Raw genomic sequence first — 230,686 nt, 5'->3', positions numbered from 1 at the left:
CGGCATCCTGGTCAGCCTGGTCTGGCTCTACATCGAGATCCTGCGCCTGCTGAGCTACTTCCAGGGCGACGACTGACCTCGTCCGCACTGCCGACCGGCGCCCGCTCCCGCTCACCGTGGGGGCGGGCGCCGTCGTCCGCGCTGTTTCGCCGCCGCCGTCGGGCCGTCCGGGGCAGAGTGACTGCGAGGGGTACGCGGGCGAAGGAGGCGACGGTGCGCAGCAACAACCCGGTGCTCAACCGGCTGGACGAGACCGGCCGGTTGGAGTCCCGGGTGGTCAGCTCCCGCGACGTCGAGCCGATGACAGTCGACGACGTGGTGGTGCGTACCGTCGGACTGCTCCTGCTCACCGGCGTGGCGGCCGCGGTGTCCTGGGCGCTGGTGCCCGACGTCGTGTGGTTGGGGGCGGCGCTGGCCGGCACCGCCCTGGCCTCGATCGCGCTGGTCCTGGTCATCTCGCTGCGGGGGATCACCAACCCGGTGCCGATCGTCGGCTACGCGTTGCTTCAGGGGTTGCTGCTGGGGGTCGCCAGCCGGACCTTCCAGCAGGTCTACCCGGGGATCGTCGTGCAGGCGGTGGCCGGCACCTTCGGCGTCTTTTTCGGCATGGCCGCGCTGTACCGGGCGCGGGTGATCCGTGCGACGCCCCGGCTGGCCCGCCTGGTGATCGGCACGCTGCTCGGCATCGCCGTGCTGAGCGTGGTCAACCTCGTGTCGTACCTGATCTCCGGCCGGCCGGGGCTGGCGGTCTACAGCGTCAGTGGGGAGGTCGGCTGGCTGCCGTACGCCTTCTCAGTCGTGGCGATCATCGCCGGTGCGTTCAGCTTCATCCTCGACTTCGACCTCGTCGAGCGTTCGGTACGCGACGGCCGACCCCGCCGGTACGCGTGGCTGAGCGCGTTCGGTCTGCTCACCGGCCTGGTCTTCCTCTACTGGCAGCTGCTACGGCTGCTCAGCTACCTGCGCCGCTGAGCGGCCCGGGGTGTCGGGGTCGGCGTCGGCCGTAGACTCGGCGGCGATGAGCGCAGAGGAGTTGGAGCGGGCCGTGCGGTTGCTGGTCCGCCAGGTCGGGCACTGGGAGCAGCCGCGCTGGGCGGCGGCCGCGACCACCGGCAACCTGCCCCGCGCCGACCTGATGCACCGGCTGGTGCAGGAGGTCGCCAATCTGGCCGCCGACGCTGAGGGACAGCCCCGCCGGACCGTGCCCCGGCTGGACAACGACCTGGCCCTGCCCGACCAGTTGCGCGTGGTCACGGCCGACCTGCTGGCCGCCGGGGCCGACGCCGAGGCGCTGGCGCGGGCCGCCGCCGAGGTGACGGCGACCCGCGGCGCGCTCTGAGGTCGGGTCAGCTCAGGCGTTCGAGCACCATGGCCATGCCCTGGCCACCGCCGACGCACATGGTCTCCAGACCGATGGTCTTGTCGTGCCACTCCAGCGCGTTGAGCAGGGTGCCGGTGATCCGGGCGCCCGTCATGCCGAACGGGTGGCCGACGGCGATCGCGCCGCCCATGACGTTCAGCTTCTCCTCCGGGATGCCCAACTGCCGGTAGGAGGGGATCACCTGGGCGGCGAACGCCTCGTTGATCTCGACCAGGTCGACGTCGTCGATGGTCATGCCGGCCCGGCGCAGCGCCTGCCGGGACGCCTCGACCGGCCCGAGGCCCATGATCTCCGGCGACAGCGCGGTCACGCCGGTGGAGACGATCCGGGCCAGCGGGGTCAGGCCCAGCTCCTCGGCCCGCTGGGCGCTCATCACGACGACGGCGGCGGCGCCGTCGTTGAGCGGGCAGCAGTTGCCCGCGGTGATCCGGCCGTCCGGGCGGAACACCGGCTTCAGGCCGGCCACCGCGTCCAGGGTGACGCCAGCGCGGGGGCCGTCGTCGGTGCTCACCACGGTGCCGTCCGGCGTGGTGACCGGGGTGATCTCCCGGGCCCAGAAGCCATCGGCGATGGCCTTCTCGGCGCGGTTCTGGCTGCGGACACCGAACTCGTCCATGTCGGCGCGGGTGACGTCGTACACCTGGGCCAGGTTCTCCGCGGTCTGCCCCATGGTCAGGTAGATGTCGGGCAGCTCACCGGCCTCGCGCGGGTCGGTCCAGACCTCGGCGCCGCCCTGCGCGCGGCGCTTCGAGCGCTCAGCGGCCGCCGCGAAGCGCGGGTTTTCCCAGCCGCCGCCGACGAGGGCCTGCGCCTCGGGAGGCAGCCCGTCGGAGCTGCCGCGGGCGTATCGGGAGACCATCTCGACACCGGCGGAGACGAACACGTCGCCCTCGCCGGCGCGGATCGCGTGCAGCGCCATCCGGGTGGTCTGCAACGAGGAGGCGCAGTAGCGGGTCAGCGTGGCGCCGGGGACGGTGTCCAGCCCGAGCAGGGTGGCCACCACGCGGGCCATGTTGAAGCCCTGCTCACCGCCGGGCAGGCCGCACCCGAGGTAGATGTCGTCGATGGTGCTCGGGTCGAGTTGGGGGACCTTGTCCAGCGCGGCCTGGACGATGGTCGCGGCGAGGTCGTCAGAGCGGACACCGCGCAGGGACCCCTTGTGCGCCCGACCGATGGGGGAGCGGGCGGTAGCGACGATGACGGCGTCGCGGGACGACTCAATCGGCATGAGCCAACGTTAACCCGCCGGTAACATGGCGCGGAAGAAGCAGGCGCGGCGGGAAATGTCACCCCGGGCCGGGCGGTGCTCTAGCGCCGGGAGGCGACCGCCGCCGCGGCAGCGACAGCCGGCAGCAGGGCATGCGCCCACACCCGGTAGCCGTCGGCGGAGGGGTGGAAGCCGTCGTGGCAGAGCGTCCCCGCGTCGGCCCGGAAGACCGGCCCGGTCTCGGTGGCCAGGTCGACCACCGCGCCGCCCGCCTCCAACACCGCCGTGGTCTGCGCGCGGGCCACCCGCCGCCCGGACCAGCCGACCAGCTGACGCAGCGGCGGCGCGATGGCGCGTACGGCGCCGAGGTCGGGGCAGGTGCCCACCACCACCTCGACGCGCGCCTCCCGCAGCCGGTGCACCGCCGCCCCGAGATAGGCGGACGCGTCGGCGGGCCGGCGCAGCCCGGTGGCGTCGTTCGCGCCGATCAGGATCAGCGCCACGTCGGGCCGCTCGCCGAGCAGGGCCCGGGCGACCTGGGTGGCCAGGTCCGTCGAGCGGGACCCGGAGACGCCGACGCTGGACAGGTGCACCCGGCGGCCGGTCGGACCCTCGGCGAGCAGGTTGGCCAACTGCCCGCCGATGGTGTCGTCGAGGCGGTCGACGCCCACGCCCAACGCCGACGAGTCACCGAGCAGCACCAGCCGCAGCGGTGCGGCGTCGGCCCGACCGATCGTGGCCCGCAACGCCAGCCCCAGCTCCGGCTCGGCGTAGCGCCGGTGCCGGGCGACGAACGCCTCACCGGCCAGGACGGCGACGCCGCCCACCGTGCCGGCAAGCAGCGACAGCGCCGCCGCCCGACCCAGGCGGCCGGGAAGACCGGCGGTCACGCTCCGCTCGCTGCGCTCGTTCATGCCAGTCCCTCCACTGTCGAAGTGTCCGTCGCGGAGCCGGACCGCGGCACCGTGTTGACACCGAAAAACGCCCGGCGACGCAGCTGCGCCCACCGGCCGGCCGGCCCTCGATCGCGGCCCCGGACCTGGGTGCCGCTGACCTCGGTGCCGGCGTGCCGGGCCGCCTCCTGCGCGGCCTTTGGCAGCGACCGTACGCCCTCGCCCCGCGCCGGTGTGACCCGTCGCTCCGGCCCGGAGCCGAGCGCCGAGAGCATCGTCGGCAGCAGAGCGGCGGCGGCCATCGCGTACCCCTCGGCGGAGGGGTGGAACCGGTCCCAGGCGAACATTCGGTGCGGTTCGGCGGCGAACCGTGGGCCGAGCAGGTCGCCGAGGGACACCGTCGAGCCGCCCGCCTCGACCACCGCCACCGTCTGGGCGGCGGCGAGCTGGCGACTCCACCGGTGCGCCAGCCAACGCAGCGGTGGCTGGATCGGCCGGATCGCGCCGAGGTCGGGGCAGGTGCCGACGACCACCTCGCAGCCGGCGTCGCGCAGCGCGTGGACCGCCTCGACCAGATAGCGCACCGCCAGGCCGCGCGGCGTGCGGTTGGTGATGTCGTTGCCGCCGATCAGGATCACCGCGATGTCCGGCGCGCACTCCAACGCCGCCTCCACCTGGTGCCGGAGCGCCGCGGAGATGGCGCCGACCACCGCGAAACGACGCACCAGAACCGGCCGGTGCAACCGCCGGGACAGCCCGGTGGCGAGCAGCGCCCCCGGTGTCTCCCGGCGGCGGTGCACCCCGTAGCCGGCCGCCGACGAGTCACCGAGCACGACCATGGTGAGCGGGGGGCCGGGGAACTTCGCGCCGTACATCCCGTCGCAGCGCGGCGGCGGGGCCTCGGCCATCGGGATGGTGCGCCGGGCCTGGCGGGCCTGGCCGAGCAGCACCCCGCCGGTGGCCATCGCGGCCGCCGCGGTGACGCCCGTCCCGATAGCCGCCAGCCGGGCGATCCGCCAGGCCTGCCGCCAGCGCGGACCAACGGGTACGACAGAACCAGCCACCCCCATATGCCGACATTATCGCGCCGGCCCGACACGCCGCTGTCGTCGTCCCGGCTCGGGAGTGCCTGGAAACCGACGCGACGGGGTACCTGTCCGGTGGAGGCCGGCCGACTTGCGCCGACCCGCCACGCTGATCCGGCGGAGAGGAGCGCGACGATGGGGAAGACACTGAAGCGCAGCGCGGCGTTCACGGCCCTGGCGCGGGCCCTGGCGGCGGGGGCGCGCGGCGGGCCCTCGCTGGGCACCCGACTGGCGGCGCTGCCCCGGATGATCCGGGCGACGACCCGGAGGGAGTACGACGGTGGCCTCCGGCTGGCCCTGATGACGGCGGCCACGGCGTACATCGTCTCGCCCATCGACCTGCTGCCGGAGATCCCACTGGCGATCTTCGGGCTGGCCGACGACGCAGTGATGATCACCTGGCTGGCCGGCAGCGTGCTCGCCGAGACCGACCGTTTCCTTGAGTGGGAGGCCCGACGCAGCTCGGTCATCCCCGGGGGGCTGGTGCCCTGACGGCACGTACGCTGGTCGGCGAGGATACGTCTGCCCGGCCGCCGTCGCCGGCGCCGCAACGAAGGGCACACCGTGCAGTACTACGACAACGTCGTCGACATGATCGGCAACACCCCGCTGGTCCGCCTGCGCAACGTCACCGAGGGCATCCAGGCCACCGTGCTCGCCAAGGTGGAGTACGTCAACCCGGGCGGCTCGGTGAAGGACCGCATCGCGCTGCGCATGGTCGAGGATGCCGAGGCGGCGGGCCTGCTGCGGCCCGGTGGCACCATCGTCGAGCCGACCAGCGGCAACACCGGTGTCGGGCTCGCCCTGGTCGCCCAGCTCAAGGGCTACAAGTGCGTCTTCGTCTGCCCCGACAAGGTCAGTCAGGACAAGCAGGACGTGCTGCGGGCGTACGGCGCCGAGGTGGTGGTCTGCCCGACCGCCGTCGCGCCGGAGGACCCGCGCTCGTACTACAACGTCTCCGACCGGCTGACCCGGGAGATTCCCGGCGCCTGGAAGCCCGACCAGTACAGCAACCCGGCGAACCCGCGTTCGCACTACGAGACGACCGGCCCGGAGCTGTGGAAGCAGACCGAGGGCGGGCTCACCCACTTCGTGACGGGCGTCGGCACCGGCGGGACGATCTCCGGCATCGGGCAGTACCTCAAGGAGGCCTCCGACGGCCGGGTGAAGGTCATCGGGGCCGACCCGGAGGGCTCGGTCTACTCCGGCGGCACCGGCCGGCCGTACCTGGTCGAGGGCGTCGGCGAGGACTTCTGGCCGGAGACGTACGACCGGGGTGTGGCCGACGAGATCGTCGAGGTCTCCGACAAGGCGTCCTTCGAGATGACCCGGCGGCTGGCCCGCGAGGAGGGCCTGCTGGTCGGGGGCTCCTGCGGGATGGCCGTGGTCGCCGCGTTGGAGGTGGCCCGCAAGGCCGGCCCGGACGACGTGATCGTGGTGCTGCTGCCCGACGGCGGCCGGGGTTACCTGTCGAAGATCTTCAACGACTCGTGGATGGCCCGGTACGGCTTCCTGGACAACTCCGGCCACGAGCCGACGGTGGCCGACGCGCTGGCCAGCAAGCCGGGCGGCCTGCCCGAGCTGGTGCACGTACACCCGACCGAGACGGTCCGCGACGCGATCGACTACATGCGCGAGTACGGCGTCTCGCAGCTGCCCGTGCTCAAGGCCGAGCCGCCCGTGGTGACCGGTGAGGTCGCCGGCTCGATCGCCGAGCGAAACCTGCTCGACGCGCTGTTCACCGGTCAGGCCCACCTGCACGACACCATCGAGCGGCACATGGGCGACCCGCTGCCGATGATCGGTGGCGGCCAGCCGGTGAGCGAGGCCGTCGGCCTGCTGGAGAAGTCCGACGCCGCGCTGGTCCTGGTCGACGGCAAGCCCAAGGGCGTCCTGACCCGCCAGGACCTCCTGGCCCACCTGGGCGCCCACTAAACCGCAAGGAAGGGCACCTTCTTAACGCCCCGTGTAGAGCAGGGGTCCCTTATTAACAAACGCGCTCCCGGCCGCCGGCCTTCGGCGGCCGGGAGTCGGCAGCCGTGCCAAGCAGCAAGCGGCGGCGACGCGCATGTTAATAAGGGACCCCTGTACAACCGGAGGCGTTAAGAAGGTGCCCTTCCTTGCACGTCAAAGGCGGCGGGTGTAGCGCAGTTGCGGGGTGGGGGCGGTGCCGATGTACTCCTCGCGCTGCGCGCCCGTCGGCGCCCACCCGCCGCGCTCGTAGAACGTGCGGGCGTGCGCGTTGTCGCGTAGCACCCAGAGCACCGCCCGCTGCCAGCCCCGCGCCCGCATGGCATCCAGGGCGTCGACCATCAGCGCCCGGCCGACGCCCCGGCCCTGCTCGGTCGGGTCGAGGTGGATGGCGTTGAGTAGCCCCGTCGCCGGGTCGTCCTCGTCGTCCGGGCCCAGGTAGCTGAACCCCACGAGCGCTCCGGCCCGCTCCGCGACGGTCAGTCGGTGGGTGTCCTGTTCCCATCTCCACCGCTCGGTCCAGTACGCGCCCATCGCCGCCGGTGTCGGGTCGGCCAGCGCCTCGGGCGGCAGGAAGGCGGAGTACGCGGCGACCCGGGAACGCTGGTGCAGGGCACCCACCGCCATCAGATCGCCTTCGGTCGCGGGGCGGAGCGTGACGGTCATCCGGCCGAGGCTACCCGGCGCGGCGGGACCTGCACGGTGGTCAGATCCTCGGCGATGACCAGGTCGCCGTCGAAGTGCGCGCGGGCCTCGTCGAAGAACCGGCGCGGGTCGGGGTAGCGCTGCGAGAAGTGCGTGAGCACCAGCCTGCGTACCCCCGATTCGGTCGCCACCCGCGCGGCCTGCGCCGCGGTCAGGTGGCCGACCTCGGCGGCGAGCGCGGCCTCCGACTCCAGGAACGTCGACTCGATGACCAGCAGGTCGGCGTGCTCGGCCAGGGCGTACACCCCGTCGCAGAGGCCGGTGTCCATCACGAAGGCGAACCGCTGCCCCGGCCGGGGCACGCTCACCTCGTCGCGGGTGACGCGACGACCGTCGAGGTCCAGGTGCCCGACGCGGATCAGCTCGCCGACGGCCGGACCGGCGATGCCGTACGCGGCCAGCTTCTCCGGCAGCATCCGGCAGCCGTCCGGCTCGATCAGCCGATAGCCGTACGTCTCGATGGGGTGCCGCAGCCGGCGGGCCTCCAGCGTGCCGCAGCTCAGGGCGATCCGTTGACCGTCGGTCTCGATCGGGGTGACCGCCAGCTCGGCCGTCTCGTAGAAGGAGGTGGCGTGCCGCAGTCGGGCGAAGTACTCGGCGCCGCCCGCCGGGAAGTGCACGGCGACCGGATGCGCCACCCGGTCCAGCGAGAGTCGCTGGATGGTGCCCGGCAGGCCGAGGCAGTGGTCGCCGTGGAAGTGCGTGACGCAGATCCGGGTCAGGTCGGTCGCGGTGACCGTGGTGTGCAGGAGTTGCCGCTGGCTGCCCTCGCCCGGGTCGAAGAGGATCACCTCGTCGTCCCAGCGCAGCACGTACCCGTTGTGGTTGCGCTGCCGGGTGGGCGTCTGGCTGGCCGTCCCGAGAATCACCAGCTCGCGCATCGACACACTGATCTCCCGCAGCTATGGAGCGACCCCCGGGGCGCTCCGCGCTGTCGCGCGGGCCGGCTGGACTTGGCCGGCACCCCGGGGGTCGGGTGGCTGTCTGGAATTCGCCGCACCGCTGCCACACGGTCTCGACGGTCGTACTGGTTGCCCGCCTCGCGGCGGACGGATCACTGTCGAGGACAGCGGCTAGCTGACAGCCACCTCACGAGTCCGATTGCTATACAAGTCTGGACCACCTCCTTTCACGTGTACCTGCACGCTATCGAGTCCCCGGCGGGCTCGGCAACGGATTTCGATCACAGGGCCAAACGGGAATGCCCGGCCACCTCGTGGGCAGCCGGGCATCGCGTTCACGCAGGTGGGTCAGCCGCCGACGCGGGCCACGCCGACCGGGCAGCTCAGGCCGTTCGGGCCGTGGTTGCAGTACCCGTTCGGGTTTTTGGTCGGGGCGAGGTACTGCTGGTGGTAGTCCTCGGCGAAGTAGTAGTTGCCGAGCGGGGCGATCTCGGTGGTGATCTCGCCCTTGCCGGCCCGCGTCACGATCGGCTGGAACGCGTCCCGGGACGACTCCGCGATGGCCCGCTGCTCGTCGGTGGTCGTGTAGATCGCCGACCGGTACTGGGTGCCCACGTCGTTGCCCTGGCGCATGCCCTGGGTCGGGTCGTGGTTCTCCCAGAAGACCTTCAGCAGGTCCTCATACGTGATCTTGCTGGGGTCGTACACCACCTGGACGACCTCGGCGTGCCCGGTCCGGCCGGAACACGTCTCCTCGTACGTCGGGTTCTTGGTGATGCCACCCGCGTAGCCGGCGGACGTGGTGTAGACACCGGGCAGCGTCCAGAACAGCCGCTCAGCGCCCCAGAAGCAGCCCATGCCGAAGACCGCTACCTGCAGCCCCTCCGGGAACGGGCCCTTCAACGGGGTGCCCAGCACCTCGTGGCGGTCGGCGACCGGCATGGCGATCTGACGGCCCGGCAGGGCCTGGTCGGGCGAAACCATCTCGGCGTTCATACGGCGCAAAAACACGTGGGGATCTCCTCTCGTACCTCTCGCAGCGTGCAACACCGGTGGGTCTACCTTCCTTACCCACGCGGGTGTGAGTCAGGCCGCGCCCGAGAGCGCGGCGGCGACCCGGTCCGCGTAGGTCTGGGCCTCGGCGTCGTCCGCGTAGCGCGTACGCGGCCAGAAGAACCCGCGCAGCCCGTCGCCCTTGGTGCGCGGCACCACGTGGGTGTGCAGGTGCGGGACGGACTGGGACACCTTGTTGTTCACCGCCACGAACGTTCCACCGGCCCCCAGAGCGGACTCCACGGCCACCGCCAGGCGCTGGACCAGGGCGAAGTAGCCGGGCAGCAGGTCGGCCGGGAGCTCGGCCAGGGTCACCAGGTGCACCCGGGGCACCACCAGCACGTGTCCCTTGAACACCGGGCGGGTGTCGAGGAACGCCACCCCGTCGGCATCGTCCGCGACCCGGAACGCCGGCACGTCACCCGACACGATCCCGCAGAACACGCACCCGCTCATCGCCCCAGGCTATGTCGGCGGCTGCGCAAGACGCGCGCCCCCGCGCATCCATCGACTGTGGTAGCCATTTACCGATCTGGATCAGCCTGCCCGTTCCGGTCGGCCGACCGGCCCGCCGACCTTTTGGCCGGCACGTGAGGGCCGGGCCGGATGGTCCGGCCCCGCCCGGAACACGGGTTCCGTTCCAGCCCTCGGGACGGGGGCACTAGCCTCACCAGCATGAGTCACGGCTTCGAGACGCTTGCCATTCACGCCGGTCAGGACCCTGAGGCCCGCACCGGTGCGGTGATCCCGCCGATCTACCAGACCAGCACGTACGCCCAGGACGCGGTCGGCGCGCCCCGGCTCGGCTACGAGTACAGCCGCTCCGGCAATCCGACCCGGGACGCCCTCCAGGAGTGCCTGGCCGCGCTGGAGGGCGGGCCGGTGGGCCTCGCCTTCGCCAGCGGCCTGGCCGCGGAGGACACCCTGCTGCGGGCCGTCTGCCAGCCGGGCGACCACGTGATCATCCCGGACGACGCGTACGGCGGCACCTACCGGCTATTCGCCCGGGTGGCCCAGCGCTGGGGCCTGGAGTTCACCCCCGCCAAGGTCTCCGACGCGGCCGCGGTCCGGGCCGCCGTGCAGCCCGGTCGGACGAAGATCGTCTGGGTGGAGACGCCGACGAACCCGCTGCTCGGCATCGCCGACATCGCCGCCCTGGCCGCCGTGGCACACGACGCGGGCGCGCTGCTGGTTGTCGACAACACCTTCGCCTCGCCGTACCTCCAGCAGCCGATCGCCTTCGGCGCGGACGTGGTGGTGCACTCCACCACCAAGTACATCGGTGGGCACTCCGACGTGGTCGGTGGCGCGCTCGTCGTCGCCGACGCCGGGCTCGGCGAGGAGTTGCGCTACCACCAGAACGCGATGGGCGCGATCAACGGCCCGTTCGACGCCTGGCTCACCCTGCGCGGCATCAAGACCCTCGGGGTACGCATGGACCGGCACTGCGACAACGCCGAGCGGCTCGCCGCGTACCTCGACGGGCACGCCAAGGTGGCCGAGGTGATCTACCCCGGGCTGCCCTCGCACCCCGGTTACGAGCTGGCCGCCAAGCAGATGCGCCGGTTCGGCGGCATGATCTCGTTCCGCGCCGCCGGTGGTGAGGGCCACGCCGTGGAGATCTGCAACCGCGCCAAGCTCTTCGTGCTCGCCGAGTCGCTCGGCGGCGTGGAATCCCTGATCGAACACCCGGGTCGGATGACACACGCAAGTGCTGCCGGCTCGCCGCTTGAAGTTCCCGGCGATCTCGTGCGACTGTCTGTCGGCATCGAGACGGTCGACGACCTGCTCGCCGATCTGGAGCAGGCGCTGGGCTGACCGCTGGGAAGGATGGCCGTGCAGGACATCATGGCGACCTGGGTCGGGGCGACCGCCAAGCAGATCGCCCGAGGCGTACGCCGGGGTGACGTCTCGGCCACCCAGGTCGTCGCCGACCACCTGGAGTACATCGCCTCGGCCGACCGCGAGCTGGTCGCCTTCCGCGCCGTTCGCGGCGGCGAGGCGATCACCGAGGCCGAGAAGGTCGACGAGCAGGAGGACCTGGCCAACCTCCCCCTGGCCGGGGTGCCGGTGGCGGTCAAGGAGAACACCCCGGTCGCCGGCCTGCCCACCTGGAACGGATCGGCAGCCGTGCGGACCGACGTCGCGGAGGCCGACCACGAGGTGGTGCGTCGGCTGCGCGGCGCCGGCGCGGTGATCCTCGGAGTCACCCGGATGCCGGAGCTGGGGCTGTGGGCACTCACCGACGACGACAGCGCGGTGACCCGCAACCCGTGGGACAACACGCGTACCCCCGGTGGCTCCTCGGGCGGCGCCGCCGCCGCGGTGGCCGCCGGCCTGGTGCCCATCGCGCACGGCAACGACGGTCTCGGCTCGATCCGGATTCCCGCGGCCTGTTGCGGCCTGGTCGGGCTCAAGCCCGGCCGGGGCGTGGTCCCCTGCCAGCTCGGCGCGGAGGACTGGTTCGGCCTCACCGAGCACGGCATGCTGACCAGCACGGTCGCGGACGCGGCGGTCGGCTTCTCGGTGCTCGCCGGCCGGCGAGCGGAGAAGCTGGTCCCGCCGCAGCGGCTGCGGGTGGGTGTCTCACTGCGCTCCCCGGTGCGCGGCGTCGCAGCGGACGCGCCCAACCGGGACGCGGTGGCCACCGCCGGCCGGCTGCTCGCCGCCGCCGGGCACGACACCGTGCCAGCCGATCCGGTCTACCCCACGGCCCTGGGCCTGCAGGGCATCGCCACCTGGCTCGCCGCGGCGGCCACCGACGTCCGGGCCGCCGGGCTGGACCGGCGCGGTCTCCAGCGCCGTACTCGGCGGCACGTCGCGCTGGGCGAGTGGGCGCAGCGTCGCGGTTACGTCCGGGAGGCCGACCGGGCCGCCTGGCGGCAGCGCTCGGTCGACTTCTTCACCGACCACTCGGTCGACCTGCTGCTCACCCCCGCGCTGGCCAGCGCGCCGCCGGAGGCCGGGCGCTGGTCCGAGCGGTCCTGGCGGGCGAACATGTCGGCCAACATCCGGTACGCCCCGTACGCCGCGCCGTGGAACATCGCCGGCCTGCCGGCGATCGTGGTGCCGGTGGGCCGCCGGCCGGACGGCCTGCCGGTTGCCGTGCAGATCGTCGGCCCGCCCGGCTCGGAACTGCTGCTGCTCGGCGTGGCCGGTCAGTTCGAGATGGCCGCCCCGTGGCCGCGTCACGCCCCCGGTTATCCCCTCGTCGGAACGGGGTCGCCGGCCGCCGCATGATCGTCTACCGTGTGCGCGCAACGTCGCGCGGACCCGGGGGACTCCAATGCGCTGCCAGACCTGCGGGGACCCCACGTCCCCCGAGCACAACGACTGCCAGCGCTGCCACACGCCGTTGGGCCAGCCCGCCGTCACGCCGGGCCTGCCGACCTACCGCGTACGCGGGATCGGCCTGGCCGCGAACATCGCCGTCGGCGCGACCGCCGTGCTCTACCTGGTGGTGGCGCTGTCCCCGCTGATCGGCATGGTGATGGCCCGGCAGGCCAGGGCCAACGACGACGCTGACCTGCTGCTCGGCGCGGTGCTCGTCGGCGGGCTGCTGTCGCTGCTCATGGCGGTGGCGCAGATCACCGCCGCCGTACTGGTGATCATCTGGACGTGGCGGACCCGGAAGAACACCGACGCCTTCCCCGGTGCACTGCCGACCCTCGGGGCCGGCTGGGCCATCGCCGGCTGGCTGGTGCCCTTCGCGAACTTCGTGGTGCCGGCCCGGGTCGTGGCCAACGTGGCGCGGGACAGCCTCTGGCGGCGGTTCACGCCGACTCTCGTGGTCGTCTGGTGGTGCGCCTGGCTGGTGTTCAGCGTCGGCGACCGGGTGAGCAGCCGCTTGGACGATCGGGCGTACGACCGGCTGCCGGAGACTCCGTTCACCGACGCCGGCTACCAGGCGTACGTCGACTACTACGGCGACTCTCTGCTCCGCAATACCCTGCCCGCGCTGGGCTGTGCGATCGCCGCGGTGACGCTGATCGTGCTGATCCACCGGATCTCCGCCGCGCAGGAGGCCCGGATCGCCCGCGCCGCCCCGGTGTGGCCGACCGCCCCGGTGTGGCCAACGGCCCCGGTGTGGCCAGCGGCCCCGGTGTGGCCAGCGGCCCCGGTGTGGCCAGCGGCCCCGGTGTGGCCGGCGTCCCCTTCGTCCTCGGCCGGTCCCGCTCCGACGATGGCGACCCCGGCGAGCCCTGCCGCGCCAGAGGCCCCGGCCGCGACTCCGGCGGGCCCGGCCGCGACTCCGGCGGGCCCGGCCGCGACTCCGGCGGGCCCGGCCGCGACTCCGGCGGCCCCTGCCGCACCGGAGGCCGCGCCGACACCGTGATCCACTCGGGATCGCCGAGGTGGCGGTGTCGGGCGCGGTTGACATCGCCACATCGGGGACGTCGAGTGGATCAACCCGGTGTCGCCGCAGGAGCCGCCGGAGCCGGGTGGCACGATCGGGGGCATGACGGAACTGGTCGGCCTCGACGACGTACGGGCTGCGCGGAAACTGCTCGCCGACGTCGTCCGGACCACCCCGCTGGAGCCCTCCCGGCCACTGAGCGCGGCACTGGGCGGTCCGACCTGGCTCAAGTGCGAGAACGTGCAGCGCGCCGGCTCGTACAAGGTGCGCGGCGCGTACGTACGGATCTCCCGGCTGTCGGCGGCCGAGCGTGAACGCGGCGTGGTGGCGGCGAGCGCCGGTAACCACGCGCAGGGCGTGGCTCTCGCCGCCGGGCTGATCGGCACGCACGCGACGGTCTTCATGCCGGTCAACGCGCCGCTGCCGAAGGTCGCCGCCACCAAGGGGTACGGCGCGCAGGTCGAGCTGGCCGGCAACACGGTCGACGAGTCGCTGGTGGCGGCGCAGACGTACGCCGAGCGCACCGGCGCGGTGCTCATCCACCCGTTCGACCACCGCGACGTGATCGCCGGGCAGGGCACGGTGGCGTTGGAGATCCTCGAACAGTGCCCTGAGGTGCGGACGATCATCACCGGGGTGGGCGGCGGCGGCCTGATTTCGGGCATGGCGGTGGCAGCCAAGGCACTGCGGCCGGACGTCCGCATCATCGGCGTGCAGGCGGCCGGCGCGGCGGCCTTCCCGCCCTCCCTGTTGGCCGGGGAACCGGTCCGGCTGCCCGCCTTCGCCACCATCGCGGACGGCATCGCGGTCGGGCGGCCGGGGGAGATCACGTTCAACCATGTCCGCAAGCTCGTCGACGAGATCGTCACGGTCACCGAGGAGGACATCTCCCGGGCCCTGCTGATGCTGTTGGAGCGCGGCAAGCAGGTCGTCGAGCCGGCCGGGGCGGTCGGCGTGGCCGCGCTCCTGGCCGGCGTGGTGGAGGTGGAGACGCCCGTGGTCGCGGTGCTCTCCGGCGGCAACATCGACCCCCTGCTGATGATGCGGGTGATCGAGCACGGTCTGGCGGCCGCCGGCCGCTACCTGCGGGTGACGGTGCGCTGCTCGGACCGGCCCGGGCAGCTCGCCTCGCTGCTCAGCCAGATCGCCGAGCACCGGGCCAACGTGGTGGACGTGGAACACCAGCGAGCCAATCCGCACCTGGGTCTCGGCGAGGTGGAGGTGGCGCTGTCGGTGGAGACCCGTGGTGTGGAGCACTCCGACACGCTGATCAGCGCGTTGCGAGCCAGTGGCTACCAGGTGGTCTTCGCCGCCGAGGCATGACACGGGTGTGTCACGCCTCGGCGGCGGAACACGTCAGACGGCGTTCAAATGCCCTGGAAGGCCCGCGGTGCGGAGCCGCGTGACGCTCAGCCGGAGAACGGCTCGAAACTGACCACGGTCACCTTGATGTCGGCGCCACTCGGGGCCGTGTAGGTGCAGGTCTGCCCGGAGCGGCCACCCAGGATCGCCTTACCGAGCGCCGACTCGGGGCTGTACACGGTGAGGTCGGTGGTGGCGGCGATCTCCCGCGAGCCGAGCAGGAAGGTCTCGGTGTCGTCGGCGTCGTCGTCGAAGTAGATCGTCACGACCATGCCGGGCGACACCGCGTCGGCCGTCGGGGCCTCGCCGACCTTTGCGGTGCGCAGCAGTTCCTGCAGGTAGCGGATGCGACCCTCCGCCTTGCCCTGCTCCTCGCGGGCGGCGTGGTAGCCGCCGTTCTCGCGCAGGTCGCCCTCCTCACGCCGAGCGTTGATCTCGGCTGCGATCGCCGGACGGTTGGCGATGTGCTCGTCGAGCTCGGCCTGGAGGCGGTCGTACGCGTCCTGGGACAGCCAGGTGGCGGGCGCCTCGTTGCCAGTGGACACAGGCGTTCTCCTCAGTTGTGCGTGGCTGGCTGACAGGTGAACTTCCAAGTTACCAGTGCGGTACGACGCAGCGTGCCGGCGATCACCGGCGGCGTCCGCATCCGGCGCCCGCGGTCGACGCGCCGCGGCGGGTTGCCCGTGGGCGTTGCGGGATGACGTTTCAGCAGCTCAGAAAGGGGCCCGGCAGCGCAGCACCTCGCCGATGAACGGACGGGCGGAGGTGCTCAGACGGTGCTGGGTGGTGACGTGCCGGTCGCCGGGTGCGGCGCTTACCGTGACCTCCTCGCGGGCCACCTCGACGCCGGCGCGGTCCCGGGCGCGCAGCACACAGACCGCCGATCCGCCCGGCGGCACGGTCACCCGGAAGTCGACGACCACCTGGCTGTCCGTGATGTCGGTGTACGTGATCACCTGGGCGTCGTAGGCCGGGTCGCCGTACTGCCGGTAGAGCCGCAGCGAGATCAGGCTCAGCACCGCCACCAGCACCAGGAGCACCAGCGCGGTCAGCAACGTACGACGGCGGCCGTCGCCGGGCGCCCGGCGACGGCCGTAGCGCCTGGCGGGGAAAACCGGCGCGCCCGGTGAAATTGTGGCGTGCGTCTCGGTCACCGGCGGGTATCTCCTGGCGTTGTTGTCGGCGGCATCGGCAAGAATGGCAGAAGCCCATCCTCCCAGCCCGGCCGACCGGCAGGAATGGCAGGTCGGGCCCCGCGGTGCCGACCGGCAGCGGGGCGAGGAGGGTCCCGGCAGGTCAGCCGGTCGAGCCCGGTCGGGTCCACCGGCCGGCACAGACGAGGAGCGCCGAAGTTGGCAGAGCAGCTGCGTCTCATGGCCGTCCACGCGCACCCGGACGACGAGTCGAGCAAGGGTGCGGCGACGATGGCGAAGTACGTCGCCCAGGGGGTGGACGTGCTGGTGGTGACGTGCACTGGCGGTGAGCGCGGCAGCGTCCTCAACCCCAAGCTCGACCGGCCCGACGTCTGGGCCAACATCGCGGAGATCCGGCGTGCCGAGATGGACGCCGCGCGGGCGATCCTCGGTGTCGACCAGGCCTGGCTCGGGTTCGTCGACTCCGGCCTGCCCGAGGGCGACCCGCTGCCGCCGCTGCCCGAGGGTTGCTTTGCCCTCCAGGACGTCGAGGTGGCGGCCGGCCCGCTGGTGCGCCTGATGCGTGAGTTCCGTCCGCACGTCGTGACCACGTACGACGAGGAGGGTGGCTACCCGCACCCCGACCACATCATGTGCCACAAGGTGAGCGTGGCCGCGTTCGAGGCCGCCGGCGACCCGGAGCGCTACCCGGAGCTGGGCGCCCCCTGGCAGCCGCTGAAGCTCTACTACGACATCGGCTTCTCCAAGGCCAAGATCATGGCTCTGCACGAGGCCGTGCTCAGCACGGGTGCCGAGTCGCCGTACGAGGAGTGGCTCAAGCGCTGGGACGAGCGCCCGGACAAGGGCCCCCGCATCACCACCCGGGTGGACTGCGCCGAATACTTCCCCGTCCGGGACGACGCGCTGCGCGCCCACGCCACCCAGGTCGACCCGGACGGCTTCTGGTTCCACGTGCCCATGGAGATGCAGCAGCGTGCCTGGCCGACGGAGGATTTCGAGCTGGCGCGCACCATGGTGGACAGCCCGCTGCCCGAGTCCGACCTCTTCGCCGGAGTGCGGGAGACGGCGCACGCGGGCTGATTCCGGCCGGGGATACCCTGGTAGGCAATCGCACATCGGAGGAACGCCATGCTGACCGCTGCCCAGGTGCTCGCGGAGAACAACTTCGGGGACACCCGCACGGGTGGCCTGGCCGGGCCGATGGGCCTTTTCCTCATCCTGCTGCTGGCCGCCGCGACCATCCTGCTGATCCGCAACATGAACGCTCGACTGCGGCGTCTGCCCGACCGGTTTCCGCAGCAGGGGCGGTCGACCGATGCGACCAGGGCCGACGCTTCAGTCGTCGATCCGACAGACGGGACCAGCGCGCATGATTCATCCACGCACGCTCCCAATGGGCACCAGCAGCAGCGGAACGGGTAGTCCGGGCATGATTCACGCCGAACCGGGTGGTGGACCCCTGTTGCGACCACCCGGTTTGGCTTAGCCTTCCGCCGGGGGGACCAAAAGTCCTCGAGCCGTGCGCGGAAGGGGGCGCCGATGTCCGTCACAGCACCGGCCGCCCACCGTACCGTCGGTCGGTCGGCTGACGGGGGAGGTCGATGACCTCCGGCACGGGCGGCGACCCGTTCGACCGGCTCGGGGTGCACGGCATGCCAGCCCGGCTGCTCGTGCTGACGGCTGCGGTGACGGTGACGGCACTGGCCGCCGCCGTGGTCGGTCTGACCCTTCCGGCCGGGCTGCCGTCCGACGATCCTCTCGGTGGACCGGCCCGCTTCGGCATCGCCGTCGCCGTCCTCGCCGTGGCCCAACTCGCCCGGCTTCGCTTCCGCAGCTCCGCCGGCATGGTCAGCATCACCTGGGGCGAGGCCGCCCTGATCGTCTGCCTCTACCTCGCGCCGGCCGGCTGGCTGCCGTCGGCCACCCTGCTCGGCACCGGGCTGGCCTGGACGGCGCTGTCGCTGCACAGCGACCGCCGCCCGCCGCTGGAGATCGTCCGAATCGCCGCGTCGCTGACTGCCGCGTCGGCGCTGGCCGTGTCCGTGACCACCGCCCTGGGGCATCCGCTGCTCGCCTCGCCGACGCCGATGCTGGCGCTGGCCGTGATCGTCGGTTCGGTGACCTACCTCCTGGCGACCGCGTGGCTCGGTGGGGTGACGCTGGGCCTGCGGCACGGGCTGCCCATCGGGCCGCCGCTGCTCGCCGCGCTGCGCGGCAAGCTGCTGATGTTCGTGGGCAACGTGGCGGTCGGCCTGGTCGTGATCGCGCTGCTGGAACTGGATTCGCGCTGGTTGCTGCTGCTCCCGCCGTTGCTCTGGCTGCTGCAACAGACCTACCGCTACCGGCTGCGCGCGGACCAGGAACGCCGGACGTGGCGTGCCTTCGCCGAGGCCACCGCGGCTCTCAACCAGCTCGACGAGCGGGGCGTGGCCAGCGCGGCGGTGACCGGCGCGCTGGCGCTGTTCAACGCCGAGCTGGTCGATGTCGACGTGGCCCGGGCCGACGGCAGGTGGCGTCGCTACCGGGGAGACGCCGGCGGTCAGCTGCTCGACCGGGAGGTGGGCCCCCCGGACCGGTCGGAGCCCGACGAGTACGAGATGGTCCGTCCCCTGTCGGTGGGCGCCGCGCCGGTCGGCCAGCTACGGGTCCGGTTCCCGCGCTCCGCTCCACCCGCGACCCGGGAACGGGACGCGGTGGCGGCCTTCGGCGACGCGCTCGCCGCCGCCCTGCACGACGCCGCGACCCATCGTGAGCTGCGGCTGGTCACCGCCCGCTCGTCGTACGAGGCGGTGCACGACCCGCTCACCGGGCTGGCGAACCGCACGGCGATGCTCGGCAAGGGCGACCAGTCGCTGCGGCAGCTCGCCCACGACCACCCGGTGGCGCTGCTGCTGCTGGACATCAACCAGTTCAAGGAAGTCAACGACACCCTCGGGCACGCGGCCGGCGACCAGTTGCTGCGGCTGACCGCCAACCGGCTCAGCGCGCTGGCCCGCCCCGGTGACCTGCTCGGCCGGCTCGGCGGCGACGAGTTCGCGCTGCTGCTCACCTCGGTCCCCGTGCTCGGTGACCGGGCCGCGCCGATGGCGCACGCCCTGCGACAGGCTCGCGAGATCGCCGAGCGGCTGGCCGCGCCGACCGAGGTGGCCGGGGTGCGGATGTCCATCGAGGTCTCCGTCGGGGTGGTGGTCGCCGACGCCGGCACCGCCGACCTGACCGAGCTGCTGCGCCGCGCGGACATCGCGATGTACCAGGCCAAGGAGGGCGGCGGCAGCGTCGCCGCGTACGACAGCACCAGGGATGCGGCCAGCACCGACCAGTTGGCCCTGCTGGCCGAGCTGCGCGAGGCGCTGAAGGTCGACGACCAGTTGGTGCTGGCGTTGCAGCCGGCGGTCGACCTGGCCACCGGCGCGCCCACCGGGGTGGAGGCGCTGATCCGCTGGCAGCACCCCCGGCGCGGCTGGCTGAACCCGGCCGACTTCATCCGCCCGGTGGAAAACAGCGAGCAGCTCGGCACGTTCACGCGCTACGTGCTGGACAAGGCGCTCGGCGTGGCCGCCGGCTGGGCCCGCGAGGGGCTGGACGTCCCGATCTCGGTCAACCTCTCCGCGCGCAGTCTGCTCGACCCGCGCCTGCCGGCGGAGATCGCCGAAGCGCTGCGCCGACACCAGGTGCCGCCGCACCGGTTGGTCCTGGAGATCACCGAGACGGTGGTGATGAGCGAGCTGGAGATCATCGACGAGGTGCTCGCCACCCTCCGGTCGATGGGTGTGCAGCTTGCGGTGGACGACTTCGGCACCGGCTTCTCCTCATTGACGTTCCTCACCCGGATCGCCGTGGACGAGTTGAAGGTGGACCGTTCGTTCGTGATCCGGATGACCGACTCGCCGGAGGCCGCGGCGATAGTCCGGACCACCGTCGGGCTCGCCCACGAGCTGGGGCTGCGGGTCGTCGCCGAGGGGGTGGAGACGGCCGAGCAGCGGCTGGCCCTGGCCGAGCTGGGCTGCACGTCCGCGCAGGGCTACCACTTCTTCAAGCCGATGCCGGCGGACAAGATCGGCGCGGTGCTCGGGTCGCTGCGTGACTCGGCCGAGTCGAATGTCTTCCGCCTGCGCGCCGACGGCGCTTCCTGACGGGACCATCCCTGCCGGGACATCACCCCGCCGCCACCCGGTCGAGGTGGTTATGGTCGTCGGGTGAACCGACTCGCCGACGCCACCAGCCCGTACCTGCTCCAGCACGCCGACAACCCGGTCGACTGGTGGCCGTGGTGCGACGAGGCATTCGCCGAGGCGAAACGGCGTGACGTCCCGGTGCTCATCTCGGTGGGCTACGCGGCCTGCCACTGGTGTCACGTCATGGCGCACGAGTCGTTCGAGAACGAGCAGGTCGGCGCCCTGTTGAACGACAACTTCGTGTCGATCAAGGTGGACCGTGAGGAGCGTCCCGACGTCGACGCCGTCTACATGACCGCCACCCAGGCGATGACCGGGCAGGGCGGCTGGCCGATGACGGTCTTCGCCACTCCGGACGGCACCCCGTTCTTCTGCGGCACCTACTTCCCGCGCGCCAACTTCACCCGGCTGCTCCAGTCGGTCACCACCGCCTGGACGGACCAGCGCGCCGAGGTGCTGCGCCAGGGCGCCGCCGTGGTCGAGGCGATCGGCGGCGCACAGGCCGTGGGCGGCCCCACCGCCCCGCTGGACGCCCCGCTGCTCGATGCCGCGGCCGCGAACCTCGCCGGTGCGTACGACGCGACGAACGGCGGTTTCGGGGGCGCCCCGAAGTTTCCGCCGCACATGAACCTGCTCTTCCTGCTGCGCCACCACCAGCGCACCGGCGACCCGGGCAGCCTGGAGATCGTCCGGCACACCGCCGAGGCGATGGCCCGCGGCGGCATCTACGACCAGCTTGCCGGCGGCTTCGCCCGCTACTCGGTGGACGCGCACTGGACGGTGCCGCACTTCGAGAAGATGCTCTACGACAACGCGCTGCTGCTGCGCGTCTACACGCAGCTCTGGCGGCTGACCGGCGACCCGCTGGCCCGTCGGGTCGCCCGGGACACGGCCCGGTTCCTCGCTGACGAGCTACATCGGCCGGGGCAGGGGTTCGCGTCCGCGCTGGACGCTGACACCGAGGGCGTCGAAGGGCTCACCTACGCCTGGACGCCGGCCCAACTCATCGAGGCGCTCGGCGAGGACGACGGTCGCTTCGCCGCCGACCTGTTCACCGTCACCGACGAGGGCACCTTCGAGCACGGCATGAGCGTGCTCCGGCTCGCCCGGGACGTCGACGACGTCGCGCCGGAGGTCCGGGCTCGCTGGCAGCGGGTGGTCGGGCAGTTGCTCGCGGCCCGCGACACCCGCCCTCAGCCGGCCCGCGACGACAAGGTGGTGGCCGCCTGGAACGGCCTGGCGATCACCGCGATCTGCGAGTTCCAGCAGGTCGCCGCGCTGTACGCGGCACCGCAGGACGAGGACGCCAACCTGATGGAGGGCGTCACCATCGTCGCCGACGGCGCGATGCGCAACGCCGCCGAGCACCTGGCCACCGTGCACCTGGTCGACGGCCGGCTGCGCCGGGTCTCGCGCGACGGCAGGGTCGGCGAGCCGGCCGGGGTGCTGGAGGACTACGGCTGCGTGGCCGAGGCGTTCTGCGCGCTGCACCAGCTCACCGGCGAGGGTCGCTGGCTCAGCCTGGCCGGTCAACTGCTGGACACCGCGCTGGAGCACTTCGCCGCGCCCGGGGGCGCCTACTACGACACGGCCGACGACGCGGAGCGGCTGGTCGCCCGGCCGGCCGATCCGACCGACAACGCCACCCCGTCGGGTCGGTCGGCGCTGATCGCCGGCCTCGTGTCGTACGCCGCGCTCACCGGGGAGACGCGCTACTCCGAGGCCGCCGGGGCCGCGCTCGCCACCGTGGCGCCGATCGTCGGGCGGCACGCCCGGTTCGCCGGGTACGCGGCCATGGTCGGCGAGGCGCTGCTCTCCGGGCCGTACGAGATCGCTGTGGCGACCGACGACCCGGCCGGCGACCCGCTGGTGGCCGCGGCCCGGCGGCACGCCCCGCCCGGAGCGGTGGTGGTCGCCGGGCGCCCGGACCAGCCCGGGGTGCCGCTGCTCGCCGACCGACCGCTGGTCGACGGACGGTCCGCGGCGTACGTCTGTCGGGGTTTCGTCTGCCAGCGACCGGTCACCTCGGTCGAGGACCTCATGGCCGAGCTGGGTTGAGCCGTAGCGCCCGGTAGTTGCCGGCACCGCGCGCCGGGCGGCCGGTGCGGCGTTGTCGGGGTGGGTCACCGGCCCTGCGCATCGGCACGTCGGCCGCCCGGATAGGCTGGCCGCGCTATGGATTCCCGTACCGGTCTGCCTGTTGTCGGCATGGTGGGTGGCGGCCAGTTGGCCCGGATGACCCACCAGGCCGCGATCGCCCTCGGCCAGTCACTGCGTGTGCTCGCGAGCGCCCCCGACGACGGCGCGGCGCTGGTCGCCGCCGACGTCCAGTACGGCGACCACACCGATCTGGCCGCCCTGCGCACCTTCGCCAAGGGCTGTGACGTGGTCACCTTCGACCACGAGCACGTGCCCAACGAGTACATCCGCACCCTGACGGCCGAAGGGGTGACCCTGTACCCGCCGGCGGACGCGTTGCTGCACGCCCAGGACAAGCAGGTGATGCGGGAACGCCTCACCGAGCTGGGTGCTCCCAACCCCGCCTGGCGGCCGGTCGGTGAGCCCGCCGACCTGGTCGGCTTCGGTGAGCAGGTCGGCTGGCCGGTGGTGCTCAAGGCAGCCCGGGGCGGCTACGACGGTCGGGGTGTCTGGATGGTGGACGACGTCACCCAGGCGACCGAGTTGGCGACCACGCTGCTCGCCGGAGGCACCCGGCTGATCGTCGAGGAGCGGGTGCCGCTGCGTCGCGAACTCGCCGTGCAGGTGGCCCGTTCGCCGTTCGGGCAGGTGGCCGCGTACCCGGTCGTCGAGACGGTCCAGCGCGACGGCATCAACGTCGAGGTGCTGGCCCCGGCGCCCGGCTTGGACGAGAAGTTGGCCGTCGCCGCTCAGCAGCTCGCCATCGACCTGGCCACCGCGCTCGGCGTGGTCGGCCTGCTGGCCGTGGAGCTGTTCGAGGTGCGCGACGACGCGGGACGGCCGGCGATCGTGGTCAACGAGCTGGCCATGCGCCCGCACAACTCGGGGCACTGGACCATCGAGGGTGCCCGGACCTCCCAGTTCGAGCAGCATGTGCGGGCGGTGCTGGACTACCCGATGGGCGACACCGCGTTGACGGCGCCGGTGGTGGTGTCGGCGAACGTCCTCGGTGGCGAGCCGGGCGGAATGTCGATCGACGAGCGGCTGCACCACCTCTTCGCCGCCGAGCCGGGGGCCAAGGTGCACCTCTACGGCAAGCAGGTACGCCCCGGCCGCAAGATCGGGCACGTCACGGTGCTCGGCGACGACCTGGACGACGTACGGGCGCGGGCGGCGCGGGCCGCGCGCTGGCTCCGCGAGGGGCACGAGTGACCCGGGCGGCCGCGAACCAAGGAGAACCCCCGGTGACCACAGTCGGACTGATTATGGGCAGCGACTCGGACTGGCCCACGATGCGGGCCGCCGCCGAGGTGCTGGACGACTTCGAGGTGTCCTACGAGGTGCGGGTCATCTCGGCACACCGGACTCCGGTCGCGATGATCGACTATGGCCGCGACGCCGTCGACCGGGGGCTCAAGGTGATCATCGCCGGTGCCGGTGGTGCCGCCGCCCTGCCGGGCATGGTCGCCTCGGTGACGCCGCTGCCGGTGATCGGCGTGCCGGTGCCGTTGAAGCACCTCGACGGGATGGACTCGCTGCTGTCCATCGTGCAGATGCCGGCGGGGATTCCGGTGGCCACCGTGTCGATCGGCAATGCCCGCAATGCCGGCCTGCTGGCCGTCCGGATCCTCGGCGCCTCCGACGAAACCCTGCGCGTCCGCATGACGACCTACCAGCGGGACCTGGAGCAGCTCATCAAGACCAAGGACGCAGCCCTCCAAGCCACCCTCCCGTAACCCTCCCGCCCCCGCGACCCACCCCCCAGGGGCCCGCCCACCCACCTCCGCGATCTTGCAGTTTCGGTGGTGGTAACGCGGCATTTGCCCCCTATGCAGCGACAGAAAGTGCAAGATCGCGGAGGACCGGGGCGGGCGAACCCGGCCCACTCACCGTGCCCACCCACCCACGCCGCCGTGACCCTCCGGTTTCACCTCATGCCGCGCAGCGCGGTCTGGAGGCGTTCCTGGGCGCGGCGGCGGCGTTCGTTGCTCGCCCCGAGGACGAGCAACAGGAGCCCCACGGGGATCAGCGCCAGCCACGGGCCGAGGCTGAACAGCGCGTGGATCGCGGCGATCGCGGTGACCGACGCGCCGACGATCACCGGGGCCTGCTGCCGGCTGGACGAGCCGAAGATCAGCACCGCCACCGCACCGAGCAGCAGGAGCATCTGCCGCAGAGTGCTGGAATCGGTGGCCAGCACGATCGCCAGCGTCGGCAGGAACGCGGCGACCAACGCCGGCCCGTACGCCACCCAGCTGCTCAGATCGGGTCGGTGCCGTAGTTCGAGCACACCGACCAGCAGGGCCAGCGCGGCGAACGGCAGCGTGTACGCCTCGGGCAGCGCCACGTCGGCGACGCGCATCAGGATCCACCAGGCGGTGATCTCGCAGAACACCACCGCCCAGAAGAGGATTCGGCGTTCCACCGGCCGCCGGCCGGGACGGGTCGCCGCCACGCCGAGGACCGCTCCCCAGGCGGCCAGCAGGGCGGCGATGTGCCGGGGGGAGTCGAAGGCGAGCGCCAGCGCGATCAGGGCCGCCGCGTACCCGCTCCACTGCACGGTGGCGGCCTCGCGCTGCGCCTCGGGGCGGCGCAGCCGGGGCAGGGTCGCGGCGAACACCTGGAGGACCGCTCCGACGGCGAGCACCCCGAACGCGGACCAGACCGCGGCCAGCCCAACGATCAGGCCGGCGGTGAGCACGAAGAGCTGGGCCATCAGCGAGGCGAAAAGCCAGCCGAGGATGCGCGCCCGCTGGGTGGTGCCGAACAGGGCCGCCACCACGCCCACGCCGACCGCGCCACCGAGGGTGAACAGGGTCAGTTGCCGGTCGGCCAGGCTGCCGGCCAGACCGGCCCCACCGGCAGCCAGGCCGATGGCGAAGACCAGCACCCGGGCCAGCCGCAGCGAACGGGCCGGCTCGACGAGGGGCGGTGGCGGGGTCAGGGCGAGGCCGAGCATCGAGATGGTGAAGACGGAGAGCGCGGCGAGCGTGCTCGCCGGCCACCCGCTGCCCAGCGCGATGGGCGCGATCAGCAGCGTGACGGCAGCGCCGGGCAGCACCACGGGTACGGCACGGGACCGCCGTCCGCCGCTGAACCCGGTGGCGGCCAGGGCAGCCGTCGCGGTGAGCAGCAGCGCGGTCAGCACGTGGGTCGGGTTGACCACGTCCGGCGGCGGGGTGAGCAGCTCCGGCGGCGGACCCTGCCAGATCCGGCTCAACGTGCGGTGCGGCTCGACGAGGGCGACGATCAGGGCCGGCGCGATCGACGCGACCGCCAGGGCGGTCGGCAGCGCGGCGGCCGCCAGCGCGCCGGCGGACGGGCTGACCCGCCACCGCCGCCGGTCCGGGTCGTCCGGCAGTCGCCGCAGCGCGCCGTCGAGGAGCACCGCCCAGCGGCGGACCGGCTGGGCGGAACCGGTGGGCGGCACCGTCGCCGCGCGGATCAGCTCGGCGAGAACACCGAGCAGCGCGGCGGCGGCCGCGTAGACCCCGGCCGGGAGCCCGGTGGGGATGGCGGCGAGCGCGCTGATGCTGGCACCGCCGACCACGGCCACGCTGACCCAGGGCAGGTACTGCGGAACATGCCGGCGTACCGCGGCGACGCCGGCCAGACCGAGGCTGGACGCGGCCAGCGCGGCGGTCAGCACCACCTGTGCCGAGTGCTGGAACTCGACGGCCAGCGCCGCCACCGCGCCGGGAAGCGCGAGCAGTGCGGCACCGGCCGCCGCGCCGCCGATCTGCGCCAGGTGCGGCGGCATGCCCTCGGTCTCCAGGTCGGTCACCTGCGGCCCGGCCAAAACGCGCGCCAGCGCGGCCACCACGATGCCGATCAGCGCGATGCTGCCCAGCGCCAGCGCGGTGGTCCACGGGCGGACCAGGCCGGCGCCCGCCCCGTGCAGCGCTACCACCCCGGCCACGGTGGCCCGGGACAGCCCGGCCCGGGCCTCCTCGCTGGCCACCGCCGCCATCCCGTAGACGGTGGCGACCATGGCCCCGACGAGCACCGGCGACCACCAGGGCAGATCGAACGCGGCCGGTGCGCCGATCGTGGCGAGCACCACGGCCACCCCGGACGCGTCCCACCGCCAGGGCGGCGGAAGCAGGACGCTGGCGGCGACGGCCAACAGCAGCAGCGCGAGCGGCGCCTGCCAGGTCGCGCCGCCGGTCGGCGCCGCCGGCCAGTTGCTGAGGTCGCCGTCCCAGATCGGCCCGGGCGTGGCCAGCACGCCCACCCCACCGCGCAGCGCCGTCCAGCCGGCCAGCACCCCGATGAGCAGGCCGCCGACGGTGATGCCGAGGATCGGGCCGCGTCGCCACTCCTCGGGCATGGCGCGGGCGCCCACGGCCACCACCAGGACCAGGCCGGCGGCCACCGCCAGTTGCCCACCCGGAGCGAGGACCGCGGCGATCCGCACCATCGTGGCGATCAGGGCGGTGGTCACCGCCGCGGCGGCCAGGTCCGAGCCGTCCAGGGTGAGATCCGAGCGGCGGCCGGCGTCGATCGACGGGGCCAGGAAGAGCAGCACCGCGGCGACCAGCAGCAGCGCCCCGACCCAGGCGTCGGCGACCGTCGCACCGGGTGCGCCGAAAGCGGCGGCGGTGACGACGAGCGCGCCCAGCCCGGTGCCGACCGACAGGGGCGCCGGGATGCGCCGCTGGGAGACCTGCACCATGGCGGCGTACCCGAGGGTCACACAGACGGCCAGGAAGCTCGCCGCCAGCACCGGAACGGTCGCCTCGCGGAGGCTGGCCGGGGTGGGGGTCTCGTCGACGGGCATGGTGGCGGCCACGAACGCGGCCACCGCTCCGGGCAGCGCGAAGGCCGCCCCTCCGGCGGCCCAGTCCGTGACCGTGTCGGCGGCGGCCGACGCGATCCGGACCCGGGGCGCCAGCGCGACCAGCGTGCCGGCCGCGAAGAGGGTGAGCAGGACCGCGGCGGTGAGCGCGGGTCGGGACAGGCCGGCGCCCGCCGCGAACAGGCCCACCACGGCGGCACCGGCCGCGTGGGCCGGGGCGGCCCGGGTGGTACGCGCGGAGAGGCCGATGACCCCGATGCCGATCGCGGTGACCACCATCGGCCAGGGCGCCGAGGCCCAGCCGAGGCCGAACGACGCCGGTACGGCGAGCGCCGTCAGCGCGGCACCGGCGATCGCGAACTCGCGGCGGATCTCCGGCGGCAGGGCCACCACCGCGGCGATGGTGAGCAGGAACGCGGCGGCGGCGAGTTGCCACGTGGTCGGGCCGACGGCGGCGGCCAGCTCGGCCGGGTACCGGTCGAGGTCGGCGTCCCAGGCGGGTAGTGCCGCCCGGACCGGAGCGACTCCGGCGCGCAGTGCTCCCCCGGCGACCACCAGGCCGCTGACGGTGAGGGCGACCGCCGAGGCGATCTGCGGGCCGCGTCGGGCGGTCTCGGGGACCGCGCGGACCGCCAGCCCGGTCACCGTGATCACCGCCGCGATCAGCAGCAACGCCTGACCGGGCAGGGCCACCGAGACGATCCGGCCGAACGCGCCGATCACGGCCAGGGTGACGATGCCGGCCGCCACGTCGGGCAGCGGTGGGCGGCGCAGCACCAGCGCGCCGGCCAGCCCGACGGCGGCGGCCAGCAGGAGGACCAGCCCGGCGCCGGTCGCCGTCGGCACGGCCTCTGCCCGCAGCAGGGCGGTGACCGCGTACGCCAGGGCGACCGCGACGGCCACCGCGTGCAGCGACCAGGTCAGCTCGCGCAGCCCGGGCACCGGGCGGGCGGGCCGGGCGTCGGCGGTGCCCGCCCCGGCGTCGATCAGCTCGCCGGCCTCCTCCGGGTCGGCCTCCGGTCGGGCCTCGGCGTCACGCTGGCGGGGGGTGGTCGATCCGTTGGCCGGGCTCGGCAGGTCCTGCCGAACGGGGCGCTCCACAACTATCGGGGAGCGGGCCAGCCAGAGGTCGAGCAGGGCCACCAGGGTCAGCACCAGCGCCCAGCCGCCCGGCCCGGTGATCCGGTCGTACGCCAGCAGCGGCAGCACCGGCTGCGCGGCGACCACTGTCGCGAAGCGGGGCGCGCGCAGCCCGGTCCAGGCGGCGTACCCGACCGACACGGCGGCGGTGGCCGCGAAGATCAGACCGGCGAAGACGGCGCCGGAGGCGTCGCCGATCCGGTCCACCGCCCACAGCGCGTACCCGGCCAGCGGCACGAGCAGCAGACCCACCGCGGAGATCGTCTCCGCGGTGGAGGTGAGCCCGCGCCGGGCCAGCGCGGGCGGCGCGAGCAGCATCAACACCGTGGCGACCAGCAGGACGCCGAGGCGGGCCAGCGCGTCCATCGAACTCGTCGCCACCGCGGCGAAGACCACCGCGGCCACGGCGAGCAGCAGCGCGCCCAACCCGAGAGGGATGTTCTGCACCTCCCGCGAGGACGCCTCCGGCGGGTGCTCGGGGTCGTCGGCGTCCAGCCAGGACGCCCGGGGCGGGGGCGGCGGCGGATCCTCCGGGCTGGGCGGGGTGCCCTGGCGCGGAACCCGGGGCGGGGCGCCGGTGGTGGCCGTCGGCGGGCGGCGACCGGGGCGGCGGCGCAGCACCCGGCGGGGCAGGGTGGCCTGCTTGATCCGCTCCTCGCCAGCGTGGGCGAGGATGTCCCGTTGGAAGAGGGCGGCCTGCATCTTGGCGGCGATCTGCCGCTGTTCGCGGGCGATGGCGGCGTCGCGCGCCTTCATCTCCGCGATCGAGCGCTCGATGTCCGCCAGATGCTCGACCCACTGGGGCTGGTCGGCCCCACAGTGCGGACACTGCACGGCCGGCTTGATCTCCCGGCCGCACGAGGAGCATTGAAAGTTCGCCACGACACCCCTCCACCCGCGCTGTGGACTCCCACTGTCGCAGCATGCCCAAAGCTGGCGCGGATTTCGACACTTGTCGGCGGGTCCGGGGCAAACAACATCACCGGCCGGCCGCGCAGAGTGCGTCGCGACCGGCCGGTGAGTGGCGAACCGTCAGGGGCGGCCCATGCCCCGGTACTCCCAGCCGGCCTGGGTCCACAGTGCGGAGTCGAGACAGTTGCGCCCGTCGACGACCTTGCGACCGCCGACCAGCTCGCCCAGGGCGACCGGGTCGGCGTTGCGGAAGTCCGCCCACTCGGTGAGGACGCAGACCAGGTCGGCGCCGGCGACCGCCTCGTTGATGCCGGCCTCGTAGGTCAGCTCGGGCACCGCGCGGCGGGCGTTCTCGGTGCCCTGCGGGTCGTACACGTGCACGTCGGCGCCGGCCTTCTGCAGCAGCGCGGCGACGGCGAGCGCCGGGGCGTCGCGGACGTCGTCGGTGTTGGGCTTGAAGGTCGCGCCCAGCACGGCGATCCGGGTGCCGGAGAAGTCCGGGCCGGCCGGCCCGGAGCGGCGGCCGAGCAGGTCCGCCGCGAGCTGGAGGACGCGGGTCCGGCGGCGCAGGTTGATCAGGTCCACCTCGTGCAGGAAGCGCAGCGCCTCACCGGCGCCCAGCTCCTGCGCACGGGCCTGGAAGGCGCGGATGTCCTTGGGCAGGCAGGCGCCACCGAAGCCGAGGCCGGCCTGGAGGAACCGGTTGCCGATCCGGGGGTCGTACCCGATTGCCCGGGCCAGCTGGCTGACGTCGCCGCCGCTGGCCTCGCAGACCTCGGCCATGGCGTTGATGAAGGAGATCTTCGTGGCCAGGAACGCGTTCGCCGCGACCTTGACCAGCTCGGCCGTCGCGAAGTCGGTGACCACCAGCGGCACCTCGCGGTCCTCGGTGGCGGCCAGGTCGAAGACACCCTTGTGCGCGGCGTAGAGCATGCCGTTGGCCCACTCGCTCTTCACGCCGACCACGATCCGGTTGGGGCGCAGCACGTCGTCGACGGCGAAGCCCTCCTGGAGGAACTCGGGGCTCCACGCCACCTCGACGCCCAGGTCACCGGGGGTGTGCTTGCCGACCAGCTGCTCGACCCACTCGGCGGTGCCCACCGGAACCGTGGACTTGCCCACGATCAGCGCCTTGCGGGTCAGGTGCTGCGCGAGGCTGGTGACCGACGCCTCGACGTACGACAGGTCGGCCCCCATCCCGTCGGCCCGCTGCGGGGTGCCGACGCAGATGAAGTGCACGTCACCGAACTCGGCGGTCTCGGCGATGTCGGTCGAGAACCGCAGCCGGCCGGCGGCCAGGTTGCGCTTGAGCAGCTCGTCCAGGCCGGGCTCGTGGATCGGCACCTCGCCGGCGTTCAACTTCGCGATCTTGTCCGCGTCGACGTCGAACCCGAGCACCTCGTACCCGAGTTCCGCGTAGCAGATGGCGTACGTCGCACCGAGGTAACCGGTCCCCAGGAACGTCACCCGCGGCCGAGGCGCGCCCGAAGGCGGCGTCACCGCGGCGATGGCGGGGGTCGGCTGGATGGTGGGGTAGGGGATCGTCACGCCTGTCTTCTCCGCTCGCACTGGCGGCGCGTCGTCGCGTCGCATTCTGCTGCGGCGCCTGGCCGGGCACCGAAGGGGTGGCTCAACTGTCTGCCTTCCATCATCGCCCAGCGGCGCGGGTGCTCCGTCATGCCCATACCTACGCGCCGGTAACATCACCTGAACTGCAGTCGCTATCCTTCAGTCTGCGCGGTCGGCGGTCAGGGGAGGCCACAGACTGCGCATGATAGCGGTGAAGGGGAGGGGCCGACATGGCCGCAGGGGAGTCGTTCGACGTCTACCGGTTGCCCGAGGAGCACGAGGCGATCCGGGAGGCGGTCCGTGAGGTCTGTGCCGCCAAGGTGGCTCCACACGCCGCCGAGGCGGACGAGACCGGGGAGTTCCCTAAGGCGTCCTACGACGCGCTGCGGGCCGCCGACTTCCACGCGCCGCACATCCCCGAGGAGTACGGCGGTGCGGGCGCGGACGCGCTGGCCACCGCCATCGTGATCGAGGAGGTGGCGCGCGCCTGCGCGTCCTCGTCGCTGATCCCGGCGGTGAACAAGCTTGGCACGATGCCGCTGCTGCTGTCCGGTTCCGAGGACCTGAAGCGCCGTTACCTGACCCCGGTCGCGGCCGGCGAGGCGATGTTCTCGTACTGCCTCTCCGAGCCGGAGGCGGGCAGCGACGCCGCGTCGATGACGACCCGGGCGGTGCGTGACGGGGATCACTGGGTGCTCAACGGCGTGAAGCGGTGGATCACCAACGCCGGCGTCTCCGAGTTCTACACCGTCTTCGCCGTCACCGACCCCGCTGCCCGCTCCCGGGGCATCTCGGCCTTCGTCGTCGAGAAGTCCGATCCCGGGGTGAGCTTCGGCGCTCCGGAGAAGAAGCTCGGCATCAAGGGCTCGCCCACCCGCGAGGTCTACCTGGACAACGTGCGGATCCCCGCCGACCGGATGATCGGCGCGGAGGGCACCGGCTTCGCCACCGCCATGAAGACCCTGGACCACACCCGGGTCACCATCGCCGCGCAGGCCGTCGGGATCGCGCAGGGCGCGCTCGACTACGCCAAGGGGTACGTGGCCGAGCGTCGCCAGTTCGGCAAGGCGATCGCCGAGTTCCAGGGCATCCAGTTCATGCTCGCCGACATGGGCATGAAGTTGGAAGCGGCCCGGCAGCTCACGTACGCCGCCGCCGGCAAGTCCGAGCGGGGCGACGCCGACCTGACCTACTTCGGCGCGGCGGCCAAGTGCTTCGCCTCCGACGCCGCCATGGAGATCACCACCGACGCGGTGCAGTTGCTGGGTGGCTACGGCTACACCCGTGACTACCCGGTCGAGCGGATGATGCGCGACGCCAAGATCACCCAGATCTACGAGGGCACCAACCAGGTGCAGCGCATCGTCATGGCGCGGCAGCTCCTGAAGGACTGATCGAGGGCCGTCTGCATGGTCCGTACTGCCCGGGCTGGCGTCGTCGAGGAGCACCGCTCGGCGGTGGCAGCTCGTCGCGCTCAGTAGGTGAAGCGGCCGTAGCGACCGCGGAGGAACAGCAGGGGCTGCCCGTCCGTCCGACCGTGCAGGTGGTGCACCCGCAGCACGACTATGACGTGGTCGCCGGCGTCATGTTCGGCTTCCACCGTGCCCTCCACCCAGGCCACCACGCCGGCCAGTATCGGCGCGCCACCGGGGGACAGCTCCCAGTCGAGGTCCCGGAAGCGGTCCACCCGGGAGGCGGCCATGCGTTCGCAGACGGCCTGCTGTTCGACGCAGAGGATGTTCACGCAGAGTCGGTCGGCGGCGCGCATGATCGGCCAACTCCCGCTGTCCCGGCTGACGCAGAAGGAGACCAGCGGCGGGCGTAGCGAGACGGACGCGAACGAGTTCACGGTCAGGCCGACCGGCCGGTTGGATGCGGGATCGAGGGCCGTCACCGTCGTGACGCCTGTGCCGAAGTGGCCCAGAACGTGCCGGAACTGGTCGGGTTCAACCGTTGGCGCGGGTGGGTTCACGAGTCTGTCCTCCGTTCCGGTCGCCGCCGGCCCGCGATCGACCGAGGGCGGGCGCGGAGTGATCGACCGGTTGACCGAAATGAATGCAATCAACGTCGGCGACATTGGGTTTGGCCAGCATGAATGCCGGTCACGCGGCGAAGAGTTCGAAGGCGGTCCGGAATTGTCGGCGTCGAGATCGGTTCATGCTTGAAGCGTCCGCGATGATAACGGACTTCGGCCTCGGTGTGGGAGATGGCTACTTTCCGTGATGCGGGTCTACGGATTGTTCCCAGGTGTTCGAACGAGGGCGTCGCGTAGTCGGAAAATTGCAGGTCATGGCCGTGCTGGGGCCGCTTTGCGGCGTGCCGGCGCCGAAGGTCTCCGCGATGCGCAACGGAACCGTTGTTTCACTCTAGGTAATCTTAGGTGGTACTATTTCACCATTTTTCTATCCAGGCGGAGTCGACCGCTCCGCCCGATTGATGTGACCCGGATCACTATTGCGCTCGGTGCTGTCTTGGTAATGTGGCGCGGGACTACCACGCGGAGACATTGTCATCCGTGATGCCCTTGCTCATTGTCGCTAGCGCATTCAGGGGGAATGTGTTGCCAGCAGAATGTTCGCGAGCGGTGCCGTCACTCGTCGAGCGCTGGGTCCAGAGCCGACCGGATAGCCCGGCCATTCTTGACCCGACCTGTGCAGAAGCGACGAGCTACGCGCAATTGTGGCGGTCCTCCGGCGCGCTGGCCGCCCACCTTCGCCGGCTGGGCGTAGGCCGGGGCGAGGTGGTCGCCCTATCCCTGCCGCGCGGTCGGTCGTTGATCGTGGCGATGCTCGCGGTGGCGCGTGCCGGCGCGGCATACCTGCCGGTGACTCCGCGGCACCTGTGGACCGGGTGCGCCGGACGCTTGACACGGCGGGCGTCTCCGTCGTGATCGCCGATCAGGACGAGCCGTGGCTCGGTGCCGCCCGGCGTGTCGACCCGGCGGCAGCCGACGATCCGACTGCGCCCGGCCCGGTTCCGGACCTGATCGACACGGACGACCCGATCTACGTCATGTTCACGTCCGGTTCGACCGGCGAGCCGAAGGGGGTCGTGGTTCCGCACCGGGCGGTGGGTCGGCTGGTGGTCGAGCCGCTGTTCTGCACCGTCGCGCCCGGTGATCGCGTGGCCCACACCTCGAATCCGGCATTCGACGCCAGCACCTTCGAGGTCTGGGGCGCGCTCGCCGCCGGCGGCTGCGTGGTGCCCCTGCCGGCGGTGACGGACCTGCCCCTCGAGGAGTGGACGACGCATCTGGACGACCTGTCGGTCGAAGTGCTGTTCCTGACCACCTCGTTGTTCCACCTGATCGCCCGGGAACGTCCGGCCGCGCTGCGCAGCGTCGGCACCGTCCTCGTCGGCGGTGAGCAGCTCGACCTGTCCGTCGTACGGCGGTTGCTCGCCGGCTCGCCGCCCGCGCGGCTGGTCAACGGGTACGGCCCGACCGAGACCACCACCTTCGCCGCGTTCCACCGCGCCGCTGCACCACCCGCTGCGCATCGCCGAGGAGTGGGCCATGGTGGACAACCTCTCCAACGGCCGGGTCGGCGTCTCCCTCGCCTCGGGCTGGCACGCGGCCGACTCAGATTGTCGCGCAGGGTTCCGAAGAGCACCGGGGCATCCTGTTCGACGTATCCGATCCGGGCCCGCAGCTCACGCAGCGGCCACCGCCGGATGTCGCGGTCGCCGACCTCGACGTGGCCGGAGGTCGGGTCCTGGAAACGCTCGACCAGCGCGAGGAGCGTGCTCTTGCCGGCGCCGGACGGGCCGACAAGTGCGGTCAGGCCGGTGGCGGGGATCCGCAGGGTCACGTCGGTGAGCACGTCCGGATCCTCCGGGCGGTGGCGCAACGACACACTGTGGAACGCCACCGACACCGGTTGCGTCGCTTCGGCGTTCGGCTCGGCCTGCTCGTCCGGATCCTCGGCCGGCAGTCGTACGACCGCGTCGATCCGGCCGACCGCGGCCAGCCCGGTCTGCAACCCGGTCACCCCGCCGGCCAACTGGGACACCGGCCCGGCCAGGTAGAAGAGATAGAGCAGAAAGGCGACGAGGGACGACACGGTCAGGTCACCGGCGGCGACCCGGGCGCCACCGACGCCGAGCACGATGACGAACGCCAGCTGCACGGCGAGGCCGGTGGTGACGCCGGCCGCGGAGACCCAGCGCGCCGCCCGCCGGCCGTGCTGCCAGGCCTGGGTTGCCGCACGGTGCGCCGTCGCGGTCTGCTGCCGTTCGGCGCCGTTGGCCTTGACCGTGCGAAACGCGCCGAGTGCCCGTTCCAGCACCGCGCCGAGCCTGCCCACCGCCGCCTGAGTCCGTTCGCTGACGTCGCGTATCCGCCCGGCGAGCAGCGCCGTGACGCCGAGTAGCAGCGCCAGGACCAGGGCCACCACGCCGAGCAGAACGAGGTCCAGGCGGGCCATCAGCACGACCGCGCCGCCGATCTGGAACACGCCGGTGACGAGATCGACGATGTTCGTGGTGGCCGCGGCGCGTAGTTGGGTGGTGTCGCCGGTGACCCGGGACAGCAGGTCGCCGGGTTCGGCGCGGTCCATCACGCCGACGCGCAGGCGCAGCAGCCGGTCGATCAGGCGGCGGCGGGCGTCGAGCACCACGCTCTCGGCCGTGGCCTCCAGCAGGTACATGCCACCGGCGCCGATCAGCGCGCCGGCCACCAGGAGGGCAGCGAGCAGGAGCATCGGCTCAGCGAACGACGTGCCGCCGGTCACCCCGTCGAGAAGACGCTTGACCGCCAGTGGCTGGGCCAGGTTGACCAGGCCACCGACAAACATCAGACCAGCTCCGGCCGCGAGACCGCGATGGTGCGGTCGCAGGTAGCCGAGGAGCAGCCGCATCGGAGCGCGAGCAAGGCTGGGCATAGGGGGTCCTACCGAAGTGTCCGTGGGTCGCGCGGGCGTCTGTCGGCGAGACCGAGGGAAGCATTCGGCAGGCATCCATATTTTTTCTATCTTCTCGCTGCCGGACGCGTGCCGCCCAGCGCCGGGGCAGGGTGGGTAGCAATTTACTAATGAGTGCGCCAACCCAACCCGAGTTGCCCGAATTGCCCGGCGCGCGGTGGCGGATCCAGTGTCGAGTGAAGCCTCCGGACGGGTGTAGTACATCGGGTGCGGTGTATGGTACGTTGCGCTTGCTGGGCATTCCGATTGCGACCTTGCCTGCTGGCATGCGCTTAGTGGATGAGACTTTAGTCGACCTCCCGATTGCGATTAACCGACACCCATTCGACGCGGCTCGCGTTGACGGATGACGGACTCGACGCCAATGTCGAGCGGTCAGGGGCGGAAATGGCCACGATTAATACTTTTAACTGGGTTCCAGCGTAAATCGACGCTGCAGTCTAATTGCATTTGCTCAAGAATCATACGGGGGCTATGCCTCGGCGTAATGCCGAAGGTGGAGGTGGTGCTGTGAGTGAGCTGCAGTTTCGTGTGTTAGGACCGGTGGAGGTGTGGCGTGACGGACAACGCGTCATGTCGTCCGGGTCGAAGATCGCGACCGTTGTCGCCGCCCTTCTGCTGGCGCGGGGAAAGGTGGTGCCGCACGCGGAGTTGAGTTCTCTGCTGTGGGGCTGGAAACCGCCGGCGACAGCCGACGCGCAGATCTACACCTACGTGTCACGCTTACGCAAGAGCCTCTGCTCCGAAGTCAGGATTGTGCGCGAGCACGCGGGCTACGTGCTCGACATTGGCGATTCATTCGTTGACCTTTTCGCTTTCGAAAATCTGGCCGCGCGTGGTGCCGAGAGGTTGGCCGAGGGCAATCGCGCGGCTGCGGTGATCGATTTACAGAATGCTGTTTCGCTGTGGCGCGGGCCGGCTTTGGCGAACGTGACCGAGGCACTGGCGGAGCGGCATCGGCCCTGGTTGGACGAGGCGTACACGCTTGCGTGTGAGCGCAAGGCCACGGTCGAGCTCGACCTGGGCGTCAGCCTCGGGCTCATCCCAGAACTCACCGAACTGGTGGCGCGTTATCCGCTACGCGAGCAGTTCCGAGCCCAGCTGGTGCTCGCGCTGCACCGTACCGGCCGCCGCTCCGAGGCTCTGGTCGCCTACGACCAGGCACGCCGGGAGCTTTCCGAGCAGTTGGGGGTGAGTCCGGGCGAGGCGCTCACCCGAGCCCACCGAGAGGTCCTGATCAGCGACGCGCCGGCAGCGCTGATCCCGGCGCATCCGGAACCACTGAGCGTCGTCGCCGGACCTGCCCCGGTGACGCTGCCACCGGACGAGCCGTACTTCGTTGGCCGGACGAACGAACTGGCCGCGCTGGAGAAGCTGCTCACCGCCGACCGGGCCACGATCAACGGCCCCCGCCAGGTCGTGCTCACCGGTGCTGTCGGCACCGGCAAGACCGCGCTCGCGGTGCGGGCCGCCCACCGATGCGCCGACGCGTTCGTCGGCGGCACCGCGTACGCCTCGCTCACCGACGCGAACGGCGCACCGCTGCCCGCGCCCGCGGTGCTCAAACGCCTGCTGTACGGGTTGGGGTGGAGCGTCGAACCGGCCTGGAGCGCCGAGGAGCTCGCCCTTCGGTTCCGTGCCGTGACCGCGCGCCGCCCGGTGCTGATCATCCTTGACGACGTCGGGACGGACACCGACCTCAGCGCGTTCACCCCGAACCATTCGTCCGCGACGGTGTTGCTGATCAGCCGCTCGCACCTGATGGTCGCCGGGTGGCGGGACGCGATCTCCCTCAAACCGATGAGGATGGTCGAGGGCATGGTGCTGCTCGCCGCGATGGGCGGAGAGGAGCGCATCCTCGCCGACCTGGCCGCGGCCCGGGCCGTCGTCGAGTTCTGCGACGCGCTGCCGGCCGTGTTACGGGTCTGCGGCGCCCGGTTGGCAGCCCGTCCACTGTGGCCGGTACGCCGGCTCGCGCATCGCCTCGCCGACCCGGCACGCCGTCTCGACGAGCTGTCCCTCGGTGACGAGTCGCTGCGTCGGCACCTGCTGTCGGCCTTCCGGTCGCTGCCGGACACGGCCCGGCGCAGCCTGTCGATGCTCGAGGATGTCGGCCCGGACCCGTTCACCGCGACCTCCCTGCGCCTGCCGGGCATCCCGAAGGCCGAGGCCGAGCAGGTTCTCGACATGCTGGTCGAGGCCCGGTTCGTCGAGGAGGTGGCCGTCAACGAACTCGGCGGCGGCCAGTTCCAGATGACCGGGTTGATGCGGCTGCTCGCCATGGCGACGGCCCGCGCCGCGAGCTGACCACCGGGCGGGAACCAGCCGAGGTGCCCGGGGTGGCCCTCTCCGTCAGTCGGCGGCGAGCCGTCGCATCAGCACCGCGTGCCCGCGTCCCGATTCGGTGAAGCCGAGCCCGCGGTACAGCGCCAGCGCCGGGTGGTTGGTGTCGCTCACCTGGAGTCGCAACCGGCGGTAGCCCGATGACCGGGCCTGGTGCAGGGCCCGCACGATCATCGCGGTGGCCAGGCCGTGGCGGCGCCAGGGCTGTCGGGTGCCGAGGCAGTGCAGCAGCGCGGTCGGCTCGTCCGTGCCCTCGTCGGCGAGCGCGAACAGGAAGGCCGCGACCGGGTTGTCCGCCCGGCCCTCCTCGGCGAGCAGCATGCAGGAGAGGCCCGGGAGGAACCGCGGGTGCGCGACGGCGTGCTGCGGCCACGTGCGCTGGTCCGGCCGGACCGCCGCCGGGCTGTCCGCGTAGGCCTCGTTGTGGGCCAGCCGGGTGAGTTCCTCGTACCGCGCGTCGACGGGCTCCAGCACCAGTCCGGGCGGCAACGCCACGGTGGGCGGCGACTCCGGCACCGCCAGGACGAGGTCGCGTTCGTGCCGGGCCGGCGTGAAGCCCTCCTCGACAAGCAGCCGGTGCCCGGCCTCGTCGTTCTCGGCGCACCGGGTACCGAGCACGGCCGCCCGCGCCGTTCCGCCGTTCCGCCGCAACTGCTCGGCCCGTTCGACGAGCCACCGGTGCAGCTCCGTGCGGACGTCGCCCCGCAGGTCGGGATGGGCCACGGCGGTCAACCGGAGCCGACGTACGCCATCGACCTCCCCCATGTCGGCGACCTCCGCGTACGCGGCGACGGTTCCGTCGTCGGCCACGCCGACAAGCGTGTGCCGAGCAAGGTCGGGCCCGAGAGTCGCCAGCCGCAGGTGGACGCCCTCGGGGCGTTGATCGAGGCCGACGGGCGCGCTCGCCTCGGCCCGTCGAAAGAGGGCCGCCAGCGGCTCCGCGTCGTCCAGGGTGGCCGACATCCAATTGAGGATCTTCATCGATGGGCATCCTATCCAGGTGGGGCCCAGGATGGGATCGACCGCGGGCCATCGACCGAACGCCCGAGGACATCGAGTGTCTAGGATCTCCTTCATGCCCGGATACCGCGACTTTCAGTCAGGCCTGAGATTCCTGCCGACGCTGGTCATCGCCCCCGACGGTAGCCAGATCGCCTACGTCGACGACCGAAACGGCCAGTTCAACCTGGTCACGCAGTCACTGTCGGACGGCGCCACGCGTCGGCTGACCGCCAACACCGACTCGACGGTCCGCAGGGTTGCCTGGCACCCCGGCGGCGAATGGCTGTTGTACCTGGCCGATGACCACGGGGATGAGAAGACGCAACTGCACCGGATTGCCGCCGGCGGCGGGGACCCGGTGCGGCTCACCGACGTGCCGGACGTGCAGTTCTCCGCGGCCGAGGGCGATCCGTTCTCCCCCGACGGCAGGTTCGTCGCGTACTGCGGCAACGATCGGACCCCCGCCGACCAGGACGTGCTGGTCCTCGACGTGGCGTCCGCCGAGGTGCGCCGGGTGTACGCGGGCGGTGGCAGGACGTTTCCCGGCTACTGGTCTCCGGACGGGACCAGGCTCACCGTCGCCGAGTGGCGGACCACGAACAGTGACCACCTCGTGTACGTGGCGTCCCTGGACGGCGCCGAGCCCCGTTCGCTGACGTCGCGCGACGGTGTGGCGACGTACTGGTTGGGCCCGTGGCTGCCGGACGGCAGCGGCTTCCTGGTCATGTCGAACTTCGAACGGGAGTTCACCGGTCTGGCCGTGATGGACGCGGACACCGGCGCCCTCACCTGGCTGGACACGCCGGACTGGGAGGTGCAGGAGGTCGCCCTCTCCGCTGACGGGCGGGTGCTGGTCTGGAACGTCAACGTCGACGGCTTCTGCCAACTGCGCGGTCGTGACCTCGGCACCGGCGCCGACATCCGGATGCCGGAACTGCCCGCCGGGGCGGCGACCGGCCTCACCGTCTCGGCCGACGGGCGCTTCGTCGTGCTGCGATTCTCGACGGCGACCCAGCCGTGGAACATCCTCCTGATCGAACTCGACACCGGCGAACTCCGGTGGCTCAGCGACGCTCGGCCGGTCGCGGCCGACCCTGCCACATTCGTCGCGCCGACGCTGGTCCGCTATCCAGCCGGCGACGGCCGTCAGATTCCCGGCTTCCTCTACCGTCCCGAGGGTCAGGAGTCGGCCGGTGTCCTGATCTCGGTGCACGGTGGTCCGGCCTGGCAGGAACTGCCGGTCTACATGTACGACGGCTTCTACCAGTACCTGCTCGCGCACGGTGTCGGCGTCTTCGCCCCGAACATCCGCGGCTCTCTCGGCTATGGCCGTGCCTACTCGGACCTGGTGAACCGTGACTGGGGCGGCGGAGATCTGACCGACCTCGCCGACGCGGTGGCCTTCCTGCGAAGCCAGGAGTGGGTCGATCCGGCCCGCATCGGGATCATGGGCGCGTCGTACGGTGGCTTCGCGGTCCTGTCCTGCCTCAGCCGGCTGCCGGAGCTGGACTGGGCCGCCGGCGTCGACCTGTACGGGCCGAGCAACCTCGTCACCCTGGCGAAGGCCTCGCCTCCGACGTGGCGTTCGCTGGTGGCCGCGGTGATCGGTGACCCGGAAGCGGATGCGGACCGGCTGATGGCCCGCTCACCGGTCACCCACGCGGACCAGATCCGGGCGCCCTTGCTGGTCATTCAGGGGGCCAACGATCCCCGGGTGCCCCAGCACGAGAGCGATCAGATCGTGCAGCGGCTGCGGTCGCGTGGGGTGGAGGTGCGGTACGAGATCTTCGCGGACGAGGGGCACGGCCTGCTCCGCCGGGACAACCAGGCCAAGGCCTTCGCGGACGCGGGCGAGTTTCTGGTCAAGCATCTCGGTCAATGACGCCGGCTCGGTCGGCCGACGGCACGCCCACAGGTGAGGCGCGACCGTCGGCCGACCGGGTCATCCGACCTGGCCCCCGACCACGTGCTCAGACTGGCCGACGCGCGGAGGCTCGTTGTGCCTCGGTGCAGCTGCTCAGCGCTCCGGCGCGCACCAGTCGCAGCTCACCGAACCGACGACTGTGGGATTCGTCCCCGCCGCCGACGTCGAGGCCATCTGCGGAGCGGAGACGGACAGGGCCACGGCGAAAACAGCTGCCACGGCAGCGATGTGCTTCCTCAAAACTGCTCTCCAATGCCGATCACCAAATGGACGGCAGAATCCTAGCGTCTGTGTCATCGACCGTGGGGCCCATTGATGCCCGACAGGTCATCCATCGTCGCCAAAGAGATCACGAACAGTCCGCAGCACAAACGATTCCACGATCGAGGGCGTCGGCTGCTGGATCAGCCGCAGCGCCTCGTCGAGCGACGCCCGCGCCTGCGGGATGCGACCCGCCCGATGGTGGCAGATGCCAAGTCCGCGCAGCACCTGGGCCTGCCCGTGCCGGTCGCCGAGGACCGCGGTGATCTGCAGGACGTGGTCGAACAGTGGGGCCGCCTGCTCGTGAGCGCCCGCCGCCAGTAGGCACATACCCTGCCAGAACAGCGCTTGCCCGCGTGCCATCGGCGCGGGACCGATCGTGTCGTACAGCGCGAGGGACTTGTCCAGGTGCACCTTGGCGCCGTCCCGGTCACCGAGATCCAGGTAGGCCTGCCCCATGCCCCGCAGGACGAAGGCGGCACCGCCCACGTCGGTGTCCCGCAGACCCTCAAGCGCCAACGAGTACCGATCCAACGCCCCGTCCGGCTGGCCCCGGAAACGCATCACCATGGCGAGGTACGCATCCACCACCGCCACGCCGTGGGCGTCGCTGATGTCGTCGAATAGTCGCCTGGCATGCGTGAGGTAATCGTCGGCCTTGTCGATTTTCTGGCGGTCGAGGCTCAACATCCCCAACCGGTAGGAAATAGCCGCCTGCCCCCGAATGTCGTTCCCCGCGACCGCGCTCTCCCAGGCGACATCGAGGACGCGTTGCCAGTCGTCGTACTGCCGGCGCAACGGAAACAGCGGGGACACCGTGCAGGCGAGATCCCAGGCGGTTTCGGCGAGCCCGTCGCGGGCCGCTCGGTTGATGATCGACACGATGGTGGGGCGTTCCACATCGAACCAGCCGAGCAGATCGGTCGCCGACGAGCCGACGAGAACCTCGTCGACCTCCCACCGTGGCGTCCCGCCCTGGATGGTGAGGCTGAGCCCGCCGTACAGCGTGTGGATGAGCCGCTCGATGATGCTCAGCGCGGCGCCGAAGGCCCGGCCACGTGCCGCGCTCAGCTCCCCGGGAGCGGCCTCCGGCAACGCCCGCTCCCGGGCGAAGAGGCGCACGAGGTCGTGCAGGCGGTAGCGCGGCTGACCGGACGAGTAGTGGCCGGCGAAGTCCAGCAGTTGGGCATCGATGAGCTGTTCCAGCAGCTCCTGTGCGGTGTCGGCAGTGGTGTCCAGCAGCGCGGCGGCGAGCCAGTCGCTGACCTCGGCGACCTCGATGTCGCCGAGACGGCGCAGCAGCGTCCGCGCCGCCGGGCTCAGCACCTGGTAGCTGAGTGCCAGGCTGGCGCGGACGTCGAGGTGACCGTGCGAGAGCCGGTCCAACCGGCTGCGCTCGTCGTCGAGCATCTGGACGAGCCGGTCGACGGTCCAGTGCGGTTTGGCGGCCAGCTTCGCACCGACGATCCGGATCGCCAGCGGCAGGTAAGCGCAACGGCTGAGCAGGGCGGTGGCGGATGCCCCGTCGAGCATCCGGCCCGGGCCGGCGATCCGGGTCAGCAGGAGCGCGGAATCCGCCGCGTCCATCACCTTGAGCGCCACGGTCTGTGCGCCGAGGATGGCGCCCAGCCGGGCGCGGCTGGTGACTAGGACGCCGCACGACGTGCTGCCGGGGATGAGGGCTGACAACTGGTCGTCGGCGGCGGCGTTGTCCAACAGGAGCAACAGCCGCCGATCCGCGAGCAGATCTCGATAGAGGTCCGTCCGCTCGTCCAGGGTCGCGGGCAGGTGGAGCCCGTCGACGCCGAGCGCACGAAGGAACCGACCCAGCACCTCGAACGGCGCGAGGCCCCGATCGCTGTCCGCGCCACGAAGGTTGACGTAGAGCTGTCCGTCCGGAAAGGAGCCGACCAGTCGGTGCGCGACGTGGATGGAGAATGCGGTCTTTCCGACACCGGCGGGCCCGGACACCACCGCGATCCGGGCGCCAGCGCCCGGACGTAGCAGGATCTTCTCGATCCTGGCCAGCTCGGACTGCCGCCCGGAGAAGTCGGCGATGTCAGCGGGAAGGTGCCGCGGCGTGCTGAGTTGGAACCCGGCCCGGGAGCTTCGTCGCTGCCCGTCCGGAGGGGGCGGCGGCTGGGTGGAGGCGACAGCCGCCCGGCTGCCGTCGGTGTCCGCCGGGCCATCGGCGCCCCGCAGTACGGCGAGGTGGATCGCCTGTATCTCGGCCGACGGGTCGGTGCCCAGTTCGTCTCGCAACCACCGCCGCCACCTGTCGAACGACGTCAGCGCCTCGGGGCCTCGTCCCGACCGGGCCAGGGCCTGGATCATCTGACCGACCAGCCGTTCCCGGGTGGGATGCCTGCCGGCCAACTCGACGACGTCGTCGACGATGTCGCGGTGGTTGCCGAGCCGGAGCTCGACGTCGAAGAGGTCCTCGTTCGCGGTCAGACGCAACGCCTCCAAGCCCTGGGCCAGGTCCGCCTGCCCCTCGGCCGGCAGCCATCCGCCGAGGACCGGCCCGCGCCAGAGGGCCAGCGCCGACCGGAGGATCGACCGTGCCTCGTCGTCGGAGCCCCGCGTCCGCTGATCGCTGACCAGGTTGCGGAAGAGTTGGGCGTCGACCTGCTCGGGTGACACCCGCAGGCGGTAACCACCACCCGTGGTGTCCAGCAGAACCGCTGGATCGGGGTCCACGGCCAGGTCGAGGATCGCACGAATCTCGGACAGCCGGGTCTGCAACACCGCGCGTGCCCGCTTGGGCGGCTCCTCACCCCACAGTAGATCGATCAATCGGTCGCCGGTGACCAGTTGGTTCGCCTCCAGCGCGAGGATCCCCAGGAGCACTCGCTGCTGACGCCGAGCGAACTGGAGCGGAACCCCACGGTTCCACACCTCGACCGGGCCCAGGACCCGAAGCTCCACCACGACCTTCCCGATTCCCACGGCTGTCGATCTGACGAGTTCCGGCGTTGGGAAGAATACGGGAAGGATTCGGCATGGGTGGTCCGTGATTCTTCTTTCGACCGACACGGGGGTGTGGTTGGCCGGCGTTCAGCACATCGATTCACGACGCCGACCGGTCGACAGGTTGAGGGACGACGGGGGCGTGCGAAAAAGTGGAACAACCTTTACTGGTTGTTGAGATACGCCAGCACGGCGAGGACACGCCGGTGATCATCATCGGACGGGGGCAGGCCGAGCTTGGTGAAGATGCTGCTGACATTCTTGTCGATGGTCTTCTCGGCGAGGTGAAGCACGGCAGCGACCGCAGAATTCGTACGCCCCTCGGCGACGAGCGCGAGCACGTCGTGCTCGCGAGGCGTGAGGGAGTCGAGCGGCGAACTGGCCGGGGCGGCGTTGAGGACGCGGGACACGACCTGCGGGTCCATCACCGTGCCGCCGGAACTGACCTGGTAGAGCGCCATCATGAACTGGTCGGCGTCCATCACCCGGTCCTTCAGCAGGTAGCCGACGCCGCCAAGGTCGTCCGCGAGCAGCTCCACGGCGTACAGGGGCTCGACGTACTGGGACAGGATGACGACCGGCAGGCCCGGGACGCGTCGCCGGGCCTCGATCGCCGCCTTGAGCCCCTCGTCGGTGAAGGTCGGCGGCATGCGGACGTCCACAACCGCGACGTCTGGTCTGGTCGCCTCGACCGCACGCAGCAGTTCGTCGGAATCGCCGACGGCGCCGACAGTTTCGCAGCCGTACGCCTGCAGCAGCCGGGTGAGTCCGTCGCGCAGCAGGAAATGGTCGTCGGCGATCAACACCCGCAGGGGGGTCTCCATGTTCATGGCTTCAGGCTACGAGTCGCGATGGCCGGTTCCGTGCGGCACCACGAGGGGGAGCAGGCCACGTGACGGCAATCGAGGTCCGGGATCTACACAAGAGTTATGGCACCCATAGCGTTCTGCGCGGCGTGAGCTTCACCGCGGATGCGGGCTCCGTGCTCTGCATCCTCGGGCCGAACGGGGCGGGCAAGACAACGACAATCGACATCCTCACCACACGGCGACTACCGGATTCGGGCACGGTGCGCATGCTCGGTCGGGACGTGGTGCGTGAGCGGGACGCCGTCGTCCGGGACATCGCGGTGGCGCAGCAGGAGGCGGCGGTCGACACGTTCCTGACCGGCCGCGAGAACCTGGTCCTCTGTGGCCGGATGATGCGTCTCGGCAAGGCCGACGCGCTTCGGCGCGCCGACGAGCTGCTCACCCAGTTCGGTCTGGCCGAGGCGGCGCGCCGGCCGGCCGGGGAGTATTCGGGCGGCATGCGGCGCCGGTTGGATCTGGCGATGTGTCTACCGGCGTCACCCAAGGTGATCTTCTTGGACGAGCCGACGACCGGGCTCGACACGTCGAGTCGGGCCAAGCTCTGGGCCGCGGTCAACGAGCTGGCCGCTGCCGGGACCACGATCGTGCTCTCCACCCAGTACCTGGAGGAGGCCGATGCGCTCGCCGACCAGATCGTGATCATCAATCGCGGTGTGGTGGTGGCGTCCGGCAACCCCCGCCAGCTCAAGCAGCAGGTTGGCGACGAGCGGGTGGAGGTCCAGGTGGAGCGGCCGGCGGTCGCCGCCGCGACCGCGGCGCTGCGTGCGGCCGGATGCCGCGACGTCGCGCTGGACGAGCACGAGGCCCTCATCTCGGTACGGGTGGACGGCGGCGCCGCCGGACTGCTGCTGGTCGCCGAGGTGCTGCACCGCGCGCAGGTGACGGTCGGTGGTCTCGCACTGCGGCAACCCACAATGGATGAGGTCTTTCTGGCGCTCACCGGCAGGAACGAGGAAAGGGCGCGGAATGGCACTCGCATCGCCGGTTGAGCGCAGGGACGGCCTCCGGGTGGTCCTCGCGGACATCGGGGCGTTGACCGGTCGTCAGGCGCTCCGCACGATGCGCTCGCCCGGCAAGTTCATCGGTATCGCCATGAACCCGGTCGTCATGATCCTGGCGCTCGGCCTGATCTTCGTGAAGGCGATCAGGGTGCCCGAGGGTGTCGACTACCGGGCCTACATCGTCGCGGGCGTCGCCGTCCAGGTCGGGCTCTCCTGCATCGGACCGACCGCGATCAGTGTGGCGCTCGACCAGCGTTCCGGGATGGTACGGCGGCTGCGGACGATGCCACCGCCGGCCATGTCGCCCCTGATCGCACAGAAGATCGCGGATCTGGCGGCGGCTGTCGCGGCGCTGATCCTGGTCAGTCTGATCGGCGTTCTGCTCGGCTGGCGGCCCTCGGGCAGCCTCGGTGACATCTCGCTCGCGTACCTCCAGTTGATCCTCTTCTACGCGGCGACCATCGCGGTCGGCATCGTGCTGGGGCTGGTCTTCTCGGACCCGGAGACGATCGAGCCGATCGGGGCGGTGTCGCTTGTCATCTTCTCCTTCGTCTCGAACGCGTTCCTCAGCCCGGACGTCATGCCGGGACCGATCCGCGTGATCGCGGAGTGGAACCCGGTGAGCATGGTCGCGACGACCTGCCGTCGGCTCTGGGGTACCGCCGTCCCTTCCGACGGGTCCTTCCCGATGGAGCACTCCCTCTCGTTGTCGCTGCTCATCAGCACCGGGCTCATCGTCGTCTGTCTCGGCCTCGGCGCGCGGATCCTGCGCCGGGCCGCCCGATGAGTACGACCACTCCCCGCCCCACCGGACCCAGGAACGGGCAATGAAACCTGACAACATCAGCACGCGTATCGCTCGCGTCAGCGCGCGGCATCCTGTTCTCGCCATCCTCGTCTGGGTCCTCGTCATCGGGGCCTGCGTCGGCGCGTCAGCGGCGACCGGCATGCGGAGCGCCACCTCGGCCGAACTCGCCGTCGGCGACGCCGGCCAGGCGGCTCGGCTGATGCAGGAGGCGGGCCTGGAGGAGCCCGCGACCGAGTACGTTCTCATCGCCGGCGGCGCCGCGGCCGACCGGACGAGCGCCGCCACCCGGGTCACCGCCGAACTGGGCGGGATCGCGGACGTGGCAGCGGTCGCCGGTGCCGTGCCGTCGCAACAGCGTACGGACCTGCTGATGGTGCCGGTCGTGCTCAGGGGTGACCCGCAGACGGCGTACGAGCGGGTGGAGTCCACCCGGTCCGCCGTCGAGCGGGTGGCGAAGGAGTTCCCCGCCCTCTCCGTCGAGCAGACCGGCTCGGCATCGATCAGCGCCGGCCTCAACGAGCAGCTCGCCAACGACTTCGCGTCCGCCGAGATCCTCAGCATCCCGGTGACGCTGCTGGTGCTGCTGCTGGTCTTCGGCGCGTTCGTGGCGGCGGTCATCCCACTTGTGCTCGCGCTGACCTTCGTGGCCGGCTCGGTCGGGCTCAGCGCGCTCGTCTCGCACCTGATCCCGGACTCGGGCACCACCTCGAACGTCATCCTGCTTGTTGGTATGGCGGTCGGCGTCGACTACTCGCTGTTCTACGTGAAGCGCGAGCGCGAGGAGCGGCACGCCCGGCCGGACGGCGGAGACTCGGTGGAGATCGCGGCCGCGACCTCCGGACACGCCGTGGTCTTCTCCGGCATCGCCGTCATCGTCTCCATGTGCGGGCTCTACCTGGTCGGCGACCCGTCCTTCAACTCGCTTGCCTCGGCGGCGGTCATCGTCGTCGCGGTCGCCGTCGGCGGCTCGCTGACCGTGCTCCCGGCGCTGCTGGTGATTCTCCGGCGCGTGCTGGACCGCCCCCGGGTGCCGTTCATCTGGCGGATCACGAACAAGCGGACCGAGGCCGCGCCGAGGCTCTGGCCCGCCGTGCTCAAGCCGAGTCTCCGGCGACCGCTCAGCACGCTGATCGTCGTGACGCTGGGCCTGATCGCGCTCGGCCTGCCCGGCCTGCAGCTGTCGCTCGCCGCCCAGCGCGTCGAGGACCTTCCCGCCGGCATCCCGGCCGTCGCGGCGTACGAGAAGCTCTCCGCCGGATTCCCCTCGGTGGGCGCCCAGTTCGAGGTCGTGGTGCGGACCGCCGGGCGGGCCGACTGGGTCGCCGACGGGCTGCGCGGCCTGGCCGAGAAGGCCCGGACGGCCGGCCTGGTCAGCGGCGACGACGCGGTCTCCGAGGTGCGGACCTCGGCCGACGGGCGCACCTCGGTGATCGCGCTGACCGTCAACCACGCGGATGGCAGCACGGCGGCCAGGGACGCGCTGACGGCGCTGCGGGGCACGTACGTGCCGGCGCTGACCGCGCAGCACGACGGCGTGACGGCCGTCGTGGGTGGCCAGACCGCGGCGGACCACGACTACGACCGCAACATGCAGGACAAGCTGCCGATGGTCGTCGGTTTCGTGCTGCTCTTCAGCCTGATCGTCATGGCGATCACGTTCCGCTCACTCGTGATCGGCGTGGTGACGCTCGTGATGAACCTGATGTCGACGGCCGCGGCGTTCGGTGTGCTGGTGCTGGTCTTCCAGAACTCCTGGGCCGACTCGCTCCTCGACTACCGGTCGACCGGAACGATCATCTCCTGGGTTCCGCTGTTCCTCTTCGTGATCCTCGTGGGGCTCTCGATGGACTACCACGTGTTCGTGCTGCACCGCGTCTACGAGGAGGCGCGAAACCGCGTCCCGATCCGCGACGCGGTCGTCACGGGCATCGTGCACTCGGCGGGCGTCGTCACCGCCGCCGCCCTCGCCATGGCCGCGGTCTTCTCCGTCTTCGCCACGCTGAGCTTCAACGAGTTCAAGCAGCTCGCGATCGGCCTCGGAGTCGCCGTCCTGTTGGACGCGTTCGTCATCCGCGCGTTCCTGCTGCCGTCGACGCTGCTGGTGCTCGGCCGGGCCGCGTGGTGGCCGGGACCACTCTCGCGCCGCCGGAACGACACCGGCGTGCCGCCGCTCGCGCCGGCCGCCGACACCGCCGACGAACCCGCGCCGGTCTCCACCTGAACCGGCGCCACCTCAGAAAGAAGCAGACTGACATGCTGAACTTCGACGTGGTGCCGGGCCGCGCGGTGCGCGACATCCTGGCCGAGCGTAAGACGGTGCTGGAGATCGTGCGTGAGGCGTACCTCGCGCACGGCGCCGGGCGGACCAACAACCCGGATTCCTACTTCCTGCGCTTCGACGACAAGCCCGCCGACCGCATCATCGCGTTGCCTGCCCGAACCGCCGTCGCCGACGCGGACATCGCCGGCATCAAGTGGATCGCCAGCTTTCCGGAGAACGTCGAGCAGGGGCTGCCGCGGGCGTCGGCGGTGCTGGTGCTCAACGACATGGCCAACGGCTACCCGTACGCGCTGCTCGAAGCCGCCGGGATCAGCGCGGCTCGGACCGCGGCGAGCATCGCGCTGGCGGCTGCCGCGGCGCAGGCCACCCACCCCGGCGACGGCACCGTCGGTTTCTTCGGGGCGGGCGTGATCGCGCGGACGATCCTCGTCTACCTGGCCGAAGCCGGAGTCGACGTGCGGAACGTCCTCGTCTGTGACCCGCACCCGGGCTCGGCGGCGTCGCTTGTCGCGTACGCGGAAAGCCTGGGGATGGCCGGTCGGGCCGTGCCGGCGGCGGAGGCACTGGCGGCGGGCACTGTCGTGACCGCGACCAACACCGGGGCTCCGCACCTGGACCGCGCCCCGGAGCCCGGCCAGGTCTACCTCAACGTCTCACTGCGGGACTTCACCCCCGAGGTGATCATCGCGGCGCAGAACGTCGTGGACGACGTGGACCACTGTCTCAAGGCGAACACCTCCCCGCACCTGGCCGAACAGCGGCTCGGGCATCGGGAGTTCATCACCGGGACCATCCCGGGTCTGCTCGCGGGCGAGTTCCGCCTCGACCCGGCACGCGGCGTCGTGATCTCACCGTTCGGGCTGGGCGTGCTGGACCTGGCCGTCGGCCACTGGGTGCACGGAACCGCGGTCGCGAGTGGCACGAGCATCAGGATCGCCGGTTTCTTCGGCGAAGAGCAGCGCTGGTAGGCCAATTCCATCCTTCTCGGAAGGCCCCACTGTGACCATCATCGACAATCCCGTCGAGTTCAACGTCGACTCGCTCTTCGTTGACCTCACCGCGGTTCTTGGACGTACCGTTCTCCTCAAGTGCGAGGGCCTCAACTTCGCTGGGTCGATCAAGCTGAAAACCGCCCGCTACATGGTTGAGGAGCTGGAGCGCAGCGGTGAGCTGCACGCCGGCCGACACCTTATCGAGTCCTCGTCGGGCAACCTCGGTGTCGCCCTCTCCGTCATCGCGGCGAGCTCCGGGTACCGGTTCACCTGCGTGACCGACGCCCGTTGCAACCCCTCCACCCTGGCGTTCATGCGGTCCATGGGCGCCGAGGTGCACATCATCGACGAGCCCACCCCGCACGGCGGCTTCCTCGGCGCGCGGATCGACCACATCCGTGAGCTGTGCGCCGACGACAGCAGCTACCTGTGGCTCAACCAGTACGCCAACCCGCGGAACTGGCAGGCCCACCACCAGACCACCGGCCCGGAGATCTTCACCGAGTTCCCCGACGTCGACGTCCTGTTCATCGGGGCGGGCACCACCGGCACCATCGCCGGTGTCGCCCGGTATGCCGCGGACCACCATCCGCGTACCCGGGTCGTCGGCATCGACAGCTACGGCTCGGTGAACTTCGGCGGACCTCCCGGCACCCGGTTCATCCCGGGTCTCGGCTCCAGCCTGGACCCGCAGATGCTGGACCGGTCACTGCTCTCGGACACCGTGATGGTGGCCGAGGAGGAGGCCGTCCGCGCCTGCCGCCGGCTCGCCGCGCGGGGCTTCCTCTTCGGCGGCTCCACCGGAACCGTGGTCGCCGGCGCCGACCGCTGGCTCGCCGAGCACGACCCCGAGGGCCGGCTCACGAGCGTCGCGCTCGCCCCCGACATGGGCCTGCATTATCTGTCCACTGTGTACGACCAGACGTGGGTGGCCACCACGTTCCCGGCCCTGGACCAGCCCGTGCAAGTCGTCGAGGAGATGGCTGGATGACCACACCCACAGCACTACCGTTGACCAGCACCCAGTACGGCATGTGGCTGGCCGAGCGAGCCGCGCCGGGCAACCCCGCGATGATCGTCGGCGGCCTCGTCGAGATGCATGGCGCGATCGATCTCGACCGGCTGCGCGCCGCGGTGCACCGCACCATCCACGAGGCCGACGCGCTGCACGTCGGGTTCGAGCTGCGCGACGGCGTTCCCGTGCAGGTGCCGCACTCGCGGGACGACTGGGTACTCGAGGAGTTCGACCTCTCGGGGCGTACCGACGAGGAACCGGACGCGTGGCACCACGAGCGGCTGCGTACCGGGATGGAGCTGGACCGGCAGACGTTCCGGGCGAGCATCGCGAGGCTCGGCCCGGACCACCACCACTTCTACTTCGAGGCGCACCACGCCGCATTCGACGGTTACTCCGGTGGGCTCATCGGCCGCCGGATCGTCGAGATCTACAACGAGCTCGGCGGTGCGGAGCCGAAGCCGGCGTACACCCCGCTCGCCGGGGTGGTCGCCTACGACGAGGAGTACCTGAACTCGGAGCGGCACGACCGGGACGCCGCGTTCTGGGCGGAGATGGCCGCCGACGCCCCGGCGCTGACCCTCTTCGGCGACGCCGAATGGCAGGCGCCCGACGGTGAGCTGCGGATCACCCGCAGCATCGGCGCGGAGGCGGCGGCCGCGCTGCGGCTCCGGGCCCGGGAGCTGAAGATCACCTGGCCGGCGCTCGCCGTGGCGGCCATGGCCCTGCACACCGCCCGCGCGACCGGACGCCGGGAGTTCCTGCTGACCATGGCGGTGGCCCGCCGGGCCGGCGACGCGGTCCGCAACTCCCCGGCGATGTATGCCAACTTCCTGCCGTTGGCCGTCCGCCTGAACCCGTGGGAGGACACCGCGACCCTGGTCCGCCGGATCTCCGCGGATGTCAAGGCGCTGCTGCGTCACCAGCGCTTCCCCGTCGGCGGCGTCCGGCGGGCGTTGAACCTGTCGTCCGCCGACCGGCGTCCGCTCGGCCCGGTGGTGAACGTGCTCGGTTACGGCGGTGACCTGCTCATGGAGGGTGCGACAGCCGAGATCCGCGACGTCTCCACCGGACCTGTGGACGACGTCCAGGTCGCCTTTCACGACCGGGCCGACGGTTCGATCGACGTGCACTGGAACGTCAACCCCCGGATGTACGACCGCCAGCAGGCGCAGGCCCAGGTGCACGCCCTGCTGGCCGTGCTCGACGCGCTGCGTACCGATGACGGCCCCCGCGACCTCGCCGCGGGTACCGCCGCCGCGTTGGTCGGGCCGGAGCGGCCGACCGGCGGCAGGGACCTGCTGACCGCCCTGCGCGACACCGCCGTCGGGGCCCCGGACCGGCCGGCGGTCAGCGACGGGGTGACCGCCCACGACTACGGGGCCCTCGCGGCCGCCGTCGCCGCCGCGGCGGGTGGCCTGCGCGACCACGGAATCGGCGCCGGTGACCTCGTCGCCGTGGTCGCCCGCCCGTCCGTGGAGACCCTCGTCGCGATTCTCGCGGTCTGGGCCCGAGGCGCCGCCTACCTGCCAATCGACGAGAACGCTCCGGCCGAGCGCAACGTGGGGCTGGTCCTCGACGCCGCACCGGCTTGCCTCCTGGTCCCCGCGGAGCTGATCGGCGGCGCGCTGGCCGCCACCGTCGCCGCGACCGTGCCCGTGCACGGCTTCGGGGAGTTGGACAGCACGACGCCGATCGTCGACATCGCGCAGCCCCGGCACGGCCGGAGCCTCGCCTACGTCATCTACACCTCCGGCTCGACCGGCCGGCCCAAGGCGGCGATGGTCGACTGGGTGGGCATGCACAACCACCTGCTGGCCAAGGTCGAAGACCTGGGCCTCGGCCCGGTGGACGTCACGGTCCTGAACGCGCCGATGACCTTCGACATCTCGGTGTGGCAGATGATGGCCCCACTGCTCTCCGGAGGCACCGTCCGGATGGTCCCGCGCGCGGTGGCAACCCGTCCGGACGCGCTGCTCGACGTCGTCACCCGGGAGGCGGCCACCGTCCTGGAGGTGGTGCCGTCGCTGCTGCGCGCCATCCTCGACGAGTGGGCCGACGGCGCGGACCTGCCGGTGCCACACGGGCTGCGCTGGATGGTCGCGACCGGCGAGGAGCTTCCCGCCGACCTCTGCGGGCGTTGGCTCGCGTCGGTGCCGTCGGTCCCGCTCGTCAACGCGTACGGGCCGACCGAGTGCTCCGACGACGTGACCCACGCGTTCATCGACGGCCCGCTTGACGATTGCCGCGCGCCGATCGGTCGCGCCCTGCGCAACACCCGCCTCTACGTCCTCGACGAGTTCCTGCGACCGGTCTCTCCCGGCGGACGCGGCGAGCTGTACGTCGGTGGCGTCGGCGTCGGCCCCGGCTACCTCGGCCTGGGTGCCCGCACCGCCGCGACCTTCCTGCCCGACCCGTTCGCGGCGCGGTCGGGGGAGCGCATGTACCGCACCGGTGACCTGGTGCTGCGCCGCGCCGACGGCGCCCTGGAGTTCCTCCACCGGCTCGACGCGCAGGTCAAGGTCCGGGGGCACCGGATCGAGCTTGGCGAGATCGAGTCGGCGCTGCGCCGCGTACCCGGGATCACGGACTGCGCGGTCGCGGTGACCGGCAGCGGAGCCGTCCGGCGGCTCTGCGGTTACCTGGTGGGTGTCGCGGATCCGGCGCTGGTCCGCGACGAGGTGGCCCGGCAGTTGCCCGAGTACATGGTCCCGGAGGCATGGGTCCGGCTCGACGCGCTGCCGCTCACCCGCAACGGCAAGGTCGACCGCCGGGCGTTGCCCGAGCCGGAGTACGCCGTAGACGACGAGGAGCGGTCCGACTCCGAGGCAGTGAGCCTGGTCGCCGCGGTCATGGCGGACATCCTCGGCCTCGATCGGGTCAATCCGCGGCAGAGCTTCTTCGAGCTCGGCGGAAACTCGCTGCTGGCCACCCGGCTGGTGACCCGGCTACAGGGCCGGCTCGGCCTGGCGGTGACGCTGGAGCAGCTCTTCGACGACCCGACACCCGCCGCGCTCGCCGCGGCCGGGCCGGCGGGCGCGATCGAACCACCTCCGCCGCCGGCGGTGCCCGCCGGCGACGATGCCGTGGCGTCCTCCGGCCAGCGCCGGCTGTGGACGCTCGAGCAGCTCGACCCCGACGAGGTCGCCTACCAGATCCCGGTGCTCCTGCGGTTCGCCGAGTCGGTGGACCCGGTGTCGCTCGACGCCGCGTTGCGTGACCTGGTCGAGCGGCACGACGTGCTGCGCACCCGGCTCCTGATGGACGGCGACGGCCTGCGTCAGCGGGTCGTGCCGATCGACGGGCCGCTGCTCACCCAGGAGACCGTCCCGGAGGGCCGGCTGGACGAGGTGGTGCGGCGGCGCGTCGCGCGACCCATCCGGCTCGACCGGGACCTGCCGATCGACGCGGTGCTGCTGCGTCAGGCCGGTGCCGACGCGCTGCTCGTCACACTGCACCACGCCGCCTGCGACGGCTGGTCTCTGCGGATGCTCTTCGACGACCTGCGCACCGCGTTGGCGGCCCGCCGGGACGGGCGGGCACCGAGCTGGGCCATCTCCGAACCCACGTACCGCGACTTCGCCACGTGGCAGAAGACGGTGACGCGGGAGCCGGGGGACTGGCTGAGCGCCCGGACCGCCTACTGGGAGCGGACGCTGGCGGGGCTGGCGCCCTCGCCGGGCTGGGACCGAGCAGCGAGCGGACCCGCCCCGACGGGGCCGCGCGCCGCCGGGACCGTCGACTTCCGGCTGTCCGCCGAGCTGCGTACCGCCCTGCACCGGGTCTGCCGGGACCAGGTCGTCACCCCGTTCATGGTGCTGCACGCCGCCCTCGGCGTGGTGCTCGCCGAGCTGACCGGCAACCGCGACCAGGTGATCGGCACCGCGGTGCACGGGCGGCCCGACCCGGTCTGGGAACAGGTCGTCGGCTTCTTCACCAACACGGTCGTGCTGCGCACGGACCTCTCCGGGCGGCCGAGCTGGCGGGAGCTGCTCTCCCGGGTGCGCCAGGCGGACCTGCGCGCTCTGGAACACGGCGACCTGCCGTACGAGGTGGTGAACGCCATCTCCCGCAGGGTCTCGGACGCCGGCCCCGACCTGCTCAAGGTGGTGCTGGCGTACCAGGACCGGGTGCCGCGCACCTGGCCCGGCGCGACGGTCGAGGTGCTGCCGACCGGGCAGGCCCGGTTCGACCTCGCGCTGGAGTTCGACGACGCCGCGGGGGCCGACGGCGAGCCGGAGTTGCGCTGCCGCGTCGAGTACGCGACCGCGGCGCTCTCCGCGGAGCGGGTGGATCAGATCGTCGCCGGTCTCCGGCGCGCCCTGACCGCGCTCACCGCCGACCCGGACCGACGCGCGGCGGCCGGCCCTGTCGGTACCGAGCTGGAAGCCCTGCTGACGCTGGGCCGGGGCGGCGTGGCCACGGGCCCGAACGGCACGGTGCTGGATCTGCTCGCCGAGGTCGTGGCGGCCCACCCGGACGCGCCGGCCCTGCTCTTCGGCGACACCGTGCTCACCCATCGGGAGTTGGACGACATCACCTCCCGCTGGGCGCGCGTCCTGATCGGACGCGGTCTCGGGCCGGACGACACGGTGGCGGTCGTCGTGCCCCGCTCGGCGGAGACCATCGTCGCGCTGTTGGCGGTACTCAAGGCCGGCGCGGCGTACCTGCCGATCGACACGGACAACCCGGCGGAGCGGGTGCGCGTGCTCTGCGCGGACGCGGGGGCCGCCGCCTGCCTGGTCACCCGGGCGAGCGCGGATCTGCCCGGCGACCGGCCGGGCGTCGTGGTCCTCGACGAGGAGCCGTTCCGCGGATTCGCCGCGGCGCAGCCCACTGATCCCGTCCGCGACGACGAGCGCCGCCGCCCGCTGCTTCCGGAGCACCCTGCGTACGTCATCTTCACCTCGGGATCGACGGGTCGCCCCAAGGGCGTGCTCGTGCCGCACCGCGGCCTGCGGACACTGCTCGACAACCAGCGCGAGGTCTTCGGCGTCGGCGCCGGGCTGCGCGTGGTGCAGTTCGCTTCCATCGGCTTCGACGCCGCGACCTGGGAGTCCCTCACCGCGCTGGCGTGTGCCGGGCTGCTGCTGGTGCCCGACGCCGAGGAGCGTACGCCTGGCGAACCGCTCGCCGAGTTCGTGCGGCGGCACCGGGCGACGCTGCTCTGCGTGCCGCCGACCGTGCTGACCGCGTTCCCGGCCGGTACGGTGCTCACCCCCGGCATGTACGTGGTGGCGGCGGGGGAGCGCTGCACACGTGAGCTCACCGAGCGCTGGGCGCCGGACCATCACATGATCAACGCGTACGGCCCGACGGAGACCTCCGTCTGCGCGTCGATGACCGGCGCGCTGACGCCCGGGACGGAGCCGACGATCGGGCGGCCGATCAGCGGAGCCCGGCTCCGCGTCCTCGACGACGACCTGAACCTGGTCGGCCCGGGAGTCCCGGGTGAGCTCTACGTCTCCGGTCCCCTGGTGGCCCGCGAGTACGTGGGCCGTCCGGACCTGACCGCGACCCGGTTCGTCGCCGACCCGTACGAGCCCGGTCGACGGATGTATCGGACCGGCGATCGGGTCCGGTGGACCGCCGACGGCCAGCTCGACTACCTCGGCCGTACGGACGACCAGGTGAAGATCCGTGGCTTCCGGATCGAGCCCGGTGAGGTGCGCGCCGCGATCCTGGGGGTGCCCGGCATCGCCGACGCCGTCGTCGTGGTCCGCGAGGACCGTCCGGGCGACCGCCGCCTGGTCGGTTACGTGATCCCGGAGTCGGGCCTGCGGATCAGTACGGCCGAGGTGCGGTCCCGGCTCGCCGTCGACCTTCCGGCCCACCTGGTGCCGCAGGCCGTCGTGGAGGTGCGGGAGTTCCCGCGCACCCTCAACGGCAAGCTCGACACGTCCCGCCTCCCCGCCCCCCGCTACGACGCGGAGGCGCCCGCCCGTGCCGGTGGCGACCCGGTCGCCCAGGCGCTTGGCGAGGTCCTCGCCGAGGTGCTCGGGCTCGACGCGGTCGGCACGGACGGTGACTTCCTGCTGCTCGGCGGCGACAGCATCCTGGCGGTCACGGCGGTCGCCAGGGCCCGCGAGCGCGGGCTGACCGTCACCGCGCGGCAGGTCCTCGAACTGCGGACACCCGCCGCGCTCGCCGCCACGGCGAGCGTCGCGGTCCCGGCGGACGCCCCCGCCGAGCACGCGGGGACGTTCGCGCCGTTGCCGGTCGCCAGGTGGCTGCTCGGCCGCACCACGGCGATCGGTGAGTTCAGCCAGTCGGTGCTGGTCCGGCTCGACGCCCCGGCGGCGACGGAGACCGTCCGAGCGGCCCTGCATCGCCTCACCGCCCGTCACCCGATGCTCTCCGCGTCGCTCACCGACGACGGGCTGCGGGTGCCGCCGCCCGGCACCGGAGCGGGCCCGGCCATGGCGTCGTCACCGGCCACCGGCGACGACGCGAGCATGGCGGACGTCGAGACCTGGCCGGTGGCTCGCCTCGACCCGTGGGCCGGCCGGATGGTGCGGGCCGTCCTCTGGGAGGACGCGCCCGGCAGCACCGCGCTCGTCGGGCTTCAGGTGCACCACCTCGTCGTGGACGGGGTGTCGTGGCGGATCCTGCTCGACGGTCTCGGCGAGGAGCTGCGCGGCGGCTTCGGACCGGACCCGGTCCCGGGCGGTACGGCGTACCGGCGCTGGGCGGGCATCGTCCAGGACCAGGCCGCCTCACCCGAGCGGCGGGGCGAGCTGGACGCGTGGCTCTCCCGGTTGCGGGCGGCCCCCGGGCCGCTCGGCGGTGCACCGCTCGACCAGGACCGCGACGTCTTCGGCTCGGCGCGCCGCGCCGCGCACGACGTCCCCCCGCAGATCACCCGCGCCCTGCTCGCGGCGGACGGCGTCGAGATCTCGCACGTCCTGCTCGCCGGGTACGTCGTCGCGCTCGCCGCCTGGCGGCAACGCCGAGACGCCACCGCCGACGTGCTGTTGCGCGTCGAGGGCCACGGCCGCGAGGACATCGCGGCGGGCGTCGACCTGTCCGGAACCGTCGGTTGGTTCACCACCGAGTGGCCGGCACGGTTCGATCTGGCCGGTCTGGACCTGGCGGCCCTGCTCGCCGGTTCCGCGCCGGAAACGGCGGCCGAGCTGATCGCCCGGGTCGCGTACCAGATGCGGCACGCGGCGGACCACGGGATCGGGTACGGCATGCTGCGCTACGCCGACCCGGAGACGGCGGCCCGGATGGCGGAGCTGCCCGAGCCGGAGATCGGCTTCAACTACCTGGGCCGGGCCGACACCGCGCGTCCCGGCAGCGGGCTGCGGCCGCTCGGCGCGGGCGGAGCCGGGCACACGGACCCGGCGATGCCCCTGCACCACGTGCTGGAGCTGGAGGCCCTCGTGGTGGAGCGGGCCGGTGGGCCCGCCCTGGTCACCCGCTGGCTCTGGGCGCCGGCGCTGCTCACCGCCGAGGACGCCGGACAGCTATGCGAGCTGTTCGAGCAGGCACTGGCCGCCCTCACCGGCGTCACCGCGGCCACGGCGCGGGCCACCGAGCTGACACCTGACGACCTGCTCCTACTCGACCAGGAAACGGCCTCGCTGGACGAGCTCGCCGACGCGCTTGGCCTCTCCTGAACACCCTTGACGGAAGGACTTTGACATGAACCCGTTCGACGATGAGGCCGGCACGTTCCTGGTGCTGGTGAACAGCGAGGAGCAGCACTCGATCTGGCCGTCCTTCGCCGAGGTGCCGGCCGGCTGGCGGGTCGCGCTCGACACCACCACCCGGGCGGAGGCGCTCAGTTACATCGAGCAGCACTGGACCGACCTGCGCCCCTTGAGCATCCGTTGAGCGGCTCCGCGATCGCCGAGATCCTGCCGCTCTCCCCGCTCGCGCAGGGTCTCCTCTTCCACGCCGACCTCACCGAGGACGTCGACCTCTACGCGATCCAGGTGACCGTGGACCTGCGCGGCAACCTGGACGCCGACCGGCTGCGCGCCGCGGTCCAGACGACAATCGAGCGGCACGAGACGCTGCGCGCGTCATTCCGGCGCGACCGTGGGGGCCATCCGGTCCAGGTCATCGCGACGAGCGCCGAGGCGCCGTGGCGGGAGGTTGGCATCGGGCCGGACGACGCCGACGCCGCGCTGCTGGCGTTGGCCGACGAGGAGCGGCTGCGCCCGTTCGACACCGCCGTGGCGCCGCTGCTGCGCTGCCTGTTGGTCTCGCGCGGGCCCGACCGGCACCGCCTCGTGCTCACCCTGCACCACCTCCTGGTCGACGGCTGGTCGGTGCCGGTGCTGCTGCGCGACCTGCTCGCCGCGTACGCCGGGCACTCGGCCGCGCTGCCCCGGACCGGCCGCTACCGCGACCACCTGCGGGCACTCAAGGCGCAGGACCCCGAGGCGGCCCGTGCGGCGTGGCGGCGCTCGCTGGCCCCGCTCACCGAACCGTCCACACTGGCGGCCGGCGAGCTGCGGTCGCCGACCCGAATGCCCGTCGACATCCAGTTGCCCATCTCGGCGGAGCGGATGGCCGAGATCGAGCGCTGGGGGCGCGCGCACGGGCTCACCCTCAACACGATCGTCCAGGGCGCCTGGGCGGTCCTGCTCGGCGCGCTGCTGGATCGACGGGTGGTCGTGTTCGGCGCCACCGTCTCCGGCCGTCGCCCCGAGCTGCCCGGCTTCGACCAGATGGTCGGCCTGTTCATCAACACGGTGCCCGTCGTGGTCGAGCTGGACCCGGCTGCCACGCTGAGGTCGACGTTCGCCACCCTCCAGGCCGGCGGCCGTGACCTCACGCCCTACCAGCACCTCGGCCTCGCCGAGATCCAGGAGATCGCGGGCCTCGGCCCGCTCTTCGACAGTGTGCTCCTCTTCGAGAACTACCCGCTGGGTGTCGTCGACGACAGCGCGTTGCGCGCCGCCGGACTGACGATCGAGGGGGTGTCCGGCCGGGACTCCACGCACTACCCACTGACCGTGGTCGTCGTCCCCGGGCAGGGCATCCGGCTCCACGTCGCGCCGGAGAAGCTGGACCGCGACACCGTCGTGCACTGGGCGGACCGTCTCGCCGCGTTCCTCGACGCCGTTCCCGGCGCCGCGAACCGTCGACTCTCCGAGTTGGACACGTTGACCGGTGCGGAGCGCCGGGCGCTGACCAGTACGGGGACCAACGACGAGGGTGCGCCGACGGCCGCGCTGGTGCCCGAGCTGATCGCCGACTCCGTACGACGGCACGCCGGCCGCCCCGCCGTCAGCGACGGGGACGGCGACTACACGTACGCGCAGTTCGCGGCGGCGACCGCGCGCCTGGCTCGGGAGCTGATCGCCCAGGGGGTGGGCCCCGAGGCGGTGGTGGGCATCGCCTGCGGTCGACGCCGAGACCTCGTCGTCGCCGCGGCCGCCGTGGGTGCGGCCGGCGGCACCTACCTTCCTCTCGACCTGGACTATCCCGCCGACCGGATCGGGTACGTGCTGGGCCAGACCCGTCCCGCGCTGCTGATCGTCGACCGTGCTGCCGCGGACGCGGGGGTCCCCGGAGCCGACGGCGTTCCGCTGCTTGTCATCGACGATCCGGAGACCCGCGCGGCGCTGGCGGCCCGCCCGGACGAGTGGCCGGGGGACGCCGACCGGCTCGCGCCGCTGCGCGCGGACCATGCCGCGTACGTGATCTACACCTCCGGGTCGACAGGCCTGCCCAAGGGCGTTGTCGTCTCGTACGGCGCGATCGCGAACCTGTTGCAGGACATGAACGCACGCAGCGGCCTCGGACCGGACGACCGGCTGCTCGCGGTCACCACGTTCGCGTTCGACATCGCCGGGCTCGAACTTCTCGGCCCCCTGCTGGTCGGAGCCGAGATCGTGGTCGCGACCGGCGACGACGTCCGCGACGTGGACCGTCTCGCCGAGTTGCTGCTGCGTCGTGAGATCACCGTCATGCAGGCGACACCGTCGCTCTGGCACACGCTCGCCGCCGAGCGCCCGGACGGGCTCACCGGCCTGACCGTGCTCACCGGCGGTGAGGCCATCTCCGAGCAACTCGCCACGACGCTCGCCGTCAAGGCCGGACGTGTGCTCAACGTGTACGGGCCGACCGAGACCACCGTCTGGTCCACCGCCGACGAGATCGTGGCCGACGGCGGTGCGCCCCGCATCGGCCTGCCGATCTGGCGCACCCGGACGTACGTGCTGGACCGTTCGCTGCGCCGGGTCGGCACGGGCGTGGCCGGCGAGCTCTACATCGCCGGCGACGGGGTGGCCCGCGGCTACCAGGGCAACACGTCGCTGACGGCGGCCCGGTTCGTCGCGGACCCGTACGGGCCGCCCGGCAGCCGGATGTACCGGACCGGTGACGTCTGCGAGGTCGCCCCGGACGGGCGGATCCGTTATCTCGGGCGCTCCGACAACCAGGTCAAGATCCGGGGTCACCGGATCGAGCTGGGGGAGATCGAGGCGCTGCTGCTGGCCGAGCCGGCCGTCGGCGCCGCCGTCGCGCACGCCGTGCGGGACGCGGACGACAACCAGGTGCTCGTCGCGTACGTGGTGCCCGCCGCGGGACCGCTCGATCGGGCCGCACTGACGGCGGTGCTCGCCCAGGGGCTGCCCGCGTACATGCGGCCGAGCGAGCTGGTCGAGCTGGCCAAGCTGCCGCTGACCGCGAACGGCAAGGTGGACCGTCGGGCGCTGGAGGCGCTCGGTGGGGTGCGGGACACACCGGCCACCCTCACCACCGAGCGCTGGGATCCGGTGCTCGACCTGGTCCAGCAGCAGTTCGGGGAGGTGCTCGGTCGCGTCGACGTCCCCGCCGACCTCGACTTCTTCGCCGGCGGAGGGCAGTCGCTGACCGCCACCCGGTTGATCAGCCGGCTGCGCCGCGCGTTCGACCGGCCGCTGCCGCTGCGGCTGCTCTTCGAGAACCCCACCCCCCGGACCCTCGCCCGTGCCATCGGCTCGGACGAGGCCACCGGTGAGCCGATCCGACCGTTGGGCGGCGACCGGGGGCCCCTCTCCCCGGCCCAGTTCCGGCTCTGGCTGCTCGACCAGCTCGGTGGGGATCGCAGCGCGTACCACGTGCCCCTGCTGGTCACGCTCGCCGGCCCGGTCGACGTGGCCGCGCTCGGCGGCGCGTTCGACGACCTGCTCGACCGGCACGAAATCCTGCGGACCGTCTACGTATCCACCGCCGACGGCGCCGAGCAGGTCGTGCTCCCCTCGACGCCCGGCCGGGTGCCGGTGCGGAAGCTCACCGACCCGCAGGCGGCCGCCGCGGTGCCGTTCGACCTGACGACCGAGGTGCCGATCCGGGCGTATCTCGGCGCGCCGGAGGACGGCCGGTCGCAGTTGTTGCTGCTGGTCATGCACCATGTCGCGGTCGACGCCGGATCCTTCACACCGCTGCTGCGTGACCTGATGACCGGCTACCGGGCCCGCCGGGACGGCGACCCGGCCGTGCTGCCGCCGCTGCCGTTGCAGTTCAAGGACGTGGCGGCCGCCGAGCTGACCCGGGACCGCGGCGTGGGCCTGGACCGTTGGCGGGACCTGCTCGCGGGCCTCCCGCCGGAGCTGGCCCTGCCGTACGACCGGCCGCGACCGGACACCGAAACCCACCGGGGCGGCCTGGTCAGCGTGGCCGTTCCCGCCGAGGTGCTCGGTCGGGCCCGCGCGACGGCCGCGTCCGCGCAGGCCACCCTCTTCATGATGCTGCAGGCCACCGTCGCGGTGCTCTATCGTGCCCTGGGCGCCGGCTCGGACATCCCGCTCGGCGTCGCCGTGCACGGCCGCCAGGACGACACCACCGACGACCTGGTCGGCATGTTCGTCAACACCGTCGTGCTCCGCACCGACCTGCGCGGGGTCACGACCGTGCCGGCCCTGCTCGCCCGGGTACGCCAGGCGGACCTCGCCTCCTTCGCCGTGCAGGACGTCCCCTTCGAGGACGTCGTGGAGGCACTCGCGCCGGAGCGGGTCACCAACAGGCATCCGCTGTTCCAGACCATGCTGGGACTGACCGTCGACGAGCGGCCCGCCGACCCGGACATCCTCGAACTCGGCGGTCTGCACACCGGTACCGCCAAGTTCGACGTGTCGTTCGAGTTCGTCGAGCGCCGAGACGCCGCCGGCGACACCCTGGACCTGCATCTCGAGTACGCGGCGGACCTCTTCGACCGGGAGACCGCCGAGCTGCTGGCCCGCCGCGCGGTGCTGCTGCTGGACCGGCTCACCACCGAACCCACGCTGGCCAGGGTCGACGCCCTCTTCGCCGAGGAGAGCGCCCAACTGCTCGCCCGTGGGGCGGGCGACGAGGATGCCGCCGACGTGGACCTCTTCGCCTGGCTCGCCCGTACCGCCGCCGACGAGCCGGCTCGGGTGGGCGTCGCCGACGAGCAGGCCGGCACCACCCTGGACTACCGGGACCTGGAGGTGTGCGGCGCGCTGGTCGCAGCCAGCCTGGCCGAGGCCGGCGTGCCCCGGGGCGGTTCCGTGCTGCTGATCGCCGAGCCCGGCGCGGCGGCGATCACCGGGATCCTCGGTGTCTGGCGGGCCGGTGCGTCGTACACACCCGTGGACCCCGCCGCGCCGACGGCACGATCGGCGGGCACGCTTATCGAATCGGGTGCGGCGGCGATCCTCTGCGCGCCCGAGTACGAGGAGACCGCCCGTACCCTGGCCGCTGGCACCGTACCCGTGGTGGTGCACCCCGCCCCGGACGGCAGCCCCGCGACCGTGCCCATGGAGATCCCGCCGGCCGTGCCGGGGGCGCTGGCGTACACGCTGTTCACCTCCGGCTCGACCGGCAGGCCCAAGGGCGCGGTCGTCGCGTGGTCCGGCATGATCAACCATCTGTTGGCCAAGGTCGTGGACCTCGACCTCGACGACACGGACGTCACGGTGCACAACGCGGCCCTGACGTTCGACATCTCCGTGTGGCAGATGTTCGCCGGCCTGCTCACCGGCGGCCGGATCGTCGTGCCCGCCCGCGCGCGCGTCGCCGACCCGGAGGCGTTGCTCGACGACGCGGTGCGGCACGACGTGACGGTGCTGGAGATCGTGCCGTCGCTGCTCGCCCCGATGCTCGACTCCTGGGACGCGGGCCTGACCCCGCCACCGCTCGACCGGCTGCGGTGGCTCGTCGTCACCGGCGAGGCCCTTCCCGGGCGGCACGTCTCGCGGTGGCTCGCCCGGTATCCGGGGATCCCGGTCGTCAACGCGTACGGTCCGACGGAGTGCTCCGACGACGTCACCCACGCGGTGCTGCGCGAGGCGGATCCACTGGACCGGGCGTCGGCCCCGATCGGCGTCCCCATCCGCAACACGCAGTTGTACGTGCTCGACGAACAGCTGCGACTCTGCCCACCGGGCATCGTCGGCGAGCTGTACGTCGGCGGTGCCGGAGTCGGCGTCGGTTACATCGGCAACCCTCGCCTCACCGCGACCAGCTTCGTCGCGTCCCCCTTCGCTGCCGGCAGCCGGATCTACCGCACCGGCGACAACGTGAGCTGGCGACCCGACGGTCAGCTCGAGTTCCGCGAACGCCGCGATCACCAGGTCAAGGTGCGCGGGCACCGGATCGAGCTGGGTGAGATCGAGGCCGCGGTCCGCGCGCAGGCCGGGGTGCGTGACGTCGTGGTCACCGCGCCGCAGGACGAGCGCGGGGCGAACACCCTCGTCGCCTACGTCGCCGGCCCGGTCGAGGCCGGGGCCCTGCGTGCGGGCGTGGCGGCCCTCCTGCCCGCGTACATGGTGCCGGCGGCCTGGGTGGTGCTGGACCGGCTTCCCCTCACGCCGAACGGCAAGGTGGACCGTCAGGCACTCCCCGCACCCGCCACGGTCGCCGCCGAGCGGTCCGGACGACCGCCGCGCGGTCCGGTGGAGGAGGCGTTCTGCCGGGCCTTCGCCGACGTCATAGGCGTTTCCGAGATTGGTGCCGACGAGGACTTCTTCGCCGTGGGTGGCGACAGCATCCGCGCGGTCCGGGCGGTCTCCGCCGTCCGGGCGCTCGGCTACGCCGTCGCCCCGGCGCAGGTCTTCGTCCACCGCACCGCGGAGGCGCTTGCGGCTGCGCTCGCGGTGTCCAGGGTGGAGGCCGACGACGACGGCATCGGCGAGGTGCCGTTGCCCCCCGCGGTACGCCTGCTGCGTGAACGGGTCGGCTCGGTGGAGGCGTTCAGCCAGATCACGGTGCTGACCACGCCGCCGGGACAGGACCCGGCCGCGTTGGAGGGCGCGGTCGACGCGCTCATCGCCCGGCACGACGCGCTGCGGATGCGCCTCACCGACACCGGTTCCGGGTGGCGTCTGACCGTGCCGCCGGTCGGCGCGGAGGCCACCTCGTGCACCCGTGTGGTGCGGTTGCCGGCGACCGAGTCCGGGCAGGTGCCCGCCGTGGTGGCCACCCTCGCGGCCGAGGCGCGTCGGGGCCTGGATCCGGCCGCCGGCCGGCTGGTGCAGGTCCGCTACCTGGACCTGGGGGCGGACGTGCCGGGGCGGCTGGTCCTGGCCGTGCATCACCTCGCCGTGGACCGGATGTCGTGGGAGATCCTCGTCCCGCAGTTGGTCCGGCTCTGGGCCGGCGACGACACCGGCGCGTCCGGTGTGCTCACCAGCTACCGCCGCTGGGCGAGTGAGCTGCGGGAGCAGGCGCCGCGGCACACCGCGGAGCTGCCGATGTGGCGGGAGATCGCCTCCGCCGCGCCGGGTGGCCTGGTCGACGGGGAGATGGATCCGCTTCGCGACCACCGTGGCACCACCCGGACCCGCTGGACGCGGCTCACGCCGGAGGGGACCGCGGCGGCACTCTCCGCCGCCGGGGCGCTCGGCACCGGAATGGAAGCGGTGCTGCTGGGGGTGCTCGGTCTGGCCGTCGCCGAGGTACGCGAACCCGGCCCGGTGCTTGTCGAGCTGGAGTCACACGGGCGTACGTCGCTGCACGGCATCGTCGATGTGAGCGGCACGGTCGGATGGTTCACCAGCAGCTTCCCGCTGCGCCTGGACCCGCCCGCCGCGACGGGCACGCCGACAGAGCGGTTGCGGGACGCGATCCGGGACGCCGCCGCCCGGCGCGGCAGCGTGCCACACGAAGGTCTGGGCTGGCAGCTGTTGGCCGGGGCCGGTGTGCACCGGGTGCGGCCGCAGATCTCGGTCAACTACCTGGGCGTGACAGGTGCGACGGACGAATTCGCGGCCGGCTGGTCTCTCGCTCCCGAGCGGGTCGAGAACCTGGCCGACGAGGTGGCCGCGGATCTGCCGCAGCCGTTCGTGCTGGCCGTCGACGCCTCCCTGGAGGGCACCGAACTCGTCGTGCGCTGGGAGTTCGCCCAGCGACTGGTCGGCGAGGAGGTCGGCACGGCGCTCCTGCGTTCGTTCACGGCGTGGTGGGAAAGCCTGACCGAGGTGACGGTCGAGGCGGCCGACGACGCGTTCGCACCGCTCGTCGTGCTCCAGGAGGGTGACTCGCGCCCGCCGCTGATCACCGTGCACGGCGGCGTCGGGCTGGCCTGGCCGTACCTGGCGCTCTCGCCGCACCTGGATCCCGCGCAGCGGGTCCTGGGGCTCCAGGCGGACCCGGACGCCGCCCCCGCCGCCTCGGTGTCCGAACTGGCGGCCCGGTACGTCAAGCGGATCCGCGCGGTGGCGCCGTCGGGCCCCTACCGGCTGCTCGGCTGGTCGTTCGGGGGCTACGTGGCACACGAGATGGCCGTGCAGTTGCAGGCGGCAGGGGAGACCGTCGATCGTCTCGCGGTGCTCGACATCTATCCGGCGCACGGTTTCGACGACACCGAGGACGATCGCGGCCTGCTCGCTCATCTGCTCGCCGAAGGTGGGTACGACCCGACCGACCCGGAGATCGCGGCGCTTGTCGACGTGCTCGACGTGGACGGGATCTGCGCGCTCGCCCGTCGGCGCGGCGGGGTGCTGGGGGAGTTCTCCCCGCGACGACTGCGGGCGATGCTCGCGACCATCCGCCACCACGGCGCGCTGGGAGCCGCGTTCACGCCGGGCCGGTACGACGGTCCGCTGCTGCTGGTGGCGGCCGAGGCGGACGAGCCCGCGAGCCGTGGCCCGGTCGACGCCCTCTGGGCACCCCACGTCACGGGCGCCATCCGGGTGCTGCCGGTCGCGGCCCGTCACGACGACCTGATGAGGGCGGACGTGGTGACCGCGTACGGCGCGGACCTCCTGGCGGGCTGGGGAGCGGACGTTTGAGGCGCGGCGGGGCCGGGCTGCCGGCCCCGCCGCAGCGCGCCGATCGTCCGGAGCAGGCTGGCCACCAGCGGATACGCCAGCAACAGGCCGGCCACGACCGCCACCTCGGGCGCGCTGGTCAGCAGCAACCGGGGGTCCAGCGGATAGCCCTGCACGAGCGCGCCGCCGCCGTACACCAGCCCGACGGTGGCGGCGGCGGCCACCACGACCGCACCCACGATGCCCAGCAGTGCCCGTCGCGCCGAGTTGCGGCGGCAGCCCCGGGCCCGGCCGCGCGCCAACCGCACCGCACGGAGCAGCATCAGCAGCGCCACGAGCGCGGCGACACCGTCCACGACCAGGTAACGGCTCCAGAAGCCACCGGCACCCGTCGCGGGCTCCTCGCCCGACAGGACGGCCAGCCCGGCCGTGTACGCGGCCGCGTTGTCCAGGAGGAACGAGTTCTGGGCGGTCAGCACGACCAGGCCGGTGTCCCGCTCCGGCAGCAGACCGAAGTCGTTGTGGAAGCCCGTCACGTCACCCTCATGGGCGACGAGCGGCGTACCCCCGGCCGTGCCGGTGGCGAGACCGAGGCCGTACCCGTCGGTGTGCGGTGCGGCCGCGCCCGCCGGTGTGCTGGTCGCGGTCCGTTGCATAAGCGCCAGCAGGTCCGCCGAGATGACCCGCTTTCCCCGCAACGTGCCGTCGCCGAGCTGCATCCGCAGGTAGTGACTCATGTCCTCGGCCGTGGAGACCAGGTATCCGTCCGGCAGCGCGCCGGGGAACGAGGCGGCCTCGCGGCGCACCGCCAGGCCGAACCAGGGCACCGTGCCGCGCACGAGACCCGCCTCGCGGGCCGCGTCGACAGACGTGTAGGTGTGGCTCATCCCGAGTGGCCGCAGCACCTCGGCCTCCAGGTAATCCCCGAATGGCCGCCCCGAGACCTCCTGCACGAGCAGACCCAGCGTCGCGAAGTTGAGGTTGCAGTACTGGAAGCGCTCACCGGGCGCGGACGAGGGGCGCACCATCGCGATGCCCCGGACCCGTTCCTCCAGGGAACGCCCGGTGTCCTGCAGGTCGGCGACGCCCGCCGAGGTGGGCAGCCCGCTCGTCTGATCGAGCAGTTGACGCACCGTCGGCACGCCGCCCGCCCCCGCGGTCCGGAACCAGGGCAGGTGCTCCGTGACCGGCGCGTCGAGTCGTACCGCACCCCGGTCCACGAGTTGCAGCACGGCGAGCGCGGTGAACGACTTACTGATCGAGCCGAGCACGAACGGCGTGTCGGCCGTGACGCCGGCTCCGTATCCGCCGGTGACGACCTGGTCTCCCTCGACCACCGCGTACGCGGCGGCGGGCACCTTCCCGGCGGCCAGGCGGTCCGTGACGGCCGCGGTGACCGTCTCGGTGAGCGGTCGGTGGACGGTCGGGGCCGCGACGGCCGGGGCGACGGGTGACGCGAGGGTGAGCGCCACCGCCCCGACGGCGAGAGTGCGGGCGATCATCAGCGTTCCTCCCTGGTGCCGGTCGGTTGACGTGTTCCATGTTTCCGCGCGCCACGGGGGTGGGTCTGCCGTGCCCGACCCCGTTCCGGACCGGGTGCCAGCACCCATGCCCACCGCCTCTGCGCGTGGTTCAATGGCCGCGATCAGCACGAATGGAGGATCTTCATCGTGACCCCGCGGGAAGACCGTGCCCCGGCCCGGATCGCGTCGGGGCTGCTCGCCGTCCGCCAGGGCACCTGGCGTGCGGCCTGTTCGGCAGCCGCAGTGCTGCTCGCCGCAGTCGCCGTGATCGTCGCCTGCCTGGTGCTTGTCGGCGTCGGCGTCTATCTGATGCCACCGGTCCTGGCCGGCCTCCGCGCCCTCGCCAACGCCGCCCGCCGCCGCATCGGCGTCGCCGAGATCCCGCAACCCGCGGGCCCTGCCTCCGGCTGGTCCGCGGGCCTCGCCGCGTGCCGCCGGGCGTTTCGCGCCCCGGCCACCAGGCGCGACCTGATCTGGGCCGCCGGTGACTGGCCGGTGGGAGTCACCCTCGGCCTGCTCCCCGCTCTCCTGCTCGCCGGTGGCCTCTGGGGCCTCTCGGCCCCGCTGACCTGGCGCTGGGCCACCGAGGCCTGGGACGGCTCCTGGTTTCTGTTCGTCCCCCTGATCAGCGACGTCACCGCGGCCCTGGCCGCGGTGGTCGGCGTGGCCCTGCTCGCGGCCGGGCTGGTCTTCGCGCCCTGGTTGGGCCGGCTCTCGGACGCCTGGGCGGCCCGCCTGCTCGGCCCGTCGACAGTCACCCGACTCACCGAGCGGGTCGAACACCTGGCCACCACCCGCGCCGACACCCTCGACGCCCAGCAGTCCGAGATCCGCCGGATCGAACGCGACCTGCACGACGGCGCCCAGGCACGACTGATGGCCATGGGCATGACGCTCAAGATGATGGAACGCTCACTGGAACGCGACCCCGAGGCGGCCCGCACGCTGCTCGGCCAGGCCCAGGAGGACTCCCGCAGGGCCATGCAGGAGCTCCGCGATCTGGTGCACGGCATCCACCCCCCGATCCTGGCCGACCGGGGCCTGGTCGACGCGGTCCGGGCGCTCGCCCTGGAATGCCAGGTCCCGACCCAGGTCGAATCCACACTGACCGGCAGACTCGAACCCCCGATCGAGTCGGCTCTCTACTTCACCGTCGCCGAACTGCTCACAAACGTGGTCAAGCACGCCGCCGCCACGGCCGTTCAGGTCACCCTCGCCACCACGCCCGCCGGCATCCGGGTGACGGTCGCCGACAGCGGGCGCGGCGGAGCGGACCTGTCCCGCGGCACCGGCATCGCCGGCGTTCGCCGCCGTCTTGCCGCCTTCGACGGCACCCTCACCGTCGACAGCCCCACCGGCGGCCCCACCCGGATCGACATCTTCCTCCCGATGGCCGCATCGTGAGGTAGGCAGGCGGGGCCGCATCGACGGTGTGTTACTGGTCCAGGGCGGCTTCGCTGGCGGGCCGCAGGGGGCAGCCCCGCAGGGTGTACGCGAGCAGACCGGCCACCGCCAGGGTGCTGGCGCAGACCGTGGCGGCGGTGGTGCCGGCGGGTTGGATCAGCCAGCCGGCGACCTGGATCCGCAGGTCCCTGCTGGGGTCCATGAGGGGCAGGGCCGCGATGAGGGTCCAGGTCAGCGGTGCGATCCACGACATGGCGGCACCGAAGAGGGCGGCGCCGAGGGCGGTGAGGCCGAGGAGCCCCGCGGTGTTGCGCAGCAGCAGGGCGAACGGTTCGTAGCGCGCGTCGGTGACCGTGCTGAGGGTCAGCAGGGCGGTGATCGTGGCGCCGGCGAGGAGCAGGTGCCCGGCGCGTCGGAGCGGCCAGCTGACCGCCGCGGTGCGGTCGAGGGCGTCGTCGGCGCCGCCGAGGGTGGTGCCGACCGCGACCACCGCCAGCATGATGACGAGGCTGGCCGTGCGGATGTTGATCGTCGTCGAGTCGGTGTAGGCCAGCGACAGGGCCCACACCAACGCGATGAGCGCGGTCGCGGTGGTCAGCGCGAGGGGCACCCGGCGGGAGCGCAGGTGGAGCTGGAGCCACCTCACGGCTGGGCCTCGGGCAGGACCGCCGTGAGGCTGTCGCCCTGGCAGTCCAGTGCCGCCTCGCGTGCCGCCGCCATCCGACGCCGTTGCTCGGCCTCCGGGAGACTGACAAGCGCCTGGTACGCGCCCACCAGCAGCTCCATCTCCGCGGGGTCCCAGCCGGGCGGGGCCGGTGGCCGACCGGTCAGCCAGGCGGCGGCGACGATCCGGGCCCGGTACTCGTCGCCCAGAACCGGCCGGTCGGCGCACTCCTGCTGCCAGGCGGCCTCGAGCAGGGACGGCAGGAAATAGTCGCCGGACAGGTCGGCGCGTCCGAGGCGGTCGAACGAGGGGGTGTCGAAGACGACCGTGTCGGCCGAGTGTCGTGCCGGTGCCGTGCTCCGATCCAGCCGTGCCCAGAAGGTGACCTGCTGGGTCTGCACCGCCCGCACGGGTGCGTTGGGCAGCTTGGCCGCCATCATGGCGAGAGCCTGGCGGGCGGGGCCGACGACGTCCGGCAGCAGCTCGGCGTGCACCCGTGTCACGCACACCTGCGGGCCGGCGTTGTCACAGACCAGCTCGATGGCGACCGGGTCGACGACCGCGGCCCCGCGCGTACCGCCGACGGGCAGGAGCGGTACGGCCACCGCGGCGCCGAGCACCGCCGGGAGTACGGCCAGCGCGACGGCGCGACGGCGGACCATGCCCAGCAGCAGCAGTCCGGTGACGGCGAGCGCCACCAGCCACAGTGTCTGGAGCGCGCTGACCCGCGGCAAGATCGTCTGGAAGTCGTCGAGTTCGTTGATGACCGGGACGAGCAGCAGCGCCGAGGGTTCCGGTCGGATGACCGCCGCGTCGAGTTCGGGCTGCCGCACGAACTCGGGGACGAGCCCGAGCACGGCGAACCCGGCCACCGCGACGACGGGTGCGGTGATCACCCGGGGCACTGCCCGGCCGGCGGCCATGCCCAGCCAGCCGGCGGCGATCAGTGCCGGCACACCGACGGCGGCGACGACGATGGTGGCGCCTGCAGGGCCCGCTCCAGGTTGGCGTCCAACCCACCGGCGAGCGCCTCTTCCTCGGCCGCCGGAGACACGGTGTCGTAGGTCTGCACCGACGGGATCCGCTCCCGTCGGGCCCGGTGACGGAACGCGTCGACGAGTCGGTGCGCGGCGATCGTCCACAACCAACCCACCGCGCTGCCGGAGCCCGAGGACTGCGCCTGGCTGCCGGCCGACCGCCACACCGCCAGGTACGTCTCCTGCAACACCTCGGCCACCACGTCCTCGTCGGCGCACCGCCGACGCAGCCGGGTGGTCAGCCACGGGGCGGTACGCCGGTACAGTGCGTCGAAGGCACGCCGGTCGCCGCGGGCGACGCGGCGGAGCAACTCACCCTCGTCCAGTCCGTCCAGACTTCGTCTCACGACAGGCAAGACGACGCGACCCTCCCCTCCGGTTCCGACCCGACAGTGACCGCCGTCACATTCTGGCCGCGTTCGGGTCGGGCCGACGCGGCGTGACACCCCCCACAGCGGGAACGTCCTCCGGGTTCCGGGCGTTGCCGACACACGCCCGGGCAGTTGCGGACGCGCTGACGCCGTGACGACGTACAAGCTTCCGCAGAGAGATCGAGATGATGAAACAGTTGGTGGACCAGACCGGACCGGACACCCCCGCGGCACCACCGGGCACCCCCGCCGAGGTGCTGCCCGGTGACCTGATGACCAACCGTCAGCGTGTGCAACTCGTCCTCGTGCTGGGTGCGTTGATCGCCATCGGGCCGTTGACCATCGACATGTACCTGCCCGCGCTGCCCGCCATCACGGCAGGGTTGCAGACCACCGAGACCGCCGTGCAGTTGACGCTCACCGGCACGCTTGTCGGCCTCGCGCTGGGCCAGTTGCTGATCGGGCCGCTCTCCGACGTGGTCGGGCGGCGGGTGCCGCTGCTGGCCGGGCTGGCCGCGCACATCGTGGCCTCCGTCCTGTGCGTCTTCGCACCCAACATCGAGGTGCTCGGCGGGCTGCGCGTCCTCCAGGGGCTCGGCGTCGCCGCCGCCACCGTGGTCGCGACGGCAGTGGTCCGCGACCTGTTCAGCGGCGCCTCGTTCGCCCGGATCTTCTCCCGGCTGATGCTCGTCATGGGCCTGGCGCCCATCCTCGCGCCGACGCTCGGCAGTGGCCTGCTGAGCTGGACCGACTGGCGGGGCGTCTTCGCGGCGTTGGCGGTGCTGGGCGCGCTGCTGATCGTCGTAGCCGCGCTCCGGCTCCCGGAGACCCTCCCGGTGGCGCGTCGCCGGCGCGGAGGGATCGGTGCGACCCTGCGCGACTACCGGGGGCTGCTCAACGACCGGGCGTTCGTCGGGCTGGTGCTCGTCGCCGGGCTGGCGATGGCGGCCCTGTTCGCGTACGTCTCGGGATCGTCGTTCGTGCTCCAGCAGGAGTACGGCCTCGACGAGCAGCAGTTCGGCATCGCGTTCGGGGCCGGCGCGGTGGGCCTGATCGGGGCCACCCAGTTCAACGTGCGGCTGCTGCGCCGCTACACCCCGCAGCAGATCCTGGTCAGCGCCCTGATCGCCGGAACGGCGGCGGGCCTGCTGCTCGTCCTGTTCGCGGCGACCGGCATCGGTGGCCTGGGCACCCTGCTCGCCTCGCTGTGGCTGGTCCTGGCCGCCGCCGGCCTCGCCCTGCCGAACGCGCCGGCGCTGGCCATGAGCCGGCACAGCGAGGCCGCCGGCACCGCCGCGGCGCTGCTCGGCGCCGTGCAGTTCGGTGTCGGCGCGCTCTCGGCGCCACTCGCGGGCCTGTTCGGCACCGGGAGCGTACCGATGGCGATCGTCATCGCGGGCGGCATGGCCGCCGCGCTTGTCGTCATGGTCCTCGTCGTGCCCCGCGCCGGCGTCGGCACGGTAGACCCGGACCTGGCGGTCGCCCTGCACTAGACGATCTATTCCAAGGGGTAGCTGACACGAAGCGAGGGTGTCCATGATCGACGTTGCGAAGCAACGATGACCATGGAGGCCACGTGCACGTCGACAGAGACACCCTCGCCACCGCACTGTACGTGAAGATCGATGACGAGCTGAAGGCGTCACCGCAGTACGCCCGGTATCGGCCGGTGGTCGGCCTGGCCCCGCAGATCACCGACGCCGAGTTGATCACCTTAGCGGTGCTGCAGGTCCTGCTCGGCTATCCGAACGAGGCCCGGTGGGTCCGCCACGCCCGCGCTCACCTGCGGCACCTGTTCCCGTTCATGCCCAAGCAGCCCGGCTACAACAAACGGCTCCGCGCGTTGACCAGCCAGATCACCCGGCTCATCCGCGTCCTGACGCTGGACACCGACCTGTGGCAGCACCCGGTCCGTATCGCCGACTCCACCCCGGTGGAGTGCGGCCGCTCCCGGGAGACCGTGAAACGCTCGCACCTGGCCGGCTGGGCCGGGTACGGCTACTGCGCCTCACACTCGCGCCGGTTCTGGGGACTACGCCTGCACCTCATCACCACTGTGCATGGGCTGCCCGTCGCGTTCGCGCTGGCCACCCCAAAAACCGACGAGCGGGAAGTGCTACTCGACCTGTTCGACCTCGACCAGCAAGGTCTACTCACCCACCCCGACGGGCTCCTGCTGATCGTGGACAAGGGCTACCGTGACGCCGCGACCGAAGCCCAACTCAACGCCCGCGACGTCACCGTCATCCGGCCCGCCTACAAAGGCGAGGCGCCCCGCCCCGGCCGGCCGCTGCTACGCGCGCTTCGCCAAAGCATCGAATCGGTCAACCAAACCTTCAAGGGCCAGCTTGACCTGGAACGACACGGCGGACGCACCATCACCGGCGTCACCGTCCGCGTTCTGCAGCGTGTCCTGGCCCTGACCGCGACGATCTGGCACAACTGGCACACCGGCCAGCCCGTCCTCAGATCCCTGGTCGCCTACGACCACTGAGCCCTTGGAATCAATCATCTAGTCTTTTTCGCCCTGGTGGGCGGCCCGTTCCTGGGCTGAAAATGGGGGTTCGGTCGCCCGTTGACGTCGTTCCTCCTTGGTCGTTCAGGCCGTCGTCTAGTCGGGCGCTGGGAGTCACGTTGTGGGCCCTTCACTGTTGCTTCGAGCACGCGGATTAGCTTCGCTCCTGTCCCTGTGACTCCTGCGGGCGGCCGGCCCGGATGGTGCTTCGGCGTGGGAGGTTCACGGTGTTGGAAGAAACCCCAGACGACGCGCGGGCCGTGGAACGGGTCGCGGCATTGGATATCGGCAAGGCCGAGGTGGTGTGTTGTGTGCGGGTGCCCAGCCCGTCGGGGTCCGGGCGGCGGGTGCAGGAGGTACGTACCTTCACCACGATGACCCGGTCCCTGCAAGCCATGGGTGACTGGCTGGGCGGGCTGGGCGTGACCCGGGTCGTGATGGAGGCGACGTCAGACTATTGGAAGCCGCCGTTCTACCTATTGGAGGCGGCCGGGTTCGACGTGTGGCTGGTCAATGCCCGGGAGGTCAAACATCTGCCGGGTCGGCCGAAAACCGACAAACTCGATGCGGTGTGGCTATGCAAGATCGCGGAGCGGGGCATGGTCCGGGCGAGTTTCGTGCCGCCGGCCCCGATCCGTCAACTGCGGGATGTGACCCGTTACCGCGTTGATCTGGTCGGTGAGCGGGGTCGGGAGAAGAACCGGGTGGAGAAGCTGCTGGAAGACGCGCAGATCAAACTGTCGGTCGTGGCCAGCGACATCTTCGGGGTGTCCGGCCGGGCGATGATGGACGCCCTGATCAGCGGGCAGCGGGACCCGAAAGCCTTGGCGCAGCTGGCCCGCACCCGAATGCGCACCAAGCTGCGGGATCTGGAAGAGGCATTCGTCGGCCGCTTCGATGAGCACCACGCGTTCCTGCTGGCCCGGATGCTGGCCCACATCGACGCGATCAACGCCGACATCACCGCGGTCGAGGACCGGATCGAGGAACTGGTGGCCCCTTTCGCGCAGGCGGTGGCGAGGCTCGATGACATCCCGGGCATCAGCGTCACCACCGCCCGGGCCATCATCGCCGAGGTCGGTTTGGACATGACGAGGTTCCCCACCGCCGCGCATCTGGCCTCGTGGGCGAAGTTCGCTCCCGGAGTGAAGGAATCCGCGGGCAAAACCAAGGGCAACGCCTCAACCGGGCACGGTAACCGCTACCTGGCCCGGGCCTTGGGAGAAGCCGCCGTCGGCGCCGCGCGCACGAACACGTTCCTCGGTGAGCGCTACCGCAGGATCGCCCGGAGGCGGGGGAAGAAGAAAGCCATCGTTGCTGTCGGCCGATCCATCCTGGTCATCGTGTGGCAGCTCCTGGCCACCGAACAGGCCACCTTCACCGATCTTGGCCCGGACTACTACGACAACCGCGGCGGCACCCAACGCGCCGTCCGCAACCACATCCGCGGCCTGCAAGCCCTCGGCTACCAGGTCACCCTTCAAGCCGCCGCATAACCTCACCACCAACCCGAGCCCGGCGACGCTGCGCGCCGCCAGGCGCTGCCGCACGTCAACTCAACGTCATTTTCGGATTAGAAGAAGGAGGGCGGGCCGGTTGCCCGGCCCGCCCGACGATCAGCGAATCTCCGTGGTGTTGTCCTCCGGGCGCGGCTGGCCGCGCGGTGGGGCGGACCACGGCGACTCGCCACCCACCCGGCGCGGCAACGGCTCGGTCGGTGTCGGCTCGGTCGGGTAACCCAGAGTGAGCGGCGCGGTGTCGCGTTCCGCGGGTGTGGGGGACGGCCAGTCGGTGAGCGTGAAGTCGTCGTCGCGGGGGCCGGCGCCCGGCGTGGGCACCGGCGCCACGGCCGGCTCGGCGGCCGGGCGCGGCCACTGCCGCCAACGCTGCAGGCTGAAGGTCGCCATCAGCAGCAGCAGGCCGATCAGGAAGAGTGTGCCGTTCTCCACGGGCAGCCGCAGCGGCAACGGGTCGCCGGCCACCTTCCACCCGTGCGGGATCGCGTCGCGTACCGCGAAGGGCGCCGTCAACATCCCGATGTACGGGGTGACCAGCAGCAATCCGGCCACCAGCGGACCGAGCGGCGAGAAGCGCAGCGTGCCGAGCAGGCCCAGCAGGACGCCGCCGACACCGAGGTACACGGCTGGCTCGATCAGGTTGGCGGTGTTGAACGTGCCGGTCTCCACCCAGCGGTCGACCGTCCGGCTCGACCCGTCCTGCCCCAGTGTGACGAGCACCCAGGTGATGGGCGCCACCACCAGCCCGGCGAGGAAGCTCCAGAGATGTCGCATCCGCGCACCGTACCGTTTTCGACATGACTGAGCACCTCTCCGCCGCTCCGATCGGCAAGCCGACGTCGTACTCGCGCGTCACTCTCAGCAAGATCATGACTGCGGTGGACGTGAACCTCTACGGCACCGTGCACGGCGGGGTCCTGATGAAGTTCGTCGACGACGTCGCGGGTGCCGCTGCCGCCCGGCACAGCGGCGGAACGGCAGTGACCGCGGCGATCGACGAGATCGTCTTCTCCGAGGCCGTCCGGGTCGGTGACCTGGTGCACGCGCACGCCCAGGTGAACTGGACCGGGCAGACGTCGATGGAGGTGGGCGTGCGGGTGGTCGCCGAGCGGTGGGACTCGGCCGAGGACGCCCCGGTGCGGGTGGCCACCGCGTACCTGGTCTTCGTCGGGGTGGACGTCGGCGGTGCGCCGCGCATGGTCCGTCCGGTGCTGCCGGAGACGCCGGAGGACGAGCGCCGGCACCGGGAGGCCGAGATCCGGCGGGCGCACCGCCTCGCCCGCCGCCGCGCCATCCAGGCGCACCGCGCGGGCTGAGACGTAAGGAGGGGCCCCTTGTTAACGCCAGTTGTTAACAAGGGGCCCCTGTACGACTCCAGACGTTAAGAAGGTGCCCTTCCTTAATTCCCACATGGGTGGGTGGGCTGGAGTGTGGGCCGGGCACGCGTCGACAGGCGTACCCGGTGCGCAGAATGGCGCTTCGAGGTAGGGCAAGATGGCGCCACGGCCCATTCACAGTGTCGTGCGGGGCCAGGGGGAGGGTGGAGCAGTGGGTGACGTGCTGTGGACGCCGCCGGCGGACGTGCTGGAGCGGTCCCGGATCGGCGACTACCTGCGCTGGCTGCGGGAGCACCGTGGGCTGGACTTCGCCGACTACGACGCGCTGTGGCGGTGGTCGGTCACCGACCTGGACGCGTTCTGGCGTTCGATCTGGGACCACTTCGAGGTGATCGCGCACACCCCGCCGACGGCCACCCTCGCCGAACGGGGGATGCCCGGAGCGCGCTGGTTCCCGGGTGCCACCCTCAACTACGCCGAGAACGTGCTGCGGATGCCGGGCCGCGCCGACGACGACCCCGTGGTCATCGCGCACGGCCAGACCCGGGAGCCGGTCACCCTCACCGCCGGGGAGCTGCGCGAGCAGGTCCGCCGGGTGTCGGCCGGTCTGCGCCGGCTCGGCGTCACCGCCGGGGACCGGGTGGCGGCGTACGCCCCCAACATTCCCGAGACGTACGTCCTGCTGCTGGCCACCGCCAGCCTGGGGGCCATCTTCTCGTCCTGCGCGCCCGAGTTCGGCACGCGCAGCGTCACCGACCGGTGGCAGCAGGTCGAGCCGACCGTGCTGGTCGCCGTGGACGGCTACCGCTACGGCGACAAGCCGGTCGACCGCCGCGCCGAGGTCGCCGCGATCCGGGCGGCGCTGCCGTCGTTGCGCCACACCGTGAGCATCGGTTACCTCGACCCGGCGGGCCCCGCGCCCGAGGGCGTGCTGGGCTGGGCCGAGCTGGCCGCGCCCACCGACGAGCCGTTGACGTTCACGCCGGTGCCGTTCGACCACCCGCTGTACGTGCTCTACTCCTCGGGCACCACCGGCCTGCCGAAGCCGATCGTGCACGGTCACGGCGGCATCCTGCTGGAACACCTGAAGATGCTTGCCCTGCACCACGACCTCGGCCCGGCCGACCGCTTCTTCTGGTTCACCACCACCGGCTGGATGATGTGGAACTTCCTGGTCTCCGGGCCGGCGGTGGGCGCGGCCATCGTGCTCTTCGACGGCAACCCGGGGGTCCGGGCGGAGCCCGGCCGGCCGGCCGAGCCCGACCTGGGCGCGCTGTGGCGGCTGGCCGCCGAGACCGGCACCACGTACTTCGGCACCTCGGCGCCGTTCCTGCTGGCCTGCCGCAAGGCCGGTCTGGTGCCCCGCGAGGTCGCCGACCTGTCCGCGCTGCGCGGCGTCGGTTCCACCGGTGCGCCGCTGCCCGCCGAGGGCTTCGGATGGGTGTACGAGACCGTCGGCGACCAGGTGCAGCTCCAGTCGCTCTCGGGCGGCACCGACGTGTGCACTGGCTTCGTCGGCGGGGTGCCGCTGCTGCCGGTGTACGCCGGCGAGATCGCCTGTCGCGCGTTGGGCGCCAAGGTGGAGGCCCGCTCGGCCGACGGCACCCCGGTGATCGGCGAGCTGGGCGAGCTGGTGATCACCGAGCCGATGCCGAGCATGCCGGTGGGCTTCTGGAACGACCCGGACGGCACCCGTTACGCCGAGGCGTACTTCTCCGTCTACCCGGGCGTCTGGCGGCACGGTGACTGGATCACCATCAACTCCCGGGGCGGCTGCGTGATCACCGGGCGCTCCGACGCCACCCTCAACCGGGGCGGGGTCCGGCTCGGCACCGCCGAGTTCTACTCGGTGGTCGAGGGCCTCGACGAGGTCGTCGACTCGGTGGTGGTGCACCTGGAGGACGACGAGGGTGGCGCGGGTGAACTGCTGCTCTTCGTGGTGCTGGCCGACGGGCTGACTCTGGACGACGCGCTGCGGAAGAAGATCTGCCGCGAGCTGCGTACCGCCCTCTCACCCCGGCACGTGCCCGACGAGATCCACCAGGTACGCGCCGTGCCCCGCACCCTCTCGGCGAAGAAGCTGGAGGTGCCGGTCAAGAAGATCCTCACCGGCATCCCGGTCGACCAGGCCGCGGCCAAGGGCGCCCTGGTCAACCCGGATTCGCTTACCGCGTTCGCCGCCCTGGCCCAACGCCGCTCTCCGAACAAGACGCCTGCCTGACAGTTGGCCGCGCGGCGACTCGTCCGCCCTGTGCGGGAGCAGATGGTGACTGGGGTGTGCCCCGGCATGCGCGTCCTTTGCTCTGCTTACGCGGACGCAACAGTCCGGGCCGCTTTCTGTTGCGCCGGTTGAAGCAGAGCAAAGGACGGGCGCGTGCCTACCGGCCCTTGGCCGTGCCGGGGCCGCCACGGGGGCGCCGACGGGTGGTTCACGGGAGAACGTGCGTGACCTTCTCCGTGGTCAGGCGGGTGGGGAGGTTGGCCGGGGCCAGGTTGGCGCACAGGACGACGGTGGCGGCCCGGGTCAGCGGGGCCAGGAGCCAGTCGACCGGGTCCGGGTAGCGGCTGGTGTCCGCCAGGACACGCGCCCCATGCTCGATGCCCAGCTCGTCGGCGCGGGCCTCGGCCCGGGCCAGCAGGCGCGCGTCGGCGGGGCCCGGACCGGACTGCGGGGTGAAGTGGTCGCCGTGCCCGCGTACCTCGACCACGTAGTCGGCGAAGCCGGGCGGCACCTGCCGCAGCGGGGCGGCGAGTGGGGCGAGGCCCAGGGCGTACCGCTCGTCGGCGGGCCAGGACTGTGCTTCGTCGAGCCGGTCGGCGGCGGCGAAGAGGACGTCCACCGCGCCCGGTGTGTCGGCGACGGTCACCTTGGCCGACCAGCAGCCCAGCAGGACGGCGGCGGTCTGCCAGTGCGGGGGGAGCAGCACGCCGGCCGGTGTGCCCGGCGCGAGGCCGACCTCGTCGACGAGGAGGTTGGCGGTCTTCGACACCCAGTTCGCCAGGGTCGCGCCGGAAAGTTCGGTGCGGTCGCCGGTGGCGTCGTCGTACCAGGTCAGCAGCGGTCGGGTCGGGTCGGTCGCGATCGCGTCGGCGAACACCCGGGCAATGTTGTCGGCCATCGGCGCGAACGATACGCCTCTCCCGCCCGTACTCGATGACGATGACAAGTCGGCGTACCGTCGGGTCGCAGTCAGCGTCGGCCCCGTACTCCGGCGTAGGCTTTACCCCGGAGTGTTGTTCCCCACAGACCCACCTTCAAGGAGTCGCCCCGTGACCGCCGGTCGCCCGCCCCGCGTGCTCATCGACGCCACGAGTGTCCCCGCCGACCGTGGTGGCGTCGGTCGATACGTCGACGGTCTGCTCGGTGCCCTCGGCAAGGTGTGCGGGTCGGGGGTGGAGTTGGCCGTGGTGAGCCTCCGCACCGATCTGGAGCGTTACACCCGGATGCTGCCCGGCGCGGAGATCATCCCCGCTCCGGCCGCCGTGGCGCACCGCCCAGCCCGGCTCGCCTGGGAGCAGACCGGCCTGCCGCTGCTCGCCCAGCAGGTCGGCGCGCACGTGCTGCACTCGCCCTTCTACACCTGCCCGCTGCGGGCCGGGTGCCCCGTCACGGTCACCGTGCACGACGCGACGTTCTTCACCGAGCCGGAGCACTACGACAAGTCCCGCCGCACGTTCTTCCGCAGCGCCATCAAGACCTCGATGCGCCGCGCCAACCGGGTGATCGTGCCCAGCAAGGCCACCCGCGACGAGCTGATCCGGCTGCTCGACGCCGACCCGACCCGCATCGACGTGGCCTACCACGGCGTCGACCACGACGCCTTCCACGCGCCCAGCGAGGAGGAGAAGGCCCGCGTGCGCGCCCGGCTGGGGCTGGGCAACAGCACGTACGTCGCCTTCCTCGGCGCCAAGGAGCCACGCAAGAACGTGCCCAACCTGATCCGCGGCTGGGCCTGTGCGGTGGCCGACCGGGTCGACCCGCCGGCCCTGGTGATCGCCGGTGGGCAGGGGCACGACGACGACATCGACCGGGCGGTGGCCGAGGTCCCGTCCCACCTGCGGCTGCTGCGCCCCGGCTACCTGCGCTACGCCGACCTGCCCGGCTTCCTCGGTGGCGCGCTGGTCGCCGCCTACCCCTCGTACGGCGAGGGTTTCGGGCTGCCGATCCTGGAGGCGATGGCGTGCGCGGCCCCGGTGCTGACCACCCCCCGGCTGTCGCTGCCGGAGGTGGGCGGCGACGCCGTGGCGTACACCTCGGAGGACCCGGGCCAGATCGCCACCGACCTGGCCGCCCTGCTCGACGACGAGCAGCGCCGGCTGTCGCTGGCGAAGGCCGGCTTCGACCGGGCCAAGGAGTTCACCTGGGAATCCAGCGCCGAGGTGCACATCGCCGCCTGGAGTCGCGCCCGGTTGTGACCGTTCGGGCCTCTCGTGGTGACCCGAGCCACTGCGGGCGCATGCGTCGGGCATGATGTGCGGATGCTTTATGCGGTCATTCCGGCAGGTGGCAGCGGCACAAGGTTGTGGCCGTTGTCCCGCGCCGGCCACCCCAAGTTCCTCCACCCGCTGACCGGTACCAGCGCCTCGCTGCTCCAGGCGACCGTGGAGCGGCTCGCGCCGCTGACCACACCGGATCGGACCCTCGTGGTCACCGGCGCCGCGCACGTCACGGCGGTCGCCCGGCAGCTGACCGGGCTGCCGGAGGAGAACATCCTGGTCGAGCCGTCCCCCCGGGATTCCTGCGCGGCGATCGCGCTGGCCGCGGCGGTGATCGCGCAGCGTGACCCGGACGCGGTCATGGGGAGCTTCGCGGCCGACCACCTGATCCGCGACCCGGACAGCTGGGTACGCACGGTCCAGGAGGCGGTCCGGGGGGCCGAGCAGGGCATGCTGATGACGGTCGGGATCACCCCGACCCGGCCGGAGACCGGCTACGGCTACCTGGAGACCGGCGACGAGACCGAGGGCACGCCGTGGCGTCAGGTGACCGAGTTCAAGGAGAAGCCGGCCGCCGAGGTCGCCGAGGCGTACGTCCGCTCGGGCCGGCACCTGTGGAACGCGAGCATGTTCGTCTGGCGGGTGGACGTGTTCCTCGCCGAGTTGGCCCGCCAGCAGCCGGCGCTGCACGCCGGGGTCACCGCGATCGCCACCGCCTGGGGCACCCCTGAGCAGGACGACGTGCTCGGGACGGTCTGGCCGACGCTGCCGAAGATCTCCGTCGACTACGCGGTGATGGAGGGCGCGGCCACCGCGGGTCGGGTCGCCACCGTGCCGGGCGATTTCGGCTGGAACGACGTCGGCGACTTCCACACCCTGGGTGATGTGCTGCCCGCCGACGACGCGGGCAACGTGGTGCTCGGCACCGACGCCAAGCCGGGCGTGCTCCTGCGGGACACCGCCAACCTGGTGGTGGTGCCGCAGTCGGGTCGGTTGGTGGCGGTCCTCGGCGTGCGCGACCTGGTCGTGGTGGACACTCCGGACGCGGTGCTGGTCTGCCCGCGTGAACGGGCCCAGGACGTCAAGCTCCTCGTCGACGAGCTGAAGGAGCGGGGCGAAGAGGGCTACGTCTGAGGGCCGCGAGGGCCGGCTCGATCAGTTGCGCCGTCCCGCCGGCCAGCGGCTCAGGCAGCCGATCGGGCGGGAACCACCCCAGCTCCTCGGCCTCGTCGCTGACCTGCTCGACGGCGTCGGGCGGGGCGACCACCGAGAACCGGACGTCGTAGTGGCGCGACCCGCCCTGGCAGAGCACCTCGTGCACGTCGATGTCGATCGGCACCGGATCGATGCGCAGGCCGTCGATGCCGGACTCCTCGGTGGCCTCGCGCAGCGCGGCCCCAGCCAGCGTCCGGTCCACCGGCTCGCAGTGCCCGCCGAGCTGCACCCAGCGGCCGAACTTGGCGTGCAGGCAGAGCAGCACCCGTGCGCCGGTCGGGTCCAGCACCAGCGCGCTCGCGGTGACGTGGCCGGGGCGGTGCTGCCGGCTCATCGCCACCGGCCCGGCGGAGAGCAGCGCGAGGGTCCGGTCCCGCGCGTCGGCCGCCGCCGGGCTGGTCGGCTGCCAGCCCTCCAGGAGCGCGACGGCGTCGGCGTGCAGCGCCGCGTACGACGCGGGATCGGTGGGGTCGACGGCGGGTCCGGTGAGCGCGGTGTCAGGCACTCCGTCACTGTACGAGCGCGCCCTCCGTACGCTGGCGCGGTGACCCTGCGACTCGTCGAATTCGTGGTGGCCGGCAACGAAGCCAGCGATCTGCTGCCGGTGCGATCGTCCGCGCTGCTGCGGTCGTACGGTGCTCGGCGGGGTTTCTGGACGGTGCTGGACGAGGGCCCGGTGGAGCGCTGCCTGGCCCTGCTGCTGGAGTTGGACGACGGTGCGTGGACGGCCCGGCACGTCACGGCGGACGCCGGGGTCGAGAACGGCCGGACCGAGGATGGTGAGGCGCTCGCCCACCACGACGGCTGGGTGTACGTCTTCGGCTCCCACTTCGGCTCGAAGGCGGGCCCGCTGCGCCCCCGTCGGGCGTTCGTGGCCCGGTTCCGCGAGGACGACGCGGCGGCCGGCATACTGCCGGTGCATGTGGAGGCCGCGGCCTTCACCCCGGCCGGCACGGTGCTGCTCGGGTTGCGTTTTCCGGTCACCGAGGCCGGCGAGCCGGTCCTGGTGGAGGTGTCCGGCGTGCCGGGCATGTTCGCCGCGGACCCGGTGTGGCCTCGGGCGCTGGGGGCGTACGCGGTGACCGGGGTGACCCCGCCGGGCGAGCTGACCGGCTTCCGGGCGATCGCGCCGGCGCCGGACGGCGGGTACGCGGCCGTGATCGGCTCGATCGACGCGCTGGGTAAGGGGTCGGTGCTGCTCGACGACCATCCGGGCGGGGGCGCGGTCACGTCCCGGCACGTGCGGTTCCGGTTCCCGGCGGGGCGGACGGGCGGCCGTTCTACGTCACGGACGAGGACCATCGGGGCGCGCTCTGGGTCGGCTGAGCGGGGCAGGCGCACTGCGCCGACGGGGTGACCGGACGGCACCTCTGCGGAGCAAGGGCCGCAGACCCTCGTGGTGCCGCCCGATCACCGGTCCCTCCCCGGTCCCCGGTGCCCCGGCACCGGTCACGTCCATGACGTGTCGGTGCCGTGCTCGGGCACTGGAAGCATGCCTAACTGGCCCCGGAGGCGTCGAGGTTTTTCAGTCCAGGCTTAAAGATGGAGATAACTGCCGGCCGGGTAGAGTCGAACGGTCGCCCGGCATCCCTCTGCCGGCGACACGGGAGCGCTCCATGCTGAAGATCCACTTTTCCGGCGAGGACATTCTCCGGACCCGGGTGGCGCCGGCGGCTGACCCGGTCTGGGAGCTGGTTCTCAGCCTGCACGTGTTGCAGGGCCGCAACCGCGATCCGTTGACGTCGACCTGGCGGCGCACCGTGACCCGAGGGCTGCGCCAGGACGTCGCCTCCGACCAGCTCCGACTGCTCTTCGCCCTGAACCCGCCGCGCGGCTACTTCCCCGACTTCCTCACCCCGTACGCCAGCGTGGAGGGTTTCGAGGCGGGGCTGGAAGCGGTGCGCAGCACACCGACCCAACTGCTCCAGCGGGATGTGACCCTGCTGGCCGCCGAGAACCAGCTGCCGTCCTCGGCCGCCGCGCTGGCCCGCGGTGACGTGGCGACACTGCGCCACCTCGCGGATTCCATGGAGCAGTACCGGTCGCTGGCGATCGGCCCGTACTGGAGCCGGATCCAGTCGGCGGTGGCGGCGGACCGCACCCGCCGCGCACGGGCCCTGCTCGACGGCGGCGTCGAAGGGCTGTTGGCCAGCCTCCGCCCGCGCATGCGCTGGGACAGCGGGGTGCTCGAGGTGCGTGACTACCCGCACAGCCGGGAGCTGCACCTGGACGGCCGAGGGCTGCTGTTGGTGCCGTCGTTCTTCTGCGCGGGCACCCCGGTCGCCCTGCTCGACCCGGCGCTGCCGCCGGTGCTGGTCTATCCGGTGGACCGGCTGGGCGGGCTCGCCGCGACCGACGGCGACGCGTTGGCCGCGTCGAGCGCCGGCCGCGACTCGCTGGCCGCGCTGCTCGGCCGGACCAGGGCGGCGGTGCTGGAGGCCAGCCACGACGGCTGCACCACGGGCGAGGTGGCCCGCCGGCTCAACATCTCACCGGCGGCGGCCAGCCAGCACGCCACCGTGCTGCGCAACGCCGGCCTGCTCATCAGTCACCGCGACCGCAACACCGTGCTGCACACGCTGACCCCGCTGGGCCGGGCCGTCCTGGACGCGTGAGTCTGGCCCGGCCGCGCGGTCACAGGGCGAGCGCGGCGCTGGCCGGGCTGCCGGCCGGCGGCGGCAGCAGCGTCGACCGGACACCCTCGGCGGCCAGGGCGACGCGCAGCCGGTGCAGGTCGGCGCCGAAGCGGACCAGGTCCATCGGGTCGACCGGCGCCGGCGCGGTGCCGAGCACCAGCGCGCTGGCGTCGGCCGGCCAGCCCGGCACCTCGGCGACCAGGCCGGCGCGTACCTCCGTCTCGTCGACCAGGGTGAAGACCGTGCCGGGGGTGACCACATCGGCGACCGCGTCGAGGGCCCGTCGCACCGCGGCCGGGTCGGCCGGCTCGGGCCCGATCGCCTCGGCGAGGGTCGCGGCCTCGGCCAGTCCGGCCGTCCGAGCCTCGGCGGTGCCCAGCGAGAACAGGTCCTGCGCGGCATCACGGATGAGCGCCCGCGCGCCGTCGGGGTCGTCCGCGCGGGTGGCCGCGAGGTAGCCGCGCACCACGGCCACGGGGACCTGGTCACACTTGCCTTTGATCAACTCGCCGGCGCCGGCGAGCTCGTCCACCACCGCCATCTGGGTCAGGTGCAGCTCGTTGCCGTACGGGTCCACCTCGCCCCGATGGTCGCGGATGGCCGGCATCCCGGCCACCCCGAGCGCCACGTCGGTCAGCCCGTTGCGCCAGGGCCGGCCCATGGTGTCGCTGATGATCACGGCGACGTCCAGGTCGTACCGCTCCCGGAGCGCGGCGCGCAACTCCCGGGCCGACGCGTCCGGGTCCACCGGCAACAGCACCAGCCGGGTCTTGTCGACGTTCGACGCGTCGATCCCGGCGGCGGCCATCACGAAACCGTGGTGGGTCTGCACGATCCGGGTCGGCCCCCGGCTGGCCACCACCCGGGCGGTCTCGCCGGCCAGCACCTCCTCGCGCGCGGCGAGCCGCTCCGGCCCGTCCGCCGGGACGTCGACCAGCCGCCCCTCCGCCTTGGAGACGATCTTGCTGGTCACCACCAGCACGTCGCCGTCGCGCAGCCACGGCGCGGCGGTGGCGAGCACCGCCGCCAGGTCGTCACCCTCGGTCACGTGGCCGATGCCCAGCACCGGCAGGATCTCCAGCCTCACGTCAACTCCACCGCGGCGCGGACCATCGCCGCCGTCGCCGCCTCGTCGGTCATCCGCAGCGGCATCGCGCGGACCGTCACCTCCGGCACCAAAGTGTCGGCGTCCTCCTCGGCCACCAGCCAGCCGTCCAGCAGCCCGCCCGCCGCCCGAGGGCCGTAGAGCCGGCCCACCCCGGCCGCGCTGCACTCGACGCCGAGCACGGCGAGACAGCGGTCGGCCATTCCCCGGACCGGAGCGCCGCCGATGATCGGCGAAACACCCACCACCGGCGCCGGGCCGTCGGTCACCGCCTCGCGCATCCCCGGTACGGCCAGCACCGGCGCGATGCTCACCACCGGGTTGCTCGGTGCGATCAACACCAGGTCGGCCGCGCCGATCGCCTCCCGCACCCCCGGCGCCGGCTTCGCCGTCTCCGCGCCGACGAAGACGAAACGGTGGGTGGGGATGTCGGCCCGGTACCGCACCCACCACTCCTGGAAGTGGATCGCCCGCTGGCCCTCGTCACCGTCGCCGACGATCGCGTGGGTCTCCAGCCGGTCGTCGGTCGCCGGCAGCAGGCGTACGCCGGGCTGCCACCGCGTCGACAGCGCCTCGGTGACCGCGCTCAGCGGGTAGCCGCCGTTGAGCATGGTGCTGCGCACCAGGTGGGTGGCGATGTCCTTGTCGCCGAGGCCGAACCAGGTCGGCTCCGCCCCGTACGCGGCCAACTCCTCCTTGACCGTCCAGCTCTCGCCGACCCGGCCCCAGCCCCGCTCGGGGTCGGCGCCGCCGCCGAGCGTGTACATGACGCTGTCCAGGTCGGGACAGATCTTCAACCCGTGCAGCCACAGGTCGTCGCCGACGTTGACCACGGCGGTCACCTCGGCGCCGACCTCGCGGGCGTACGCCCGGACGCCGAGCAGGAACCGGGCGCCGCCAATGCCGCCGGCCAGAACCACGATGCGCATGTCGACCATCCTCGCGTACGCGACGCCTCCGGTCCGCCGGTGCCCGGGGAGACTAGGCTCACGTGCGCCCTGTCCGTTCACGCCCCGAGGGGGAGCTCGTGACCAGCCCCGCCGAGCCCGCGTCCGCCGACGCGACGCAGGCCCGCCAGCTGACCAAGCCACTGCGCGAACTGGGTGCGCTCGCCCTGCTCGGCGCCAACGCCGTGTTTCTCTTCGTGGGGCTGCTCCGGCTGCTCACCCCGAACGACTACCGCGATTTCACCGACCGAGCGGGCGATCAGTTCTCCTCGTTCGTCGGGGTGACGACTGTGGCGCTGCCGCTGCTGGCCGTCCTGCTGGCGACTCACGTCGCGCCGGTCCTGCCGAAGGCGAAGCTGATCACGCAGGTGGCGCTTGGTGAGTACGCGGTCAGCGCACTGCTCGGCACGCTCACCCTGCTGATCTGGACGGTGGGCCGCCTCGTCGAGGCCGAGATCCTCGACGCGCTGCTCGGCCTCCTCACCCGGTTCGCCTGGCTGGTGATCTTCGCGGTGGCCGCCTGGGTGGTCTTCACCATCTGGCGGGCGTTCTACTACGTGCCCAAGCCGAAGCCGCAGCCGGGCGTCTACGGCCAGCCGCAGCCGGGTTGGCCGCAGCAGCAGGGCGGTTGGCCGGCTCCGGGTCAGCCCGGCGGTCAGCCGCAGGGCGGATGGCCCGCTCCCGGCCAGCCGGGCGGATACCCGCAGGCCGGCCAGCCGGGCGGTTACCCGCCGGCGCAGTTCCCCGGCCAGTACGGCCAGCCGTCGCCGCCGTTCCAGGCCCCGCAGTCCGCGCCGCCGCACCCGCAGTCCGCGCCGCCGTTCCAGGCCGCTCCGCAGTCGGCACCGCCGTTCCCGCAGTCAGCGCCGCCGGCCAACCCCGCCCCGCAGTCGGCGCCGCCCGCGCCGCCGTTCGGGCAGCCGCCGTCGGCCGACCCGACGCAGACGATCCCGCGCCAGTCCGCCGAGCCGGCCTCCGCCGACCCCACCCAGGCCATCCCGCGCCCGGCCGACCCCGACGCCGACCGCACCCAACACATCAACCCGGGCGGGCACCCCGGCCAGCCCCGCTGAGCCGCCAGCACCTCCGGGCTGGTGATGTTCGGGTCCTCCTTTGCTCTGCTTCAACCGAGGCAACGCCCGGCGTCCGGATATCGGACGCGCGGTGTTGCGTAGGTTGAAGCAGAGCAAAGGAGCCGCAGGTGGATGCCCGCCCCGCCCCTCCACCGACGCATCAAGCGATCATGGGGTGCGGTTTCCCACGGTGCGGGCTGGGTCTGGTGGGTCGGGCTCGCGCTGCGCATAGGCTGAGTGGATGGTTGATCGCACCCACTCCGGTCCGAGCGAGGCGAGTGTGCGGCGGGCCCTGGGCCGGGCCGCGACCGGGCGCGCGCTGGACGTCGACGAGGCGACCGCGCTGCTCGCCGCCCGTGGCGACGCGCTCGACGAGCTGCTCCGGACCGCTGGCGGGATCCGCGACGCCGGGCTGCGTGACGCCGGGCGGCCGGGCGTGGTCACGTACTCGAAGAAGGTCTTCATCCCGCTGACCCGGCTCTGCCGGGACCGCTGCCACTACTGCACGTTCGCCACCGTGCCGCACCGGCTGCCGGCACCGTTCCTGGACCGCGACGAGGTGCTCGACATCGCGCGGGCCGGTGCCGCCCAGGGCTGCAAGGAGGCCCTGTTCACCCTCGGTGACCGGCCGGAGGAGCGCTGGCCGGCGGCCCGGAGTTGGCTCGACGAGCGCGGCTACGACTCCACTCTGGACTACCTGCGTGCCTGCGCGGTGGCCGTGCTGGAGGAGACGGGCCTGCTGCCGCACCTCAACCCGGGCGTGCTGTCCTGGTCGGAGCTGCAACGGCTCAAGCCGGTCGCCCCGAGCATGGGCATGATGCTGGAGACCACCGCCACCCGCCTGTGGTCCGAGCCGGGCGGCCCGCACTACGGCTCGCCGGACAAGGAGCCCGCGGTCCGGCTGCGGGTGCTCGACGACGCGGGGCGGGTCGGGGTGCCGTTCACCACCGGCATCCTCATCGGCATCGGGGAGACCCCGGCCGAGCGGGTGGACGCGCTGTTCGCGATCCGCCGCGCGCACCGCGAGTACGGCCACCTCCAGGAGGTGATCGTGCAGAACTTCCGCGCCAAGCCGGACACGGCGATGCGGGGCATGCCCGACGCGGAACTGCACGACCTGGCCGCCACGGTGGCGGTGGCCCGACTGCTGCTCGGCCCGAAGGCCCGCATCCAGGCCCCGCCGAACCTCATCGCCGGCGAGTACGACCTGCTGCTGCGCGCCGGCATCGACGACTGGGGTGGCGTCTCCCCGCTCACCCCCGACCACGTCAACCCGGAACGGCCGTGGCCGCAGATCGAGGAGTTGGCCCGGCACACCGAGCTGGCCGGGTTCACGCTGCGGGAGCGGTTGACCATCTACCCGGAGTACGTGCGCGCCGGTGACCCGTGGCTCGACCCACGGCTGCTGCCGCACGTGAACGCCCTCGCCGACCCGGCGACCGGCATGGCTGTCGAGTCGGCCCTCCCGCAGGGGCGTCCCTGGCAGGAGCCGGAGGAGACGTTCGGCGGGCGTACCGACCTGCACGCCACCATCGACACCACCGGCCGCACCGACGACCGGCGCGGCGACTTCGACAGCGTCTACGGCGACTGGTCCGAGGTCGCCGGCAAGGTCACCCCCGAGGCGACGGCGCGGCGAGCGGGCGTACCCCCGGCGTCGACCGGCAGTGACGCGGACCGTGCCGTGGCGGCCGGGCTGCGGCTGGCGGCCGACGACCCGGCGGCGTTGCTCGATCCCCGGCACACCGACGCGGCGCTGGCGCTGTTCGGCGCGGACGGGCCGGCGCTGGACGAGCTGTGCCGGCTCGCCGACGACGTGCGCCGCGACGCGGTCGGCGACGACGTCACCTACGTGGTCAACCGCAACATCAACTTCAGCAACGTCTGCTACGTGGGCTGCCGGTTCTGTGCGTTCGCCCAGCGTGAGCGGGACGCCGACGCGTACCGGCTCTCCGTCGACCAGGTCGCCGACCGGGCCGCGCAGGCGTGGGCGGCCGGCGCCAGCGAGGTGTGCCTCCAGGGCGGCATCGACCCGAAGATGCCGGTCACCGGGTACGCCGACATCGTGCGCGCGATCAAGGCCCGGGTGCCGGAGATGCACGTGCACGCGTTCTCCCCGATGGAGATCGTCACCGCCGCCGCGAAGGCGGGCGTGCCGGTCCGCGACTGGCTGACCCAGCTCCGCGAGGCAGGGCTGGATACCATCCCGGGCACCGCCGCCGAGATCCTCGACGACGACGTGCGCTGGGTGCTCACCAAGGGCAAACTGCCGGCCGCCGCCTGGGTCGAGGTGGTCAGCACGGCCCACGAGCTGGGCATCCGGTCCAGCTCCACGATGATGTACGGCCACGTCGACCACCCGGGGCAGTGGCTGGCGCACTTCCGGGTGCTGGCTGGCGTGCAGGACCGCACCGGCGGGTTCACCGAGTTCGTGGCGCTGCCGTTCGTGCACACCAACGCGCCGATCTACCTGGCCGGCATCGCCCGCCCGGGGCCGACCTGGCGGGAGAACCGGGTGGTGCACGCCATGTCGCGGCTGCTGCTGCACGGCCGGATCGACAACATCCAGTGTTCCTGGGTGAAGCTCGGCGACGAAGGCACCGTGGCGATGCTCCAGGGTGGCTGCAACGACCTGGGCGGCACCCTGATGGAGGAGACCATCTCCCGGATGGCCGGCTCCGACAATGGGTCGGCGCGTACCGAGGAGCAGTTGCGGGCCATCGCGAAGGCCGCCGGTCGGCCTGCGCGCAAGCGATCGACTGCGTACGGTCACGCTCCGCGCTGAGGTCGAACCTTTTCCCGCCGTCGGCCGTACCAAGCGGTGCCGGCGGCGGTCGCGGCGAGGACCGCCGCCGGTGTTCCCTCAGGGGCCCGGCGGCGTCACCTCGACGGCACCGGACCCGTCCGTCACCGCGGGCGCGTACGCGCCGCCGCCGGAAAGGTTGCCCATGACCAGTGATCAGCGGAAGCGGCAGTGGCCGCGACTGACCCGCCGGCAGACGTTGACCGCCGCGGCCAGCGCCACCCTCGGCGCCGCCGCGCTCACCGTGCCGGGCCTGTCGGCCGCCCAGAACGCGCCGGGCGCGGCGGGTCGGGCCGACGAGCCGATCGTCGTGCACCTGCGCGACGCCGCGTCCGGAACGATGGACGTCTTCGTCGGCGAATCCCGGATCGAGGTACGCGATCGCGGCCTGGCGGACCGACTGCGGCGCGCAGCCCGGCGCTGACCCGCACGCTCCGCCCCGCCATCAGTCCCCGCCCAGTGAGGTTGGTCCGCCATGTCTTCCCACCGCGAGGCCCCGGAGATAGCCAAGGATCCGGTCGCCGACAGCTCCGACCTTTACGCGTTCGTCAGCCCCGACAAGCCCGACACGGTCACGTTGATCGCCAACTACGTGCCCTTGCAGCTCCCGTCCGGAGGGCCGAACTTCTTCGAGTTCGGCGACGACGTGCGCTACGAGATCCACATCGACAACGACGGTGACGGCCAGCCCGACGTCACCTACCGGTTCGAGTTCACCACCGAGATCACCAACCCGAACAGCTTCCTTTACAACACCGGGCCGATCGAGTCGCTTGACAGCAGGAACTGGAACCGCCGGCAGTTCTACAGCCTGACCCGGGTGACCGACGGCCGGGAGCATCGGCTCGCGCACAAGTTGCCCTGCCCGCCGTGCAACGTCGGCCCGCTGTCCACCCCGAAGTACGCCGACCTCGTCCGGCAGGCCACCTACACCCTGTCGACGGGAGAGCGGGTCTTCGCCGGCCAGCGTGCGGACGGCTTCTTCGTCGACCTGGGGGCGATCTTCGACCTGGGCACGTTGCGGCCGTTCCAGCAGCTGCACGTCGCCGGGAAGAAGATCTTCAAGGCCGAGGGGGAGCCGGTCAACGCCACCGACCGGATGAACGTGCACAGCCTCGCCGTGCAGGTGCCGCTGAAGCAGGTGCGCCGCCGCGCCAGCCGGTACGGCGCGGCCGACCCGGCGTCGGTGCTCGGGGTGTGGACATCGGCGTCGCGCCGGCAGGTCCGGGTGCTCGGCGACCGGGTCGCGCAGGACACCTCCACCGGCCCGTTCACCCAGGTCTCCCGGCTGGGCAATCCGCTGTTCAACGAGGTCATCGTGCCGATGTCCAAGAAGGACCTGTGGAACTCGCTGCCACCGTCGGAGGACAAGCGGTTCGCGCAGTTCGTCGAGCGGCCCGAGTTGGCCGCGCTGCTGCCGGCCCTCTACCCGGACGTCTTTCCCAACCTGGACAAGCTCAACAAGTCGAAGAAGGCCCGTGCCGACCTGGTGGCGATCCTGCTCACCGGCGTACCGGCCGGGCTGATCGACGGCTTCACCAACGCCACCGGCGACGTGCAGGCCGACATGCTGCGGCTGAACACGGCGATCCCGCCGACCCGTCGGCCGGACCGGTTCGGGGTGCTCGGCGGCGACCTGGCCGGCTTCCCCAACGGGCGGCGGGTCGGCGACGACGTGGTCAGCATCGCGCTGCGGGCGATCGCCGGGGTGACCGTCCCGCTGGTCGACAAGACGTTCCGCCCGGACGCGGCGGCCGCCGCGGTCACCCCGGGGTTGAGCGCCGCCGACGTGACGGCCCCGTTCCTCGCGGGCTTCCCCTACCTCGGTACGCCGTACGACGGGTTCAACAACCCGCCGGCGTCGTCCTGATCTTCGATCCGAGGGAGCAGCGGATGCACGAGCACACGTACGGGCCGTCGGAGACGGGGAGTGTCGTCCTCGAACTGGGTGGTGACACCGGCGCCCTGATCGTCTACACCGGTCGGGATCTGCACGGCCGGGAGATCGAGATCAGCCGCGGCGATGATCGGCGCGTCCATTCGGCGGTACGGGAGCGCCGGGTGCGGGACGGGTCGTTCCACAGTGCGGTCTATCCCGATCTTCCCGCCGGGATGTATACCGTCTGGTGGGACGAGGACACGTCCGCCGGCATCGTTTCTGTCCACGGTGGAGGGATAGCCGAGTTCGTGTGGCCCAGCAGCGGTTTTGGGGCCGCAGGCTGACCTCGGAGCGCCATTTTTCACTCGCACCCCGTCCACATGGTGGACGGGGTGCGAGTGCTGTCCACGGCTCGACGGGCGGTCTGCGCCGCGCCGCGTTAACCTGTCCCCCACCAAGATCAGCTTTGCGAGAGGGGCTGGCGGTCTCCCGGCGGTGGCCCCGCCGGGGGGAGCGCCACGACAGAAAAGTCGGGCAACTCGCCGGAGAGGGCGTTACTCGGCCGGGGTCTGAATCGATAGGGCAGGTTGCGAGGCTGGGACGGTCCTGGTGGCCGGCCAGGGGTGTCGGGAGGGCGACTCCATTATCAAGTTTCGCTTGACGGCGCACGTATTACACGCGTGTAATTTGAATGGGGTTGTTCGCACGGAACGCAACAAAAGGGACCGGACGGACAAGCACGCCTTTCGCGTGGGGGGTTGCAGCGGCGATGACGCCGGTGCGCGACAAGGAGGCATTTGATGGACGGCCAGCTTGAGGTGGCCGACCTGCTCGGAAACGCGCCGGAGTGGCAGGAGCGGGCCTTGTGCTCGCAGACCGACCCCGAGGCGTTCTTTCCCGAGAAGGGCGGCTCGACCCGCGAGGCGAAGCGAATCTGCTCGCGCTGCGAGGTCAAGACCGAATGCCTCGAATACGCTCTCGGCCACGACGAGCGGTTCGGCATCTGGGGTGGGCTCTCCGAGCGGGAGCGGCGCAAGTTGAAGCGGCGGGCCGCCTGAGCGGTGCAGGGTCGGGGCGGTGGGGGCCGCCCGGCTCAGCCGTCGTACGGGCGGGCGTTTCGCTGGCGCGTACGGCTCAGGCCAGCTCGTCCGGGTCGACACCGAGCAGGTTCGCCACCTGTTCAATGATCACGTCGTGGACGAGGTCGGCGAGATCCTCGCGGTCCATGGCACGGAACTCCAGCGGTCGCCGGTACAACACGATGCGCGGCGGCACCTCCTGGCGTCCGGGGCGGCCGGGCAGCAGCCGGGCCAGCGGCACCTCGCCGTCCTCCAGCACGTCGGAGTCGTAGACGTTCAGGTCCGGTGGGACGTCCTCGACGGCGAACTCGACACCGGCCAGCTCCTTGGCGAAGCGCCGCTCCAACGTCTCGACGGTGTCCAGCACCAGGTCGTCGAACACCTCGGCCTTGGTTCGCGCCAACGGCACGGTCGCCGGCACCAGACGCCCGCGCAGGCCACGCCCGTGCCGGTCGCGGTGCGCACGCCGGCCGGGGCCGGGGCGGCGGTGTTCCGGGCTCGTCATGAGGCAAAGGGTAGTCCCCGTGCCGGGCGGGCCAGCGGCAGCGGCACTCCTCTGGCGCGGCGCGACCCGAACCGGGAATTGTGATCACCGCGACGGGCGTGTCGCAACGCGAAGCGATGCGCCGGACCCGGTAATGGAGATACCCTGCCGCCGTGAGGTCACCACGGCGCTGCTCCCGTAACGGCTGCCCCCGGCAAGCGGTCGCCACATTGACCTATGTCTACAACGAGTCGACCGCCGTGGTGGGCCCGTTGGCGGCGTTCGCCGAGCCGCACACGTACGACCTGTGTGAGCAGCACGCCCGCAGCCTCACCGCTCCGCGAGGCTGGGACGTGGTGCGGCACGAGGGCGAGTTCGAGCCGCCCCCGCCCACCACGGACGACCTGGTGGCGCTGGCCGAGGCGGTCCGCGAGGCCGCCCGCCCGGCCCCCCGCCCCCCGGAGCCCGACCAGGCCCACCCGGAAGGCCCCCACCAGACGGGCCGCCGAGGTCACCTCCGGGTAATCCCCCCTAACCACTAAACCCCCACCCGGCGCAAGCCGGCGATCATGAAGTTGTTGCCGCGACACGCCGCGGCGAGGCGCAACAACTTCATGATCAACCCGGTCGAGTCGAGGGGCGGTCACTGCCCGGGATGTCCGGCCCCAGCACTCCGAACGGCTCGCCCAGCCGAAGCCGAACGCGCGGGCCTCGTCCACGGCGGCCCGGGCCCGGGTGAGCTGCGGGCCGGTGCGGGCGAGCGTGGCGGTGCCGAACGTCGGTGTCCGTGTCGCCGGGCAGCGCGGGCCGAGGGGTCAGCGGCTCGCCCAGGGTGGACAGCCAGTACGACAGGTCCTCGTAGCGCATGGTCAGAGCCGCGACCACGCTTCGGTCAGCACCGTGCGGAGGATCTGCTGGAGGCAAGTGGTATCAGTGGCGTGACGGGCCGACTGCGACGGAACCAGCGACTGGTTGCAGTTTCGGCAACGGATTTCGCATCACCGCGTGGCCCGCCGGTATGGGGGTGCCGGCCCTGTCGAGCTGCCCCAGATGTGGGGCACGCGCCTGACCCCGCGCCGGCGTTCGCCCGCGCCGCACGGTTGATCCACTCCGGTTCGCCGATGTCGCGGTATCGGGGCGTGGTTGATACCGCGATTTCGGCGAAGTCGAGTGGATCAACCGCAGGGCCGGTGCGAGGTGGGTCGGGACGCTGGTGGGACGCCTTGGGGCGGTCGGGGGCGTCCTGGACGCACGCCAACACGTCCGACCGCAACACGCCGGTAGGCGGGGGGCATCGACACTCAGCGTGGCTATCGTGCGGCGCAGCGTGCACCGAGCGGGGCGGCGCTCCGCATCGAGCGGGGCGGCGCAGCATGCCCCATGCGGGGCGGTGCTGCCTGGTTCCGGCCGTGGGCCGAGCTGGAGCAGGACGCCGTTTCGCTGCGGTCGTATCAGCCGCTGCTCGTGCCGGGCCTGCTCCAGACCGAGGAGTACGCACGGGCGATCCTGAACACCGGCGGGCTGGTCCCGCCCTCCGAAGTGGACCAGATCGTGGCGAGCCGCATCGACCGCCAGGCGGTCCTTCGCCGCGACGCCCCACCCCAGCTCGTCGCGGTGCTCGACGAGGTGGTGCTCCGCCGGCCGGTCGGCGACGGCTCGGTGATGGCCGGGCAGCTCCGGCACCTCGCCTCGGCGGCGGAGTGCGAGCACGTGCAGGTCCGGGTCATCCCCGCCGAGAACCCGTGGCACACCGGGTTGGCCGGCCCCTTCGTGCTGGGCCGGCTGCCCGACGGGACCGAATTGGCGTATCTCGACAACCAGCTTCGCGGTCAGATCGTGACCGATCCTCTCGACGTCGCTAACCTGGGACGCAGGTGGGAGAGCGTCACCGGTGAGGCGCTGCCCCGACGTCAGTCGATCGAGCTGATCAGGGAAGTGGCCACGACATGGACATGACCGACGCGCGCTGGCGTACCGCGACCCGCAGTAGCAACAACGGCGGGGACTGTGTCGAGGTGGCCGACAATCTGCCCGGTCGGGTGCTGGTGCGCGACAGCAAGGACCGCGACGGCGGCACCCTGACCTTCGCGCCGGCCGCCTGGGCGTCGTTCGTCGGCGCGGTGGGCGCGGTCGGCGCAACAGGCCGCTGATCCACTCGGGATCACGGAAGTCGGGGTATCAGGACCGCACGGACACCCCGACTTCCTGAAAGCCGAGTCGATCAAGCGCCGAGTCGATCAAGCGCCGGTGAGCACCGGCGAGCGCTGCGTCAGGCCGTACGCCAGGTGTAGGTCTGCTTGCGCAGCTTGAGGTACACGAACGCCTCGGTGGCGAGCACGCCGGGCACGGCGCGCAGCCGTTGCAGGATCTCCAGCAGGTGGTCGTCGTTGCGGCAGACCACCTCGGTGAGCAGGTCGAACGACCCGGCGGTGATGACCACGTAGTCGACCTCGTCCAGCTCGGCCAGCCGGTCGGCCACCGCCTCCAGGTCGCCGTCGGTGCGCAGCCCGATCATCGCCTGGCGGGGAAAGCCGAGCTGGAGTGGATCTGTCACCGCGACGATCTGCATGACGCCCGAGTCGAGGAGCCGCTGGACCCGCTGGCGGACCGCCGCCTCGGACAGGCCGACCGCCTTGCCGATCGTCGCGTACGGTCGTCGGCCGTCCTCCTGGAGCTGTTCGACGATCTGCTTGGCCACGTCGTCCAGCAGAGCGTGATTGGCACCTTCGCGTACGGCGACGCGTCGACCGCCGTTGCCGCCCTCGTGCCGCCGGTTCGTCATCGTGCGCTCCCCATGTCCCGGATCGTGATGTCGTGCGCGTTCCCCGTGCAGTCTGGCGTATTTCGTCGTGCATCGCTAACCCCGCAACGGAATCCCTTGTGAGGGAGGATCTCTCATGTCAAGATCAGTCGTCCCTGGCACTTGGCTCTCCCGACATTCCTGCCGGCGCGCGCCTGCCCCGTCCCGCCCGCCGACGATGACCCCCTAGGAGTCGTCATGCGTACTCCCCTCCGGCCCCTCTCCCGGCGTGGACTGCTCACCGGCACTCTCGGCTCGGCCGCCCTGCTCGCTGCGGGCGGCAGCCTCGCCGGCTGCGGCATCAAGGGCGCCCAGCAGACCGAGGCCGGCTGCGTCAGCGAGGACCTGTCCGGCACCGAGAAGAAGCTGGCCTTCTCCAACTGGCCGCAGTACCTGGACGTCGACGAGAAGGACAGGTCGAAGCGGCCGAGCCTGGACGAGTTCATCGCGAAGACCGGCATCCAGGTCACCTACACCGAGGACATCAACGACAACAACGAGTTCTTCGGCAAGGTGCAGAACCAGTTGGCCGCCTGCCAGAGCACCGACCGGGACATCATCGTGCTGACCGACTGGATGGCCGTGCGGATGATCCCGCTCGGCTGGATCCAGAAGCTCGACGCGGCGAAGATCCCGAACGTCCAGGCGAACCTGTTGCCGTCGCTGCTCAACCGCTCGTTCGACACCGAGAACCGGATCTCAATCCCGTGGCAGTCCGGCCTGGCCGGGTTGGCGTTCAACGGCAGCGTCACCAAGGAGCTGCGGACCGTCGACGAGCTGCTGACCCGCCCCGACCTCAAGGGCAAGGTGACGGCGCTCAGCGAGATGCGCGACACCATGGGCCTGCTGCTCGGCTCGAACGGGCACGACCCGTCGAACTTCACCGCCGCCCAGTTCGACGACGCGCTCAACAAGCTCAAGAAGGCCGTCGACTCCGGGCAGGTCCGCAAGTTCACCGGCAACGACTACGCACCCGACCTGGCCAAGGGCGACATCGCCGCGTGCATCGGCTGGTCCGGGGACATCATCCAGCTTTCCAGTGAGAACGAAAAGGTGCAGTTCGTCGCGCCGGACTCCGGCGCGATGCTCTACAGCGACAACGTGATGGTCCCGAACAAGGCCACCCACAAGGGCAACGCCGAAGCGCTGATCAACTACTACTACGAGCCGGCGGTCGCGGCGAAGCTCGCCGCGTACGTCAACTACATCTGCCCGGTCAAGGGCGCCCAGGCCGAGATGGAGAAGATCGACCCGGAGCTGGCCGCCAACCCGCTGATCTTCCCCGACGACGCGCTGCTGGCGAAGTCCACGGTCTTCATGGCCCTGAACGAAAAGCAGGAGAAGGAGTACGAGGGCAAGTTCCAGCAGGTCATCGGGGCGTGACTCCGATGGCGCGCGAGACACCCGCCGGCGACCTGCGCCTGGCCGACCTCACCAAGCGGTTCGGCATCTTCACCGCCGTCGACGACCTCAGCCTGACGATCGGCCAGGGCTCGTTCTTCGCGCTGCTCGGCGCGTCCGGCTGCGGCAAGACCACCACCCTGCGCATGATCGCCGGGCTGGAGGAGCCGACCAGCGGCCAGGTGCTGCTCGGCGACACCGACATCGCCCGGCTGCGGCCGTACAAGCGGCCGGTCAACACGGTCTTCCAGAGCTACGCGCTCTTTCCGCACCTCACCATCTTCGAGAACGTGGCCTTCGGGCTGCGGCGGCGCGGCATCCGCTCGGTCGACGACCAGGTCCGGCGGATGCTGTCGCTGGTGCAGCTCGACGGCTTCGGCCCGCGCCGCCCGGCCCAGCTCTCCGGTGGCCAGCAGCAGCGGGTCGCGCTGGCCCGCGCTCTGATCAACCAGCCGCAGGTGCTGCTGCTCGACGAGCCGCTGGGCGCGCTCGACCTGAAGCTGCGCCGGCAGATGCAGATCGAGCTGAAGCGCATCCAGACCGAGGTCGGCATCACCTTCGTGCACGTCACCCACGACCAGGAGGAGGCCATGACCATGGCCGACACCGTCGCGGTGATGAACGCCGGCCGCATCGAGCAGCAGGGCGCCCCGGCCGACCTCTACGAGTTCCCGGCCACCGCGTTCGTGGCGAACTTCCTCGGCCAGTCCAACCTGCTCGCCGGCGAGGCCGCCGGCACGAGCGGCGGCGAGGTCGCGGTGACGGCGCACGGCGCGCGCTTCTCCGTGCCCGCCGGCCGGTCGCGCGCCGACCGGGGTCCGGTCCACCTGGGGGTACGCCCGGAGAAGCTGCATCTGGTCGGCTCCGCCGACCAGGTCCCCCAAGGACACCAACTGGTCACCGGTGTGGTCACCGACGCCTCCTACGTGGGGGTCAGCACGCAGTACCTGCTGCGCACCGGTTGGGGCACCGAGCTGTCGGTCTTCGCGGCGAACAACGGCGCAAAGGCGCGGGTGCCGGTGGGCAGCGAGGCGGTGGCGTACTGGGATCCGCGCCACGCTTTCCTGCTCCCCCGCGACGCCGCCGACACCGACCGGGCCACGCCGGTGCTCGACGAGCCGGTGGGCACGTCGTCATGACCCTCCTGGCCCCCAGCAAACCGGGGCAGCTGCCGCCCCCACCACCGGCCGCCCGGTCCGGGCGGCACCGGCTCCTGCCGTACCTGTTGCTGCTGCCCGGCGTGGTCTGGCTGCTGGTGTTCTTCGGCGTGCCGCTGCTGCAACTCGCCGCCGCGAGCCTGTACGACCCCAGCGGCTCGCTCTCCACCGGGTACGCGATGACGTGGGCGTTCGGCAACTATCCGGACGTCGTGCAGGCGTACTGGCCGCAGCTGCTGCGCTCGTTCGGCTACGCCGGACTGGCCCTGGTGCTGGCGCTGCTGCTCGGCTACCCGCTGGCGTACGCCAGCGCACAGAAGGCCGGCCGGTGGAAGAACCTGCTGCTGGTGTGCGTGGTCGCGCCGATGTTCACCAGTTTCCTGGTCCGCACGCTGGCCTGGAAGACGATCCTGTCGGACAACGGTGCGCTGGTCGGTCTGCTGCGCGACGTGCACCTGCTCGCCCCGGACGGCCGGCTGCTGGCCACGCCGTTCGCGGTGGTGCTGGGCCTGACGTACAACTTCCTGCCGTTTCTGGTGCTGCCGCTGTACGCGAGCCTGGAGCGGCTGGATCCCCGGCTGTTGGAGGCGGCGAGCGACCTGTACGCGAGCGGCGTCCAGACGTTCCGCCGGGTGACCCTGCCGTTGTCCATGCCCGGGCTGGTCGCCGGCACGCTGCTGTTCTTCATCCCGGCCAGCGGCGACTACATCAACGCCGAACTGCTCGGCACCCCGAACGAATACATGATCGGCAACGTCATCGACTCGGCGTTCCTGGTCCGGCTGGACTACCCGCAGGGCGCCGCGCTGTCGTTCCTGCTGATGGCGGCGATCCTCGCGGTGGTCTTCGGCTACCTGCGCCGGGCGGGCACGGAGGAGGTTCTCTGATGAGCGCGAGGAGTGCAGCGCAGCGGAGCCCCGCAGTCGCGAATGAAAGCAGGCCCCGGTGAGAGTGTCCCGCTGGCTGGCCGACCGCTGGGTGATGATCGTGGCGCTGCTGGTGCTGGGCTACCTGGCGCTGCCGATCCTGGTGGTGGCCGGGCTGTCGTTCAACCGCCCGTCGAGCCGCCTGTCGTACGACTTCAACGAGTTCACCCTGGACAACTGGCGACAGCCGTGCGCCACCTCCGACATGTGCGACGCGGTCGTCCGCAGCGTGCAGATCGGGTTCATCGCCACGGTGGTCGCCACCGTGCTCGGCACCCTGATGGCGTTCGCGCTGGTCCGGCACCGCTTCCACGGCCGGTCCGGCGTCAACGTGCTGATCTTCCTGCCGATGGCCACCCCGGAGCTGGTGATGGGCGCGTCGTTGCTGGCCCTGTTCGTCTCGGCCGGGGCGCCGCAGGGCTTCTGGACCATCGTCATCGCGCACGTGATGTTCTGCGTGTCGTTCGTGGTGGTCACGGTCAAGGCGCGGCTCGCCGGAATGGACCGGCGGCTGGAGGAGGCCGCCATGGACCTCTACGCCAACGAGTGGCAGACCTTCCGGCGGATCACGCTGCCGCTGGTGCTGCCCGGCATCGTGGCCGCCGCGCTGCTGGCGTTCTCGTTGAGCTTCGACGACTTCATCATCACGAACTTCAACGCCGGCACGACCGTCACCTTCCCCATGTACGTCTGGGGCGCCGCCCAGCGGGGCATCCCGCCGCAGGTCAACGTCATCGGCACCGCGATGTTCGCGATCGCGCTGCTGCTGGTCGGGCTCAGCTCGCTGCGCGGGAGGCGTGCTCGCCGCGCCGCGCTGCTGGCCGGCCCGGTGCCGCAGACGCGTCGCTCGTCATGACCGCCCCGGATGCGGACCGTCCGACGGGGCCGCCGTCATGAGCCTCCCTGGCCCGCCGGTACGGCCACCGGGTGCGGCTGCTCGACGCCGACGAGGTGCGCGCCCGCCGGGTCGTGCTGGCCACCAACGCGTTTCCGCCGTTGCTGCGCCGGCTGCGCGCGTACGTGGTGCCCGTCTACGACCACGTGCTGATGACCGAGCCACTCCGCCCGGCGCAGCGCGACGCGATCGGCTGGCGCAACCGGCAGGGGCTGGCCGACACTGGCAACCAGTTCCACTACTACCGGATCACCTCCGACGGGCCGCCGGACCCGTCCGCGCGGTCGGCATCAATCTCACCCGCCGGTCGACGGCCCGCGCCGATGCGCGTGCGGGCCGGCGTGACCTGTGGCTCCGTACTCTCGATCGTCTTGGCTCGGGGTTTGATTCCTGATGCGTGTCCTGCTCGTCGGCGCCGGTGGCGTCGGCTCCGCCGCCGTAGCCATCGCCGCCCGACGCTCCTTCTTCGAGACGATCGTGGTCGCCGACCACGACCCGAGGGTGACGGCAACCCGACAGGTCCACGTCGGACGGTGGCGTCCTTGTGGGAGGTGTTCAGAAGCTCGTGGGATGTGTCCGTTTCGCGGGTATTTCAGGGCCGGCCGGGCCGCACTATCGGCCCCGGCCTGCCGGGCCCAACGGTCAGTCGGCCGGCCGACTCGTCGCCCAACCGACGCGGTGGGCGGTGCAGGTCGCGCTCACCGACCGATCGTCACCAGGCGAACGGCGCAGGCAATCGACGCGACGGTGGATATTGCGGACAGTGGTTGCGACGACACTTTTCGGCGTGACGATGCAACCACCACCCGGGCCTCCGCATCCACCGCCGTACGGCCCCGGACCTCAGCCACCCGCCGCCCCGAACTGGTTCCGCCGCGCCAGCCCGGCCCACCGTGCCGCGGTGATCCTCGGGTCGGTGATGCTCTCGGTCCTGCTGATCTGCTGTGCCGGCACCGCCATCGTCGGTGCGCTGACCGGCGAGCCGGATCCCAAGCGCACCGGCACTGCTGCCGAGGAGCCCCAGCGACCCATCGTGGCGGCCCCTGCCGAACCGACGCAGGACGCGGCCGCCCAGGCCCAGTCACCGGATGCCGCCTCCTCGGCGACCTCGGCCGCACCGGCCCCCTCCAGCGTCGCGCCCTCCAGTGCCGCACCCTCGCCTGTGGTGCGGGTGACGACCGTGACGGAGCGCGCCGCCATCCGGCACGGCGAGCGCACGGTCAAGGACGCGTCACTGGCTGAGGGCAAGCGGGTCGTCCGCACCAGGGGCGTCGATGGCGTACGAACGCTGACTTACCAGGTGACCACGACCGACGGCGTGCAGACCGGCAAGAAGCTGGTCAAGTCCGCCGTGACGAAGCAGCCGGTGACCGAAGTAGTAGCCGTCGGCACCAAGAAGAAGTCGAACTGCGACCCGAACTACAGCCCCTGCGTCCCGATCGCCAGCGACGTCGACTGCGCTGGCGGCTCGGGAAACGGCCCCGCCTATGTCAGCGGAGTCGTGAAGGTCATCGGCGACGACATCTACGACCTGGACCGCGACAACGACGGCTACGGCTGCGACTAACCCCACCCCTAGCCCGAGCCCCGCGCCCCGCGCCCCGCGCCCCGCGCCCCGCGCCGATCTTGCACTTTCTGTCGTCGCATTGCGCCCCTATCGGGCATTTCTTCGACAGAAAGTGCAAGATCGGCGGGAGGGGGTGGGAAGGAGGGGGCGGGAGGGGTGGGGGTAGCACCGGGAGGGGTGGTTTGGGGGTTTTCCACAGGTCGGATTGTTTTCCACAGGTGGGACGGCTGGGGCTTCGTTGAGGGTCTCGGGTGGCCAGCCTGCTGGGTATGGCTAATCAGTTGTGGCGTACGGATGCGTTGGTGCGGGACCTCACCATCGGACGAATCCGTACGCGGCTCGATCGCGAGGAACTGCTTCGAGTCCGAAGGGGCGTCTATGCCGACCAGCCCTGCGATGAGGATGACGAACTGCGTGCGCTGATGCTGCGACTTCCCGACGGGGCCATGCTGGCGAGGCAGAGTGCTGCTCGCAGACACGGCTTCGGCCTCCTGCGGGAGGACCTGGTACATGTCCAGTTGCCCGCCACGGTGCCGAAGCCGCGCCTGCCCGGGGTCGTCGTACACCGGACGGTGCTACCCGTTCGACCGGTCCTGGTCAGGGGTCTGCCCTGTGTCCCCGCAGCCCGCTGCGCCGTCGATCTGGCACGCGCCGTTCGGCGGCTCGACGCCCTGCCGGTGCTCGACGCGGCGCTTCGATCGGGCATGGTGAGCCAGGATGACCTGCTGGCGGAGGTCTCTGCTCACGATGCGTTACGCGGGGTACGGCAGGCACGTCAGCTCATACCGTTGGCGGACGGTCGAGCCGAATGTCGGCAGGAGAGCCAACTGCGACTTGTCCTGATCGACGGAGGGCTTCCGCTGCCCGAGCCGCAACTGTGGGTCACCGACGGCTTCGGCATTCGGCTCTATCGGCTCGATCTTGGGTACCGGGAGCGGCGGGTCGGCATTGAGTACGACGGACGGTCGCACCTGGACGGCGATCGCCTCCGCTGCGACCGGGAACGGGTCAAGTGGCTGGACGCAGCCGGCTGGCGTATGCGCTACTTCACCGACCGTGACCTCTACCGCCGCCCCGAGTACATCAGAGCCACCATCCGGGCCGCCCTCGCCTAACCCCCCAGCGCGCCGATCTTGCACTTTCTGTGCCGACTAATGCCCGCAAAAGCGACATCCGGGCGACACAAAGTGCAAGATCGGCGAGAGTCGACGCGTGGAGGTCGCCTGTGTCGGGTGAACGGTTTTGCGCTGCTTTCCGTACCAGGCGGTGAAGGACACCACGGAGGACGGGAGTGACGGCGATGAGGGTGCGGCGCAGGCACGTGCTGGCGGCGACCGTGGCGGTGCTCGCCGCGGCGGGCGTGGCGGTGGGGACCGGGTTCGGTTTCGCCGACACCGCCCCGGCACGGAAGTCCGTCTGCTCCGGGTCGGTCACGTTCTCGGCGGAGGCCGGGGCGCCGGCGGCGACCAGCGACCGGTTCCCGGTGGGCACGCGGCTGCGGGTGACGAACCTGGACAACAACCGTACGGCCACGGTGACGGTGACCGGCCCGTCGGGCAGTTGCGTGCTGCTCAACGCCGCCGCCATGGAGTTGGTCCGCGAGCCGGGCAAGAACGTGATCCGCCGCAACGTGGTGGAGCGGCTGGACGGCGGCGTCGCGCAGCCCGCCGAGCCACCCGCCCCCGGTACGGTCCGTCCTGGTGCTGCCTCGCCCGGCGCCCCGGGCCCGGCGCCGCGCTCGGCCTGTTCCGGCGCGATCACCTTCTTCGCCGAGAACGCCGCGCCGGCGGCGACCAGCGGGCAGTTCCCGGTGGGCACGCGGCTGCGGGTGACCAATCTGGACAACAACCGGGCTACCACCGTGACGGTGACCGGCCCGTCGGGCAGTTGCGTCCTGCTCAACACGGCCGCGATGGACCAGATCCGCGAGCCGGGGAAGAACCTGGTCCGCAACAACACCGTCGAGGTCCTGCGCTGACGTGAGTGGAGGGGCCCGACGCGGGTTGCCGCCGTACGTGCCGCCGAATCCGCCGACGTGCACCGCGTCCATCAGCTCGGCCCGACCGGTCACCGCCGCCAGCGGCAGGCCACCGGCGATGCCCTTGGCCAGGGTGACCAGGTCCGGTTCGGTGCCCTCGTGCTGGCAGGCGAACCAGTCGCCGGTACGGCAGAAGCCGGTCTGGATCTCGTCGGCGACGAACACCACCCCGGCCGCCGTCGCCCAGTCGCGCAGCGCCGGCAGGAAACCGGGCGCGGGCACCACGAAGCCGCCCTCGCCCTGGATCGGCTCGATCAGCAGCGCCGCGACGTTCTCCGCCCCCACCTGCTTCTCGACCATCTCGATCGCCCGCGCCGCCGCCTCGGCGCCGGAAAGCCCGCCGTCGCGCAGCGGGTACGACATCGGCACCCGGTAGATCTCCCCGGCGAAGGGCCCGAACCGGTGCTTGTACGGCATGTTCTTCGCGATCAACGCCATGGTCAGGTTGGTCCGGCCGTGGTACGCGTGGTCGAACACCACGACCGCCGGTCGCTCGGTGGCGTGCCGCGCGATCTTGACGGCGTGGGTGAACCGCTCCACCTGCGCGCGGACCGCCTCGACCACCCTCGGCGCGGAGTTGCCGACGTCGGTCGGGAGGGGCTGCGCAGCGCGATGGACGACTACACCGAGGCGAGAGTCATGGTGCTGACCGGGCAGGCTCTCTAGGGCTGTTTCCTGAGAGCGGCCGGGCAGTTCTTATGAGACAGCTAGCTCGGGTCGGCCGGCCAGGTGCCGTCGTCGCGGACCCGGGCGGGGGCGCGGCCGAGCAGCAACGTGGTGAGCGCGGCGTCGATGGTGTCGCCGAGGAACCACTCGCCGGCCTGGTCGAGGGCGAAGACCCGGCCGCGCTCGTCGACGGCGAGGATGCTGTCCTGCTGCTCGGTGCCGATCGGAAAGAGTCGTACGCCGAGCACCGCGCCGAAGTCCGCGAGGGTGTCGGCGGTGTGCGCGATGGTGTGCGGGCGAATGTCGAAGCGCGAGATCCACACCTGCGCGCCCGGGCCACGCCGCGCGCCGACCAGGCTGGGGAACGCGGTCAGCGCCTCCACGGCGGCGGGAAAGACCTCGTGCCGGTGGACGGCCCCCGGCACGGCGGTGACGTCCCGCACGCCGGCGGCGGCCATGATCTGGTCACCGATGTGCGGTCGCCAGCCCGCCGCCACCAGCGAGTTGGCCACCTCGGGCGGAAAGCGGCCCGGGTCCGGGTCCGGCTCCGCCGGTGCGAGCCACGTCTCGGTGTAGGCCCGCGCCGACTCCGGCAGCACGTTGGCGCTCACCAGGAAGGAAATGCACGAGTCGCAGGGTCGTTCGGCGGTGCCACCGGCCGGGTCACCCGGCTCGCGGATCCGGAAGATCTCGAAGCGCGCCGCCTCCAGCAGGGTCGCCGCCTCGGGCCGCCCCATCGGCTCGATGCCCTCGGCGGCCCGGCGGTGGTCGTACTCGTGCAGCACGTCGGAGACCACGATCAACTCGGCGTGACACTCGGCGCCGCGGACCAGCTCGCCCGGCGGCCGCTCGTCGAGGTAGCTGCGGACGAGCGGGTGGTGGTTCAGCGCGACGGCGCCCTTCGTGCCCTGGGCCGTCCAGATGCGACCGTCGAGGGTCAGGTGTGCCACCGTGTTCGGCGTCGGCGCTCGACGGATCTCCCGGATCAGCAGGCTCGACGCGTCGACGGTGCGGGGAGCCGTCGGCCCGCTGGGCTGACTGCGCCGGTACAGATCGGCCACCACCTCGCTGGGCACGCGGGGCCAGTTGGTGACCTTTCCGGTCCGCCTGTCGATGACTGTCGTCGGCAGATCGCCGGGGATCGCCCGCACCCCGCCCGACACGATCGAGGTGACGACGAAGCCGAGGTCGAACTCGTCGACCACCGGGGTGCACTCGTGGCCGAGGCGCTGCGAATCCCGCCGCGCCCACGCGGACGCGAGCTGCTCGGCCTGCTGACGGTCGATCACACATCGAAACTACCGGACTACACGAATCGATGGCGGCCGGTATGGTCTTCCCTACCGACGGTGACGGGAGGAGCGGCGGTGAGCGAACGCGTGGACCGGGACGCCAATCGCGAGCTACGAGCCCGATTCGACGACGTGTACGGCCAGTACCAGCAGCTCAGATCCGGTCTGGACACTCTGCAGGCGCGACTCGCCCAACTGCGGGTGACCCGGCGCTCGCCGGACGGCCACGTCACGGCGACCGTCGGCGCGCAGGGGCGATTGGTCGAAATAGTCCTGGTCCCGGCGATCTACCGGGACCGCGACGCCGAGGCGCTGAGCCGGAAAATTACCGAAACGGTCCACGCCGCCGTGGCCGCCGCCACCCAGGCCACCCAGGACCTGGTCGCCGAGACCATGCCGGCCGGTGCCGGCTCGGCGGACTTCCTGCGTACCGGCGATTTCGGCGCGTTGCTCGGCCGCGCCGACGCCGTGCTCGGCCGGGGCGAGGGGCCGGCATGACCGACGCTCAGCTCTGGCTCGACGCGTCCCGGGCTCGGCGCGGTGGTGCCGACCTGGCCCTGTCCGGCAAGGCGGTGACGGCCAGCCGGGCAGCCGAGGGCGGTGAGATCGAGGCCGCCAGCGGCGCCCGCCCGTGGGGGCGTGACGACATCGGCGCCGCGTTCGAGCGGAGCTACCGGGGCATCGAGCAGACCGTGCTGCGCGCCTGGGCGGGTGTCGGGCAGCGGCTCACCGAACTGGGCGCCGACGTGGTCAGCGCCGTCGACGCGAGCGTGCAGACCGACCAGAGCAGCGCCGCCCGGCTCGACCGGGCCGCCGACCAGCGCTGACGGCGGGTCGATCCGGATGAGCGTGCTGCCCAGCCCGATCCCGCACCCGCTGGACTACGCGCCCTGGGACGTTCCCGGCTGGATCTACGAGGCCCTCGACTGGGCGGTCGGCGTGCAGTGGCCCGAGGGGAACGAACGGGCCGTCTGGGACGTCGCCGACCGGTGGTACGCGGTAGCCGGCGTCCTCGCCGGTCCGCACGCCGACGCCGCGGCGGCCGCCACCGAGGTACGCAGCGGACACGGCGGTGTCGGAGCCGTCGACGCCGCGTTCGAGGCGGCCTGGCGTGGGATCGCCGAGGGCGATGACGCGCCCCTGCCCGTGCTCCTCGCGGTCACCGCCGACCTGGGCCGCCTGGTCGAAGAGTGCGGCTGCGACATCGAGGGCGCCAAGCTCGAAGTCTGGATCGAGCTGGGCATCCTCGTCATCGAGCTGCTCTCGGTGGCGGTGGCGGCGCTGCTCACCGCAGGTGCCGCATCCCCGGCCGCCGGTGCGGCCATCACCGCCACCCGGCTGCTCATCCAGCAGATCTTCAAGCGTCTGATGGGCCAACTGGCGAGCAAGGCTCTGCGGCGCGGGCTCAAGGAGGCCGGTGAGCGCGCCGCCAAACAGATCGCCAAGGGTGGCGTGCGCGGCCTCGCCAAGCGAGCCACCCGGGAAGGGCTGGAGGAGGCGGCCGAGGAGTCCGGGATCAGCCTGGCCACCCAGGCGTACCAGAACTCCACGGGCCGGGCACACAGCGTGGACCTGACCGACCTGGGCGGGTCGGCGGTCGGCGGGCTCGCCGGGGGAGCGGTCGCGCCGCTTGCCGGCCTGGGCCGCCACGCGACCGGCCGCGCCGCGCGCATCGGCGAGCACCTGGGTCGGGAGATGACCGGCGAGATGTTCGCCGAGAGCGCCGCCAGCATCGCCACCGGGCAGGGCCTGGCCTCGGTGGAGGACGCGGTACGCGCCGCCGCGTCCGGTGCCACCGGATCGGCGACCGGGCAGACCGACCACGCCCTGCAGGCCCGGCTGCACGCGCAGGCCAACGCCCTCGCGGGAGCGTCCTTCACCGGCTCGCCCCTTCCGATCCCCACCGCGCCTCCGGTGGATGCCCCGCCCCCGGAACTCGCGGCGTCTCCAACTCCGGCGTCTCCAACTCCGGCGTCTTCAGCCCCGGGGCCGCTGTCTGCGGTTGTCCCAGGGCCCGGGGTGGCGGATGTCGCCCACCAGCCGGGGGCGGACGTTGTCGGCTCGCCGGTGTCGACAGCATCCGCCGCGACGTCGTCGGGCGTCGGGCACGGCACGAGTCCGGCGCTCTCCGCTGTCCCGGCGGATCCCACGCTCTCCGCTGTCCCGGCGGATCCCACGCTTTCCGCTGTCGCGGCGGATCCCACGCTCTCGGCCGTCGCGGCCCCGGGACCTTCTGCTGCCGCGGCCGATCCCCTGCTCTCGGCGGTCACCGCCCCCGTGGCCGGCGCCGTTGACCCGAACGGCGGGCCGGTGCCGGGTGCCGGGCCGGCGCTCGGCGCGTCGCAGGGGATCGCCTCGGGTGCGGTCGCCCCGGGCGCCAACGGCACGGTTGCCGTGCCCCCGTCGACCGGGCCGTCGTCGGCTGCCGTGCCCGTGTCGACCGGCCCGTCGTCGGCTGCCGTGCCCGTGTCGACCGGCCCGTCGTCGGCTCCCGTGCCTCTGTCGACCGGCAGATCGGCGGGGGGCGTTTCCTCGTCGGCGGCGGCGAGCACGGTGGGGCTGGCGACGCCGGTCGCGTCCGCCGGTCCCGCCTCGACCGTCGCCTTCGGAACGGCCTTTCCATCCACGTCCAGCGGTACGACGCCCGATGCCGCCGGCAGGCCCGGTGGGGTCGTGACCGGAACGGGCGGTGGCGCGGTCCCCGGTGCGGCGGTGGGCCGGCACGCCGCACCCACGCGATTCTCGACGCGGGAGGCGCCCGCGCCGGCCCGCGTACCCCGTCAGCGGGCCCGCGGCCGGGCCTCGGTTCCCGTCGACGTGCTGGCGTTCGGCGATCCGTCGGTGTCCGTGGCCGAGAACGACGGGTACGCCGCCCGGTGGGTGGCCGAGGCGGAGGCTGCCGAGCGGCGGCGCTACCAGGGCCACTACGAGTCGCAGCGCACCGGCTTCGAGAACAATCGCCGGCAGGCCGAGGCCGCCCGTCTGCGGACCCGCGCCGCGGAGCACGACCGCAGGGCTGTCGAGTACGCGAGCTACGCCCGACAGTTGCACCAGGCGGGGCACCGGCAGTGGGCCGACGGCTGGCAGCGGGCGGCGAACGACGAGACACGCGCGTACGCCCAGTGGCGTGACCTGGCCGACGACGTGCTGGTGGGCATCAGGGCGCCGGCGGTCGTGGACATCGCCGACGGTGCTTTCGCGCTCGCCAACAGCGACGTGGGCGCGCTCGCGCTGGGTGCGGTGGAGACCGCCGGCTCGTCCCGGCTCACCGGCGACGACGTACCCCCGCCGATCGACGACTCCCGGCCGTACGGGCAGCCGGGCGGGCTCCGGCCGCCGCTCGCCCTGCACCAGGTCGACGTCGAACGGCAGATGCCCCGCGACCTCGACGGCGCTGTCCGGCGTACCGCCGACCCCCGCTTGGGCGGCTGGTTCCGCCTTCTGAACGACGGCGGCCCCCAGGCCGACGCCACTCGGGGCATCAACTGCCTGGACTGCACCCTGTCGCTGTTCGAGACCTGGGTGCACGGGCGGCCGCGGGTGTCTGCGCCGCGCACCTTCGACGGCTACCTGAACGGCGACACCCGACGCCCGATCCGCGGTGAGGCGGGTGGCCCCGGCCGGGTGGAGGACGTGACCGGCGGCCGTTTCCAGCGCGTCCTCGCCCCGCCATCGGGGCAACGGGCACACCCGGCGCAGGCGCGGCAGGCCGCCGACCGGGGGTACGCCAACCTGCACGACCAACTGCTGCTGGGCGGCCACGGCAGCTACGCGTTCCTGATCACCGAGTGGGCGGGCGGCGGCTCGCATGCCTGGGTGGCGCTCAACCAGAACGGCACGGTGCTCTACGTCGACCCGCAGACCGGCCTCGTCCGGGACCGGCCGCTCTACCCCGACGTGGTCGGTATCGACGCACTCGCGCTGGGCGGGGACGGCCGGCCGATGCCGCTCGGCGGGTTGCCCCGAGGCCGGTTCAGTGAACGTCCCGACCTGCCGACCCACCCACCGGCGTACGACGACGGCGGCCATGGCGACCCGTACATCAACCGCATGCACCTGCTGCTCGATGGCCCGGGTTCGGTGCCCGATGCCCCGAGTGGGTCGGCCGGTCCGGCTGCGGACCAGCCGACGGCGGGTCGCGACACAGCCGAGGTGCTCACGCTGGCCGACAGTCTGGACGAGGTCTTCTCGGCCGGGGTGAGCCCGGGTGAGTTCGCGAGAGCGGTGGATTCACCGACCCTCCGGCGGTTGGTGCCCAGCCTCGACGACGCGGCCGCGCAGGACGTGTCGCGGCTGTTCACCGACGCCCGAGTCCGCGACATGCTGGACACCGCCCTGCGAGAGCCACCCGCCAGCGAGCCGAAGCTGGCCGAGACGTTGGTCCGGCAACTGGCGCAGGCGCCGGACCTGGCGCGGATCATCCTGGCCACCCCCGAATTGGCGACGTCACTGACCGCGCGGCCGTTGACGTTGCATCACCTGGCGAGCCACCAACAGGCCATCGACGCCCTCGCCGACGTGCTCGACGACATCGCCCAGCAGGAGGCGGCAGGGCCGGAGGCAGCATTCGCCGAGGTGTTGCCTGAGCCGGAACCGACACCTCTCACTGCCGATCAGCTAAGGCTCAGCGCTAGCCTTCGCGCACCTCAGGGACCTGTTGCGCAGGCTGGATTCGACAGACTTCGCCGCGCTGACGCTGCCTACCGCAAGCGTTACCTCGATGATCTCTACGGAGCGGCCGCCGTGGCGCAGGCCGACCTGAACCAGCTCGCGGAGTCTCTGGCCTTTGTCGATGGTCGTCGAGTCGGCGAGCCAGGCTGGCGTTCTCGGCCCAAGGATCGACGCAGAGCAGAAGACAAGGTGAACAAGCGGCAGGGTGATGCGTCGACGTTGCTTGACCTTGCGGCCGCGAAGATCGAATTCGGCTCTCTCGACGCGCTCTACACGGCGCTTGGCCGAATGAAGGACAACCCGGACGTTGTCGTCGTGAGCTGTGAAGACCGCTTCCTGTCGCCAATGAGTAGCGGCTATCGGGACGTGCAGCTCGTACTGCGGATGCGTAACGGTCATCTTGCTGAGTTCCGTCTGCACCTGGCTGCTATCGACGCTGTGGCAGTTTGGGAGCATGTGCTGTATGAGGTGCGGCGCGACATCGAGGCGTTAGCTCTAGCCGAGGACAGGGCCTTGACGGCACGCGAGCGAGCCATTACCGAGGGTGTGCGCCTTCGTGAGCAGCGGCTGTTCTGGCAGGCGTTGCTATCGACCTACGAGGAGAAGTCCGGATGACCAAGGCGCCCGGCTCGGCCCTACCCGCCTACTACCTCTACCACCAAGCGCCTGTGAAGATCGTGGAAACCCCGGAGGGCGGCGCTCGGGTCTGGAGACTCGCCATCGATTCAGGAGGGTGGCACGAGAAGAACGACATTTTCGCGGAGATCATGCTGGCGGTCGGCGGCGATATCTTCCGCCGTGCCGAAGCGGATTTTGTCCAAGAAGTAGAGGCTTTCCGGGCGCATTACCTGGAAGGTGACGGCCCTATCTTCGCGCTCTACGAGACGGTCCGGTCTATCCAGGGTGTGGCAGATGCCGAGGGGCGTCGTCTGACGCCGAAGGAGCAGGCTCTGATCCGGGGGATTCGCCAGCGGACGTTCGTGATGTTCGAGGAGCAGCTTCGCGCAGCCGGCGATCCGGGTGCCGACCCCGAGTTGGCGACGGGCCACGCGACGTGACGCAGGGTCGCCGTCGTCGCGTTCGCCTCTCGTCGAGGGCGCAGGCTGGCGGGCGGCGCGGACGGTTGCCGAGGTGGACGGGTATCGACAAGAGTCGCCGTATGGCTGACGCACGGGCCGAGGCGGCGACCTCCGACGGCCAACCCACGCGGACCTTCGGCTGGTCGTTCCTGTTCGTTCATCCGGACGACGACCCGCGCTCGGATGGCAACTTCGCCGATGAGCGGACGGTGCTCGTCGAGTATCTGCGCGACCAGCGCCTCACGTTCGAGCTCAAGTGTGGCGGCCTGAACGCCGAGCAGTTGGCCCGGCGGGCGGTGCCGCCGTCGACGATGTCGCTGCTCGGTCTGATCCGGCATCTGGCCGAAGTGGAGCGTGGCTGGTTCCGCAGGACGATGGCCGGGCAGGTCGCGCCCAAGCTGTACGGCTCGGACGACGATCCCGACGGCGACTTCACCGGCGCGGTGGCTGACCGGGTCGTGGTGGAGGAGGCGTACCGGGCCTGGCGTACGGAGGTCGAGTTCTCCGAGCGGTTCGTCGCCGAGGCGGCGGATCTGGGAGTGCAGGGGCGGCAGCGGGATGGCAACGTCATCGTGCTTCGCAGGCTGCTGGTGCACATGATCGAGGAGTATGCGCGGCACAATGGCCACGCCGATCTCCTGCGCGAGCGCATCGACGGAAGGGTGGGTCAGTGATGGCCGAAGGGTTCGACATCCGATTGACGCGGGCGCAGGAGCGCTATGAGCAGGCGGTCTTCGGCGGCGACGCGAAGTCGTTGGACGAGGCGGAGCGTGATCTCGTGGCGTTGGAGGCGGACACGGCGTTGGCGCGGGGCCGGCTTCTGCATGCTCGCTTCCTGGAGACCGGCGCGGAGGACGCGGCCGAGCTGTCGCTCTTCGAGCGGGCGGCGCAGCTCTACCGCGAGCTGGGCGACCCTCGGGGCGAGGGGGAGTCGCTGTTCTGGGTGGGCACGGTCCACCAGGTGATCCGCGGGGACCAGGCGGCGGCCGACCCGGTCTTCGCGCGGGCGCGTGAGCTGGCGACCGAGGCGGGGGACGAGTTGACCCTGTCGTACGTGCTGCGTCACCTCTGCTTCGGTGAGCAGGCCGCCGGTCGGGTCGACGCGGCGCGGGGGTTGCTGGAGGAGTCGACGCGGTTGCGCCGGAAGCTGTCGTTCACCCCGGGGGTCGCGGCGAATCTGATCGGGCTGGCGTACCTGGCGGCGAGCGACGGTGAGCGGGACGCCGCCCGTGGCCTGCTCGACGAGGCTGCCTCCCTGGCCACCGGCAGCGACGCGCACGGTGTTGCCCGGTGGGTCGAGGAGGCCCGCGACGAGCTGAAACTCGCCTGATCACGGTCGGGCGGGCGCGTTCCGGTCTGGACTGTCGGTCCGGGCCGGAGATCCGGCTCGACATCGCCGATATTGGGGTGTCCCCGAGGACGTGGGATACGGCGATATCGCCGAAACTGAGTGGATCAAGGCCCGGGGCCGGCGCTGATGCCGGTGTGGATCAAGGGTGGGCGCTGATGTCTGGTGGATCGATGCCGGGGCCGGGGCACGTGCCGCGCACCGTGTCGGAGGCGGTGGCCGTACAGGAGGAGTTGCGACCGCTCGTCGACCTGGTCGGGCCGGGTCCGGCCGCGCCCGCGACGGTGGCCGGCCTGGACGTCGCGTACGCCGAGAGCGGCGACCTCCTCGCGGCGGCCGTGACCGTGCTGGACGCCCGGACGCTGGCGGTGGTGGATTCCGCGGTCAGCGTGGGCCGGCCCGCGTTCGGTTACGTGCCGGGGCTGTTCGCGTTTCGCGAGCTGCCGGCTCTGCTCGCCGCGCTGGACACGCTGACGACCATCCCGGACCTGCTCGTCTGTGACGGGCATGGCGTGGCTCATCCGCGCCGGTTCGGGCTCGCCTGTCACCTCGGGGTGGTCACCGGCCTGCCCGCGATCGGCGTGGGCAAGACGCCGCTGGTCGGCGAGGGGGATCCACCGGCCGCCGAGCGGGGTGCCTGGTCGGCGCTGCGCGACGGGGATGAGGTCGTGGGCCGGGTGCTGCGGACCCGGGACGGGGTGAAGCCGGTCTTCGTGAGCGTCGGGCATCGGATGAGCCTGGACAACGCGACCGCGCAGGTGCTCGCGTTGACTCCGCGCTACCGCCTGCCCGAGACGACCCGTACCGCCGACCGGCTCTGCCGCGACGCCCTCGCCGGGATCACACGTGCCAACCTCGACGAATCGGGCGGTGGAGCCGTCGGAAGCTCCGACGGACATCGCCGAGAGTGATCGACTCGACATCGGCGATATCGGGGTGTTCGAGGCCGATGGATATCCCAGACAGCACCGATACCGAGTGGATCAAGGCCCGCTGGCCGCCGGGGCTGGGTCGTAAACCGTAACGCCGCACACATGCGGGCCGCTCTATGACCGGTGGCGGGGGTGGCCCGGTAGTAGCCTGGCCGCGGACCCCACCCGGGGAGAAACGGTGAGGTGATCATGACGGTGCGTCGACGCGCGGCACGGCTCGCGACGGTCTGCGGTCTGCTGGTCGGCCTGGTGATGCTCGGTGCGTCACCCGCGCTGGCCGACGACGACTCGGTCCGTGTGGGATCGGCCAGCAGCTTCGCCGCCGGGGGCTCGGCCCAGGGGGTGAACGTGGCGGTGCGCAAGCGCTCCGGCGGCTGCGTCCTGCTGCGTACCGCCCTGGGTCTGCGCCTCGAGGGTCTTCAGTCGAGCCAGGTGGCGGTCCAGGTGAAGGCGGGCAAGAGCTGGGTCCCGGTGGCCGTCGGCGGCGGTGGCGGCACCGTGGAGACCGGGCAGACCGCACCGGCGAAGCCGACCCTGTGCAAGGGCAAGAGCATCACCGTGCGGTACCGGGTGGCGTTCGCCGCCGACGCGCCGGGCGGCCAGCTCTACGTGACCGGTGTGGGTCTCACCGCGGCCGGCGAGCAGCTGGGGCACGGCGCCGACACGGCAAAGGTCACCGGGCGGCTCTCCCCGTCGCTCACCCCGACGCCGTCGAAGAAGCCGACCCCGACCCCCAGCCCCACCGAGGTCGCGGCGGCCAGCGAGGTGGTGAACCCGGCCGCGCTGGGCCCGACGTCCGCCGCGCCCAGCGTGACCTCGGCGGCCGCCGAGTCCGGCGGTGGTTCGCCGATCATGTTCTTCGGCATCGCCATGGTGGCGGTCGGCCTGCTGCTCATCGTGCTGCTGGTGCGCCGATCCCGGCAGGACCGCACGCCGTCCGACGAGCCCGGCCCGCTGCCGGGCAACCCCGGTGGCACCACCTACCGCTCCGGCGGTGGGTCACCGGTCGTGCCCGGTCAACCCGGCCCGGTGTACGGCCAGCAGCCGCCGACCGCCGGCCAGGTGCCCCCGCCCCGACCCGCCGGCGGAGGGGTCTACCGAGCGCGACCCGTCCCGCCGACCCCGGACGCCACGCAACCGATGCCGGGTGCTCCGGCTGGTCCGGGTGCCCGACCGCTGCCCGGCGATCCGCCCGACGGCGGCGATCACACCGTGTTCATGCCTCGGCTCCCCAGCTGAGCGGGGTCGGGCCGGGCCGCTCCGATACGCTCAGGCTCGGTGGAAACCTGCGGCCAAGGAGCGGAACCAGTGTCTGATCTGTCCCAGATCGTGAAGGCGTACGACGTCCGAGGGACGGTGCCGGACCAGTGGGACGAGCGGGTCGCCGAGGCGCTCGGGGCCGCATTCACCCAACTGCTCAACACCACTGACGAGCCCGGCGACGCGGTTGTCGTCGGGTACGACATGCGGGCCAGCTCGCCCGGTCTGGCCGCCGCCTTCGCCGCCGGGGTTCGGGCCGAGGGGCGCTCGGTGATCGAGATCGGGCTCGCCTCCACCGACCTGCTCTACTTCGCCTCCGGTTCGCTCGACCTGCCCGGCGCGATGTTCACTGCCAGTCACAACCCGGCGCAGTACAACGGCATCAAGATGTGCCGCTCCGGCGCCCGGCCAATCGGCCAGGACAGCGGGCTGGCGGAGATCCGGGAGCGGGCGCAGGCCCTACTGGACTCGGGGGCGTCGCGCCCGGCGGGCGAGCCGACCCGGCCGGCCGAGCGGCGTGACCTGCTTCCCGACTACGCCGCGTACCTGCGCAAGCTGGTCGACCTCTCCGGCATCCGCCCGCTGAAGGTGGTGGTCGACGCCGGCAACGGGATGGGTGGCTTCACCGTCCCCACCGTGCTCGGCGACGCGGCCCTGTCGGCCCTGCCGTTGGAGATCGTGCCGCTCTACTTCGAGCTGGACGGCACCTTCCCCAACCACGAGGCGAACCCGCTGGACCCGGCGAACCTGGTCGACCTCCAGCGCGCGGTGGTCGAGCACGGGGCCGACATCGGCCTGGCCTTCGACGGGGACGCCGACCGGTGCTTCGTGGTGGACGAGCGCGGAGCGCCGGTCTCGCCGTCGGCGATCACCGCGCTGGTCGCGGCACGTGAGCTGGCCAAGCACCCGGGCTCCACGGTGATCCACGGCCTGATCACCTCCAGCGCCGTCGCGGAGATCATCCGTGAGCACGGTGGGGAGCCGGTGGTCGCCCGGGTGGGGCACTCCTTCATCAAGGCGGAGATGGCCCGTACCAACGCCGTCTTCGGCGGGGAGCACTCCGCGCACTACTACTTCCGGGACTTCTGGTTCGCCGACACCGGAATGCTCGCCGCGATGCACACCCTGGCCGCCCTGGGCGAGCAGTCGCTGCCGCTGTCCGTGCTGGCCGGCGAGTACGAGCGCTACGTCGCCTCGGGCGAGATCAACTCGACGGTCGCCGACCAGGCCGCCGCGGTGGCCGAGGTGCGTGCCGCGTACCCGGACGCGACGGCCGACGAGATGGACGGGCTGACGCTGCGTTTCCCCGACGGCGCCTGGTTCAACCTGCGTGCCTCCAACACCGAGCCGCTGCTGCGGCTCAACGTCGAGGCGCCCACCCGCGAGCGGATGGTCTCGCTGCGGGACGAGGTGCTCGACCGCGTTCGCCGATAAGATCGCCTGCGCCGGTCGGCACCGCCGCCGGTGACCCCGCACTCGTGGAAGGAGCCGCGCCATGGCCCTGGATCCGCAGTTGCTCGAGATCCTCGCCTGCCCGGACACGCATCACGCCCCGCTCACCTACGACGCGGAGGCGCAGACGTTGACCTGCACGGAGTGCGGCCGGATCTTCGAGGTCCGCGACGACGTGCCGGTGCTGCTGCTCGACGAGGCGCGTGGCGGCCCCGGACAGCAGTCATGATCGACGGTACGGCCGGGGTCAGTGGGCGTCGCGACGCCGACGAGGCCCTGCTCGACAACCCGGACGCGCTGGCCGAGCACGACCCGGGCGGCATGCTGCGGCACACCGCGTCGGCCGGCGCCCAGGTGCGCGAGAGCGCGGCGTTGGCCGCCGAGGCGAACCTGGCGGTGCTCGCCGACGACGGGCGTCCCCGGGCCGTGGTGATCGCCGGCATCGGCACCGCCGGGCGTACCGGTGACGTGCTGGCCACGGTCGCCGGGCCGCGTTGCCCGGTCCCGATCATCGGGCACCGCAGCGCGGGCGTACCCGGTTGGGTGGGCGCCGCCGACGTGGTGATCGCGGTGAGCGCGTCCGGTCGGAGCCCGGAGGCGTTGGGCGCCGCCGAGGCCGCGCACCGTCGCGGTGCCCGGCTGGTCGCCGTGGGCGCACCGGACTCGCAGTTGCAGTCGGTGGCCGAGCGGGCCCGCGCGCCGTTCATCCCGGTGCCGCGACGCGCGCCGGCCCGGGCCAGTCTCTGGGCGCTCACCGTGCCGGTCCTGCTCGCCGCGCGTTCACTCGGGTTGGTGAAGGTCAACGAGGCGGACCTGGCGGAGACGGCGGCTCGGCTCGACGCGGACGCCGACCGCTGCCGCTCCGCCGCCGAGTCGTTCGTCAATCCGGCCAAGTCGTTGGCGCTGGGCCTGGCCGGCTCGATCCCGATCGTGTGGGGCTCGTCCCCGCTGGCCACGGTGGCGGCCCGCCGCTTCGGCGACACCCTGTCCGCCAACGCCCGCTACCCGGTGGTCACCGGGGCGCTGGGCGAGGCCGGGCGCGGCCGGGTCGGGCTGCTCGACGGCGTCTTCGGTGGCCTCGCCGAGGGGGAGCGGGACATCTTCGCCGACCCGGCGGAGGACGACGGCGAGGGCACCCGGCTGCGGCTGGTCCTGCTGCGCGACGGCGGCCTCAACGCCGACGACGACACGGATGAGCCGCTCGCGGTCGAGGAGCGCCGCGCGGACGCGGTGCAGACCCTCGCCGAGCGCCGTGGTGTGCGCTGCGACGTGGTGACCGCCGAGGGTGGTTCGGCTCTGGAGCGGCTGGCCTCGCTGATCGCCGTCCCGGATTTCGCCTCGATCTATCTTGCTCTGGCACACGGGTTGGATCCGATGGCCGTCCCGGCCATCACCGAGATGAAGGAGCTGTCGAACCAGTGAACGAACGCGGGGGGCGGCGCGTCACGTACGTCACCACGACGCGAAGCGGAGTGGCGGCGTGAGCGCGAACGGCGGGACGAAGGCGATCGTCGCCGCCCTGCTGGCCAACGTCGGCATCGCCGTCACCAAGTTCATCGCGTTCCTGCTCTCCGGGTCCTCGTCGATGCTGGCCGAGGCGGTCCACTCGGTCGCCGACTCCGGCAACCAGGGTCTGCTGCTGCTCGGCGGAAAGCGGGCGAAGCGCGCGGCCACCCCGGAACACCCCTTCGGGTACGGCCGGGAGCGCTACATCTACGCGTTCATCGTGTCGATCGTGCTGTTCAGCATCGGCGGCCTGTTCGCCCTCTACGAGGCGTACCACAAGTGGTCGCACGCCGAGGGCATCACCGAGTGGCAGTGGCTTCCGGTGGCGGTGCTGCTGGCGGCGATCGCCATGGAGTCGTTCTCCTTCCGGACGGCGATCAAGGAGTCCAACCACATCCGGGGCAAGCAGTCCTGGGTGCGCTTCATCCGGCGGGCCAAGGCGCCGGAGCTGCCGGTGGTGCTCCTGGAGGACTTCGGCGCGCTGGTCGGTCTGGTCTTCGCGCTCTTCGGCGTCGGCATGACGCTGATCACCGGCAACGGCCGGTGGGACGCCGCCGGCACCGCGATGATCGGCATCCTGCTGGTGCTCATCGCCATCGTGCTGGCCATCGAGACCAAGAGCCTGCTGCTCGGTGAGGGTGCCGAGCAGCAGGACCTGGCCGCCATCGAGCGGGCCATCACCGAGGGCTCCGAGGTGGACCGGATCATCCACATGAAGACGCTCTACCTGGGCCCGGAAGAGCTGCTGGTGGCCGCGAAGATCGGCGTGCCGGCCTGCGAGAGCGCCCAGGAGTTGGCCCGTGGCATCAACGCCGTGGAGGCGCGGATCCGCACGGCCGTGCCGATCGCCCGGGTGATCTACCTGGAGCCGGACATCTACAGCGCCGCCGCCGCGGCGGCCGGCACCGGCACCGCCGCCGACACCGCCGTACCGCAGCCCGAGGACGTGTCGGGCGAGGCGGTCGGACGGCCCGGGGGCTGAGACGGTGGAACCGCTGTACGGACCGATCCGGGACTACGCCTGGGGTTCCCGCTCAGCCATCGCCCTGTTGCAGGGTCGGCCGGTGCCCAGCGCCGGCCCGGAGGCGGAGCTGTGGCTGGGCGCCCACCCAGGCGCCCCGGCCAGCGTGGAGCGCGCCGGCCTGCGGGTGAGCCTTTGCGACCTGGTGCGCGACGAGCCGGGGCAGTGGCTGGGCCAGCGCGTGACCGACCGGTTCGGCACCCGGTTGCCGTTCCTGCTCAAGGTCCTCGCCGCCGACGCGCCGCTGAGCCTGCAGGCCCACCCGGACGCCGAGCAGGCTCGGGCGGGTTTCGCGGCGGAGGCGGGCCGACCCGCGGGGGAACGCAACTACTCCGACCCGCACCACAAGCCGGAGCTGCTGGTCGCGCTCACCCCGTTCGAGGCGCTGTGCGGTTTCCGGGATCCGGTGGAGTCGGCCGAGGCGCTCGCCGCGTTCGGCGTACCGGCGTTGGGCCCGGTGGTCGACGCGCTGCGGGCCGGGCCGTCCGGGCTGCGCACGGCCGTGCGGACGCTGCTCGGCTGGCCGGCCGCCGAGCGCGACGGGCTGCTGCGGGCCGCCCTGGCATCGGCGGCCGACGGCCCGGACGCGGACCTGGCCCGCCGGCTGGCGATCGCCTATCCGGGCGACCCGGGCGTGCTGGTGGCGATGCTGCTGCACCACCTGCATCTGGTGCCGGGGGAGGCGATCTGGATGCCCGCGGGCAACCTGCACGCGTACCTGAGCGGCTGCGGCGTGGAGATCATGGCGGCCAGCGACAACGTGCTGCGCGGGGGGCTGACCCCGAAGCGGGTGGACGTGGACGAACTGCTGCGGGTGCTGCGTTTCGAGGTGCTCGACGATCCGGTACGCGCCGCGCAGCCGGTCGCCCCGGGCGTGGACTGCTGGCCGGTGCCGGTGGACGACTTCGCGCTGCACCGGGTGCGGGTCGGCGCCGCCGTGCCGGAGGTCACCGTGGCGCTGCCCGGCCCCCGGGTGGTGCTCTGCGGTGCGGGCTCGGTCACGGTCGACGACGGGGCGGGCGCGCTGACGCTGGCGTCCGGCCGGGCGGCGATCGGCACGGCGTCCGGCGAGCCGTTGCGGATCAGCGGTGATGGTGAGGCGTACGTGGCGACGTCGGGGCTGCGCTGAGCCCGCCACAAGTCCGACTTTCCCGGAATAGCTTGACGCGCCCCTGGCTGAATGTGACTCTATGAGTACGCAGCGTTATCGCGACGACGGTCCGGCAACGTGCGGGGAACCAAACCGGGGGGATGCACGGGGCGGGCGGAAGTGGGCAGCGGGTCTGTCCACCACCGACCGCCCCGTGCGCTGTCCGCAGCCCGTCCCCCGTCCCCCGTCGTCGGCGCGCGTAAGGTGGAGGATCGGCGCAGACATCGTTCGACAGGAGCTTTCATGACCAGCACCCTCCCGGCGGCCGCCAGCGGTACGCCGTCCGAGGCCCGGCCGAGCACGCTCGCCGAGGGCGACTTCAAGGTGGCGGATCTGTCGCTCGCCGAGTTCGGGCGCAAGGAGATCCAGCTCGCCGAGCACGAGATGCCCGGCCTGATGGCGATCCGGCGGGAGTTCGCCGAGGCGCAGCCGCTCGCCGGCGCGCGGATCACCGGCTCGCTGCACATGACCATCCAGACCGCCGTCCTGATCGAGACGCTGGTCGCCCTCGGCGCGCAGGTCCGCTGGGCGTCCTGCAACATCTTCTCCACCCAGGACCACGCCGCCGCCGCGATCGTCGTCGGCCCGAACGGCACCCCCGACGCCCCCGCCGGCGTCCCGGTGTACGCCTGGAAGGGCGAGACCCTTCTGGAGTACTGGTGGTGCACCGAGCAGGTGCTCGCCTGGCCGGACGGGCAGGGCCCGAACATGATCCTCGACGACGGCGGCGACGCCACCCTGCTGGTCCACAAGGGCGCCGAGTTCGAGAAGGCCGGCGTCGTGCCGCCGGTCGAGTCCGCCGACTCCGAGGAGTACGGGGTCATCCTCGAACTGCTGCACCGCTCGCTCGCCGAGGACGGCCAGCGCTGGACCCGGATCTCCGCCGGCATCAAGGGCGTCACCGAGGAGACCACCACCGGCGTGCACCGCCTCTACGAGATGCACCGCGCCGGCACGCTGCTCTTCCCGGCCATCAACGTCAACGACTCGGTGACGAAGAGCAAGTTCGACAACAAGTACGGCTGCCGCCACTCCCTGATCGACGGCATCAACCGGGCCACCGACGTGCTGATCGGCGGCAAGATGGCCGTGGTCATGGGCTACGGCGACGTGGGCAAGGGCTGCGCCGAGTCGCTGCGCGGCCAGGGCGCCCGGGTCGTGGTGACCGAGGTCGACCCGATCTGCGCGTTGCAGGCCGCGATGGACGGTTACCAGGTCGCGACCCTGGACGACGTGGTCGAGCAGGCGGACATCTTCATCACCGCCACGGGCTGCTTCGACGTCATCACCAACGAGCACATGGCCCGGATGAAGCACCAGGCCATCGTCGGCAACATCGGCCACTTCGACAACGAGATCGACATGGCCGGCCTGGCCAAGCGCTCCGACGTCGAGCGGGTCAACATCAAGCCGCAGGTCGACCTGTGGCGCTTCACCGACGGGCACGCCATCATCGTGCTGTCCGAGGGGCGTCTGCTGAACCTGGGCAACGCGACCGGGCACCCGAGCTTCGTGATGTCGAACTCGTTCGCCAACCAGACGATCGCCCAGATCGAGCTGTTCACCAAGACCGAGGAGTACCCGGTCGGCGTCTACGTGCTGCCCAAGCACCTGGACGAGAAGGTGGCCCGCCTGCACCTGGGCGCGCTCGGCGCCAAGCTGAGCACGCTCACCAAGGAGCAGGCCGCGTACCTGGGCGTCTCGCAGGAGGGTCCGTTCAAGCCGGACCACTACCGCTACTGATCGACATCTCTCCGAACCGGGCCGGCTGTTCGCAGCCGGCCCGGTTCGTCATTCCCGCCCCGCCCCGCCCCGCCCCGCCCCGCCCAACCCCGCGATCTTGCAGTTTCGGTTGGGGATTTGTGGCTCTAGCCCGCTATGTCGCCACAGAAAGTGCAAGATCGCGAGGGCTTATGGGCGGGCGGGGCGGGGATGGCAGCAACTTCGGGGATGTTGCTGTCTCCCGCGCGTCTGACGCAGCAACATCCCTGAAGTTGTGACGATCTTTGGGCGCGGGGCGCGGGGCGCGGGGCGCGGGGCGCGGGGCGCGGGGCGCGGGGCGCGGGGCGCGGGGCGCGGGTTAGTCGCGGCGGGCGGGGCGGAACCACGTCCACGCACACCAGGCCAGCCAGCCCAGGGACACGACGGTGGCCAGTGCCCGCAGGCGCAGCGCGCTGAGCAGCAGCACCATGGCGAGCACCGCCAACCACGGCAGGAGAGCCTTCACGGCAGGGATCCTCCCACGCTCGGACGGTGGCCGGTTCGTGGTGCCGCCGAAGACCAGGTCACCGCGAGAGTGGGCTTGTCATGAACGACTTGACGAGGTCCCGGAACAGGAGGAAGGTATGGCTGCCCTAAGTTAGCTGAGGCGTGCCTAATGAACACGGAGCCGGGATGTTCGCCACCTACCTGATCGGCCTGCGGGAGGGCCTGGAAGCGACCCTGGTGGTCAGCATCCTGGTCGCCTTCCTGGTGAAGTCGCAGCGCCGGGACCGGTTGCCGCAGGTGTGGGCGGGCATCGGCCTTGCCGTGGCGCTCTCCGTGCTCTTCGGCTGGCTCATCGAGTACACCTCGGCCTCGCTGCTGTCCCGCTCCGAGGACCGCGAGCTGTTCGAGGCCATCACCTCCGTCGCGGCCGTGGTGTTCGTCACCTGGATGATTTTCTGGATGCGCAAGGCGGCCCGCACCATCGCGGGCGAGCTGCGCGGCAGGCTCACCGAGGCGCTGGCCGTCGGGTCGCTCGCCGTCGCCGGCATGGCCTTCCTCGCGGTGATCCGCGAGGGCCTCGAAACCGCCCTGATCTTTTACTCCGCCGCCCAGGGCGCGGCCGGCGACAGCGGGCCGCTGCTCGCGCTGATCGGCGGCATCGCCACCGCCGTGGTGCTCGGCGTGCTGCTGTACGCCAGCGCCCTGCGGATCAACCTCAGCAAGTTCTTCACCTGGACCGGGGCCCTGCTGATCCTGGTCGCCGCCGGCATCCTCAAGTACGGCGTGCACGACTTCCAGGAGGCCGGTGTCCTGCCCGGCCTCAACGACCTGGCCTTCGACATCACCAGCGCGCTCGACCCGACCACCTGGTACGCGGCGCTGCTGGCCGGGATGTTCAACGTGACCCCGGCGCCCACCGTGCTCGAGACGATCGCCTGGATCGCGTACGCCGTGCCGGTCCTGGTGTTCTTCCTGCGCCCGACCCGGCGTACCCCCGCACCGGCCGCGGCCACCGCGGGGTCGGCCGCGCCCTCCGCGCCGGCACCGGTCGCGGCCTCGGCGCCCGCTGTCGCCGCGTCGGCGGCCGAGCCGACGTCTCCGGACGCCACGACCACCACCACCGTCACCGAGCGCGGGGCCGACACCGGCGCCGAGGCCGATGCGGCATCCGCGCCGCGGCGTGCCTGACCCCCACGAGGAGAGACAGCTCAGATGCGTACCACCCGATTCTTCGCGCTGGCCGCTGCCGGTGTGCTGGCGACGGCCGGCGTCGCCGCGTGCTCCGACTCCAAGAAGGATGAGGCGGGCGCGGCCGGTGGCGCGATCGTGGTCAAGGCCACCGACACCGCCTGCGAGGTCGGCACGACCGACCTCGGCGCCGGAACCGCTACCTTCAAGATCACCAACTCGGGCGCGAAGGTCACCGAGTTCTACGTGTACGCCTCCGGCGACCGGGTGATGGGCGAGGTGGAGAACATCGCCCCGGGTCTGAGCCGTGAGCTGCACGTCGAGCTGCCGGCGGGCACGTACGAGACGGCCTGCAAGCCGGGGATGAGCGGCAAGGGCATCCGGGGCGCGCTCAAGGTCAGCGGTTCGGCGCAGCCCCTGACCGCCGACGCCACCCTGGCCGGGGCCACCGACAACTACCAGCGCTACGTCAAGAGCCAGACCGGCGCGCTGCTGGAGAAGACCGAGGAGTTCGTCGTCGCTGTGAAGGCCGGCGACGTGGCGAAGGCCAAGGCGCTCTACCCGGTCGCGCGCACCTACTGGGAGCGGATCGAGCCGGTGGCCGAGATCTTCGGCGACCTCGACCCCAAGATCGACGGCCGCGAGGAGGTCATCGAGGAGGGCATGGAGTTCACTGGCTTCCACCGGATCGAGAAGGACCTCTGGCAGTCCGGCGACATCAGCAAGGACGGCCCGATCGCGGACCGGCTGCTGGTCGACGTCAAGGAGATCGTGGCCAAGGCCAACGCCGAGAAGCTCTCCCCGCTCCAACTCGCCAACGGCGCGAAGGAGCTGCTCGACGAGGTCGCCAGCGGCAAGATCACCGGCGAGGAGGAGCGCTACTCGCACACCGACCTGTGGGACTTCGCCGCCAACCTGGAAGGTTCCAAGGCGGCGCTGTCCGCCCTCCGGCCCGCGTTGGAGCAGCGCTCGCCGGAGCTGGTCAAGCAGCTCGACACCGAGTTCGCGAACGTCGAGGCGCAGCTCGGCAAGCACCGCGACGGCGACGGGTGGAAGCTGCACACCGCGTTGAGCAAGGCGGAGCTCAAGGAGCTCTCCGACGGCATCAACGCGCTCGCCGAGCCGATCAGCAAGGTCGCCGCAGTCGTCGCCCGGTGACCGGGACGCAGGGGGAGTCGAGTCGATGAGCGCAAGCAGGTTGACGCGCAGGCGGGCCATCACGCTCGCTGGCGCGGGGGTGGCCGGAGTCGCCGGGGTGGCCGCTGGCGCGGGCGCGCTGGTGGGCGACTCCCGTGGCCCGGCGGCCGCCAGCGACCACCCGGCGGGCGCGGTCCCGTTCCACGGGGAGCACCAGGCCGGCATCGTCACCCCGGCGCAGGACCGGCTGCACTTCGTCGCCTTCGATGTGATCACCAAGGACCGGGCCCGCCTGGTCGAGATGCTCCAGGAGTGGACGGCCGCCGCCGCCCGCATGACGGCCGGCCGCGACGCCGGGGTGCTCGGCGCGGTCGGTGGCATGCCGGAGGCCCCGCCGGACGACACCGGCGAGGCGCTCGGCCTCCCGCCGTCGCAGCTCACCCTGACCATCGGCTTCGGCCCGACGCTGTTCCGCGACGCCGACGGCCGGGACCGGTTCGGCATCGCCGACCGCCGCCCGGCCGCCCTGGCCGAGCTGCCCAAGTTCCCCGGTGACGCGTTGCAGGCCCCGATCTCCGGTGGCGACCTGTGCGTGCAGGCGTGCGCCAACGACCCCCAGGTGGCGGTGCACGCGATCCGCAACCTGGCGCGGATCGGCATGGGGGTGGTCAGCGTCCGCTGGTCGCAGCTCGGCTTCGGCCGTACGTCGTCGACGTCCCGCGACCAGGCGACCGCCCGCAACCTGTTCGGCTTCAAGGACGGCACGGCCAACCTCAAGGCCGAGGAGACCGACCTGCTCCGCGACCAGCTGTGGGTGCAGCCGGGCGACGGACCGGACTGGATGACCGGCGGGTCGTACCTGGTCACCCGCAAGATCCGGATGCTCGTGGAGACCTGGGACCGGACCTCCCTGGCCGAGCAGGAGGAGATCGTTGGTCGGACCAAGGGCAGCGGCGCCCCGCTCGGGCGCGGCAAGGAATTCGACGAGCCGGACTTCGCGGCACGCGGTGACGACGGCAAGCCGCTGATCGCCGAGCACGCCCACGTCGCCCTGGCTCACCCGAGCAGGAACAACGGCGCGCACCTGCTGCGGCGGGGCTACAACTTCGTCGACGGCTCGGACGGTCTCGGCCGGCTCGACGCCGGCCTCTTCTTCATCGCCTACCAGCGGGATCCACGCCGGCAGTTCGTGCCGATCCAGACCCAGCTGGCCCGCCACGACGTGATGAACGAATATCTGCGGCACGTCTCCAGCGGCCTGTTCGCCTGCCCGCCCGGAGTACGCGACGGTGGGGACCACTGGGGCCGCTCGCTCTTCGGGTGAGCGCCAGCAGGCTCACGACGGCGACCCGTCGTCCGGATCGCGACAGCGCGGCCGTCCGGGGCCTACGGTGGCGCCGGACGGCGCCGAGGGGGGATCATGGTGACAGCCGGCCCCGGGTCCGATCCCTGCGCTGGCCCTCGCACCACGTGGCGCCGCCGCCGCGGGTCGCGGTGACTGGTTTTGCCGGCGGCGCTATCCGTGCCGGGTGACGCCGGTCCCACCGAACTGAATGGGGATGCAATATTAATCCCATGAGAGCCCGGGTACTGGTGGTCGACGACGACCCCGCACTCGCCGAGATGCTCGGCATCGTGCTGCGCAGTGAGGGTTTCCTGCCCTCGTTCGTGGCCGATGGCGAGCGGGCGTTGGCAGCGTTCCGTGACAGTCGACCGGACATCGTCCTGCTCGACCTCATGTTGCCCGGAATGAGTGGTATCGACGTGGCACGGTCGATCCGTGCCGAGTCCGGCGTGCCGATCGTCATGCTGACCGCCAAGAGCGACACCGTGGACGTCGTCCTCGGCCTGGAGTCCGGCGCCGACGACTACGTGGTCAAGCCGTTCAAGCCCAAGGAGCTGGTGGCCCGGATGCGGGCCCGGTTGCGCCGTGGCGAGGACGTGGCGCCGGAGATGCTGACCATCGGCCCGCCCGGCAACCAGATCACCATCGACGTGCCGGCCCACACCGTGAGCCGCAACGACGAGGAGGTGAAGCTGACGCCGTTGGAGTTCGACCTGCTGGTCGCGCTCGCTCGCAAGCCGCGTCAGGTCTTCACCCGCGAGGTGCTGCTGGAGCAGGTCTGGGGCTATCGGCACGCGGCCGACACCCGACTGGTCAACGTGCACGTGCAGCGGCTGCGCGCCAAGATCGAACCAGATCCGGAGCGGCCGGAAATCATCCTCACCGTGCGGGGCGTGGGCTACAAGGCGGGCACCGGATAGCCTGGTCACACTGTGTCGACCTCGCCGCCCCCGCACCCCCAGACCACGGCAGCCCGCCGGCTCAACGCCGGCCGGGACCTGTGGCGTGCCCTCAGTGGCCGGGTCGCGCGGCTGGTGGCCCGGGCACACCAGACCTGGCGCCGCTCGCTCCAGGTCCGGGTGGTGACCATCACGCTGGTCGCCTCCAGCCTGCTGGTGGGCGGTTTCGCGTACCTGATCGCTGACAAGATCACGACGATCCTGCTCGACAACGCCCGCACCGACGTCCAGTTGCGGGTCAAGGGCGGCGCGGGCTACGCGGCCAAGCAGGTCTCCCTCTACGGCCAGCCGCAGGAGGCGCAGCTTCAGGAGACCATCGAGGGCACGGTCAACTACCTGGCCGGCGGCGACCCGCAGCAGACCAGTGGCGTGGTGGTGGCCATCACCGCCGCCGACTACCCGACCATGATCCAGACCCGCACCGCGCCGGCGGTCAACGTCCAGCCCCTGATCAGCAAGGAGCTGCGGGCCGCGGTCGCCAGCGGCAAGGTGGCCAGCCAGATCCAGACCGGTCGGCTCACCGGCGAAACGACGAAGTACCTGGTCTACGGCTCGCCGGTGCCGACCCGCTTCGGGCAGATCGAGCTCTACTACCTGGTGCCGCTGACCCGGCAGGACGCCACCGCCGCGGACGCCCGAGCCACCGTCGTCGCCACCGGCATCGCCCTGGTGGTCCTGCTGGGTCTGCTCGCCGCCCTGGTCACCCGCCTGGTGGTCAACCCGGTCCGCGTCGCCGCGCGTACCGCCCAGCGGCTCTCCGCCGGCCTTCTCGACCAGCGGATGGTGGTCAACGGCGAGGACGACCTCGCGCTGCTGGCAGCCTCGTTCAACCAGATGGCGACCAACCTGCAACGGCAGATCCTGCGCCTGGAGGAGATGTCCCGGTTGCAGCGCCGGTTCACCTCCGACGTGTCGCACGAGCTGCGGACCCCGTTGACCACGGTCCGGATGGCCGCCGACCTGATCTTCGCCGAGCGCGACGAGTTCGACCCCGCGGTGGCCCGCAGCGCCGAACTGCTCCAGGCCGAGCTGGACCGCTTCGAGGAGCTGCTCACCGACCTGTTGGAGATCAGCCGGTTCGACGCGGGCTTCGCCATGCTGGACGCCGAGCCGACCGACCTGGTGCCGGTGGTGCACCGGGTCGTCGACCGGTTGGCCGGCCTGGCCGAGCGGGTGGGCGTGGAGATCGAGCTGGACCTGCCGACCACGCCGGTGATCGCCGAGGTCGACCCCCGCCGGGTCGAGCGGGTGCTGCGCAACCTGGTCGGCAACGCCGTCGAGCACGGCGAGGCCCGTCCGGTGCTGATCACCCTCGGCATCGATGACACCGCCGTGGCGATCACCGTTCGCGACCACGGGGTGGGGCTGAAGGTGGGTGAGGAGAAGCTGGTGTTCAACCGGTTCTGGCGGGCGGATCCGTCCCGGGCCCGGCAGACCGGCGGCACCGGGCTGGGTCTGTCGATCAGCCTCGAGGACGCCCGCCTGCACGGTGGTTGGCTGGAAGCCTGGGGAGCGCCCGGGCAGGGCGCCCAGTTCCGGCTCACCCTGCCGGCCCGCGCCGGTGACCGGCTCACCACGTCGCCGCTGCGGCTGGTGCCCGCCGACGCGGCGCTGCCGTTCGGCGGCCCCCGCGACGGCGGCCCGCTGGCCATCGGGCCGGGCGCCGGTGGAGCGCTGGCGATCAGCCCCGCGCCGACGGGAGACGGCCAGCGGGCGGAGGTGCGCTCGTGAAGGTTCGACCACTGCTGGGCGCCTTCGGCGCGGCGCTCCTGCTCAGCGCGGGCTGCGGCATCCCGGCGTCGTCCGACGTGCGGGTGGACGGCAAGGCCGGCACGGCGACCGAGGCCGGGTCGAGCAACGGCCGGAGCAGCGAACCACCGTCGCGTACGGCCAGCGGCAGCGACAACGAGGCGTTCGTGCGTAACTTCCTGTCCGCCGCCGCCGGGGAGCCGGACCGGGCGTACGAGCGGGTGAAGGCGTTCATCGCCCCGGAGCACAAGCCTCGCCTGCAGGACAAGAAGGGCAGCGAGGTCGCGCTGACCGTGGTCCGGCTGCGGGAGTCGGTCTTCACCTTCAACAGCGACTCGACCACCACGGTCAAGATCTCGGTGCAGCAGATCGGTGTGCTGCGGACCAACGGCACCCTGGCACCGCCGGTGGCGACCGAGACCGAGTACGAGTTCCGGCTGCGCAGCGCCTCCTTCGGTGGGGCCGACAACGACGAGCGCGCCGGTCAGTACGTCCTCGACCCGCCGAACGTGCTGCTGCTCAGTGACGTCGCCCTTCAGCAGTACTACCAGGACGAGTCGATCTACTTCTGGAGCTCCGACCGCACGCGGCTGGTGCCCGACCAGCGTTATCTGCCGTTCGCGGTGCCGGACGAGCGCCGGGTCAACGAGGTCGTGCGTTGGCTGGTCGGCGGCCCGTCCGACTGGCTGCGGCCGGGCGTCGTCGGCCTGCCCGACGGCACCGAGCTGATCAACAACGCCACCGGCGCGAACAACCGCTGGGAGGTCAACCTGGACATGTCCGGCGACGACCAGAACCGGGTCGACCAGGTGGTCACGCAGCTCGCCTGGTCGCTGGGTGATCTGCCGGGCGAGCTGGAGCTGAAGATCCGCAACAACTCGCAGCCTGTGCAGGATCTCAACGAGCGCCGGCTGGCCCAGCCGCTCTACCCGGTTCGGGAGAGCCCGCAGCGGTTCGGTGTCTACGAGGGCGCGATCCGCCCGCTGGACTTCGTCGGCGAGCCCAGCGGCATCGTGCCCCTGGCGGCCGAGGTCAACCGCAACATCGTGTCCGCCGGCCTCGCGCGGGGCACCAACCGGATCCTCGCCGCGACGGTGGTGACCAGTGGCAAGGACCGGCAGCGACTCGCGGTGGGCGCCGGCGCGGACACGGTGGCCGCGCTCAACCGCGGCGGCACGGAGTACGCCTCGATCAGCCGCCCGGTGTGGCTGCGTACCGTCGACTCGCGCCCGGCACAGGGGCTGGTGGTGGCCGACGGACGTCTCTATCGCTTCGACGAGGCCGCCGGCATGTCGGAGGTGCCGCTGAACCTGCCCTCGCCGCAGGTCACCGCGGTCGCCGCCGCGCTGGACGGTCAGCGGGTCGCGTTGATCGCCGGCGGGCGACTCTACGTCGCGGCGATCAACCTGGACGGCGCCGGGAGCGGGATGTCGGTCGGCCCGCCCCGGGCCCTGGTCACCTCGTTGACCGGTCTGACCGCGGTGGACTGGATCGGCGAGGATCGGCTGGTGGTGGCCGGGTCGGCGGGCCAGCCGGCGATCTACGAGATCAGCGTGGACGGCGCTCTGGAGACCCCGCTGCGCACCGACGTGGGCGCCAAGGTCAACCACCTGACGGCGTACCCCACCAACCGCAGCGTGCGCGTGCCCACCGGGGCGTACATGTACGAGGCGAACAAGGTGGCGTACCGCAGCAGCCCGTTCGAACGGATCGAGCCGGGAAGTGTGCGCGACGTCCCCGCGCCGCCGGCCGGGGTCCGGCCGAGCAACCCGTCCGCCCCGTTCTTCCTCTACTGACGCCGTGCGCGACCTCTGGGCGGACCTCGCCGACCTGGTCCTGCCCGCGGACTGTGCCGGCTGCCGGGAGCGGCACGCCGTCCTGCGGCACGGCTTCTGCCCCGCCTGCGTGACGGCGCTGGGTGTGCTGCGTCCGCGGACGGTCCGCCCCACACCCGCCCCGGCGGGGCTGCCGCCCTGCGTCGCCCTGGGCCCGTACGCCGGCCCGCTGCGTGAGGCCCTGCTGGCGTACAAGGAGCACGGCCGGCACGGTCTGGCCCGCCCGTTGGGCGCGCTGCTGGCCGAGGTGGTCGTTGCGGCGGTCGGCGGAGTCCGTCCGCTGGAGTTGGTGCCCGTGCCCGACACCGCCGCGGCGGCCCGGGCCCGCTACGGTGACCACCTGGACCGGTTGGCCCGGCACTGCGCGAGCCGGCTGCGCCGGGGCGGCTGGCCGACGCGGGTGCGCCGTCCGCTGCGCGCGCTGCCCCGTCCGGACTCGGTGACGCTGGACAGCGTGGGCCGGGCCGCGGCGGCCGAGGCGGCGTTCCGACCCCGGTCCGGCGCGTCCGATGGGCGTCGCCGGGCGGCCGGCGCCCCCTTCGTGGTGCTGCTGGACGACATCGTCACCACCGGCGTGACCCTGGCCGCGGCGGCCCGGGTGCTGACCGCGAGCGGACGGCCACCCGGTGTCGCCGCGGTGCTCGCCGCGACCGAGAAAAGACACCAGTTGTAACCGACCGTGTTTCCGTTTCACCCGTTGGTGTATGAGGTGCGAAAAATTCTGGGCCGTCTTGCCAACATGGGGTGACTGCCGAGCGAACAGGAGTTAGCGTTTCGCTGTCAGGGGTAGGAAGTCTTTCCATCCCGCCCCCGGCGGTGAGAGGAGGCGTAGCCGTACTGACCGGTCGACGCCAGCGGGTCTCCCCACGGCGCGCGACCGGGTAACCGGATCCGAACAAGGGAGGTCACGTGGACATCGTGGTCAAGGGCCGCAACGTCGAAGTGCCGGACCATTACCGGGTACACGTAGCCGAGAAACTCGCAAAGGTCGAACGCTACGACCACAAGATTATCCGCATCGATGTCGAGCTGTTTCACGAGCGCAATCCGCGCCAGGCCGACCACTGCCAGCGGGTGGAGATCACCTGCGTTTCCCGGGGCCCCGTGATTCGGGCCGAGGCCTGCACGAACGATTTCTACAGCGCGCTCGACGCCGCCATCGCGAAGCTCGATACCCGGCTGCGCCGTGCGGCGGACCGCCGCCGCGTACACCGTGGTCGGCACGCGCCGATCTCCGTCGCCGCCGCCACCGCCGACCTGCCGGTGACGGATCTGGTGGCCGCCCCGCTGTCCGCGCCGGGCGCGGGCGCCCGCGCCGGCACCGCCGTCGCGGAGCGGGTCGAGGAGGAGCACGACCAGCCGTGGCACATCGCCCGGGAGAAGGTGCACCCGGCGGAGCCGATGACGATCGACGACGCCCTGTTCCAGATGGAGCTGGTCGGCCACGACTTCTACCTGTTCCAGGACAAGGAGACCGGCCGCCCCAGCGTCGTCTACCGACGTCACGCCTACGACTACGGCATCATCTCCCTCGACACCTGAGCCGGGCCTGACCCGCGTCGAGCGCGGGGTTGTGGTGGGCGGCCGCCACAACCCCGCGCCTCGTCAGCGCAGGTCGGCCGGCAGCAGGGCGAACGTCAGGTCGTCGAGGCGAGCACCCGCCAGGCCGGGCAGGCGACCGCGTTGCAGGGCCTCGCGCTGGAAGCCGACCCGCTCCAGCACGCGATGCGAGGCGGTGTTCTCCGGCACGGTGCCGGCGGTCAGCCGGGCGATGCTGGCCGGGCCGAACGCCCAGGCCGCGAGCAGCCGCACCGCCCGGGTGGCGTAGCCGTGCCCCCGCCAGCGCGGGAGCAGCGCGTAGCCGATCGACGCCTCACCGCTGGTCACCTCGGTGTACGACAGGCCGCAGCTGCCCGCCGGCTCGCCGGTGGCCACGGCGACGATCAGCAGTCGGGCGATGTCGCCGGTCAGCCATGCGCTCTCCGCCAGCCGGCAGCGCCGCTCGATCGCCTCGGGCGTCGGTGGCACCGGCGGGGCCTGGTTGGCGACCACCTCCGGCCGGCTGTGCAACCCGTACATCATCTCCGCGTCGTCCGGCGCGAGGCGACGCAGCGCCACCACCTGATCGGTGAGCACCCCGTCGGGCAGGTCCGGCAGCAGCCGGGGGGTCGGGCCGGGCGGATCGTCGGCGAGGCGTACCCAGGTCAGCAGATCGTGCCGGCCGCCGTCCCGGCGCTGCCCGGCCGACCGACGCAGGCCCTCGTACCGGAAGCCGGCGGCCAGCGCGACGCGCTGGCTGGCCGCGTTCTCCGGCTCGGTGAGCAGTTCCAGCCTGACCGTCCCGGCGCTGAAGGCGTGCTCGCTCAACGCGCGGGTCGCGGCCGTGGCCACCCCGCGCCCCCGCGCCGCCGGCCGCAGCCAGTAGCCGATCTCAGCCTGACTCCGGCCGGGCACCGGGTTGTCCAGTCCGGCCCCGCCGAGCAGCCGGTCGGTGGCCGGGTCCGCGATGGCGTACGCGGCCCCACCGCCGGCCCAGACCGCCGGTGCGCCGGCCTCGACCCACCAGTGGGCGTCCACCTCGGTGTACGGGGCCGGCATACTGGACACGAACCGCTGGCTGAGCGGGTCCGCGCAGCCCTCGACCAGATCCGCGATGTCGCTGGCCCGAAATGGCCGGAGCCGCACCCCGTGCGCCTCGACGACCGGCGGTGCCCCGGTCATGCCAGGTCCCCGGCGAGCAGCGCGGCCACCCACGCGTCGACCCGCTCACCCCGGTGCTGGACCCCGCCCCGGGCGGTCCCCTCGAACGTGAACCCCGCCTTCTCGGCGGCCCGCCGGGAGGCCGTGTTGCCCACGTTCGCCTTCCATTCGATCCGGGCCAGTCCCAGCGTGGTGAAACCCCACGCGCTCAGCGCGATCAGGGCGGCCGGCAGGTGACCCCGCCCGCGGGCCGCCGGGGCGGTCATGAAGCCCACGTCCGCGAGCAGCGGGTCGGCGGGGGAGAGCCGTAGGTCCAGAGTGCCGACGTACCGGTCGTCCGGGTCGGCGACCACGAAGCAGGCGGAATCCCCCCGGGCCCAGGCGTCCTCGGCGTAGCCCCGGTACCCCTGTGCGTCGGAGCGGTCGTACGGGTCCGGAACGGTGGTCCACCGGATCGTCTCCGGGTCGCGGCAGGTCTGCACCACGGCGTCCAGATCGCGCTCCTGGATCGGTCGCAGCCGCAGCTCACCGGCCGCCGAGGTGGCGAACAGGGTCGGCTGTGGGCGGCCGAAGACGGCGGCCCGGCGGGCGACCAGGGTGCCGGGGCCGGCCGGCCCGGTCGACCCGGGTTCGGGCACCTCGCCGGGCAGCAGCGAGCCGACCCAGCCGTCCGAGCCGCCGTCCGGCGCCGGGTTCGCCTGCCGCAGCCGGCCGTCGATCCGGAACCCGGCCCGCAGGGCAACCAGCCGGGAGGCATGGTTACCCACCTCGGCCTGCCAGAGCAGCCGGCGCAGCCCCAGCTTCTCGAAGGACCAGCGGGCGACCGCCCGGGTGGCCCGGACGGTCACGCCCCGGCCGCGCGCCCACGGGGCCGTCCAGTAGCCGATCTCACCGGTGCCGGCACGGTCGACGGAGATCAGCCCGCACGAGCCGAGCAGGTCGCCGGTGGCCGCGTCGCAGACCGCGAACGGTGCCCCGGTGCCGTCCGCCCAGGCCCGCGCGCTCAACTCCGTGACGAAACCGTGGGCATGTTCGCGAAGGTATGGGCGCGGTACGGTGGTCCAACGCTGAATGTCCCGATCCTGGCAGGCGCGGTGTACGTCGTCGGCGTCCGCCTCCTGCCAGGGTCGCAGCAGCACGCCGTCCTCGACGATCTCCACAGGCTTCACCCGTGCATCGTGCCGGAACGTTCGCCGAAGGCGTAACCGGATAACGTCGCGGGCGCATCCCGTGCGGGAATTATGTCGGGTTCGGTGGGGTGGACCGCCGCCACCAGTGACCATCGCGCCGATGGAGCGCCTACGATGGTTCGAGACTGTCTAGGGGAGCGTTGATCCGTGTCGATTCTGGAAAAGGTCCTTAATGCTGGCGAGGGCCGCATGGTGCGCCGGCTCAAGGCCATCGCCGCCGCCGTCAGCTCGATCGAGGACGACTACGTCAACCTCACCGACGAGGAACTGAGCGGGATGACCGAGCAGTTCCGGGAGCGGCTCGCCGACGGTGAGACCCTCGACGACCTGCTGCCGGAGGCGTTCGCGGTGGCCCGCGAGGCGGCCGCCCGCGTGCTCGGCCAGCGGCCGTACGACGTCCAGGTGATGGGCGGCGCCGCGCTGCACTTCGGCAACATCGCCGAGATGAAGACCGGTGAGGGCAAGACGCTGACCTCGGTCATGGCCGTCTACCTCAACGCGCTCTCCGGCGACGGCGTGCACGTGGTCACCGTCAACGACTACCTCGCCCAGCGCGACGCGGCCTGGATGGGTCGCGTGCACGAGTTCCTCGGGCTGACCGTCGGCGTGGTGTTGCCCAACCGCCCGGCCAGCGAGCACAAGGCCGCCTACGAGTGCGACATTACGTACGGCACCAACAACGAGTTCGGCTTCGACTACCTGCGCGACAACATGGCCTGGTCGAAGGACGAGCTGGTGCAGCGCGGGCACAACTTCGCGGTGGTCGACGAGGTCGACTCCATCCTGATCGACGAGGCGCGCACCCCGCTGATCATCTCCGGCCCGGCCGAGCACTCCGCCCGTTGGTACGGCGAATTCGCTGGCGTCGTGGCCCGGCTCCAGCCCGGCACGGACGGCGAGGGTGACTACGAGGTCGACCACTCCAAGCGCACCATCGCGGTCACCGAGCGCGGCGTCGCCAAGGTCGAGGACCGGCTCGGCATCGACAACCTGTACGAGTCGGTGAACACCCCGCTGGTCGGCTACCTCAACAACGCCATCAAGGCCAAGGAGCTCTACAAGCGCGACAAGGACTACATCGTCAGCGACGGTGAGGTCCTGATCGTCGACGAGTTCACCGGGCGCATCCTGCACGGTCGTCGCTATAACGAGGGCATGCACCAGGCGATCGAGGCCAAGGAGGGGGTGGAGATCAAGCAGGAGAACCAGACCCTGGCCACCATCACCCTCCAGAACTACTTCCGCCTCTACAACAAGCTGTCCGGGATGACCGGTACGGCGCAGACCGAGGCGAGCGAGTTCAACAAGGTCTACAAGGTCGGCGTCGTGAGCATCCCGACCCACCGCCCGATGGTCCGCGAGGACCGGCCGGACGTCATCTACAAGACGGAGAAGGCCAAGTTCAACGCCGTCATCGAGGACATCGCCGAGCGGCACCAGATGGGCCAGCCGGTGCTGGTCGGCACCGTCTCGGTGGAAAACTCGGAGATCCTCTCCCAGCTGCTGCGCCGCCGGGGCATCCCGCACAACGTGCTGAACGCCAAGTTCCACGCCCGGGAGGCCGAGATCGTCGCCCAGGCCGGGCGTAAGGGCGCGGTCACCGTGGCCACCAACATGGCCGGCCGCGGCACCGACATCCTGCTCGGCGGCAACCCCGAGTTCCTCGCGGCCAACGAGCTGCGCCAGCGCGGTCTCGACCCGCTGGAGAACGAGGAGGACTACGCCAAGGCGATGGAGGAGGTCCTGCCCACCTGGAAGCAGGCCTGCGACGTCGAGGCGGACGAGGTCGCCGCCGCCGGTGGCCTGTACGTGCTGGGCACCGAGCGGCACGAGTCCCGGCGGATCGACAACCAGCTGCGCGGTCGCGCCGGCCGGCAGGGTGACCCGGGCGAGTCCCGCTTCTACCTGTCCCTGCAGGACGAGCTGATGCGGCGCTTCCGGGCCGGGGCGGTCGAGGCGGTGATGGAGCGCTTCAACATCCCGGAGGACGTGCCCATCGAGTCGAAGATGGTCACCCGTCAGATCAAGAGCGCCCAGGCCCAGATCGAGGGCCAGAACGCCGAGATCCGCAAGAACGTCCTGAAGTACGACGAGGTGCTCAACAAGCAGCGCCAGGTCGTCTACGCCGAGCGGCTGCGGGTGCTCAACGGCGAGGACCTCTCCGACCAGGTCCGCAACATGATCGACGACACCGTCGAGGCGTACGTGCGAGGTGCCACCTCCGAGGGCTACGGCGAGGACTGGGACCTCGAGCAGCTCTGGTCCAGCCTCAAGCAGCTCTACCCGGTCGCCGTGACGATCGAGGAGCTGGAGGAGGAGGCCGGCGGTTCCCGGGCCGGCATGGACGCCGATTTCCTGGTCGCCCGCCTCAAGGAGGACGCGAACGCCGCGTACGACCGCCGCGAGGAGCAGCTCGGCACCGAGGGGGTGCGCCAGCTCGAGCGGATGGTGCTGCTCCAGGTGATCGACCGCAAGTGGCGCGAGCACCTCTACGAGATGGACTACCTCCAGGAGGGCATCAACCTCCGGGCGTACGCCCAGCGCGACCCGGTGGTGGAGTACCAGCGCGAGGGCTTCGACATGTTCGCCACGATGATGGAGGGCATCAAGGAGGAGACCGTCGGCTTCCTCTACAACGTGGACGTCCAGGTCACCGAGCCGGAGCCGACCGCCGACGCGGAAGAGGTCACGCTGCTCGACAAGCCGGTGGAGATCCGGGCCAAGGGCCTCAACCGCTCGCCGCAGCGGCAGGGCCTGCAGTATTCGGCTCCGACCATCGACGGTGAAGCCAGCCCCGGCGCCGTCAGCGTCGAGCAGGAGCAGCAGCAGGCGCCGGCGCTCGGTGTGGGCCGGCCGGCCCAGGGTGCACCCGGAGCCCCCGGGCAGAGCGCGCCGTCTGCCCCGCAGCGGCCGGCCTCCGGGTTGCGTGGCCCGACGCTTCCGACCGCCGGGTCCCGACGTCCGGTCCCCAACCAGGCTGACGCCGGCAACGGCCCGTCCCGCAACGCGCCGTGCCCGTGTGGCTCGGGCCGCAAGTACAAGCGCTGCCACGGCGCCCCCAACGGCGGCAACTGACCCACAGCACGTCCCGATGGGCCCTGGCCGACGAGGCCGGGGCCCATCGGCGTCTCCACCCCTCGGATCCCGGACCACGTCCGTCTTCCGCTGCCCGTGGCCGTGTGGCGGGGTGGCGGGGTGGCGGGAGATCAACTCGGCTTCCTGGAAGTCGGGGTGTCAACGCCAGGGTGTTACCGCGCTTTTCTGGAAGTCGAGTCGATCAACGCAGAGCAAGCGCCGAAAGCGCGGCCCGGTGAGTGTCCGTGGGACGCACGCGGCTCGCGCGTGTGGATGGGACGGCCCGCGTGGGAACGTGAGCGCCCCTGGGCCGCGATCGCCCGATGGAGCGCGGACCCCCGATGGAGCGCGGACCCCCCGATGGAGCGCGGACCCCCGATGGAGCGCGGACGCGCCTCCGGCCTGGGCGTCCCCGCGTGAGCGCCCGCGGTATGCCGCGTGGTTCCGCCCTGGGGTGGACGATGACTGCAGGGGATGGCGTCGGACGGGTTGTCAGAGGACGTGCAGGGCCGTGCACAGCCAGCGGCCTCGGCGGTGTTCCAGGCGTAGCGCCATGGCCCAGCTCCGGCCACCGGCACCGCTCACCACGGCAGCCGCTTCCACCGCGGCTTCCCGGGGCTCGCACACCCGCAGCCGGAGCAGCCGCAGGGCCGGCCGCGTTGCGCGACGGCGAACCGGCCCGGCCCGCCCGGTCGCACGGGCGAGTTCGGTGAGCAGTTCGACGGCCCGGCCCGGGTCGAGCAGTGGGCGCACCTGGGCCGGCGAGCGGTAACCGTTGACCACCTCCAGGCACGTGCCGACGAAGCGGTGTGCGGCCCGGGTCGCCTCGGGGGCGCTCGCCGGTGGGAGCGGCGCACCCGGGTGGCTGGCTGGTCGCGACGGCGTCCGGCGTGGGGCCGCGCGACGCTCCGCGGGCCGGACCGGATCCGGTCGTGTCGCGGCGAACAGGTCGAGGGCGAGCTGGCCGTGGGTCGGCCCCGGCCAGTACGTCTCGTCGGGGTACGGCGGATCGATGGGCGGGACGGGGCGCAGGCGCACAGGTGGCCGGGAGGGACCGGGTCGCCGCTCACTCATCGCGGTTCCTTTCGATCTTGCGTTTGCCTTCGTTTGCCTCCGACTGACTCGATTGTCCGCGACATAGTTGCCTCGGTCAATGCCCGCAGCGGTCGACGCAACCACCCATGGGCATGATCCACTCGGTTTCGCCGACATCGCGGTATCCCGGCAGGCCGGACAGCCCCGTTTCGACGATAAGGAGCGGATCACGCGGGTCGGGGCGGAAGGTGGCCACGCGGCCGGGCAGCGCGGCCCGGCAGCGCGGCCCGGCAGCGCGGCCCGACCTACTCCGGGTCGCGGTCGATCAGGGGGTTGCCGCGTACCCAGTCGGCGGTTTCGGCGTACTTCTGCTCGATGTACTCCTCCAGCCGGGCGCGCTCGACCCGCCACTGACCACGTCCGCCGATCTTGATCGCCGGCAGCTCTCCGCTGCGGACCATGTGGTAGACCTGCGAGTCCGACACGTTCAGCTCGGCGGCCACGTCGGAGAGCAGCAGGAACCTCGGCTCCACGGAAACTCCCCGGGGTTGACGTCGTTTGCCTCAGTTTGCCATCGGCAGGGCTCACCGCCCAGCATCCGCCCGGCCCGGCGGCGGGCCAACCAGCGCCGGACACGCCGACGGAAAACTTCCACCGGCCGGAGGTGGGGTGTATGACGGTCACGGCGTGCGGCATGATCTGCGCCCGTGCCGGCTGCCGCCGGCACAGGACCGAGCGGGGAGACGACCGGTGACCGACGAGCTTGTCCGGGTGTACGTGCCGGCGACCGTATCCATGCTGGCCCGCCTGCGCGAGCAGGGGCTGACCGCCGACCGGGCGCACGCGGTGACACCCGCGCTGCGCGAGTGGTACGCCGAGGGTGACGAGGAGGAGTTGGAGTACGTCGCGTTCACCCGGGCTGCCCAGGACGCGCTGCACCTGCTCAGGGTCGATCCGGCCGCGCCCCGCCGCCGCGTGGTCGTCTCGGTCGACCTGCCGCCCGCCGCGCTCGGTCGTGGCGTTGGTGAGCTGGGGTCCAGCATGGTGACGTTGGCCGACACCGTGCCGGTGGGTGCCGTCGCGGCGATCCACGTGGACGGCGCGGACGCTGTCGAGGAGGTTGCCGCAGCGGCCGACGTGGTGGCCGAGGCCGCTGCCGGTGACCCGGACGCCCAGTTCACCGTCGACGGGGCCGAGGATCATGAGCTCGAGTGGTACGACGTGACAGAGCTGGACCTGCTGCTGCGCGCCACCGAATGAGCCGGCAGCGGTCAGCAGGCGGGCAGCGATCAGGCGAGCGGGCAGCGGTCAGCGGGCCGGCAGCGATCAGGCGAGCCGGCGGCCAGCCGAGCCGCCAACGGTCAGCGGGCCGGTAGCGGTCAGCGGGCCGGTAGCGGTCAGCGGGCCGGGTCGGCCCGGGCCGGGTCGACGTCGACGTCGTCGTGAGCGGTCGTGTCCGCCTCGTCCCCGTCGGTGGCGGTGTTGGTCTCGTTCTCGGCCGCCGGCGGCGTGGTGCCGGGACCGTCGGCCACGGCGGGGTCGTCGTCGGTGTGCGAAGGGCCGAGCGTGCGGCCGAACGCGATGAGCGCGGTCAGCGCCCCCACGAAGAGCATCCAGATGCCGTTGTCCACCCGCGAGGTGCCCAGCGACGTCTGCGCCACCGCGTCCGCCTCGCTGAGCGCGCTGGCCAGGTCCAGCAGCGACCGGCCGCCGATCCGGATGATCACCTCGGCGAGCAGCAGGAGCAGGCCCGGCCCGGCGCCGGCGAGCAGGTAGGCCGGCCAGCGCAGCGCGGGCGTCTGCGGATCGCGCCGCAGGGCTCGCCGCCGCGCCCAGGCGAGGTAGCCGAAGGCGAGCAGCCCGGCCAGCAGGCCGGCGATGAGCGACTCGGTGCGCGACACCCACTTGGCCGCGTCGACCAGCGACTGCTGGGTGTCGCCCGCGCCGAACAGGTCGAACAGCGGGTCCCGGGCACGACTGAACGCCACCACGAAGACCAGCGTGCCCAGCGCGGCGGTCACCACCGCACCGACCGCCGGGGCGGTTCGCGCGCCGGCGATCGCCGCGCCGATGATCGCGGCGGCCGCCGTCGTCCCGGCGATCACGTTGGTGGTCGAGGTGTCGAAGTAGGTGAGGTTGATTGCCAGCGCGGCGACCAGCCCGACCACCATCCCCGCGCCGATCGCACCGACGAAGCGCAGGGTCGCCCCGTCGCCGTACCGCCGGCTGAGCAGGTTGCCGCCGGCCAGGGCGGTGGCGGCCCCGGCCACCAGCGCGGCCGAGATCACACCGGGCAGAGCGAACGCGGAGAGGCTGATCGCGGTGATGCCGGCCGCCGCCGAGGTGATGGCCTCCCGGGTCGACCAGAGCATGGCGGCCAGCCAGCCGAGCGCCAGCAGCGCGAGCACGGCCGCGCCGGGCGCGGACACCGGTCGGCCGCCGGGGGTGGCTGCGTCGACCGCCGGCTGGTCCGACTCCGCGGCTGGGCCGCGGCCGGGCTGCTTGGTCATCGTCTCCCCTTCGAGGCGCCAGGTCACCGACCATTCAGGGTACGCGGGCCGCCGCGACCCCCACCGAACGAGCCACACCCGCCGGGTACGTGCCAGCGACGTACCCCCGAAGGAACCGCAACGGCCCCATGTACCGCGACCGACGTCGGGGCTGGGGCGAGCGTCCCCGGCGGAGGGATCAAGCCTGACCGCCCGGAGCCGGGGACGCTCGCCCCAGCCCCACCACCGCGACCGGTAAGGGGAGGAGGGCCAGTCGGTCCTTCGCAATCGGGTGACGGTGGCGGCAGGGCCAGCACCTTCGCGTGAAACAATCGTGCGAGGTCCCGCCGCTGCTCGGCCACCCCGCGCGGCGTCCGGTGTCCGGCCGTCCGGTCGGTGCCCGCGGGTCCGGTTTCGCCACCGCTGTCGAGATCGCCAGGAGCCTTGATGGATGCCGTGTTCTCCGTACCCGAGCCGCGCAACGAGCCGGTTCGCAACTACGAGCCGGGCAGCGGAGACCGGGATCGGCTCCAGCGGCGGCTGACCGAGCTGGCCGCCGAGCGCGTCGACCTGCCGATGACCATCGGCGGCGAGCAGCGGATGGCGGCTGGCGACCCGATCAACGTGGTGCAGCCGCACAAGCACGCCCACGTGCTCGGCGTGACCGCGCACGCCACCCACGACGATGCCCGCGCCGCGATCAGGGCGGCCAAGGACGCCGCGCCGATGTGGCGGGCGCTGCCGTTCGAGGAGCGCGCCGCGATCTTCCTGCGCGCCGCCGAGCTGCTCGCCGGCCCCTGGCGGGACACCCTCAACGCCGCCACGATGCTCGGCCAGTCGAAGACCGCGATCCAGGCGGAGATCGACGCCGCCTGCGAGTTCATCGACTTCCTCCGGTTCAACGTGCACTTCGCCCGCCGCCTGCTCGAAGAGCAGCCGGCGTCCTCGCCGGGCGTCTGGAACCGCTTCGACCACCGCCCGCTGGAGGGCTTCGTCTACGCGGTCACCCCGTTCAACTTCACGGCCATCGCCGGCAACCTGCCGTCGGCGCCGGCGCTGCTGGGCAACACCGTGATCTGGAAGCCGGGCCCCACCCAGCAGTTCGCCGCGCACTTCACCATGCGGCTGTTCGAGGCCGCCGGCCTGCCGCCCGGCGTGATCAACATGGTCACCGGTCGGGGCGAGGAGGTCTCCGACGTCGTGCTCGCCGACCCGGATCTGGCCGGCATCCACTTCACCGGTTCGACCAAGGTCTTCCAGCAGTTGTGGCGGACCGTCGGCGACAACATCGCCCGCTACCGGGGCTACCCCCGGCTGGTCGGCGAGACCGGTGGCAAGGACTTCGTGGTCGCGCACACCAGCGCCGACGTGGACGCGCTGCACACCGCGCTGATCCGTGGCGCGTACGAGTACCAGGGCCAGAAGTGCTCGGCGGCCTCCCGGGCGTACGTGCCGCGCTCGCTCTGGGAGGGTGGCCTGCGGGACCGCCTGGCCGCCACCGCCGACTCGCTGACCTACGGCGACGTGGCCGACTTCGGCAACTTCGGTGGCGCGGTGATCGACGACAAGGCGTTCGCCCGGCACACCGCGGCGCTGGAGCTGATCGCCGGTGACGACAGCTGCCGGGTGCTCGCCGGCGGCACGGCCGACGACTCGGTCGGATACTTCGTCCGGCCGACGCTCTTCGAGTGCGCCGACGCAGCGCACGAGACGTTCACCACCGAGTACTTCGGGCCGATCCTGGGCGTGCACGTGTTCGACGACGCGCGCTTCGACGAGGTGGTCACGCAGGCCGAGTCGATCGCCCCGTACGCGCTGACCGGATCGGTGTTCGCCACCGACCGCCGGGTGATCGACGCGGTCGGCGAGCGCATGCGGTACGCGGCCGGCAACTTCTACATCAACGACAAGCCGACCGGCGCGGTGGTCGGGCAGCAGCCGTTCGGCGGTGCCCGGGCCAGCGGCACCAACGACAAGGCGGGCTCCTGGCTCAACCTGGTTCGCTGGGTGTCGCCGCGAACGATCAAGGAGACCTTCGTGCCACCGACCGACCACGCGTACCCCCACATGGGCTGACCTGCGGCGACCCGCCGGCGGCGTGCGCAGCGCCGCCGGCGGCCGGCCGAGGGGCCGCAATCCATCGATAGTCCTCAACGGACAGTCTGCCGCCGACAGTGCACTTAGGAAGTCCTGTCGGGTGGCAAACTGCCAAATCCTGGACGCCGGCAGCGCAAAGTGGCAGCGTAACGGGCATGGCGGAATCCGGAGTCAACCCCACGGCGGCGGCCCTGCTCGGGCTGCTCCACGAGGGTCCCATGACAGGCGGCCAGTTGATGGCCGCCGCAGAGCGCCGGCTGGCGCCGTACTGGTCGATGACCCGCAGTCAGGTCTACCGCGAGTTGCCGGTGCTGGCCGAGCGGGGTTACGTGCGGCTCGGCAAGCCGGGCCCACGAATGAGCCAGCCGTACGCGCTCACCGCCAGCGGGAAACGGACATTTTCCCGCTGGCTGACGGAGAACCCGGGGCGGGACACCATCCGCAACCCGATCGCGCTCCGGATGGCCTTCGGCAACCTGCACTCGTCCAGCCAGCTCAAGAGCCTGTACGCCTCGGCCAACGAATATCACACCGAGGCCCTCGCTCAGGTACGCGAACAGGTCAAGAACGCCAAACGGGACGGCGAGACGTACGACGCCAGCGCGCTGGAGTTCGCCGTCGCCTACCACCGGGCGGCCCTGTCGTGGCTGAAGTCCGCCCCCGTCGGGTGATCTGCGGCGGGTTCGCCGACACGGAACGAGCTGCGCTGCTCCCGGCGCAGAGCCGATTTGGCGCGGACCTGCGGGGCTCGCAAGCTCACTCCTGGTCCGCGCAGTACGCTTGTCTGTCGTGACCGCTGCCGATTACGCCGAACAGCTCAAGGAACTCGACGCGACCCTGCGCAACATCGAGGCCGTCCTCAATCTGGACCGGCTGCACGAGGACAAGGCCCGCCTGGAGCAGGAGGCGTCCGCCCCCGACCTGTGGGACGACCAGGCCAAGGCGCAGCAGGTGACCTCGCAGCTGTCGTACGTCAACGGCGAGATCAGCAAGCTGGGCAGTCTGCGCTCCCAGCTCGACGACGCCCGGGTGCTGCTGGAGTTGGCCGAGGCCGAGTCCGACCCCGGCGTGCTGACCGAGGTCGAGGCGGAGATCACCGGCCTGACCAAATCCATCCAGGAGATGGAGGTCCGCACCCTGCTCTCCGGCGAGTACGACTCCCGGGAGGCGCTGGTCGCCATCCGGGCCGGCGCCGGTGGCGTGGACGCGGCGGACTTCGCCGAGATGCTGCTGCGGATGTACCTGCGCTGGGCCGAGCGGCACGGCTACCCGACCGAGGTCTACGAGACCTCGTACGCCGAGGAGGCGGGCCTGAAGTCGGCCACCTTCGCGGTCAAGGTGCCCTACGCGTACGGCACCCTCAGCGTCGAGTCGGGCACCCACCGGTTGGTCCGGATCAGCCCGTTCGACAACCAGGGCCGCCGGCAGACCAGCTTCGCGGGCGTGGAGGTGCTGCCGGTGACCGAGCAGACCGACCACATCGACATCCCGGAGAACGAGGTACGCGTCGACGTCTATCGTTCCTCCGGCCCCGGTGGGCAGAGCGTCAACACCACCGACTCGGCGGTCCGGCTCACCCACATCCCGACCGGCATCGTGGTGACCTGCCAGAACGAGAAGTCCCAGCTACAGAACAAGGCCTCCGCGCTGCGGGTGCTCCAGGCCCGGCTGCTGGAGCGCAAGCGCCAGGAGGAGGAAGAGAAGATGGCCGGCCTCAAGAGCGGCGGCACCAGCTCGTGGGGCGACCAGATGCGCTCCTACGTCCTGCACCCGTATCAGATGGTGAAGGATCTCCGAACCGAGCAGGAGACCGGCAATCCGAGCGGGGTCTTCGACGGCGACCTGGACGAGTTCATCGAGGCCGGTATCCGTTGGCGCAAGCAGCAGCAGCTAACCAGCGACGGTGCGTGACGGCCCGTGGGCGGAGCGCTTCGTCGATCTCCAGGTGAGGGCCTGATTCGACGACGCGCGCCGCATCTGCGGGGCGTGGGGCTTGGCTCAGTTGTTACACCGCGTAGACTCACCACCCGTGATTCAGCTTGAGCAAGTGACGAAGACGTACCCGAAGGCGTCCCGGCCTTCGCTCGACAACGTGTCCGTCTCGATCGAGAAGGGCGAGTTCGTCTTCTTCATCGGTCCATCCGGCTCCGGCAAGTCCACAATCATCAAGATGCTGCTGCACGAGGTCACCCCCAACAAGGGGCGTGTCATCGTCAACAGCAAGGACGTCACGTCGATGCGCTCCTGGAAGCGACCCCACTTCCGGCGTTCGATCGGCTGCGTCTTCCAGGACTTCCGGCTGCTGCCGAACCGCACCGCGTACGAGAACGTGGCGTTCGCCCTTGAGGTGATCGGCAAGACCAAGGCGGTTGCCCGCCGGGTCGTGCCGGAGGTGCTGGAGCTGGTCGGGCTCGGTGGCAAGGAGCACCGCTACCCGCACGAGCTCTCCGGTGGTGAGCAGCAGCGGGTTGCCGTCGCCCGGGCGTTCGTGAACCGTCCGCTGATCCTGCTGGCGGACGAGCCGACCGGAAACCTGGACCCGGACACCTCGATCGAGATCATGCGCCTGCTGGACCGGATCAACCGCACCGGCACGACCGTCGTGATGGTCACCCACGACTCCAACATCGTGAACCAGATGCGTCGCCGCGTCATCGAGATCGAGAGCGGTCGCATCGTGCGTGACCAGGCCCGCGGCGTCTACGGGTGAGCCGGCGCTCCACCCCTGCGCAGCCTGACGACGAACACTTCATGCCGGAGACCCGGAGGAAATCCCGATGCGCGTGAAATACGTCCTGTCCGAGGTACTGGTCGGACTGTGGCGCAACGTGACCATGACCATCGCGATGATCATCACGATGGCGGTCTCGCTGACCATGCTCGGCGCCAGCGGTCTCATGTACCGCCAGGTTGACGACATGAAGGACCTCTACTACAAGAACATCGAGGTCTCGATCTTCCTCAAGACCGATGTCACCGACGAGCAGCGTGACCAGGTCAAGGCGAAACTCGACGGCGACCCCCTGATCAAGGAGGTCAACTACGTCGACAAGGACGAGGCGTACAAGAAGTTCCAGGAGATGTTCCAGGACGCGCCGGACCTGCTCAGCGCCGTCAAGCCGGAGAGCCTGCCCCCGTCGTTCCGGCTCAAGCTGAACAACCCGGAGCAGTACAAGAACATCTACGACCAGTACAAGGACACCGAGGGTGTCGACGAGATCATCGACCAGAGCCGCCTGCTGGACAAGATCTTCGACGTCCTCACCGCGATCCAGAACATCGCCCTGGCCGCCGCGATCGTGATGGCCATCGCCGCACTGCTCCTGGTGGCCAACACCATCCAGGTCGCCGCGTACAGCAAGCGGCGTGAGGTGGCGGTCATGAAGCTGGTCGGCGCGTCCAACTGGTTCATCCAGGCGCCGTTCGTGCTGGAGGCCGTGGTGGCCGGCCTGATCGGCTCACTGCTCGGCCTGGTGGCCCTGGTCGCGGCGAAGTATCTGCTCTTCGACGGGTCACTCAAGGCGTTGCAGGGCCTGATGTCGCCGATCAGCTGGGGTGACATCCTGTTCATCTTCCCGCTGATGGCCGGCGTCGGTGGCCTCGTCAGCGCCGCCACCGCCTGGATCACCCTGCGCTTCTACCTGCGGGTCTAGGCACCGTACGGGGCGTCCCGTGGTCTCCCGAGGACCCTCCCGCAGCCGGAAATAAACGGCGCGGGAGGGTCCTTGTCATTCGGGTAGCATGATCGGTTGTCCGGCCGGGGTGAGCTCGGCGACGGACGTTTCCGGGAGAGGGGGTGGCGCCGATGCCACGGGAAAAGGGGCGCAAGGTGGTCGCCTCCAACAAGAAGGCACGCCACGACTACTCGATCCTCGACACGTACGAGGCGGGCATGGCGCTGACCGGCACCGAGGTCAAGTCGCTGCGGGCCGGGCGGGCGTCGCTGGTCGACGCGTTCGCCCAGGAGCGCGACGGCGAGTTGTACCTGCACGCCATGCACATCCCGGAGTACACCCAGGGCACCTGGACCAACCACGAGCCCCGGCGTACGCGCAAGCTGCTGCTCAACCGGGTCGAGATCGACAAGCTCGTCGGCAAGACCCGGGAGGGCGGTTTCACGATCGTCCCGTTGCAGGTCTACTTCTCGGACGGCTGGGCCAAGGTCGAGATCGCCCTGGCCAAGGGCAAGAAGTCGTACGACAAGCGCCAGGACCTCGCCAAGCGCGACGCGGACCGGGAGATCGCCCGGGTGTCCGGTCGACGGGGCAAGGGGATGGACGACTGATTCATCCCGCTTTGTCAGGGTCGGCGTGCCGACCCGGGGCTCGGGATGAAAGCCGTTGCGCCAGGCGTTAGTCTTGTCAGTGCCGCCACATCGGCGGCCTGTCGAGGGGGTGACTGGTTTCGACTTCGTACGCAGCGACAGGGGAAGCGAGCCGAGGAAGCCGACGTCGTCTCGAGAATCGGTCGTCGGAAACTTATAAGCGCCAAGAACAATCGCGCTGACTTCGCTCTCGCCGCCTGAGGCGAGTAGCTAAGTCTGTCGGCCTGGGAACGCCTTCGTCCCAGTAGCCGGCATCAGCTAGAAGGCTGGCCAATCGGACCCGGTCGCGGGGTCCGTGCGGCGAGATCAATCAGCGACTGGGCCCGTCACACCAACTTGCTCGCGTGAGCGGTGGGGCCGAGTAGAGGCACAGCGAGCTGCGCTCGGAGAAGCCCTGACAAACCGGCGAAGGACCCGGGTTCGATTCCCGGCACCTCCACCACCTCGAAACGATGCGCCCCGGCCCACCGGCCCGGGCGCATCGTCGTATCCGGCGGGCGACCGAGGAAGCCGGGGCGATTGATCCACTCCACATCGCCGATGTGGCGGTATCCGACCGTCCGGACACGCCCACATCGGAAACCTGGAGTGGATCACCGCGCGCTACGCCGCGTGCCGTGCTGCGCCGGACACCGAGTCCGCTGCGCCGCGACACCGACGTCCGGCGTGCCGCCCGCCGCGACGTGACAGCGCCGCCCGGGCACTGCGGGCGGGTCGTCGCCGCCTACGCTGCCGCTGTGACGAACCAGCAGCTGCGCCTGTCGGTCGGCGCGTCAGCGGGCCAACGCACGGTCGCGGTGGTGACGGGGGTCCTCGTCGCGGCGATCGGTGCGGCGTTCGTGCTGGTGCCCCTGCTCGCCGGCGGGCTGGTGCGCCGCCTCACCGGCCCCGGAGACGGGTTCGCTTCCTACGAGGAGGCCCGCGACCTGCCGCCGGGAATGCTGCCACCCGCGCTGCGGGAGTCCACGAGCGGCTCGGGAGGGCCCGGACCGTTCCTTGGGCTGTGCGGGCTGCCGTTCGTCCTGCTCGGCGTCTACCTGGTGCTGCGAGTGCTCCGTACGGCCGCCTGGCTGGACGGCAGCCGGGTGCGGGTGCGGGGCGCCATCCGCAGTCGTACCGTCGATCTCGCCATCGCCCGCGTCGACCCCCGTTTCCCTGGTGAGGTGGGGGCCGACCCGTCGGCCCGTGCGGGTCGATCGCCGGGGATCGTCGTCACCGATCGGGCCAGCGGGCACCGGGTCACCATCCCGCTGCGGGGGATGGGTCTGCCCGTCCTGCCGCCGTCCGAGCTGCACGCGCTCGCCGACGCGTTCGCGGCGGGTCGACCCGGTGCGGAGCCCAGTGACGAGGCCCGCGCCGTCGCCGCCGATCTGCGGCGTCTGGCGGGCGCCTGAGCGGCCGGCTGACGGCGGTGTCCGATGTGCCGGTGGGGCGGAAGGCAACCAGTGTTGCCAGTGGGACAGATGAGCAGGAAACGCCTCTGGACAGGGCGAACGGGCGGGTTCACCATCACGGTATGGGATAGCAGCCCCGCGCGGGAGGTGCCATGGTCACCGGTGGAGTCCAGCAGCCGTCAGTCACCGCCCGGCCGTCCGCCGCCCGCACGTATCCGGCCGGGCTTCCCGGTGAGCCGGGGCCCGCTGGGCTCGCCGGCGACCTGCACGCCCTGGCCCGTGCGGTCGAGGTGGCCACGACCGAGCCGCGCTGGCGCGAGATCGTGCTGCTTCGCCTGCGTCCGGTCGGGCAGGGCTTCGCCGAGCACGTTCGGGTCACCGAAGGGCCGGCCGGCCTCTATCGGGAGCTGCTCACCCACTCGCCCCGCCTCGACCACGGGATTCGGCTGCTGACCCGGGAGCACGCCGCGATCGTCGCCGCGATCCTGGCCGTGCAGCGGGTCGCCGAGCGGTCCGAGGCCGGCCCCGACGAACTGCGCCGCCGGGCGGGGCACCTGCTGCGAACGCTGGCCCGGCATCGGCGCCGTGGTGCCAATCTGCTCTGGCAGGCGTACCAGACGGATCTGGGCGGCGAGACCTGAGCCGGGGCGGGAACCGGCCCGGCGGCGGTCCCGTCGAACCTGGCATGCGTCGACCGCTTCTGCTGCTCGTACTGCCGCTGCTGTCCATGGTGGGTTGCGCCGCGACCGGCGCGGAGCCCGCCGCCGGACCCACCACGACGGCGCATAGCGCCTTCGACCAGCGGGCCAGCGCGGTCGCCGCGGCGTGGCGGCCCGACCCCGGCTGGCGGGACGGCTACGTCCCCCTCCAGGGGCCGACGGTGCTCGCCGGCGATCCGCGCTTCACGCCCGACACCGAGACGGCCTTCCGGGCCGGCTGGTACCGCGCCCAGGTTGCCATCCCGCCCACCCGCGTCAATGCCGAGATCCGGTTCCCGGACGGGCGGTTGACCCTGCCGCTGGTCAGTGCCGCCGAGGCGTACCGGCAGCTCGACCGGGGTGACCCGTTGCCCTGCCCCGGGCGGCCGAAGCGACCCGGGCTGCCGACTCCCGGCGGTCCCACCGTCGAGCCCGGACCGGACGGCTGGACGACCAGCACGACGGAGACTGCCTGCCTTCCGCTGACCGTCACCGGGGTGACCCTCGGTGCCGTGCCGGTCCGCACGAGTCGAGGTGAGGCGCAGGTGCCGGCCTGGTTGTTCACGGTGGAGGAGCTGGCTACCCCGGTGGCCCAACTCGCCGTCGCGCCGACGGCCGTCACGCCCGTCCCCTCGGCGCCCACGCCGCCCCAGCCCCTGCCGGAGGGTCTGGTGGCCGCCCAGGACATGGTGGCGGTGGACGGCGCACGGATGACCGTCCGGCTCGGCGTCGGCGCCTGCGACACCGACATCACCCCGGTGGTGTCGGAACGGCCGGACGTGGTCGTGGTCGGCGGCGCGGTCACCCGGTCCGCCGGCGTCTGCACCGACGTGCTCAAGCTGGAGCCGGTCACCGTCACCCTGGCCGCTCCGCTGGGGGCGCGGCCGGTGCTGGACGTCTTCACCGGCGCCCCGCTGACGATCGCCGCCCGGTGACGGCCGCCGGGCCTCTGCCGCTGACCGCCCGCGCGGGGTTCGGTCAGAGGATCGTGGGCACGTTGGTGCTGATCGGGACCGGCAGCACAGTGGGTCCCTCGGCGCGCAGGCCGGCGGCGAGGGCGGCCCCGAGCTGGTCGGGAGTCTGCACCACCTCGGTGGCGCAGCCGTAGCCGGCCGCGATGGCGGTGACGTCCAGCCCCGGCAGATCCAGGCCGGGCACCCCGCGAGTGTCCTTGAGGTCGGCGAACGCCTTGAGGATCGCGTACTGCTGATTGACCGGGACGACGACCACCACGGGCAGTGCCAGCCGGGCGGCGGTCCACAGCGCCTGCACCGAGTAGTGGAACGAGCCGTCGCCGATCACCGCCACCACCGGCCGGCGACGCCCGGTGTCCCGCTCGGCCAGCGCCACCCCGACCGCGGCCGGCAGGCCGTAGCCGAGACCGCCGCTGGCCATCGTGAAGTACGACGCCGGCCGAGTGATGCGCAGGTGGCGGCGCAGTGCGGACAGGTTGGACGGCGACTCCTGGACCAGCACCCCGTCGGCCGGCCAGTGTGCGGCCAGCGCGGCGAACATCGCGTCGGCGCTCAGCGGCACGGTGACCTCCGGCGGGGGCGGAGCGGCCCGCGGTGCCGGCGGCTGTCGGTTGGCGGCCGGAACCCGGTCGAGCAGCGCGGCGAGAGTCAGCCCGGGGTCGCCGAGCAGGCTGTCCCCGACCGGGGCGCGGGCGGCCTCGTCCGGGTCGTCCGTGACGTGCAGCAGGCGGGCGCCCTCGGGCAGGTGATTACCCGGGACGTGCGGGTAGTAGCGGAACACCGGGGCACCGACGACCAGGACGGTGTCGTGCCCCTGCAACGCCTCGGCCAGCGGCCTGATGGCGAACGGCAGGACCCCGCGGAACTGCGGATGATCCTCCGGGAACGCGGCCCGTTCCGGTGCGGGGGCCGACCAGACCGGTGCGGCCAGCCGCTCGGCCAGGGCGACGGCCGCCGGCCAGCTGCCGGAGCGGTCCACGCCGGGCCCGAACACCAGCACCGGATTACGGCTGTCGGCCAGCACCCGCGCGAACATGTCCAACCGCTGCGGATCCGGCCCGAAGCGGGTCGCCACCGAGCGCGACGCGGGCGGCGCCTCGGCGGGCTGGGCCCAGTCGTCCATCGGCAGGGAGAGAAAGACCGGCCCGGCGGGCGGCTGCACGGCGGTCGCGTACGCCCGCAGCAGCGCCGCCGGTATGTCCTGCGCGCGGACCGGCTCGTAGCTCCACTTGACGTACGGCTCGGGCAGCTCGACCGCCCGTCGGCTGGTCAGCCGGGGCTCCAGCAGCAGCATCTCCCGGGTCTGCTGGCCGGCGGTGACGATCAGGGGCGTCTTGTTGTGCCAGGCGGTGACCAGGTTGCCCATCCCGTTGCCCATTCCGGGGGCGGTGTGCAGGTTGACGTGCGCGGGCCTGCCCGCCGCCTGGGCGTACCCGTCGGCCATCGCCACCGCCGTGGCCTCCTGCAACGCGTGCACGTAGTGGAAGTCGGCCGGGAAGTCCCGCAGGAACGGTTCCTCGGTGGAGCCGGGGTTGCCGAAGACGGTGGTCATGCCGAGGGTGCGGAGCACGTCGTACGTCGCGTCCCGGACCGTTGCCATCGTCACCTGCCTCGTGTCGCGCGCAGGGGCGACCGTGGCCACCCTCCCGATCAGCCGAATCTATCGGGATGTGACGGACCTTTCGGGTGTTTCCCGCCGTCGGGGGTCCGCCTCACCCACCGGGACACGTGCGGCGCAGGTCAGGGCAGTGCGAAGGGCAGTGTGATTCCGTCCAGCGCCCGGCCGCACGCGCAGTCCTGCTCGGCGGGCAGCGCCGCCACCGCGTCCACCAGCACGTCCCGCAGGCGCTCGGTGTTGGCCGCGAACACCCGGAACACCTCGTCCTGGGTCACCGACTCGCCCGCCTGCACCCCGGCGTCCAGGTCGGTGATCAACGCGATGGACGAGTAGCAGAGCGCCATCTCCCGGGCGAGCACCGCCTCCGGGTGACCAGTCATGTTCACGACAGTGCCGCCGATCGACGCGAACCAGCGGGACTCGGCACGGGTGGAGAACCGTGGGCCCTCGACCACCACCACCGTCCCGCCGTCCACGGCCGTGACGTCCCGGCCGGCCGCCGCGGCGAGCAGGGCGTGGCGGCCCCGCGGGCAGTACGGGTCGGCGAACGGCACGTGCACCGCGCCCTCGTCGTAGTAGGTCTGCACCCGCCCGCTGGTGCGGTCGATGAGCTGGTCCGGGACCACGAACGTGCCCGGCCCCAGCTCCGGACGCAGCCCACCGACCGCGCACGGCGCCAACACCTGGCGTACGCCCAGGGACCGCAGCGCCCACATGTTGGCCCGGTACGGGATCCGGTGCGGCGGGTACCGGTGGTCGGAACCGTGCCGGGGCAGGAACGCGACCCGCCGCCCCGCCACCTCCGCGATGGTCACCGCGTCCGAGGGTGGACCGTAAGGGGTGCCCAGCTCATGAGGGGTGCCGTCGAGGAGGGCGTACAGGCCGGAGCCGCCGATCACCGCGAGGTCCGCCGTCGGTGCCATGGAGCCTCCGTCGCAACTGTCCGATCACCCGCCGGTCAGACCTTAGCCAGCACCGGGGACGCAGGCTATGGTGCCAGGCATGGCGTTGACAGCGCGGCTGATCCCGATGCACCGTGCGGATCCGGCGAATGACCGGTCCCCGGCGCGGGCTCACGGTTGACGGGTAGGTGAGATGCAGGGAGAGGGCCAGGCGATCGGCGGACGAGCGATGGAGTCGATGACCGGGCGGCTGCTGGTCGCGACTCCGGCGCTCAAAGACCCGAACTTCGACCGTACGGTGGTGCTGCTGGTCGCCCACGAGCCGGGCGGCGCGCTCGGCGTGGTCCTCAACCGGGCGACCGAGGTGCCGGTCGCCGAGGTGCTGGGTGACTGGAGTGACCTGGCCCGCCACCCCGCGGTGCTCTTCGAGGGCGGCCCGGTGCAGCCCGACTCGGCGATCTGCCTGGCCCGGATGCGGCAACCGCTGCGCCGGCTCAAGGGCTTCCACCAGGTCTCCGGCGCGGTCGGCACGATCGACCTCTCGGTCGACCCGGAAAAGCTGCGGGAGAGCATCGGCGGGATCCGGGTCTTCGCCGGCTACTCGGGCTGGGGCAGCGGGCAGTTGGAGCAGGAGATCGCCGACGGGTCCTGGTTCCTGCTGGACGCCCTGCCCGGCGACGCCTTCGTCGACCGCCCGGACGACCTGTGGCCGATGGTGCTGCGCCGGCAGGGCGGCATGATGGCCGCCGTCGCCCACTTCCCGCCGGACGTGTCCCTCAACTGACCCGGCTGGGCGGGACCCCCGCGAGATGACCATGCCGGCCGGTCTGTGTATAGTTTCCCAGTGCCCGGGCGACCGGGACGACAGCAAGGGGCCGTGGCGCAGCTGGTAGCGCACCACACTGGCAGTGTGGGGGTCAGGGGTTCGAGTCCCCTCGGCTCCACCCTTGCGAAACGCCCTGGCGGGGATCATTCCCTGCCAGGGCGTTCTGCTTCACCGGTGAGCTGAGCCCGGAACAGCGCCGGGGCGGCTGCGGGCCTCGTGCCCGCATCCGCCCCGGCGGAGGTATATCCGATAAGTGAGTTATCAGCCCTGACGGCTCTTCCACTGCGGGTTCGCGCGGTTCACCACGACCATCCGGCCGCGACGACGGACCACCACCGAACCCGGCTTCTGCTTCAGCGCACGCAACGAGCTACGTACCTTCATGTCTGCCTCCTCGGCCTGGGGGTCTGGCCTGAATCCGTACCGCCAATCGAAACGCCGAGGCCCGCCGGGCGATTCCCGGGCCCCGAGCGGTCGAACCTTTGGCGTCCCGCGTCCGTACCACTGCGCGGGAGGTCAATCCATGAGCGTGCGTCGAGTGCTCGCCGCCGTGCTGGTCGCCGTGGCGGCCGCACCGCTGGGCGCGGCGCCCGCCTGGGCGCACGGCGCCCCCACCGACCCGATCAGCCGGGCGGCGGCCTGCGGGCCGGAGGGCCGGCACGCCGCCAGTGCGGCCTGCAAGGCGGCGGTGGCGGCGGGCGCGGCGGTACGGGAGTGGGACAACGTACGCGTCGCGGCCATCAACGGTCGGGACCGGGAACGGATCCCGGACGGTGAGCTGTGCAGCGGTGGGCTGTCCGCGTACCGGGGGCTGGACCTGCCTCGCACCGACTGGCCGAGCACCGAGGTGACCACGGGCGCGACGTTCACCTTCCGATACCGGACGACGATCGAGCACCGGGGCACCTTCCGGCTCTACGTCACCAAGCCGGACTACGACCCCCGCAAGCCGCTGACCTGGTCGGATCTGGAGTCGCGGCCGTTTCTGACCCGGACCGACCCGCCGGTGCGGGGCGGGGCGTACCAGTTGGCGGGGCGGCTGCCGGCGGACCGCAGCGGCCGGCACCTGATCTACACGATCTGGCAGAACTCGAACACCCCGGACACCTACTACTCCTGCTCGGACGTCGTGTTCCGCACGGCGCGCAGCGGCGCGACGAAGAGCGCGACGAAGGCGGCCCCGGCTGCTCCGCGTACCGCCGCGAGCCAGCCGGCTGCCACCGACCGGGCGGCGGTGGCGGCGGCGGCCGACCCGGGTGTGCCGGTGGCGTCGGTGACCGACCTGCGGGCGCGGTGGCCGGTGCTGGCCGGCGCCGCTGTCGTGCTGGTCCTGGCGCTGGTCGGCGTGGGCCGGCGGCGGCGCGGCGCGGCGGCACCGGCGGCACCGGCGGGACGGCAGTGCGAGGTCCGCAACCATCGGGCCGGGCGGCGCCGGATTTGGTGATCCGGCCCGCCGCTCGACCCGACGGCGCTCAGCCCAGCAGCCGGTCGATCTCGGCCAGCTCCTCGGCGGTGAAGTCGAGGTTGTTCACGGCGGCGATGTTGGTCTCCAACTGCTCGACGCTGCTCGCACCGATGATGAGGCTGGTCATCCGCGGGTCGCGCAGCGCCCAGGCCAGGGCGAGCTGCGCGAGGGACTGGCCGCGCCGCTCGGCGAGGGTGCCGAGCCCTCGGATGGTGGTCATCTTCTCGTCGCTGAGGTCGCTCTCGTTGAGAAAGACGCTGGTGCGCACCCGCGAGTCGGCCGGGATGCCACCGAGGTAGCGGTCGGTCAGCAGACCCTGAGCGAGGGGGCTGTACGCGATGCAGCCGGCCCCGACCTGCTCCAACGTGTCGAGCAGGCCGTCGGACTCGGTCCAACGGTTGAGCATCGAGTACGACGGCTGGTTGATCAGCAGCGGCGTGCCCAGCTCGCGCAGGATCGCGGCGGCCCGCGCGGTCTGCTCCGAGTTGTAGTTCGAGATGCCCACGTACAGCGCCTTGCCGGAGCGGACGATCGCGTCCAACGCACCCATCGTCTCCTCGAGCGGGGTGTCCGGGTCGAAGCGGTGCGAGTAGAAGATGTCGACGTAGTCCAGGCCCATCCGGCCCAGCGACTGGTCCAGCGACGAGATCAGGTTCTTGCGCGAGCCCCACTCGCCATACGGGCCGGGCCACATCAGGTAGCCGGCCTTGCTGGAGATGACCAGCTCGTCCCGGTACGGCTTGAGGTCCGTGGCGAGCAGCCGGCCGAAGTTCTCCTCCGCAGCGCCCGGCGGCGGACCGTAGTTGTTGGCCAGGTCGAAGTGGGTGACGCCCAGGTCGAAGGCACGTCGGACGATGTCGCGCTGCCGGTCGAACGGGCGGTCCGGGCCGAAGTTGTGCCAGAGGCCGAGGGAGACGACGGGCAGTCGCAGGCCACTGCGTCCGCTGCGCCGGTAGGTCATGGTGTCGTAGCGGTCATCCGGGGCGAGGTAAGTCACGATCATGAGCCTAGCCGCGGCCCGTCGTGTACGGGATCGGGCGTGGAAACCAGGACAACGGGGTAGTTTCGAGGCCATGCGGTTCATCGCCCTCGACACCCCCAAACCGCTCTCCAAGATCGGCCTCGGCACCTGGCAGTTCGGCTCCCGCGAGTGGGGCTACGGTCCCGACTTCGAGCAGCGGGCCGGGCAGATCGTCCGGCGGGCCGTCGAACTGGGCGTGACCGTCTTCGACACCGCGGAGATCTACGGGTTCGGGCGCAGCGAGCGGATCCTCGGCGCGGCGCTCGGCGACGACCGGCCCAAGGTCATGGTCGCAAGCAAGATCTTCCCCGTGCTGCCGGTGGCCGCGGTGGTGCAGCAGCGGGCGGTCGCCTCGGCGGCCCGCCTCGGCGTCACCAGCATCGACCTCTACCAGGTGCACCAACCCAACCCGCTGGTCGCCGACCACACCACCATGCGCGGCATGCGGGCCCTGCAGGACGTCGGGCTGGTCGGTGAGGTCGGGGTGAGCAACTACGGGCTGCGCCGCTGGCAGGTCGCCGAGGCCGCACTCGGCCGGCGGGTGCTCAGCAACCAGGTCCGCTACAGCATGCTGGACCGCGCGCCCGAGCAGGACCTGCTGCCGTACGCGCGGCAGACCGGCCGGGTCGTCATCGCGTACAGCCCGCTGGCGCAGGGCTTCCTGTCCGGCCGGTACGACGCGAAGAACCCGCCGACCGGCGCGATCCGCCGCGCCAACCCGTACTTCCTGCCGGAGAACCTGGAGCGGGGCGCCGTCCTGATCGACACGCTGCGCCAGGTCGCCGAGGCACACGACGCCACCCCCAGCCAGATCGCGCTGGCGTACCTGCTGCGCCACCCGAACGTGCTGGCCATTCCCGGCGCGTCCAGCGTGGAGCAGATGGAACGCAACGCCGCGGCAGCCGACCTCGACCTCACCGACGACGAGTACGCGGCGCTGGCCGAGGCCGCCAAGCGGTTCCGCCCGGTCACCGGGCTCGCCGCGCTGCCCCGGATGCTACGTAACCGGATCGCCGGCCCGACGGAGAAATGAGCACAGTGGACGACATCACCGCACTGATCCTGGACGACCACGCCGCCTTCCGGCGCGGCTTCGCCCGCCTCGACGACGCCCGCGACGAGCAGGAGCTGCTGGCCATCTGGGAGGCGCTCGCCCTGCACCTGGACATCCACGCCGAGGCGGAGGAGGCGATCCTCTACCCGCACCTGGTCAAGCACGGTGACGACGGCGAGGACGAGACCGTCGACGCGATCGGCGACCACAACAAGATCCGGGACGCCATCGCCGAGTCCAAGCTGCACCCGGTCGGCTCGAAGCCCTGGTGGGAGGCCGTCGGCACGGCCCGCCGGGAGAACAGCGAGCACCTCGCCGAGGAGGAGGACGAGGCGCTGCCCGACTTCCGCCGGCACGCCAGCTTCGAACTGCGCGCCGAACTGGGCCAACGCTGGCTGACCTTCTACGGCGAGCACAAGAACGGCCGCGACCTGCCGTTCCGCGACAAGGACCCGCAGGGGTACGTCGCCGACCACCGCTGAGATCTCCCCGGCACGGGGGAGTCGCCCGCCCCGATCCCGGCAGCAGAATGACCGGGTGAGTGTTCGAGCCGCACTGGCCCTGCTGATCGCCGGCACCACCTGGCGACGCGGCGTGTTCCTGCTGCTGGGTGGGGTACTGGCACTGCCGTACGGGCTCCTCGTGGTGATCTTCGCCCAACTGCTCGCCGATTCGGCGATCCCCCGCCCGCTGGTGTACGCCCTGCTGGTGATCGCGGTCCTGATCGCCGTGGTGCCGCTGCTGCTGGACGGCAGCCGGGAACTGGAGATCGCCGCCGCGCGCGCGTTGCTCGGTGTCGACCTGCCCGAGCCCGCGCCCGGGCACCGGGGCGACCGGGAAACCCGGGTGCGCAGCGCCCTCTGGATCTCCACCCACCTCATCGTCGGCGCCCTGGTGATGTTCGCGTTGATCAGCGCACTGCCGATGGCACTGGCGTTCATCGCCCAGCAGTTCGGCATCGGCGCCGAAATGACCAGCCGGGAACGGTTCGGACCGCTCCACGGGTGGGACAGCGGCTGGATCACCCTGACCGGGGTGGCCCTGCTGGTCGGCCTCGGCTACGCCGTCGCGGGGCTCGGCGCGCTCGCCGTGTCCATGGCACCGGTGCTGCTCGGCCCCGCCCAGGCGGAGCGCATCGCGGCCCTGGAGGCGCGGGCCACCCGACTCGCCGAACGCAACCGGCTGGCCCGGGAACTGCACGACTCGGTCGGCCACGCGCTGACCGTGGCCACCCTCCAGGCTGGGGCAGCCCGCCAACTCCTCGACACCGACCCGGAGTTCGCCCGGCGGGCGCTCGCCGCCATCGAGGAGGTCGGCCGAACCGCCATGGACGAGCTGGACCACGTGCTCGGGCTGCTCCGGGAAACCGGCGGTCGTCCTGCGGCGGCGGCGCCGCAGCGTACCCTCGCCGACCTGGACCGGCTGGTCACCGACACCCGCGCGGCCGGCCTGACGGTGCACGCGCATCGCGTCGGTGACCCGGCGCGGCTGCCCGCGGCGGTCTCCCGGGAGGGGTACCGGATCGTCCAGGAAGGACTGACCAACGCCGCCCGGTACGGGCACGGGCCGGTGACGCTGCGGCTGGACCTGCGGCCGGACGCGCTCGAACTGGAGCTGGTCAACGCAATGAGACACCCCGACCGGGCCGACACGGGGCGGTCCGGTCGGGGTCTGGACGGTATGCGGGAAAGGGTGCTACTGCTCGGTGGTCAACTCACCGTGGGGCCGGACGGCGACCGTTGGCTGATCCGGGCCCGCCTGCCCTACCAGGAGACACGATGACCACCGGCGTGCTGATCGTCGACGACGACGAGTTGATCCGGGTCGGGCTGCGGGCCATCATCGACGCCCAACCCGATCTGCGGGTGCTCGCCGAGGCCGCCGACGGCGCCGAGGTGCCGCCCCTGGTCGCCCGGCACCGCCCGGACGTGGTGCTGATGGACGTACGGATGCCCGGCATCGACGGCATTCAGGCCACCCGGCACCTGCTGGCCACCTCCGTCGACCCGCCCCGGGTGCTGGTGGTCACCACGTTCGCCAACGACGAGTACGTCTACGAGGCGCTGCGCGCCGGCGCCTCCGGCTTCCTGCTCAAACGGGCCCGGCCGGCGGAGGTGGTCGAGGCGGTCCGGGTCGTCGCGGCGGGCGAGTCGCTGCTCTTCCCGGCCGCGATCCGCCAGCTCGTCGGGGCGTACGGGCCGGCGGGCGGCGACCGACTGCGTGCCGCCCGGCTCACCGAGCGGGAGGCCGAGGTGCTGCGGCTGATGACCACCGGCCGGTCCAACCCGGAGATCGCCGCGCACCTGGTGGTCGGGGTGGAGACGGTCAAGACGCACGTCGGCAACGTGCTGGCCAAGCTGGGTGTCCGGGACCGCACGCAGGCCGTGATCGCCGCCTACGAGTCCGGCTTCGTCACCCCGTCCGGCTGACCGGTCCCCCGACCGGGGGAGCGGGTTCACCATCGGCCGGGAGGGATTGGACCGGCTGTCGGTCGAGGCTGAGAGCATGACGACGATCACTGCATCCCGACCCCGTTCCGACTCCCGCTGGCCGGACCGGCTCGCCCCACTGGCCGCCGGTTGGCTCGGCCTGTGGGGCGTCCTCGCCCTGCTCGGCACACTCACCGGCGCCGGCTACCCGTTCGGCGCGAACGACACGCACGGCGGCGACGCCAACCTGCTGCGCCTGGTGCCGGTGCACCTGGCCACTCCGCTCTTCGCCGGCGTCCTGCTGACCGCCGCGGTGGCCGCCCTGGCCATGAGCCGCCCCGCGGTCCGCCCGCCCGGCCCGCTGCGGGCTCTGCTCGCCGGCTACGGCTGGACCGTCGCGTTCGTGCTCGCCGTGGTCGTCCCGGACGCCCAGGTGCTGGCCATCCTCGGCTACCTGCCCATGCTGATCATCGGGGCGCCGTTCGGCTGGCCGCAGGTCGACTACGCCGAGATCTTCACCTGGGCGCTGTTCGCCCGGTTCGCCGCGCTGGTCGGCGGCCTGCTGCTGGCCGGTGCGGTGCTCGCCTGGCAGCGCCGCACCGCCGACACCTGCGTCGGCTGTGGTCGCGGCGACACCGACCGCGGCTGGACCACCCCGGCCGCCGCCACGCGCTGGGGCCGGTGGGCCGCCGGCATCGCCGCCGCCATTCCGCTGACGTACGCGCTGACCCGGTTCGCCTGGGCGGCCGGCATCCCGCTGGGCATCTCCCGGGAGTTCCTGACCGAGATGCAGGACAGCGGGCTGGTCTGGGCCGGGTTCGGGCTGGGCGCGTTCGCCACCGTCGGCGCGATCCTCACCCTCGGGCTGGTGCAGCGCTGGGGCGAGCGGTTTCCCCGCTGGATGGTCGGGCTCGCCGGCCGCCGGGTGCCGGTGCTGCTGGCCGTGGCACCGGCCACCCTGGTCGCCATCGAGGTGACCGCGGCCAGCCTGGGACTGCTCAGCAACCCCAAATTCTGGGAACTCACCGGCGGGGCCAGCCTGACCGGGGCGCCGATGCTGCTCTGGCCGCTGTGGGGCGTGGCGCTCGGCGCGGCGACGTACGCGTACCACCTGCGTCGCCGGGGGGCCTGCGGGCGCTGCGGCCGAGGCTGAGGGTGGCAGTGGGGGTGCCCCCGATGCCCGGGGCACCCCCGCGAATGTGAGCTAGCGTTACTCGGGTGACTGCGCCTACTCCGGTAACCCCGGTTTCACCGGCCGACCTGCCCGGCACGCTCGGCGCGCTGCGCGCGGCCGGTCACCAGTACCGCACCGTCAAGCAGGAACTCCGCGACAACCTCCTCGCCCGGATGCGCTCCGGCGAGACCCGTTTCCCCGGCATCGTCGGCTACGACGACAGCGTCCTTCCCGAGGTCGAGCGGGCCCTGCTCGCCGGGCACGACATGGTGCTGCTCGGTGAGCGCGGCCAGGGCAAGACCCGACTGATCCGCGCGCTGGGCGGGCTGCTCGACGAGTGGACCCCCGTCATTCCCGGTTCGGTCCTCAACGAGCACCCGATGCGCCCGCTCACCCCCGCGTCGGTCGCCCAGGTCGCCGAGGCCGGCGACGAGTTGCCGATCGGCTGGCTGCACCGCTCGATGCGCTACGGCGAGAAGCTCGCCACCCCCGACACCAGCGTCGGCGACCTGATCGGTGACGTCGACCCGATCCGGATCGCCCAGGGACGCACCCTCGGTGACCCGGAGACCATCCACTTCGGGTTGGTGCCGCGCACCAACCGGGGCATCTTCGCCGTCAACGAGCTGCCCGACCTGGCCGAGCGGATCCAGGTGGCGCTGCTCAACGTGCTGGAGGAGCGGGACATCCAGGTCCGCGGCTACCAGCTGCGCCTCCCGCTGGATCTGCTCCTGGTGGCCAGCGCCAACCCGGAGGACTACACCAACCGGGGCCGGATCATCACCCCGCTCAAGGACCGGTTCGGCGCGGAGATCCGTACCCATTATCCGGTCGACCTGGAGTTGGAGCTGGCGCTGATCCGTCAGGAGGCCGACCTGGTCGCCGAGGTGCCGGAGCACGTGCTGGAGGTGCTGGCCCGGTTCGCCCGCGCCGTGCGGGAGTCCCCGTCGGTGGACCCGCGCTCCGGTGTCTCCGCCCGGTTCGCGATCGCCGCCGCCGAGACGGTCGCCGGTGCCGCGCTGCGCCGCGCCGGCCTGCTCGCCGCCGCCGGCAAGGTGTTAGGAGGGGCCCCCTCTACAACGGAAAGCGATAACAAGGGGCCCTTCCTTGCGTCGGAGGGTGCGGTGGCGCGGGTCGGCGACGCGGTGTCGGTGACCAGCACGCTGCGCGGCAAGGTGGAGTTCGAGAGCGGCGAGGAGGGGCGGGAGATCGAGATCCTCGCCCACCTGCTGCGGAACGCCACCGCCGAGACGTTCCGCGCCCACCTGGCCGGCCTGGACCTGTCCGGGTTCACCGCCCTGGTCGAGGACGGGACGGCGATCGAGACCGGCGAGCTGGTCGGTTCCACCGAGCTGCTGCGTCAGGTGGGCACCGTGCCCGGGTTGGCGAAGGTCCTCGATCGGCTCGGCCTGGGCGACGCGCCCACCCCGGAGGAGGCGGCGGCCGCCGTCGAGTTCGTGCTGGAAGGGCTGCACCTGACCCGCCGGCTCGGCAAGGACGTCACGGATACCGGGCGCACCGTCTACGGGGGGCGGGGCTGACCGTGGCCGGCAACCGGTTCCGGTACGGGCAGTGGAACGGCGGGCCTGACCCGCTCGCACCCCCGTACGACGTGCGCGAGGCGGTGGACGCGGTCGGCGCCGAAGTGCTGGCCGGCGGCAGCCTGCGGGAGGCGTTGCGCGACCTGCTACGCCGTGGCCCGCAGGGACGGGGTGGGCTGGACGACCTGGCCGCCCGAGCTCGACGGCTGCGCCGGGAGGCGCTTCGTCGGGGTGACCTGGACGGCGCGGTGACCAGGGCACAGGCCCTGCTCGACCAGGCCCTCGCAGCCGAGCGGGACGAGCTGCGGGGCCGCGAGGACGACGACGCGCGGTTCGCCGAGTCGGTGCTGGACAACCTGCCCCGCTCGACCGCGCGGGCGGTGGAGGAGCTGTCCGGCTACCAGTGGGCCAGCGAGGACGCCCGTCGCTCGTACCAGCGGATCCTCGACCAGCTCCGGGACGACGTCCTCGGTCAGCGGTTCGCCGGGCTGCGCGACGCGGCGCGCGCCTCCGCCGACCCGGCCGTCCAGCGGCGCCTCGCCGAGATGATGGGCGACCTGAACGACCTGCTGGCCCGGCACGGCCGCGCGGAGGACACCACCGACGCGTTCGCCGAGTTCATGCGCAGACACGGCGACTTCTTCCCGGAAAAGCCGTCGACCGTCGACGAGCTGATCGACGTGCTGGCCCGCCGCTCGGCGGCCGGTGAGCGGCTGATGAATTCGCTCTCCGACCGGCAGCGCGCCGAGCTGGCCGGTCTGATGCAGCAGTCGCTCGGCGACCGCCTCGCGGGGGAGTTGTCCGCTCTCGACGCGAACCTGCGGGCACTGCGACCCGATCTGCGCTGGGGGCGCGGCGAGCGGGTCCGGGGCGAACAGCCGCTGGACTACGCCGACGCGGCCGGAGCGCTCGGTGAGATCGGCGAGCTGGACGACCTGCTGGACCAGCTCGACCAGGAACACCCGGGGGCGACCCTGGACGACGTGGACGTCGACGCGGTGGCCCGGACGCTGGGCCGGGACGCCGCCGACGCCGTCCGCCGGCTGCGGGATCTGGAGCGGGAGCTGCGCCGGCAGGGCTGGGTGAGCCGGGACGCGGACGGGCTCACGCTCAGCCCGAAGGCGCTGCGCCGGCTCGGCGGGACCGCGCTGCGGCGGGTCTTCGCCGAGCTGACCGCCGGGCCGCGGGGCCAGCACGACCTGCGCTCGGCGGGCGCCGCCGGCGAGGTCAGCGGGGCGTCCCGCCCCTGGGAGTACGGCGACGAGCAGCCGTTGGACGTGGTCCGGACGCTGACCCGGGCGGTCAGCCGGGCCGGGCCGACGGTTCCGGTGCAGCTCGCGGTGGACGACTTCGAGGTGGTGGAGACCGAGAAGCGGGCCTCGGCCGCGGTCGTGCTCTGCGTCGACCTGTCGTACTCGATGATCTCGCAGGGTCGTTGGGGGCCAATGAAGCAGACCGCCCTGGCGCTGGCGCACCTGATGGAGACGCGCTTCCCGCAGGACGCTCTGCAGATCGTGGGCTTCGGCCGGGAGGCGACGACGCTCACCCAGCAGGAGTTGGCCGCCGTGGAGCCGGACCTGCAGCAGGGCACCAACCTTCAGCACGCGCTGCGGCTGGCCGGTCGGCACCTGCGCCGGCACCCGGACGCCGAGCCGGTGGTGTTGGTGGTCACCGACGGGGAGCCGACGGCCCACCTGGACCCGGACGACGGGGAGGCGCTGTTCCACTGGCCGCCGCTGCCGGAGACGATCGAGGCGACGGTCCGTGAGGTGGACCGGCTCAGCCGATACGGCGCCACGCTCAACCTGTTCATGCTCGGCGACGACCCGGGCCTGCGCCGCTTCGTCGACGCGGTGGCCCGGCGCAGCCGGGGTCGGATGTTCACGCCGGACACCGACGACCTGGGCGAGTACGTCGTGTCCGACTACCTCCGCTCCCGCCAATCCCGCCGCTAACCCTCGCCCGGCGGGGTTGACTGGGGGAGTGGAGAGCGAGGGACTGCGGCGGGCGTACGACGCGGTGTTCGCGGAGCTCGACGCTGCGGGGTTCGGTCCGCCGCCGGAGGGCCAGCTCAGCGCCGAGCAGATCGTCGCGCACCTGGTCGCCAACGACGAGCTGATGATCCAGGCCACCGAGGCGCTGCTGGCCGGGTCGACGTTCGCCTACTACGACCTGGACGACATGCACCGCCCGCAGCTCGACGCGCTGGTCGCCGAGCAGGGCGGTCTGCGTGGCCTGACCGCTCTGCTGCACGGCACCAGCGACCGGCTCTGCGCGCTGGTCGACCGGCTCGGCCTGGCGGCGGAGACCTCGGTCGACACCCACCTGCGGGAGGGCTTCGACCTCAACGTCGACGAGCCGCTGCCCTGGTCGCGCACCCTGGATCTGCACACCCGCGTCCACCTACCCAAACATCAGGCCCAACTCCACATGCTCCGCGCCTGACCCCGCCCCGCCGCCTCATCCGCCGCGTACGCTGCCTGAGGTGAGACGGGCACGATCCCTCGTCGCGGTGGCGACGACTCTGACCGTGGCGCTGACCGCATGCCGGGTCGGGCCCACACCGCCGGCCGGTGAACCGACCCGCTCGGCTGCGGTGGCGTCCCCGTCGCCGGCCGTGTCGACCGAGATCACGTTGGCTTTCGCGGGCGACGTGCACTTCGCCGGCCGTACGGCGGGTCTGCTGGACGATCCGGCGACCGCGTTCGGGTCGATCTCGTCGGCGTTGTCCGCCGCGGACCTGACCATGGTCAACCTGGAGACCGCGGTCACCACGCGTGGCACCCCGGAGCCGAAGCAATTCCTCTTCCGGGCTCCGGCGAGTGCGTACGACGCGGTGAAGGCGGCCGGGGTCGACGTCGTGTCGATCGCGAACAACCACACGCTGGACTACGGACGGGTGGGTCTGACCGACACCGTGGACGCGGCGAGGGCCGCCGGGGTGCCGACCGTCGGGGCAGGCACCGACGCGGCGGCGGCGTACGCGCCCTGGACGACCCGGATCGGCGGCACGAGGATCGCCTTCCTGGCGTTCAGCCAGGTCGACGAACTGTGGTCGCAGTGGAGGGCCACCGACACCCGTGCCGGAATCGCGGTGACGAGGGACCTGACGCGGGCCGTCGCCGCGGTACGCGCCGCGCGCCAGCAGGCCGATGTCGTCGTCGTGTACGTCCACTGGGGCGCGGAGGGCGACAGTTGTCCGCCCGCCGACGCGCGGGCGTTCGCCGGTGAGATGGCCCGGGCGGGTGCCTCCCTAGTCGTCGGCACCCACGCGCACCTGCTGCTCGGTGACGGCTGGATCGGCAGGACCTTCGTTCAGTACGGGCTCGGCAACTTCCTGTGGTGGCGCGACGACGCGTACAGCAACGACACCGGGATCCTGCGGGTCACCCTGCGCGGCCCGGAGATCGTGAGAACGGAGTTGGTGCCCGCGCTGATCTCCCGCCGCACCGGCCAACCCGAACTCGCCACCGGAGGCGACGACGCGGCACGCATCCGCGGGGAGTATGCGGATCTGCGCGGCTGTACCGGACTCGCCGCGACCCCCGTCGGATAGGACCGCCGGCAGGGCAGAGCCGTCGTACGACGCGAAGTCGACACCTTCCTGACCAAGCGTGTCGAGCCCACGCCTGTGGAGTGGTCTGCCTCACACGTTGTCACAACGATCGGTCAGTCGGTGTCTTGTGGCCGAACCCCTGAAAACGGAGGAGCCACTATGACTGAGAACTTTGATGTGGTCGTGGTCGGCGGCGGGTACGCCGGTGTCATGGCGGCCAATCGCCTGACGCAGCGCGACGATGTGACTGTGGCGTTGATCAATCCGCGCCGGACGTTTGTCGAGCGGATCCGCCTGCACCAGGTGGTGGGCGGGTCCGACAACGCGGTCGTCGACTACCGGGAGGTCCTGGCCGAGGGCGTCCGGCTGGTGGTCGACACGGTGACCCGGATCGACGCGGCCGAGCGCAGGGTGACGTTGGCGGCCGGCGGCACGGTCGGCTACGACTACCTGATCTATGCGGTGGGCAGTGGCAGCGCCGACCCGGGTGTGCCCGGAGCGGCCGAGTTCGCCTACCCGATTGCCAGCCTGGAGGAGGCGCAGCGGCTACGGCCGGTCCTCGACGCCGCTCCCACAACGGCCCCGGTGACGGTTGTCGGAGCCGGTCCGACTGGCATCGAGACCGCCGCCGAGTTGGCGGAGGCGGGCCGTACCGTGACTCTGGTCTGCGGTGGGGTGCTCGGCCCGTATCTGCACGGACGGGGTCGGCGCTCGGTTGCCAAGTGGCTGGCCAGGCTCGGTGTGACAGTGCTCGACGGCCCCGGCGCGAAGGTGACGGCGGTGACTCGCGATGCCGTGCGGCTCAGCGACGGCCGCGAGTTGCCGAGCCAGGTGACCATTTGGACCGCCGGGTTCGGCGTGCCGGACCTGGCCGCCCGCAGCGGGCTGAGCACCGACACGCTGGGCCGCCTGCTCACCGATGAGACGTTGACGAGCGTGGACGACGTGCGCGTCGTCGCGGCCGGGGATTCGGCGGCACCGTCGGACCTGCCGTTCCGGATGAGCTGCCAGGCCGCGACGAGGGTCGGCGCGCACGCCGCCGACACGGTGCTGGCTCGGATCGCGGGTGAGCAGCCGGCGCCCATCAACCTGGGGTTCTTCGGCCAGTGCATCAGCCTGGGGCGTCGCGCCGGCATCTTCCAGTTCGCCTCCAGGGACGACACCGCGAACGGGTTGCACATCGGCGGCGGCCCGGGCGCGAAGCTCAAGGAGTTCGTCTGCAAGCACACCGTCAAGCACCTGGCGGACGAGGCACGCAGGCCCGGCTCGCTCACCTGGGTCAAGGATGACAAGCGCCAGGAGTTGCTACGGGCCAAGCGCGGTGATGCCCTGGCCCCCCGCTGAACGGACAGCCTGGGCCACGCGTCGGCGATCCCAGCTCGAACGGCCACCAACCACCGAGGGTGTCCCACTGGAGCTCCGCCCCATGCCGGATGGTCCCAAGACACCGGAGTCACCTACACAAGGCAAGGAAACCGCATGAGCCTCGCCCTTTGGATTGCTGCCGGCCTGCTGGCAGTCGTCTCCCTGACCGGCGGCATCACCAAGACGTTCGTACCCAAGGAGAAACTGGCTGCGCTCAATGGCGCGGAATGGACCCGGCACGCCAGCGCCGGCTTCATCAAGACCATCGGGGTCCTCGAGCTCCTGGCCGCGGTTGGCCTGATCCTGCCCGCCGTGCTCGACATCGCACCGTTCATGGTGCCGGTGACCGCCGCCTGCTGGATTTTGCTCATGGTCGGCGCGGCGATCATCCATGGCCGCCTTGGTCAGTTCAAGTTGGTGATGGTGAACGTGGGCTACGTTGCGCTTGCGGCCTTCATCGCGTGGGGCCGCTTCGGCCTTGAGCCTTTCACCGCCTGACGAAGATGTGCCGCTGACGGGGGGCGGTGTCGTGTTGGCGCGGGTGAACCCGGCACGGGCCGCCCTGGCGGCTCAAGAAGCATCCTGCCGCCGTGCTGCCTCCTGTCCCGCCAGGTAACCAAACACCAGCCCCAGCGAGATCGTCCCTCCGGCGCCCCCGTAGAACCCCTTCGTTGGTGCGCCTCCTGCATTGCCGGCGGCGTACAGGCCTGGGATGACCTTGCCGTCGGTGTTCAGCGCGCGCCCGTGTGCGTCGGTCTTCGGGCCACCCACGGTGCCGAGCGCGCTGGCCTCAACCTTGAGCGCGTAGTACGGCGAGGTGTTGACGGGCCCCAGGACGCTTGACCTCGGGCTCTTCAGGATCGGTCGTACGATCTTCGTGATGGGCCTGACCACGAGGGAGCGCAGGCGTTCGGGGTCGTTCTTCTTCGCCGCACGTGCCGCCACCTTGCTCACGATCGGTCCGATCGCCTTCGCGATGGCCATCCGCGCCTTCGCGGTGGCGGCGGGGAACAGCGCGTCGGGGGACCTCTTGCTCAGCCGGGGGTAGTAGGCGCCGAAGTACCGATCGAACAACGTGCCACCGCGGTCGAAGTACGGGTCGTGGCCTCGTCCGGCCTCGGGATTGAACCGGTCGACGGTCCGGAGCAGCCCCACCTCGTCGACTCCGATCTGAGCCGCCAGCTCCGCCAGCGTGTCAGCGCGGTGGATGTAGTCGGGCACCGGCCCGCCGGGCGTGATGCCGAAGATTCCGAACTTCGTCCAGTAGTTGTGGTCGAAGATCAGCCATGCCGTTGCGTTCGGCATGGCGCCCGTCTTCGGGTCCACCTCGTGCATGATCTTCCCGAGCTGGTCGTAGGGGAGAGCCTCGTTCGCGAAGCGCTCACCCTGATGGTTCACCATGATGCTGTGCGGCAGCGAACGCTCACCCAGGAACACCCGACTGAGCGGGCGGCCCTCCAGCGTCTCGCCGGGCACCTGCACCGCGGGCATCCACCAGGCGTCCTGCATACCCGTCAGGTCGGCGTGCACGTCCCGGGCCAGCTGCACCGCGATGCCCTCGTGCCCCTGCGGCGAAACCTGCACTGCGAAGGGTGCGTGGAGGTGGCTCGTGGTGAGGTCGGTCGACCCCTCGAACCCGCCGCTGGCCAGCACGACGCCTTTGGCGGCACGCACCGTGTGCTCGACGCCGTCATCATCCTGTACGACGACGCCCCGCACTCCCGACTCATCCGTGATGAGCCGGACCGCGGGCGCCTGGACGCGCACGTCGACGCCGTCACCCAGAACCGCCTCGAGCAGGGCGCCGACCAACGCTGGTCCGGCGAGCCACACGGCATCACTACTGATCCCACCCAGCAGCCAGAACGGGAGCGGATTCCTGGCCATGCCGGTCGTCAGGGCTGGTCGCACGAACGAGGCGGCCTCCCCCAATCCCTTGGGGGAGTAGGGGCCGGGAAAGAGGGCCCGCCCGACCGACGCGCCATCGATGTCGGAGCGGTAGTCCGGCCAGATCGTCGGGATCCACCCGAAAGAGGTGTGCTCTTCTATGAATCGGGCGACCTGCGGCCCCGTCTCCAGGAACTTCTCCACCAGTTCATGGTCAAGAATCTTGTCCCGGCCCTCGCCATAGATGTAACGCCGCGCCTTGTCCAGGTCGTCGCTGACCCCCAGGTCCTTGGTCGAGAAACCATGATTCGGGATCCAGGCCGCACCCGCGGAGATCCCGGTGGCGCCACCGACGATCGGCTGGGACTCCACAACGAGGACCCGTGCCCCCTGCTTCGCGGCGCTGAGCGCGGCCATCAGCCCCGCCCCGCCAGAACCGACGATCGCTACATCCACCTCCTTGGGGATGCCGCGCTGGGACACGGTCCCGATGGAGCCACGGTGTTGACTCGAACTGTTGACCACGATGTCCTCCGCACGATCAATTTCGGTCATGGCCCTCCCAAATCAACTTAGGGCCTGCCGAGGATTGACACGCGGCTTTCGGATCGGGCTGAGCTACTCGTGGTCCGGGTAGTCGGTCAGCCGAGGGACCACTGCTGGGCGGGCCGGCCGTCGCAGGGCCGCTGCCGGACGTCGTCGCCGCCCCCTGCCCCCTGCCCCCTGCGATCTTGCACTTTCTGTCGCGACAAAAAGGGCGCAAGGGGCAAGCTGGCGACCGTAAGTGCAAGATCGCGGGGTGCGGTGGGGGATTAGCTGTCGATTAGCTCGGGGCGGGGGTGGAAGGTGCGGCGATAGGTTGACGGGGCCACGCCGATGCGCTGGTGGAGCTGTTGGCGTAGGGCGGCGGTGGTGCCGAAACCAGAGCGGTGGGCGATCTGGTCGACGGTGAGGTCGGTCGTCTCCAGCAGCAGCCTCGCGTGGTCGGTGCGCTGTTGCAGCAGCCACTGCGCCGGGCTCAGGCCGGTCTCCGACCGGAAGCGGCGGGTAAAGGTGCGCACGCTCATCCGCGCCTGCTCGGCGAGGTCGCGCAGGGCGATCGGCTCGTGCAACCGCTGCCGTGCCCACTCCCGCGCGCCTGCGGTGCTGGTGTCGATGGCCTTCGGCACCGGCCGCTCGATGTACTGTGCCTGGCCGCCGTCCCGCCACGGCGGCATCACGCAGCGCCGGGCCGCCCGGTTGGCCACCTCGCTGCCGTGGTCGAGGCGGATGACGTGCAGGCAGAGGTCGATGCCGGCGGCCACTCCGGCCGAGGTGAGCACCCCGTCGTCGGCGATGAAGAGCACGCCCGGGTCGAGGTCCACCCGGCCGTGCAGGCGGCGGAACTGCTCCGCGTACGCCCAGTGGGTGGTCGCCCGACGCCCGTCGAGCAGCCCGGTGGCGGCCAGCACGAACGCCCCGGTGCAGATCGACATGATCCGGGCGCCCCGCTCGTACGCCGCCCGCAGCGCGTCGGCCACCTCGGGCTCGACGGTGCCCGAGGTCAGCGCACTGCCGTCGTGGATGCCGGGGACGATCACCGTGTCGGCGGTGTCGAGCAGATCGTTCCCGTGGTCGGGGAGGACCTGGAAGCCGGCGGTGCTGCGGACCGGCCGCCCGCCCGGGGTGCACACCCGGACGTCGTAGAAGTCTGTCCCGTCGGCGGCCCGGGCGGTGCCGAAGACCTGCGACGGGGTGCCGAGGTCCAGGCCGACAACCTGGTCCAGGGCGAGTACGGCGATCCGGTGCGGGCGAACGGTCATGGCCCGATTCTTGCGCATGATGGCTTTCCGGCCACTCGTCGCCGTGAACCGCCCCGCCCAGACTTGTCGCGTGACCAAGAACCGCCGCCTGCATCCCGCCTGGCTGGTCGCCGCCGTCGCCTTCGTGGCGCTGGTCGGCGCGGCCGGCTTCCGGGCCACCCCGTCGGTGCTGCTGCACCCGCTGCACGAGGAGTTCGGCTGGCCACTGGCCACGATCTCCGCGGCCGTCTCCGTCAACCTGCTGCTCTACGGGCTCACCGCGCCTTTCGCGGCTGCCCTGATGGACCGGTTCGGCATCCGCCGGGTGGTCTCGGTGGCGCTGTTGCTGGTCGTCGCGGGCAGCGGACTGACGGTCTTCATGAACGCCAGCTGGCAGCTACTGCTCTGCTGGGGTGTGCTGGTCGGGCTGGGCACCGGCTCGATGGCGCTGGCGTTCGTGGCCACCATCACCGGGCGCTGGTTCGTGCACCGAAGGGGCCTGGTCACCGGAGTGCTGACCGCCGGTGGGGCCGCCGGACAGCTGGTGTTCCTACCACTGATCGCCATCCTGGTACGCGACCACGGCTGGCGAACCGCCGCACTCGTCGTGGCCGGAGCCGCGCTGGCGGTCGTACCCCTGGTGGTGTGGTTGATGCGCGAGCACCCGGCGGATCTCGGCCTACCCGCCTACGGGGCGACCGAGGTCGTCGCGGCGCCGCCGGCGGCCGGCGGCGCGGCGACCCGGGCGCTTGGCGCCCTGGCGACCGCGGCCCGGACCCGGCCGTTCTGGCTGCTGGCCGGGGGGTTCGCGATCTGCGGCGCGACCACCAACGGCCTCGTCGGTACGCATTTCGTCCCGGCCGCACACGACCACGGCATGGCCCAGACCACCGCCGCCGGCCTGCTCGCCCTGGTCGGGCTCTTCGACATCGTCGGGACCATCGCCTCCGGCTGGCTCACCGACCGGGTGGACAGCCGGTTGCTGCTCGGCATGTACTACGCGCTGCGCGGGGCGTCCCTGCTGGTGCTGCCGAGCCTGTTTTCCGGCACCGCCGAGCCGAGCATGCTGGTGTTCATCGTCTTCTACGGCCTGGACTGGGTGGCCACCGTGCCGCCGACGGTGGCGTTGTGCCGGGAATACTTCGGTGGCGCCGGGGCGGTGGTGTTCGGCTGGGTGTTCGCCGCCCACCAGCTCGGCGCGGCGGTCGCCGCGACCGGTGCGGGGCTGGTCCGGGACCGGCTCGGCGACTACGCAATGGCCTGGTACGTGGCGGGCGCCCTGTCGATCGGTGCCGCAGGGCTGTCGTTGCTGCTGCTCCGGCGACCGGGCCGGCCGGTGCCGGAGGCCGTGCTGGCCGCCGCGACCGCACCCAGGGACTGGAGCTTCCGGGGCTGAGACGGCCTGGGTCGGCCGTTCAGCCCAGGGTCCACTGCTGGGCTGGCCGGCCGTCGCAGGGCCGCTGCCGGATCTCGTCGCCGGCTTCGCCGCCGTCGTCGTCGGCCTGGGCGCACTTCCCGCTGTGCGCCGCGACCAGTAGCACCGGGCCGGTGCCGGTAGGGCTCAGCCGCCACTGCTGGTTGGCCTGGCCGTGGCAGGTGAACTGCATCATCCGGGCGCCGTCGTCCGTACTGCCGCCCTCGACGTCGAGGCACTGCCCGTGCGCGGCGTTGGTCAACGTCAGCACGTCCGCGCCGGCCGAGTTGACCACCCACTGCTGCTCCGGGCCGCCGCTGCACGCGGCCAACTCGGCCGCCGCCTTCTCGCCGTCGCCGTCGAGCCCCAGGCAGAGCCCCGAGGCGGCGCGCAGCACCCTGGGCCCGGTGGGCGGGGCGGCCGGGGTGCTGACCGACGGGTTCGGTGACGGTTCGGCCGGCGCGGTCGGGCTCGGCTCGGCCGCCGGGCCGGTGGGCTCCGCCGCGCTGGGTGGTGCGCCGACCGTCGCCGGCACGACCGGCTCGTCGTCACCGCCGAACAGCCCGGTGGCGAAGACCACCCCCAGGAGTACGCCCAGCAGCCCGACCGCCAGCGCCACCCGCAGCAGCGGGTCGGCCAGCGGGCCGGGGCGGGCGCCCCGCCGACCGCCGTAGACGGTGCCGGCTGGGTCGGGGCGTTCCTCGGGTGCGGACATGGGCGCCATCCTCACCCACCTTGGCGGGCCGGTGCCAGTCCGGCGTCGCGACGGCTCAGCGGGTCGGCTGTGGTTCGGTGACATCGGCCACGGTGGCCGCGAGCGCGGCGATCGTGGCGTCGGCGTCGACCGCGACGGCGAGACCGCGCTCGCCGGCGCCGAGGGTGATCTCCCGGCCGCGCAGTCGCTCGTCCGCGATGACCGGCCAGGCGGTGCTCGCGCCGAACGGGGTGATGGTGCCGCGCTCGTACCCGGTGGCGGCGAGAGCGCCCGCCGCGTCCGGCATGGAGAGCCGGTGCACCCCGAGCAGGGCGCGCAGCTTGGGCCAGGAGATGACCCGGTCGCCGGGGGTGAGCACGAACAGGTGGTCGTCCGCGCCCCGACGGACCACGATCGTTTTGACCACGTCGGGGACGGCCACACCTCGGACGGCGGCGGCCTCCGCCAGGCTGCCGACCGCGCCGTGCGGGATCAGCCGGTAGGGCAGGCCGGCGGAGTCCAGGGCGGCAATCGCGGGCGACGGCATGCCCGCCACGGTAACGGCCGGGGACTGTCGCGGACGGGAAACACCCATCGCTGACATCCCACCGTTCTCGGGGTCCGGGCGTAAGGTGATCACATGCGCGCTGAGCGTGTGGATCACCCCATTGACCATGATGAAGCGGTGGACACGCTGCGGCGGTCGTACGCCGCGGTGCCCACGGGCGAGCCTGTCCGGCTGGCCAAACGCACCTCCAACCTGTTCCGCCCCCGGTCCGCTCCCCGGACCCCGGGCCTCGACGTGAGCGGCCTCAACCGGGTGCTCGCGGTGGACGCGACCGCCCGGACCGCCGACGTGCAGGGCATGTGCACGTACGAGGACCTGGTCGACGCGACGCTGCCGCACGGCCTGATGCCCCTGGTGGTGCCGCAACTGCGCACCATCACCCTGGGCGGGGCGGTGACCGGCCTCGGGATCGAGTCGACCTCGTTCCGCAACGGCCTGCCCCACGAATCGGTACGCGAGATGGACATCCTCACCGGCTCCGGCGAGATCATCGCCGCCCGGCCGGACGGGGAGCATGCCGACCTGTTCACCGCGTTCCCCAACTCGCTGGGCAGCCTGGGGTACGTGACCCGGCTGCGCATCGAGCTGCAACCGATCGGCCGGTACGTGGCGTTGCGCAACATCCGGTTCACCCGACTGGAGGCGCTCACCGACGCGATCGCCGAGGTGACCGCCACCCGGTCCTGGGCCGGTGAGCCGGTCGACGTGATGGACGGCGTGATGTTCAGCCCCGGTGAGGCGTACCTGATACTGGGCACCTTCACCGACGCGGCCGACCCGCCCAGCGACTACACCGGCCAGGCGATCTACTACCGGTCGCTGCGTCGGCGCACGCGGGACGTGCTGACCGCGTACGACTATCTGTGGCGCTGGGACACCGACTGGTTCTGGTGTTCGGCGGCGTTCGGCGCGCAGCACCCGGTCGTGCGCAGGCTCTGGCCGGCGCGTTACCGGCGCAGCGACGTCTACCACCGACTGGTCCGCCTTGAGCACCGGCACCAGGTGGCGGCCCGGATCGACCGGCTGCGCGGCCAGCCGGCCCGCGAGCGGGTCGTGCAGGACGTGGAGATCCCGCTGGACCGCACGGCCGACTTCCTGCGCTGGTTCGCGGAGAACGTGGGGATGACCCCGGTGTGGCTCTGCCCGTTGCGGTTGCGCGAGCCGGAGGGTCCCGGTTCCGCGCGGTCGTGGCCGCTGTATCCGCTCCACGCAGGACAGGACTACGTCAACATTGGTTTCTGGGGGACCGTGCCGATCGCGCCCGGCGCCGCCGACGGCGACGTCAACCGCGCGATCGAACGCAGGGTGTCGGAGTTGGGCGGGCACAAGTCGCTCTACTCCGACGCGTACTACGACCGGGACGCCTTCGATCGCCTCTACGGCGGCGAGACCTGGCGCGCGGTGAAGGACCGCTACGACCCGGACCACCGGCTGACGGGACTGTACGAGAAGGCGGTAGCACGAGCATGAGCCTGACCGATCGAGACCAGGGGGCGGCGAGCGTCCCCGCCACCCCGCCGGCGGGGGGCCGGCCCACCGGTCCGACCGTGGCGGACGTCGTCCGCGCGGTCACCGCCGGGCCGCTGCCGGTACGGATCACCGGCTACGACGGCAGCGCCGTCGGCCCGGCCGACGCCGGCATCACCCTGGCGATCCAATCCGAGCGTGGGCTGTCGTACCTGCTCACCGCCCCCGGTGACCTGGGCATGGCCCGGGCGTACGTCAGCGGTGACCTGGCGTTGCAGGGGGTGCACCCGGGCGACCCGTACGAGGCGCTGCGGGTGCTCAAGGACGAGTTGCGGCTGCGCCCGCCGTCGGTGGCCGACGGGGTGGCGCTGGTGCGCGGGCTGGGCTGGGAGCGGCTGCTGCCGCCGCCGGCTCCTCCGCAGGAGGCGCTGCCGCGTTGGAAGCGGGTGATGAACGGGCTGCGGCATTCGCGGGTGCGCGACAGCACGGCGATCTCGCACCACTACGACGTCTCGAACGCCTTCTACGAGAAGGTGCTCGGCCCGTCGATGACGTACACCTGCGCGGTTTACCGGTCCCCGGACGACACGTTGGAGCAGGCCCAGGCGGCGAAGTACGACCTGGTCGCCGGCAAGTTGGCGTTGAAGAAGGGCATGCGGCTGCTGGACGTGGGCTGCGGCTGGGGCGGCATGGTCCGCCACGCCGCCCGGGAGTACGGCGTGAAGGCGCTCGGGGTGACCCTGTCGAAAGCGCAGGCGCAGTGGGCGCAGGCGGCGATCGAGCGGGAGGGGCTGAGCGAGCTGGCCGAGGTGCGGCACCTGGACTACCGGGACGCGCCGGCGGAGCAGTTCGACGCCATCTCCTCGATCGGTCTGACCGAGCACATCGGTGTGCGCAACTACCCGTCCTACTTCGGTGCGCTGCGGTCGCGGCTGCGTACGGGTGGGCGGCTGTTGAACCACACCATCACGCGGGCCGACAACCGGGCGCCCCATCGCTCGGGCGCGTTCATCGACCGGTACGTCTTCCCGGACGGTGAGTTGGCCGGCCCGGGTCGGTTGATCAGCGAGGTGCACGACGCCGGGCTGGAGGTGCACCACGAGGAGAACCTGCGCCAGCACTACGCGCTGACGCTGGCCGCGTGGTGTCGCAACCTGGTGGAGCACTGGGACTTCTGCGTCTCGGAGGTGGGCGCGGGAACCGCCCGGGTGTGGGGCCTCTACATGGCCGGGTCGCGGATGGCGTTCGAGCGCAACGGCATCCAGTTGCACCAGGTGCTGGCCACCCACAACGGCCCGGCCGGTGTGAACGGCTACCCGCTGCGACCCGACTGGTTGCCCTGATCATCTGCTGAACGTCGCCTGAAGCCGCGTCGAGCAAGTCGGCGCGGCTTCTCGCGAAGCGATTGACAAACAAGTTTTGTACGTACAAACTGATTTTGCCATGAGAGACGTCCTGTACCTGGAGCAGATCGAGCAGGCCGAAGTCCTGCTCAAGCCACAGCGCGTCGAGGTGCTGCGGCAACTCGCCGAACCGCGCACCTGCACCGAGGTCGCGGCCCGACTCGACCAGACGCCGCAGCGCGTCTACTACCACGTCAAGCAGCTCGTCGCGGCCGGCCTGGTCGAGCTGGTCAACGAGCGCAAGGTCCGCGGCATCACCGAAGGCATCTACCAGGCCGCCGCCCGGTCCTACTGGCTCTCCCCGCGGCTGGTCGGCCGGATCGGCCTGCGCCGGGCCCGCGACGAGCTGAGCCTGGGCTACCTGCTCGACCTGATGGAGGAGGTCCAGGCCGACATCGCCGGCCTGGACCGGGCGGCGCCCGAACTGCCCTCGATCGGGGTTTCCGGGGAGATCCGGGTGCCCGCCGAGCAGCGCCAGCAGTTCCTGCACGACCTGCAAACCGCACTTCAGGACCTGTTCAGTCGCTACGGCGGCAGCGAAGGCGATGCCTTCAAGCTCGCTGTCGCCTGCTATCCGAAAGGAAACGACAATGAGTGAACCGTTGAAGGTCCAGGCCCGTCTCGCCGCCCCCGTCGGGCGCGTCCGCGAGGCCCTGACCGACCCGGCCGAGCTGCGGCTTTGGCTGGCCGAGCACGCCGAGGTCGAGCTGCCCCAGCGGTACGAGTTCTGGGGCCGCTACACGCCCGAGGGTGACGCCCCGCACCAGCGCCTGCTGCACGCCGACGACGACACGCTGCGCTTCGGCTGGTTGCTCGACGGGGTGGAGACCACCACCGAGCTCCAGTTGACCGCCGAGGGCACGGACAGCACGGTGTTGACGCTGACGCAGAGCCACTTCGACTTCGCCGAGGCGATGAGCGGCTCCAGCATCCGGGGCGTGCTCCAGACGTACTGGGCGTTGTCCATCGCCAACCTGGCCGCCCACCTGGAGGGTCGGCCCCTGCTGCCCCGCACCGATTTCACCTCTGCCGACCTGCGCGGCGAGTTGGTCATCGCCGCCCCCATGGACAAGGTGTGGGAGTCGCTTACCGACTCCGAGCAGGCCAGCGCCTGGTTCGGCTACCCCATCGGCATCGAGCCGTGGGTCGGTGGCCGGTACGCGATGGGTGGCTTCGAGAACGGTTACGCGGCCAAGATCGTCGACCTGGAGCCGGGCCGGAAGATGTCCGTGGACTGGGGACCCACCGGCGTCAGCACCTGGGAGCTGGCCGAGTCCGGCGGCCGGACCACCCTGACGTTCGTGCAGAGCGGCTTCGACGAGGCCAACCCCCCGTACGGCGCGTGGAGCGGGTCGGTGGCCGGGCTGTTCGAGCTGCGCCGCTACCACGAGATGGCGGCCTGGCAGCCGATCTGGGTCTCGACCGAGGTGCCGGGCCTGGAGCCCCAGCCCACGGGCTCGGCAAGCTGACGGTCTCATCGTGATCGTGCCCGATCGCGGAGGTAGTGGCCTCGTTCGCGCGGCGAGGCCCCTACATCCTGGATCGGGCACGATCTTGGTGGGCAGGCTCAGGTCTCAGGCGATGGCCGCGATGTCTCCATCATCGAAGTAGATCGCCTGGTGCAGTCGGCCGCCGAGGGCCGCGGCATACCGGGCCACCACTTCCTGCCCGGAGATCCGACCCTGCTCGATCTGGGAGACCCGGCCCTTGGTCACGCCCATCCGCTCGGCGATCTGTTGCTGAGTGAAACCGCGAGCGCGCCTGACCTCCGCGAGACGGTGTCCGACGACCTGCGCGAGCAGCTCCTCCTTGCCCGCCTCGACGGCTGCCTCTCCGCCGGCGCGCTGCACGTACTCCGCCCGGACATCCGACCACCGCACATGACCACTCACCGCCGTCCCCCTTCCTGCTGTGCGCGTTCCTTCAAGTAAATCTCGTAGCGTTGTTCGGCCAGCGGGATGGCCTGTCGATACCAACTCCTCCACTGGCCCGCTTTGTCGCCGGCCACGAGGAGAATGCTCGCGCGCCAAGGGTCGAACACGAAGAGGATGCGGACGGTGCCCGGCCGCAACTCCTTCAGGTTGGCAATCGACGAACCTGCGATGGTGTCGACCAGCGGCCGGCCCAGCCCTGGCCCGACTTCGGCGAGAGCATCGATCGCCTGCACGACCCGGGCGAACGTCGCTTGGTCGAGGCCGTCGATCCAGTCGCGAACCTCGTCGACGACGAAGACGTCCCAATCCTCCTGGCGCACCGGGCAAGTATAGCAAACGCTATACCGCCTGAGGAATGTCCAGGCGCGGTTTGCCGATCCGTTTTCTGGATCTGGTGACTTTTTGGGGTCAGGTGGGTACTGGCGGGCGATGTTCTTCATCTTTGGTCTGCGTACCAAGGTCGACCGGTCCGGTGTCGTGCAGCAGGTGTGTCGCCACTGCGGCAACCACGCCGCACAGGTGATCACCCGCCGGTCGACGAAATTCACCCTCTTCTTCATTCCGCTCATCCCGATCCGCACCCGGTACGCGCAACAGTGCACGTTCTGCGGGGCGCAGTACGAGATCGCCAAGGCCGACGCCCAGCTCCTCCCGGTCGGCTGAGCCACAGATGGCCCGTTTCCTGTGCTGGCTCATCGGCCGGCAGCCCCCGCCCGCAGGCCCTCCGGTGCACACCGTCCGCCGCCCGCCCTGCACCCCCGGCCGGCGGACACGCCGACGTGCCCGCCGTCCGGTGGCTGGCAGCACGCTGCCCCGCTCACCGTGGAACCGCTCCGCCGGCCGATGAAGCCCACCCGATGAAGCCCCTCCGGTGACTCCGACCTCGTCGGTCCGGCCCGGCGGTTCCTGGCACCGATAGACAATCGACGGGACACAATCCGGCCCCCGAGCCGATTGACATCCATCGCGATCGAACCGGATCGCCGCACGAGGCGATCGAGTGATGGATACGGGGGAGTACATGTCAGGACACCGCTCGCGCCGGTGGGGCGCGGCCCTGCTCGGCGCAACGGTCGCCGCCGGCCTGCTGGGCGGCGCCTCTGCGCAGGCCGTCGCCGGTGCCCAGCCGGTCCCGGAGGGCACGTACCGCTTCAGCGTCAAGGTCGCTTTCGGTGACCTGCGTGCCTGCTCGGGCGCGCTCGTCGACCCGAACTGGGTGCTCACGGCGAAGAGCTGTTTCGCCGAAGAGACCGGGCCTGTCGTGTCGGGGGCGCCGAGTCGACCGAGCACGGCGCTGGTGGGCCGCGCCGATCTCACCGGCACCGCCGGTCAGCAGCGCGGCGTGGCCTCTATCGAGCCGCACCCGGATCGCGACCTCGCGTTGGTCCGCCTCTCGTCGCCGGTCACCGACGTCCCGCCGGTCGCGCTGGCCACGACCGCGCCGGCCGCCGCCGAGACGCTCACGGTGACCGGGTACGGCCGGACGGCGACCGAATGGGTTCCCAGCCAGCTGCACCAGGGTTCGTTCACGGTCCAGGACGTCGCCACCACGTCCGTGGGTCTGCTCGGAGCGTCGGCCGGCGCCACGCTGTGCAGGGGCGACGCGGGCGGCCCTGTGTTCCGCGGAAACAGCGGTGCCGCCGAGTTGGTCGCCATCGCCGCGACATCGTGGCAGAAGGGCTGCCTCGGTGAGACGGAGACGCGGGACGGTGCGACGGCCACCAGGGTCGACGACCTCGCCGCCTGGATCGACGAGAAGAAGGCGGATGTCCAGATCTTCGGTGTGCTCGCCGACGGGCGGTTGACTTTCAGCGCCATCGACTCGGCGACCGGCGACCTCCGGGCCAACCGGACGTCCGCCGCGACCCTCGGCTTCGCGCCGAAGGCGATGGCGACTCTGAACGAGAACACGATCCTGATCACCGACACCGGCGGCACGATGTACCGGGTGGACGTCACCGGGTTCGACCCGTTGACCTTCACCACCACGAACATCATCGGCGGGTTCTCGCCGTACGACCGGCTGAGCTACGACGGTTACGGATCGCTCTACTACATCAACGGCAGCACGAACCAGCTCTACCGCCGCACGGTGACAAGCGCCAAGCCGACGGGCGCCGACATCAACCGAGCCACCTTCGTTGCCTCCGGGTTCGCGCAGAAAACCATCACGTCGCCCGGGGCCGGCCGGATCCTCGGCACCATCTCGGACGGGCGGCTGGTCTCCTACCGCGTCTACGGCAACGGTCCGGGCGGTTGGGTGGGCAGCACGCTGGTCACGACCGGCTGGGCCGCGCCGACGCACCTGCTGTCGCCCGGTGGCGGTCTCTACTACACCCGTAACGCGGCCGGCCGGCTGGACCGTTTCCGGGACGCCAACCCGTTCGACGGCAGCGGCGCCGACATCGTGTCCTTCCCCACCGACCCGGTCAGTGCCAGCGGTTGGAACCAGGTCCTCCTCTCCGCCCGCCCCTGGACCGGCCTGGTGTCGGTCTTCGGCACGAGACCGGACGGCCGGCTGTCGTACACCGCGATCGACCCGGTCAGCGGCGCCAAGCGGATCGCCACGGTCTCCGCGCAGACCCTCGGCTTCACCCCGAAGGCGATGGCCACCCTCAACTCGGACACCCTGCTGGTGACCGACGGCGGCCACCTGTACCGGGTGGACGTCATCGGCACCGATCCGCTGACCTTCACCCGTACGCAGGCCCTCGACACCGGGGGTGGGTGGACGCAGGACCGGTTGGTCTTCGACGGTTCGGGCTCGCTGTTCGGGCAGGCCGGGAGCGTCCTGCGCCGCTACACGGTGAAGAAGGCCAAGCCCGCGAACACCACTACCGACATCACCACCAACACGCTCGTCGGCAGTAACTTCGGCGTCCGTAGCCTGACCGCCACCGGCAAGGGCCGGCTGCTCGCCACGACGAGCGACAGCAAGCTCGCCGCGTACACCGTCGACGCCGCCGGTGTTTGGACCCGTGAGGACCCGGCGGCCAGCGGCTGGGGCGGCGTCACGTCGCCCTTCTCGCCCGGCGGCGGGCACTACTACCGGCGGGACGCCAACGGTGTGGTGACCGGTTGGCTCGACGCGAGCCCGTACGACGGCAGCGGCACCGACCTGACGGCCTACGTCCCCGCCGGCGCGGTGAGCACCGGCTGGGATCCGATCCTCTCGGCGCTGTCCTACGACGCGTGGCCGGACAACACCCGCCGTTGGTGATCGGCTGACCGCCGACGGCAGGGACGGTGCGGGCCACCCGGTGACGGGTGGCCCGCACCGTCGTGTGTGGACAACTTGGGCGTGCCCGTCCGGCCCTGGCGGGTCATCCGGGCGCTGACTAGGCTTTCGGGGTTTGCCGGGGCCGGCCCTCAGCGTCGAGGGTGCACCACGAGAGAGCCGGAGCGTTCGCCGTGTCGCCGCAGGACGTGACCCAGGCCGTCGTGGTGCCGACCACGTCGGTGCCGTCCACGCGCCCTGATCTCGCCGGCCGGCCGTTGTTCCCGGTGTCCCACGCGGCGCGCGTCGGGCTGCTCATCGTCGGCGTGGTCCTCGTTGTCGAGGTGGCGTGGCTGGTGGCCGCGTTGCCCGGTGCCGCGCTGGTCAGCGACGTGGGCGCGTTGCTGGTCGCCGGGTGGGCCACCCTGGCCTGCGCGGGCGTGGCCCGTCGTCACCCGGCCCCGCTGCGCCGGTTCTGGACGTTGCTCGCGCTCACCATGGCGCTCGCCGCGCTGGGCCGGGCGATCTGGACGGCGGAGCGGCTCGTCGGCGGCGACCTGCCGCACACCCCGCTGGTCGGGGTGGTCTTCACCGCCGGCATCCTCACCGGCACCGCCGCTCTGCTCAGTTCGCCGTCCGGGCCCCGGACCGGGGTGGGACGAGCCCGGACGCTGCTGGACGGCGTGATCGTCGCGCTGGCCCTGCTGCCGATCGGCTGGGTGCTGGTGTTCCGCGGGGTCGCCGCCGCCGAGCTGGCCGACCCGGCGCGCACGCTGGGGCTGCTCTACCCGATGTTCGACCTGATGCAGCTCACCATCCTGATGGCGGTTGCCGGGCGGGCGCGACCACTGTGGCGGCCGATGAGCGTGCTCGCGGTGAGCCTCACCATCCGGGTGGTCGCCGACGTCGTCTACGTCTCGCTGGTCGCCCGCGGTGACTACGCCGCCGGTCACCCCATCGACCTGTGCTGGCCGCTGAGCTACCTGCTGATCGGCCTGGCCACCGGGAATCCGCCGCCGCCGGACTGCGACGGCACCGACGAGACCGCGGAGTCGCCGCTGCCGCCGTGGTGGCGGGTGGCGCTGCCGTACCTGCCGGTCGGTGGGGCGATCATCGCGGTGCTGCTGGCTCGCCGGCCCACCGGTCAGACACCGCCGCTGGTCTTCGTGACCATGATGGCGTTGCTCGCCGCTCTCGCCGTGCGTCAGGGGCTGGCCGCCAACGAGAACCTGCGCCTGGTGGCGCGACTGCGCCGGCTCGCGTACGGCGACCAGCTCACCGGCCTACCGAATCGGCTGCTGTTCAACAGGTTGCTGCGCCTGGCTCTGCGCGACGGCCGGCCGGTGGCCGTCCTGCTGCTCGACCTCGACGGGTTCAAGCAGGTCAACGACCGGTTCGGGCACGCCACCGGCGATACTCTGCTGACCGGCCTGGCGGCTCGGATGCGGACGGCGGTGGCCGGCGACGGCACCATCGCCCGGCTCGGCGGGGACGAGTTCGCGGTGCTCATCGAGCGGGAGGGGCCGGTGTCGCCGGAGCGGCTGGCCGAACGGCTGCTGGACGCCCTGCGGCCGTCCGAGGGCGAGGAGGACGTGGGCGTGCACCCGTCGGCGAGCATCGGCATCGCCGAGTACGGGCCGCAGCACGCCTCGCACACTGACCTCCTGCGCGACGCCGACATCGCCATGTACGCCGCGAAGGCGGCCGGCAAGTCCGCGTACCGGACGTGCACGCCGGGCCTGCGCGAGTCGGCCGTGTCCCGGGCGGAGTTGATCGCCGACCTGCGCCGGGCCGTCGACGAGGAGCAACTGCACCTGGAGTTCCAGCCCATCGTCGACCTGTCCAGCGGCGCGGTCCGCAGCGCCGAGGCGTTGGTGCGCTGGCGGCACCCCCGGCTCGGGATGCTGCCGCCGGCGAAGTTCCTGCCGCTGGCCGAGGAGACCGGGCTGATCATCCCGATCGACCGCTGGGTGATCCACGAGGCGTGTCGGGCGGCGGCGACCTGGCGGGCCCGCGCGCCGGAGGCGACGGTCGCGGTGAACATCGCCGCGGCACACCTGCGCCGGCCCGATCTGATCGCCACGGTCACGGCGGCCACCGCCGGCGCCGGGTTGGCGCCGCGCGCGTTGACGCTGGAGCTGACCGAGTCGGCGTTGATCGAGGGGACCGACGCGGTGCTGGAACGGCTGCACCAGCTGCGGGAGCTGGGCATCCAGATCGCCATCGACGACTTCGGGACGGGCTACTCGTCGTTGAGCTACCTGCACCGCATCCCGGCCACCGAGCTGAAGATCGACCGGTCGTTCGTGGCGCGGCTGGGCACGGACGACCGGGCGTACGCCACGGTGGAGATGGTCACCCGGCTGGCCGGCGCGTTCGACCTGGCGGTGATCGCCGAGGGCGTGGAGACCGAACGCCAGCACGACGCGGTCGCCGCGATCGGCTGCCCACGCGGCCAGGGCTATCTGTACGGGCGTCCGGACAGCCCCGCCACGGTGGGTCAGAATCGAGCTTGACCCTGACGTAACGGCAGGCGGGAGCCTGGTTCCCGGAAGGGAGGGGAACCATGGCGTACACGGTGGGTCAGGTGGCGAAGATCGCCGGCGTGACGGTACGGACGCTGCACCACTACGACGAGATCGGTCTGCTCTCGCCGAGCGGTCGGACGCCGACCGGCTACCGCCGCTACGACGACGCGGACCTGCAACGGCTGCAACTCGTCCTGTACTACCGCGAGCTGGGTTTCCCACTTGAGGAGATCACCGCGATCATCGACGACCCGGCGGCCGACCCGGCCGCGCACCTGCGCCGACAGCACGAGCTGCTGACGGTACGGATCAAGCGGTTGCAGGAGATGGTCGCGGCGGTCGAGTTCGCGATGGAGGCGAGCACGTTGAACATCCAACTCACGCCGGAGGAACGGTTCGAGGTCTTCGGCGACGTCGACCCGGAGGAGCACCAGGCCGAGGCGGAGCGGCGGTGGGGTGACACCGACGCGTACCGGGAGTCGAACCGGCGGGTCGCCCGCTACACCAAGGACGACTGGCTGCGCCACAAGGCGGAGAACGAGGACTGGGGTCGGCGGATGGTCGCCGTGCTGGCCTCGGGCGTGCCGGCCGACAGCCCGGAGGCGATGGACCTGGCCGAGGAGCACCGGCAGCTCATCAGCCGCTGGTTCTACGAGTGCCCGTACGAGGGGCACACCGGGTTGGCCGACATGTACCTGGCCGACGAGCGGTTCACCGCGTACTACGAGAACATCGCCTCCGGCCTGGCGGCGTACCTGCACGAGGCGATCCACGCCAACGCGATCAGCCGCGCCTGATCGACGAGTGGTCGGCCGGGAACGGCGGTCGGTGCGGTCCGGCTACTCTGCCGGACCGCACCGCGGTACGCGTCGATCGGCGGGGGAGATGACCGTCGGATTGACCAGGAAGTCGTAGACCGTCCGGGCCATCCGGCGGACGGTCTCGTCGCCGGTCGCCATCGGGCCGGCGGTGAGGAACGCGACGGCGGTCTCGGTGCCGGGGATCAGGTAGTAGCCGACGTCGTGGGAGGCGTCCGGCAGGTCGCCGGTCTTGTGGGCCACCGGAACTCCGGGTGGCAGCGCCGCCGGGATCTTGGTGTTCAGGGTCTGTTCCCGCATGAAGCCGATCATCAGGTCGCGGGAGGCCGGGGTGAGGATCTCACCGTCCCAGACCGCGCCGAGCAGCGACACCACATCGTCCGGGCTGGTGTAGTTCTCCTCGCCGCGCTGGGCCGCCGCGCTGTCGAGCATCCGGCGGGCCAGGATGGTGGACCGCGCGGGCTCCACGCCCGGCTCGTCGCTGCGCCCGTCCTCCTCGGCCGGCCCGTCGTTGCCCGCCGGCCCGTCGTTCCCCGTGAGCCCGTCGTTGTCCGTGAGCCCGTCGTTGGCTGGCGCGGTTGCGTACCCCGGCGTGCTCTGGTGGTCCGGGCCGGTTGCCGGGCCGGGGCCGTCGGCGGTGGCCGGCCCGGTCGTCGCGACGACGACCCGCGCGACCGTCGCCGCCAGCCACCTGACGGGTACGTACGTTTGCACGATAAGAAGCGTGGGAGGCGGAGGGGGCTGCCGGGACCGCCCTCACCCGTCCGGGAGCCGATGTGCTCGGGAGCGACATACCTCAGAGGTATAAATATGACTCTGCGGTATCAAGGGCATCAGCGACACCCGGCCGGGGAGGCGCCAATGTTGATCATCGCCGGCAGTCTGCGCGTCGAGCCGGACGCCCGCGACGACTACCTCTCCGGTTGCCGGCAGGTCATCGAACGGGCCCGCGCGACGGCCGGCTGCCTCGACTTCCTGCTCGCGGCGGATCCGCTCGACCCGGGCCGGATCCACGTCTTCGAGCGCTGGGAGTCCCCGGAGCAGTTGGCGGCGTTCCGTGGCGCCGGTCCGAGCGACGCCCAGACGGTGGCCATCCTCGACGCCGACGTGCACCGTTATCTGATCTCCGGCGTCGAGGCGGCCTGACCGCCCGCGCGCTACACCAGCAGATCGCGCAGGAGTACGCCGGCGAGGCCGATCACGTGCGAGAAGAACAGCGACCCACAGCCGATGGCCAGCGCCAGCAGGGCCACCCCGGCCGGTCCAGGGTCGCGGCGAGCGGTGTCACGATGCCCGGCTGCGGCTGACGTTACCGAGACAGCGGCCGCCCCGCACGACACGACGGAAGGTGAATCGACGCAGCAGTATCGCCCTATCGTCCAGGTTGCTCCGCCGTTCGGATAGTTCGCCCGTCCTGGCGTGTCCCGGCCGACCGTCAACACTGTTAATCCGAGTGCACCCCAGATTGGTGGCCTACGCGGCGAAGGAGTCGGCGTGGCAAAGACTGAATCGACGGGTTCCACTTGGCGGTACCGCTGGGCGCAGCGGCAGAACGTGCGGCGGGTCAGCACGTATCGCGGCGCTGAGACGGCCTGGCGGCGACGCGACGACGAGTTACGGCGGCTGCGCGCCCTGGCCGCCGACTTCCAGGGCTCTGCGGCGGCCGGCGCGGGCCTTCCACTTGAGCTGGTCGACGACGAGGTCGTGCTGTGGGCCCTGCCCGCCGCGCAACTGGTCGAGGTGCGACACACGACAGTGCTGCCCGCACCGGACCTGACGGTCGCCGCGCCGGCCGCGCCGCTGCGCCCACGCCGGCCCGACGGCGTACGCGTCACCGACGCCGGCATGGCCGTCATCACCAGCCGTCGGCTGGTCCTGCTCGGCGGACGCGGCCGGCGCGACTGGGCGTACGGCCGGATGACCGGCCTGGCCCACGACCCGGCGGCGCCGGTGACCCTGATCCAGGTGCTGGACCGGCGGCGTGCCTCCGGATTGTTGCTGCCCACCGACGCGGCGGCGGACTTCCGGTTCAAGTTGACGCTGGCCTTCGCCGACGCGATCGAGCAGCGCGCCGCGGTGCTCGCCCAGCTCGACGAGCTGATCGCGGAGCATGACCAGCTCAAGCCGTTTCGGCCGGCGGTGACCACGCCGGCGCAGGCCCGGCTCTCCTCGCTCGTTCCCGGTGGTCGTCGGACCATCGCGGTGGCCGCGGGCATCGCGCTGCTGGTGCCGGCGGCGCTCTTCGACTCGAACCCGTCGGACCCGACCGGGGGCGCGGAGGTCGCGGCGGCGGCCACGCCCGCGCGGACCCCCAGCGCGCTTCCCGCGCTGCTGCGCCCGGCGTCCCCGCCGCCCGCGCGCACCACCGCGCCGAAGCGGTCGTCGTCGCCGCGCCCGTCGTCCACCGCGACCGCCGGGCCGCGCTGCGGCGCGCCGGAAAATCCCCTGGGGTACGACTTTTGTGCCGGAACCCGGATCCGCCGACCGGCCGCCGAGGTCTGCGACTGGTTCGACTGCGTGCCGCAGTTTTGGGCGGGCCGGGGCTATCTGGTGCAGTGCCAGGACGGCTCGGTCAGCCTGACCGGTGGCCGGGCGGGCGCGTGCGCCGACCATCGGGGCGTCCGGTGGGCCATCTCTCAGTAACCTGATTTGGGGGTTATTGTCCGCTTCGGTCGGCCAGAATGATCGGGTGGAGATCCGGTCCGATGATGGTGCCCGGGTGCGGATCCGCCCGGTCGGCTACCAGCCCGGCATCGACCCGCCCGACGATCCCGAGCGGGCCGCGCCGGGCTGGCAGGACTGGCTGCTCATCGAGGTGGACGCCCGCACCGCCGACGGCCAGACCTGGTCGCACCACTACCCGAGCCTGATGGTCGAGGAGGCCCGCGCGCTGGGCAGTTGGCTGCACGGCCAGGCGACGGCGGCCAGCGGACCGACCCCGCCGCCGGCGCTGGTCCGCTTCACCGAACCCAACCTGGCCCTGCGCGCCCGGGCGATCCGCCGCCGCCGACTGGAGTTGACCGTCGAGTTCTCCGCCGAGTCGCTGCCCCCGTGGATGCGCCGCCCGGCGAACGCCGTCTATCCGCTGGTCCTCACCGTCTCCGCGGACGCCCTCGCCGTCGCCGCTGACCAGTGGGCCGGGCACTGCGAGGCGTACCCGCCGCGTACCCGGTCGCGGTTTCCGGCGGACGGCCCACCGCTCGGCCCCCTGCCGCACCGGCGGCGCGAGGGCTGACCGGGACCTGGTGTCCTACTGGCACGACGGGTTCGACTGGCGTGCCCGTGCGGCCGGCGTCCGTCAATTCTCTCCTTTCGGGCGCAACGGGAGACATCGATTCGACGAGCGTTGCCTGTCACGTACGTGAGCGGTTGTACCGCGTGTGACCGTGACCGCACTGGCACCTTCCTCCTGGCGGCTCGCCTGGGCCGAGCGCGAGAACGAGCGGCGTCGGCGCGCGTACCGCGACGCCACCGCCGCCTGGCGCCGACGCGGGGACCACCTGGTCCGGCTACGGATCGAAGCCGCCGGGTTCCTCGGGTGTACGCAGCCACGCGCCGGCCTCCCCGTCGACCTCGACGTCGACGAACTCGTCTTCCGGGTCGTACCCGTCGCAGAGCTCGTCGAGGCCGAGGCCCGGCACGTCGCCGGTCTGCCCGCGCCCGGCGGCTGCGCGTTCGCCGAGACACCCGACGCGGCCCTGCCGGCGGGCCTGCGGACCGTCGACAGTGGCCTGGCCGTCGTGACCAGCCATCGCGTGGCCTTCGCCGGCCGCGAGCACCGGCGCGAGTGGCGGTACGCGGACCTGCTCGGCGTCGCCCACCACCCCGGCGTGCCCGTCACCCTGCTGCACGACGACGGCCGACTCTCCGGGCTGCTGGTCCCGGCCAACACCGCCGTGAACGTCCGCTTCTATCTCACCCTCGCGGCTGCTGCGGCTGCCGGCGGTCGTGCCGCCGTCAGCGCGCAGCTCGACGCCCTGCTGGCCGCGCACCAGGCATCCCCGCCCGTGCCGCCGCCGGCGGTCGGGCCGGCCGACGCGCCGCTGACGGCGGTACGCCCCGACCGCCGGGCGCTCGCCGTCGCCGCCGTCGCGACGCTGGTGTTCGCGGCGCTGGGCCCCGGTGCCGTGGGATCGGCGCAGACCGGCCCCCTGCGGCGGGCGGAAGCGGCGACCGTCGCGCCCATCGAGCCGGCCGTGCGGAACACCACTGTGCTCGCCCCGCTGCGGACGCCCGCCGTCCTGGTGGCACCGCCGGCCCTGGTCCCGCCCGCCCGTCCGACCGAGCTGGCGCGAGCACCGGCGGCCGGCCCGCCGGTGGACCGTCTGCTCTGCCCGCCGGCCGGGCCGTGACCTCGGACTGCTGCTGCGGTCGGGTCAGGTCGTGGCGCCGAAGTCGGGGAGGGTGAGGGAGCCGTCGGGGTCGAGTGTGAAGCCGGGGTTCCAGGCGATCTCCCAGACGTGACCGTCCGGGTCGGCGAAGTAGCCGGCGTAGCCGCCGTAGAACGTTTCGCGCGCCGGCTGGGTCACCTCGGCGCCGGCCTCGCCCGCGGTGGCCAGCACCTCGTCGACCTCGGCCCGTGAGCGGACGTTCTGAGCCAGGGTCATTCCGCCGAAGCCGCCGGTGTCCGGGTTGGGGACGTCCGCGTCGGCGGCCAGCTTGTCGCGACTCCACAGGACGAGGGCCAGGCCGCCGGCCTGGAAGAAGACCGTCCCCTCGACCTCCTGGCCGCGCCAGCCGAGGTGCTCGTAGAAGGTCTTGGCACGTGGCAGGTCCGAGACGCCGAGGGTGATCAGGCTGATCCGCTGCTCCATCTCCGTAACCTAACGCGGGATCCTCTGTGGCACGCCAGCCGGACCCGACGTTGCCGGTAGACCAGAGCAATCCAATGAATCTACAATCCTCTCTGTTAACGCTCACACTCGTCCCAGTGCTGAGGCAGTGACGCCGTGCCGATGTGACGATCGGCGCGCGCCGGGTGAACGCCCGGCAGCCGGCGGCTGCTCGGTCCGGCCGGCCCCGATCCCAGACGGTTGCCGGCTGCCCGTGGCGGCCCTACCGGTCGGCCCATGCCCTCGGCCAGCTCGACCAACCCAGGGGAGAAAGCTATGCGAACGAGGGCACGATGGCTCGCGACGCTCGCCGCGCTCGGTGTAGTGGTCGCCGGGGTGGTGACACCCACCGGGCCGGCCAGCGCGGAGTCCAACGGCGGGGTGCGGGTGATGCCGCTGGGTGACTCCATCACCGAGGGCACCCAGGTGCCCGGCGGGTACCGCATCGGGCTGTGGCAGCGTCTCGCCGCCGGCGGGTACACCGTGGACTTCGTCGGCTCGCAGTTCAACGGGCCGGCCAACCTGGGCGACCACGACCACCAGGGGCATCCCGGCTGGCGCATCGACCAGATCGACGCCAACATCGTCGGCTGGCTGAACACTCAACGACCGCAGACCGTCCTGCTGCACATCGGCACCAACGACATCCTGCAAAACTACAACGTGAGCACCGCGCCGAACCGGCTCTCCACGCTCATTGACAAGATCACCGCCACCGCGCCCACCGCCGAGGTGTTCGTGGCGCAACTCATTCCGCTCTCCAACAGCGGCCAGGACGCGGCCGCCCGCACCTTCAACGCGGCGATTCCCGGCATCGTGCAGAGCAAGGTGAACGCCGGCAAGCGGGTGCACCTGGTCGACATGCACAGCGCTCTCACCACCGCCGACCTGATCGACGGCGTCCACCCCACGGCTGGCGGCTACGACAAGATGGCCGCCCGCTGGTACAGCGCGTTGCAGTCGGTGCCGGGCAGCATCGGCAACCCGGGCAGCGGCGGCGGTCAGACCGCCACGATCGTGGGCACCCGGTCCGGCCGGTGCGTTGACGTCCCCGGCTCCTCCACCACCAACGGCACCCAGGTGCAGTTGTGGGACTGCCACGGCGGCACCAACCAGCAGTGGACCTACACGTCCACCAAGGCGCTGACCGTCTACGGCAACAAGTGCCTCGACGCCGCCGGCTACGGCACCTCCCCGGGCACCCAGGTCACCATCTACGACTGCCACGGCGGGACGAACCAGCAGTGGAACGTCAACGCGAACGGCACCATCACCGGAGTGCAGTCCGGCCTCTGCCTGGACCCGTACAACCAGGGCACCGCCAACGGCACGAAGCTCGTCCTCTGGACCTGCACCGGCCAGACCAACCAGCAGTGGAGCCGCAGATGAAGCAGCCAACACGATGGCTGACGGCCGCGCTCGCGCTGGTCCTCGGCCTGGCGATGGCGACAGCGACACGGGACGCGGCCGCCGCGGACAGCCCGTACCAGCGGGGTCCGGATCCGACCCTGGGCAGCGTCGCCGCCACCCGCGGCCCGTTCGCCACCACGCAGGCGACCGTGCCCGCGGGCAACGGCTTCAACGGTGGGTACGTCTACTACCCGACCGACACCAGCCAGGGCACCTGGGGCGCGGTAGCGATCGTTCCCGGCTATTCCGCCCTGTTCGCCAACGAGGAAGCCTGGATGGGACCCTGGCTGGCGTCCTTCGGGTTCGTGGTGATCGGCATCGAAACCAACAGCCGCACCGACGGCGCCGACGCCCGCGCCACCCAGCTGCTCGCCGCGCTGGACTACCTGACCCGCACCAGCCCGATCCGCAACCGGGTCGATCCCAACCGGCTGGGCGTCATGGGCCACTCGGCGGGCGGCGCCGGAACCCTCCTCGCCGCCCTCCGGCGGCCGACCCTGAAGACGGCGGTCGGCCTCGCACCCGGTACGCCCGGCAACAACCTGAACATGTCCACCACCCAGGTCCCCACGATGCTCCTGTCAGGACAGAACGACGGCACGGTCACGCCCTCCTACGTGCAGGGCATCTACAACACGCTGCCTGCCAGCGTGGAACATGCCTGGGCGGAGCTGGCCGGCAACGACCACCTCTCGTTCACCAGGTCGAACCCCACCGAGATGCGACTCCTGATCCCCTGGCTCAAGACGTTCCTGGACAACGACACCCGCTACACCCAGTTCCTCTGCCCACTGGCCGACAGCACCGGCGTCTCGCGGTACAACGCCACCTGCCCCCTGGTGCCGCCGGACGGACCGACGTCACCACCCACGTCCACCCCGCCCACGTCCACCCCGCCGACGTCCGCCCCGCCGACCACGAGTGCGCCGACCACGCCACCACCCTCCGGCGCCGCCTGCACCGCGACGTACCGCACCGTCAACTCGTGGTCCGGGGGCTTCCAGGGCGAGGTCACCGTGACCGCGGGCACCGCCGCCATCAACGGGTGGACCGTCAGGTGGACGCTGAACAACGGCCAGAGCATCAGCCAGGTCTGGAACGGCACCCTGAGCACCAGCGGCTCCACCGCGACGGTCCGCAACGTCTCCTACAACGGCTCGCTCGCCCCTGGCGGCACGACGAGCTTCGGCTTCCTCGGCTCGGGTACGCCAGCGGCCACGTCACCGACCTGCGCCAGCCCGTGACCAGCCATAGGTCGTAAACGCCACGCCGCCCCCGTCGTTCCGTCCGCGCTTGCGGACAGTCGGCTCGGCCCGGCCCGCAGTAGCCGCGCGAAGCGGTATTCGGAGAGGGGGCGGTCAGCGCGCGTGGCGCGTTGGCCGTCCCAGCGTGGACGACGTGCTGCGCCCGAGCGGTCCTGTCGTTGTGAGTGATATACCTGTGAGTCATATCTATGACTCACAGGTATATCGCCTATCGAGGTGACGGCTGTCTGACGACAGATGAGCCCCGTCATGCGGCTCGGAGCAGAGCTACCGGTTGGTCGCCGCGCCCTCGACAGGAGGCTCGACGTCAGGTTCACGCCGAACGCGGATGCCGCCTGACCGGCCGGGGCTACGCGGCGATGGTGCGGGCGGTGGCGTAGACGTCGGCGGGTAGGGCGTGGTCAAGCCGCCAGAGGATCCGCATCGGCCGGTCGCCGGTGTGCGACTCGTACGTCATGGTGCCGGCGTAGAGGTACGGCGGCGCGCCCAGGTCGCGGTCGGCGACCCGGGTCTCCCGGACGAAGAGGTGCACTGTCGAACCGCCCGACGTGTAGCGCCGCCCGGTCGCCGAGCCAGCCGAGGTGGTGCTCTGCGACTCCCACTGGAACAGCGTGTCGGTGATGGCCCGATCGGCGTACATGGTGGTGGGGGAGTAGTGCGCCTCCGACTTGACCAGGGTGACGAAGAACAGGTCGGCCTGGGTGTTGGGCAACCACTTCACCCCCTCGCGCAGTGAGCCCGGGTTGGTCATCCCGAAGGCGGCGCACGCTTCGTTGCGGCTGTAGCGGGCGTGCACCCGCAGCGGCACGGCTCCCGGGGCAGCAGTGGCCGTGACCCGGTGGATGCGGTCGCGCAGCACCTCGGCGACCTGGCGCAGCTCGGTGCAGCGCGCCGGCTCCTTCCACAGCCGTGCCAGCCGTTCGTCACGCGTGGCGAGGGGGGCGTTCGGCCCCCAGAGGCTGAAGTGCAGCATGTCCACCAGGCGGCCGTTGCCCGCGTACACCTGCTGGCCTGGCGCGGGCGGACCGGCCGCGACCCGGGTCAGCAGCTCCAGCCGGTCGGTGTCGTCGGTGTGCAGCATGCGGCCGATGGCCCGGCCCAACTCCCGGTCATCCGCGCCCGGCGCGGACGTCTCGATGCCGGCGAGTCGGCGCAGACCGGTCCAGCCGCCGATGCTGGCCGACCGGTAGACGTCCTCGATCTCCAGGCCGGTCTCGCGCAGGAACGTCGTCAGGCTGACGTCGCCGAGTTGCCGCAGCTCGGACACCAGGCCGGCCTTCGAGGTGGGCAGCGCACTCTTCAGGTTGGCGAGCACCACCTCCTTCGCCACCCGGTCCAGCTCGACGTGGCAGCCGCTGGGCAGGCTCGGGAAGTCGTCGCGGACCGCCTCGGTGATGGCCCGCCGGCTCACCCCGGTCAGGGCACGCCACCGCAGGTCGAAGCGGAAGTTGGCGTGCTGCCCGCCGATGAAGTCGAGCACCGTCAGGCAGGGCTTGTCGTCGTCGAGGCGCAGGCCACGGCCGAGCTGTTGCAGGAAGATTGTGGCGCTCTCGGTGGGCCGTAGCATCAGGATCGTGTCGACCATCGGCAGGTCGACGCCCTCGTTGAACAGGTCCACGGTGAAGAGCACCCGCAGCTTGCCGGCCTTGAAGTCCCGCAGCAGCGTCTTTTGCGTCAGACGGTCGACCCCCGAGGTGACTGCCGCCGCCGGCACATCGTGCCGGTTGAACCAGTCCGCCATGAACTCCGCGTGCCCGATGCTCACGCAGAACCCGAGCGCCCGCATCCGCCCGACATCCACCTTCTCGCGGACCGCACGCAGCACTGTTCGTGCCCGGGCATGGTCGGCGGTGTAGAGGGTGGTGAGTTGGGCCAGGTCGTAGCCCTGGCCGCGCTTCCAGGTGACGTGCGACAGGTCTACGTCGTCGTGCAGCCCGAAATACTGGAACGGCGCGAGCAACTGCCGCTCCAACGCGTCCCACAGGTGCAGCTCAACTGCCGCATGGCCGTCGAACCACCGGCGCACATCGGCGCCGTCGGCCCGGTCGGGGGTCGCCGTGAGGCCCAGGAGTACGCGGGGACGCAGCCGCTCCAACAGCCGGGCGTACGTGGGTGCCTCCGCGTGGTGGAACTCGTCGACGATCACCATGTCGTACGCCTCGGGGTCGACCTCGCGGCGGTGCAGCGACTGGATGGAGGCGAAGACGTGCTTCCAGCCGTTCGGCTTCTCGCCAGCGACCAGGGTCTCGCCGAAGCTGCCGTCCCCCATCACCTGCCGGAAGGCCGACAGGCTCTGCCGCAGGATCTGCTCCTGATGAGCGACGAAGAGCAGCGAGTCTGCTCGTCCTGCCTTGTGCAGCCGGCGATAGTCGAGGGCGGCGACGACGGTCTTGCCGGTGCCCGTCGCCATCACGACGAGGTTGCGCCAGCGCCCGTGCACCAGGCGCTCGGCGTCCAGGTCGGCCAGGATCTCCGCCTGATACGGGTACGGGCGCACGTCCAGGTTCGAGATTTCGGTCGGCGCGCCTTCGCGACGCTCCCCGGTGAGTGCGTGCCGCAGCCGCTCGGCGTCCCGTTCCGCGTCGTACGCCTCGAACGCCGGATCGTTCCAGTAGTCCTCGAACGTTGCCGTGAACGTGTCGATGACGTGCGGCTGCTCGATGTTCGAGATGCGGACGTTCCACTCCACGCCGTCCACCAGCGCGGTCTTCGACAGGTTCGACGAACCGACGTACGCGGTGGTGGTGCCGTTGGATCTGCGGAACAGCCACGCCTTGGCGTGCAGTCGGGTGGTCCTCGTCTCGTACGACACCTTGACCTCGGCGCCTAGCTCCTTGAGCCGGTCTAGCGCTCGCTGATCCGTTGCGCCGAGGTAGGTGGTGGTGATGACGCGGACCTTGCCGCCACGGGCGATCAGCTCGCGGATGGCTGGCTCAACGATGCGCAGGCCGTACCACTTGATGAACGCGCAGAGCAGATCGACGCTCTCGGCGGAGGCCATCTCGTGGTTGACCTCGTGGCCGATGCGGGGCTGGTGACGGCCGTTGACCAGCAGCGCGCCGGTGGAGAGGGGAGTGGTGGGGCGCTGCGGGAAGGTGGGCTCCGCGGGAGGGGTTGGCGGGGCGGCGATCGCGTGGAGCAGGTGCTTGGCGTCGGTCACCTGGTCGTCGTCGGTCGCCGTCTTTGGGCTCAGGGAGGCGATGGCGTCGGCGATGCGGTTCGCCATTTCGACCTGGTGGTGGAGCTTGTCGTCGCCGCCGGGGACGGCCTGGAGGGCGCGGGCGGCCAGGGTGGCGATGTGCCGGGCGAGGGTGTGGTGGGCGTCGGCGGGGTCGAGCTTGTGGTGCTGGATCAGGGCGGGGTCAACCTGCTGGAGGCGACCAGCCAGCTCACGGGTGATCAGGTGCTCATACACGCCCCGCTCTAGATCGGTCATCTCGGCAAGATAGCTGCCGTTGGAGTTTGCAAATGCAGCCGACCTGGCACAATCTTGTGTGTCGCCTATTGGACAGATGCATTCGCCGACGAAACCCAACCGGCCTTTCGCAACTGGCTCCCCCAAGCTTCAAGCGTGACTTACTGCTCCTAGCTAGCTGCCAAAACGTCTTCCGCCGCCGGGTGGATCTCATGATGGCCTCCTGGGTCGGCTTCTGCTCTGTAAGCAATCTGCCGTAAATGACCTATTTGAGTCAGTTGGCGCCCGGGCATCTATGGCGCGCCTCCTGCCGGTAGTCTCCCTCGGATGCTGTGGAGAGGTGAGGAGCGTTGCGCTCGTTATTGAGACCGGGAGTTGCCCTGTCTAAAGAATTTTCCGGCTCGACCAATGGTCGAAGCTTGGATATTGTGGAAACGTGGTCGCTAGGGATCCTCACCATTGCTGCTTTGGTTGCGCTCGTGCTTGTTGCGCGAAGTGTGGGGATTCGCAATCATTCGGGTCGGGTGGGACGTGTGCCTAAGGGCCCCGTGTGTCGGCGAGATCACACGCTAGATCTGGAGAGGTCGCTAGACGCGGCTGTTCGCGCAAATTCCTATAGGACCGATCGCGGCACAGCGTCGGGAGTGCGGTTAGAGTCTGCACTTCGTGTGACGCCAAACAACTTTACCGATGCCACAACAGAGATCGCCGGCATTCTTCAAGCGGGCAGAGTCGTCTCTCTAGACTTGTCCTTCATGGAGCCGGGCGAGGCTGCCCGCCTAGTGGATTATTGCCGCGGGTTGACCGTTATGGCCAATGGTTGGATTTATCGATTGGCTCGTAGCGTAATTGTTATCACGCCAGGTGCCTGATTGGGGAGGATCGTTGCCCGAGAGTAGTCGTCAGCAAGAGCAGTTGCTGGTGCTGAACCATGAGATCCGACAGACTGAGCATGAGTTAGAGTATGCGCGGAATCGCCGGCAGTGGTCGAACTTGTCGATGGTCTTCGGTCCGGTGCTTCTTGCTGTTCTGTATGCGCTGTATTGGCTGCCCTGGATAAGTGGTCTTGCTAAGAAGGTCATTCTCATACCCACTGCCATCGTTGCTTTGTTGTTTGGGATAGCGGCATTCTGGCTCAAGCGTTACCCGGGTGGGCATCTAGTCGAAGACGCGACCCGCCAAGACGAGCGAAACTCGGAGAGCGATCTCGAACTCAAGCTTGCACGTTTGCGCGACGAGCGAAAGCTGGTGGTGGCCAGCCTGGAAGGGGACTTGAAGGTTCGTCGAGTCGCCTATAAAGAAGACGCCTACTCCGACATTGACCAATTGCGGAATGAGAGCAGGCGATACCGGCTCGTCAATAACATGTTTCAAGGTTTCTTGATCATCGGCTCTTTGGCTGCCACTGGAATCGCTGGCATATCCGACAGGATGACTTGGGATCGCTGGACTATTCTCGGTCTCACATTCCTTGTCGGTACTGCGAGCGGGTTTATGGGCTACTATAAATACAAGGAGCGAAGCTTCTACTTGCAGCAGACGGCCGATGCAATCGAAGCGGAATGGGAAGCTGTCGAAGTTGGGGTCGGAAGATACAAGAGAATTCCGACTGAGGCCGATCAGCTTGCTGAGTTCGTCGAAGAGGTTCATCGTCTCAAGTCGGAACAAAAGAAGCGTCAGCAGAATCTTGAGCAACCGCCCGAGTCGCGTCACCAGGGAGAGTAGCCGGACCCTGACGCGTGTGTTGGCGTTTGGTTGCAAAGGGGCGCGACAGTATCGAGAGGGAATTAAGAATCCTCTCCGTTGGTTCTCGATAAGTTCAGAGCGGCAAACGGCATCCAAGCCCTGTTGTAGCCTTGTTGCCGAATCGACTGGATACGATTACTGAACTCATTCGCTATCTTCCGGCAGGTTGCGAGAAGTGGGACGGCTGCGACGATCATTTTGAGCTCACGTGCCTCGCGAAACGTTGCCCAGTACGGATCCGAGGTGACGTCGAAGCCGTACGAGTCTGCTAGCGCGCGTTGTGCTCCGGTGGTTCCGAAACGGGTCTCACCGACCGCGACCGCTGCTAGATCAACTTGCCACGGGCCGATGCATGTGGCGTCGAAGTCGCACAGGAGCACCTCACCGGACGAATCCCTAAGTAGGTTACCGGCGTGGGCGTCTCCATGGACGAGAGTTTGCGCTCCGCGTTCGGTGAGGGCTGCGACTTCCGGCTCCAGGCGGTTACACCAGTTGGATAGGAAATCGTAGTCGGGCTTGGTCAGCCCGTCGGCGTCGGCTAGCCGACGCCGAGCGTCGCCAACCGGATTCCAAAGAGGGATCGGGAATGAGGGCACGCCGATCGTATGGAAGTCACGCAGTACCTCGCCGAGATCCTTTGCCGTCAGGGGAGGTGGGTGTGGTGGGACATATTGCCAAACCGAGGCGACCAGATGCCTGATTCCGATCGGTTGCCCGGCGTAAGATGCCAGCCGGATCGTGGGCGCGTCGACTTCGGCGAACCAGTGCCCAAGCTGAACGACCTTGGTCACCCGGTCCAGGAGTTGACTGGTGCGCGCAATCCGGATGACGATTCCGGACCGAGGCAGGGCGAAGACGGCGTTGTTGGTCATCTGCAGCAACTGGGCGCCCTCGGGGGAGACGTCCAGCGCAGCCGCGATGTCCCGCATCGCCTCCGTCATCGCCTCCTCGGAGAAACGCCCGCTCATGCCGCCGCCGAGGCCCGAGCGCTGAGGGCGCGGCTGAACGCGGCCACCTCCGGAAGCGTCCGATGCCGAGCGAGGTCACGGCGAAGGTTCACCACCCGGTCGATGACGCGCTTAGAGCTCATGGCCTCTACCTGCTCTAGCACCCGCGCACCTACTGCCAGCGCCTGCTCAGGCTCATCGGCGAGGAACAAGGCGCTGCACAGCCCGATCTCGTTGAGCAAGGTGCTGCGCACGTTTGCAGCGCCGAAAGCGGCGATGGAGTCCTTGCCCCAGCGCACCGCCTCGGACGCGTGCCTACTGTCTCGTCGCGCCATGTCTCGGTATACGCGACCGTATTGAGCGAACAACTCGCCGCGGTCGTAGAAGCCCATCCACTCCGGCTCGCGCTCTTTGTCGATGCGCTCGAACTGGTCGCTCGCCTTGCCGAGCGTCCTCACTGCAGTCCCGTGGTCACCGAGGGCCGCGACCGACGCTGCCTCCGCGCCCCAGAGCAGGGCCTTGGCCGCCGGTGTGGCGTCCGACCCGAGCTGTGCGTGTGTGAGTTGGAGTGCCGCGAGGGCGTCCCGGTTATGGCGAAGGTGTTGAAGCTGCTTGGCCTGCGCGTATCGGATCATCGCGACCAGCGGGACGTTTCCAGCGGTCAGCGCAGCTCGCTCCCCGGCGACGAAGTGTCGCTGTGCGTCGTCATGCCTGCCCGCGTCGAGTGCGGTCCAGCCGGCCAGTTGCCGGGCTGCCGCTACCGCCGCGACGAGATGCGGCGTGATTCCGAACGGGTGCGACCAATCAAGCATCAGGTACACCGACTCCGCGAACCGTGCCACCTCCCGATACAGCAGGCCCCCCCCACACTCCCGGTCCACAGACCGATACAGCTCCAGGACCGCATTCAGTCGAGCGATGTCCGTCGTGCCGATTCGCCGAGGCTGAAGAACCTCGCTGCGGCCGAGCAGGCCAGCACCCGCGGCTACGGCGGCGATTCCGGCCAAGAGCGCACGCCTACCCTCGTCCAGCCCCTCGCACTGGGTAGCGGCCGAGGGGCGGGTGCTCTGGGGCTTCCCAGACGCCGGCTGGGGCCGGCCAGGCAAGGCGAACCAGAGGCAGGAACCTGGTATCCCGAGACGCTGTGCCCAGTGCGACAGCCTGTCCAGGTGTACGAGCGGTGGTCCGTTCTCCACCCGGCTGAGCTGCGCCTGTGTTATCCCCAGCCACCCCGCGACGACGCTCTGCGGCAAGGCGACCCGCCCGTGGTACGGATGGCATCGGTACGCCCGGATCACCCGACCGAGATGCCGCTCTGACAGGGCAAGTCGCATCGGCTGGTGGTCCCAGAAGCTCGCCGGCACCACCGGCGGCGCGCTCAGCCGATCACGTTCGGCGGCCTGGCACGGCGTACACCGGCCGGTGTTGTTGTCCCGGGCCAGCCGCCCGCCACACCGGGGGCAGTTCGAGTGGGTCACCGGCGGCTCCGTCCATGTCACTTCATCGAGCCTAACCATTGAACCCGCTGTGTGGCGTCGCGGTATACGCAGCGCGCATATCGATGATGCCCGCGCCGTCATGCGTCAGGAGGCCGGCGGGCCGCACAGTCGGTGAAAGCCACCGGAAGGAGCGTCATGCTGCTGACCACGTCCCGAAGGAGCACCGGAAGGGCCCTCGTCTCCGACGAGCTCTTCGATCGGTTGTCCGCCCGTATCGCCCACGACCATCCCGAGTTGGCACCCGACCTGCCGCCCAGGATCCTGGACCAGGCGCTCGCCTTCCTCGGCACCTGCGCCGTCACCGCCCAGCCGATCGGCCCGAGCGCCCTGGTCGACATCGGCTGGCACACGTTCATCCTGCACACCCACGACTACGCGGAGTTTTGCCACCGTATCGCCGGCCGCTTCATCCACCACGAGCCCGAACCCACACCCGACGATGACGTCCCACACCCGATCGGTGCCCCGATCTCGAAGACGGTCGACGCGATCCGAGCCGCCGGCTTCACGGTGGACGCCACGCTCTGGGCAAACCTGGGCGTGGCCGAGTGCACGCAGTGCCACGCCGGGTGCACCGACAGCCCGACAGGATAGGGCGGCTGACCAGCGGTCCCGGGCTTACACTGCCCGGGACCGCTCGCCGTCTGGAGGGCCGCCGCATGTCAACTCGTCGCCAGTGGCACGAGCTACCCGAGCAGGTAAGGGTGGATGTCGCGCGGCACACCGGCCCGATCTGTTCGGCCGAGACGATCCCCACCGGCGCCTCCTGCGACGTGGCGGCCACCCTCGACACCGCCAGTGGCTCGTTTTTCTGCAAGGGTGGGGAGACGAGCAGCCCGAAAGCGTGGCTCTATCGCAACGAGGCCCGAGTCAACTCATGGCTGCCGGAGGCGGCTCCTCGCCTGCTGTGGACCGTCGAACGCGACGGCTGGCTGCTCCTCGGCTTCGAGAATGTCGCGGGGCGGCATCCCGACCTGACACCCGGATCACCCGACCTGCCGCTACTGGCGACGCTCCTCACCGAGCTGAACAACCAGCTCACGCCCTGTCCGCCGGTGGCCCTGCGACCCTTCGCCGATCGCTGGCAAACCCTCGTCGACTCAGAACTGGTCGACGGCGACACCCTCCTGCACACCGACATGACACCGCGGAACTTCCTGGTGATGCAGGCCCCCGCAGCAGCGGAGAGGGTTCGGCTCGTCGACTGGTCATCTCCCGCCCGTGGTGCCGCATGGATTGACGCCGCGTTTCTTGTGCTCCGGCTCGTTCGCGCCGGTCACACGCCTGCCGATGCCGAGGCTTGGGCGGCGCAGGTCCCTGCTTACGCCGCTGCGCCCGCAGAGTCCGTGACCGGCTTCGCTGACGGGCTGGTGCGGCTGTGGCAACGCAAACACCTCGCGACCCCGGCACCCCATCACGGTCCGCTGCTTGACGCGGCCCAGCGGTGGTCTGCGTACCGACGTCGGCCACGACGATCGGGCGGCTCGACAACGCCCGCACTGCGGGCTATTAGGACCGTCGAGCCGACCGCACCGCCTCGATGACCGCACTCCAACGGCTCGGTCCGCGCGCCGGGTCCAGTACCTTCCCGTCGGCGACGACCACGCCTGCATCGCGCAGCACCGCCACGTGACCCGCGTACGCGGGATGGGCGGCCAGCTCCGACTTGACGTGCGGAAACGCGAAGATCGGCAGACCCGCGCCCAGTGACTCGTTGAGGACGCCGAGCGCCAATGTGTCATTGATGCCCAGCGCCCACTTCGTCACCGTGTTGAACGTGACAGGCGCGGCCACCACCACGTCGGCCGGCGGGTGGGGTTCGGGGTCGCCGGGCATCCGCCATTCCACCCGTACGGGATAGCCGGTCCTGTCCTGGAGCGCCGCCCGATCGAGCCACGTCGCGGCCGTCGGGCTGACGATCATGCACACCCGCCAGCCGTCGGCGATCAGCAGGTCGACCAGTTCGTCGATGTGTTCCGCCGGACCGGAGGCGCAGACGACCAGATACAGCACCGGACGTTCTGTCATGCCCGCAGTCTGCCGGACTCGGCCGGCGCGTAGTCGACCGCATACCTGCCGCGTATGTCCTCGATGATCGCCGTGACATGCCGTTGTGCCTGCTCAGCCGCAAGTGTGGACGCATGGCCCGGGGCGGGTGCTGGCTCCGGAGTTGTGCCGGCCCCCATCGGCGCAGCCCCGCACCCGCCCGTCCCGGCGCCCCCCCCGATCCGTCACCAAACTCGGAGCCGCCATGACCACCCGCAAAACCCGGAAGGTGCCATGACCACGGCTGACACCGTCGCCCGTTGGCTGCGGCTGGTGGCGGCGGACGCGGAGCTGTCGCCGTACCTCATCGGGGTTGACCGTGATCGGTTCGCCGCGCACCTCACCGCGAGCCTGGCGCACGGGCTCGACGGCGAGGCAACCCAATGGCGCGGCCTGGGCTTGTCGGAGGCGCAGCACCGGCGGATCGTCGACTACCTGCCGGACGATCAGGCCGCCGAGGTGAGCGCGTGAGCCTCGCCGCCGCCTGGGCGGCAGTCGACGACCGGGCAGCCGCCGACTTCTGGTGCACCCTGGAGGACCGCCGCCCCGGCCTGCTGCCCAACAGTGAGGCGTCGCTGTTCTTCGCCACGCTGGGCAGTCTCGTAGCCGGCGACGATGACCGGGCGGGTCGGGCGGCGCTGCTCATGGTGCTCGGCCGCGCGTACCGTCGCTACGACCTGCTCCCACACGCCACCACCGTCAGTGACGCACTGCTCGCCACCGTCGTCCGTCACGGGGCCAATCCACCGTGGAAGGCGGCCGTCGACCGCGCCACGCACGTCGTCCGCCGCGCGGCCGCCCGCGTCGGCGACGGCCCGGCCTGGTGGCCCGCCCAGGTGATCGGCCACGAACGGCCGTCGCCGGGCATCGCCGTCCTGACGGTACGTCCCTGGCGGCGGCTGCCCCACCACCCCGGCCAGGCCGTCCCCGTCTGCACACCACGCCTGCCCGGCCGCTGGCGTTGGCTCTCACCGGCCAACCTCCCACGCGCCGACGGCACCGTCGAGCTGCACGTCCGCGCCGTACCCGCCGGCGCCGTCTCCCACCGCCTCGTCCATGACGTACGCCCCGGCGAGCTGATCTGGCTCGGCCCACCCGGCAACGACGGACTCGGCCTTCCGTCGGGGCGTACCGGTGATCTGCTGCTCGTCGCCGGTGGCACCGGCCTGGCGCCGCTGCGCGCCCTGGTCGAACAGGTCGCCGCCGCACCGGCCGGCCGGAGGGTGACGCTTGTCGTAGGCGTCCGCGCCTTCGTCGACCTGTACGACGCGATAGCGCTCGACAAGCTGCAGTGCGCCCACGACTGGCTGACGCTCGTGCCGGCGTTCTCCGACGACCCCTGCGCGGAGCCGGCCGAGCAGGGCGAAGCCCTCACCATCGCCCTCGACCACCACCGCCCCGACCAGGACATCTACCTGTGCGGCCCGCCGGGGATGCTGGCCGGCGCACGGTCACGGCTGCTGGCCCTCGGCATCCCCGCCACCCGCATCCACACGCCGGTTACCTTCACCCACTGATGCGCTATCTATTGGATGCGGTCGGTCGGCAGCGGCTGAGCCTCACCGAGTACGAGGCCGACTTCTACACGACCGTCGAGTCGACCGACGGCACCATTCTCAAGACCGAGCGGATGCAGACCTTCCGCGAGCCGGACAGCCCCAGTTGGGAGGCGTACGCCGATGGCCGGTGGGAGGACGCTCTTCGGATCGCCGCCGAGCCGAACCCGGAGTTGGCGGCGTTCTTCGAGCATCTTGACCAGCTCGGTTCCGGCCTTCGACGCCTGCGGATCGTCGAACTGCCGTTGACGCCGTACCTGATCTGGGAGCTGCATTTCCTGCGCTACCGGGCGGAAGTCGGGGAGCGGATTCGCGTGCTGGACGCGCGATCGGTCAGCGACTGGGAGGCTGCGGCCGGGACGGTTCCAGAGCTGATGGTGGTCGGCCGTCAAGCCGTCTACGAGGTTCTCTACGACCCTTCCGGCTGGCCGATCGGTGCCGAGAAGAGTGTGGAGTCAATGGTGGTGGACGCCTGCAGAACCGAGGTTCTGACGCTGCTTGAGGGGGCCGAGCCGTTCGAATCCTTCTTCAGGCGGGAGGCCAGCGGGGCGAGGCCGACCGTGCCCCTGGCGCCCATGCCGCCCGCCGCCACCGAGCGTGAGCAAGCCGGGTGAAGGGATCTTCGGCCCGGCTGGTCGGTAGTGATAGGCCATTTCGGCCGACGGTGGTCGGATAATTGGGCCGATCCTGACGAGCCGGAGCTCACGGGACGGTGCGGGGCATGGGCATTCACTAACATCACGCTTTCTCGGCCGTGCGAAAGAGCGCGAGCCGTCCAGCGTTGGTTGAGGTGAGGCGAGATGCCTGACGCACACGGTGGCAAGGGCCAGTTCGAGCGGTTGATGGCCAGCCCTTACTACTCCGCGGTCGTGGCGGCGAACCGGACCTACCTCAAGGTCGCTGTTCCGGACGCGTCTGCGACGGAGCGCGAATATTGGACGCTTTCCTGCCTGCCGAATACGACGTCGAACCCGCGTCGGCTCTCTGCCGTCTCGATGAAGCGGATGGAGACCTTCGTCCTACACGAGCCCACCGGGCTGGCGAATGACGGTGTGGCCGAGGGCTTCGTGATCGTCCGGGAGTCGGTCCTCAACCGGTACTGGCCCAGGCGTCGGGCCTTCGAGAAGGCGTTTCCCGGACTGACCTTGGAGGAGTGCGACTACGAAGACCCGGGGCCGGACCAGGTTCGGGTCCTTGGCCGGCACGACGAGTTGGTCGCCGCCCTTGGGGATGAGCGCTTTGCCGCAGCGGTACGTGACCTGGTTGCGCCACTGCTCGCTGTGCGGACGATGCAGGGTGCCGGCCACAGCTACTCGCTGGTGGACCACGTGCTGAATCGCGCCTCCCGCCCCGCCGAATGGATCTACCCGGCCAACGAGCGGAGTGAGGCATGGGGAGATGATCCGGGGGTCCTGGAGACCTTCCGGGCTATCCGCGAGGGCGACGTGGCCGAGTGGAGCTTGTCCTCCTGCTTCCACCAGATCAGGGCCGGCGACCGGATATGGATCTACGCCACAGCGCCGCACCAACGCCTGGTGGCCGCCGGTGTCGCCTGGTCGGACCCGTGCCAGCGTGTCGACGAGGGAACCGCCCACTGGTCGCTGGAGATCCGCTGGGATGTTCCGCTGACCCGCAGCCTGCTGTCGACCGTCCTGGCTGCGTCTGACGTCCTGCAAGTAGGGGTCCAACGGGTACGAGCACTTCAACCGGGGGAATCCGACAACCTGGCGAACGCCCTGGCCGATCGTCAAGCCCCCGAGCCGGAGGTTCTGCCTGAGGGGCGGCGTCGGAGGCTTGCGCAGGTCACCGCACGGCAGGGTCAGGCCGACTTCCGCCAGCGGCTTCTCACGGCGTACGACGGGTGTTGTGCCATCACCGGCTGCGACGTGGAGGCTGTGCTCCAGGCGGCTCACATCTCCCCATACGACGGGCCTGCCACCAACCGAGTCACCAACGGTCTTTTGCTTCGCGCTGATCTGCACAATCTCTTCGACCGAGGCTATCTATGGATCGACGGGTCCTATCGGGTGCGGATGGCGAGCGGTCTCGGTCACTACGCCGAACTGGAGGGCCGGCGGCTCTCGCTCCCGCCCCTGAATGACCGACCCGACAAGCAAGCGTTGGCTCGCCACCGGAGCGAAGTAGTCAAGCGGGTAGTCCGCTGAGGCACAGGCGTGACGGCTGAGCGCCTCAGAACGAGTCGCCGAATTCGCGTACCCCGTCGACGTCAAGCGTGATCCGGTCGTTCTCGGTCCACTGGCCCGCGGCGGCGAGCCAGCTCGGGTCGTCGCGCTCGTCGATGTCGCTCCGACTGTGCCTGTGGTGGCGTAGCTGGATCGGCCCGGTCGACGCCCCCGGGGCGAGCGTCCCCTCGGTGAAGGTCAGCTCGACCCAGCCGGGAACCGTGGTGCCGGGGATCGGATAGCCGGGCGGCGTGCCCGGCGGCACGTAGAAGCCCACGGTCTGCCGGACCCGGTCGCGGCCCAGCGCGGCCCAGTCGCAGGTGGTCACCAGCGAGGTGTTGCCGCCCTCGAAGCGCAGGTGGTAGCGCACGCGCACCGTCGCCAGATCTAGCGGCGCGCTGCCGGTGTTGGTGACCTGGAGGACGTACTGGATCTGGTTGTTCGTGGGCGACCAGTCCAGGTTGCGGTAGCCGACGGTGGCGCGGCCGGCGGCGGTGCGGACGGCCGTCGCGGCCGAGCTGTCGGAGTAGCCGCCGGGCGCGCGGGCGGCGACCGCGATGCGGTACGTCGTGCCGGGCGCCAGGTCGGTCAGCGTGAGGGTGGTGGCGGTGGTGGTGCCGAGAAGGCGGTACGTGTAAGGGCCCAGCGGCGCCTGCACCTCGTAGCTGATCGGGCCGTCGCCGGTCGGTTCGCCCGCCCAGGTGGCGGGCACCCAGCTCAGGGTGAGCTGGTGTGGTTCGTTGGCCAGGACGGTCGGGCTGCCGGGGGTGGTCAGCGCCGGAGCGTCGTCGGCTCGGGCCGGGGCGGCGACGGGCAGGCTCGCCAGCGCGGCGAGGACGACGACGGTGGTGACGCGGCGGAGACGCATGTCCCGAATGGTAGGGAAACAATCTGCTGCTATCAATGTCCTTTTCTGCAGCCTGTTGACTCGTTGGGATGCAACTTCCATGGGATCCGCCCGAGGCGGGGCATAGTGGGATCGATTGATCCTATTTGAGTATTGCTGGCACGGGGGAGCTGAACTGTCTCCCAGTGGCGATCGCGGGAGCGTCTTCTTATGCTGGTCGGGCGGCGCTTCACAAATTCTCCGCGTCTCGCAGCCCCGGTTCAAGCTGGCCGAGGGTGCTCACCTTCAGGTCCCTGCGCGCTCACATCGCGAGGTGTCGAATGGTTGCTCCTCACCCTTTCCGGACATCATTAGCTGCAGCTGTCGGCTGTCTCCTGATCGTGTTCCTGATACCTGCTCCGGCCCGTGCCGCTACGGCTGACCAGGTCGGGCTGCATCAGGAGATGGCTAATTACCTGGCGGAACATCCCGGAGGTAAGGCGATCAACGACAACGAGATCAGTTACCAGGACGGTGAGCTCGTCGTCACCCTGCGCCCACCCTTCGGGGTGCTCGCCACCGCCGACTGTCCGTCAGGTTGGTACTGCTTCTACGAGTTACCCAACTTCGGGTATCCACGGGGACGGCTCTCCTCATGCGGCCGCCAGAACCTCGCAACCTGGCAGTGGCAATACCGGATCGAATCCGCGCACTACAACCTCGGCAGCGGTTCAGTCTCGTTCTATTACTTCGACACCAAGCTGTTCACTATCGGCGTCGGCAATCGGGTTCGCAGCGACGCTGCGCCCTACCGGGAGTGGCCGAATTACGTCGACCGTTATTGCCCCTGACGGCCGATCGGCAGGTCGACCCACCGGAGACCAGGACCGAAGCCGGTTCAGTCGCAGTGCCGGTCCGCGGTCGTGTCCGTCCTCGTGCTCGTCAGGAGCAGGTCATAGCTGATGAGCGCGCCGCCGACGGTTGTCAGCTCGTGGCTGAGCAGATGCCCGTCCTCGTCGAACATCAGCGTGTCACGGCGGCCCTCACCGTCGTCGGCGCTGAACGCGTAACCGCGCCGGTCCGCCTGGTCGACCTGCGCCTTGCGGTACGTGATCCCCTTTGTCCCGGCCAGATACGACAGGAGCGCCGCTCGCTGGCGGGGCGTCAACAGGTGGATCTGGTGGAACTGGGCCACGAGTCGCAGCGCCCCGGCGGCGTTCTGCCGTGCAGGCGGCCCCTGTTCGAGAAGCTGACTAAGCTGGTCACGCAGCGCGACAGGGTCCTCCGCGGGCAGCGGGACGACCTCCGTCAACTCCCCATCGCCGTACGTCTCCACGTCCGGCGCGACCGCTGGATGGCCGCCGGCCTCCTCAGTCGTGGTGACGGACCGGCCCGAGCGGCGGGCATTCCACCACAGTCGTATCTCCTGGTACAAGGTCTTCGGAGCGTCTGGCCGATCAGTCGTTTCGGGAGCCCACACCCTGCGGCAGATGAAGGTGTAGCCGCCAGGAGGCAGTGGCTCCCGCAGCGCCGCAACCTGAAGCGCGAGATCGTTCAACCGCTGACTGGCCTCGTCCCGGGTCGATCCACGATCGGGTCCATCTGGGACGCTCCGTGTCGGAGGCGCGGTGGTTCCTTCCGATTGGTCGAGGTAGATCGATCCGGGGTTGCCTACCGTGCTGGTCAGGGCCGCTCCACCGATGACGGCTGCCGTGATCAACCCCAGTCTCGCCTTCCGGATGTTCCGGCGTTTCCCCGGCTTCCCAGGCTTCCTAGCCCAGGCCACGCCGTCGTTGAGTGGCTGACGTGGCTGCGGTAGACCCCCACCCAGCGGGCCGGGTCGTTGGGCGGCCGCTCGACTCCCGATCGGCGGATCAGAGCGGATCGAGTTGTCCGTCGGTCCGGTGTGCGGCGTTGTCGCACAGTTGCTGGCTTTGATCGCGTTGGGTGCCCGACGGGGAAACTCGGCGTGCAGAGATGCCTGCTCGGCGTGGGCTTTGTCCGGGTAGTTCCCGTCGAAGAGGTCACCGGCCGACCGCTGCTGGGGAGGGCGGTCGGCGGTTCGAGGCCGCGCCGGCTGGTCGTTCGCAAGCCGCGACAGCACGGGTAGTCCGGCCGGGGCCGGCGTTGCGATCGATGGGAGGAATTCCTTGGCATAAAGCTCGGCAGCCAGGCGAAAGCACCAACGACGGCCGCCATCGGCGAGATTGTCGAAGGTCGTACAGATCAATGCCTGGGCAATCAGGGAGAGCCGGAACTGCGTCTGCCACTCCTGGCCCAGACCGCCCCGCACGGCGGCCCGACCGATCTGATCGGCGGCGTCCACCAGATCATCAAGCACACGTGGCAGCGCCAGGCTTCGTCGGTTGGCGCTTGGTTGGAGCAGCTTGCGGATCAGCGCCGTGGCCTGTGTTGCCGGGAGGCCGGTTCCATCCGTGGTAGGCGGGGGCGCGACGTGGCGCAGCAGGGTGGTGAGCAGGAGGCAGGCCAGGTCGCGACTGAGCGGTGCTGTGGCCCTGAAAGTTTCGAGGTCGACCAGGCGGAACTTCTGCGGCCGAGGCGCGTCGTCCTCCAGAGGGATGACGATGTTGCCGCCGTGCAGGTCTCCGTGCGCGAACCCCTGGACATATTCGATTCCTCGCACCCCGACGGGGGAATCCAGTGCCAGCATCCGCAACGGGTTCGGTAGGGCGGTGCCGTCCATGACGATCCAATCACCCTCCTGGCCGATCAGTCCGAGGCGAGCGTCGAGCTGCGATACCTCGTCCAGGGCTCCGGCTAACAACAACTCGCGACGGAGGTAGTTGCCGACGGTGGTGACGTCGGTCGGTCGCCCCTGACGACCGTCGCGCTCCGGAGGGCGGTTCCAGTCGTTCAGGATGGAATCCGTGACCACACGAAAGCTACTGAGCAGCGCGTTGTCGGCGAGCACGTCCATGGTGGTTACCGGACGGCCCTCGTTGGCGATCTCCTGAAAGGTCAGGATGCGTTCGCCGTCGACCGGATGCACCGCGGGGAGCTGCCGGACGAGGTGACGACGGGCGAATCCTAGGTTGGACTGCCATGCCTGCTCGTGCCGAGCCCGTTCGTTCGTCCGTCGGTCGTGTGCCTTGACGAGGAGCTTCTCGGTCACGTTGCCCTGACCGGCGACTGAGCGGCTGAACATGATGGTGAACAGGAAGGCGTTGGTGTAACCGTGGGTGCGCAGGGGGACCTGCGGTGCCCGGACCGTGCCGCCGTTCAGCTCAGCCCAGCGCCGCACGGCCTTGGCGACCGAGTTGTCCCGCACGAGGTCGTTGACGCCGTCGTCCATGTCCGTTCGGTCGGCCCTTCCTGGCTGAGAGTGGACGGGGTGACCGGGGGTTGCGTCGGCCGAGAAGAGGGGTGCACGGGATATGCGCGGCTCAGAGAATACCTCGACTTCGGGCGAACGAGCGGGTAATTCTCAGTCAGATGTGAAACCTACTAAATGGTAATTGAGCGGCAACTTCCTGGCATCCCCTGGTGATCTTCCATCTCATCCATCCATCTAGATATAGACTCGGTCACTCAGACGGGAGGTGACGTGACGGAGCGTACTGATTCCCTGCTCAGTAGGCAGAACGGCCCCCCGATGATGGCGCTGCTACACGCCATGTCGGTCTGCCACGGCCGGGCGCAACGGCTCGACAACCTCCGGATGACGCTCTCCGTCGCCATCGGCGTCGCCGGGGCGGTTGTCGCCTTCACCGGCGTGTCGGCCCTCGGCGTGACCGCCGTGGGTGCGCTCTGGGCCGTCGTCAACGCGATAGGGCTCGGCTCCTGGTCCGCCGGCCAGATCCGCCGCGCGGCCACCCTCCAGGAGATGTTCGACGTACGCCTCTTCGAGTTGCCCTGGAACACCGTGGCGGCGGGCGAGCCTGTCGGCCCGGAGGAGGTGAGCCGACTCGACCGCGCCTACCGGGGGGACGAGCGATATCTCCGCGACTACTACGAGGTGCCGCACCTGCCTCACCCGTACGACGTGCTCGCCTGTCAGCACCAGAACCTGGGATGGGGCGCGCGGGTCCGGCGGCGCTACGCGTACACCGTGCTCGCCGGAGTAGCACTCTGGACAGCGGTCGGGGTCGTCTTCGCGGTGACCGCCGACCTGACCGTGGCCGACCTGCTGACCCAGTGGTTCGTGCCGTCCCTCGGCGCACTCCTGCTGGGTGTCGAGATCTACCGGGGTCAGCGCGACGTCGCCGCCGAACGGGACCGCGCCCTCGCGATCCTGCAGCGGCAGATCGCCGCCGCCGTCCACGGGGATGACCCCGCCACCGGTCCCACCCTGCTCACCCTCGCCCGACAGATCCAGGATCTGATCTTTCACAGTCGGCGGGGTCAGGCTCGCGTGCCCGACTGGTTCTTCCGACGGTTCCACGCCGCCGACCGCGTCGACTTTCAGGCCGCGATGGCGACCCTCGCCGAGTTGCTGGGCACCCGCCCGCCAGCGGCCCGCACCGACTGACGCCACTTTCTCGGACGCGGTGGTCCGTCACGTGACGTTGGTTCAGGAGCCGCCCTGGCGTTGGATCCGTCCGTCGCCGGAGACCTTGGCCCGACCCAGGTCGCGTTCAGTGCCAGCGGAGCCGGTCGCGGTACGGCGTTGCCGCTGGTCGGGCGAGTGCTCCATGGGCGAGCCCTGGCGGCCCGCAGCGCCGCTGCCCGGATGCCGCCGGCCTCGCGCCGACTCGCCGCCGCTGTCGTGTTTGTTCTGCTTGTGGCTACCCATGCACCGCGCGTACCCGGTCACTCGGCGGCTAGTCACGAGCCACCCGGCGATCGTCAACCGTTGGGTGTCCGCGAGGTGGGCAGGAGCGGGGTCGATCGTGGCAGTCGCTCGCGTTGCTCCAACGGGAGCCATTCACCCTTGGGATCGAGCAGTTCGATGAGCTCGACGAGTTCGTTCTGCAGGCGTACCAGCCGCTCATTTCCGCGGTGGCCTTGGGCTTCCACCTCGTCCACCTCCGCCAAAAGACGGGTGAACCAGGATGCGAACCTCGGGTCGGTTTCGAGGCGGTCGCAGAAGGCCGCGTATCCCAGCACCTCTGTCACCGCGCCCTCAGGCGACTCCACTCGATGCAGCATGACTTCACCGATGGCCCGCTGGTGCCCCCGGAACACGCGGAACGGGCCGGGCAGTGAGTCGGTCGCCAAGGGGTGATGAATCCTCTGGATCGCTGTGAAGAGCTCCTTGGTGCTCTTCACCGACTCAATATCGAGGAAGCGCTGTTCCCGGCGGAGGACCTCCAGCCAGGCCAGGTGTTCGGCGAGGACGTACACGGTGTTGTGGCGGACGTAGTGCAGCTCCTCGCTGTCGCCGGAGTGCAGGTACGTGCGCAGGAAGTTTCGGCTGAGCGCGTTGTGCAGCCGAGACTGCAGCGATTGGGCTGACGCCAACAGTGGCACCCGGTAACGCCGGAACAACTCCTCGGCGAGTTCGACCTTGTCGCGGTTGCGTGCCTCGTCCTGCAGGCGGTGGGTGACGACAGCAGTCCGGTACGTCACCGCGACGCTGATCAGCGACACGGCGGCGGACACCACTGCGATGACGATTTCTGGCCCCATGCCGAACAGACTGCCTGACCCCGTCGCCGGGGGATGCGTTCGACTCACCGAACTGACCGTGCCGGAGACGCGCGTAGGGCAGGCAGGCGCTCGATACCGCGACATGGCGTCAGCGGACGGCGTGCACGAGTGCTCGACCGTAGCGTCCGAACGGTGTAGGTCCCCAAGCGCGCGACCTGAGGGAGGTAGCCATGCAGAGACCGTTACCGGGGGAGCAGGCCCCGGTCACCGTGAAGCCGGACCGGTGGCGGGCGGGGTTGCCGCCAGACGTCTGGCCGGACACCTTTCCAGTGAGCGGCGATGTCTGGCGGCGGGACGTCTTCGCGGTGGCCGATGCGTACCGGGCTGGCTCCGCGAGCCCCCGCCAGCTGCTGACCGCCGTGCTGGTCTGGGGTTACGGACCCATCGGGTACGGGCCGTGGCGCGCCGCCAGATCGCTCGGCGCCGACCCCGATGGCAAACGCCTGGCGTACGCGCTTGAGGAGGTGTCCCCATCAGCACCCGACGAGGACGCGTTGCGCACCGCGTACCGCCGCTTCCGCGACCCCAACCACGCGCGCCTGCCGTGGTTGGGGCCGGGATTGTTCACGAAGGTCCTCTACTTCGCCAGCTACCGGCGAGGGGTTGGCGGCGTGCAGCCGCTGATCCTCGACCGCGTCGTGGCCAGCCGTCTCCCCAGCGAGGCAGGGGTTGGCCGTCATTCCGGCTGGTCGTCGGAGGAGTGGCTCGCATACCTGCGCTGGGCTGCCGATCAGGCCCAGGCCCGGGGCGTTGAACCGGACGCGGTCGAGATGGCTGTCGTGCACGACGCCGAGGCGGCTAGGACATAGCGCGGAGGCGCTCGTCGAGGGCGTCGAGGTCGGGGACGAACCAGATGTGCCCGGCCTGGTTCGACTCGTGCACCAGAGCCCGTAGCGCCGAGCTGCCGTCCAGGTGCGCCGAGATGTCACCGACGACGGCCAGGCGCAGCCGGTAGTTGACGAACTTCTGCATCACGTCGCCGGCGAAGCGGGTGCCCAGCGAGAAGAAGCGTTCGTCGAGTCGGTTGGCCGGCACTGCGACCACCTGCGCGCCGGCGAAGGCCGCGCCGATCAGGTCCAGCGCGTCCTGTTCGGTGGCGACGGTCGGGCCGGCCGGATCGCAGACCAGCACCGACACCCCGGCGCGTTCCTGGATCTCGTCAGGCATTGTGGACCTCCCGGTCGAGTAGGCCGTTGTCGGCGTTGAGGACGGCGTCGAGCAGGTGCAGCACCTCGGCGGTGCCGGCGGGATCACCGAGAATGATGATCTTCAGGCGGTGGCGGTCATCGTCGTGCACGGTCTGCACCCGCAGCGGCCGGGCCGGGTCGTGCCCGGTGTTGACGCTGGCCAGCACGAGCGTGCCGAGCCGGTCCGCGGCGGCCCGGTCGACACCGTCGATCTGCACGATGCTCGACACCTCGGCCTGGCCGGCCACGGTGGCGGCGGGCGGGCGTCCGGTGAGCGCGTCGAGATCGCTGGCGGCGATCCGGTACTGCTTGCCGATCCGCACGGCGCGCAGCCGGCCGGAGCGGATGTAGCCGCGCACAGTCCGCACGTGCAGGCCGAGCCGGTCGGCAACCTGTTCGACCGAGTACATTTCTTCCGTCATCGTTCCCTATCCTAGCCTCATGAGGAAGGATAGGGAACGATGACGTAGGCACCAGCTGTCGGCTGCCGATCTCGACGCTCAGCGTCGGTGGGGTCCAGTACCGTCTGGGAACCATGGACGCGCGGGTCGGCGACGCCATCATCGGGCGGGATCACCCCGCGGGTCTGCTGCGCGCCGAGCTGGATCGGGCCGCCACGAGCCACGGCGGCTTCGTCCTGGTCACCGGCGAGCCGGGCATCGGCAAGACCACCCTCGTCACATCGATGGCGCGGGAGGCCCGCCGGCGCGGCGCGCTCGTGCTCGGCGCGGCCTGCTGGGATTCCGACAGTGCCCCCGGCTACTGGCCGTGGGTGCAGGTCTTGCGCGCCCTGCGCCGCTCCGCCGACGACTGGGCGCTCGCCCGACCGGACGCCGAGCCGGCCCTCGCCGCCCTGCTCGGCGAGACCGGCACCGGTAACGTGCCTGGCCTCGCCGCCCTGCTCGGCGAGACCGGCACCGGTGACGTGCCCGGCCTCGCCGCCGCCTGGACCGGTCCGGACGACGGCAGCCACGTCGCCGACCAGGAGGCGTTCGCCCTGTACGACGCGGTGACCGCCGCGCTGGTCGCGGTCTCGGCGCACCGGCCGGTGGTGGTCGTCCTCGACGACCTGCACTGGGCCGACCCGGCCTCGCTGCGGCTGCTGGCGTTCGCCGCCCAGCACACCTGGTTCGAGCGGCTGTTGCTGATCGGCACGTACCGCGACGCGGAGGTCGAGGCGAGCGAGCACCCGTTACGCCCGCTGCTGATGCCGCTGGTCGCCAAGGCCACCACGATCACTCTCACCGGCCTCGCCCGCGACGAGGTGGCCGCGTTGATGGCACGTACCGCCGGGCGGGAGCCCGACGCCGACCTGGCCGACGAGGTGCACCGGCGTACCGGCGGCAACCCGTTCTTCGTCGAACAGACCGCCCGGCTGTGGCATGCCGACGGCACGACCGGCACCATCGCGCCCGGCGTACGGGAGGCGGTGCGCCAGCGGCTCGACCAGTTGCCCGCGGCGGTGGTCGAGGCGCTGACCGTCGCCGCCGTGCTCGGCCGTGAGTTCCACCGGGAGGTCCTGGCGGCCAGCGCGGCGGCCCCGGCGGGGCCTGTCGACCGGCTGCTCGACCAGGCGGTGACCGCCCGGTTGGTGGTGGCCCGCAGCGGTGGCCGGTTCGCCTTCGCCCACGATCTGGTCCGGGAGACCCTCTACGACGGGCTCACCGCCGACGACCGGCAGGCTCGCCACGCCGCGGTGGTCCGTGCGGTGGACCCGCCGACCGCCCTGACCGACCGGCTGATCCCGGCCGCCCTGGCCCGACACGCCTACCTGGCCGGCGCCGCGCTCGACCGGGCCCGGGTCGTCGAGCTGCTGGTCGCCGCCGGGCGGGACGCGTTCGCCCGGCTCGCCGCCGACGAGGCCGGGCTGCACTTCCGCCGGGCGTTGGAGATCGTCGAGGACCCGGCGCAGCGGGTCCGGCTGCTCGTCGACTTCGGTGAGGTGCAATATCACCACGCCGGTCGGGACGAGGCCGTACGCCTGCTCGCCGAGGCCGCGACGCTGGCCCGCACGCTCGACGACCCGGTGCTGCTGGCCCGCGTCGCGCTCACCGTGCACCGGTCACGCCAGGTGGACACCACCCGCTCGGTCGACAGCGCGAACCTGGTGCGCGAGGCGTACCAGCGGTTGATCGGCGAGCCGTCCGCCACCGCGTCGGTGGCCACGCTGGTGGCCGATCTGATCACCGCGACGGAGACCATCGCCCGTTCCGGCCGCGACGACGAGGCGCTCACCTTCAGCCTGTGGGCCCGCCACGACACCACCTGGGGCCTGGGCACCGCGGCGGCGCGAGCCGCGCTCACCGCCGAGATCAGGGAGGTGGCCCGCCGCTCGGGCGACCGGGAGACCGAGCTCTGGGCCACCTCGCTGCGCTGGGTGGCGTTGCTGGAACTGGGCGACCCCCGCTTCGTCGAGGAGTTCACCGCCTTCGTCACCGTGGGTCAGCAGGGTGACCTGGCCCGTCCCCGGATGGCGGCGGCCGTCGACGGCGGGATCATCGCGGCGTTCCGGGGCGACTTCGCCGAGGCCGACGAGCGGTTCACCGTCATCGCCGACCTGTCCGACCCGGGGCACGCGGAGCTCGCCTTCATGGGCCATCACCTGCGCTGGGCCCGGCTGCTGTTGCAGGGGCGGTTCGACGAGATCGACGCGCTGCTGCACGAGTGGGCGCCGACCGACTACCCCTACCGGGAGCTGCTGTCGGCGATCACGGCGGCCGAGCGCGGCGATGACGAGACGGCGGTGCGGCTGACCGCTGTCATCGAGGCCGCCGACATCCACTACCCACGCCCGGTGTCACCGCTGTGGCTGCGCCTGCGGGCGCAGGCCGCCGCCGCGTCCCGCGATCCGCGGCGCTGCCGCGACGCGCGGGCCGCGCTGACCCCGCACCGGGGGCAGTGGGCGGTCGGGCTCTTCGGCTGCGACATCAGTGGGCCCGTCGACCACTGGCTCGCCGTGGTCGACGCCGCCGAGGAACGCTGGGACGACGCGATCGCCGGATTCACGGCGGCCCGCGAGGCCGCCGACCGGATGGGCTCCCGACCCTGGTCGCTCATCGCCGGCGCCGGGCTGGTGAACACCCTGGCCGGCCGCGACCACCCGGGCGACGCCGCGACGCTGGTCGACCTGCGCGCCGCCATCGCGCGGGACGCCACCGCCCTCGGCATGCGACAGGTGCTCCTCCGGCTTGCCGTCTCGGAACCGGCCGGCGTCGAGCCGGGCCACGTCGCCGGCCGCGACGAGGACGCCGGGCCACGCCGAGTCGGCCTTCCGGGCCGGACCACCGAGGTGGGCCAGGCCGTCGGCCGGCGTCAGGTGACGCCGCCCCACCCGCCGGCCGAGGCGTACGCGTTTCGGCGCGACGGCCCGGTCTGGCAGCTCGCGTACGCCGGTGTCGTGGCGCATCTGCCCGACGCCAAGGGCCTGCACGACCTGCACCTGCTGCTGAGTCGACCGGGCCGCGACGTGCCGGCGGTGGAGCTGCTCGATCCGGCCGCCGGGCCGGAGCTGGTGGCCGCCCGCCGGATGGGCGGCGATCCGGTCCTCGACGACGAGGCGAAGGTCCGCTACCGGCGGCACCTGACCCGCCTCGACGAGGAGATCGACCGGGCCGCCGCACGCGGCGACGAGCGCAGGGCGGCCGCGCTGGACACCGAGCGCGGCGCGCTGCTCGACGAGCTGCGCGCCGCGGCGGGGCTGGCCGGCCGGAGCCGGCGGCTGGGCGACGAGGCCGAGCGGGCCCGCAAGACGGTCACCGCGCGGATCCGGGACACCCTGCGCAAGCTCGACGAACGCCATCCGGCGCTCAGCGGTCACCTGCGCGAGTCCGTCGCGACCGGTAGCACCTGCCGCTACCTGCCGCTTGAGCCACTGCGCTGGCAGCTCTGATCCCGCCGCTGCGGCCGGGTCAGCGGCGGTTGTACTTGTACATGGTCAGCGTGCCGAAGACGAGCACGAAGCCGACGCTCCACACCAGCAACCACATCGTGGCGGACGGGTCCGACTCGCCGGCCATCACCGCGCGCACCGAGGCCACCAGCTGCGTCACCGGGTTGACCTTCACGAACGCCTGGAGCCAGCCCGGCATGGTGCTCGGCTCGACGAAGACGTTGCTGAGGAACGTCAGCGGGAACAGCACCATCATGCTGACCCCCATCACCGACTTCTCGCTGCGCAGGATCAGCCCGAAGAACGTCCACACCCACGAGAACGCGAACGAGAAGATCACCAGCAGCCCGATCCCGCTGGCCACCCCGACGACGCCACCGGCGGGCCGGAAGCCGAGCGCCAACCCGACGCCGAGGATGACCAGGGCGGCGAGGACGTAGCGCAACACGTCGCCGAAGATCATGCCGACCAGGGCGGCTGGCCGCCAGACGGGCAGCGTCCGGAAGCGGTCGAAGACGCCCTTCTCGATGTCGGTGTTGAGGCCGACGCCGGTGTACATGGTGATCATCACGACGCTGGTCACCATGATGCCGGGCAGGAAGAACTGCAGGTAGTCGCGCGGGCTGTCGGCGAGGGCGCCACCGAACAGGTACGTGAACATCAGCACCATGATGATCGGGAACGCGGTCACGTCGAAGAGCTGCTCCGGCACATGCTTGATCTTCAGCAGGGCCCGCCAACCGAAGGTGAGCGACGCCCCCAGCGCGCTGGGTCGGGCCGGTCGCGCGCCCGGCGCGAGGACTGTCGCCAGCGCCTCGGCGGACGGCACGTAGACCGACGGCGCCCGTTCGGCAGTGGTGGCGGTCGTGGTGTCGCTCATCGGGCTGCCTCCAGCTCGTCGTCGCGCTCGTCGGCCGACACGGCCGGATGATCGGTCAGGGCCAGGAAGACCTCGTCCAGGCTCGGCTGGCCGAGGGAGAAGTCGTCGACGACGATGCCGGCGCGGGCCAGGTCACCGAGCGCGCGGGCGGCCTGCGCGCTGGCGTCGAGGTCGCTGCCCGCCTCGCCGACCCGGGCGGTCAACGCGACCGGATCCGCGGGGAGCTGCACCGGCACGTTGAGTGCCTCCCGGAGCACCTTTTCGGCCTGCGGCCGCTGACCGGGGTCGCGCAGTCGCAGGTGGACGGTGCCCGAGCCGACCGACGACTTCAACTCGCCCGGGGTGCCCTCCGCGATCACCCGGCCATGGTCGACGACCGCGATCCGCCCGGCGAGCTGGTCGGCCTCGTCGAGGTACTGGGTGGTCAGCAGCACTGTCGTCCCGTGCGACACCACGGCCCGGACGATCTCCCACACCTGGTTGCGGCTACGCGGGTCGAGACCCGTCGTTGGCTCGTCGAGGAAGAGCAGGTCAGGCGTGTTGAGGATGCTCGCGGCGATGTCGATGCGCCGCCGCATCCCACCGGAGTACTTCTTCACCTGCCGATCGCTCGCCTCGGTCAGACCGAACGCGGCGAGCAGCGCCGCCGCACGCTCGCGGGCGGCCGGCTTGCGCAGACCGAGCAGGCGGGCCAGGAGCACCAGGTTCTCCGTACCGGTCAGGTCCTCGTCGACCGAGGCGTACTGGCCGGTGAGGCTGACCCGGCTGCGGACCCTGTCAGCCTCGGTCACCACGTCGTGCCCGAACACCCGCGCGGTGCCGCCGTCGGGACGCAGCAGCGTCGCCAGCACCCGGACCGCTGTGGTCTTGCCCGCCCCGTTCGGGCCGAGCAGGCCGTAGACGGTGCCGGCGGGCACCCGCAGGTCCATGCCGGCCAGCGCGCGGGTCTCCCCGAACGAGCGGGTGAGCCCCTCTGCCTCGATGGCCAGGCCGGTGGAGCGTCTGTTCATCATCCCTACCTCTCGTCCGATGGCCGGCGACGTCGTGGTTGGTGAGAACAACGACGCCGCCCACCACAGGGCGCGAGGTGACGACCGACCACCCGCTAGATCGGAACTAGCGGGCGCTGTTCCGGGCCGCAATGTCGGTGGGATCGGCTTGACTGGCCTCGACGAAGGGGACGGAATGACGCAGGTACGCATCGAGCCGTGGCACGAGGATGACCTCGATCTGCTGCGGCAGCTCAACTCACCGGACACGCGCAGACACACCGGCGGCCCGGAGACCGACGAGCAGGTGCTCGCCCGGCACGACCGGTACGTGCACTTCGCCGAGGGCGGGCAGGGGTGCATGTTCACAGTGGTGCTGCCGGACGGCGCGCGGGCGGGCAGCGTCGGCTACTGGGCCCGCGAGTGGCGCGACCAACAGGTGTACGAGCTGGGCTGGGCGGTGCTGCCCGCGTACCGGGGGCAGGGGCTGGCCACCGTCGGGGTGCGTGCGGCGCTCGACGTGGCCCGCGCCCGACGGGACCGGCGCTACGCGCACGCGTACCCGTCCGTCGACAACCCCGCCTCGAACGCGGTCTGCCGCAAGGCGGGCTTCACCCTGCTGGGCGAGACGGATTTCGAGTACCCACCCGGGCACCTGATGCGTGCCAACGACTGGCAGCTCGACCTGACCGCCCCGCCGACCGACGACTGAGGTCGGCGGAGCGGCCCTGGCGGCTGGAGTGCGCTCCAGGTCAAGCGCTCGTCTCACCAGGGGAGTACGCCGTACCCCCCGCCGGCGTCCATCTGGAAGCCCCAGAGCAGCCCACTCGGGCCGTCGGCCGGCAGCGTCGCCAGGTGCACGCTCACCTCGGCGCCCTGCTCGGCCGTGCGGAAGCCGCTGTTGCCGTTCAGGTCGGTGGCGCAGTAGCCGGGGTTCGCCGCGTTCACCTTGATCGGGGTGTCGCGCAGCTCCTTGGCGTACATGGCGGTGAGCATGTTCAGCGCCGCCTTCGACGACGGGTACGGCACGGAGGTCAACTCGAACAGCGCGCCGTCCGGGTCGGTCATCACCGCGATCGAGCCGACCTCGCTGGAGACGTTGACGATCCGCGCCGCCGGCGACCGGCGCAGCAGCGGCAGCAGCGCGTTGGTCACCGTCACCACCCCGAAGACGTTCGTCTCGTACAGCTGGCGCAGCGTCGCCACCGTCGTCTCGCTGGGCAGCCCCCGCGCCCCGTCGGCGCGCACGATGCCGGCGTTGTTGACCAGCACGTCCAGCCGGCCGTACTCCGCCTCCACCCGTTTCGCGGCGGCCGTCACCGACTCCGCGTCGGTGACGTCCAGCGGCACGAACACCGCGTCCGCGCCGCCGTCGCGCAGCTCCCGCTCCGCGGCCCGGCCCCGCTCGGCGTCGCGGGCGCCCACCAGGACGGTCATCCCGAGGCCGCCGAGCTGTCGTGCGGTGGCGAGGCCGATTCCCTTGTTGGCCCCGGTGATCAGGGCGATCATGTTCGTCATGCCGTCGAGCCTCACCCCGGCGACGGCCAGCGGACAGGGACGGGCCGAGCCTGGGACCGGCGGTACCACCCTGGCTGAACCCGCCCGAGGCATCCTGGAGGGATGACGAGCAGCGGCCTGCGACGTGACGAACTGGCGGCGTTCCTGCGCACCCGCCGCGCCCGCCTGAGCCCCGCCGAGGTCGGCCTCCCCGACGGGACACGTCGGCGCACCCCCGGGCTGCGTCGACAGGAGGTCGCTCAGCTCGCCGGGATGTCGATCGACTACTACATCCGCCTGGAGCAGGGCCGCGGGCCACACCCGTCCCGGCAGGTGCTCGCCGCGATGGCCCGGGCGCTGCTGCTGAGCCGCGACGAGCGGGAGTATCTGTTCCGGATCGCCGGGGAGCACCCGCCCGCGACCGTCGGACCGAGCCGGGAGGTGACCCCCGGGTTGCGGCACCTGCTCGACGCGATGACCGAAACCCCGGCGTACCTCGTCGACGCCGCGTACCACGTGCTGGCCTGGAACCGTCTGGCCACGCGCTTCGTGGGGGATCTCGCGGCCGTGCCGGACGCGGAGCGCAACATGATCCGCTGGACGTTCCGGCAGCCGATGACCGACGCCCACTGGACCGATGCCGACGTACGCCGGTTCGTGCACAGCACGGTGGCGGATCTGCGCGCCGCCTACGGTCGCTACCCCGCCGACCCGGCGATCCGTGAGCTGGTCACCGAACTGCTCGGCACCTCGCCCCACTTCGCTCGCCTGTGGGCCGAGCACGACGTCGAGGAGCGCCGTCCCATCGTGAAGCGGGTGGCGCATCCCGAGCTGGGGCCGCTGGAGTTCGAGTGCCGCGTGCTGCTGGTGCCGGAGACCGAGCAGCGGTTGATCGTCTACGTTCCCGAGCCCGGCTCGCCGACCCAGGCGGTGTTCCGCCGGCTCGCCGAGCGCGTCGGCTCGTGAACCTCCGAGAAGGAGCGCGCTGCCGCTCAGCCACACCGATGACTGAGCGGCAGCACCGTCATTCGAGCGTCAGCGGGGCACGTAGGCGAAGGTGTCCGGGTTCGGGCCCTGCCGCCCGGCCTCGCCCTTGTCCAGTGCGGTGATCCGCTCCATCGTCGCGTCGTCCAGCTCGAAGTCGAAGATGCGGGTGTTCTCCTCGATCCGCTTCGGCGTGATCGACTTCGGGAAGATGATGTCGTCGCGCTGCACGTGCCACCGCAGCACCACCTGGGCCGGGGTGCGGCCGAGCTGCTCGGCGATGTCGACCACCGTCGGGTCGTCGAGCACGTTGCCCTGCGCGATCGGCGACCACGCCTCGGTGCGGATGTCGTGCTCGCGGCCGTAGGCGCGCACCTCGTCGTTGCCGAAGTACGGGTGCGCCTCGATCTGGTTGACCGCCGGCACCACACTCGCCTCGTCGGCCAGCCGACGCAGGTGCGGCACCTGGAAGTTCGACACGCCGATCGAACGGGCCCGACCGTCGCGCTGGAACTCCTCCAGCACCTTCCAGGTCGAGACGAAGCCGCCGTCGTACAGCGTCGGCAGCGGCCAGTGGATCAGGAACAGGTCGATGTAGTCCATCTTCAACGCGGCCAGCGTCGAGTCGAACGCCTTGCGGGCGTCGTCCGGGCGGTGGAAGCCGTTGTTCAGCTTGCTGGTCACGTAGACGTCGCCCCGGTCGAGGCCGGACACGCGGATCGCCTCGCCGACCTCGGCCTCGTTGCCGTACATCTCGGCGGTGTCGATGTGCCGGTAGCCCGCCTTGAGGGCCGTGGTCACCGCCGCGACGGTGTCCTTCGGCTCGATCTGGAACACCCCGAAGCCGAGCTGCGGGATGGTGGTGCCGTCGTTCAGGCTGATGTCAGGAATCGTGAGTGCCACTGCGGCTCCTTCGCGTCTTCGTTACCCGTCATCCCATACCCGAGCGGGTGGACGATTCACCGCCCAACGCGAGGTGACGAACGCACCGCCTCCCGGTTCACCCGGTCGTGTCGAACAACACCGGCCAGGGTCGCGCCGCCGGCACCGAGGGCGGCGTGGGCGGCGTGGGCTCGGCGACGGCCAGCACCTCGGCGGCGAGCTGCCCGACCATCGGGGCCGCCGGATGCGCCGACCGTTGCGGCCAGACCGCCGAGGTGCGTTTCGTCAGCGAGGCGTCGGCGATCGGCCGCCACGCGATCCGGGGTTCCCGGCGTGCCAGCGTCGCCGGCTCCACGGCCACCCCACCGCCGGCCAGCACCAACCCGAACAGGAACTCCGGGTTGCGCGCCGGCCGCACCCGCGCCGGGCGCCAGCCGTGCCGCCGGCACACCGCGAGCAGGTGGTCGTGCCAGCCCGGCGCGGTGGCCCGGGGCGCGGCCACCAGGTCAAGGCCGGCCAGCGCCGCGAGCGGCACCTCCCGGCCGCGGGCCAGCGGCGAGGTCCGCGGTAGCAACACCCCCAGGGGTACGTCCACCGGCGCCCCGAAGCGCAGCCCGTCGGCCTCGACCGGATGGTGCACGAGCCCCACATCCAACCTCCGCTCGGTGAGCATCCGCACCTGCTCGGCGGTGGTCAGCTCGTGCAGCTCCACGTCCAGGCCGGGCGCTCGGCCGGTGAGCTGGTCCAGCAGCGCGCGCAGCGTCACCGCCGGGGTCTCCGGCGGCACCCCGGCACGCAGGATGCCCAGCTCGCCCGCCCGGACCTGGCCCATGAGGTTGCGCAGCCGGCCCTCGCCGGCGAGCAGTTCCTCCGCCTCGGCGAGCAGCAGACCGCCGGCGGTGGTGAGCCGCACCTGGCGGCGGGAGCGGTCGAACAGTTCGACAGCCAGCTCCCGTTCCAGCCGCTGGATCGACTGGCTCAACGGCGGCTGGGCCATCCCGAGCAGTTCGGCCGCCCGCCCGAAGTGCAGCTCGTGGGCGACCACCACGAAGTGCCGCAGGTGCCGGAGCAGGTCCACGGCCGGACCCTACGCCAGCGGCGGACCACCGCCACTGGATACCGTGCCCGGGTGGATGTGGGGGAGCGGATCGAGGCCATCTTCGCGGGCGTCGGGGTGACGGCCAGCCTGCACGCCGTCGACCTGGACGCGGTGGACGTCGACGCCGTGCACCCGGCCGCCGTGGGCCGGCAGGTCGGGGTGCGTGCCGACGAGCAGGTGGTGATCGCGTCGATCTTCAAGATCCTGCTGGTGTTGGAGTTCGCCCGGCAGGTCGACGCCGGCCAGCTCGACCCCACCGAACGGGTCCTGGTCACCGCCGCCGACCGGCTCGGCGGGTGGGGGCTGGCCGGCTGCGTCGACGACGCCGAGGTGTCGCTGCGCGACCTCGCGTACTTCGCCATGTCGGTCAGCGACAACACGGCCGCCGACCTGCTGCTGCGCCGGGTCGGCCCGGACCTGCTGCCGATGCTCGCCGCCGAGCTGGGCCTCACCCGCACCCGCGTTCTCGGCGGTCCTCGGGAGCTGGTCGAGATGATGCTCGCCGACGTGGGGGCGCGGACCGAGGCGGAGTTCGCGCGGATCTTCCCGACGCTGCCCGCGGAGCGGGTCCAGGCCATGCGGGTCTTCGACCCCGCGCACACCACCAGCAGCACCGCCCGGGAGATCACCCGCCTGCTCACCCTGATCTGGCGGGACGAGGCCGGCCCGGCGGCGGCCTGCGCGATGGTCCGCACCTGGATGGCACGGCAGCTCTTCTGGACCCGGCTGGCCGCCGGCTTCCCGCCCGGCGTCCGGGTCTCCGGCAAGACCGGCACCCTGCCCGGCCTGCACCTGGAGGCCGGCGTCGCCGAATACCCCGACGGCGGCCGGTACGCCATCGCCGTCTTCGCCCGCGCCGACGAGCTGACCCCGCGCCGGATCGACGTGGACCTGGCGATGGGAGAGGCCGCCCGCACGGCCGTCGAAACGCTGCGCGGCGAGTGAGTTTCCGGGCGTCCGAGCGCCGGAGGGGCGGTCGCTGAGCAGGCACGATATGCGATGACGTATCGGAGCTGACAGCGTTCGATCTTGGACCGGGACGTGGTGGCGCTGGTTGGCTCGTGTCGACCGATCACCCGAGCACGGGGAGTAGATCCGCATGCCCAACCTCGACCGCCGTCGCTTCCTGCGGGACGCCGCTGCCACCACCGCCCTGGTCTCGGCCGGCGGCCTCGCCGCCACCTCGACCACCCCGGCCCAGGCCGCGCCGCCGGCCGCCGCGCCGACCCCCGCCAGCCGCCGCACCGGCGCGGTCAGCTTCCGCTGGTGGGGTACGGCCGGCTGGCGCATCGACATCGCCGACCGGACCGTCCTGGTCGACCCGTTCCTCAGCCGAATCGACACCGGGCTGTTCACCCCTCCGTTCAGGACGGACGCCCCGTTGACCGTGCGCACCGACGTGATCGACCCGCGCGTCGAGAAGGCCACGACAGTCCTGGTCACGCACACCCACTGGGACCACTTCATGGACGTGCCGTACATCGCCGGGCGTACCGGCGCGCGGGTGTTCGGCACGCTCACCGCGTACCACCTGGGGTTGGCCTACGGGGTGCCGTCGACGCAGCTCAGCGCCGTCAAGGGCGGGGAGGTGCTCGACTTCGGCGACCACAGCGTCGAGGTGGTCGGCTCGCTGCACAGCCGCAACGCGTCGTACTCCGTGGCCTTCCCCGGGGTGCGGGTGAGCCAGCCGGCGCAGCCGGCGACCATCGCCGACCTCCCGGAGGGCGACACGCTGGGCTACCTGCTGCGGGTCGAGCGCGGCCCGTCGGTCTACTTCACCGGGGCCAGCGACGTCGCCGAGCGCAACCTCACCGGCCTCGCGCCGGACGTGGCGATGGTGGCCATGCAGAACGCCACCACCACGGGTGACTACCTGCCCCGGCTGCTGGCCGGTCTGGACTACCCGAAGGTCGTGGTGCCGGTGCACTGGGACAACTTCGAGACGCCGTTGCGCAACCCGCCGGTCGTCGCGCCGGCCGACCGTGACCGGCTCGACGACATGATCGCGGCGGTGCGTCGGATCTCGCCGCGCAGCCGGGTGCTGGTGCCCGAGTACGAGACCGCGTACCACTTCTGACCGGTCCCGGGCGGGCGCCCGCGCCCGCCCGGTCAGCCGGCGGCCAGCTCCGCCAGGGCGCGCACCGACTTCCAGTTGCGGGTCGTGGCCACCACGCCGAGCCTCTTCTCCAGGTAGGCGTTGGTGAACTTCGTCCGGCCGTAACCGCCGTCGGGGAAGTGCAAAAAGACCTCCCGGCCGGTCACCGTGAACGACACGTTCTCACCGCCGGGCACGGCGAGCGCGTCCACCATGGCCTTCGCCGGAGGGGTCGCCAGGAACGCCACCAGCAGGAGCTTCGGGTCGTCCTCGACCTCGGCGTACGGGTTGCCACCCGCCACCGCCGCCAACTCCCGGCCGCTGCGGACCAGCACCGGCACGGTCAGCCCCAGCTCGTCGGCGAGCGCCCGCTCGATGCCGGCGGCCAACTTCTCCGCGTCGCGCACGGTGCTGCCGAAGGCCACGTTGCCGCTCTGCAGGTACGTCTCGACGGACTCGTGCCCGAGGTCGGTGACGATCCGGCGCAGGTCGGCCATGGCCAGGCGGGTGGTGCCGACGTTGACTCCGCGCAGCAGCGCGACGTACCGGGTCATGTCTCCTCCTGGGTGCACGGCCGACCGGCTCAGCGTAGGCCGCCCGGCCCCACCAGACCCGTCTCGTACGCGACGATGACCAGTTGCGCCCGGTCGCGGACCGCCAGCTTGGTCAGCAGCCGCCCGACGTGTGTCTTGACGGTGGCCTGGCTGAGGTTGAGGTGCGCGGCCAGCTCCGCGTTGGACAGGCCGCGGGCGATCAGCGCCAGCACCTCCCGTTCCCGGTCGGTCACCCCGTCGAGCTGTCGGGGCAGCGGGCGGGTCGGCTCCGGCTGTCGGGCGAACTCGTCGATCAGCCGCCGGGTCACCGTCGGCGCGAGCAGCCCCTCCCCGTCGGCGACCACCCGGATCCCGGTCAGCAGGTCCGCCGGTGGGGTGTCCTTGAGCAGGAACCCGCTGGCCCCGGCGCGCAGCGCACCGTAGACGTACTCGTCCAGGTCGAACGTGGTCAGGATGATGACCCGGGTGCCGGCCGTCGCCGGGTCGGCGCAGATCCGCCGGGTCGCGTCGATGCCGTCCATCTCCGGCATCCGGACGTCCATCAGCACCACGTCCGGCCGGTGCTGCCCGGTCAACGCGACGGCCTGCACGCCGGTGCCGGCCTCGCCGACAGTGGTGCAGTCCGGGCTGAGATCGACCAGCAGCCGGAAACTGCCGCGCAGCAGCGCCTGGTCGTCGGCGATCAGGACGCGGATCACGCGGCCACCCGGTAGGGCAGGTTGGCCGTCACCGCGAAGCCACCGTCGGAGCGTGGGCCGGCGCGGAACTCCCCGCCGTGCAACGCCACCCGTTCCCGCATGCCGATCAACCCGTGCCCCTCCCCGCCGAGCAGGACCGGACGCTTGCCGTCGTCGGTCACCTCCACCCGCACCTGGTCGGGCAGGACGGTCACCGTGGCCCGGCACGCCGCCGGCGCCGCGTGCTTCACCACGTTCGTCACCGCCTCCTGCACGATCCGGTACACCGCGAGGCCCACCGACTCCGGCACCACGCCTACCGGCTCCTCCCGCCGCACGTCGAGCTGCACGTCGACGCCGCCGATCGCCGCCTGCCGGGCGAGGACCGGCAACTCGTCCAGCCCGGGCGTCGGCGCGTACGGGCTGTCCTCACGCAGGACGCCGAGCACGCGACGCACGTCGGTCAACGCAGTGCGGCCGGTCTCCTCGATGACCCGCAGCGCGGCGCCCGCCTCGCGGGGGTCGGCCTCGGCGACGTGGTTGGCGACGGCCGCCTTCACCACGATGAGGCTCAGCGTGTGCGCGACCACGTCGTGCAGCTCGCGCGCCACCCGCAACCGCTCCTCGGTGGCGGCCTGACGGACCAGCTGGTCGCTCTGCCGGGTGGCGAGGGCGCGTCGCTCCCGGAGCAGCCAACCGATCACCCAGGCCGGCGCGACCATGACGGCGGCGTAGACGACGGCACCGGTCCGAGACCAGAGGTCACCTGCTGTCAGCACCAGGGCGACGCTCACCAGAGCGAGGCAACCGGCGGCGCAGAGCAGCGAAAGGCGCGTGGTGGTCGACACGGCCACCGTGTAGAAGGACAGGCTGATGGCGAGGGCCGGAGCGGCGGCGGCGAAGTTGGGGATCACGCCGGTGATCAGGGCGACGGTGGTGACCGCGCTGATCGCGACGGCGACGGGGATCGGCCACCGTCGCCGGCCGGCGAGCGGCAGCCCGATGGCCATCC

The 230,686-nt window shown here is 71.5% G+C and carries 191 protein-coding genes, 1 tRNA gene, 1 other RNA gene and 7 pseudogenes (2 of these 200 cut by a window edge); 135 read left to right on the top strand and 65 right to left on the bottom strand.

Going from position 1 to position 230,686, the window contains the following annotated elements; genetic code table 11:
• The 3 genes from OG505_RS22270 to OG505_RS22260 form a co-directional block, all read left to right on the top strand.
• Positions 1-76, top strand: partial view of a Bax inhibitor-1/YccA family protein gene (locus OG505_RS22270; protein ID WP_405427209.1) — the 3' portion only. The gene continues 740 nt to the left of window position 1, outside the view; 76 of the gene's 816 nt are visible here — the last part of the coding sequence; the start codon falls outside the window, past its left edge; it ends in the stop codon at positions 74-76.
• A gap of 137 nt (positions 77-213) precedes the next feature.
• Entirely contained in the window at positions 214-972 is a 759-nt protein-coding gene (locus OG505_RS22265) for a Bax inhibitor-1/YccA family protein (RefSeq protein WP_405427207.1), read from the top strand.
• 46 nt (positions 973-1,018) lie between these two features.
• Positions 1,019-1,339, top strand: coding sequence for a hypothetical protein (locus tag OG505_RS22260; RefSeq protein WP_405427205.1), 321 nt, complete (start codon positions 1,019-1,021; stop codon positions 1,337-1,339).
• A 7-nt stretch (positions 1,340-1,346) separates the two neighbouring features.
• Here OG505_RS22260 and OG505_RS22255 read toward each other — a convergent pair whose 3' ends face one another.
• The 3 genes and pseudogenes from OG505_RS22255 to OG505_RS22245 form a co-directional block, all read right to left on the bottom strand.
• Positions 1,347-2,609 carry an acetyl-CoA C-acetyltransferase gene (locus OG505_RS22255; RefSeq protein WP_405427203.1) on the bottom strand — a complete coding sequence of 421 codons (1,263 nt, stop codon included), beginning with the start codon at positions 2,607-2,609 and terminating at the stop codon, positions 1,347-1,349.
• Between the two features lie 80 nt (positions 2,610-2,689).
• Complete coding sequence (locus OG505_RS22250; protein WP_405434639.1) at positions 2,690-3,478, bottom strand: SGNH/GDSL hydrolase family protein; 789 nt, start codon at positions 3,476-3,478, stop codon at positions 2,690-2,692.
• Positions 3,470-4,551, bottom strand: a pseudogene (locus tag OG505_RS22245) (SGNH/GDSL hydrolase family protein); the annotation flags it as partial. The pseudogene OG505_RS22245 and the gene OG505_RS22250, both read right to left, overlap by 9 nt.
• 150 nt (positions 4,552-4,701) lie before the next feature.
• On the opposite strand from OG505_RS22245, the gene OG505_RS22240 reads away from it, so the two are divergent.
• Together OG505_RS22240 and OG505_RS22235 are read left to right on the top strand one after the other, a co-directional pair.
• Positions 4,702-5,058 carry a YkvA family protein gene (locus OG505_RS22240; protein WP_405427201.1) on the top strand — a complete coding sequence of 119 codons (357 nt, stop codon included), beginning with the start codon at positions 4,702-4,704 and terminating at the stop codon, positions 5,056-5,058.
• 72 nt (positions 5,059-5,130) lie between these two features.
• Positions 5,131-6,501, top strand: a complete 1,371-nt coding sequence (locus tag OG505_RS22235; RefSeq protein ID WP_405427199.1) for a cystathionine beta-synthase — start codon at positions 5,131-5,133, stop codon at positions 6,499-6,501.
• A gap of 192 nt (positions 6,502-6,693) precedes the next feature.
• On the opposite strand, the gene OG505_RS22230 is transcribed toward OG505_RS22235, so the two are convergent.
• The 4 genes from OG505_RS22230 to OG505_RS22215 all read right to left on the bottom strand — a co-directional run bounded on the left by OG505_RS22230 (position 6,694) and on the right by OG505_RS22215 (position 9,653).
• Positions 6,694-7,203, bottom strand: a complete 510-nt coding sequence (locus OG505_RS22230) for a GNAT family N-acetyltransferase (RefSeq protein WP_405427198.1) — start codon at positions 7,201-7,203, stop codon at positions 6,694-6,696.
• Positions 7,200-8,129 (bottom strand): ribonuclease Z, encoded by a 930-nt coding sequence (locus OG505_RS22225; protein WP_405427196.1) that lies wholly within the window; start codon positions 8,127-8,129, stop codon positions 7,200-7,202. The genes OG505_RS22230 and OG505_RS22225 overlap by 4 nt, the downstream gene beginning before the upstream one ends.
• A 363-nt stretch (positions 8,130-8,492) precedes the next feature.
• Positions 8,493-9,155, bottom strand: a complete 663-nt coding sequence (msrA, locus tag OG505_RS22220; protein WP_405427194.1) for a peptide-methionine (S)-S-oxide reductase MsrA — start codon at positions 9,153-9,155, stop codon at positions 8,493-8,495.
• Between the two features lie 75 nt (positions 9,156-9,230).
• A complete protein-coding gene (locus OG505_RS22215; RefSeq protein ID WP_405427192.1) occupies positions 9,231-9,653 on the bottom strand; it encodes an HIT family protein in 423 nt (140 codons plus the stop codon).
• A 219-nt stretch (positions 9,654-9,872) separates the two neighbouring features.
• Between OG505_RS22215 and OG505_RS22210 the strand changes: the two genes are divergently transcribed.
• The 4 genes from OG505_RS22210 to ilvA all read left to right on the top strand — a co-directional run bounded on the left by OG505_RS22210 (position 9,873) and on the right by ilvA (position 14,877).
• Positions 9,873-11,015 carry a cystathionine gamma-synthase gene (locus OG505_RS22210; RefSeq protein ID WP_405427190.1) on the top strand — a complete coding sequence of 381 codons (1,143 nt, stop codon included), beginning with the start codon at positions 9,873-9,875 and terminating at the stop codon, positions 11,013-11,015.
• Between the two features lie 12 nt (positions 11,016-11,027).
• Positions 11,028-12,437, top strand: a complete 1,410-nt coding sequence (locus tag OG505_RS22205; protein ID WP_405427188.1) for an amidase — start codon at positions 11,028-11,030, stop codon at positions 12,435-12,437.
• Between the two features lie 46 nt (positions 12,438-12,483).
• Positions 12,484-13,533, top strand: coding sequence for a DUF4328 domain-containing protein (locus tag OG505_RS22200; protein WP_405427186.1), 1,050 nt, complete (start codon positions 12,484-12,486; stop codon positions 13,531-13,533).
• A 123-nt stretch (positions 13,534-13,656) separates the two neighbouring features.
• Entirely contained in the window at positions 13,657-14,877 is a 1,221-nt protein-coding gene (gene ilvA, locus OG505_RS22195) for a threonine ammonia-lyase (RefSeq protein WP_405427184.1), read from the top strand.
• Between the two features lie 86 nt (positions 14,878-14,963).
• Here the strand turns inward: ilvA and greA are convergent, their stop codons facing one another.
• The gene (greA, locus tag OG505_RS22190) at positions 14,964-15,461 is read right to left on the bottom strand and encodes a transcription elongation factor GreA (protein WP_354854199.1); all 498 of its coding nucleotides are present in this window, start codon (positions 15,459-15,461) and stop codon (positions 14,964-14,966) included.
• 168 nt (positions 15,462-15,629) lie between these two features.
• Positions 15,630-16,070: a DUF4307 domain-containing protein gene (locus tag OG505_RS22185; protein ID WP_405427182.1), complete on the bottom strand. Its 441-nt coding sequence runs from the start codon at positions 16,068-16,070 to the stop codon at positions 15,630-15,632.
• Between the two features lie 198 nt (positions 16,071-16,268).
• Here OG505_RS22185 and mca point away from each other — a divergent pair, with 198 nt between their 5' ends.
• The 6 genes from mca to purE all read left to right on the top strand — a co-directional run bounded on the left by mca (position 16,269) and on the right by purE (position 24,120).
• Complete coding sequence (gene mca / locus OG505_RS22180) at positions 16,269-17,150, top strand: mycothiol conjugate amidase Mca (protein WP_405427180.1); 882 nt, start codon at positions 16,269-16,271, stop codon at positions 17,148-17,150.
• Between the two features lie 48 nt (positions 17,151-17,198).
• Positions 17,199-17,492, top strand: a complete 294-nt coding sequence (locus OG505_RS22175) for a hypothetical protein (RefSeq protein ID WP_405427178.1) — start codon at positions 17,199-17,201, stop codon at positions 17,490-17,492.
• 230 nt (positions 17,493-17,722) lie between these two features.
• Complete coding sequence (locus OG505_RS22170) at positions 17,723-20,203, top strand: putative bifunctional diguanylate cyclase/phosphodiesterase (protein ID WP_405434637.1); 2,481 nt, start codon at positions 17,723-17,725, stop codon at positions 20,201-20,203.
• A 63-nt stretch (positions 20,204-20,266) separates the two neighbouring features.
• Positions 20,267-22,303, top strand: a complete 2,037-nt coding sequence (locus OG505_RS22165; RefSeq protein ID WP_405427177.1) for a thioredoxin domain-containing protein — start codon at positions 20,267-20,269, stop codon at positions 22,301-22,303.
• 117 nt (positions 22,304-22,420) lie between these two features.
• Entirely contained in the window at positions 22,421-23,596 is a 1,176-nt protein-coding gene (locus tag OG505_RS22160) for a 5-(carboxyamino)imidazole ribonucleotide synthase (protein WP_405427175.1), read from the top strand.
• A gap of 32 nt (positions 23,597-23,628) precedes the next feature.
• Complete coding sequence (gene purE / locus OG505_RS22155) at positions 23,629-24,120, top strand: 5-(carboxyamino)imidazole ribonucleotide mutase (RefSeq protein WP_405427173.1); 492 nt, start codon at positions 23,629-23,631, stop codon at positions 24,118-24,120.
• Positions 24,121-24,311: 191 nt separating this feature from the next.
• Here the strand turns inward: purE and OG505_RS22150 are convergent, their stop codons facing one another.
• Positions 24,312-29,204 carry an SCO7613 C-terminal domain-containing membrane protein gene (locus tag OG505_RS22150; protein WP_405427171.1) on the bottom strand — a complete coding sequence of 1,631 codons (4,893 nt, stop codon included), beginning with the start codon at positions 29,202-29,204 and terminating at the stop codon, positions 24,312-24,314.
• 150 nt (positions 29,205-29,354) lie between these two features.
• Positions 29,355-30,782 carry a UDP-glucose dehydrogenase family protein gene (locus tag OG505_RS22145; protein ID WP_405427170.1) on the bottom strand — a complete coding sequence of 476 codons (1,428 nt, stop codon included), beginning with the start codon at positions 30,780-30,782 and terminating at the stop codon, positions 29,355-29,357.
• 251 nt (positions 30,783-31,033) lie between these two features.
• On the opposite strand from OG505_RS22145, the gene OG505_RS22140 reads away from it, so the two are divergent.
• Entirely contained in the window at positions 31,034-32,197 is a 1,164-nt protein-coding gene (locus OG505_RS22140) for an acyl-CoA dehydrogenase family protein (protein WP_405427168.1), read from the top strand.
• Positions 32,198-32,277: 80 nt separating this feature from the next.
• Here OG505_RS22140 and OG505_RS22135 read toward each other — a convergent pair whose 3' ends face one another.
• Positions 32,278-32,775: a flavin reductase family protein gene (locus OG505_RS22135; protein WP_405427166.1), complete on the bottom strand. Its 498-nt coding sequence runs from the start codon at positions 32,773-32,775 to the stop codon at positions 32,278-32,280.
• Positions 32,776-33,321: 546 nt separating this feature from the next.
• Between OG505_RS22135 and OG505_RS22130 the strand changes: the two genes are divergently transcribed.
• Together OG505_RS22130 and OG505_RS22125 are read left to right on the top strand one after the other, a co-directional pair.
• Positions 33,322-33,693, top strand: a complete 372-nt coding sequence (locus tag OG505_RS22130; RefSeq protein ID WP_405434635.1) for an AMP-binding protein — start codon at positions 33,322-33,324, stop codon at positions 33,691-33,693.
• Positions 33,645-34,274, top strand: a pseudogene (locus tag OG505_RS22125) (AMP-binding protein); the annotation flags it as partial. The gene OG505_RS22130 and the pseudogene OG505_RS22125, both read left to right, overlap by 49 nt.
• Positions 34,275-34,399: 125 nt before the next feature.
• On the opposite strand, the pseudogene OG505_RS22120 reads toward OG505_RS22125, so the two are convergent.
• Positions 34,400-35,596: pseudogene (locus OG505_RS22120) on the bottom strand (ABC transporter ATP-binding protein); the annotation flags it as partial.
• Between the two features lie 636 nt (positions 35,597-36,232).
• Here OG505_RS22120 and OG505_RS22115 point away from each other — a divergent pair.
• On the top strand, positions 36,233-38,029 hold the full coding sequence (locus OG505_RS22115) for a BTAD domain-containing putative transcriptional regulator (RefSeq protein ID WP_405427164.1): 1,797 nt from the start codon (positions 36,233-36,235) through the stop codon (positions 38,027-38,029).
• Between the two features lie 45 nt (positions 38,030-38,074).
• Here the strand turns inward: OG505_RS22115 and OG505_RS22110 are convergent, their stop codons facing one another.
• Positions 38,075-39,046, bottom strand: a complete 972-nt coding sequence (locus tag OG505_RS22110) for a GNAT family N-acetyltransferase (protein ID WP_405427163.1) — start codon at positions 39,044-39,046, stop codon at positions 38,075-38,077.
• Positions 39,047-39,140: 94 nt separating this feature from the next.
• On the opposite strand from OG505_RS22110, the gene OG505_RS22105 reads away from it, so the two are divergent.
• Entirely contained in the window at positions 39,141-40,949 is a 1,809-nt protein-coding gene (locus tag OG505_RS22105) for a S9 family peptidase (protein WP_405427162.1), read from the top strand.
• Positions 40,950-41,318: 369 nt separating this feature from the next.
• Here OG505_RS22105 and OG505_RS22100 read toward each other — a convergent pair whose 3' ends face one another.
• Together OG505_RS22100 and OG505_RS22095 are read right to left on the bottom strand one after the other, a co-directional pair.
• Positions 41,319-44,180 carry a BTAD domain-containing putative transcriptional regulator gene (locus OG505_RS22100; RefSeq protein WP_405427160.1) on the bottom strand — a complete coding sequence of 954 codons (2,862 nt, stop codon included), beginning with the start codon at positions 44,178-44,180 and terminating at the stop codon, positions 41,319-41,321.
• 206 nt (positions 44,181-44,386) lie between these two features.
• Positions 44,387-45,034: a response regulator gene (locus OG505_RS22095; protein WP_393367099.1), complete on the bottom strand. Its 648-nt coding sequence runs from the start codon at positions 45,032-45,034 to the stop codon at positions 44,387-44,389.
• Between the two features lie 143 nt (positions 45,035-45,177).
• On the opposite strand from OG505_RS22095, the gene OG505_RS22090 reads away from it, so the two are divergent.
• From OG505_RS22090 to OG505_RS22055, 8 genes are read left to right on the top strand one after another with little or no spacing between them, the layout of a single operon-like run.
• Positions 45,178-46,080 carry an ATP-binding cassette domain-containing protein gene (locus tag OG505_RS22090; protein ID WP_405427158.1) on the top strand — a complete coding sequence of 301 codons (903 nt, stop codon included), beginning with the start codon at positions 45,178-45,180 and terminating at the stop codon, positions 46,078-46,080.
• Positions 46,058-46,879, top strand: coding sequence for an ABC transporter permease (locus OG505_RS22085; protein ID WP_405427156.1), 822 nt, complete (start codon positions 46,058-46,060; stop codon positions 46,877-46,879). The genes OG505_RS22090 and OG505_RS22085 overlap by 23 nt, the downstream gene beginning before the upstream one ends.
• 40 nt (positions 46,880-46,919) lie before the next feature.
• Positions 46,920-49,121, top strand: coding sequence for an MMPL family transporter (locus tag OG505_RS22080; RefSeq protein WP_405427154.1), 2,202 nt, complete (start codon positions 46,920-46,922; stop codon positions 49,119-49,121).
• A gap of 32 nt (positions 49,122-49,153) precedes the next feature.
• Positions 49,154-50,149, top strand: coding sequence for a 2,3-diaminopropionate biosynthesis protein SbnB (sbnB, locus tag OG505_RS22075; protein ID WP_405427152.1), 996 nt, complete (start codon positions 49,154-49,156; stop codon positions 50,147-50,149).
• A gap of 31 nt (positions 50,150-50,180) precedes the next feature.
• A complete protein-coding gene (sbnA, locus tag OG505_RS22070; protein WP_405427150.1) occupies positions 50,181-51,164 on the top strand; it encodes a 2,3-diaminopropionate biosynthesis protein SbnA in 984 nt (327 codons plus the stop codon).
• Positions 51,161-58,810 carry an amino acid adenylation domain-containing protein gene (locus OG505_RS22065; protein WP_405427148.1) on the top strand — a complete coding sequence of 2,550 codons (7,650 nt, stop codon included), beginning with the start codon at positions 51,161-51,163 and terminating at the stop codon, positions 58,808-58,810. Before sbnA ends, OG505_RS22065 begins: the two co-directional genes overlap by 4 nt.
• A gap of 25 nt (positions 58,811-58,835) precedes the next feature.
• On the top strand, positions 58,836-59,027 hold the full coding sequence (locus OG505_RS22060; RefSeq protein WP_393366592.1) for an MbtH family protein: 192 nt from the start codon (positions 58,836-58,838) through the stop codon (positions 59,025-59,027).
• The gene (locus OG505_RS22055) at positions 59,024-67,381 is read left to right on the top strand and encodes an amino acid adenylation domain-containing protein (protein WP_405427146.1); all 8,358 of its coding nucleotides are present in this window, start codon (positions 59,024-59,026) and stop codon (positions 67,379-67,381) included. The genes OG505_RS22060 and OG505_RS22055 overlap by 4 nt, the downstream gene beginning before the upstream one ends.
• Here the strand turns inward: OG505_RS22055 and OG505_RS22050 are convergent.
• Positions 67,303-68,862, bottom strand: coding sequence for a serine hydrolase domain-containing protein (locus OG505_RS22050; RefSeq protein WP_405427144.1), 1,560 nt, complete (start codon positions 68,860-68,862; stop codon positions 67,303-67,305). The two genes, OG505_RS22055 and OG505_RS22050, sit on opposite strands and share 79 nt — an antisense overlap.
• Before the next feature lie 168 nt (positions 68,863-69,030).
• Here OG505_RS22050 and OG505_RS22045 point away from each other — a divergent pair, with 168 nt between their 5' ends.
• Positions 69,031-70,287, top strand: a complete 1,257-nt coding sequence (locus OG505_RS22045) for a sensor histidine kinase (RefSeq protein WP_405427142.1) — start codon at positions 69,031-69,033, stop codon at positions 70,285-70,287.
• A gap of 31 nt (positions 70,288-70,318) precedes the next feature.
• Here the strand turns inward: OG505_RS22045 and OG505_RS22040 are convergent, their stop codons facing one another.
• From OG505_RS22040 to OG505_RS22030, 3 genes and pseudogenes are all read right to left on the bottom strand, one after another.
• Positions 70,319-70,933, bottom strand: a complete 615-nt coding sequence (locus OG505_RS22040; protein ID WP_405427140.1) for a hypothetical protein — start codon at positions 70,931-70,933, stop codon at positions 70,319-70,321.
• The gene (locus OG505_RS22035; protein ID WP_405427138.1) at positions 70,930-71,907 is read right to left on the bottom strand and encodes a hypothetical protein; all 978 of its coding nucleotides are present in this window, start codon (positions 71,905-71,907) and stop codon (positions 70,930-70,932) included. The genes OG505_RS22040 and OG505_RS22035 overlap by 4 nt, the downstream gene beginning before the upstream one ends.
• Before the next feature lie 20 nt (positions 71,908-71,927).
• Positions 71,928-72,323 (bottom strand): annotated as a pseudogene (locus OG505_RS22030) (RNA polymerase sigma factor); the annotation flags it as partial.
• A gap of 224 nt (positions 72,324-72,547) precedes the next feature.
• Here OG505_RS22030 and OG505_RS22025 point away from each other — a divergent pair.
• The 3 genes from OG505_RS22025 (at position 72,548) to OG505_RS22015 (ending at position 76,370) form a co-directional block, all read left to right on the top strand.
• Positions 72,548-73,852: a multidrug effflux MFS transporter gene (locus OG505_RS22025; protein ID WP_405434633.1), complete on the top strand. Its 1,305-nt coding sequence runs from the start codon at positions 72,548-72,550 to the stop codon at positions 73,850-73,852.
• An 83-nt stretch (positions 73,853-73,935) separates the two neighbouring features.
• Positions 73,936-74,853, top strand: a complete 918-nt coding sequence (locus tag OG505_RS22020) for an IS982 family transposase (protein WP_405427136.1) — start codon at positions 73,936-73,938, stop codon at positions 74,851-74,853.
• Positions 74,854-75,134: 281 nt separating this feature from the next.
• Entirely contained in the window at positions 75,135-76,370 is a 1,236-nt protein-coding gene (locus OG505_RS22015; protein WP_405427134.1) for an IS110 family transposase, read from the top strand.
• Between the two features lie 120 nt (positions 76,371-76,490).
• Here OG505_RS22015 and OG505_RS22010 read toward each other — a convergent pair whose 3' ends face one another.
• Complete coding sequence (locus OG505_RS22010; RefSeq protein WP_393366608.1) at positions 76,491-77,165, bottom strand: hypothetical protein; 675 nt, start codon at positions 77,163-77,165, stop codon at positions 76,491-76,493.
• A gap of 23 nt (positions 77,166-77,188) precedes the next feature.
• Between OG505_RS22010 and OG505_RS22005 the strand changes: the two genes are divergently transcribed.
• Positions 77,189-77,707: an acyl-CoA thioesterase gene (locus tag OG505_RS22005; protein WP_405427132.1), complete on the top strand. Its 519-nt coding sequence runs from the start codon at positions 77,189-77,191 to the stop codon at positions 77,705-77,707.
• A 232-nt stretch (positions 77,708-77,939) separates the two neighbouring features.
• On the top strand, positions 77,940-79,949 hold the full coding sequence (locus OG505_RS22000; protein ID WP_405427130.1) for an acetoacetate--CoA ligase: 2,010 nt from the start codon (positions 77,940-77,942) through the stop codon (positions 79,947-79,949).
• 208 nt (positions 79,950-80,157) lie between these two features.
• On the opposite strand, the gene OG505_RS21995 is transcribed toward OG505_RS22000, so the two are convergent.
• On the bottom strand, positions 80,158-80,847 hold the full coding sequence (locus OG505_RS21995) for a TIGR03089 family protein (RefSeq protein ID WP_405427127.1): 690 nt from the start codon (positions 80,845-80,847) through the stop codon (positions 80,158-80,160).
• Between the two features lie 151 nt (positions 80,848-80,998).
• Here OG505_RS21995 and OG505_RS21990 point away from each other — a divergent pair, with 151 nt between their 5' ends.
• Positions 80,999-82,144, top strand: coding sequence for a glycosyltransferase family 4 protein (locus OG505_RS21990; RefSeq protein ID WP_405427125.1), 1,146 nt, complete (start codon positions 80,999-81,001; stop codon positions 82,142-82,144).
• Positions 82,145-82,207: 63 nt separating this feature from the next.
• Positions 82,208-83,299 carry a mannose-1-phosphate guanylyltransferase gene (locus OG505_RS21985; RefSeq protein ID WP_405427123.1) on the top strand — a complete coding sequence of 364 codons (1,092 nt, stop codon included), beginning with the start codon at positions 82,208-82,210 and terminating at the stop codon, positions 83,297-83,299.
• Here the strand turns inward: OG505_RS21985 and OG505_RS21980 are convergent.
• Positions 83,247-83,885 carry an NUDIX hydrolase gene (locus tag OG505_RS21980; RefSeq protein WP_405427121.1) on the bottom strand — a complete coding sequence of 213 codons (639 nt, stop codon included), beginning with the start codon at positions 83,883-83,885 and terminating at the stop codon, positions 83,247-83,249. The two genes, OG505_RS21985 and OG505_RS21980, sit on opposite strands and share 53 nt — an antisense overlap.
• A 39-nt stretch (positions 83,886-83,924) precedes the next feature.
• On the opposite strand from OG505_RS21980, the pseudogene OG505_RS21975 reads away from it, so the two are divergent.
• Positions 83,925-84,706: pseudogene (locus OG505_RS21975) on the top strand (hypothetical protein).
• A 290-nt stretch (positions 84,707-84,996) separates the two neighbouring features.
• Positions 84,997-85,995 carry a winged helix-turn-helix domain-containing protein gene (locus OG505_RS21970; RefSeq protein ID WP_405427120.1) on the top strand — a complete coding sequence of 333 codons (999 nt, stop codon included), beginning with the start codon at positions 84,997-84,999 and terminating at the stop codon, positions 85,993-85,995.
• A gap of 19 nt (positions 85,996-86,014) precedes the next feature.
• Here the strand turns inward: OG505_RS21970 and OG505_RS21965 are convergent, their stop codons facing one another.
• Positions 86,015-87,103, bottom strand: a complete 1,089-nt coding sequence (locus OG505_RS21965; RefSeq protein WP_405427118.1) for a coenzyme F420-0:L-glutamate ligase — start codon at positions 87,101-87,103, stop codon at positions 86,015-86,017.
• On the bottom strand, positions 87,100-88,050 hold the full coding sequence (gene cofD, locus OG505_RS21960; RefSeq protein WP_405427116.1) for a 2-phospho-L-lactate transferase: 951 nt from the start codon (positions 88,048-88,050) through the stop codon (positions 87,100-87,102). The genes OG505_RS21965 and cofD overlap by 4 nt, the downstream gene beginning before the upstream one ends.
• A 98-nt stretch (positions 88,051-88,148) precedes the next feature.
• Here cofD and OG505_RS21955 point away from each other — a divergent pair, with 98 nt between their 5' ends.
• The 6 genes from OG505_RS21955 to OG505_RS21930 all read left to right on the top strand — a co-directional run bounded on the left by OG505_RS21955 (position 88,149) and on the right by OG505_RS21930 (position 94,881).
• Complete coding sequence (locus OG505_RS21955) at positions 88,149-89,141, top strand: hypothetical protein (RefSeq protein WP_405427114.1); 993 nt, start codon at positions 88,149-88,151, stop codon at positions 89,139-89,141.
• A gap of 241 nt (positions 89,142-89,382) precedes the next feature.
• Positions 89,383-91,926, top strand: coding sequence for a bifunctional FO biosynthesis protein CofGH (locus OG505_RS21950; protein WP_405427112.1), 2,544 nt, complete (start codon positions 89,383-89,385; stop codon positions 91,924-91,926).
• Between the two features lie 163 nt (positions 91,927-92,089).
• The gene (locus tag OG505_RS21945) at positions 92,090-92,368 is read left to right on the top strand and encodes a hypothetical protein (protein WP_234587743.1); all 279 of its coding nucleotides are present in this window, start codon (positions 92,090-92,092) and stop codon (positions 92,366-92,368) included.
• A 51-nt stretch (positions 92,369-92,419) separates the two neighbouring features.
• Positions 92,420-93,814 (top strand): DUF4331 domain-containing protein, encoded by a 1,395-nt coding sequence (locus tag OG505_RS21940; RefSeq protein ID WP_405427110.1) that lies wholly within the window; start codon positions 92,420-92,422, stop codon positions 93,812-93,814.
• Between the two features lie 23 nt (positions 93,815-93,837).
• Positions 93,838-94,167 (top strand): phospholipase, encoded by a 330-nt coding sequence (locus OG505_RS21935; protein WP_405427108.1) that lies wholly within the window; start codon positions 93,838-93,840, stop codon positions 94,165-94,167.
• Between the two features lie 456 nt (positions 94,168-94,623).
• Positions 94,624-94,881, top strand: a complete 258-nt coding sequence (locus tag OG505_RS21930) for a WhiB family transcriptional regulator (RefSeq protein ID WP_007455784.1) — start codon at positions 94,624-94,626, stop codon at positions 94,879-94,881.
• 76 nt (positions 94,882-94,957) lie between these two features.
• Here the strand turns inward: OG505_RS21930 and OG505_RS21925 are convergent, their stop codons facing one another.
• The gene (locus OG505_RS21925) at positions 94,958-95,407 is read right to left on the bottom strand and encodes a metallopeptidase family protein (RefSeq protein WP_007455785.1); all 450 of its coding nucleotides are present in this window, start codon (positions 95,405-95,407) and stop codon (positions 94,958-94,960) included.
• 152 nt (positions 95,408-95,559) lie between these two features.
• On the opposite strand from OG505_RS21925, the gene OG505_RS21920 reads away from it, so the two are divergent.
• From OG505_RS21920 to OG505_RS21910, 3 genes are all read left to right on the top strand, one after another.
• Positions 95,560-95,928, top strand: coding sequence for a DUF3499 domain-containing protein (locus OG505_RS21920; RefSeq protein ID WP_234587740.1), 369 nt, complete (start codon positions 95,560-95,562; stop codon positions 95,926-95,928).
• 838 nt (positions 95,929-96,766) lie between these two features.
• A complete protein-coding gene (locus tag OG505_RS21915; protein WP_405427103.1) occupies positions 96,767-97,342 on the top strand; it encodes a DUF5753 domain-containing protein in 576 nt (191 codons plus the stop codon).
• The gene (locus OG505_RS21910; protein ID WP_405427102.1) at positions 97,333-97,536 is read left to right on the top strand and encodes a DUF397 domain-containing protein; all 204 of its coding nucleotides are present in this window, start codon (positions 97,333-97,335) and stop codon (positions 97,534-97,536) included. The genes OG505_RS21915 and OG505_RS21910 overlap by 10 nt, the downstream gene beginning before the upstream one ends.
• A 119-nt stretch (positions 97,537-97,655) precedes the next feature.
• Here OG505_RS21910 and OG505_RS21905 read toward each other — a convergent pair whose 3' ends face one another.
• On the bottom strand, positions 97,656-98,168 hold the full coding sequence (locus OG505_RS21905; protein WP_405427100.1) for an Lrp/AsnC family transcriptional regulator: 513 nt from the start codon (positions 98,166-98,168) through the stop codon (positions 97,656-97,658).
• 216 nt (positions 98,169-98,384) lie between these two features.
• On the opposite strand from OG505_RS21905, the gene OG505_RS21900 reads away from it, so the two are divergent.
• From OG505_RS21900 to OG505_RS21865, 8 genes and pseudogenes are all read left to right on the top strand, one after another.
• Complete coding sequence (locus tag OG505_RS21900; RefSeq protein ID WP_405427098.1) at positions 98,385-99,569, top strand: extracellular solute-binding protein; 1,185 nt, start codon at positions 98,385-98,387, stop codon at positions 99,567-99,569.
• A 5-nt stretch (positions 99,570-99,574) separates the two neighbouring features.
• Positions 99,575-100,726: an ABC transporter ATP-binding protein gene (locus OG505_RS21895; RefSeq protein WP_405427096.1), complete on the top strand. Its 1,152-nt coding sequence runs from the start codon at positions 99,575-99,577 to the stop codon at positions 100,724-100,726.
• Positions 100,723-101,631: an ABC transporter permease gene (locus tag OG505_RS21890; protein ID WP_405427095.1), complete on the top strand. Its 909-nt coding sequence runs from the start codon at positions 100,723-100,725 to the stop codon at positions 101,629-101,631. The genes OG505_RS21895 and OG505_RS21890 overlap by 4 nt, the downstream gene beginning before the upstream one ends.
• Positions 101,632-101,689: 58 nt before the next feature.
• On the top strand, positions 101,690-102,526 hold the full coding sequence (locus OG505_RS21885; RefSeq protein WP_405427093.1) for an ABC transporter permease: 837 nt from the start codon (positions 101,690-101,692) through the stop codon (positions 102,524-102,526).
• Between the two features lie 95 nt (positions 102,527-102,621).
• A pseudogene (locus OG505_RS21880) lies at positions 102,622-102,959 on the top strand (FAD-dependent oxidoreductase); the annotation flags it as partial.
• Positions 102,960-103,358: 399 nt separating this feature from the next.
• The gene (locus OG505_RS21875; protein ID WP_405434632.1) at positions 103,359-104,132 is read left to right on the top strand and encodes a G5 domain-containing protein; all 774 of its coding nucleotides are present in this window, start codon (positions 103,359-103,361) and stop codon (positions 104,130-104,132) included.
• A 251-nt stretch (positions 104,133-104,383) separates the two neighbouring features.
• Positions 104,384-105,247 carry a hypothetical protein gene (locus OG505_RS21870; RefSeq protein ID WP_405427091.1) on the top strand — a complete coding sequence of 288 codons (864 nt, stop codon included), beginning with the start codon at positions 104,384-104,386 and terminating at the stop codon, positions 105,245-105,247.
• A gap of 185 nt (positions 105,248-105,432) precedes the next feature.
• Positions 105,433-106,110, top strand: a complete 678-nt coding sequence (locus OG505_RS21865) for a hypothetical protein (RefSeq protein WP_405434630.1) — start codon at positions 105,433-105,435, stop codon at positions 106,108-106,110.
• Positions 106,111-106,131: 21 nt separating this feature from the next.
• Here OG505_RS21865 and OG505_RS21860 read toward each other — a convergent pair.
• Positions 106,132-106,761: pseudogene (locus tag OG505_RS21860) on the bottom strand (aminotransferase class III-fold pyridoxal phosphate-dependent enzyme); the annotation flags it as partial.
• On the opposite strand from OG505_RS21860, the gene OG505_RS21855 reads away from it, so the two are divergent.
• Positions 106,693-106,836: a hypothetical protein gene (locus OG505_RS21855; protein ID WP_405434886.1), complete on the top strand. Its 144-nt coding sequence runs from the start codon at positions 106,693-106,695 to the stop codon at positions 106,834-106,836. The pseudogene OG505_RS21860 and the gene OG505_RS21855 sit on opposite strands and share 69 nt — an antisense overlap.
• 41 nt (positions 106,837-106,877) lie before the next feature.
• Here the strand turns inward: OG505_RS21855 and OG505_RS21850 are convergent, their stop codons facing one another.
• Positions 106,878-108,125, bottom strand: a complete 1,248-nt coding sequence (locus tag OG505_RS21850; RefSeq protein WP_405427089.1) for an SUKH-3 domain-containing protein — start codon at positions 108,123-108,125, stop codon at positions 106,878-106,880.
• Positions 108,126-108,203: 78 nt separating this feature from the next.
• Here OG505_RS21850 and OG505_RS21845 point away from each other — a divergent pair, with 78 nt between their 5' ends.
• The 14 genes from OG505_RS21845 to ahcY all read left to right on the top strand — a co-directional run bounded on the left by OG505_RS21845 (position 108,204) and on the right by ahcY (position 124,290).
• Positions 108,204-108,626 (top strand): YbaB/EbfC family nucleoid-associated protein, encoded by a 423-nt coding sequence (locus OG505_RS21845; protein ID WP_405427087.1) that lies wholly within the window; start codon positions 108,204-108,206, stop codon positions 108,624-108,626.
• A complete protein-coding gene (locus tag OG505_RS21840) occupies positions 108,623-108,955 on the top strand; it encodes a hypothetical protein (protein WP_405427085.1) in 333 nt (110 codons plus the stop codon). Before OG505_RS21845 ends, OG505_RS21840 begins: the two co-directional genes overlap by 4 nt.
• Positions 108,956-108,971: 16 nt before the next feature.
• The gene (locus OG505_RS21835; RefSeq protein ID WP_405427083.1) at positions 108,972-113,414 is read left to right on the top strand and encodes a toxin glutamine deamidase domain-containing protein; all 4,443 of its coding nucleotides are present in this window, start codon (positions 108,972-108,974) and stop codon (positions 113,412-113,414) included.
• A complete protein-coding gene (locus tag OG505_RS21830) occupies positions 113,411-113,857 on the top strand; it encodes a hypothetical protein (RefSeq protein ID WP_405427081.1) in 447 nt (148 codons plus the stop codon). The genes OG505_RS21835 and OG505_RS21830 overlap by 4 nt, the downstream gene beginning before the upstream one ends.
• 101 nt (positions 113,858-113,958) lie before the next feature.
• Positions 113,959-114,552 carry a DinB family protein gene (locus OG505_RS21825; protein ID WP_405427079.1) on the top strand — a complete coding sequence of 198 codons (594 nt, stop codon included), beginning with the start codon at positions 113,959-113,961 and terminating at the stop codon, positions 114,550-114,552.
• On the top strand, positions 114,552-115,208 hold the full coding sequence (locus OG505_RS21820) for a tetratricopeptide repeat protein (RefSeq protein ID WP_405427077.1): 657 nt from the start codon (positions 114,552-114,554) through the stop codon (positions 115,206-115,208). Before OG505_RS21825 ends, OG505_RS21820 begins: the two co-directional genes overlap by 1 nt.
• Before the next feature lie 176 nt (positions 115,209-115,384).
• Positions 115,385-116,137: a deoxyribonuclease V gene (gene nfi / locus OG505_RS21815; RefSeq protein ID WP_405427075.1), complete on the top strand. Its 753-nt coding sequence runs from the start codon at positions 115,385-115,387 to the stop codon at positions 116,135-116,137.
• 210 nt (positions 116,138-116,347) lie between these two features.
• On the top strand, positions 116,348-117,397 hold the full coding sequence (locus tag OG505_RS21810) for a hypothetical protein (protein ID WP_405427073.1): 1,050 nt from the start codon (positions 116,348-116,350) through the stop codon (positions 117,395-117,397).
• A 69-nt stretch (positions 117,398-117,466) separates the two neighbouring features.
• The gene (locus OG505_RS21805; RefSeq protein ID WP_405427071.1) at positions 117,467-118,852 is read left to right on the top strand and encodes a phosphomannomutase/phosphoglucomutase; all 1,386 of its coding nucleotides are present in this window, start codon (positions 117,467-117,469) and stop codon (positions 118,850-118,852) included.
• Between the two features lie 61 nt (positions 118,853-118,913).
• Positions 118,914-119,099 (top strand): Trm112 family protein, encoded by a 186-nt coding sequence (locus OG505_RS21800; RefSeq protein WP_007455824.1) that lies wholly within the window; start codon positions 118,914-118,916, stop codon positions 119,097-119,099.
• Positions 119,096-120,292, top strand: coding sequence for an SIS domain-containing protein (locus tag OG505_RS21795; protein ID WP_405427069.1), 1,197 nt, complete (start codon positions 119,096-119,098; stop codon positions 120,290-120,292). Before OG505_RS21800 ends, OG505_RS21795 begins: the two co-directional genes overlap by 4 nt.
• A gap of 58 nt (positions 120,293-120,350) precedes the next feature.
• The gene (locus OG505_RS21790; protein WP_405427067.1) at positions 120,351-121,358 is read left to right on the top strand and encodes a cation diffusion facilitator family transporter; all 1,008 of its coding nucleotides are present in this window, start codon (positions 120,351-120,353) and stop codon (positions 121,356-121,358) included.
• A gap of 4 nt (positions 121,359-121,362) precedes the next feature.
• Entirely contained in the window at positions 121,363-122,526 is a 1,164-nt protein-coding gene (gene manA, locus OG505_RS21785; protein ID WP_405427065.1) for a mannose-6-phosphate isomerase, class I, read from the top strand.
• A gap of 264 nt (positions 122,527-122,790) precedes the next feature.
• Complete coding sequence (gene ahcY / locus OG505_RS21780; protein WP_405427063.1) at positions 122,791-124,290, top strand: adenosylhomocysteinase; 1,500 nt, start codon at positions 122,791-122,793, stop codon at positions 124,288-124,290.
• Positions 124,291-124,627: 337 nt separating this feature from the next.
• On the opposite strand, the gene OG505_RS21775 is transcribed toward ahcY, so the two are convergent.
• Positions 124,628-124,774, bottom strand: coding sequence for a hypothetical protein (locus OG505_RS21775; RefSeq protein WP_405427061.1), 147 nt, complete (start codon positions 124,772-124,774; stop codon positions 124,628-124,630).
• Between the two features lie 167 nt (positions 124,775-124,941).
• On the opposite strand from OG505_RS21775, the gene efeU reads away from it, so the two are divergent.
• The 8 genes from efeU (at position 124,942) to hpf (ending at position 134,510) form a co-directional block, all read left to right on the top strand.
• Positions 124,942-125,943 carry an iron uptake transporter permease EfeU gene (efeU, locus tag OG505_RS21770; protein ID WP_405427059.1) on the top strand — a complete coding sequence of 334 codons (1,002 nt, stop codon included), beginning with the start codon at positions 124,942-124,944 and terminating at the stop codon, positions 125,941-125,943.
• Between the two features lie 24 nt (positions 125,944-125,967).
• Entirely contained in the window at positions 125,968-127,101 is a 1,134-nt protein-coding gene (efeO, locus tag OG505_RS21765) for an iron uptake system protein EfeO (protein WP_405427057.1), read from the top strand.
• A 25-nt stretch (positions 127,102-127,126) separates the two neighbouring features.
• Positions 127,127-128,404, top strand: coding sequence for an iron uptake transporter deferrochelatase/peroxidase subunit (gene efeB / locus OG505_RS21760; protein WP_405427055.1), 1,278 nt, complete (start codon positions 127,127-127,129; stop codon positions 128,402-128,404).
• A 251-nt stretch (positions 128,405-128,655) separates the two neighbouring features.
• Positions 128,656-129,345: an MtrAB system response regulator MtrA gene (mtrA, locus tag OG505_RS21755; protein WP_007455837.1), complete on the top strand. Its 690-nt coding sequence runs from the start codon at positions 128,656-128,658 to the stop codon at positions 129,343-129,345.
• Positions 129,346-129,357: 12 nt separating this feature from the next.
• Complete coding sequence (mtrB, locus tag OG505_RS21750; RefSeq protein WP_405427052.1) at positions 129,358-131,115, top strand: MtrAB system histidine kinase MtrB; 1,758 nt, start codon at positions 129,358-129,360, stop codon at positions 131,113-131,115.
• Positions 131,112-132,929, top strand: coding sequence for an LpqB family beta-propeller domain-containing protein (locus OG505_RS21745; RefSeq protein ID WP_405427050.1), 1,818 nt, complete (start codon positions 131,112-131,114; stop codon positions 132,927-132,929). The genes mtrB and OG505_RS21745 overlap by 4 nt, the downstream gene beginning before the upstream one ends.
• A 4-nt stretch (positions 132,930-132,933) precedes the next feature.
• On the top strand, positions 132,934-133,641 hold the full coding sequence (locus OG505_RS21740; RefSeq protein ID WP_405427048.1) for a ComF family protein: 708 nt from the start codon (positions 132,934-132,936) through the stop codon (positions 133,639-133,641).
• A gap of 236 nt (positions 133,642-133,877) precedes the next feature.
• A complete protein-coding gene (hpf, locus tag OG505_RS21735) occupies positions 133,878-134,510 on the top strand; it encodes a ribosome hibernation-promoting factor, HPF/YfiA family (RefSeq protein WP_405427047.1) in 633 nt (210 codons plus the stop codon).
• Positions 134,511-134,573: 63 nt separating this feature from the next.
• Here hpf and OG505_RS21730 read toward each other — a convergent pair whose 3' ends face one another.
• Positions 134,574-135,689 (bottom strand): GNAT family N-acetyltransferase, encoded by a 1,116-nt coding sequence (locus tag OG505_RS21730; RefSeq protein ID WP_405427045.1) that lies wholly within the window; start codon positions 135,687-135,689, stop codon positions 134,574-134,576.
• Positions 135,686-136,837: a GNAT family N-acetyltransferase gene (locus OG505_RS21725; protein WP_405427043.1), complete on the bottom strand. Its 1,152-nt coding sequence runs from the start codon at positions 136,835-136,837 to the stop codon at positions 135,686-135,688. The genes OG505_RS21730 and OG505_RS21725 overlap by 4 nt, the downstream gene beginning before the upstream one ends.
• Before the next feature lie 168 nt (positions 136,838-137,005).
• On the opposite strand from OG505_RS21725, the gene secA reads away from it, so the two are divergent.
• Positions 137,006-139,933, top strand: coding sequence for a preprotein translocase subunit SecA (gene secA / locus OG505_RS21720; protein ID WP_405427041.1), 2,928 nt, complete (start codon positions 137,006-137,008; stop codon positions 139,931-139,933).
• A 492-nt stretch (positions 139,934-140,425) separates the two neighbouring features.
• On the opposite strand, the gene OG505_RS21715 is transcribed toward secA, so the two are convergent.
• Positions 140,426-141,007 carry an Rv3235 family protein gene (locus OG505_RS21715; RefSeq protein WP_405427039.1) on the bottom strand — a complete coding sequence of 194 codons (582 nt, stop codon included), beginning with the start codon at positions 141,005-141,007 and terminating at the stop codon, positions 140,426-140,428.
• A gap of 266 nt (positions 141,008-141,273) precedes the next feature.
• On the bottom strand, positions 141,274-141,501 hold the full coding sequence (locus tag OG505_RS21710; protein ID WP_405427037.1) for a helix-turn-helix transcriptional regulator: 228 nt from the start codon (positions 141,499-141,501) through the stop codon (positions 141,274-141,276).
• A gap of 217 nt (positions 141,502-141,718) precedes the next feature.
• Between OG505_RS21710 and OG505_RS21705 the strand changes: the two genes are divergently transcribed.
• Complete coding sequence (locus tag OG505_RS21705; RefSeq protein WP_405427035.1) at positions 141,719-142,228, top strand: DUF6912 family protein; 510 nt, start codon at positions 141,719-141,721, stop codon at positions 142,226-142,228.
• 137 nt (positions 142,229-142,365) lie between these two features.
• Here OG505_RS21705 and OG505_RS21700 read toward each other — a convergent pair whose 3' ends face one another.
• The gene (locus OG505_RS21700; RefSeq protein WP_405427033.1) at positions 142,366-143,478 is read right to left on the bottom strand and encodes a hypothetical protein; all 1,113 of its coding nucleotides are present in this window, start codon (positions 143,476-143,478) and stop codon (positions 142,366-142,368) included.
• 426 nt (positions 143,479-143,904) lie between these two features.
• On the opposite strand from OG505_RS21700, the gene pruA reads away from it, so the two are divergent.
• From pruA to OG505_RS21650, 10 genes are all read left to right on the top strand, one after another.
• The gene (pruA, locus tag OG505_RS21695; protein ID WP_405427032.1) at positions 143,905-145,533 is read left to right on the top strand and encodes an L-glutamate gamma-semialdehyde dehydrogenase; all 1,629 of its coding nucleotides are present in this window, start codon (positions 143,905-143,907) and stop codon (positions 145,531-145,533) included.
• Between the two features lie 176 nt (positions 145,534-145,709).
• On the top strand, positions 145,710-146,225 hold the full coding sequence (locus OG505_RS21690; RefSeq protein WP_405427030.1) for a PadR family transcriptional regulator: 516 nt from the start codon (positions 145,710-145,712) through the stop codon (positions 146,223-146,225).
• Between the two features lie 118 nt (positions 146,226-146,343).
• Positions 146,344-147,465 (top strand): peptide chain release factor 2, encoded by a 1,122-nt coding sequence (gene prfB / locus OG505_RS21685; protein ID WP_405427029.1) that lies wholly within the window; start codon positions 146,344-146,346, stop codon positions 147,463-147,465.
• A 118-nt stretch (positions 147,466-147,583) separates the two neighbouring features.
• Positions 147,584-148,264, top strand: coding sequence for a cell division ATP-binding protein FtsE (ftsE, locus tag OG505_RS21680; protein ID WP_007455859.1), 681 nt, complete (start codon positions 147,584-147,586; stop codon positions 148,262-148,264).
• Between the two features lie 67 nt (positions 148,265-148,331).
• Positions 148,332-149,207, top strand: coding sequence for a permease-like cell division protein FtsX (gene ftsX / locus OG505_RS21675; protein WP_405427027.1), 876 nt, complete (start codon positions 148,332-148,334; stop codon positions 149,205-149,207).
• A 152-nt stretch (positions 149,208-149,359) separates the two neighbouring features.
• On the top strand, positions 149,360-149,839 hold the full coding sequence (gene smpB, locus OG505_RS21670) for an SsrA-binding protein SmpB (protein WP_405427025.1): 480 nt from the start codon (positions 149,360-149,362) through the stop codon (positions 149,837-149,839).
• A 105-nt stretch (positions 149,840-149,944) separates the two neighbouring features.
• Positions 149,945-150,320, top strand: a transfer-messenger RNA (tmRNA) gene (gene ssrA, locus OG505_RS21665).
• Positions 150,321-150,615: 295 nt separating this feature from the next.
• Entirely contained in the window at positions 150,616-151,272 is a 657-nt protein-coding gene (locus OG505_RS21660; RefSeq protein ID WP_405427023.1) for a hypothetical protein, read from the top strand.
• A 152-nt stretch (positions 151,273-151,424) separates the two neighbouring features.
• Positions 151,425-151,913: a hypothetical protein gene (locus tag OG505_RS21655; protein ID WP_405427022.1), complete on the top strand. Its 489-nt coding sequence runs from the start codon at positions 151,425-151,427 to the stop codon at positions 151,911-151,913.
• Positions 151,914-151,957: 44 nt separating this feature from the next.
• Positions 151,958-152,905: a hypothetical protein gene (locus tag OG505_RS21650; RefSeq protein ID WP_405427020.1), complete on the top strand. Its 948-nt coding sequence runs from the start codon at positions 151,958-151,960 to the stop codon at positions 152,903-152,905.
• Positions 152,906-152,948: 43 nt separating this feature from the next.
• Here the strand turns inward: OG505_RS21650 and mdlC are convergent, their stop codons facing one another.
• Both mdlC and OG505_RS21640 read right to left on the bottom strand, forming a co-directional pair.
• The gene (mdlC, locus tag OG505_RS21645) at positions 152,949-154,544 is read right to left on the bottom strand and encodes a benzoylformate decarboxylase (protein ID WP_405427018.1); all 1,596 of its coding nucleotides are present in this window, start codon (positions 154,542-154,544) and stop codon (positions 152,949-152,951) included.
• Positions 154,545-154,684: 140 nt separating this feature from the next.
• Positions 154,685-155,485, bottom strand: a complete 801-nt coding sequence (locus tag OG505_RS21640) for an S-methyl-5'-thioadenosine phosphorylase (RefSeq protein ID WP_405427017.1) — start codon at positions 155,483-155,485, stop codon at positions 154,685-154,687.
• A gap of 172 nt (positions 155,486-155,657) precedes the next feature.
• On the opposite strand from OG505_RS21640, the gene OG505_RS21635 reads away from it, so the two are divergent.
• Positions 155,658-156,248: a YqgE/AlgH family protein gene (locus tag OG505_RS21635; protein ID WP_405427015.1), complete on the top strand. Its 591-nt coding sequence runs from the start codon at positions 155,658-155,660 to the stop codon at positions 156,246-156,248.
• Between the two features lie 87 nt (positions 156,249-156,335).
• Positions 156,336-156,408 (top strand) — tRNA-Ala (locus OG505_RS21630).
• A 143-nt stretch (positions 156,409-156,551) separates the two neighbouring features.
• Here the strand turns inward: OG505_RS21630 and OG505_RS21625 are convergent.
• On the bottom strand, positions 156,552-156,674 hold the full coding sequence (locus OG505_RS21625; protein ID WP_405427014.1) for a 50S ribosomal protein L36: 123 nt from the start codon (positions 156,672-156,674) through the stop codon (positions 156,552-156,554).
• A gap of 139 nt (positions 156,675-156,813) precedes the next feature.
• Here OG505_RS21625 and OG505_RS21620 point away from each other — a divergent pair, with 139 nt between their 5' ends.
• Positions 156,814-157,734, top strand: coding sequence for a lytic polysaccharide monooxygenase (locus OG505_RS21620; RefSeq protein WP_405427012.1), 921 nt, complete (start codon positions 156,814-156,816; stop codon positions 157,732-157,734).
• A 28-nt stretch (positions 157,735-157,762) separates the two neighbouring features.
• On the opposite strand, the gene mgrA is transcribed toward OG505_RS21620, so the two are convergent.
• Complete coding sequence (gene mgrA / locus OG505_RS21615) at positions 157,763-158,758, bottom strand: L-glyceraldehyde 3-phosphate reductase (protein ID WP_405427010.1); 996 nt, start codon at positions 158,756-158,758, stop codon at positions 157,763-157,765.
• 70 nt (positions 158,759-158,828) lie between these two features.
• Here mgrA and OG505_RS21610 point away from each other — a divergent pair, with 70 nt between their 5' ends.
• The 11 genes from OG505_RS21610 (at position 158,829) to OG505_RS21560 (ending at position 170,393) form a co-directional block, all read left to right on the top strand.
• Positions 158,829-159,809, top strand: coding sequence for an aldo/keto reductase (locus tag OG505_RS21610; protein WP_405427008.1), 981 nt, complete (start codon positions 158,829-158,831; stop codon positions 159,807-159,809).
• Positions 159,806-160,312 (top strand): hemerythrin domain-containing protein, encoded by a 507-nt coding sequence (locus tag OG505_RS21605; RefSeq protein WP_405427006.1) that lies wholly within the window; start codon positions 159,806-159,808, stop codon positions 160,310-160,312. Before OG505_RS21610 ends, OG505_RS21605 begins: the two co-directional genes overlap by 4 nt.
• Positions 160,313-160,367: 55 nt before the next feature.
• Positions 160,368-161,612 carry a histidine kinase gene (locus OG505_RS21600; RefSeq protein ID WP_405427004.1) on the top strand — a complete coding sequence of 415 codons (1,245 nt, stop codon included), beginning with the start codon at positions 160,368-160,370 and terminating at the stop codon, positions 161,610-161,612.
• Entirely contained in the window at positions 161,609-162,259 is a 651-nt protein-coding gene (locus OG505_RS21595; RefSeq protein ID WP_405427002.1) for a response regulator transcription factor, read from the top strand. The genes OG505_RS21600 and OG505_RS21595 overlap by 4 nt, the downstream gene beginning before the upstream one ends.
• Before the next feature lie 76 nt (positions 162,260-162,335).
• The gene (locus OG505_RS21590; protein ID WP_405427000.1) at positions 162,336-163,412 is read left to right on the top strand and encodes a hypothetical protein; all 1,077 of its coding nucleotides are present in this window, start codon (positions 162,336-162,338) and stop codon (positions 163,410-163,412) included.
• A 65-nt stretch (positions 163,413-163,477) separates the two neighbouring features.
• Entirely contained in the window at positions 163,478-164,974 is a 1,497-nt protein-coding gene (locus OG505_RS21585; protein WP_405426998.1) for a magnesium chelatase, read from the top strand.
• Positions 164,975-164,976: 2 nt separating this feature from the next.
• Positions 164,977-166,929: a VWA domain-containing protein gene (locus OG505_RS21580; RefSeq protein WP_405426997.1), complete on the top strand. Its 1,953-nt coding sequence runs from the start codon at positions 164,977-164,979 to the stop codon at positions 166,927-166,929.
• 28 nt (positions 166,930-166,957) lie between these two features.
• A complete protein-coding gene (locus OG505_RS21575) occupies positions 166,958-167,419 on the top strand; it encodes a hypothetical protein (protein ID WP_405426993.1) in 462 nt (153 codons plus the stop codon).
• A 40-nt stretch (positions 167,420-167,459) separates the two neighbouring features.
• Positions 167,460-168,530 (top strand): CapA family protein, encoded by a 1,071-nt coding sequence (locus tag OG505_RS21570; RefSeq protein ID WP_405426991.1) that lies wholly within the window; start codon positions 167,460-167,462, stop codon positions 168,528-168,530.
• Positions 168,531-168,689: 159 nt separating this feature from the next.
• On the top strand, positions 168,690-169,874 hold the full coding sequence (locus tag OG505_RS21565; protein WP_405426989.1) for an NAD(P)/FAD-dependent oxidoreductase: 1,185 nt from the start codon (positions 168,690-168,692) through the stop codon (positions 169,872-169,874).
• Positions 169,875-170,009: 135 nt separating this feature from the next.
• Positions 170,010-170,393 carry a DoxX family protein gene (locus tag OG505_RS21560; RefSeq protein ID WP_405426987.1) on the top strand — a complete coding sequence of 128 codons (384 nt, stop codon included), beginning with the start codon at positions 170,010-170,012 and terminating at the stop codon, positions 170,391-170,393.
• Positions 170,394-170,465: 72 nt separating this feature from the next.
• On the opposite strand, the gene OG505_RS21555 is transcribed toward OG505_RS21560, so the two are convergent.
• Together OG505_RS21555 and OG505_RS21550 are read right to left on the bottom strand one after the other, a co-directional pair.
• Positions 170,466-172,337 carry an FAD-dependent oxidoreductase gene (locus tag OG505_RS21555; RefSeq protein ID WP_405426985.1) on the bottom strand — a complete coding sequence of 624 codons (1,872 nt, stop codon included), beginning with the start codon at positions 172,335-172,337 and terminating at the stop codon, positions 170,466-170,468.
• 257 nt (positions 172,338-172,594) lie between these two features.
• Positions 172,595-173,602: a GlxA family transcriptional regulator gene (locus OG505_RS21550; protein ID WP_405426983.1), complete on the bottom strand. Its 1,008-nt coding sequence runs from the start codon at positions 173,600-173,602 to the stop codon at positions 172,595-172,597.
• A 1-nt stretch (position 173,603) separates the two neighbouring features.
• Here OG505_RS21550 and OG505_RS21545 point away from each other — a divergent pair, with 1 nt between their 5' ends.
• The gene (locus OG505_RS21545) at positions 173,604-174,959 is read left to right on the top strand and encodes an MFS transporter (protein WP_405434628.1); all 1,356 of its coding nucleotides are present in this window, start codon (positions 173,604-173,606) and stop codon (positions 174,957-174,959) included.
• A 19-nt stretch (positions 174,960-174,978) separates the two neighbouring features.
• Here OG505_RS21545 and OG505_RS21540 read toward each other — a convergent pair whose 3' ends face one another.
• Both OG505_RS21540 and OG505_RS21535 read right to left on the bottom strand, forming a co-directional pair.
• Complete coding sequence (locus OG505_RS21540; RefSeq protein WP_405426981.1) at positions 174,979-175,692, bottom strand: RICIN domain-containing protein; 714 nt, start codon at positions 175,690-175,692, stop codon at positions 174,979-174,981.
• A gap of 55 nt (positions 175,693-175,747) precedes the next feature.
• Entirely contained in the window at positions 175,748-176,218 is a 471-nt protein-coding gene (locus OG505_RS21535; protein WP_405426979.1) for an aminoacyl-tRNA deacylase, read from the bottom strand.
• Positions 176,219-176,311: 93 nt separating this feature from the next.
• Between OG505_RS21535 and OG505_RS21530 the strand changes: the two genes are divergently transcribed.
• The 4 genes from OG505_RS21530 to OG505_RS21515 all read left to right on the top strand — a co-directional run bounded on the left by OG505_RS21530 (position 176,312) and on the right by OG505_RS21515 (position 180,578).
• Entirely contained in the window at positions 176,312-177,709 is a 1,398-nt protein-coding gene (locus tag OG505_RS21530; RefSeq protein ID WP_405426977.1) for an FAD-binding oxidoreductase, read from the top strand.
• Positions 177,706-179,049: a class I SAM-dependent methyltransferase gene (locus tag OG505_RS21525; protein ID WP_405426975.1), complete on the top strand. Its 1,344-nt coding sequence runs from the start codon at positions 177,706-177,708 to the stop codon at positions 179,047-179,049. The genes OG505_RS21530 and OG505_RS21525 overlap by 4 nt, the downstream gene beginning before the upstream one ends.
• Positions 179,050-179,149: 100 nt before the next feature.
• Positions 179,150-179,707, top strand: coding sequence for a helix-turn-helix domain-containing protein (locus tag OG505_RS21520; RefSeq protein WP_405426973.1), 558 nt, complete (start codon positions 179,150-179,152; stop codon positions 179,705-179,707).
• Complete coding sequence (locus OG505_RS21515) at positions 179,700-180,578, top strand: SRPBCC domain-containing protein (RefSeq protein WP_405426972.1); 879 nt, start codon at positions 179,700-179,702, stop codon at positions 180,576-180,578. Before OG505_RS21520 ends, OG505_RS21515 begins: the two co-directional genes overlap by 8 nt.
• 105 nt (positions 180,579-180,683) lie before the next feature.
• Here the strand turns inward: OG505_RS21515 and OG505_RS21510 are convergent, their stop codons facing one another.
• Together OG505_RS21510 and OG505_RS21505 are read right to left on the bottom strand one after the other, a co-directional pair.
• Positions 180,684-181,001: a helix-turn-helix domain-containing protein gene (locus OG505_RS21510; protein ID WP_405426970.1), complete on the bottom strand. Its 318-nt coding sequence runs from the start codon at positions 180,999-181,001 to the stop codon at positions 180,684-180,686.
• Positions 180,998-181,363, bottom strand: a complete 366-nt coding sequence (locus tag OG505_RS21505; RefSeq protein WP_405426968.1) for a type II toxin-antitoxin system RelE/ParE family toxin — start codon at positions 181,361-181,363, stop codon at positions 180,998-181,000. The genes OG505_RS21510 and OG505_RS21505 overlap by 4 nt, the downstream gene beginning before the upstream one ends.
• A gap of 109 nt (positions 181,364-181,472) precedes the next feature.
• Here OG505_RS21505 and OG505_RS21500 point away from each other — a divergent pair, with 109 nt between their 5' ends.
• The 4 genes from OG505_RS21500 (at position 181,473) to OG505_RS21485 (ending at position 187,585) form a co-directional block, all read left to right on the top strand.
• A complete protein-coding gene (locus tag OG505_RS21500; RefSeq protein WP_405426966.1) occupies positions 181,473-181,706 on the top strand; it encodes a zinc-ribbon domain-containing protein in 234 nt (77 codons plus the stop codon).
• Between the two features lie 358 nt (positions 181,707-182,064).
• On the top strand, positions 182,065-184,263 hold the full coding sequence (locus tag OG505_RS21495) for a trypsin-like serine protease (RefSeq protein ID WP_405426964.1): 2,199 nt from the start codon (positions 182,065-182,067) through the stop codon (positions 184,261-184,263).
• 191 nt (positions 184,264-184,454) lie between these two features.
• Entirely contained in the window at positions 184,455-186,776 is a 2,322-nt protein-coding gene (locus OG505_RS21490) for a putative bifunctional diguanylate cyclase/phosphodiesterase (protein ID WP_405426962.1), read from the top strand.
• A gap of 50 nt (positions 186,777-186,826) precedes the next feature.
• Positions 186,827-187,585 (top strand): MerR family transcriptional regulator, encoded by a 759-nt coding sequence (locus OG505_RS21485; RefSeq protein ID WP_405426960.1) that lies wholly within the window; start codon positions 186,827-186,829, stop codon positions 187,583-187,585.
• A 42-nt stretch (positions 187,586-187,627) separates the two neighbouring features.
• Here OG505_RS21485 and OG505_RS21480 read toward each other — a convergent pair whose 3' ends face one another.
• Positions 187,628-188,320, bottom strand: a complete 693-nt coding sequence (locus OG505_RS21480; protein ID WP_405426958.1) for a serine hydrolase — start codon at positions 188,318-188,320, stop codon at positions 187,628-187,630.
• A 147-nt stretch (positions 188,321-188,467) separates the two neighbouring features.
• On the opposite strand from OG505_RS21480, the gene OG505_RS21475 reads away from it, so the two are divergent.
• The 4 genes from OG505_RS21475 to OG505_RS21460 all read left to right on the top strand — a co-directional run bounded on the left by OG505_RS21475 (position 188,468) and on the right by OG505_RS21460 (position 191,958).
• A complete protein-coding gene (locus tag OG505_RS21475; protein WP_405426956.1) occupies positions 188,468-188,752 on the top strand; it encodes a putative quinol monooxygenase in 285 nt (94 codons plus the stop codon).
• Positions 188,753-189,100: 348 nt separating this feature from the next.
• On the top strand, positions 189,101-190,249 hold the full coding sequence (locus tag OG505_RS21470; RefSeq protein WP_405426954.1) for a hypothetical protein: 1,149 nt from the start codon (positions 189,101-189,103) through the stop codon (positions 190,247-190,249).
• A 46-nt stretch (positions 190,250-190,295) separates the two neighbouring features.
• Positions 190,296-190,841: a hypothetical protein gene (locus OG505_RS21465; RefSeq protein ID WP_405426952.1), complete on the top strand. Its 546-nt coding sequence runs from the start codon at positions 190,296-190,298 to the stop codon at positions 190,839-190,841.
• 151 nt (positions 190,842-190,992) lie between these two features.
• Positions 190,993-191,958: a hypothetical protein gene (locus OG505_RS21460; protein WP_405426951.1), complete on the top strand. Its 966-nt coding sequence runs from the start codon at positions 190,993-190,995 to the stop codon at positions 191,956-191,958.
• Between the two features lie 24 nt (positions 191,959-191,982).
• On the opposite strand, the gene OG505_RS21455 is transcribed toward OG505_RS21460, so the two are convergent.
• Positions 191,983-192,420, bottom strand: a complete 438-nt coding sequence (locus OG505_RS21455) for a VOC family protein (RefSeq protein WP_405426949.1) — start codon at positions 192,418-192,420, stop codon at positions 191,983-191,985.
• A 294-nt stretch (positions 192,421-192,714) separates the two neighbouring features.
• Between OG505_RS21455 and OG505_RS21450 the strand changes: the two genes are divergently transcribed.
• Positions 192,715-193,827 carry a ricin-type beta-trefoil lectin domain protein gene (locus OG505_RS21450; RefSeq protein WP_405426947.1) on the top strand — a complete coding sequence of 371 codons (1,113 nt, stop codon included), beginning with the start codon at positions 192,715-192,717 and terminating at the stop codon, positions 193,825-193,827.
• Positions 193,824-195,092 (top strand): cellulose binding domain-containing protein, encoded by a 1,269-nt coding sequence (locus OG505_RS21445; protein ID WP_405426945.1) that lies wholly within the window; start codon positions 193,824-193,826, stop codon positions 195,090-195,092. The genes OG505_RS21450 and OG505_RS21445 overlap by 4 nt, the downstream gene beginning before the upstream one ends.
• A 370-nt stretch (positions 195,093-195,462) precedes the next feature.
• Here the strand turns inward: OG505_RS21445 and OG505_RS21440 are convergent, their stop codons facing one another.
• Positions 195,463-198,549 carry a DUF3427 domain-containing protein gene (locus tag OG505_RS21440; protein WP_405426943.1) on the bottom strand — a complete coding sequence of 1,029 codons (3,087 nt, stop codon included), beginning with the start codon at positions 198,547-198,549 and terminating at the stop codon, positions 195,463-195,465.
• Between the two features lie 407 nt (positions 198,550-198,956).
• Between OG505_RS21440 and OG505_RS21435 the strand changes: the two genes are divergently transcribed.
• Together OG505_RS21435 and OG505_RS21430 are read left to right on the top strand one after the other, a co-directional pair.
• A complete protein-coding gene (locus OG505_RS21435; RefSeq protein WP_405434627.1) occupies positions 198,957-199,400 on the top strand; it encodes a cell division protein SepF in 444 nt (147 codons plus the stop codon).
• A 13-nt stretch (positions 199,401-199,413) separates the two neighbouring features.
• Positions 199,414-200,253 (top strand): SLATT domain-containing protein, encoded by an 840-nt coding sequence (locus OG505_RS21430; RefSeq protein ID WP_405426941.1) that lies wholly within the window; start codon positions 199,414-199,416, stop codon positions 200,251-200,253.
• Between the two features lie 62 nt (positions 200,254-200,315).
• Here OG505_RS21430 and OG505_RS21425 read toward each other — a convergent pair whose 3' ends face one another.
• Both OG505_RS21425 and OG505_RS21420 read right to left on the bottom strand, forming a co-directional pair.
• The gene (locus OG505_RS21425; protein WP_405426939.1) at positions 200,316-201,242 is read right to left on the bottom strand and encodes a phosphotransferase family protein; all 927 of its coding nucleotides are present in this window, start codon (positions 201,240-201,242) and stop codon (positions 200,316-200,318) included.
• On the bottom strand, positions 201,239-202,228 hold the full coding sequence (locus OG505_RS21420) for a hypothetical protein (protein ID WP_405426937.1): 990 nt from the start codon (positions 202,226-202,228) through the stop codon (positions 201,239-201,241). Before OG505_RS21420 ends, OG505_RS21425 begins: the two co-directional genes overlap by 4 nt.
• A 627-nt stretch (positions 202,229-202,855) precedes the next feature.
• Here OG505_RS21420 and OG505_RS21415 point away from each other — a divergent pair.
• A complete protein-coding gene (locus OG505_RS21415) occupies positions 202,856-203,314 on the top strand; it encodes a glycine-rich domain-containing protein (protein ID WP_405426935.1) in 459 nt (152 codons plus the stop codon).
• A 110-nt stretch (positions 203,315-203,424) separates the two neighbouring features.
• Complete coding sequence (locus OG505_RS21410) at positions 203,425-204,264, top strand: hypothetical protein (protein ID WP_405426933.1); 840 nt, start codon at positions 203,425-203,427, stop codon at positions 204,262-204,264.
• Here OG505_RS21410 and OG505_RS21405 read toward each other — a convergent pair.
• Positions 204,230-204,748, bottom strand: a complete 519-nt coding sequence (locus tag OG505_RS21405) for a flavoprotein (RefSeq protein ID WP_405426931.1) — start codon at positions 204,746-204,748, stop codon at positions 204,230-204,232. The genes OG505_RS21410 and OG505_RS21405 overlap by 35 nt on opposite strands.
• A gap of 252 nt (positions 204,749-205,000) precedes the next feature.
• On the opposite strand from OG505_RS21405, the gene OG505_RS21400 reads away from it, so the two are divergent.
• The 4 genes from OG505_RS21400 to OG505_RS21385 all read left to right on the top strand — a co-directional run bounded on the left by OG505_RS21400 (position 205,001) and on the right by OG505_RS21385 (position 208,487).
• Positions 205,001-205,237 (top strand): hypothetical protein, encoded by a 237-nt coding sequence (locus tag OG505_RS21400; protein ID WP_405426929.1) that lies wholly within the window; start codon positions 205,001-205,003, stop codon positions 205,235-205,237.
• Positions 205,234-206,283: an FAD-binding oxidoreductase gene (locus tag OG505_RS21395; protein ID WP_405426927.1), complete on the top strand. Its 1,050-nt coding sequence runs from the start codon at positions 205,234-205,236 to the stop codon at positions 206,281-206,283. The genes OG505_RS21400 and OG505_RS21395 overlap by 4 nt, the downstream gene beginning before the upstream one ends.
• Entirely contained in the window at positions 206,283-206,936 is a 654-nt protein-coding gene (locus tag OG505_RS21390; RefSeq protein WP_405426926.1) for a DUF6879 family protein, read from the top strand. Before OG505_RS21395 ends, OG505_RS21390 begins: the two co-directional genes overlap by 1 nt.
• A 186-nt stretch (positions 206,937-207,122) precedes the next feature.
• Positions 207,123-208,487, top strand: coding sequence for an HNH endonuclease (locus tag OG505_RS21385; RefSeq protein WP_405426924.1), 1,365 nt, complete (start codon positions 207,123-207,125; stop codon positions 208,485-208,487).
• 25 nt (positions 208,488-208,512) lie between these two features.
• On the opposite strand, the gene OG505_RS21380 is transcribed toward OG505_RS21385, so the two are convergent.
• On the bottom strand, positions 208,513-209,373 hold the full coding sequence (locus OG505_RS21380; protein ID WP_405426922.1) for a cellulose binding domain-containing protein: 861 nt from the start codon (positions 209,371-209,373) through the stop codon (positions 208,513-208,515).
• A 359-nt stretch (positions 209,374-209,732) separates the two neighbouring features.
• On the opposite strand from OG505_RS21380, the gene OG505_RS21375 reads away from it, so the two are divergent.
• Complete coding sequence (locus tag OG505_RS21375) at positions 209,733-210,182, top strand: peptidase inhibitor family I36 protein (RefSeq protein ID WP_405426920.1); 450 nt, start codon at positions 209,733-209,735, stop codon at positions 210,180-210,182.
• A gap of 47 nt (positions 210,183-210,229) precedes the next feature.
• Here OG505_RS21375 and OG505_RS21370 read toward each other — a convergent pair whose 3' ends face one another.
• Positions 210,230-212,644: a hypothetical protein gene (locus tag OG505_RS21370; RefSeq protein WP_405426918.1), complete on the bottom strand. Its 2,415-nt coding sequence runs from the start codon at positions 212,642-212,644 to the stop codon at positions 210,230-210,232.
• 252 nt (positions 212,645-212,896) lie between these two features.
• On the opposite strand from OG505_RS21370, the gene OG505_RS21365 reads away from it, so the two are divergent.
• A complete protein-coding gene (locus OG505_RS21365) occupies positions 212,897-213,820 on the top strand; it encodes an S-4TM family putative pore-forming effector (RefSeq protein WP_405426916.1) in 924 nt (307 codons plus the stop codon).
• 42 nt (positions 213,821-213,862) lie between these two features.
• Here OG505_RS21365 and OG505_RS21360 read toward each other — a convergent pair whose 3' ends face one another.
• Positions 213,863-214,084, bottom strand: a complete 222-nt coding sequence (locus OG505_RS21360; RefSeq protein ID WP_405426915.1) for a hypothetical protein — start codon at positions 214,082-214,084, stop codon at positions 213,863-213,865.
• A gap of 53 nt (positions 214,085-214,137) precedes the next feature.
• Positions 214,138-214,920: a hypothetical protein gene (locus OG505_RS21355; RefSeq protein WP_405426913.1), complete on the bottom strand. Its 783-nt coding sequence runs from the start codon at positions 214,918-214,920 to the stop codon at positions 214,138-214,140.
• Positions 214,921-215,111: 191 nt separating this feature from the next.
• Between OG505_RS21355 and OG505_RS21350 the strand changes: the two genes are divergently transcribed.
• Positions 215,112-215,750 carry a hypothetical protein gene (locus OG505_RS21350; RefSeq protein ID WP_405426911.1) on the top strand — a complete coding sequence of 213 codons (639 nt, stop codon included), beginning with the start codon at positions 215,112-215,114 and terminating at the stop codon, positions 215,748-215,750.
• On the opposite strand, the gene OG505_RS21345 is transcribed toward OG505_RS21350, so the two are convergent.
• A complete protein-coding gene (locus OG505_RS21345) occupies positions 215,740-216,108 on the bottom strand; it encodes a DUF4180 domain-containing protein (protein ID WP_405426909.1) in 369 nt (122 codons plus the stop codon). The genes OG505_RS21350 and OG505_RS21345 overlap by 11 nt on opposite strands.
• The gene (locus OG505_RS21340) at positions 216,101-216,550 is read right to left on the bottom strand and encodes a helix-turn-helix domain-containing protein (RefSeq protein ID WP_405426908.1); all 450 of its coding nucleotides are present in this window, start codon (positions 216,548-216,550) and stop codon (positions 216,101-216,103) included. The genes OG505_RS21345 and OG505_RS21340 overlap by 8 nt, the downstream gene beginning before the upstream one ends.
• Before the next feature lie 113 nt (positions 216,551-216,663).
• On the opposite strand from OG505_RS21340, the gene OG505_RS21335 reads away from it, so the two are divergent.
• Positions 216,664-220,017, top strand: a complete 3,354-nt coding sequence (locus tag OG505_RS21335) for an ATP-binding protein (RefSeq protein ID WP_405426906.1) — start codon at positions 216,664-216,666, stop codon at positions 220,015-220,017.
• A gap of 19 nt (positions 220,018-220,036) precedes the next feature.
• On the opposite strand, the gene OG505_RS21330 is transcribed toward OG505_RS21335, so the two are convergent.
• Both OG505_RS21330 and OG505_RS21325 read right to left on the bottom strand, forming a co-directional pair.
• Positions 220,037-220,897 carry an ABC transporter permease gene (locus OG505_RS21330; protein ID WP_405426904.1) on the bottom strand — a complete coding sequence of 287 codons (861 nt, stop codon included), beginning with the start codon at positions 220,895-220,897 and terminating at the stop codon, positions 220,037-220,039.
• Positions 220,894-221,907, bottom strand: coding sequence for an ATP-binding cassette domain-containing protein (locus OG505_RS21325; RefSeq protein WP_405434625.1), 1,014 nt, complete (start codon positions 221,905-221,907; stop codon positions 220,894-220,896). Before OG505_RS21325 ends, OG505_RS21330 begins: the two co-directional genes overlap by 4 nt.
• Positions 221,908-222,082: 175 nt before the next feature.
• On the opposite strand from OG505_RS21325, the gene OG505_RS21320 reads away from it, so the two are divergent.
• Positions 222,083-222,598 carry a GNAT family N-acetyltransferase gene (locus OG505_RS21320; protein ID WP_405426902.1) on the top strand — a complete coding sequence of 172 codons (516 nt, stop codon included), beginning with the start codon at positions 222,083-222,085 and terminating at the stop codon, positions 222,596-222,598.
• Positions 222,599-222,651: 53 nt separating this feature from the next.
• Here OG505_RS21320 and OG505_RS21315 read toward each other — a convergent pair whose 3' ends face one another.
• Positions 222,652-223,404 (bottom strand): SDR family oxidoreductase, encoded by a 753-nt coding sequence (locus OG505_RS21315; protein WP_405426900.1) that lies wholly within the window; start codon positions 223,402-223,404, stop codon positions 222,652-222,654.
• Positions 223,405-223,506: 102 nt separating this feature from the next.
• Between OG505_RS21315 and OG505_RS21310 the strand changes: the two genes are divergently transcribed.
• Positions 223,507-224,349, top strand: coding sequence for a helix-turn-helix transcriptional regulator (locus OG505_RS21310; RefSeq protein WP_405426898.1), 843 nt, complete (start codon positions 223,507-223,509; stop codon positions 224,347-224,349).
• 69 nt (positions 224,350-224,418) lie between these two features.
• Here OG505_RS21310 and OG505_RS21305 read toward each other — a convergent pair whose 3' ends face one another.
• Positions 224,419-225,270 carry an aldo/keto reductase gene (locus OG505_RS21305; protein ID WP_405426896.1) on the bottom strand — a complete coding sequence of 284 codons (852 nt, stop codon included), beginning with the start codon at positions 225,268-225,270 and terminating at the stop codon, positions 224,419-224,421.
• Between the two features lie 97 nt (positions 225,271-225,367).
• Positions 225,368-226,327, bottom strand: coding sequence for a LysR family transcriptional regulator (locus OG505_RS21300; RefSeq protein ID WP_405426895.1), 960 nt, complete (start codon positions 226,325-226,327; stop codon positions 225,368-225,370).
• A 51-nt stretch (positions 226,328-226,378) separates the two neighbouring features.
• Here OG505_RS21300 and OG505_RS21295 point away from each other — a divergent pair, with 51 nt between their 5' ends.
• Together OG505_RS21295 and OG505_RS21290 are read left to right on the top strand one after the other, a co-directional pair.
• Positions 226,379-227,293 carry a serine hydrolase gene (locus tag OG505_RS21295; RefSeq protein ID WP_405426893.1) on the top strand — a complete coding sequence of 305 codons (915 nt, stop codon included), beginning with the start codon at positions 226,379-226,381 and terminating at the stop codon, positions 227,291-227,293.
• A 154-nt stretch (positions 227,294-227,447) separates the two neighbouring features.
• Positions 227,448-228,425, top strand: a complete 978-nt coding sequence (locus OG505_RS21290; RefSeq protein WP_405426891.1) for an MBL fold metallo-hydrolase — start codon at positions 227,448-227,450, stop codon at positions 228,423-228,425.
• Positions 228,426-228,457: 32 nt separating this feature from the next.
• Here OG505_RS21290 and OG505_RS21285 read toward each other — a convergent pair whose 3' ends face one another.
• The 3 genes in view from OG505_RS21285 to OG505_RS21275 are tightly spaced (at most 29 nt apart) and all read right to left on the bottom strand, a layout consistent with a single transcriptional unit that may run on beyond the window.
• Positions 228,458-228,997, bottom strand: a complete 540-nt coding sequence (locus OG505_RS21285) for a DUF1697 domain-containing protein (RefSeq protein ID WP_405426889.1) — start codon at positions 228,995-228,997, stop codon at positions 228,458-228,460.
• Positions 228,998-229,026: 29 nt separating this feature from the next.
• The gene (locus OG505_RS21280) at positions 229,027-229,695 is read right to left on the bottom strand and encodes a response regulator (RefSeq protein WP_405426887.1); all 669 of its coding nucleotides are present in this window, start codon (positions 229,693-229,695) and stop codon (positions 229,027-229,029) included.
• Positions 229,692-230,686, bottom strand: partial view of a sensor histidine kinase gene (locus OG505_RS21275; RefSeq protein WP_405426886.1) — the 3' portion only. Its footprint extends 163 nt past the window's final position; the window shows 995 of its 1,158 coding nt (coding positions 164-1,158); its start codon lies beyond the right edge, outside the window — the gene reads right to left on this strand; the stop codon is at positions 229,692-229,694. Before OG505_RS21275 ends, OG505_RS21280 begins: the two co-directional genes overlap by 4 nt.

Source organism: Micromonospora sp. NBC_00617 (assembly GCF_045161355.1).
In the GTDB taxonomy this organism is placed as follows: Bacteria; Actinomycetota; Actinomycetes; order Mycobacteriales; family Micromonosporaceae; genus Micromonospora.
This window is presented reverse-complemented; position numbering and strand designations above follow the sequence as displayed.

What these genes read in the sequence shown, in the direction of transcription:
- OG505_RS22260 (WP_405427205.1), top strand. Translation starts at nt 1,019, where the DNA reads ATGAGCGCAGAGGAGTTGGAGCGGGCCGTGCGGTTGCTGGTCCGCCAG.
- OG505_RS22255 (WP_405427203.1), bottom strand. Translation starts at nt 2,609, where the DNA reads ATGCCGATTGAGTCGTCCCGCGACGCCGTCATCGTCGCTACCGCCCGC.
- OG505_RS22240 (WP_405427201.1), top strand. Translation starts at nt 4,702, where the DNA reads ATGGGGAAGACACTGAAGCGCAGCGCGGCGTTCACGGCCCTGGCGCGG.
- OG505_RS22230 (WP_405427198.1), bottom strand. Translation starts at nt 7,203, where the DNA reads ATGACCGTCACGCTCCGCCCCGCGACCGAAGGCGATCTGATGGCGGTG.
- OG505_RS22215 (WP_405427192.1), bottom strand. Translation starts at nt 9,653, where the DNA reads ATGAGCGGGTGCGTGTTCTGCGGGATCGTGTCGGGTGACGTGCCGGCG.
- OG505_RS22210 (WP_405427190.1), top strand. Translation starts at nt 9,873, where the DNA reads ATGAGTCACGGCTTCGAGACGCTTGCCATTCACGCCGGTCAGGACCCT.
- OG505_RS22205 (WP_405427188.1), top strand. Translation starts at nt 11,028, where the DNA reads ATGGCCGTGCAGGACATCATGGCGACCTGGGTCGGGGCGACCGCCAAG.
- OG505_RS22200 (WP_405427186.1), top strand. Translation starts at nt 12,484, where the DNA reads ATGCGCTGCCAGACCTGCGGGGACCCCACGTCCCCCGAGCACAACGAC.
- ilvA (WP_405427184.1), top strand. Translation starts at nt 13,657, where the DNA reads ATGACGGAACTGGTCGGCCTCGACGACGTACGGGCTGCGCGGAAACTG.
- OG505_RS22175 (WP_405427178.1), top strand. Translation starts at nt 17,199, where the DNA reads ATGCTGACCGCTGCCCAGGTGCTCGCGGAGAACAACTTCGGGGACACC.
- OG505_RS22170 (WP_405434637.1), top strand. Translation starts at nt 17,723, where the DNA reads ATGCCAGCCCGGCTGCTCGTGCTGACGGCTGCGGTGACGGTGACGGCA.
- OG505_RS22160 (WP_405427175.1), top strand. Translation starts at nt 22,421, where the DNA reads ATGGATTCCCGTACCGGTCTGCCTGTTGTCGGCATGGTGGGTGGCGGC.
- OG505_RS22140 (WP_405427168.1), top strand. Translation starts at nt 31,034, where the DNA reads ATGGCCGCAGGGGAGTCGTTCGACGTCTACCGGTTGCCCGAGGAGCAC.
- OG505_RS22130 (WP_405434635.1), top strand. Translation starts at nt 33,322, where the DNA reads ATGCCCTTGCTCATTGTCGCTAGCGCATTCAGGGGGAATGTGTTGCCA.
- OG505_RS22110 (WP_405427163.1), bottom strand. Translation starts at nt 39,046, where the DNA reads ATGAAGATCCTCAATTGGATGTCGGCCACCCTGGACGACGCGGAGCCG.
- OG505_RS22105 (WP_405427162.1), top strand. Translation starts at nt 39,141, where the DNA reads ATGCCCGGATACCGCGACTTTCAGTCAGGCCTGAGATTCCTGCCGACG.
- OG505_RS22085 (WP_405427156.1), top strand. Translation starts at nt 46,058, where the DNA reads ATGGCACTCGCATCGCCGGTTGAGCGCAGGGACGGCCTCCGGGTGGTC.
- OG505_RS22080 (WP_405427154.1), top strand. Translation starts at nt 46,920, where the DNA reads ATGAAACCTGACAACATCAGCACGCGTATCGCTCGCGTCAGCGCGCGG.
- sbnB (WP_405427152.1), top strand. Translation starts at nt 49,154, where the DNA reads ATGCTGAACTTCGACGTGGTGCCGGGCCGCGCGGTGCGCGACATCCTG.
- OG505_RS22065 (WP_405427148.1), top strand. Translation starts at nt 51,161, where the DNA reads ATGACCACACCCACAGCACTACCGTTGACCAGCACCCAGTACGGCATG.
- OG505_RS22060 (WP_393366592.1), top strand. Translation starts at nt 58,836, where the DNA reads ATGAACCCGTTCGACGATGAGGCCGGCACGTTCCTGGTGCTGGTGAAC.
- OG505_RS22050 (WP_405427144.1), bottom strand. Translation starts at nt 68,862, where the DNA reads ATGATCGCCCGCACTCTCGCCGTCGGGGCGGTGGCGCTCACCCTCGCG.
- OG505_RS22025 (WP_405434633.1), top strand. Translation starts at nt 72,548, where the DNA reads ATGAAACAGTTGGTGGACCAGACCGGACCGGACACCCCCGCGGCACCA.
- OG505_RS22010 (WP_393366608.1), bottom strand. Translation starts at nt 77,165, where the DNA reads ATGCGACATCTCTGGAGCTTCCTCGCCGGGCTGGTGGTGGCGCCCATC.
- OG505_RS22005 (WP_405427132.1), top strand. Translation starts at nt 77,189, where the DNA reads ATGACTGAGCACCTCTCCGCCGCTCCGATCGGCAAGCCGACGTCGTAC.
- OG505_RS21995 (WP_405427127.1), bottom strand. Translation starts at nt 80,847, where the DNA reads ATGGCCGACAACATTGCCCGGGTGTTCGCCGACGCGATCGCGACCGAC.
- OG505_RS21985 (WP_405427123.1), top strand. Translation starts at nt 82,208, where the DNA reads ATGCTTTATGCGGTCATTCCGGCAGGTGGCAGCGGCACAAGGTTGTGG.
- OG505_RS21970 (WP_405427120.1), top strand. Translation starts at nt 84,997, where the DNA reads ATGCTGAAGATCCACTTTTCCGGCGAGGACATTCTCCGGACCCGGGTG.
- cofD (WP_405427116.1), bottom strand. Translation starts at nt 88,050, where the DNA reads ATGCGCATCGTGGTTCTGGCCGGCGGCATTGGCGGCGCCCGGTTCCTG.
- OG505_RS21950 (WP_405427112.1), top strand. Translation starts at nt 89,383, where the DNA reads ATGGTTGATCGCACCCACTCCGGTCCGAGCGAGGCGAGTGTGCGGCGG.
- OG505_RS21945 (WP_234587743.1), top strand. Translation starts at nt 92,090, where the DNA reads ATGACCAGTGATCAGCGGAAGCGGCAGTGGCCGCGACTGACCCGCCGG.
- OG505_RS21940 (WP_405427110.1), top strand. Translation starts at nt 92,420, where the DNA reads ATGTCTTCCCACCGCGAGGCCCCGGAGATAGCCAAGGATCCGGTCGCC.
- OG505_RS21935 (WP_405427108.1), top strand. Translation starts at nt 93,838, where the DNA reads ATGCACGAGCACACGTACGGGCCGTCGGAGACGGGGAGTGTCGTCCTC.
- OG505_RS21930 (WP_007455784.1), top strand. Translation starts at nt 94,624, where the DNA reads ATGGACGGCCAGCTTGAGGTGGCCGACCTGCTCGGAAACGCGCCGGAG.
- OG505_RS21925 (WP_007455785.1), bottom strand. Translation starts at nt 95,407, where the DNA reads ATGACGAGCCCGGAACACCGCCGCCCCGGCCCCGGCCGGCGTGCGCAC.
- OG505_RS21915 (WP_405427103.1), top strand. Translation starts at nt 96,767, where the DNA reads ATGCGGGGCGGTGCTGCCTGGTTCCGGCCGTGGGCCGAGCTGGAGCAG.
- OG505_RS21910 (WP_405427102.1), top strand. Translation starts at nt 97,333, where the DNA reads ATGGACATGACCGACGCGCGCTGGCGTACCGCGACCCGCAGTAGCAAC.
- OG505_RS21905 (WP_405427100.1), bottom strand. Translation starts at nt 98,168, where the DNA reads ATGACGAACCGGCGGCACGAGGGCGGCAACGGCGGTCGACGCGTCGCC.
- OG505_RS21900 (WP_405427098.1), top strand. Translation starts at nt 98,385, where the DNA reads ATGCGTACTCCCCTCCGGCCCCTCTCCCGGCGTGGACTGCTCACCGGC.
- OG505_RS21895 (WP_405427096.1), top strand. Translation starts at nt 99,575, where the DNA reads ATGGCGCGCGAGACACCCGCCGGCGACCTGCGCCTGGCCGACCTCACC.
- OG505_RS21890 (WP_405427095.1), top strand. Translation starts at nt 100,723, where the DNA reads ATGACCCTCCTGGCCCCCAGCAAACCGGGGCAGCTGCCGCCCCCACCA.
- OG505_RS21875 (WP_405434632.1), top strand. Translation starts at nt 103,359, where the DNA reads ATGCAACCACCACCCGGGCCTCCGCATCCACCGCCGTACGGCCCCGGA.
- OG505_RS21865 (WP_405434630.1), top strand. Translation starts at nt 105,433, where the DNA reads ATGAGGGTGCGGCGCAGGCACGTGCTGGCGGCGACCGTGGCGGTGCTC.
- OG505_RS21840 (WP_405427085.1), top strand. Translation starts at nt 108,623, where the DNA reads ATGACCGACGCTCAGCTCTGGCTCGACGCGTCCCGGGCTCGGCGCGGT.
- OG505_RS21835 (WP_405427083.1), top strand. Translation starts at nt 108,972, where the DNA reads ATGAGCGTGCTGCCCAGCCCGATCCCGCACCCGCTGGACTACGCGCCC.
- OG505_RS21830 (WP_405427081.1), top strand. Translation starts at nt 113,411, where the DNA reads ATGACCAAGGCGCCCGGCTCGGCCCTACCCGCCTACTACCTCTACCAC.
- OG505_RS21825 (WP_405427079.1), top strand. Translation starts at nt 113,959, where the DNA reads ATGGCTGACGCACGGGCCGAGGCGGCGACCTCCGACGGCCAACCCACG.
- OG505_RS21820 (WP_405427077.1), top strand. Translation starts at nt 114,552, where the DNA reads ATGGCCGAAGGGTTCGACATCCGATTGACGCGGGCGCAGGAGCGCTAT.
- nfi (WP_405427075.1), top strand. Translation starts at nt 115,385, where the DNA reads ATGTCTGGTGGATCGATGCCGGGGCCGGGGCACGTGCCGCGCACCGTG.
- OG505_RS21810 (WP_405427073.1), top strand. Translation starts at nt 116,348, where the DNA reads ATGACGGTGCGTCGACGCGCGGCACGGCTCGCGACGGTCTGCGGTCTG.
- OG505_RS21800 (WP_007455824.1), top strand. Translation starts at nt 118,914, where the DNA reads ATGGCCCTGGATCCGCAGTTGCTCGAGATCCTCGCCTGCCCGGACACG.
- OG505_RS21795 (WP_405427069.1), top strand. Translation starts at nt 119,096, where the DNA reads ATGATCGACGGTACGGCCGGGGTCAGTGGGCGTCGCGACGCCGACGAG.
- ahcY (WP_405427063.1), top strand. Translation starts at nt 122,791, where the DNA reads ATGACCAGCACCCTCCCGGCGGCCGCCAGCGGTACGCCGTCCGAGGCC.
- efeU (WP_405427059.1), top strand. Translation starts at nt 124,942, where the DNA reads ATGTTCGCCACCTACCTGATCGGCCTGCGGGAGGGCCTGGAAGCGACC.
- efeO (WP_405427057.1), top strand. Translation starts at nt 125,968, where the DNA reads ATGCGTACCACCCGATTCTTCGCGCTGGCCGCTGCCGGTGTGCTGGCG.
- efeB (WP_405427055.1), top strand. Translation starts at nt 127,127, where the DNA reads ATGAGCGCAAGCAGGTTGACGCGCAGGCGGGCCATCACGCTCGCTGGC.
- mtrA (WP_007455837.1), top strand. Translation starts at nt 128,656, where the DNA reads ATGAGAGCCCGGGTACTGGTGGTCGACGACGACCCCGCACTCGCCGAG.
- OG505_RS21730 (WP_405427045.1), bottom strand. Translation starts at nt 135,689, where the DNA reads ATGACCGGGGCACCGCCGGTCGTCGAGGCGCACGGGGTGCGGCTCCGG.
- OG505_RS21715 (WP_405427039.1), bottom strand. Translation starts at nt 141,007, where the DNA reads ATGAGTGAGCGGCGACCCGGTCCCTCCCGGCCACCTGTGCGCCTGCGC.
- OG505_RS21700 (WP_405427033.1), bottom strand. Translation starts at nt 143,478, where the DNA reads ATGACCAAGCAGCCCGGCCGCGGCCCAGCCGCGGAGTCGGACCAGCCG.
- pruA (WP_405427032.1), top strand. Translation starts at nt 143,905, where the DNA reads ATGGATGCCGTGTTCTCCGTACCCGAGCCGCGCAACGAGCCGGTTCGC.
- OG505_RS21690 (WP_405427030.1), top strand. Translation starts at nt 145,710, where the DNA reads ATGGCGGAATCCGGAGTCAACCCCACGGCGGCGGCCCTGCTCGGGCTG.
- ftsX (WP_405427027.1), top strand. Translation starts at nt 148,332, where the DNA reads ATGCGCGTGAAATACGTCCTGTCCGAGGTACTGGTCGGACTGTGGCGC.
- smpB (WP_405427025.1), top strand. Translation starts at nt 149,360, where the DNA reads ATGCCACGGGAAAAGGGGCGCAAGGTGGTCGCCTCCAACAAGAAGGCA.
- OG505_RS21655 (WP_405427022.1), top strand. Translation starts at nt 151,425, where the DNA reads ATGGTCACCGGTGGAGTCCAGCAGCCGTCAGTCACCGCCCGGCCGTCC.
- OG505_RS21650 (WP_405427020.1), top strand. Translation starts at nt 151,958, where the DNA reads ATGCGTCGACCGCTTCTGCTGCTCGTACTGCCGCTGCTGTCCATGGTG.
- mdlC (WP_405427018.1), bottom strand. Translation starts at nt 154,544, where the DNA reads ATGGCAACGGTCCGGGACGCGACGTACGACGTGCTCCGCACCCTCGGC.
- OG505_RS21640 (WP_405427017.1), bottom strand. Translation starts at nt 155,485, where the DNA reads ATGGCACCGACGGCGGACCTCGCGGTGATCGGCGGCTCCGGCCTGTAC.
- OG505_RS21635 (WP_405427015.1), top strand. Translation starts at nt 155,658, where the DNA reads ATGCAGGGAGAGGGCCAGGCGATCGGCGGACGAGCGATGGAGTCGATG.
- OG505_RS21625 (WP_405427014.1), bottom strand. Translation starts at nt 156,674, where the DNA reads ATGAAGGTACGTAGCTCGTTGCGTGCGCTGAAGCAGAAGCCGGGTTCG.
- OG505_RS21620 (WP_405427012.1), top strand. Translation starts at nt 156,814, where the DNA reads ATGAGCGTGCGTCGAGTGCTCGCCGCCGTGCTGGTCGCCGTGGCGGCC.
- mgrA (WP_405427010.1), bottom strand. Translation starts at nt 158,758, where the DNA reads ATGATCGTGACTTACCTCGCCCCGGATGACCGCTACGACACCATGACC.
- OG505_RS21610 (WP_405427008.1), top strand. Translation starts at nt 158,829, where the DNA reads ATGCGGTTCATCGCCCTCGACACCCCCAAACCGCTCTCCAAGATCGGC.
- OG505_RS21605 (WP_405427006.1), top strand. Translation starts at nt 159,806, where the DNA reads ATGAGCACAGTGGACGACATCACCGCACTGATCCTGGACGACCACGCC.
- OG505_RS21595 (WP_405427002.1), top strand. Translation starts at nt 161,609, where the DNA reads ATGACCACCGGCGTGCTGATCGTCGACGACGACGAGTTGATCCGGGTC.
- OG505_RS21590 (WP_405427000.1), top strand. Translation starts at nt 162,336, where the DNA reads ATGACGACGATCACTGCATCCCGACCCCGTTCCGACTCCCGCTGGCCG.
- OG505_RS21565 (WP_405426989.1), top strand. Translation starts at nt 168,690, where the DNA reads ATGACTGAGAACTTTGATGTGGTCGTGGTCGGCGGCGGGTACGCCGGT.
- OG505_RS21560 (WP_405426987.1), top strand. Translation starts at nt 170,010, where the DNA reads ATGAGCCTCGCCCTTTGGATTGCTGCCGGCCTGCTGGCAGTCGTCTCC.
- OG505_RS21555 (WP_405426985.1), bottom strand. Translation starts at nt 172,337, where the DNA reads ATGACCGAAATTGATCGTGCGGAGGACATCGTGGTCAACAGTTCGAGT.
- OG505_RS21550 (WP_405426983.1), bottom strand. Translation starts at nt 173,602, where the DNA reads ATGCGCAAGAATCGGGCCATGACCGTTCGCCCGCACCGGATCGCCGTA.
- OG505_RS21545 (WP_405434628.1), top strand. Translation starts at nt 173,604, where the DNA reads ATGGCTTTCCGGCCACTCGTCGCCGTGAACCGCCCCGCCCAGACTTGT.
- OG505_RS21540 (WP_405426981.1), bottom strand. Translation starts at nt 175,692, where the DNA reads ATGTCCGCACCCGAGGAACGCCCCGACCCAGCCGGCACCGTCTACGGC.
- OG505_RS21535 (WP_405426979.1), bottom strand. Translation starts at nt 176,218, where the DNA reads ATGCCGTCGCCCGCGATTGCCGCCCTGGACTCCGCCGGCCTGCCCTAC.
- OG505_RS21530 (WP_405426977.1), top strand. Translation starts at nt 176,312, where the DNA reads ATGCGCGCTGAGCGTGTGGATCACCCCATTGACCATGATGAAGCGGTG.
- OG505_RS21525 (WP_405426975.1), top strand. Translation starts at nt 177,706, where the DNA reads ATGAGCCTGACCGATCGAGACCAGGGGGCGGCGAGCGTCCCCGCCACC.
- OG505_RS21520 (WP_405426973.1), top strand. Translation starts at nt 179,150, where the DNA reads ATGAGAGACGTCCTGTACCTGGAGCAGATCGAGCAGGCCGAAGTCCTG.
- OG505_RS21515 (WP_405426972.1), top strand. Translation starts at nt 179,700, where the DNA reads ATGAGTGAACCGTTGAAGGTCCAGGCCCGTCTCGCCGCCCCCGTCGGG.
- OG505_RS21500 (WP_405426966.1), top strand. Translation starts at nt 181,473, where the DNA reads ATGTTCTTCATCTTTGGTCTGCGTACCAAGGTCGACCGGTCCGGTGTC.
- OG505_RS21495 (WP_405426964.1), top strand. Translation starts at nt 182,065, where the DNA reads ATGTCAGGACACCGCTCGCGCCGGTGGGGCGCGGCCCTGCTCGGCGCA.
- OG505_RS21485 (WP_405426960.1), top strand. Translation starts at nt 186,827, where the DNA reads ATGGCGTACACGGTGGGTCAGGTGGCGAAGATCGCCGGCGTGACGGTA.
- OG505_RS21475 (WP_405426956.1), top strand. Translation starts at nt 188,468, where the DNA reads ATGTTGATCATCGCCGGCAGTCTGCGCGTCGAGCCGGACGCCCGCGAC.
- OG505_RS21455 (WP_405426949.1), bottom strand. Translation starts at nt 192,420, where the DNA reads ATGGAGCAGCGGATCAGCCTGATCACCCTCGGCGTCTCGGACCTGCCA.
- OG505_RS21450 (WP_405426947.1), top strand. Translation starts at nt 192,715, where the DNA reads ATGCGAACGAGGGCACGATGGCTCGCGACGCTCGCCGCGCTCGGTGTA.
- OG505_RS21445 (WP_405426945.1), top strand. Translation starts at nt 193,824, where the DNA reads ATGAAGCAGCCAACACGATGGCTGACGGCCGCGCTCGCGCTGGTCCTC.
- OG505_RS21440 (WP_405426943.1), bottom strand. Translation starts at nt 198,549, where the DNA reads ATGACCGATCTAGAGCGGGGCGTGTATGAGCACCTGATCACCCGTGAG.
- OG505_RS21425 (WP_405426939.1), bottom strand. Translation starts at nt 201,242, where the DNA reads ATGAGCGGGCGTTTCTCCGAGGAGGCGATGACGGAGGCGATGCGGGAC.
- OG505_RS21415 (WP_405426935.1), top strand. Translation starts at nt 202,856, where the DNA reads ATGCTGCTGACCACGTCCCGAAGGAGCACCGGAAGGGCCCTCGTCTCC.
- OG505_RS21405 (WP_405426931.1), bottom strand. Translation starts at nt 204,748, where the DNA reads ATGACAGAACGTCCGGTGCTGTATCTGGTCGTCTGCGCCTCCGGTCCG.
- OG505_RS21400 (WP_405426929.1), top strand. Translation starts at nt 205,001, where the DNA reads ATGACCACGGCTGACACCGTCGCCCGTTGGCTGCGGCTGGTGGCGGCG.
- OG505_RS21390 (WP_405426926.1), top strand. Translation starts at nt 206,283, where the DNA reads ATGCGCTATCTATTGGATGCGGTCGGTCGGCAGCGGCTGAGCCTCACC.
- OG505_RS21385 (WP_405426924.1), top strand. Translation starts at nt 207,123, where the DNA reads ATGCCTGACGCACACGGTGGCAAGGGCCAGTTCGAGCGGTTGATGGCC.
- OG505_RS21380 (WP_405426922.1), bottom strand. Translation starts at nt 209,373, where the DNA reads ATGCGTCTCCGCCGCGTCACCACCGTCGTCGTCCTCGCCGCGCTGGCG.
- OG505_RS21370 (WP_405426918.1), bottom strand. Translation starts at nt 212,644, where the DNA reads ATGGACGACGGCGTCAACGACCTCGTGCGGGACAACTCGGTCGCCAAG.
- OG505_RS21360 (WP_405426915.1), bottom strand. Translation starts at nt 214,084, where the DNA reads ATGGGTAGCCACAAGCAGAACAAACACGACAGCGGCGGCGAGTCGGCG.
- OG505_RS21355 (WP_405426913.1), bottom strand. Translation starts at nt 214,920, where the DNA reads ATGGGGCCAGAAATCGTCATCGCAGTGGTGTCCGCCGCCGTGTCGCTG.
- OG505_RS21350 (WP_405426911.1), top strand. Translation starts at nt 215,112, where the DNA reads ATGCAGAGACCGTTACCGGGGGAGCAGGCCCCGGTCACCGTGAAGCCG.
- OG505_RS21345 (WP_405426909.1), bottom strand. Translation starts at nt 216,108, where the DNA reads ATGCCTGACGAGATCCAGGAACGCGCCGGGGTGTCGGTGCTGGTCTGC.
- OG505_RS21340 (WP_405426908.1), bottom strand. Translation starts at nt 216,550, where the DNA reads ATGACGGAAGAAATGTACTCGGTCGAACAGGTTGCCGACCGGCTCGGC.
- OG505_RS21335 (WP_405426906.1), top strand. Translation starts at nt 216,664, where the DNA reads ATGGACGCGCGGGTCGGCGACGCCATCATCGGGCGGGATCACCCCGCG.
- OG505_RS21330 (WP_405426904.1), bottom strand. Translation starts at nt 220,897, where the DNA reads ATGAGCGACACCACGACCGCCACCACTGCCGAACGGGCGCCGTCGGTC.
- OG505_RS21325 (WP_405434625.1), bottom strand. Translation starts at nt 221,907, where the DNA reads ATGAACAGACGCTCCACCGGCCTGGCCATCGAGGCAGAGGGGCTCACC.
- OG505_RS21320 (WP_405426902.1), top strand. Translation starts at nt 222,083, where the DNA reads ATGACGCAGGTACGCATCGAGCCGTGGCACGAGGATGACCTCGATCTG.
- OG505_RS21315 (WP_405426900.1), bottom strand. Translation starts at nt 223,404, where the DNA reads ATGACGAACATGATCGCCCTGATCACCGGGGCCAACAAGGGAATCGGC.
- OG505_RS21310 (WP_405426898.1), top strand. Translation starts at nt 223,507, where the DNA reads ATGACGAGCAGCGGCCTGCGACGTGACGAACTGGCGGCGTTCCTGCGC.
- OG505_RS21290 (WP_405426891.1), top strand. Translation starts at nt 227,448, where the DNA reads ATGCCCAACCTCGACCGCCGTCGCTTCCTGCGGGACGCCGCTGCCACC.
- OG505_RS21285 (WP_405426889.1), bottom strand. Translation starts at nt 228,997, where the DNA reads ATGACCCGGTACGTCGCGCTGCTGCGCGGAGTCAACGTCGGCACCACC.